The following is a 230,686-nucleotide window of genomic DNA, read 5'->3' on the forward strand; positions in this document are numbered from 1 at the left end:
CCGATCGGTACTGCGCGCCTGCTGCCCGATGGGCATATCGGCCGGGTTTCCGTGCTCAAGGACTGGCGTGGCCTGAACGTAGGCGTTGCGTTGATCCAGGCGGTGATCGCGGAAGCGGAAAAACGCGGCCTGACGCAACAAATGCTCAGCGCCCAGGTGCACGCCACTGCCTTCTATGAAAAGCTCGGGTTTGCCATCGTCAGCGGTGAATACCTCGACGCCGGCATCCCTCACGTAGACATGGTGCGACATAGCGCCTAGAGGCCTGGATGAACGACGAAAACGCCCCGAATGACCCGCCCGAGCAACTGGAGCCCATTGAGCTTCCCGCCATCGAGTTCGAGTCACCGGGGCGTTTTGCTGTGCACAACCCGCAAAGCCTGACACCGGACAGTCCGCAGGCAGAACCAGCACCGTTTGTTCTAGGCGCCCATGCCGCACTGGAGCGTTTCAGCCAACCGGAACAGGCTCGCGCCCATGCCTTGGCGCTGCTGCAACAGGCCCAGCGCAGCCTGTGCATCTACAGCCATGACCTGGAGCCCTGGCTCTATCACCACAGCAGCGTGCAAGACGCCTGCACCCGTTTTCTGCTGGCCAATCCCCGTAACCAGCTACGTATCCTGCTGCGCGACCCCGGCCGTGCCGTCAAGGAAGGTCACCGCCTGCTCGGCCTGTCGCGCCGCCTGTCTAGCAATATGCAGATTCGCAAGCTGCACCCGGACTACCCTAATGAAGAGCTGGCGTTTCTGCTGGCCGATGACCGTGGTTTGCTGCTGTTGCCCGAACTTGGCCAGGCCAGTGGTTATGCGCTGTACCAGGACCCCGGTCGCAACCGTCAGCGCCGCGCACAGTTTGACCAGGCCTGGGATACCAGCATCACCGACGCTGACTTACGGAGTTTTCTGCTATGAAGGTTCGCGCCCTGCTCGCCGCCGCCCTGTTCAGTTTCAGCCTGTCAGCTAGCGCGGCCACCGAGGTGATTCCCCTCAACTACCGTACTGCGGATGAGGTGTTGTCGGTGGTGCAATCGGTACTGGGCCACGAAGGCCGGGTAAATGCCTACGGCAATCAGCTGATCGTCAATGCCGATCCGGCCAAAATCCAGGAAGTACGCACCCTGCTGCAACAACTGGATACCGTGCCGCGTCGCCTGCTGATCAGCGTCGACACCAACGAGTCGGGCTATCAGACCGACCGGGGCTATCGCACCGATGGCAGCATCAGCGCCGGCAATGGCGAAATCCAGATTGGTCAGGGCGAAATCAATGGGCGTGACCAGGTGCGCATCATCCGTCGCAGCACCGATAGCCGCAGCGGCGGCACCCAACAGGTGCAGGCTACCGAAGGCTATCCCGCACTGATTCAAGTGGGCCAGAGCGTACCGCTGACGACACGTGGCCGGGATGTCTACGGCCAACCCTACAGCAACACCCAATATCGCAACGTCACGCGTGGGTTCTATGTCACCGCCAGCCTCAGCGGGGAGATGGTGCATATCAACATCAGCAGCAACCGTGACCGCCTCAGCCAGACCCAGCCTGGCGCCATTGACGTGCAAAGTACCGACACCCGTGTCAGCGGCCGGGTCGGTGAATGGATCAGCATCGGCGGTGTCAGCGAGCAGAGCCAGGGCGAACAAGGCGACTTCCTTCAGCACCGCTCGACCCAGGGCCGTGAAGACATGAGCATGCGGGTCAAAGTTGACGTGGTTCAGTAGGCCACTTTCAGCCCACCTGATGCTGCCGTAGACATCTTGCAGACAGCGCCCGGTAACCGCTCATCGCCTTGTGTTTGTCAGGTAGTGCCTAAACCGCAGCAGAGAAACCGCCAGCGCCGCCGCAATCCGCCGGATAGAGCCACTCAGCCTGACTCGTCGGTCGCTTTACAACTTATGTAGTAGTCATTCAAAAAGCACTACAAAATAATTGACGAACAGTTTTGGCAAAGGCATCATGGCCCCGCTCCCGCTAATCAGAGGTCTGAAAAGCCCTCCGAATCGCGCTCCAACTTACCGTCAGAGCCGATTTGCGTTGTAAAGCCCACAAGGCCGTTCGATGAGATTGCGACTGGAACGAAGTTGTCCTGAGGGACGGGGAAGCGTTTAGCAACAGTGCGCATCACGCCACAGCAGGTTGAGTCGTCCAACGGCACTTTGAGCCGGTAAACGCCAAATGACCCGATCATTTGCAACCCCTGCAGCCGCGACCTGTTGAGTTCGTCACCCTCCTCCCGGATCAATTCCGTCTCAAGTCGACTTTTCGGCGTTCTGCAGTGAGCTACAACAACCTCCGGCAACACAGGTGTTCAGTGGGGAAGCCGGTGCTCAACCAAACACATACTTTGAAGGATTGACCATGTCAGCTTATCAAAACGACATCAAGGCAGTCGCCGCTCTGAAAGAGACTTACGGCAGCAGCTGGAGCGCTATCAACCCGGAATCCGTGGCTCGTATGCGCGCTCAGAACCGCTTCAAAACCGGTCTGGAAATCGCTCAGTACACCGCCGATATCATGCGTAAAGACATGGCCGAGTACGATGCTGACTCCTCCGTCTACACCCAGTCCCTGGGCTGCTGGCATGGCTTCATCGGGCAGCAGAAGCTGATCTCGATCAAGAAGCACCTGAAAACCACCAACAAGCGTTACCTCTACCTGTCCGGCTGGATGGTTGCTGCTCTGCGTTCCGACTTCGGCCCACTGCCGGACCAGTCGATGCACGAGAAAACCGCCGTTTCCGGCCTGATCGAAGAGCTGTACACCTTCCTGCGCCAGGCCGACAGCCGCGAGCTGGATCTGCTGTTCACCGGCATTGACGCTGCTCGCGCCGCTGGCGACAAGGCCAAAGAAGCCGAGCTGCAGGCTCAGGTCGACAACTACGAGACTCATATCGTACCGATCATCGCCGACATCGACGCTGGCTTCGGTAACCCGGAAGCCACCTACCTGCTGGCCAAGCGCATGATCGAAGCAGGCGCTTGCTGCATCCAGATCGAAAACCAGGTTTCCGACGAGAAGCAGTGCGGCCACCAGGACGGTAAAGTGACCGTTCCTCACGCCGACTTCCTGGCCAAGATCAACGCTGTGCGTTACGCATTCCTCGAGCTGGGCATCGACAACGGCGTGATCGTTGCGCGTACCGACTCCCTGGGTGCCGGCCTGACCAAGCAAATCGCTGTTACCGCCAAAGAAGGCGATCTGGGCGACCTGTACAACTCCTTCCTGGATTGCGAAGAAGTTGCCGCCTCCGACCTGGGCAACGGCGATGTAGTAATCAACCGCGGTGGCAAACTGCTGCGTCCGAAGCGCCTGCCGTCCAACCTGTTCCAGTTCCGCGCTGGCACCGGCGAAGACCGCTGCGTACTGGACTGCATCACCAGCCTGCAGAACGGCGCCGACATGCTGTGGATCGAAACCGAGAAGCCGCACGTTGGCCAGATCAAAGGCATGGTTGACCGCATCCGCGAAGTCATCCCGAACGCCAAGCTGGTTTACAACAACAGCCCATCGTTCAACTGGACCCTGAACTTCCGTCAGCAAGTGTTCGACGCGTTCGTTGCCGAAGGCAAAGACGTTTCCGCCTACGACCGCGCCAAACTGATGAGCGTCGAGTACGACGAAACCGAACTGGCTCAGGTTGCCGACGAGAAGATCCGCACCTTCCAGCGCGACGGTTCTGCTCAGGCTGGTATCTTCCACCACCTGATCACCCTGCCGACCTACCACACCGCTGCTCTGTCGACCGACAACCTGGCCAAAGGTTACTTCGCAGACCAAGGCATGCTGGCTTACGTGAAAGGCGTTCAGCGCCAGGAACTGCGTCAGGGCATCGCCTGCGTCAAGCACCAGAACATGGCTGGCTCCGACATCGGTGACAACCATAAAGAGTACTTCGCTGGCGAAGCCGCTCTGAAAGCAAGCGGTAAAGACAACACCATGAACCAGTTCCACTAAGAACCGGCTCACTCGATCGAGGCCACGATCAAGGTCGAGGGTGTTGAGAAAACCCCAGCAGAAATGCTGGGGTTTTTTTATGCCTCCTCTTTATGACGGTCTTAGTCTCTAATCCACCACCCTGCTCTGCCCACCGGAGATCGCCATGCCCAGTAACCGCTTAAGCCACATCGTCAGCAAGATCCACACACTGCCCAACGCCTTGCAAAGCCCAGCCCTGTCGCTGTTGTTTGGTTCCCAGGTGAAGTTCGCCGGCACCGCCAAGGTGCGCGTGCATACGCTGACCGAACAGCGCGCGGTGATGAGCATCGCCAACAAGCGCAAGGTGCAGAACCACATCAAAGGCGTGCATGCCGCCGCCATGGCATTGCTGGCCGAGTCTGCTACGGGCTTTCTGGTCGGGATGAACGTGCCGGACGACAAACTGCCGCTGATCAAAAGCCTCAAGGTCGACTACTTGAAGCGCGCCACCGGCAGCCTGCGTGCTGAAGCCAGTCTGACGCCCGAGCAGATCAACGCGATTCATACCCAGGACAAAGGCGAAGTGTTGGTCGCAGTTACGGTGACTGACGAAGCCGGCATTCAGCCGATCCAGTGCGAAATGCTCTGGGCCTGGGTCAGTAAAAAGCGCTGAGTGCAGACTGGGCTAAGCTGAAAACGCCGCACAGTGCGGCGTCATTCAGGAGAAGCCGGTGCAGGGAAAACCTCTTTTAATTGGTGGCGCACTGGTGCTGATTGCAGTATCCGGCACCCTGTACTGGCGCCTACAGAGCGAGCCGCAGGGGATGGTGCTGACCAGTCAGGCCGATAGCCCAGCAGACATATTTGCGGGTGATAGCCCTGTCACGTCGATCCCCACTGAGGCGCAGTTGCAAGCGCTGTTGCAAAACCCTGCGGTAAAAAATCAGGAGCAACGCCTAGCATTTCATCAGGCCTACCGCAGCTTTGTGAGCGGCGCCGCCGAGTTATCGCCCGCACAGCGTGAAAGCCAGGCGCAGGCCTTGCGTGAGCAGATCGAGACTTACGAACAACGCAGTGAACTGGCCATGAGCGAATCGCTGTTGCTACAGCTGGGGCTGATTCAGCTGACCACCTACGATGAACAGGCGCAGAAAGATCAGGCCACGGCCCTGGTCGCCCGCTACAAGGCAATAAGCGCCGAGCGCGAAGCCAAGTCCGCGACACCCAGCGCCGAATTTCAGCGTTATAAAGTCGATGAAAAACGCATCGTCGAGGAGGTCCTGAGCATGGACAGCATCCCCGATGGCCTGAGCCGTGACGAATACCTGCGCCAACGCCTGCAACAGGCACGTGAGCAGCACTATCAATAGCCCGACCTGAGCTAGCTGCTCAGGTCGGGCTCGGCATTACAGCAGTTGGTCGAGCGCGTAGTACAGCAGGTTGAAGGGTTTGTTGCGGTCGGCGGTGTCGCTCAGCTCGGACGCATCGAGCACCGGGCCACTGCCATTCATCACGTTGTTAACGAAGTCATCCAGCTGCAGGTTCTGCTCCTGAATATCTGCATTGGCAAACTCGATAATGCTGGTGCAATGGCTTTCATTGACCGCGCGGTACTGCGGAAAGTAGCCGCCCACATTTGGCAGATTGGCCAACTCATTGCGCAGCCGCCCGGTATCCACCGCCCACTTAGCCTGAATCAGCGCCTCCTTGGCGGCCTGGTTCGGTGCGTTGATGATCTCCGGATAGAAGCGCTCGTAGGAATAGGACGAATAGTTGAGGTCCTTCCAGAAGTGCGTATGTCCCATGCGGTCGCCCACCAGGTTGCTCGACAGCGCCGGGTAGAGAGTCCCGAGGTTGTTCAGATTGAGCCCCGGCAGCCGCGCTTGCAGGTACGGCAATGGCCCGACATCCAGGCCCCAGGCATTGCGGATAAAGCTCTGCAATGGCAAAGACGGATAGGCCTCATTGCCCGCACCACTGATGGCCGAGAAGACCGGGCCCGAGTCATTGATCAGGAAGCTGCGCGTCGGCGCGATGTCCTGACGCGTCGGGGCATAGTTGGTCAGGCTGCCGGCACCGCCAGCGCTGCAGCCGGTGGTCAGCATCTGCGTAGGCCGCGGCAGGTTGTCTTTCAGCCAGCCGACCACCGCACGCATGTTGCGCAAGCCATTGTGGTGCCAGATCAGCGGCGGCTGCTGGTTCTGCGGATCCTGATAGACCGCCACCTTATCGCCGGAATAGATATCACCCGTGCAGTACGGCACATAGACCATGTTCCAGTTCTGGGTTTTCACCCGCGTCCAGGGATGCAGGCGCACTACGAACGGGCTGACCAGGCTGGCACCGGGATTGAGCAGGCTCATGTAATCGTTGGGAATCCCGCCCGGGTTACGTGCGCCACGAATACCGCTCTGTCCGGTGCAACTGGCGTAATCCCAGCAAGCGCCGCCACCCTCCAGATAAATGATGGTGTTGCGAGTATTGGGCACCCGGTTGACGAAAAACTTGTAAGGGGAGCCGTTGCCACATACCGCTCCGGTCTGCGGAGCCATCTGCACCGTTTGCCAGGCATAGTAATTGGCCGGTTTGAAGCCGCTGTTGAATCCAGACGGGTTGGCCAGCAGTGGGTACGGGCCAACCCGCTGTGCTGGCGTCACCTTGTTGTCGGCCGCAGGTGCCGACACCAGATTGCTCAGGGTTTGCCAGAAGTTGTAATCACCCTCCTCGGCCTGCACAGGCATGACCAAGGCTGAAACCAGCAGCGGCGCGACACAGCGCCGAAATGCTATCGCTACAGACATGTTGAGTCCCTCATCTTGTTGTTATCGATGGGGCCGCATACCCGAGCCGCTGTACGAATCACCTCCAGTTGTACCCTGAAACCTTCCATCACCCACTGGAGACTGCTCATACACACCGCCGTAGCAGCAGTAACTGCGCGTACCCAAAGCTGTCGCCCTGGCAGCAGCAACAGGCTGGCCTGGCGATTCATGCACGCTAGTACAAGAAACTCCCAGCAACCACAGCACTAAATACTTATTGGATATAGCGCAGTAGGTTTTAAGTTGTTGCCGTTATCTACAGCACAGCGTTAACACACAGCTGCGGGCATACCTGCGCAACGTTTGTCATGCGCCACACGAGCGATGTTTGGGCAATAAAAAAGGGAAGCCAGGCTTCCCTTTCGATGTTGCAGCGGCAAGTGCTAGATGCGGAACTGACGCACCAGAGCGCCCAGGCGTTCGCCAAGCCCAGCCAGGTTGCGCGCGGTGTGCGCCCCTTGTTGGGTTTCATCGGCCACGCTGTCCACCGCCACGGCAATCTTGTGCACGCTGCGATTGATCTCTTCGGCTACTGCGGTCTGCTCTTCGGCTGCGCTGGCGATCTGCGCGTTCATCGCGTTGATGGTGCCGATCAGCTGGGCAATCGCATCCAGCGACGTACCTGCGCGGTTGGCCTGCTCACTGGTGACATCGCCGGCATCGCTGGAGCGGCGCATCGAGGTCACCGCATCCTGAGTACCTTTCTGCAGGCGATCGATCATCCCCTGGATTTCCTGGGTGCTCTGCTGAGTACGGCTGGCCAGGGCACGGACCTCATCAGCGACCACGGCAAAGCCGCGCCCTGCTTCACCGGCACGCGCCGCTTCGATAGCCGCGTTGAGGGCCAGCAGGTTGGTCTGCTCGGCGATGGAGCGGATCACATCCAGCACACTGACAATCGACGACACGTCCTTTTGCAGGGTGTCGAGGGACAGACCGCTGTCGCGAATGTCCTGCACCAGAGTGTGAATGCGCGCGATGCTGCCATCGACCACCTGCTTCGCCGCCTGCCCTTCGGTATCGGTCTTCTGCGCAGCCTCTGCTGCGCCCTGGGCGCTTTGCGCCACTTCATGGGCGGCAGCCGACATCTCGTTGATCGCGGTCGCGACCTGATCCGTCTCGTGGCGTTGCCGCTCCATGGCCTGCTCCGAACGCTGCGCCTGGGCGGACACCTGATTGACCAGCTCGGTCAGTTGGCCGGTCATGTCAACGATCTGCCGCACCAGGCCGTGAATCTTCTCGACAAAGCGGTTGAACGAACCGGCCAACTGGCCCAGCTCATCATCGCCATTGATCGGCAGGCGGCGAGTCAGGTCGCCCTCACCCGCAGCGATGTCGTCCAGGTTGTCCTTGATCTGCTGCAATGGGCGCAGGAAGGTGTTGCTCAGCACAACCCCGGCGACGCCGAAAATCACCAGCAGCACAGCTGCCACCACCATGATGCTGGTGATGATGGTACTGATGCGCTTATCGATCTCACTCTGTACCTGGACGATCTGGGCTTCGATGCCATCCAGGTTGATGGCCGTGCCCAGTGCCATGTCCCATTTCGGCAGGTAGTAGCTGTAAGCCATTTTCGGCACCAACACCGAATCATCCGTGGGCAATGGCGAGCTGTAGTTCACGTAGTAGCTGTTGTTCTTGGCGACATTCACCAGTTCACGGTTGATGTACACACCGTTCGGGTCACGACGATCGGCCAGACTCTTGCCCACATCCACCGGGCTGTCGCCGCGGAACAGGCGCACCACGTTGGAGTCGTGCGCAAAAAAGTAACCGTCCTTGCCGAATTTGATCTTCGACAGAATGGCAATGGCCTGCTCACGGCTGGCCATATCGCCTTGGCCGGCATCGTCATACAAGGCCTGCACCGATCCCAGAGCGATCTGTACGTAATGCTGCAGCTCGTTACGGCTTTCCTGCAGCAGCCGCTCGCGGGTTTCCTCGACCTCCTGGGCCGCCAGATTTTGCAAGACCCGGGCGGCGGCACCACTGAGGACTACCGCAAACAGCACCACGGGAATCAATGCCAACAGCACGACTTTTGCTTTCAATGTCAGACGCATCATGCCAATCCTTGCGTAGCGATAGTGCGGAATAAAAACGGGGCTAACCGTTGATCGGCAGCCCCGCTGAAAGGTTGAGCACCGGCACGACTCAGTCGTCAGGCGCCCACTGCTGCGGTCAGATCACCATAGCTGCTGCCCAACCGAATACCAGCAACGGCAGGTTGTAGTGCAGAAAGGTCGGCACCACGCTGTCCCAGATGTGATTGTGCTGGCCATCGACGTTCAGGCCAGCAGTAGGCCCCAGCGTCGAATCGGAAGCAGGCGAGCCTGCATCGCCGAGCGCACCGGCGGTACCGACGATGCACAGAATGGCCAACGGGCTGAAACCCAGTTGCATGCCCAACGGCACGAAGATCGCCGCAATGATTGGCACCGTGGAGAACGACGAGCCAATGCCCATGGTCACCAGCAAACCGACCAGCAACATCAGCAGCGCGCCCAGCGCCTTGTTATTGCCGATCAGTGCCGCAGAACTGTCGACCAGGCTTTTAACCTCACCGGTGGCTTTCATCACCTCAGCAAAACCGGCGGCGGCCAGCATGATAAAACCGATCATGGCCATCATCTTCATGCCTTCGGTGAACAGCCCGTCAGCCTCTTTCCAGCGCACCACACCGGACACCGAGAAGATGATAAAGCCGACCAGGGCACCGATGATCATCGAGTCCAGCCACAGCTGCACAACAAACGCCGCGATAATCGCCACACCAGCCACCAACAGGCTCAACGGGTTGTAGGCAACATCCACGCGCTCGGCTTGCTCAATCTTGTCTAGGTCGTACACGCGCTTTTTGCGGTAGCTGAACAGCACCGCCACGAGCAAGCCGAACAGCATGCCCAGGGCTGGAATTGCCATAGCCTTGGTAACATCCAAACCTGCGGTATCCACCCCGCCACTGGCTACGTTGGCCAGCAGAATGTCATTCAGAAAGATCCCGCCAAAACCCACCGGCAGGAACATATACGGGGTGATCAGACCGAAGGTCAGCACACAGGCTACCAGGCGACGGTCCAGTTGCAGCTTGCTCAGCACATACAACAGCGGCGGCACCAGCAGCGGAATAAAGGCAATGTGAATTGGCAGGATGTTCTGCGAAGAAATCGCCACAACCAGCAACAGGCCAATCAGCAGCCACTTGAGCAGGCCAGCACCTTTGGCGTCCTGTTTACCCACCATGGCCAGGGCCTTGTCTGCCAGCGCGTGTGCCAGCCCGGACTTGGCAATCGCCACAGCAAAGGCGCCCAGCAAGGCATAGGACAATGCCACAGTGGCACCACCACCCAGGCCTTTATTGAAGGCCGCCAGCGAACCCTCAATACCCAGGCCGCCAAGCAGGCCGCCGGCCAGTGCGCCGACAATCAGGGCCACCACCACATGTACACGGCACAAGCTGAGGATCAACATGATCCCCACTGCCGCAACGACTGCGTTCATCGATTTACTCCCGCTATTAAAAAGGTCCGCGAAGGTTTCGACCTTCTCTGGATGCTGCGCCGGTTCGGCGAAGGGCGCGTACTCTGCACAATGCTGACTGACCTGTCAAAAAGCCGTAAATTATTTTATACAAAGCGTTAATAATTTCGTATAGGCTGCGAAATATCGGGCTGTAATGGCCTGTAATTTGCTGGTTATCACTGCACCTGATGCTTCAAGAAATGCACATAACCGCCGATAGGCGCTCTAAGCCTCTGCAATAAAGAAGGTCCTGAAAATGCTGTTCAGCCGACTCTCCATCCAACTGAAAATCACCCTGTTGGCAGGCCTGTGCCTGCTGGCCATTGTCGCGGTGCTGGTATCGGCCTCGATGTTCCAGGCGTCGCGCAGTGCCAGCCTGGTCAAACAGGCCAGTTCGAAAATGCTGGAGGAATCAGCACAGCTGCGCATGGAGGCGCGCGGCGAAGCTCAGGCGCTGCAGATGCAACGCTATTTTATGGACGCCTATCAATACGGACGCGGTGCCGCCAGCCAGGTCTTGTTTATCCGCGAGCAGGCGGAGAAACGTTTTCTTGACGCTTTTGACCTGCGCGAAGACCTCAGCCGCCAAATCCGCAGCTCGCTGGAAGCCAACCGCAGCCTGCTGGGTGTTTACGCGGTGTTCGAACCCAACGCGCTGGATGGCAAGGATGAACTGTTTATCGATCAGGAAAGCCTCGGCAGCAATGACAATGGGCGTTTCTCGATCTACTGGTCCCAGGATGCCAATGGTGAGCTGAGCGCCGAGGCCATGAAAGAAGAAAGCCTCAACGACTCCACCCCAGGCATCAGCGGAACCCCCTACAACGCCTGGTACACCTGCCCACGCGAAAGCAAGCGGGCATGCCTGCTAGACCCCTATATCGACGATACCGCTGGCGTGGCAGTACTAATGACCAGCATCGCGTTTCCGTTGATCCAGAACGACAAAGTGATCGGTGTTCTGGGGGTGGATATCAGCCTGGCCAGCCTGCAAGAACTCAGCACCAGCGCGCACAAAAGTCTGTTTGATGGTGCCGGGCATATCAGCATCATCAGTCCGGCCGGCCTGCTCGCCGGACACAGCCGTGACAGCAGTCTGCTGGGCGGCAAACTGGATGCCGCCTTCAGTGAGCAACACGGCGAAATGATCCGGCTGTTGGCCGGTAACCGCCCCGAAGTCATACACCACGACGGCGCATTGCAAGTGCTGCAACCGCTGTTGCCGATTCCGGATGCCAAGCCTTGGGGCGTTTTGCTGGAAGTCCCGGAGAAGGTATTGCTTGAGCCGGCCACCCGCCTGGAAGCACAGATGGATGAGGTGGGCACGCGTAACACCGCGATCTCCCTCGGCCTGGGCCTGACCGCCGGCGTTGTGGGCATCCTGCTGATCTGGCTGACCGCCTTGGGCGTAACTCGGCCGATTCTCGGCGTGGCCGCCATGCTGAAGAACATCGCCAGCGGTGAAGGTGATCTGACTCGCCGCCTGGAGTACGCCAAGCAGGATGAGCTGGGCGAGCTGGCCAGCTGGTTCAATCGTTTTCTCGACAAGCTGCAACCGATTATCGCCGACGTGAAACGCAGCGTGCAGGATGCCCGCAGCACCGCCGACCAATCGGCACTGATCGCCAGCCAGACCAGTGATGGCATGCAACAGCAGTACCGCGAAGTCGATCAGGTGGCCACCGCCTTTCAGGAAATGAGCGCCACGGCGCAAGATGTTGCACACAACGCCGCACAGGCCGCCGAAGCCGCTCGTACGGCCGATCAGGCCAGCCGTGAAGGCATGAGTGTGATTGGCCGGACCACCTCGACCATCGAGTTGCTGGCCAACGAAATGAATGTGGCCATGCAGGAAGTCGAAGGCCTGGCCAATAGCAGCGAGAAGATCGGCTCAGTGCTTGAAGTGATCCGCTCTATTGCCGAACAGACCAACCTGCTGGCGCTCAACGCTGCCATTGAAGCGGCTCGAGCCGGGGATGCCGGCCGCGGCTTTGCCGTAGTAGCCGATGAAGTGCGCAACCTGGCCAAACGCACCCAGGACTCGGTGGAAGAAATCCGCCAGGTGATCGAAGGCTTGCAAAGCGGCACCAAGGAAGTGGTCAGCACCATGCACAGCAGCCATCGCCAGGCCCAGGGCAGTGTCGAACAGGTCGAACAGGCCGTTGCCGCCTTACAGCGCATCAGTCAGGCCGTCAGCGTGATTACCGACATGAACCTGCAGATCGCCAGTGCCGCAGAAGAACAGAGCTCGGTGGCCGAGGAAATCAACCGTAACGTGGCCTCGATCCGTGATGTCACCGAAGCAATCTCCAGCCAGGCCGATGAGTCGGCGAAGATCAGCCAGGGGCTGAACAAACTGGCCAATCATCAGCAAGGACTGATGGATCAGTTCCGCGTCTAAATTGCCGCCTGGCACGATTTGCCTGCCAGGCTGGCGGCTGTTTCCTTGTAGCGCAGACCAGCGATCGCTAGTCTGCGTTTTTTCTTTGCATGAGGTGCACGATGCTCAATATCGCTCTGGTCGCGGGCTCCAGCCGCAGCAACAGTCAATCGGGCAAGGTTGCCCGCTTCTTGCGTCAACGCCTGATTCAGCTGGGCCATACCGATAACGCCCAGAGCAACGTGATCGATCTGGGCCTGGCTCCCCTACCCCTGTGGCCTGCTGACGACACCGGTCCCTGGGGGCTTTACAGCAAGCAACTGGCCGCGGCTGACGCCGTGGTGATCATTTCCCCAGAGTGGAATGGCATGGCTTGCCCGGCCATCAAAAACTTCTTTATCTACGCCAGCAAAGCTGAACTTGCACACAAACCGGGCCTGCTGGTTGGTGTCTCCTCGGGCGTGGGCGGGGCTTATCCGATCAGCGAGCTGCGTGCCTCCAGCTACAAGAACTGTCGCCTGTGCTACCTGCCCGAGCACCTGCTGGTACGTGGTGTCGAGAAAGTGCTGAACACGCCAGAGCCCAGCGGCGAAGACGACCAGCGTCTGCATGCACGTATCGATTATGAGCTGGATATCCTGGTCAAGTACGCCGAGGCACTGCGCCCGGTACGGGCCAGCATCGACATGAGCAACCCGGCATTTGCCAACGGCATGTAAGTGCGCCACACGGCGTGCCTGAGCGTTTCAGGCACGCTTGGCGGGCAGCGTCACGCTAACGCTCAAGCCACCTAGACCACTGCCACCCAGCTGCAGCTGACCGCCCCAAGCATCGACGATATCGCGCACGATGCCCAAGCCCAGGCCATGCCCGGCCACCTGTTCATCCAAGCGACTGCCGCGGCTGAGAACCTCCTCGCGCTGCGCTGCGTCGATACCCGGCCCGTCATCCTCAATGCTCAGCTGATACACCTCACCCGCGCGGCTGACGTGTAGTTGCACCTGGCTGTCAGCCCATTTGCAGGCGTTGTCCAGCAGATTGCCCAACAGTTCCAGCAGGTCCTCGCGATCCCAGGGCAAACGCAGACCAGGTGCCGCCTGCCAGTCCAGTTGCAGGTGGTTGCCGTGAATCATTGCCAATGTGGAAAACAGCTCCGGCAGCTCGCTGGCACAATCGAAATGCGCCCCCGGCAGCGCTTCACCGGCCAAACGTGCGCGCCCCAGTTCACGGGCAATGCGTTGCTCGATCTGTTGCAGCTGGCTATTGAGGCTTTCACGCAACTCGGGCAACTGCTTGAGCTCTTCCCGACCGGCCAGGCTGACCAGTACCGCCAGTGGGGTTTTCAGTGCGTGCCCCAGGTTACCCAACGCATTGCGTGAGCGTTTCAGGGTGTCTTCGGTATGGCTCAGCAGGTGGTTGATCTGTGCCACCAACGGCTCCAGCTCCAACGGTACCTGCTGGTCCAGCTGGCTGCGCTGGCCTTGCTGCAATTGCATGATCTGCTTCCGAGTCCGCTCCAGCGGACGCAAGGCGCGGCCGACAATCAGGCGCTGCAGCAGCAGAATCAGAATCAGTGCGCTGATGCCCAGGCCGAGAATGACTTTCTGCACCTGCCGGAAGCTTTCCAAGATCGGGGTGTAATCGCGAGCAACCTGAATCTCGATCAGCTTGCCAAAGCGTTGATAGTCCGCGCGGTAGATCAGCCAGAGTTGCCCTTGCGGGCCATCACCCAGTTCATCCTGCAACCCTGGCTGCTCGGCCCGCTGCAGGTCGCGGTCCCATAACGAGCGCGATCGCCAACTCTGATCGGCAAAGTCGATTCGAAAATACAGCCCCGAGTAAGGGCGTTTGTAGGCAGCGCTAAGGCGACGGTCATCCAGTTGCAAACCATTTGGCCCACGCACAAAAGCCCCTAGCAGAGTTTGTGCTTCGTCCTGCAAGGTGGTCTGGATATAGCTGCGCAGGCTGCGATCAAACAGCCAGAGGCTGCTCTGCGCCAGTAACAGACCGATGACCAGCAGTACGCTGACCAGGCCCAGGCTCAGGCGTCGCTGGATCGATTTCAAACAGCATCCCCGCTGAAGCGGTAGCCTTGGCCACGGCGGGTCTCGATAATTTCGCGCCCCAGCTTGCGGCGCAGGTGGTTGACGTGCACTTCGATGACGTTCGAGTCGCGTTCGCTTTCACCGTCATACAGGTGCTCAGCCAAATGACTCTTCGACAGCAATTGCCCGGCATGCAGCATGAAATAACGCAGCAGGCGAAACTCTGCTGCGGTCAGCTGCACTTCCTGGTCGTTACGGCTGACGGTTTGTCGGCTTTCGTCCAACTGCAGGCCCGCCGCTTCCAGTTGTGGCTGATTGGCCAGCCCACGGGCGCGGCGCAGTAGTGACTGGATGCGCAATTGCAGCTCTTCGGGGTGAAACGGCTTGCTCAGGTAATCATCCGCACCGGCTTTGAGGCCTTCAATGCGCTCGGCCCAGGAGCCCCGCGCCGTAAGGATCAAGACCGGCGTACTGAGGCCGCCTGCACGCCACTCCTGCAACACCTCCAACCCCGGTTTGCCAGGCAAACCGAGGTCGAGAATGATCAGGTCATAGGGTTCGGTCGCGCCTTGGTAGGCCGCGTCACGGCCGTCGGCCAACCAGTCAACGGCATAGCCTTGACGAGTCAAACCGGCCAGCAGTTCATCCGCCAGGGGCACATGGTCTTCCACCAGCAACAGGCGCATCAGTCTTCCACCTCGTCCTTGAGCACTTCACCGGTGCTGGCGTGCAATTCCAGCTCGCGCACAATGCCTTGTGCAGTCACCAGTTCGACTTCATAGACCAGCACGCCGTCTTCTTCCTCAAGTTCGACTTCCAACAGCACGGCACCGGGATGACGCTGTAACGCCACCTGCATCAGCTGTTCGAGGGGCAGAATCAGCCCCTCGCGCCGCAAGCGTAATGCTTCATCCTGATCCAGGTCGCGGGCACTGCTGCTGAACGCGAGGGTCAGCAGCAGGCTGATCAGGAGTGGGCGTATGGCCCAGGCCGTGTTGTTCATCAATCGTCTCGTTGGTTCTTCAGGACTTGTGCGTTAGTGGCATCCAGTTCGACATCCCACTGCACGCCCTGGGCGTCGCGGATTTCAACCTGATAGATGTAGCGGCCGTACTCTTCTTCCAGCTCGGTGTCTTCGGTCTTGCCACCCGGGTGCAGCGCCAGAGCAGCTGCGTTGAGTTTTTCGAAGGACTGGATGGTGCCAGCGTCACGCAGTTTCAGCGCCTCATCCGGGCCCAGGTCACGGGCTTGGGCCAGGCCGGCAGTCAGGGTCAAGGCAGCAGCGGCAAATACAGCAGTCAGGGTTTTCATGTTCAATTTCCTTATGGAGTTGGCTTTCGACGGAGTCCAAGTTACTGCACACGACTTAACTCAAGCTGAATTTGCTTAAGGCATTGCGCAAAAGCTGATTTATCCCGATCCATGCACCCATCATTCACACGCTGAAGTCGCTTGGCCTGCTCATCCAGGGCTCTATAATCGCTGCCTTGCGCGATGGAGGCCAGCATGAGTGCGATATTAATCAAGTCCCCTGCTCTGACAATCAAAGCCGGTAAACGCGCCTTCGCGCGGATTCGCGAGCAGGGGCTGCAACCGGCCGATGTTGGCATCCTGCCAGGCGCTGCGGGGGGGCCGAAGGCGCTGGGGATTCAAGGGTTGGATCTGGCTCTGTTCGGCGACTGGCTACAACGTGCGCCTCGCGAGCGTTCGCTGATCGGTGCGTCCATCGGTTCCTGGCGTTTCGCCAGCGCCTGTTTGCCAGATGCAGCGGCGGGCATTCGCCGGCTCGGTGAGCTGTATACCTCACAGCGGTTTGCCAAAGGCGTAAGCATGGCGCAGGTTTCAAGTAGCTGCAGCCTGATGCTGGAACAGCTACTGGGCAACGACGACGCCAACATCCTCAGCAACCCACATTACCGCTTGAATATCGTCGTGGTGAAAAGCCATGGTCTGCTGCAGCACGATCATCGCGGCGCACTCGGTTTGGGTCTGTCTTCAGTGATCGGCAGCAACCTGCTGGGCCGGCCGCGTCTGGCCAAGCACTTCGAACGGGTGATTCTGCATGATGCCCGCCTGGCGCCGCCGCTGGGTACGCTCAGCGATTTTCCCTCGCGCTATCTGCAGCTCGACAGCGGTAATCTGCGTCATGCCTTGCTGGCCTCGGGCTCCATTCCGATGATCATGCAAGGGGTGCGCGATATTCCCGGTGCAGGGCCTGGCACCTACCGCGATGGCGGCCTGCTCGACTACCACCTCGACCTGCCGTACAGCGGTAGCGATATCGTGCTCTACCCGCACTTCACCGATAAGGTCATCCCCGGCTGGTTCGACAAGGGTATGCCCTGGCGGCGTGGTGACAGCGGCCGGTTGCAGGATGTTCTACTGCTGGCACCCTCGCGTGAGTACCTGGCGCGTCTGCCCCATGGCAAACTACCGGATCGCAAGGACTTCAGCCGTTACCTGGGTGATGATGCCGGCCGTGAGCGCTACTGGCGCAGCGCCATGAGCGAAAGCCAGCGTCTGGGCGACGAATTTCTCGAACTGGCGGACAGCGGCCGCCTGCACGAACACATGCAAGCACTTTGAACAGGACGGGCCAGAAGGTAGTGGCCACATTGCAATAACCAGGGATCGGCAGAATGAAACTTGCAGTCGCCATCATCCATGGCATCGGTACACAACCGGACACCCGCGATGCCGAAGGGCAACACAGTTTTGCCCAGAGCCTGATCGCGGGTTTACGCCAACGCCTTGGTGCAGAGGCTGACCAGGTCGCCTTTCAGACACTGTACTGGGCCAGCGTGCTGGACAAGCGCCAACTGGCCTTCCTGGAGAAACTGCGCGATCAGCCCGTGCGCTGGCGCTGGTTGCGGCGCATCGTCACGCTGTTTCTTGGGGATGCCAGCGGCTACCGCAAGGTCAGTCAGGCTTACGACACCACTTACGAAGAAGTGCATCAATCCCTGCGCAGCGGCCTCAACGCCCTGCGTGCAAAGGTCGATGCCGACACACCGCTAGTGGTGCTGGCCCATTCGCTGGGCGGGCATATCTTTTCCAACTTCGTCTGGGATCAACAGCGCATCAATCAAGTCGAAAGCTGCCCACTCGACCCCTTTCTGGCCCTGGAAACCCTCAGTGGGCTGATTACCTTTGGCTGCAACATTCCGCTCTTCACTTTCGCCTATGACCCCGTGGTGCCCATCCGTTTTCCTGGCCAGTGCCTGCCCCAGGCCGTCACTGAGCAGGCGCGCTGGCTCAACCTCTATGCCCCTGCTGACCCGCTCGGTTATCCACTACGACCACTGCCCAATTACGCTGCAGTGGTGGCTGAGGATCGCGCCATGCCCGTTGGCCCCTGGTATAAGCGACATACACCATTGAGCCACTTGGGTTACTGGGATGATCGCGGCTTCCAGCGCTATGTCGCCGCTTACTTGCAACAATTGCTGAGCGTCTGCAAAGGCCGTGAACGCAGCTAAACGCCCTCACCTCGCCCTGTTTATCTGTTTGCAGCAATAAAACAGTGATTTAACGGACATTTTTTTACATTTTTCAGCCTTCATGTGACTTAACGGTCAGCTTCGCTCATCAACAGCTATGACTGGCAAGCGTGAGTTAACCGTTTGCCCTTGTGTATTTGGGATCACCTCGGAGAAACCGACCCCATGAACGCACCGCTGCGTTTTAACGAAGCCCTGCTGATTGCTGACCGCGCCTTTCAACCTTTTCAATGCGTCGCCTGGGCCCCGCAAGATGGCACTGGCAACCTCAGCCTCAGTGTGATCGACCGTACCAGCACTCGCCTGCTTGGTCGCACACAACTGTCCAGCACCATCTACAGCGATCCGGTGCAATTTGCCGACCTGCTCAAACAGTCCCGTGAGCAACTCAGTCAGCAAGGTTTCACCCTGGAACCATGGAGCATGCCCGAGTAATCGGCTGCTGCAACAAGGGCTCTGAGCTGCCAATCGGCCCCCTCTTGTCAGAGCCCTTCTCTCCTGCTCCATCGCTCCGCCGCCACACTGGCAATATCTGTGGGCCTATTGTCCTTGTTGCCAATTACTCGTTAAGCGCAGACTCCACCCATCGCTTATCGAGACGCCGCCATGGATGCACTGCGAACCATCGCCTGCCTGCTTTATCCGCACGTCATGAGCCTGGATCTGACCGGCCCATTGCAAGTGTTCGCCTCTGCCAATGACGAACGCCTGCGCCAGGGCCTGCCCGCCGCTTATCGTCTACTGGTGCTCGGCCAACAGGCGGTGGCAATGCCCACCTCCGCCGGTTTTCAGCTGGTTGCCGAGCAGGCCTGGAGCGACGTAGATCCTGCGCATATCGATACGTTGCTGATCCCCGGCGGCCAAGGTGACAAGGTGCAGTGCCACAACCTTGAATTGCTGGCCTGGTTACGCAACGCAGCGCCGCAGATCAGGCGTGTGGGCTCAATTTGTTCCGGCGCCCTGATTCTCGCGGCCGCCAGCCTGCTCGATGGGCGGCGCGCCACCACTCACTGGGCAGATCTCGACTGTCTGCGCCTGGAATATCCGCAGGTGGAAATCAGCGCTGATTGCCTGCACACCTACGATGCGCAAGACCCAGATGGTAATGGCCATATCTTTACCTCGGCAGGTGTTACAGCCGGGATTGATCTGGCACTGGCATTGGTTGAGGCCGATCTCGGTCGCCCACTTGCCTTGGCCGTGGCCAAGCGACTGGTGCTGTTTCTGCGCCGCCCTGGCGGGCAAGCGCAGTTCAGTGCACTGCTGACGCCGGAGCCGAGTCGAGTACCGCGCCTGGCCAGTCTGCTGGAATGGATACCCCTGCACCTGCATGAGGACCTTTCGCTGGCAGTGCTGGCGGCGCAAGCCAATATGACGCCGCGCACGTTATCGAGAGCCTTCAACCAGGAACTGGGCATGGGGCCAGGACGTTATGTCGAGCTTGTACGCCTGCAAGCGGCACGCAGCCTGCTACAGACCGCCCAGGCCTCGATCAGCACGGTGGCGCGTTTAAGCGGCTTTAACCACCCGGAGAACCTGCGCCGCAGCTTTCACAAACACCTGGGCGTTAGTCCTCAGGAATATGCCGAGCGTTTTGCTTAACCCGTCCAACCGAGGAGCCAAGACATGCTGGAATTACGTGCGCAGTGCGAATGCTGTAATCGAGATCTGCCGGCCAACAGCCAAAACGCATTTATCTGCTCATATGAGTGCACCTTTTGCCGCAACTGCGTCGACAACACATTGCATGGGCGTTGCCCGAACTGCAGCGGCGAATTACTGCAGCGACCACGACGCATCGTTACCGGGGTGAAATAGAAAGCGCTCCAGAGGGTCTTGGGTTCAGCGTGAGTACTGCGGTAAACGCAAATAACTGCCCCGTTGATATATGAAACCCCAGCCTAGGGTGCGGCGCTCGCGTGACTTCAGCAGGAGTCGTTTCTCAGGCAAACAACTGCTTGCCGCTTGAGCTTTACTAAGCAGACAGGCTGACTGTGGATGCCAGAACAGGAGAGTTCGATGAACGATGAAGAAAACAAACCGCTGACGCTCTGGGAAATGCTGCAAAGCGTGCTGAGCGCGGCACTGGGTGTACAAAGTGGGAAAAACCGGGCGCGTGATTTTTCGCGAGGCAAGCCCAGTCACTTCATCATTCTGGGCGTATTGTTTACGGCGGTGTTTGTGTTGACGATCTTTGGCGTGGTCAAACTGGTGTTGCACCTGGCCGGTGTATGACTCACTGCAGCAGAGGCGCTACTGAGAAGCCATAGTCGCGTATCTCTGGGTGATAGACGGCGCTGAACTGGCGGAAATCCAGGCCATAGCCCTCAACCCTGAGGCGTTTCTGCAAGCGTGCCGCCTGGCTGGCATCTAATGGGATGAACAGCTCATCGACGCGGTCCTTGCCGCCGCGCTCGGCAAAGTCCAGCCCGGCATGGTAGTCATGCAGCATCACCATGGCCCAACCGCCCAAAGTGAAATGCCCGCCGACCAGCACCCAAAGCTGGTTGTCGATACGGGCCTGCAACACCTCATCGGAGTTGTTCAGGGCTGACAGGAAGATGTCCTTGTTCGGCTGCCGGCCCATTTCCTGCGCTGCCTGCATCACGCCGAAGGCCATTTCATCATTGGCCGACCAGATCAGTTGAGCCTCGGGATAGCGCGGTAATAGCTGCAGCGCCTGCTCATAGGCGCGTTTACGCTTCCACTCTCCATACACCAGACTTTGCAGCTTGACTTGCGGGTATTCAGCCAGAGCACGTCGCAACCCCTCTTCACGCAGCGAAGATGACGGCGTATTGCGCAGGCCCGCAAACGCCAGAAGGCTGCCCGGTTTGCCCTTCAGACGTGCAATAAGCCCTTGTGCCATCCAGTAACCGGCTTGCTCATCGTTGGGGATCAGGCTGCCAATCCAGTTGCGATAATGCTCACGCGAACGACCGACGATCTGCTGCTGCTCGGGCGTCAGGGTACTGTGCAGGGAGAACAGCTTGACCGGACTGTTGGCGAACATCCTTAGCAATTCCGGCGCGGTGTACATCTCGTTGACGAACAGCAGGTAGTCCGGTAACGGCCCTTTATCCAGTAACTCACGGGCACGCTGCAACAGCAAACGGTGGTCGCGTTCACCATTGATTACGGTGAGTTGCATGCCCAGATCATCTGCAGCAGCCCGCATGAAGTCGGTGTAGCCCACCCAGAAAGGCTCATCGGTATAACCCGGATTGAGGAACACCACCGAAGCCGGCGAGCGGGCAGCAGTTGGCCCGGCCCAGGCAGCCATGGCCAATACACTCAATGCCAGCAAACAGGCTGCGCTGACCCAATGCAAAACCGACTTCAACACACGTTGCTCTCCTGATCGGGGGCAGAGTATATCGGCAATGCCATAGCGAATGGCCATCTGCCCGGCCAAGACGAACGTTGGGTGAATGGTTACAATCGTCGCCCCCTCGCCTCCATCGTCTGTTGGTGTCCTATGTCACCCCTGGAAATCCTCGCCTCAGCCCTTGGTGTATGGGCCGTCTGGCTGACCGTACGGCAGAATCGCTGGTGCTGGCCGCTCGGCTTAGTGATGGTGCTGATGTATGCCTGGATTTTCTATGACGGCAGGCTGTATTCGAACATGCTGCTGCAAGGCGTGTATGCCGTGCTGCAAGGCTATGGCTGGTGGCAATGGACGCGAGGTGGCAGCAACCACAGCGGTGTGCAGGTCAATCGACTGAGCGTACAAGGCCTGCTGCTCAGCCTAGCGGCGGGCAGCCTGGGCGCCACCGTGCTGGGTTATCTGATGGCCACCTTCACCGATGCTGCGGCCCCCTGGCAAGACGCTGCCCTGAGTGCCTTCAGCCTGGTCGCCCAGGTGTGGATGGCGCAGAAACGGCTTGAGTGCTGGCCGCTATGGGTCGCGCTGGATCTGCTCTTTGTTGCGCTCTTTCTGCAACAGGGCCTGTACCCCACAGCAGCGCTGTATGGAGTGTTTACCCTGCTGGCGCTTCACGGCTGGTTGACCTGGCGGCGTGACCGCGCGCTGGTCAGCGCATGAAGGTGCTGGTGCTGACCGGGCCGGAATCCAGCGGTAAAAGCTGGCTGGCCGACGCCATTCAAACCACTTTTGGTGGCGTACTGGTAGGCGAGTACGTACGGCACTTTATCGATCAGCAACAGCGCGACACCTGCTATGCCGATATCAGCCGCATCGCCCAGGGGCAACTGGACTGGGAAGATCAGGCCCGAGCAGCCGCCCCTGAACTGCTGATACTCGACACCCATCTACTCAGCAACATGCTCTGGAGTCAGACGCTGTTTGGGGATTGCCCGGCCTGGATTGAACAGGCGCTCTTGGCACGTGACTACCACCTGCACCTGCTGCTCGATCCACGCGGCGTGCCCTGGGTCGATGATGGCCAGCGTTGTCAGCCGGAACTGACTCAGCGCGTAGCGTTCTTTGAACAGTGCGCTGACTGGCTACAGCTACATCAACAACCCGTGCAGTGCATTACGGGCAGCTGGACTGCAAGGCGTCAACAGACACTTGCCACAGTCGCGAAGTGGCTGGGCTCAACGCATTAGCACGCTGGCCCAGGCCAGCAATAGGCTCAAGCACACCACAATCGTAAGTGGACGCCGCAAGCGTGGATACCACTGCGGTGCCAGCCCGAGTTTGACCGCACGCAAATCTGCACCATACAGGCCGGCAAACGCGATTAAACATAACGGTAAGGCCAGGCTAATGGGCATACCACCGCTGATCGCCAACCAGCCCAGCAATGGCGGCACAACCGAAAATCCCAGCTGCAACTGCGCCGGCTCCTCCGCATCCTGCGCACGCATGGCCAGCCCCCAGTGGATCGCCCCCATAAAGGCCAGAATCACCGCGGCGTAATCCAGCAGCGCTGCCAGCACCAATGGCCGCCAGCCCTCCGGCACCACCCAGATACCTAAGGCTCCGCTGACAAAAGGCACGAGTCCGGCATAACCGAGCAGCAAGGCCAGCCTGGGTGGCTGCGGGGCGTCAAATGGATGCATACGCTCACTCCTGAGTGGGTCTTCCTGAATAAACCGCACTTTAGAGCGCAGTAAAAGGGTAATTCACACAATTGTTCAGTAATGGCTACTTGCCATAATCGGCGGCAGTTGGCATAAATCGAACAAATAATAAACGCCACAAGGATGTATCGATGCGCATTCTCCGTCGGGCCCTGTATGGGCTTCTGTTGTTGCTGGCCATAGGGCTGCTGATTGCCCTGTACTTCATCGCCAACCCCAACCTTCCTCTGTATAAACAGCCCGACAAGCTGCATTACCTCGATCAATGGTCGGCCGAAGAGCGCCAGACCTATTACTACACCCCTCAAGGCACCCAGGTAAAAGGCCTGCGCTATGAGTGGTTCAGCGCCCTGGAGCTGCCGTTCAGCAGCAGCAAATTCGCTACGCCGGAGTACCTGGCGCGGTTCGGTTTCCTGGTTGATCCACAACAGCAACCGACAGCACTGAACCCCGGCAACCTGCCAGTCGGTTTTGCCCGCCACGCCGATGCCGAGAGCGGCGAGCACTACCTGGATATCAGCTGCGCGGCCTGCCATACCGGCGAGCTGCGCTATCAAGGCCAGGCGGTACGCATCGATGGAGGCGCCGCCCTGCACTCACTGGCGTCCACCGTGCCCACCGTGCGTGGCGGCAGCTTTGGCCAGGCGCTCGGCATGAGTATGGCCTTTACCTACTACAACCCGCTGAAATTCCGCCGCTTCGCCCAACAGGTACTGGGCGACGAATACACCAGCCACAAGGCCCAGCTGCGTCGCGACTTCAAGGTAGTGCTCGATCGCCTGCTCGGCACGGCATTCAATGACTGGCATCGAGGTCTCTACCCCACCGAAGAAGGTTTCGGCCGCACCGATGCCTTCGGCCGCATCGCCAACAGCGTTTTTGGTGATGCCATCGACCCGAGCAACTACCGCGTCGCCAATGCCCCGGTGAGCTACCCGCAGGTCTGGGATATCTGGAAATTCGACTGGGTGCAGTGGAACGGTTCAGCCATGCAGCCAATGGCCCGCAATGTGGGCGAAGCACTGGGGGTGGGTGCGACCCTGCGCCTGCTCAAGGCCGATGGCCATCCGGTGGCGGAAGCCGAGCGCTATGCCTCCAGCGTGCGCCTGCGTGATCTGTTCACTTTGGAAGAGACGCTGAAAAAACTGCAGCCCCCCACCTGGCCAGAAGCCGTATTTGGCAAGGTCGACATGCCGCTGGCCAGCCGCGGCCGTGCGCTGTTCGCCGAGAACTGCGCCTACTGCCATGCGCCTGACCCGAAAACGCCCCAGGACAGCTATGCCCCTCCACGCGATCCGGAATGGCGGATGCGTGTGGTGCCCACCTCGATCGTCGGCACTGACCCCACCACCGCGAACAACATTGCCGACCACCGTTTCGATATCAGCAAACTGGGCTGGACCAAAGCCGAGCTAAGCAAACTTGATGTACGCCTGTTTGGCGCCAAGCTGGATGACATCGACATGCGCAGCATCTCCAGCGCCAAGGCACTGGCCTACGTCACCGCCTACGTGGAGAACCGCGCGTATCAGGATGCCAGCATCACACAGCCCGAACGCGGCAACATGGATGGTTTCGACCTACCCATCGGCGTACAGGAGAAACGTGGCTACAAAGCCCGCCCGCTGGACGGAATTTGGGCCACCCCGCCCTTCTTGCACAACGGTTCAGTGCCCACCCTGTTCCAGTTACTGTCACCCGTATCGGAGCGCCAGTCCCAGTTCTGGGTGGGCAACTTCGAATACAACCCCAAGCAGATCGGCTACCAGAGCGAAAAATTCACCGGCGGCTTTCTGTTTGACACCCAGGTCACCGGCAACAGCAACCGTGGCCACGAATTCCGCGCAGGCTGCCGCCAGGACGGTGTAATCGGTCGCGCCTTGCAGCCGGAAGAACGCTGGGCGTTGATCGAATACCTCAAGGTACTCGGCAACCCCACTCTGGAAGAGCAACTGCAACCCGTCGAGGCCAAGCCCTGGACGCCAGGTCCTGCGTGCCAGAACTGAAACATGTGCCCAACAAGAACCACTCAAAGGAATTGATTCATGTTCAAACGAATCTGGCTCTGGCTTGGCCGCGTACTTGGCAAACTGCTATTGCTCTTACTGGTGCTTGGTTTGGGAGGTTGGGCCATTGGCGCAGCCTACTACGGCTGGAAGTTCTCCGGCCCGGTGGCCAGTGAGGAGCAGATTCCCGCCGATGAAGCCGCACTGACTCAAGGCATCATCGAAGACGCCATCCGCGTGGTTGAACAGCACCGCGACAACACCCGCGTACTGCGTGATGCTCATGCCAAGGCCCATGGCTGCGTAAAGGCCGAAGTCACCGTCAACGCCGATTTGGACAGCAGCCTGCAACGTGGCGTGCTCAGCGAGCCGGGCAAGACCTGGCAAGCCTGGATGCGCCTCTCCAACGGCAATGCCTACCCGCAGTTCGACCGAGCCCGTGACGCGCGTGGCATGGCGATCAAACTGCTGGATGTAGCCGGTGAAAAACTCACGCACAGTCCGCAGCATGCCCTTGAGCAGGACTTCGTGATGTTCAACCACCCGGCCTTTTTCGTGCGTGATGTGGCCGAGTACAAAAGCAACTTCGCTGCTCAGGCCGACGGTAAAAAGGCCATGGCGTTCTTTACCAGTTGGGATCCTCGCAGCTGGGAAATCCGCCACCTGATCATTGCCCTGAAGACGCTGTCTCCGGCTCCGGAATCGCCAGTGGCGACCACCTACAACTCCATCGCACCGTTCAAGTTGGGCGAACACAATATCAAGTACCGGGTCATTCCGCAGCCAGAAGCCTGCCCGCAATATCAGTTGCCAGAACAGAACCAGGACCTGCCGAATTTCCTGCGCAATGCCCTGTACCAGCAGTTGTCGCTGGACCGTGTGCCTGCCTGCTTTGCCCTGCAGGTACAACGGCAGAACCCCGATTACTACATGCCCATCGAAGACCCTAGCGTGGAGTGGAGCGAAGCCATTTCACCCTTCGAGACAGTCGCCACCATCAAGGTGCCGGCGCAGGATTTTGATAGTCGCGAGCAGAACCTGTTCTGTGACAACCTGTCGTTCAACCCCTGGCATGCGCTGCCCGAACACCGCCCGATTGGCGGCATCAATCGCCTGAGAAAGGCAGTCTATGAGGCGGTCAGCATCTATCGACTGGAACGCAATCACCCATAAAATTGTATCCAATTCGTGGTGCTACTCGGTTAACCGTGCACGAGCTGGTAATATTCGCGCCCTGCCGCGTACCACCCGAGAGAAAGACCGTGGAATTGTTCAAAGAGTTTATGTTCGAGGCCGCACACCGCTTGCCTCACGTCCCAGCAGGCCACAAGTGCGGCCGCCTACATGGCCACTCCTTCAAGGTGGCGGTGTATATCGAAGGTGAGGTTGACCCTTATACCGGCTGGATTCGCGACTTCTCCGAGATCAAGGCGATCTTCAAGCCGATCTACGAGCAACTCGACCATAACTACCTGAACGATATCGCCGGGCTGGAAAACCCTACCAGCGAAGTGCTGGCCAAGTGGATCTGGCAACAACTCAAGCCACTGCTGCCGGAACTGTCGCGCATCCGTATCCATGAGACCTGCACCAGTGGCTGCGAATACCGCGGCGACTGAGCGACGCTGGTCTGACACCTGCCTCCACCAAAGCATTCTCCCCGCCTTATCGGCTGCCTCGCGACAAGCACTGATCGCGAGAGCAGCAGCGCGCCAAAAATCCACTGCCAAAGCGCATAACTTTGAAGCCGGTTTGAAAAACAACAAGCGAAGTTGCCATTACTCGGACGGTGTTTTAGGGTTCACGAGCGCTTTACTTGGACAGGTAAAGCTTCTTATGGATAAGCAAAAAGGAATACACGCTATGTTGAAGAAAATTGCTCTGACTGCCGGCCTGGTTACCCTGCTCAGCGGTTGCGCCTCTGGCCTGTCGCCAGTTAGCGTTGGTCTGATCACCGACGTCAAAGGCCCGATCACTGCGACCACCGCTTCCGGCAACAAAACCGGCACAGCTTGCGCCACCACCATCATCGGCCTGATCAACAAAGGCGACGCCTCCATTGCTGCCGCCAAGGCCAATGGCAATATCGGCACCATCGCTACCGCTGATTACCACACCAAAGGCTTCTACCCGTTCTTCGGCGAAACCTGCGTGAACGTAACCGGTAACTAAGTTGCCTGACGGCCCCCAGGCAACGCTCGGGGGCCGTTTGAAGTCAAAGGCCGAAGCCTGCCAAGACTGACAAAAACTGCGCCTCGTCAATCACCCGCACGCCCAGCTCAGTGGCTTTCGCCAACTTCGAGCCTGCCCCCGGCCCCGCAACTACGCAGCTGGTCTTGGCTGATACCGAACCGGCCACCTTGGCCCCCAGGCTTTCCAGCTTTTCCTTGGCCACATCACGGCTCATCACTTCCAGCGTACCGGTCAGCACCCAGGTCTGCCCAGCCAGTGGCAAACCTTCGATAACTTTCTTCTCGCTGTGCCAGTGCATGCCGAAATCCCGCAGTTGCGCTTCGACTGCACGGGCGCGCTCGACATTCGCCGCGACCGCGAAAAACTCACGCACCGCGTTGGCCTGTTTCTCGGGCAAGGTCTGGCGCATATCCAGCCAATCTGCCGCCAATAGCGCATCCAGCGTTACAAACTTGTCGGCCAGTTTCTGTGCCCCGCCCGGCCCTACCGAGGGGATATTCAACTTGTCGAGCATCCCGGCCAAGGTGGCGCTGGCACTGAACTCGGCACTCAGCTCGCCTTGCTCCTGCAACTCAAGGCCACACTCGCCCAACAAGGCACTGATCACCTGCTGGTTATGCTCATCGGCGAAGAAACTGTGAATCTCATGCGCCACTTCCAGGCCAATATCCGGCAGGTAGGTGAGCACCTCCGGCAGCGCCTGCTGTACACGCGCCAAAGACGCAAGTGCACGGGCCAGTACCTTGGCGGTTTCCTCCCCTACGTCGGGAATGCCCAGAGCGTAGATAAAGCGTGCCAAGGTCGGCCGCTTGCTGTCCTCGATGGCCTGCAGCAGCTTGTTGCTGGAAACCTCGGCAAAGCCTTCCAGATTGATGATCTGGTCATATTTAAGTTTGTACAGATCGGCCGGTGAGGCGATCAGTTGCTCATCAACCAACTGCTCAATGGTCTTGTCGCCCAGACCTTCGATATCCATGGCACGGCGTGAGACGAAGTGAATGATCGCCTGCTTGAGCTGGGCCGCGCAGGCCAGGCGACCGACGCAGCGGTACACCGAACCCTCACTGAAGGTTTCCTTGCCCTTGCTGCGTTTGACCAACTGGGTGCGCTCGACATGAGAGCCGCACACCGGGCAGTTTTCAGGAATCTGCACGTCACGGGCATCGGCAGGACGGCGCTCGGGCACCACAGCCATGACCTGCGGGATCACATCACCGGCGCGGCGAATGATCACCGTATCGCCGATCATTACGCCTAGGCGCGCCACTTCATCCATATTGTGCAACGTGGCATTGGCTACCATCACGCCGGCCACCTTGACTGGCTTGAGTCGCGCCACTGGCGTGACCGCGCCGGTACGTCCAACCTGAAATTCGACATCCAGCAGTTCGGTCAGCTCTTCCTGGGCCGGAAACTTGTGGGCGATCGCCCAGTGCGGCGTGCGTGCGCGAAAACCCAGCTGCTGCTGGTCCTCGATATTGTTGACTTTAAACACCACGCCATCGATATCGTAGGCTAGGCCCATACGGCGCTCGCCGATATCGCGGTAGTAGTCGAGGCAGGCCTGTACGCCCTTGGCCAACTTCAGCTCACGGCTGATGGGAATACCCCAGGCCTTAAGCTGCTCCAGCATGCTAACCTGGGTCGCCGGCAGCTCGCCACTAACCTGGCCAACACCGTAGCAGCAGAACTCTAGCGGACGGCTGGCGGTGATTTTCGGGTCGAGCTGGCGCAGGCTGCCGGCTGCCGCATTGCGCGGGTTGGCGAAGGTCTTGCCGCCGCTCTCGGCCTGACGGACATTGAGTTCCTCAAAACCGGACTTGGGCATGAACACTTCGCCACGCACCTCCAGCACCTGTGGCCAACCCTCGCCCTGCAGCTTCAGCGGCACGTTGCGGATGGTGCGCACATTGCTGCTGATGTCCTCACCGGTGCTACCGTCGCCGCGAGTCGCACCGCGCACCAGCTGGCCGTTCTCGTAACGCAGACTGACTGCCAGGCCGTCGAGCTTGGGTTCGCAGCTGTATTCGACCTCAACACCGCCACCAAACAGGTCACCCGCAAGCCCGAGACCACTCTGCACACTGCGGTCGAAAGCCAGCAGGTCCTCCTCCTCGAAGGCGTTGCCCAGGCTGAGCATGGGCACTTCATGGCGCACCTCACCAAAGGCCGCCAGCGCCTCACCACCCACACGCTGGGTCGGCGACTCGGGGGTAACCAATTGCGGGTGTTTAGCTTCCAGCGCCTGCAATTCACGAAACAGACGGTCGTACTCGGCATCGGGAACACTCGGTTCATCGAGTACGTAATAGCGATAGTTGTGGCCATCCAGTTCGGCGCGCAGTTGCTCTATGCGCTGGGCAGCAATCGAGGCTTCGGTCATTGCGGTGTGCTCTCAAACGAAAAGAGCAGCCTTGGCTGCTCTTGGTATTTCATCGATTAAATCAGCGCTTGTTGGTCAGTTGCTTGCGCTCATATTCGACGATGCGTTGGCGGTAGTGTTCGATAGTTTGCGCAGTCATCACGCTGCGCTGGTCGTCCTTCAACTCGCCGTTGAGTTCATGGGCCAGTTTGCGCGCCGCTGCCACCATCACATCAAACGCCTGCTTGGGATGGCGCGGGCCTGGCAAGCCAAGGAAGAAACTCACTGCACGGGTGCTGAAACCCTCAATGTCATCGAGGTCAAAGGTGCCAGGTTTGAGTGCGTTGGCCATGGAAAACAGCACTTCACCATTGCCAGCCATGCTTTCGTGACGGTGGAAGATATCCATTTCACCAAAACGCAGGCCGCTCTCCAGAATGTTCTGCAACAGTGCCGGGCCTTTGAAGCCCTCTTCACTGCGCGCAATTACGTTGATCACCAGCACCTCTTCAACCGGTGGCAATTCCTTGCTGCTTTCCTTGGCCTGACTGGCGGGTTTGACCACGTCGTCATCAACCGGGTTAAGCAGCGTCGGTACCGGCTCTTCCAGCCCCAGATTGAGGTCGCCTTGCTGCGGTTCCCCAGCGCGACGGCGATTGAGTTCGCGGGCGCTCAGCGAAGGCAGATCTTCTTCATCAAAAACCGGCTCATGATTGCGCTCAACAACACGTGGCGGGCTGAGTAGGTCTGGATCACTGTCGTCATCCGGCAAGTTGGCAAAACTGCGGTCAAGTTTGAACTTGAGTTTGCCCTTGCCACCACGCATCCGCCGCCAGCCATCAAACAGGATGCCGGCAATCACAATAATGCCGATGACAATCAGCCACTCGCGCAGACCGAATTCCATGAAATACCTTAACCCCTAATAAAAATGTGATGAAAAAGGCCTTCCCGGCCATTTTGCTAATTCTTTTACGTGACGCCAAGCCTATGTTCTGCCAGGCCTTTCCCTGATTTATAGCGGCACGCCTAATAACAATGCGCATTAAGCTAGCACGACGAAAGATAACTTTACACCGCCTCGCGCATCAGGATTCAACCAAGGCCAGCGCTTCTTCCACATCAACTGCAACCAATCGGGAACATCCCGGCTCATGCATGGTTACGCCCATCAATTGATCGGCCATTTCCATGGCGATTTTATTGTGGGTGATATAGATGAATTGCACAGTTTCCGACATTTCTTTTACCAGTCGGGCATAGCGCCCAACGTTGGCATCATCCAGCGGTGCATCCACCTCATCGAGCATGCAGAACGGTGCCGGATTGAGTTTAAAAATGGCAAAGACCAGAGCCAATGCAGTCAGTGCCTTTTCGCCACCGGAGAGCAAATGGATGGTGCTGTTCTTCTTGCCGGGCGGGCGCGCCATGATGGTTACGCCGGTATCCAGCAGGTCTTCGCCAGTCAGCTCCAGATAGGCGTTGCCGCCGCCGAAGACTTTCGGGAAGAGCGCCTGCAAGCCGCCGTTGATCTGGTCGAAGGTTTCCTTGAAGCGGTTGCGAGTTTCCTTGTCGATCTTACGGATGACGTTTTCCAGGGTTTCCAGCGCTTCGACCAGATCAGCGTTCTGCGCATCCAGGTAACGCTTACGTTCGGATTGCTGCTGATACTCATCAATTGCCGCCAGGTTGATCGGGCCCAAACGCTGGATGCGTGCAGCCAGACGTTCCAGCTCTTCTTCCCAGGCTTTCTCGCTGGCCTCGGTCGGCAAGGTCGCCAGTACGCCATGCAGGTCGTAATTGTCTTCCAGCAGCTGATCCTGCAGGGCCTTACGCCGTACGGTCAGCGATTGCCAGTCCATGCGCTGCTGCTCCAGCTGGCCACGCAGCAACTGTGCTTGTTGCTCGGCCTGGGTGCGACGTTTTTCTGCGTCACGCAGTTCGCGGTCGGCATCTTCCAGGGCCAGACGCGCCAACTTCAATTCATCCTCAACAGCCATGCGCTTGTCGAGCTGCTCTTCGAGCTTCATGCGCAGTTCTTCCAGCGGTGCCTCACCCTCCTCCAGATTGAGGTTGAGCTGCTCACGCTTCTCGTGCAGGCGTTCGGCCTGTAGTTCCAGGCGCTCCAGAGCCTGGCGGGTGGAGTCATGCTGGGCCTTCAGCGAGCCCAGACGCACAGCCAGTTGATGAGCGTGATCCTTATGCTGCCGGGCTTCCTGGCGCACGCGATCAAGCCGTTCGCGCAGGCTGTCGCGGCGAGCCAGCAGGTTTTCACGCTGCTCGTTGTCAGTCGCCATGGCATCCAGGGCGTCTTGCAGTTGCAGACGCGATTCACCCAGTTGCTCGTGTTCAATGTCGCGTTGCTCGGCCAGTTCCAGCAGCTCACTGTCCAGGCGGGCACGTCGCAACAGCAGTTGCTCGACCTTGGCCTGCCCGGCAGACAGCTGCGCCTTAAGCTCACCAAGACGACGAGCCAGATCCTGCGCCAAACGGCGTTGCTGCTCGCGCTGTTCTTCCTGAGCCTGCTGGTTTTCGCGCAAATGGGCCAAGCGCTCATCCAGTACAGCCAACGCCGCTTCACGCTCATCGCGCTCCAGCGTAAGCCGTTCGATCTCCTGACCGCGGGCCAGTACACCACTTTCTGCTTCACTGGCGCGGCGCACACGCAAAAAGTGCCGACCGACCCAGTAACCATCACGGCTGATCAGGCTTTCGCCTTCGGCCAGGCTCAAGCGTGCAGCCAGTGCTTCATCCAGACTCTGCACCGGTTTGACCTTACCCAGCCAAGGCGCCAGATCAACGTTGGCGTCGACCTTATCCAGCAAACTACCCGCAACCCGCGCGCCACCCTTGTTCGGACTGGCCAGGCGCAGATCGCCCTGGATTAAGCCGGCAAAATCCAAGCCCTGAAAATCATCCAGCAACACAGCCTGCAAGTCGGCGCCCAGCACGGTTTCCACCGCCAGTTCCCAGCCGGCTTCAACGCGCAGACCTTCAGCTAGACGCGGACGTTCGCTCAGCTGCTGCTCGCGCAGCCAGTCGCCAGCACCTTTGCCAGGATCAAGCGCCGCTTGCTGCAGCGCTTCCAACGACGCCAAACGACCATTCAGACGCTGCAATTCACCTTGCGCCTGCTGCTGGGCCTGACTGCCCTGTTGCAGGTCATTACGCAGTTGCTGCAAACGTTCGGTTTGTTGCTCTTCCTCAAGTTGCAGATCTTCAAGACTGATTTCACCCGCAGCAATCTGCTCGCTCAGCTCGATAATCGCCGCATCTTCCGGGTCAGCCGCCAGTTGCTGCAACTCATCGCTCAGGCGGCGCTGACGCTCGGCCAGGCGCTCCAGGCTCTGTTCCAGTTGCTGAATGCGTGATTGCTGCACCTCGGCCTGACGACGCGGTTCAGCGCTGTGTTGGTTGAAACTGTCCCACTGCTCCTGCCAGCCGTGCATGGCCGTTTCGGATTCTTCCAGCCCGGTAGCGGACTCTTCGGCCGCCGCTGCAGTCAGCTCCTGCTCGGGCAACAGCATTTCCAACTCTTCGCCCAGAGTCGCCAGTAACGTGCGGTCGTGACCCAGGTGCGATTCGGTTTCCAGGCGCGCGCGTTCGGCTTCGTTGAGGTCATCCTGCAACTGACGCAGACGCTGCTGGCCGTGCTGGATACTCTGTTCGATACGGGCGATATCGCCCCCCACTGAATAGAAGCGGCCCTGCACCAGGTTGAATCGCTCACTCAGCTCATGATGACCATCACGCAGACGTTCGATGCCGGCATCGGCATTGCGTTGCTCGGCCACCAGCGCTTCGAAGCTGATTTCCTGGTTGCTGATCACCGCCTCGCGGCTGCCCACCTGCTCGTTCAGCGCCTGCCAACGCAGGGCTGTGAGCTGGGCCTTGAGTTGGCGCTCTTCAGCCTTGTATTCCTGATACTTCTCCGCCGATTGAGCCTGACGATGCAGGCGGTCGAGCTGGCGTTCCAGTTCTTCACGCAAATCCGTCAGGCGCGCCAAGTTTTCATGGGTGCGACGGATGCGGTTCTCGGTCTCGCGGCGGCGCTCCTTGTATTTGGAGATGCCGGCGGCTTCTTCAATAAAGTTGCGCAGATCTTCCGGCTTGGCTTCGATCAGTTTGCTGATCATGCCCTGCTCAATGATCGAGTAACTGCGCGGGCCCAGGCCAGTGCCGAGGAAGATGTCAGTGATGTCGCGGCGACGACACTTGGTGCCGTTGAGGAAATAGGTGTTCTGGCTGTCGCGGGTGACCCGGCGGCGGATCGAGATTTCGTTATAGCCCGCGTATTCGCCCGTCAGGGTGCCATCGGAGTTGTCGAAGATCAGCTCGATGGAGGCCTGGGTAACCGGTTTGCGGGTATTGGAGCCATTGAAGATGACGTCGGTCATCGACTCGCCACGCAGGTTCTTCGCCGAACTTTCGCCCATCACCCAGCGCACGGCGTCGATGATGTTCGACTTACCGCAACCGTTTGGCCCGACTACGGCCGCCATATTGCTGGGAAAAGTTACTGTGGTCGGATCGACGAACGATTTGAAGCCGGCCAGCTTGATGCACTTGAGCCGCATGAACCGTCTTCCTTAGGCTTCAGCCAACGCAGCCAGCACCAACTGGCAATTGTGCTCGCCGTAACCCAGCAGCACCTCACGGATGGCCTGATGGTTACGGGCGATAATCGCCTGCAGCAAGGCAGCAAAGGTATTGAGAAACTGACCCATCTCACCTTTGCGCCGCTCCAGCGCCAGGTGATAGGTGCGGCTGATCGCAGGCAGCAGGTTCTCCACAGTTTCCTGCAGATAGGGATTATTGGAGAACGGGAAAGCAGCTCGCATGATGTCAAAGCTGCTTTCGACAAATGCATTGATGTCTTCGCGCTGCAGGCTGTCCTGCAAACGTTGCTGAATAGCCAAGAACGGGCCGAGATCGGCCTCGGTCTGCCAGCTATCCGCTACTGCCTTGCCCAGCAGGATGTACAGCTCCATGACCAGGGCGTAGAGGCTCTTGACGTTATGCGGGGTCAATTCAGCCACCTGCGCGCCACGGCGCGGCGGGATCACGATCAGATGGCGACGTTCAAGAATCAGCAGTGCTTCGCGCACTGATCCTCGGCTGACATTCAGCGCCTGAGTGACTTTCTGTTCCTGAATCCGTTCACGCGCCTTCAACTCACCACGAATGATGCGTTCGGCAAGATGATGGGCGATCTGCTCAGCGAGGCTATCCGGTGCCTTGAACGTCATGATGATCCTTAGGCTCTATCTGACCTATTGGGGGCAAACAAGGGTCTCAACCCCACGCCAGGCTTGGCTTGGGCGGTACAGCGCAGGGCGCGAGTGTAACACAGGGTGTTACCGGGCCAAGGCCGCCTGCGCCCCGCATTCAAACCAAAAGGTGGGCTACTGAGGTATGGTCACAACAACGGATTGTCCTACAATCCTACCAACACCCCATTCCAACAATAACAAGTACGGAGCCACCATGTTCGAACGCCTGCCCTCAAACTGGATGCTTACCATTAAAAGCATCGGCTACTGGTTCTGGTTGATCCCGGTATTGGGAATCCCCCTGAGCTTTTACTGGTCCCTGGACAACCAATATGCCAATGCCTGGCCCTGGCTGGTGGTAATCGTGGTGTTCGGCGTGATCCCACTGCTGGATTTCATCATTGGTCGCGACCCAGCTAACCCGGATGAAACAGTGCAGGTTCCGCAAATGGAGCAGCAGGGCTACTACCGGCTCTTAAGCCTGGCCACTGTACCCGCTCTGCTGGGCATGCTTGGCTGGGCCGGCTGGGTCTTTGTCAACCATGAGACCTGGAGCTGGATTGGCCAGCTGGGCTGGGTGCTGTCGGTTGGCACCGTCACCGGGGCGATTGGCATTACCGTGGCTCACGAGTTCATCCATAAGGACCCGCAACTGGAGCAGAACGCTGGCGGCCTGCTGCTCGCTGCCGTGTGCTATGGCGGCTTCAAGATTGAACATGTGCGCGGTCACCACGTGCATGTGTCGACCCCGGAAGATGCCAGCTCCTCACGCTACGGCCAGAGCCTGTATGCCTTTCTGCCGCATGCCTACAAGCACAACTTCCTCAACGCCTGGAAACTTGAGGCTGAACGGCTGAAACGCAAGAACCTGCCTGCCCTGCACTGGCGCAATGAGCTGATTGCCTGGTACGCCATCAGTGCTCTGTTCCTGCTCGGCTTCAGTCTGGCTTTCGGCTGGCTCGGCGCACTGTTCTTTGTCGCGCAGTCGGTGGTCGCCTTTACCCTGCTGGAAATCGTCAACTACGTCGAACACTATGGCCTGCACCGCCGCAAACTGGACAACGGCCGCTATGAGCGCACCAATCCGACGCATTCATGGAACAGCAATTTCCTGCTGACCAACCTGTTCCTCTTCCACCTGCAGCGCCATTCCGACCACCACGCTTACGCCAAACGCCGCTACCAGGTGCTGCGCCACTTCGACGACAGCCCGCAATTGCCCAATGGCTATGCCGGGATGATCGTTCTGGCACTGTTCCCGCCGCTGTGGCGCGCGGTGATGGACCCGCGAGTACGCGCCTACTACGCCGGCGAAGAGCACCAGTTGACTGATTCACAGCTGACCCACTCCTAAACGCAATTACCGAAACAAAAAACGCCAAGGGCTTTCACCCTTGGCGTTTTTTCTCGCCTACGTTTTTCTGCAGCACCTGGCTTGGCACAAAAGCAGCTAGCGTTTAGCTGAGCTGGGAAGCTTTTCCGCTCATAACTGAATCGTATGACAATCACCTGACCAAAGAGTCAAATATTTATTGACCCAAAAGTCAGAAAACTCTAGATTGGCCTCATGCCAAGCCGTGTGGAAACGCTGCGCTGCCCAACGTAGCCGTTTCGACAGAGCCTGATACGAGAACAATAAAAGTGCCTGGAGGTCGTCCTTGATCCAGTTTTTACTCAACCGGGAGCTGCGTACTGAGCATGCCCTCGACCCTAACGTCACCGTGCTCAATTACCTGCGTGAGCATCTTGGCAAATCCGGAACCAAAGAAGGCTGCGCCTCTGGCGACTGCGGTGCTTGCACCGTGGTGGTCGGTGAGCTGGACGGCGAGCGCGTGCGTTATCGCACTCTCAACTCCTGCCTGACCTTCGTTTCCAGCCTTCATGGTAAACAACTGATTACCGTTGAGGACCTCAAACACAAAGGCCAGCTGCACAGCGTGCAACAGGCCATGGTCGACTGCCACGGCTCGCAATGCGGCTTCTGCACCCCTGGTTTTGTCATGTCGCTGTTTGCCCTGCAGAAGAACAGCAGCGGCTTCGACAAGGCCGACACAATGGAAGCTCTGGCCGGCAACCTGTGCCGCTGCACCGGTTACCGTCCGATTATCGATGCCGCCGAACAGGCCTGCTGCCAGAAGCAGCCAGACCAGTTCGACGCTGCCGAAGCGCAAACTGTTGCGCAACTGAAAGCCATCGCCCCGCAGGATACTGCCGAGCTCAACAGTGGCGACAAACGCTGCCTGCTGCCGCTGACTGTGGCTGATCTGGCCGATATCTACGCCGCCAACCCGGAAGCGCGCCTGCTGGCCGGCGGCACCGACCTGGCCCTGGAAGTCACCCAGTTCCACCGCGAACTGCCGGTAATGATCTACGTCGGCCATATCGAAGCGATGAAGCGCGTCGAAGTGACCGCCGAAAGCATCGAAATCGGTGCTGCAACCGCCCTGTCCGATTGCTACGCGGCCCTTTCCCAGGATTACCCGGACTTCGGCGAGCTGCTGCACCGTTTTGCCTCCCTGCAAATCCGCAACCAGGGCACCCTGGGTGGCAATATCGGCAACGCCTCGCCGATTGGCGACGCCCCGCCGCTGCTGATCGCCCTCGGCGCGCAGATCGTTCTGCGCAAAGGCAACAGCAGCCGCACCCTGCCGCTTGAAGATTACTTCCTCGATTACAAGGTGACGGCGCGCCAGGAAGCCGAATTTATCGAAAAGATCATCGTGCCGCGCCATCAGGCCAATCAGGCGTTCCGCGCCTACAAGGTGTCCAAACGTCTGGACGACGACATCTCCGCCGTCTGCGCCGCCTTTAACCTGGTGGTTGAAGATGGCGTGGTGCAAAGCGCCCGCATCGCCTTCGGTGGCATGGCCGCTATCCCGAAACGCGCTGCTGCCTGTGAAGCCGCACTGCAAGGCGCAGCCTGGTACCCGGGCGTGATCGAACGCGCCTGCGCTGCATTGGCCGAGGATTTCACCCCGCTCAGTGACTTCCGCGCCAGCAAGGAATACCGCCTGCTCACTGCACAGAATCTGCTGCGTAAATTCTTCCTCGAGCTGCAAGCTCCCGAAGTCGAAACCCGGGTGACCGCGTATGTCTAATCATCATGTAATTAAAAGCCAGGCCGAACTGGCCGAACTGTTCCGCGCCGACATCACCACTGGCGTCGGCAAGAGCGTCAAACATGAAAGTGCGGACAAACACGTCTCCGGCGAAGCCATCTACGTCGACGACCGCCTGGAATTCCCCAATCAGCTGCACGTCTATGCACGCATGAGCGACCGCGCTCACGCGCGCATCGTCAGCATCGATACCAGCCCCTGCTACGCCATTCCGGGCGTGGCCATCGCCATCACCAAGGATGACGTACCTGGCCAGCTGGACATCGGCCCGGTCGTGGCTGGCGATCCGCTGCTGGCGGACGGCAAGGTTGAATACGTCGGCCAGGTGGTACTGGCCGTTGGTGCCGACAGCCTGGAAACCGCACGCAAAGCGGCCATGGCCGCGATCATCGAATACGAAGACCTTGAACCTGTGCTTGATGTGGTCGATGCGCTGCGCAAGAAGCATTTCGTCCTCGACAGCCACCAACACAAGATCGGCAACTCCAGCGCCGAGCTCGCCACTGCGCCGCGTCGCCTGCAAGGCAGCCTGCATATCGGCGGCCAGGAACACTTCTACCTGGAAACCCAGATTTCTTCGGTTATGCCCACCGAAGACGGCGGCATGATCATCTACACCTCGACGCAGAACGCCACCGAAGTACAGAAGTTGGTGGCTGAAGTGCTCGGCGTGCCAATGCACAAGATCGTCATCGACATGCGCCGCATGGGTGGCGGTTTCGGCGGCAAGGAAACCCAGGCCGCAGGCCCGGCGTGCCTGTGTGCAGTGATCGCCCACCTCACCGGCCGGCCGACCAAGATGCGCCTGCCGCGCGTCGAAGACATGCAGATCACCGGCAAACGTCACCCGTTCTACGTCGAGTACGACGTGGGCTTTGACGATAACGGCCTGCTGCACGGTATCGAGATTGAACTGGCCGGCAACTGCGGCTATTCGCCGGACCTGTCCGGCTCGATCGTCGACCGCGCAATGTTCCATTCCGACAACGCCTACTTCCTCGGCAACGCCACCATCAATGGTCACCGCTGCAAGACCAACACCGCGTCGAACACCGCCTACCGCGGTTTCGGCGGCCCGCAAGGGATGGTCGCCATCGAAGAGATCATGGATGCAGTCGCGCGCAGTCTGGGCAAAGACCCGCTGGAAGTACGCAAGCTCAACTACTACGGCAAGACCGAGCGCAACGTCACCCACTATCACCAGACCGTCGAGCACAACGTTATCCACGAGATGACCGCCGAGCTGGAAGCCAGCAGTGACTACGCCAAGCGCCGCGAAGAAATCCGCGCGTTCAACGCCAAGAGCCCAGTATTGAAGAAAGGCCTGGCGCTGACCCCGGTGAAATTCGGCATCAGCTTTACCGCCACCTTCCTCAACCAGGCTGGCGCGCTGATCCACATCTACACCGACGGTTCGATCCACCTGAACCACGGCGGCACCGAGATGGGCCAGGGCCTCAACACCAAGGTCGCGCAGATCGTCGCCGAAGTGCTGCAGGTAGACACTTCGCGCATCCAGATCACCGCCACCAACACCGACAAGGTGCCAAACACCTCGCCGACTGCCGCCTCCTCGGGTGCCGACCTGAACGGCAAGGCAGCACAGAACGCCGCTGAAACCCTCAAGCAGCGCCTGGTTGATTTTCTGGTGCGCGAATACAAGGTCACCCGGGAAGATGTGGAGTTCCGTAATAGCCAGGTGCGCGTACGCGACCTGTTCCTGAGCTTCGAGGAAGTGATCCAGAAGGCCTATTTTGGCCAGGTATCACTCTCCAGCACCGGTTTCTATCGCACGCCGAAGATCTACTACGACCGCGACAAGGCCGCCGGCCGCCCGTTCTACTACTTCGCCTACGGCGCCGCCTGCTCCGAGGTGATCGTCGACACCCTGACTGGCGAGTACAAAATGCTGCGCACCGACATCCTGCATGACGTCGGCGCCTCGCTAAACCCAGCCATCGATATCGGTCAGGTCGAAGGTGCCTTCGTGCAGGGCATGGGCTGGCTGACCATGGAAGAACTGGTGTGGAACGGCAAGGGCAAGCTGATGACCAATGGTCCGGCCAGCTACAAGATCCCGGCCATTGCCGACATGCCGCTGGACCTGCGCGTCAACCTGGTGGAAAACCGCAAGAACCCGGAAGACACCGTGTTCCACTCCAAAGCCGTTGGTGAACCACCCTTCATGCTCGGCATCGCCGTGTGGTGTGCGATCAAGGACGCCGTGGCCAGCCTGGCGGACTACCGCGTACAGCCGCAGATCGACGCACCGGCAACACCTGAGCGCGTGCTCTGGGGTGTGGAACAAATGAAGAAACTGCAGCAGACCGCCAAGTCGGCCGCCGCTGCAGAGGTTGAACCGGCGTAATACCAAACCGCCTGGGTGGTCACCCACCCAGGCACTGCACACACAGGTGTACAACAATGACAAAACACACCGAGCCAAAAACCCAGACACCCCGACCGATACCCGTTCCCATACTGGATCCGTCACCGAGCAACTGGCGCTTGCCGCGCCCCGGACAGACCACGCCTTCCTGGAGGCTGAGTAAATGAGCTGGATCAGTGCCCTCGCCGACCTGCAGCAACGCGGTGAACCCTGCGTGCTGGTGACCATCATCGAAGAACGCGGCTCAACCCCGCGCAATGCGGGCTCGAAAATGGTGGTCACCGCTGACCGCATCTTCGAGACCATCGGTGGTGGTCATCTGGAGTTCAAGGCGATGGAGCTGGCCCGCGAAATGCTCAGCAGCCGCAGCCAGGACACCCGCCTGGAGCGCTTCAGCCTCGGCGCCAGCCTTGGCCAGTGCTGCGGCGGTGCCACTGTGCTGCTGTTCGAACCCATGGGCCAGCCCCAGGCACAGATCGCCGTGTTCGGCGCAGGCCATGTTGGCCGCGCCCTGGTACCACTGCTCTCCAGCCTGCCATGCAAGGTGCGCTGGATCGACTCGCGGGAAAACGAGTTTCCCGAGCAGATTCCCGCCGGGGTGGAAAAAGTGGTCAATGAAGAGGTAATCGACGAGATCGAACGCATGCCTGCCGGCAGCTACTTTATCGTCATGACCCACAACCACCAGCTCGACCTGGAGCTGACCGCCGCAATCCTCAAACGCAACGATTTTGCCTACTACGGCCTGATCGGCTCGCAGACCAAACGCGCCAAATTCGAACACCGCCTGCGTGATCGCGGTTTCGACCCATGCGTTGTCGCGCGCATGCGCTGCCCCATGGGCATTGCCGAGGTGAAAGGCAAGTTGCCGGTGGAAATTGCCGTGTCCATCGCCGGCGAAGTAATCGCCACCTATAACGCGGCCTTTGGCCAAGAGAGCAAAAAAGGCCAGCCCAGCGTAGCCAAGCTGCTGCCCGCCTCTCGCCGAAGCCAGGCCTGACTATCTGCCCAGGTGCCCGCCGCCTGAGCGACCAACTCCATAGATTGAGATCAGCGTTACATGACTAGCCCAGTGAAAGCCTACCGCGCCGCCATCCTGCACAGCATTGCCGACCCTGCCGTGGTGGGCGTTGAGCAATCCTATGAGTATTTCGAAGACGGTGTGCTGGTCGTCGACAACGGTCAGGTGGCCAAAGTCGGCCATGCCGCAGACCTGCTGCCTACCCTCAAGGGCGTTGAAATCACTGAGTATCGCGACGCGCTGATCACCCCCGGTTTTATCGACACCCATATCCACTACCCGCAAACCGGGATGATCGCCTCCTACGGCGAGCAGCTGCTGGATTGGCTGAACACCTACACCTTCCCCACCGAGCAGCAGTTTGCCGACAAGGCCCATGCCGCGGACGTGGCCGGTATCTTCCTGAAAGAGCTGCTGCGCAACGGCACCACCACCGCCCTGGTGTTCGGCACGGTGCACAAGCAATCGGTAGACGCCTTCTTCGAAGCTGCCGAAGCGTTGAACCTGCGCATGATCGCCGGCAAGGTGCTGATGGACCGCAACGCCCCGGACTATCTGACCGACACGCCCGAGACCGGCTACGCCGACAGTAAGGAGTTGATCGAACGCTGGCACGGCAAGGGCCGCCTGCATTACGCCGTGACCCCACGCTTCGCCCCGACCAGCACTCCGGAACAGCTGACCCTGGCTGGCCAGCTGCTGGGCGAGTACCCGGACCTATATATGCACACCCACCTGTCCGAGAACCGCAAGGAAATTGAGTGGGTCAAGGCACTGTTCCCCGAACGCAAGGGCTACCTGGATGTGTACGACCACTACAAGCTGATCGGCGCCCGCTCGGTATTCGCCCACGGCGTGCACCTGTGCGACGACGAGTGCAAACGCCTGGCCGAAACCGGCTCGGCCGTAGCCTTCTGCCCGACCTCCAACCTGTTCCTCGGCAGCGGCCTGTTCGACCTCAACAAGCTGGAAGAGCACGGCGTGCGTGTCGGCCTGGGCACCGATGTCGGCGCGGGCACCAGCTTCAGCCAGCTGCAATCGCTGAACGAGGCCTACAAGGTCATGCAGTTGCAGGGCAAGAAGCTCGACCCGTTCAAGTCGCTGTACCTGGCGACCCTCGGCGGCGCCAATGCGCTGTACCTGGACGACAAGATTGGTAACTTCGCAAGCGGCAAAGACGCTGACTTCGTGGTGCTCGACTACAACGCCACACCGCTGATCAGCTACCGCATGCAGCAGGCCAAGACCCTGGACGAAAAACTCTTCGCCCTCACCATGCTCGGCGACGACCGCGCGGTGAAGGAAACCTTTGCTGCAGGCCAGTCAGTGCATCGCCGCGACTAAGCCTGGCTGATAAACCAGCGCCACAAAAAAGCCCGCTGATTAAGCGGGCTTTTTTATTTCGGCTGGTATCGCCAATCAGCGGCTTGCGGCTTTCTTCTTACTGCCTGGCAGCAGGTGCGAAAACACCGCGTGCAGGTCATCGGAGGCCGTTTCGCCGTCCAGATTGAGCTTGGCGTCAACGCTGTCCATGTGGCGCATCATCAGGTCCACGGCCACTTCGACGTTGCCAGCCTCGATGGCGTCAATCACCTGATCGTGCTCGGCATCCGAGCAATGGGTGCGGCTGTTGCTTTCATACAGGGCGATGATCAGCGAGGTCTGCGAAATCAGGCTACGCAGAAAGCCCAGCAGGGTCAGGTTACCGGCCGCTTCCGCGAGTTTCAGGTGGAACTCACCCGACAGGCGAATGCCCATGCCACGATCGCCACGGGCAAAACAGTCGCGCTCATCGATCACCATCTGGCGCAGTGCGGCAATCTGTTCCGGTTTGGCGTTCTTGCAGGCCAGTTCGGTAATCGCCCGTTCGATCATGCGGCGCACATAGAAGATCTGCCGGGCTTCTTCCGCCCCCGGGCTGGCGACTACCGCACCACGATTCGGGCGCAGCAGTACCACGCCTTCATGGGCCAGGCGTGACAGCGCACGGCGGATGATGGTGCGACTGACGCCGAAGATTTCACCGAGCGCCTCTTCACTGAGCTTGGTGCCAGGAGCCAGACGCTGCTCGAGAATGGCATCAAAGATATGGGCGTAAACGACATCGTCCTGAGTCCCGCTGCGAGTGCTCTTGCCTTCGCGCGTCTGCTTCTTTAGGGGCTGCAATTGTTCGTTCATTGTGGCTCGCGTGATCTGGATTCGGCGGTTGCTGATGCAACTCTACTGCGTGTTACCCACTGGTTGGCAAGGTAAGTCAGTGAAAAGTCACAAATAAAAAGCTCCTGCATTGTACACAATGTGATCAATACGTACACCGCCATCACGGCATAACCACCTGGCAAATGCGCATGAGCAGGCCTTTTCAGCCCTTGAGCCACAACGTTACTCGTGCAGCAGAAAAAAACTGAACGCTGAAGGCCGTGTCTGTCTTGCCAAAAGACGCTCTTAAAATGCCTTGCAGCGTCTCATTTATAAGACACAACGCCGCTCAGCACGGGCGTTTGCTGACACGTCCTTGATCTTCTCAAAAGACTGTCTCAGCGCCTTCGGTAGATCATCTGTTTTGCATAGATAAAAAAACCGAGTACATCCCGAATTTTAACCAGAAACATTATTTGCTTTTTTTGTATACAACATCATAATCGGCCTCAGTGTGATTTCTTGACCAACAAGTCAGCTAACACGCCAGCAAGCCCAAACACACCACCTACCTCAAGAGTCGAGCAGCGCGCAGCACAGGCTCTGGGTGGCACACAACAAAAGATGAGGAGTACCCCTGTGGAAAGCGCTAAACAAGAACAACAGGCGACCCAGATGCAAGACTTGATAAAGCCCGGATTACTCGACCGCTTCTTCAAGCTGACCGAACACCGCACCACCATCAAAACTGAGCTGCTGGCGGGCCTGACGACTTTCGTCACCATGGCTTACATCATCTTCGTCAACCCCAACATCATGGCCTCTGCGGGTGTCGACCACGGTGCTGCCTTCGTTGCCACCTGCATCGGCGCAGCCCTGGGCTGCTTCCTTATGGGGCTGTATGCCAACTGGCCTGTTGGCCTGGCACCGGGCATGGGGCTCAATGCATTCTTCACCTACACCGTAGTCGGCGAGATGGGCTACAGCTGGCAGGTTGCCCTTGGCGCGGTGTTTATCTCCGGCGTGCTGTTCATGATCATGAGCCTGTCGAAGATCCGCGAGTGGTTGCTCAACAGCATTCCCATGAGCTTGCGCTTTGCCATGGGTGCGGGGGTGGGTCTGTTCCTCGGCCTGATCGGTTTGAAGACCGCCGGTATTGTCGTCGACAGCCCGGCCACGCTGCTGACCATGGGTTCGTTCGGTGAGCCGAATGCCGTCCTCGCAGCCATCTGCTTTCTGCTGATCGCAGTCCTCAGCCACCGCAATGTATTCGGCGCTATCCTGTTCAGCATGCTCGGTGTGACCGCCGTGGGCTGGGCAATGGGTCTGGTTGAATACAACGGCCTGGTGTCCATGCCGCCAAGCCTGGCTCCAACCTTTATGGCCATGGACATTGCCGGCGCCTTCAACATCGCCATGGTCAGCGTGATTCTGGCCTTCCTCTTCGTCAACATGTTCGACACCGCCGGCACTTTGATGGGTGTTGCCCATCGCGCCAACCTGGTGGATGAAGACGGCAAGATCCAGAACCTGTCCAAGGCCCTGAAAGCCGACAGTACTTCCAGTGTCATCGGTGCCATGGTCGGTTGCCCGCCTGTCACCAGCTATGTGGAAAGTGCTTCGGGTGTGGCAGCCGGTGGTCGTACCGGTCTGACCGCCATCACCGTCGGCGTACTGTTCATGGCAGCTATGTTCTTCGCCCCGCTGGCCGGCATGATCCCCGCCTACGCCACCGCTGGCGCGTTGATCTATGTCGCCATGCTGATGATGAGCGGCATGGCCCACATTGACTGGAAAGACCACACCGACACCATCCCGGCGATCGTGACCGTGGTGATGATGCCGCTGACCTTCTCCATCGCCAACGGCATTGCCCTGGGCTTCCTGACCTATGCCACGCTGAAGCTGCTGACCGGCCAGCGCGACAAGGTATCGGTAAGCCTGTACGTTCTATGCATCATCTTTATCGCCAAGTTCGCCTTCCTGTAAGGTTGGCCAGCTAGCCCCAAGCCCCGGCGTGTTGCGTCGGGGCTTTCGTACATCTGGAGAATCGGTAATGAGTCTGGAAACCTGGCTGTTGTTCGCAAGCGCTGCACTGGTGGTGATCCTGATCCCCGGCCCGCTGTCACTGCTGATGGTCAGCAACAGCCTCAATTACGGCCTGCGCCGCTCGGCTCCGGCCTTTATCGGCGGGGTGTCAGCCTCGATCTGCCTGCTGAGCGCTTCCGCCCTGGGACTGGGCGCCCTATTACTGGCCTCCGAGCAGCTGTTCAGCCTGCTCAAGCTGGTCGGTGCGCTGTACCTGTTCTACCTCGCCTGGCAGAGCTGGCAGGAATCACGCAAAGCCGCCAAGCCGGTGACGGCCGAAGAGCAGCCAGTCAACCCAAGTTTTCGCAGCATGTTCTGGAAAGCCTTCGGCCTGGGCGCAAGCAACCCCAAGGACATCCTGTTCTTCGCCGCCTTCCTGCCGCAATTCATCAGCGCCGAACGCCCCATGCTGGGCCAGTTGCTGGTGATGATCGCCACCTGGGCGGTGCTCGACCTGTGCTGCAAGCTGTTCTACGGCCTGAGCGCCCAGGGTGCTGCGCGCTACCTGCGCTCAGGTAAGGGCCAGGTGTGGTTCAACCGTATCAGTGCTGCGCTGTTTGGCGGTGCCGGCGCTGCCTCACTGCTTAGTCGCTAACGCTATTACTGAACTCGCGAAGCCCACAGCCCTGGGCTTCGCGCTCCGCCCCATTCAGCCGCTCAAATTGCAGGCAAAAAAAAGCCCGCAGTGTGGGCGGGCTAATGACTCTTGAATGGAGTCAGAGGGTGACAAGCATTCGGTTTCAGCTACCGCGGTAGGTGGAGTAGCTGTATGGGGAAATCAGCAAGGGCACGTGGTAATGCTCCTGGCCGGCATCGATACCAAAGCGCAGCACCACCACATCCAGGAAGGCCTGCTCAGGCAGCTTGACGCCGCGAGCACGGTAATAATCGCCAGCATGGAAGTGCAGTTGATACACACCCGTGCGGTATTGCTCACCTTGCAACACAGGGGCATCACAGCGGCCATCGTGATTGGTGAGAACGCTGGTAAGCAGCTCAAGCTGAGCCCCTTCAACGCGATACAGCTCGATCTTCAGCTCGCTGCCAGGGCAACCGTGGGCAGCATCCAGTACGTGTGTAGTCAATCGTCCCATTGCGTATGGGCATCTGCGTGAACCCGCCAGCACAGATGCCGCACCTCCTCTACTTTTATTGAAATTCGCCAGAGCAGTCAGAGCAGTCAGAGCAGCCGCCATAACGACTGCCCAGCAGAGCACCTGATCCAGAGAATAAGACATTTACACAAAAAGTTGTACACAATAATTTGCTATTTTTTGCATTAACAGCCGAGCCAAGGTAAATCAAAATCATGGATAAGCGCTTGCCATACCTGGCTTTAACGGAAAACTCCTGACAGCTTGGACAAATTCGATGGCAACGCACTTTTTCGCAAAATAAGTGAATTTTCGATTTACAAAACACAAAGCACTTTGTATACAATTGAACCATCACGGTCGTGCAACGTGCTGACGCTTGCCCTATGACCGCCACAACAGCAAGAAGGAAGACTGCAGTGAGCGCTGACTACCCACGCGACCTGATCGGTTACGCCAACAACCCGCCCCACCCGCACTGGCCGAATGATGCGCGCATCGCCCTGTCGTTTGTTCTCAATTACGAAGAAGGTGGCGAACGCAACATCCTCCATGGCGACAAGGAGTCCGAGGCGTTTCTCTCCGAAATGGTCGCGGCACAACCGCTGCAGGGCCAGCGTAACCTGTGCATGGAATCGCTCTACGAGTATGGCAGCCGCGCCGGTGTCTGGCGTTTGCTCAACCTGTTCCAGAAACACAACATCCCGCTGACCATCTTTGCCGTGGCCATGGCGGCGCAGCGTCACCCGGATGCGATCAAGGCGATGGCCGCCGCAGGTCACGAGATCTGCAGCCACGGCTACCGCTGGATCGACTACCAGAACATGAGCGAAGCCGAAGAGCGCGAGCATATGCTCGAAGCCATCCGCATCCTCACCGAACTGACCGGCGAACGCCCAGTGGGCTGGTACACCGGCCGCCTCGGCCCGAACACCCGCCGCCTGGTGCGTGAAGAAGGTGGCTTCCTGTATGACAGCGACACCTACGACGACGACCTGCCCTACTGGGACCCGGCCAGCACCGCAGCCAAGCCGCATCTGGTGATCCCCTACACCTTGGACACCAATGACATGCGCTTCACTCAGGTGCAGGGCTTCAACAAGGGCGATGACTTCTTCGAGTACCTGAAAGATGCCTTCGATGTGCTCTACGCCGAAGGCGTGGCCGGCGCACCGAAGATGCTTTCGATCGGCATGCACTGCCGCCTGCTCGGCCGCCCGGCGCGCCTGGCATCGCTGGCAAAATTTCTCGAATACGTGCAAAGCCACGAAAAAGTCTGGTGCGCCCGCCGCGTCGACATCGCTAAACACTGGCACGCGACCCATCCGCTGCAAGAGCCATCCAAGGAGAGCTCGAAATGAGCCGTTTTCAAACCCTGACCCCATCGCGCCTGAGCCGCGAAGACTTCGTAAAAGTCTTCGCCGACATTTACGAACACTCGCCCTGGGTCGCCGAGAAGGCTTTTGACCTGGGCCAGGACGACAGCATCAACGAAATCAACGGCCTGCATCAGCGCATGGCCGACCTGTTGCTCAGTGCCAGCCACGCTGCACAGCTGGCGCTGATCAATGCTCACCCGGATCTGGCCGGCAAGGCAGCCGTTCGTGGTGAGTTAACCGCCTCCTCCACATCGGAGCAGGCCGGTGCGGGCATTCATGAATGCACCGCAGAAGAGTTCGTCCGCTTTACCGAACTGAACGATGCCTACAAGGCCAAGTTCGGCTTCCCCTTCATCATGGCGGTGAAAGGCAGCAATCGGCACCAGATCCTGGCGGCTTTCGAGGAGCGGATTCACAACTCCCCGGAGCAGGAATTCGCCTGTGCGCTGGCCGAGATCAACAAGATCGCGCTGTTCCGCTTGCAGCAGTTGTAGGCCGCAAGCCCACCGCCCTCCCCAACGCCATCATCTAAGGCAGACATTTCATGAAAGCTTACGCCGTACCCTTTGAGAAATACGTCAACCTCGCCGACGCACGCCTGGGCACCAAGGCCATCTCGGTCACCGACGACTGGTTCGCCGACGTTAACCGTCTGTTCCAGCCGACCCCGGCCGTATGGAAGGAGGGCGTGTTCGATGATAACGGCAAGTGGATGGATGGCTGGGAGTCGCGCCGCAAGCGCTTCGAAGGTTACGACAGCGCAGTGATCCGCCTGGGCGTACCGGGCTCGATCAAAGGCGTGGACATCGACACCAGTTTCTTCACCGGTAACTTCCCGCCGTCGGCGTCCCTTGAAGGCTGCTTCGTCGCCGAAGGTGACCCAACCGACGCCACCCAGTGGACCGAGGTGCTGGGCGCAGTCGAACTGCAAGGCAACAGCCACCACTACCACGAAATCAATAACGCCCAGGCCTTCACCCACCTGCGCTTCAACATCTATCCAGACGGCGGCGTCGCTCGTCTGCGCGTTTACGGCGTACCGTTCCGTGACTGGAGCAATGTCGGCGACAACGAGCAGATTGACCTGGCAGCTGCACTGAATGGCGGTCGCGCCCTGGCCTGCTCGGACGAACACTTCGGCCGCATGAGCAACATCCTCAACCCGGGCCGTGGCATCAACATGGGCGACGGCTGGGAAACCGCACGTCGTCGCACACCGGGTAACGACTGGGTAATCGTCGCCCTCGGCCATCCGGGCGAGATCGAACGCATTGTCGTCGACACCCTGCACTTCAAAGGCAACTATCCGGACAGCTGCTCGATCCAGGGCGCATTCGTCAAAGGTGGCACCGACAGCCAGATCGAAACCCAGAGCCTGTTCTGGCGCGACCTGCTGCCGAGCCAGAAGCTGCAGATGCACGCCGAACACGAGTTCAGCGAGCAGATCAACGCACTGGGGCCGATCACCCACGTACGGGTGAACGTATTCCCGGACGGTGGTATCAGCCGCCTGCGTCTGTTCGGCAAAGTCGCCAAGTAAGCCAATAAAACCCCTCTCCCATTGGGAGAGGGGCATAAACGAACGAACAAGAAGACCAACATGCGCACATTGATCATCGAGCCGCTGAGCAAAGAAGCATTCGCCCCCTTTGGTGACGTTATCGAAACCGACGGCAGCGAGTACTTCATGATCAACAATGGCTCCACTCGCCGTTATCACAAACTGGCCACGGTCGAGACCGCACAGCCAGAGGATAAGGCGATCATCAGCATCTTCAGTGCCGAGGCACTGGATATGCCGCTGACCATTCGCATGCTGGAGCGCCATCCGCAGGGCAGTCAGGCGTTTATTCCACTGCTCGGCAACCCCTTTCTGATCGTGGTCGCGCCAGTTGGCGATGCACCTGAGTCAGAGTTGGTCCGCGCCTTCCGCAGCAATGGCAGGCAGGGCATTAATTACCATCGCGGCGTCTGGCACCACCCGGTGCTGACGATCGAAAAGCGGGATGACTTCCTGGTGGTTGATCGCAGCGGTTCTGGCAACAACTGCGATGAGCATTTCTTTACCGACGACGAGCAACTGCTCCTCGCCCCCCACCAATAAGAGAAGCCCAGAGGACCGGCGTGCCGGCACTGGGAAAGAGGTACTGATTGTGGAAGCGCATTTTACTGAATGGCTGAACCTGGGTATCCGCTGGATCCATATGATCACCGGCATTGCCTGGATCGGCGCATCCTTCTATTTCGTCTGGTTGGAAAACAACCTCAACCGCAGCAATCCCCGTGAAGGCCTATCAGGCGACCTCTGGGCGATCCACGGCGGCGGTATCTACCACCTGGAAAAGTACAAGCTGGCTCCGCCGAAAATGCCGGAGAACCTGCACTGGTTCAAATGGGAAGCCTATTTCACCTGGCTGTCGGGCATCGCCCTGATGCTGGTGGTCTACTACCTCAACCCGAGCCTGTACCTGGTCAAGCCTGGCGTTGATCTGGCCCCGGAAATGGCCATTGCCATCGGCTTTGGTTCGATGATTGCCGGTTATATCGCCTATCACTTCCTCTGCGACTCGCCTCTGGGCAAGCAGCCTGCTCTGCTCGGTGCTGTGCTGTTCGTGCTGATCATCGCTGCCGCCTACGGCTTCAGCCAGATCTTCAGCGGCCGCGCGGCTTATATCCATGTCGGCGCGATCATCGGCACCATCATGGTCGGCAACGTGTTCTTCACCATCATGCCCGCGCAGCGAGCACTGGTTAAGGCCATCGAAACCAACACCACGCCCGACCCGACCCTGCCAGCCAAGGGCTTGCTGCGTTCGCGTCACAACAACTACTTCACCCTGCCAGTGCTGTTCATCATGATCAGCAACCACTTCCCGAGCACCTACGGCAGCCAGTACAACTGGTTGATCCTGGCGGGTATCGCGATGCTGGCCGTGCTGGTACGCCACTACTTCAACACCCGTCATGACAGCAGCAAGTACGTCTGGACCCTGCCAGCCGCAGCACTGGGGATGATCTGCCTGGCCTTTGTCACCGGCCCGAGCATGAAAGCCGCCAGCACTGATGCCCCCAAAGCGGCCGTGATCAAGTACGCCCCCGTTCCGGCTACCGGCATCAGCGGTCACCCGGAGGTGGCCGCCAAGGCAGCCGAAGCAGCCAGCACGCCCGCCGCGCCTGTTGCCAGCGCGCCTGCTGCTGATGGCGTTGAGTTTGCCAAAGTCAGCAGCGTGATCCACGAACGTTGCAGCGTGTGCCACTCGGCCACGCCGAGCAGCCCGATGTTCACTGCACCACCGGCCGGCTTTATTCTCGACACGCCGGAACAGATCAAGGCGCAAGCCGCGAAGATCCACGCGCAAAGTGTTGCTTCGCAGATCATGCCGCTGGGCAACATCACCCAGATGACCCAGGAAGAACGCGAGCTGATTGGCTCGTGGATCGACCAGGGCGCGCAGCTCAACTAAGCCGTATCAGGCCGCACCTACGGGTGCGGCTTGCCTTTGCCAGCCCCCTTGCTCGCGGTTTTTCTGCCGCCGTAATACCCGCCCCCGCTGTCCATCTTCCCAGCTTGAAAGCCCCTTATCAGAAAGCGCTGTAGACCACGGTTGACGCGGCCTGCGAGCAATCTGACTAGCGGTATATTTTTGTGCACAATAATAAAATAAATTGTTTTAAACGATGTAAACAAGTTGTTATAGTTAACTCATTCTGACTCGCCGGACAACTTCCTGCCTGATCAGCTAGAGGCCCCGTGAAGCCTCGTGTAAGCCCACGACCAAGAACAACAACTGGCAGGCTATGACATGACCACGACTAGCAGCTTCCACACACCAGCTACGCTTGGATTACGCTTGCGCGTAATATCGCTGCCGGCCCATGCCCGTCCTGTGCACCTATTGCACAACCTACCGGCCACCCCCAAACACATACCGCAAAGCCCCTCTGCACCCTTGCGCCTTGTATCGCACGCATGCGCCTGGCCAGAGCAACGGGCTTGCCATCGCCCTGAATGATCCACTGTATGCTTCTGCGCCCCGCCGCACAGACGCGCCACCTTGTAAGTCCACAATAAGGAAAACGTGATGAAACTGAAGCACCTGCCTCACTCGATCGCCCTCGCCACCGCGCTACTGTCGGCACAACACGCCTGCGCTGAAGGCGCCTTCCTCTGGCAAGACACCAGTCTGTCCTACCTCTACGGCAGCAACTTCCAGCGCCTGAACAACAACGCCGAAGAACAGCGTTCACAGAGCACCTTCACCCTGGAAAACGCCAGCGGCTGGACCTGGGGCGACACCTTCTTTTTCCTCGACTACATCGACGCAGACAATAGCCAGGCACGTGGCAGCAACTTCGGCAACCTCAAGGTCAAAGAGAAAAGCAGCTTCTACTACATGGAGTTCTCGCCGCGCGTTAGCCTCAGCTGGCTGACCGGCCAGGACCTCTCCGTAGGCCCGATCAAGGACGTCAAAGCCGCCTTCACCTATGAGAAAGGCAACGGAGGCCCAGGCACCGAAAACTACCTCTACGGTATAGGCCTGGACTGGGACGCACCGGGTTTCGCCTTCCTGCAGACCAACCTGTACCGCGTGAAGATCAACAACCACATCTTCTTCGACCATGACTTCAAGGCCAGCGACAAGGGTAACGGCTACACCACCCAGCTGACCGTCGCCGGTGCCTATCCATTCGCCATTGGCGACCAGAGCTTTGTGATCGACGGTTATGTCGACTGGCGCGCACCGTCCAAGGACGCTGGCACCCAGACCTCTGTTGGCTCCTCGATCCAGATCAAGTGGGATGCGGGCAAGGCGCTGTTCGGCGAAGAGCGCAAGCTGTATGTCGGTACCGAGCTGAACATGTGGCACAACAAGTACGGCGTCAAACCAATCGACGGTTCCACCGACGGTTTCGATCAGACCGCCGTACAAGCGCTGGTCAAGTACCACTTCTAAGCCGATAGGCTTGATGCGGATCGTCGGGTAGGCGGCCTCTGCAGTCAAAGGGGATGGCAGCGATGCCATCCCCTTTTTATTTTCATCGCGCAGATGTAGGAGCGGCCCATGGCGCGATCACTTTTCGTGGACATGGGCCGTACCTACACCCATTGCACTGTTATGCGCAGAAAAAAACCGCTCAATGGAGCGGTTTTTGTTGGTTCATCACATCACTGCGACTGCGCTTCCTTGTGCTTTTTCCGCTCCAGGAAATCCAGCTTCCATTGCTCCAGACCGATACGATCGGGATCCAGATTAGCCTCGACTTTGTACTGGTTTTTCAGCGCGGCAATTTCACTCTTCTGCTCGACCAGAAAACGGTCAAAACGCTGCATCAAGGCCGTGTGTTTGAGGGTTGAAAGCTTAAAGCTGCCACGGTTGTGCGGCAGCGTTGGGTCAAATACCAGGGCACCAGGCCGGGCACGGATGTTGTCCAGGTAATGAGTAGCCACCACTACGTTGAAATAGGCACCGTCGGTATCTTTCTTCAACGCCTGGCGAATCATCTGGCGCAGGTCATCGCTGTAGGTCAGCTCGATCTGCCCGGCATCGATCCGCTCCTGATAGCCCCAAGGGGTCCAGCCATTGACTATGGCCAGACGTTTAACCTGCTCAATTGGCTGGCCCAGAAGCTGCGGCGCCACCAGCACGCCATCAACATAGTCGACCACAGCCTGGCTGTAGATCAGTGGCTTACCAGCCTTCTGTGTCTGCGCCCAGGTGTCGCTGTCCGGGTACTTCAGGTCTACCTGACCATTGAGCAGCGCAGGCAGCAACTGCTCGACCGGCAGCACCTTGTAACTCAGCTCCACCCCGCTTTTCTGGGCAAACAGGTCAAACAGATCACGGGCAAACCCCTGGTACTGGCCCTGCGCGTCAATGCTGTAATGCGGGGCGAAGGCCAGTTTCTCGACACCGATCACATAGCTTTCAGCCTGGACGGCGGTGGAACAGATTACGGCGAACAAACTGCAGACGTGCAAAGGCTTCACAGCAAACCTCCTGTTAAGTGTGATGTGGATTGGGAGTGAAGAAAGGCAGCGCTAGCCGCCGGTCATACTCATAAAGCGCACCACCTGCACCTGGCTATCGCTCTGGAAGTGGTGGCGTTCGGGTTTGAGTTGCAAGGCTTGCATCAAGGCATCACGCAGACGCTGACTGTCCCCAGGATGGGCACGCATCAGGCCTTTCAGGTCCAGAGCATTTTCATGCCCCAGACACAGCACCAGCTTGCCCTCAGCAGTGACCCGCACACGGTTGCAGTCGCCGCAGAAGTTGTGGCTGTGGGGGGAGATAAAACCGACCTGGGTGTCGCTGCCAACCACCTGCCAATAGCGCGAAGGGCCGCCGGTCAGCTTGCTGCTGCGCACCAGGGCGTAACGCTGCTCGATGCGCTCACGCACCTCGTCGCTGGAGCAGAAGGTCTGCTCGCGCTGGTGGCTGGAAATACTACCCAGGGGCATTTCTTCGATAAAACTGATGTCCAGGCCGCGCGCCATGGCGAACTCGACCAGATCGAGCACTTCGTCATCGTTGCGGTCTTTCTGCACCACGGCGTTGAGTTTGATTTTGCGAAAACCCGCCGTACGTGCCGCCTCGATGCCTTCGAGCACCTGATCGAGTTTGTCGCGCCGGGTAAAAGCCGCAAAGCGCTCACGCTGCAATGAGTCAAGGCTGACATTCAGGCGCTTGACCCCGGCTGCGCGCAGTTGCGGTGCCAGCTCGGCCAGTTGCGAGCCATTGGTGGTGATGGCCAGGTCTTCCAGCTCGGGACGCTGACCCAGGCGAGTCAGCAGGCTCAGCAGGTTCTTGCGCACCAGTGGCTCGCCACCGGTAATGCGGATGCGCTTGACCCCAAGGCCGATAAAGGCGTCCGCCACGGTATAGAGTTCTTCCAAGCTGAGGATCTGCTCGCGCGGGGCGAACACCATGTCCTCACTCATGCAATACGTGCAGCGGAAGTCGCAGCGATCGGTAACCGATAACCGCAGGTAGGTGATGCGCCGACCGAAGGGGTCAACCAGCTGATTGCTCACGGCATGTCTCCTGAAGCTCAACGAGCCGAGACTTCTTGTTATGAATGCAGATAACCAGATAAAAACAGAAAATCATGATTTTGTATACAACAACTTGACTTACAGGTCAGATAGCCCTGCAAGGCCCAGCCTGCATGCCTTGAGCGCCGTACAAAGCCGGTGCTACCATCCCCCGCGCTGCCCAACGCCGGGCGATAGACAGAAGCAACGAGGCTTATGACCAGTATTCGCGAGCGTAACAAAGAGCTGATTTTGCGCGCAGCCAGTGAGGAGTTTGCCGACAAGGGCTTTGCCGCCAGCAAGACCAGCGATATCGCCGCCAAGGCTGGGGTGCCCAAGCCCAACGTCTACTACTACTTCAAATCGAAAGAAAACCTCTACCGCGAAGTGCTGGAAAGCATCATCGAACCACTGCTGGAAGCCTCCGCACCATTCAACCAGCCCGGCAAACCTGCCGACGTGCTGCGCGCCTATATCCGCTCGAAAATCCGCATTTCCCGCGAACTGCCCTCCGCCTCCAAGGTATTCGCCAGCGAGATCATGCACGGTGCGCCGCACCTGTCTGCCGACCAGACTGCGCAACTGAATGCCCAGGCCAAACACAATATCTCCTGCATCCAGGGCTGGATCGACCAGGGCTTGATGGCCAAGGTTGACCCACACCACCTGCTGTTCAGCATCTGGGCCGCAACCCAGACCTACGCCGACTTCGACTGGCAGATTTCCACCGTCACCGGCAAGGCCAGCCTCGATGAAGCCGATTACGAGGCCGCTGCGCAGACCATCATCCGCCTAGTGATCAAAGGCTGCGATATCGACGAAACCCAGCCCAGCCCGTCCGAACAGGTCACAAACGCCTAAGCCTGGTTATCCGCCCTGCCCCGGATAAACGGCACCAATAAAAAACGGTGAATGCCGCAAAGCATTCACCGTTTTTTATTGCGGCTCTAGTTACGGCGAAAGCCGCGCATTATCAAGCGGCGATACCCGCATCCGGTTTCAGCCCGACCGACTCCACCGCGCTCACCGCGCACTGCTCATCGATATCCGAGGTATCACCAGTGATACCCACTGCGCCGATTACCTCGCCGCGCTCATCACGGATCAGCACACCACCCGGTACCGGCACCAGTTGACCGTCTGCCAGGTTGTTTACCGCGCCGATAAATGCCGGGCGCTGCTGCGCGTCGGCCGCAATCAGGCGCGAGCCCTTGCCCAGCGCCAACGCACCCCAGGCCTTGCCGATGGCGATTTGCGGGCGTAGCAGGCTGGCGCCGTCTTCGCGCTGCAGGCTGATCAGGTGACCGCCGGCATCCAGTACGGCAACAGTCAGCGGTGCGGCAGAGATTTCCCGAGCGACTGCCAGGGCGCGGTTACTGATGGTGGTGGCGATTTGCAGATTCAACGTACTCATCTTGGGTTTTCCTCAAGGCTAATAAATCCAACGAAACACCCAGCGCTGCGCCGCCTACAGGGCGATTGACAGTAGCCGGGCAATCCAAAGCTCGCCACCACTATCCCACCAGAAACAAAAAACTCAATAGTCGAATACAATACAAATAGTCTTTGTATACAGTTATGCGTATCGCTTTCCGCATCAGATCAAGCACCCCAGCTAAAACGCTTGTTTTAAAAGATTTTTTGCCAGACGGCGGCTTGGCGACAAAACGTGTTGACCAGAAGGTCAGGCCATGAATAGAATCCAAGCCAGCTGTTTTGTATACAATCTGATAACAAACGAGGCACAAGACAATGGCCAAAATGAGAGCAATCGAGGCCGCCGTACTGGTGATGCGCCGCGAAGGCGTTGACACTGCGTTCGGCATTCCCGGCGCCGCCATCAACCCCCTGTACGCTGCACTGAAAAAAGTCGGCGGTATCGACCACGTCCTGGCTCGCCACGTCGAAGGTGCCTCGCACATGGCTGAGGGTTACACCCGCACCAATGCCGGCAACATCGGTGTGTGCATCGGCACTTCCGGCCCTGCAGGCACTGACATGGTCACCGGGCTGTACTCGGCATCGGCCGACTCCATTCCAATTCTGTGCATCACCGGCCAAGCGCCGCGTGCCCGTATGCACAAGGAAGACTTCCAGGCCGTCGACATCACCAGCATCGTCAAGCCGGTGACCAAATGGGCAACTACCGTGATGGAGCCAGGCCAAGTGCCGCGCGCCTTCCAGAAAGCCTTCTATGAAATGCGCAGCGGTCGTCCTGGCCCGGTGCTGATCGACCTGCCGTTCGACGTGCAGATGGCCGAGATTGAATTCGACATCGACGCCTACGAGCCGCTGCCGCTGGCCAAACCGGCGACCAACCGCGTGCAGGCAGAAAAAGCCATCGCCATGCTCAACGACGCCGAGCGTCCGTTGCTGGTTGCCGGTGGCGGTATCTTCAATGCCGACGCCGCCGACAAACTGGTGGAGTTCGCCGAACTGACCGGCGTGCCAGTTGTACCGACCCTGATGGGCTGGGGCGTGATCCCGGATGACCACAAGCTGATGGTCGGCATGGTCGGTCTGCAGACTTCACACCGTTACGGCAACGCCACCCTGCTGGCTTCCGACCTGGTGTTCGGTATCGGTAACCGCTGGGCCAACCGCCACACCGGTTCGGTTGATGTCTACACCGAAGGCCGCAAATTCATCCACGTCGACATCGAACCGACGCAGATTGGCCGTGTATTCAACCCGGACCTGGGCATCGTTTCCGATGCTGGTTCGGCGCTGGACGCCTTCCTGGAAGTGGCTCGCGAATGGAAAGCCGCTGGCAAGCTGAAAGATCGCAGCGCCTGGCTGGACAGCTGCCGCGAGCGTAAGCGCACCCTGCAGCGCAAGACCCACTTCGACAACGTGCCGGCCAAGCCGCAGCGCGTGTACGAAGAGATGAACGAAGCGTTCGGCAAGGACACCTGCTACGTCACCACCATCGGTCTGTCGCAGATCGCTGGCGCGCAGTTCCTCCACGTCTACAAGCCGCGTCACTGGATCAACTGTGGTCAGGCAGGTCCGCTGGGCTGGACCATTCCGGCAGCGCTGGGTGTGGTCAAGGCCGACCCCTCGCGCTCCGTTGTAGCGCTGTCCGGCGACTACGACTTCCAGTTCATGATCGAAGAGCTGGCGGTAGGCGCACAGTTCAACCTGCCGTACATCCACGTGCTGGTGAACAACTCCTACCTGGGTCTGATCCGTCAGGCGCAGCGCGGCTTCGAGATCGACTACTGCGTACAGCTGGCGTTCGAGAACATCAACGCGCCGGAAATCAACGGTTACGGTGTTGACCACGTTGCCGTGGTTGAAGGCCTGGGCTGTAAGGCCATCCGCGTGTTCGACCCGAACGAGCTGCAAAACGCCTTCGCCGAAGCCAAGCGCCTGATGGCCGAGCACCGCGTACCGGTGGTGGTGGAAATTATCCTGGAGCGTGTCACCAACATCTCCATGGGTACCGAAATCAACGCCGTCAACGAGTTCGAAGAACTGGCCGAACGCGGCGTCGACGCCCCGACGGCCATCTCGCTGCTCGACTAAATCGCTTACTGAACCAGTAGCCCGGATAGGTTATCCGGGCTGCGCAAGACAAGGAGCACACCATGCCCCGTTTTGCCGCCAACCTGTCGATGCTGTTCACCGAAGTGGACTTCATGGACCGTTTCGCCGCTGCCGCCGATGCTGACTTTAGCGGTGTTGAATACCTGTTCCCCTACGATTTCAGCGCCGAAGAAATCAAAGCGCGCCTGGATGCCAACAAACTTGAGCAGGTGCTGTTCAACCTGCCGGCTGGCGATTGGGCCAAGGGTGAGCGTGGTATCGCCTGCCACCCTGACCGCGTTGAAGAATTCCGCGCTGGCGTGGACAAAGCCATCGCCTACGCCAAGGTATTGGGCAACACGCAGATCAACTGCCTGGCCGGTATCCGCCCGCAAGGTCTGGATTGCGCCACCGTCGAGCAGACCTTTGTCGACAACCTCAAGTTTGCCGCTGAAAAACTGCAAGCTGCGGGCATCAAGCTGGTCATGGAAATGATCAACACCCGCGACATCCCGGGCTTCTACCTGAACACCACGAAGCAGGCCCTGGCGATTCGCGACAAGGTCGCAAGCAGCAACCTGTTCCTGCAATACGACATCTACCACATGCAGATCATGGAAGGTGACCTGGCGCGTACCGTCGAGGCCAACCTGCCTGTGATCAACCATGTGCAGTTGGCCGACAACCCGGGCCGCAACGAGCCGGGCACTGGCGAGATCAACTACCGCTTCCTCTTCGAGCACCTGGACCGCATTGGCTACCAGGGCTGGATCGGCTGTGAATACAAGCCAGCCACCACCACCGCTGCCGGCCTCGGCTGGATGAAGGCACATAACGCAATCTGAATCAGAGGATATTTCTCATGGCAAAAATCGGATTTATCGGCACCGGCATCATGGGCAAGCCTATGGCGCAGAACCTGCAAAATGCCGGGCACACCCTGTTCTTCTCCGAGCACTTCGACAAGGCTCCGGCTGACCTGCTGGGCAACAACGGCATCGGCCTGGCCAACCCGCGCGAAGTGGCGCAGGAAGCTGAATTCATCATCATCATGGTGCCGGACACCCCTCAGGTTGAAGACGTGCTGTTCCGCGCTGACGGCGTAGCCGCAGGTGTGGGCGCTGGCAAAGTAGTGATCGACATGAGCTCGATCTCGCCGACCGCCACCAAGCAGTTCGCCGAGAAAATCAAAGCCACTGGCGCAGCCTACCTGGATGCTCCGGTATCCGGCGGTGAAGTCGGTGCCAAAGCGGCTACCCTGTCGATCATGGTAGGCGGTTGCCCGAATGCCTTCGAACGCGCCCTGCCGCTGTTCCAGGCCATGGGCAAGAACATCACCCGCGTTGGCGGTAACGGTGACGGTCAGACCGCCAAGGTCGCCAACCAGATCATCGTTGCCCTGAACATCCAGGCAGTGGCCGAAGCCCTGCTGTTCGCCGCCAAGAATGGCGCCGATCCAGCCAAGGTACGTGAAGCACTGATGGGCGGTTTCGCCGGCTCGAAGATCCTTGAAGTGCACGGCGAGCGCATGATCAAGGGCACCTTCGACCCAGGCTTCCGTATCAGCCTGCACCAGAAGGACCTCAACCTGGCCCTGGCCGGTGCGCGCGAGCTGGGCCTCAACCTGCCCAACACCGCCAACGCCCAGCAAGTGTTCAGCACCTGTGCAGCCATCGGTGGCAGCAACTGGGACCACTCGGCATTGATCAAAGGCCTGGAACACATGGCCAACTTCAACATCCGCGGCGAGTAAGCAACAGGTTTCAGGGCGGGGTCAGCCGCCCTGAAACAACCCTTTCGATCTGTCCGGCAGGCGGTGTCACGGCCTGCCTGCCGGGTGGGTCGATTCTAGTGCGCAGCGCCTTGGCCCAGGGCGCTGCGCACTAGAATCGAACGTGCTTCAGTAATAAAAAGTGGCTCCGGCCCTATCAAGAGAGATCGCCATGTCCATCGATCCGTCTTTCAATCCAACGTCCCTGCTGCGCGAGCTGTTCGCCAGCGCCATCGACGCCGCTCACCCGCGCCAGGTGCTGGCTGATTACCTGCCGGAAGACCGCAGCGGCCGCGTTATCGTGATCGGCGCAGGTAAAGCCGCCGCAGCCATGGCCGAAGTGATCGAGCAGGAATGGCAAGGCGAAGTCTCCGGCCTGGTGGTCACCCGCTATGAACACGGCGCCAACTGCCGGAAGATCGAAGTGGTCGAAGCCGCGCACCCGGTGCCGGACGATGCCGGCGAGCGCGTCGCGCGACGCGTGCTGGAGCTGGTGTCGAACCTCAGCGAAGACGACCGGGTGATCTTCCTCCTCTCCGGTGGCGGCTCCTCGCTGCTGGCGTTGCCGGCCGAGTGCATCAGCCTCAAGGACAAGCAAGCGATCAACAAGGCCCTGCTCAAATCCGGCGCCACCATCGGCGAGATGAACTGCGTACGCAAGCATCTCTCGGCGATCAAGGGCGGCCGTCTGGCCAAGGCCTGCTGGCCGGCCACCGTGTACACCTACGCCATCTCCGACGTGCCCGGTGACGAAGCCACGGTGATTGCCTCCGGCCCCACCGTGGGTGACCCGACCACCTCGGCCGAAGCCCTGGCGATTCTTGCCCGCTACGCCATCGACATCCCGACCAACGTACGCAGCTGGCTGCAGGACCCACGCTCAGAAACGGTCAAGCCGGGCGATCCGGTACTCGCTCGTAGCCACTTCCAATTGATCGCCACCCCGCAGCAGTCGCTCGACGCCGCCGCGGCCAAGGCCGAAGCCGCCGGTTTCCCGGTGCTGATCCTCGGCGACCTGGAAGGCGAGTCGCGCGACGTGGCCAAGGTGCATGCCGGCATCGCCCGCCAGGTGCAGCTGCACGGCCAGCCGATCAAACCGCCCTGCGTAATCCTCTCCGGCGGCGAAACCACCGTCACCGTGCGCGGCAACGGCCGTGGCGGGCGCAACGCCGAATTTCTCCTGAGCCTGACTGACAGCCTCAAGGGCCTGCCTGGCGTCTACGCCCTGGCTGGCGACACCGATGGCATTGACGGTTCGGAAGACAACGCCGGGGCCATCATGACCCCCGACAGCTATGCCCGCGCCCATGATATGGGCCTGAGCAGCAGCGATGAGCTGGATAACAACAACGGCTACGGCTACTTCGCCGCCCTCGATCAACTGATCGTCACCGGGCCGACGCGTACCAACGTCAACGATTTTCGCGCCATCCTCATTCTTGAGAACCCTGCCCAATGAACGCCGACAAGAAAGTAAAAATCCTCGCCACCCTTGGCCCAGCGATCAAAACCATCGACGACATCCGCCAGCTGGTCGAAAACGGGGTCAACCTGTTCCGCCTCAACTTCAGCCACGGCGAACACGCCGACCACGCCCAACGTTACAACTGGGTGCGTGAAGTCGAACAACAGCTGAATACCCCGATCGGCATCCTCATGGATCTGCAAGGGCCCAAACTGCGCGTTGGCCGCTTCGCCGAGGGCAAGGTCAACCTGCAACGCGGCCAGACCCTGCGCCTGGATCTGGACAGCACCCCGGGTGACGTCAACCGGGTCAACCTGCCGCACCCGGAAATCATCGAAGCGCTGCAACCGGGCATGAGCCTGCTGCTCGACGATGGCCGCCTGCGACTGCAAGTTACTGCCAAGCACAGCGATGCAGTGATCACCGAAGTGATCGCCGGTGGCGAGCTGTCCGACCGCAAGGGCGTCAACGTGCCGGAAGCGGTGCTGCAACTCAGCCCGCTGACCGAGAAAGATCGCCGCGACCTGAGCTTCGGCCTGGAGCTGGGTGTGGACTGGGTGGCGCTGTCGTTCGTGCAACGCCCGGAAGACATCATCGAAGCCCGCGAATTGATTCAGGGCAAAGCCGCGCTGATGGCCAAGATCGAGAAGCCCTCGGCGGTGATTCACCTGGAAGAAATCGCCAAACTGTGCGACGCGATCATGGTCGCCCGTGGTGACCTGGGCGTGGAAGTGCCGGCTGAAAACGTACCGCGCATTCAGAAAGACATCATCCGTACCTGCCGCCAGCTCGGCCGGCCGGTGGTGGTGGCCACGCAGATGCTCGAATCCATGCGCTTCTCCCCTGCGCCGACCCGCGCCGAGGTCACTGACGTGGCCAACGCTGTGGCCGAAGGCGCCGATGCGGTGATGCTCTCGGCGGAAACCGCTTCCGGTGATTACCCACAGGAAGCCGTGCAGATGATGAGCAAGATCATCCGCCAGGTGGAGAACGGCCCGGACTTCCAGGCTCAGCTGGATGTCAGCCGCCCACAGGCCGAAGCCACCGCGTCGGATGCAATCAGCTGCGCCATCCGCCGCATCAGCAGCATCCTGCCGGTCGCCGCACTGGTGAACTACACCGAGTCGGGCAACTCCAGCCTGCGCGCCTCACGCGAGCGGCCGAAAGCACCGATCCTCAGCCTGACCCCGAACCTCGATACCGCTCGCCGCCTGAGTGTGGCCTGGGGTGTGTATTCGGTGGTCAATGCACGCCTGAGCAAGGTCGAGGAAGTCACCCGCACCGCCCTGGAAACCGCCCGTTCGGCTGGGCTGGCGAACACCGGTGACACCGTGGTGATTACCGCTGGCGAGCCATTCGGTCAGCCTGGCAGCACCAACAGCCTGCGGATTGAAATCCTGCATTGATCAAAAGCGCTGCGACAGACCCCAGCACCGCCGCAGCGCACCACTCCCACGCTGGCTTTGCCAGTTTGAAGGCACTCACTGTTCCCGCGGTGGGTGCCTCTTTTTATTCCCGGCCCCGGTGATTGTTTACTCAGGTTCGTCTGTATGTCGCCATTACCGCTCCCCACCCACGCTTTGCAGGGCTTTCGCACCCTGCTCAAAGGCTTCAGTCAGATTTTTCTGCAAGCCAACTCCGGCTGCGGCCTGCTGGTGCTCCTGGCGATTGCCATCGGTGCTCCGCAACTGCTTGGCGGCGCACTGCTCGGTTGCCTGAGCAGCACATTGACCGCGCAGCGCCGGGGTTATGCCAAAGCCGACATCGAACTCGGCTTGTACGGCTACAACGGCGTGCTGCTGGGTATGCTGATCAGCCTGCAATTTGCCTGGTCAGCGCTGTTACCGCTATTGATCATCGTCAGTGCCGGAGCCTCCAGCCTGCTGCTCAGCGTATGGATGCGCTGTATGCGCGAACGTCAGTGGCTGCCGGCCTTCACCTTTCCCTTTGTCGGCCTGAGCTGGCTGCTGCTGTGGCTGGCCCCGGTTCTGCAGCTTGAGCTGACGCAGCCCGTACCCAGTGCTGCACAAGCACTGGACTGGTGGGCCAGCCTGATTGCCATGGCGCGCGGTTTGGGCCAGGTGATTTTTCTCGATCAACCATTGGCCGGCGTCTGCCTGCTGCTGGGTCTGCTTCTGGCGGATCGACGCGCCGCCTGCTGGGCGCTCCTCGGCTCCACCGGTGGTTTGGCGCTGGCGCTGTATCAAGGGCTACCGCAGCACAGTGCGCTGACCGGTCTGTATGGCTATAACGCCGCGCTGGCGGCTATCGCCCTCAGTCAGGTGCATCGCCGCATTTGGCTGCCAGCCCTGGGTATCGCCCTGGCGCTGGTGCTGCAACCCGGCTTCAGCGCCCTGGGTCTACCAGCGCTGACCATGCCGTTTATCCTCACCTGCTGGCTGGTCAGCGCGACGCAACGCCTGCTGCGCAAAGCCGCAGTCGACTGCACGCCACTGCCGCCGGCCAGCCAAGACAAGGTACGTCGAGAAAAGATGCCCTGAGGGAAAAATCAGCCGCGCTCGATGGGCGTCGACGTCAGCTCGAAGGGGCTGTTGCTGCGCCGCTGGTTACGGTCTTCACGCGGTGTGGCACCGAAGAAGTTGCGGTAGGCGCTGGAGAAATGCGGGCCGGAGGAGAAGCCGCAGGACAGGCCGATCTGGATGATCGATTTGCTGGTTTGCATCAGCAACTGGCGCGCCTTGTTCAGGCGTAGTTCCAGGTAGTACTGGCTGGGCACGCGGTTGAGGTACTGCTTGAAGATGCGTTCCAGCTGACGCCGCGACACGCACACGTGCTGGGCAATTTCGTCGGTGGTCAGCGGCTCTTCGATATTGGCTTCCATCAGCAACACGGCCTGGGTCAGCTTGGGGTGGCTGGAGCCCAGACGGTTCTGCAGCGGAATGCGCTGGCGCTCGCCGCCTTCACGGATGCGTTCAACCACCAACTCTTCGGAAACCGCACCGGCCAGCTCCGCACCGTGATCACGGGCCAGAAGGGCCAGCAGCAGATCAAGCACAGCCAAACCGCCACAGGCGGTGAGGCGATCACGGTCCCAGTCGAACAGATGACTGGTGGCAATCACCTTGGGGAAACGCTCGCTGAAATCATCCTGCCAGCGCCAGTGCACCGAGGCGCGGTAGCCATCGAGCAAGCCGAGCTGTGCCAGCGGGTAGACCCCGGCGGCAATCGCGCCGATCACACAACCGCTGCGCACCAGTTGCTTGAGCGCGGCGGAGAGCGCAGCAGGCATCGGCCCCGGTGGCTCATCGGCGAGCAGAAAGAGCTTCTGGCAGCCTTCCAGCTTGCCCACCCAGGATTCCCCCGGCAGCCGCCACGCACCTTCAAGCGGTGCTTCAGCCTGCAGAAACAGCAGCTCGTAGACCACCTCGGGGTGCACGCGCTGGGCAACGCGCAGCGCTTCTTCCGCCAAGGCCAGGGTCAGGGGCTTGGTGTTGGGCCAAAGCAGGAAGCCAATTCGGTGGGCATTCATGGGGGGCAGTTTAGGCTCTGTTGGCGATTATGGGCATAGCTCGGATGCGTGCAGATGTTGCCGCGGGTTATTTGAGACTGCCAGAAAGGAACTGCTGCAGACGTTCGGATTGTGGATTGGCCAGCACTTCTTTCGGGCAACCACGCTCTTCCACCACGCCTTTGTGGAGGAACACCAACTGGTTGGACACCTCACGGGCAAAGCCCATTTCGTGGGTCACCACAACCATGGTGCGGCCTTCCTGCGCCAGATCCTGCATAACCTTCAACACTTCACCCACCAGCTCCGGGTCCAGCGCCGAAGTCGGCTCGTCGAACAGCATCACCTCAGGCTCCATGGCCAGGGCACGGGCAATCGCCACACGCTGCTGCTCGCCGCCACTCATATGTGCCGGGTAGGCATCTTTACGATGGGCCACGCCCACCTTGTTCAGGTAGTACTCGGCTTTTTCCAGGGCGTCCTTCTTGCTCATACCGAGCACGTGCACCGGAGCTTCCATGACGTTTTCCAACACGTTCATGTGCGACCACAGGTTGAAGTGCTGAAACACCATCGACAGACGCGAGCGCATACGCTGCAACTGCTTGGGATCAGCGGCTTTCAGGCCACCGTCCTTGTTGGCCACCAGTTTCAGCTCTTCGTTGTTGAGCAGAATCTTGCCGCCGTGCGGTTGCTCCAGCAGGTTGATGCAGCGCAGGAAGGTACTTTTACCGGAACCACTGGAACCGATAATGCTGATCACATCGCCGGCCTTGGCTGCCAGTGACACGCCTTTCAATACTTCGTGGCTGCCGTAGCGCTTGTGCAGATCCTGAACTTCAAGTTTGTACATGGTTTCCACTCTCTTGAATCAGTCGCTGAGCAAGCGACCCTGGCGAATAGGGGTACGACCGGCCACCTTGGCCAACCACAAACCGGGCTGGGCAAAACGCAACCGTTCGCGCGCATAGAGCACACCGTCTGTGGCCGCGCAGACAGTGGTGTGGCGATCGTCCAACGGATCGATCACCTCAAACAGGGGATCACCGGCCTTAACCCGCGCGCCCACCGGTTGCAGAAAACTCACCACCCCGGCATGCGGCGCATACACATACTGTGCGCCGGCAAAGGGCGTGGCCTCACAGCTTTCCGCGGGCGCGGCCGGCCAGTCACCGGCGATCAGGCCCTGTTCGGCAAGGAACGCCAGAATGCTTTCGGCGCTGGCCTCGGCCTGCGGTTTACCGGTATCGGCCATGCCGCCCAGCTCGACAGTCACCGCCAGGCTGGCCATTGGCACCACTGCCTGAGGAAACTGCCGCGCCAGATTGACCCAGGGCAAGGCACAGGCCTCATCAAAGGAATTGCCGCCGGAATCCTCGACGGTCAGCGCCGCACCGGCCTGCAAACGGGCGGCCAGGGTGCGCAGCTGTGGCCATTGCTGCGGCAGCAGGTACAGATGCACGGCAGCATCGAAATCACAGTGCAGGTCGAGCACCACATCGGCATCGCAGGCATGTTTCAGCAATAGGCGCTGCATGCCTTGCAGCTCTGAGCCTGCGGGAGGCAAGGCGTCCAGCGCAGCGAGCATGGCCGTACGGATCATCCGTACATTGCTCGGCCCGTCCGGCCCTAGACAGCCGTGCAATGCCGGTGCAATGGCAGCCGCCAGGTCAGGGAAGTCGCGGTTGAAGTTCTTCCCGCTGCCCAGTTCGAAGCGGCCCTGATGGCTGGCCTGGAACATCTGCCCCAGACCAATCGGGTTGGCCACCGGTACCAGTTCGATCACCCCGGTCAGCCGCCCCTGGGCTTCCAGCTCACGTATACGGCGCTTGAGCTCCACCGCCACGCGCATACCCGGCAGCTCATCGGCATGCAGCGAGGCCTGGATATAGGCCTTGCACGGGCCGTGGCCAAAACGGAACACGCTCAAACGGCGCTCGGTTCCGGGGCAGCCCCAGGGCAGTGGATGATCGATACGCTGCATGCTCTGTTCCTCAGGCCTTTCGCGGGGCCAGGTAGGCCAGCCAGCGGCGTTCGGCCAGCTTGAACAGGCGTACGAGGATAAAGGTCAGGCACAGGTAGAACAGGCCGGCCGTAATAAACGCCTCGAACGGCAGGTAGTACTGCGAACTGACGGTGCGCGCCGCGCCGGTGATGTCGATCAGGGTGACGATCGAGGCCAGCGAGGTGGTGTGCAGCATCATGATCACTTCGTTGCTGTACTGCGGCAGTGCGCGGCGCAGGGCCGACGGCAGGAGGATGCGGCGGTACAGCTTGAAGCGCGACATGCCCATGGCCTTGGCGGCTTCGATCTCACCATGCGGTGTGGCTTTGAGGCTGCCGGCGAGAATTTCCGCGCTGTAGGCGCTGGTGTTGATGGCAAACGCCAGGCAGGCACAGAAGGTGGCACTGGAGAAGTACGGCCACAGCGCACTCTCACGCACGACCTCGAACTGCGCCAGGCCGTAATAGATGAGAAACAGCTGCACCAGCATCGGCGTGCCGCGAATCACATAGGTGTAGAGCCAGGCCGGGAAGTTGACCAGCGCCGATTTGGACACGCGCATCAGGCCCAGAGGAATGGCCAGGGCCAGGCCACAGGCCAGGGAAATCAGCAGAATTTTCAGGGTCACCAGCACGCCACCAAAGTACAGCGGCAGGTTTTCCAGGATTACGTTGTAGTCAAAGATCATCGCTGCGCTCCCCGCTTACAGATCAGCGGCTTTGATGCCGACCGAGTAACGTTTTTCCAGGTAACGCAAGGCCAGCAGCGACACGCTGGTCAGCACCAGATACAGGGCCGCCACGGCCAGGTAGAAGGTAAACGGCTCGCGGGTGGCATCAGCGGCGCTTTTCGCCTTGAACATCATGTCCTGCAGCCCCACCACGGAAATCAGTGCGGTGGCTTTGGTCAGCACCAACCAGTTGTTGGTGAAGCCCGGAATGGCGAAGCGAATCATCTGCGGCACCAGAATGCGGAAGAACACCTGCATGCCACTCATGCCGTATGCCGCACCGGCTTCGGCCTGACCTTTGGGGATGGCCATAAAGGCGCCGCGGAAGGTCTCCGACAGGTAAGCACCAAAGATAAAACCCATGGTGAACACGCCGGCAATAAAGGGGTTGATATCGATGTAGTCGTCGTAGCCGAGCAGCGGCGCGATACGGTTCACCATGTCCTGGCCGCCGTAGAAGATCAGCAGGATCAGCACCAGATCGGGAATCCCGCGGATTACCGTAGCGTAGGTTTCACCCAGCAGCGCCAGCCACTTGATCGGCGACAGGCGAAACGCCGCACCCAGCAGACCCAAGACGATGGCCACGGCCATGGATGTGAGCGCCAGAATCAGGGTGAGCCAGGCACCCTCCAGAATGGTCGAGCCGTAGCCGTTGAGCATGCTCTGCTTACCTCATGCAAACGCCGCGAGGCGCCTGGGAGTACAACAAAAATAGTACCGGGAGCAATTTTCACGTCGCTCCGCGACGGCCTGAAGGGTCACCAGCACGGGCTGCTGGTCACAAAAAAAATGGCGCAAACATTCGGTTGAAGCCAGTTTGCGCCACTTTCAATGCAAGCGATCAAGCGAACTCAATCACTCGCCGTAGACGTTGAAATCAAAGTACTTGTCCTGCACTTCCTTGTACTTGCCGTTGGCACGGATGGCCAGGATGGCAGCACTGATCTTGTCAGCCAGGGCCTTGTCGCCTTTACGCACAGCAATGCCGGCGCCCATACCGATATATTTCTCGTCGGCGAAGTCCGGGCCTACCAGGGCGAAGCCTTTACCGGCGTCAGTCTTGATAAAACCATCGTCGATATTCACAACGTCAGCAAAGGTGGCGTCCAGGCGGCCGGAAGCCAGATCAAGGAAGGCTTCGTTCTGCGAGCTGTAACGCACGATCTCGACACCGGCAGGAGCAAAGATATCGGTGGCGTAACGGTCATAGGTGGAGGCGCGCTGTACGCCAACTTTTTTGCCTTTCAGATCCACCAGCGGGTCGTTGATCACGGTGCCGGCCTTCATCGCCAGCTTGCCCGGGGTCTGGTAGTACTTGCCGCTGAAATCAACCGACTTCAGGCGATCTTCGGTAATGCTCATCGACGACAGTACGGCGTCGAACTTGCGCACTTTCAGCGCGGGGATCAGGCCGTCGAATTCCTGCTCGATCCATTTGCATTCCACTTTCATCTCTTCGCACAGGGCGACGCCGATGTCGTAGTCAAAACCGCTGATGGCACCTTCAGGAGTTTTGAAGGCAAACGGCGGGTAAGCTGCTTCGATACCGATACGCAGAGGCTTGGCATCGTCGGCCATGGCCAGCGGCGACAGCATGGACAGCGCCAATGCGCCGAGAAGTGCAATCTTCTTCATCTTGTGACTCCTTCGAATGGGTATGGCCCAACGTGAATTGGACAATGGCAGCGAGAGTTGCAGCGCATCCAGCCGTTTATGAATTGTAGTGAGTCACCGCCAAGCTGCGCACTGCGCAAACACCGGACGGCCCCAGCCGGGTGAGCGGCATTCTAGCGACAGCTCGAAAGTCGATATTTCTTCAATGCGACAAGTAATTACAAAAGACCCGGACGGGTATAGCGAGGATATTGACAGCCCCTGAAAAACATGCAGAGACAGAAAAGACAGTAAACCAGTAGATAAAGCAATTAACGCGCCCAATCTTGCAAAGGCCACTGGTTATGCGGTTTCTTCGGTGATTTTATTTTACAGCACGGATAAATTGCTGCTCCATTTTGACGCAAAACGTTCCCACACACCCCACAAAAGTGCACCCTGTTACACCCTGGTGACAGCCGACTACCCAGATGAAAATCGATAACAGCCTACAACGCACAACGCCCTGCCCGGCTTGTGGCCGAGACAGGGCGCTGTTTACAGGCGTTTCAACCGAAGTCAGGCAGCCTGCATGTCGCGGTGAGTGTCGATAAGGTGCTGCACCACGCCAGGATCGGCCAGCGTGGAGATATCGCCGAGTGCATCGTATTCGGCGGTTGCGATCTTGCGCAGGATACGGCGCATGATCTTGCCCGAGCGGGTTTTCGGCAGACCTGGGGCCCACTGAATCACGTCCGGTGAGGCAATCGGGCCAATCTCCTTGCGCACCCAGTTTTTCAACTCCTGGCGCAATTGCTCGGATGGCTGCTCGCCACCATTCAAGGTGACGTAGACATAAATGCCCTGCCCTTTGATGTCATGCGGCACGCCAACCACGGCAGCCTCGGCGACTTTCGGGTGGGCGACCATGGCGCTTTCGATTTCCGCGGTGCCCATGCGGTGCCCGGATACGTTGAGCACGTCATCGACACGACCCGTGATCCAGTAATAACCGTCTTCGTCGCGACGCGCGCCGTCACCGGTGAAATACATGCCCTTGAAGGTCTTGAAGTAGGTGTCAACGAAACGGTCGTGATCGCCGTACAAAGTACGCGCCTGACCCGGCCAGGAGTCGATGATCACCAAGTTGCCTTCGGCAGCACCCTCGATCAGGTTACCCAGATTGTCCACCAGCGCTGGTTGCACGCCGAAGAACGGACGGGTCGCCGAGCCAGGCTTGAGTGCGGTGGCACCCGGCAACGGGCTGATCAGAATACCGCCGGTTTCGGTTTGCCACCAGGTATCGACAATCGGGCAACGCTCCTGACCGACAGTCTTGTAGTACCAGCTCCAGGCTTCCGGGTTGATCGGCTCACCGACCGAGCCGAGCAGGCGCAGGCTGGAACCATCGGCACCGGCCACCGCGGCATCACCCTGGGCCATCATGGCGCGGATCGCGGTCGGTGCGGTGTAGAGGATATTGACCTTGTGCTTGTCGACGATCTTCGACACGCGGGTGATATCCGGGTAGTTAGGGATGCCCTCGAACAGCAGCGTAGTCGCACCATTGGCCAGCGGGCCGTAGACGATATAGCTGTGGCCGGTGACCCAACCCACGTCGGCGGTGCACCAATAAACATCGCCCGGTTTGTAGTCGAACACCCGCTCATGGGTCAGTGCGGCATACACCAGATAACCACCAGTGGTGTGCTGCACGCCTTTCGGCTTACCGGTGGAGCCCGAGGTGTAGAGGATAAACAGCGCTTCCTCGGCGCCCATTTCCTTCGGTGCGCAGTGACTGGAGGCCACGGCCATCAGATCTTCGTACCAAATATCGCGGTGCTGGTTCCACTTGATCGGGCTGGCGGTGCGCTTGCAGACGATGACCTTCTGCACGCTGCTGGTTTCCGGGTTGGTCAGCGCGTCATCAACGTTGGCTTTCAGCGGAGTTTTCTTGCCGCCGCGCAGGCCCTCATCAGCGGTAATCACCACCTTGGACTGGCAGTCGATGATGCGCCCGGCCAGGGCCTCGGGAGAGAAGCCACCGAACACCACCGAATGGATAGCGCCAATACGGGTGCAGGCCAGCATCGCCACCACCGCTTGCGGGATCATCGGCATGTAGATGGTCACCACATCGCCACGGTGCACGTCCTGGCCGCGCAGGGCATTGGCGAACTTGCACACCTGCTCGTGCAGCTGGCGGTAGGTGATTTCCTGATGCTCGGATGGGTCGTCACCTTCCCAGATGATTGCTACCTGATCGCCACGCTCTGCCAGGTGACGATCCAGGCAGTTGTAGGAAACGTTGAGGGTGCCATCGGCGAACCACTTGATATCCACGTGGTGATCGTCAAAGGATGTCTGTTTGACCTTGGTGAACGGCTTGATCCAGTCGATGCGCTTGGCCTGCTCACGCCAGAACCCGTCGGGGTTGATCACCGACTGCTGGTACATGGCTTTATAGGTTGCCTCATCAGTCAGCGACTGGGCCGCCACCTCCGGGCGCACGGGATACAAGGACGCAGCACTCATCAGAAACACCTCGGTGGGTAGTTGTTGTTCTATGTGCCATTTTGTAGCCAGCCCCCTACCGGAGGGCCATTCGACCATGGTCTTAACGCTCTGCGACGATAGTCTTAGGGGTTTTCGCGGGCAAAAAAAAAGGCGACCCGAGAGGTCGCCACCCAATTCATTCCGGGGGAGGAATGGAGAAACGCTTGCATCCAAACCACGCAGGATTGGAACACCTGCAGTCTCCCCCGCCCGCGTCCCGCGAGCTATTGCACCTTGGTCGTAGGTAGCTCCTGTTCGCGTGCTGCCAACTCGACAAACCAGGGTTCCAGGCGCCGGCCAAAGGCCAGTTCGGCGTTAAAGCGTTTGGCATGCCCCTGATCTGTTTGCTCGTCGTATTCCTTCAGGTTGGCAAAGGTCGCATGCCAGCGCTGCGGCACATTGAGGCTCTGCAGGCCCGGGGTTTCGGCCGAGCCGCCGAACTGCCAGACCCAGCGCTGCGCTTGCGGACGCGGGTCGTCGCCCTCGCCCGTCCATGGCATGACCGTGCTGCTGGCCTGCGCCTCGACTATCGCGCGCACGATGGCATAGCGCTGACGATCCGGATAACGCGCGCGCAGTGCCTGCTGATCGAGCCCGACATCCACCACCAACAAGCGACTGGCGCGCTGCTGTTCTTGCTCAAGCATCTTGCCGGCATACTCCGCCGCCTCGCGCAGCTTCTGGCTGTCGGGTACGGACCTGGCCAGGCGCACAGCCTCGGCATGGGCCGCCTGGGCCAGGGCCACCTCACGCTGATAGGCCGGGCCATCGAGTTCCAGCACCAGCAATGCATCACGGTCCAGTTGTCGGCGATAACGGCGTACGCCTTCATCATTCAGCTCGCCAGGCAAGGCAAACCCCAGCTCGGCCATTTTCTCGACGCTGATCGACAGGTAGGTATTTTCGCTGTCGCGACTGGGCCAGCGGTAATCCAAGCGCAGCGTCAGGCTGCTGTTGTCCTTGCGCCAATAGGCGTAGGTATTGCCCAACTCGCGCTCGCTCAGTCGCAAGCTGCTTTCTGCGGGCTCCTGGCGGTTCCATGCCGCGCCCAGCAACACAATGGCATTGACCAGGCCAATCAGCAGCAGGCCGGCAATCAGGTAACGTGCACGCTTCATTGCCCACCTCCCAGCAGCCCATGGCGACTGCGCAAGCGCCGCAGCACCAGCAAAATCAGCACCGCACTCAGGCCCAGCACCAGGAAGAACAGGTACTTGGGCATGCTGTCCCACCACCAGTCGAACAGCTTGGTGTAGAGGAAGATCACAAAAAAGCTCAGCCCGGTGTTAACCACCTCCGTCCAGTCACGACGCACACCCAGCCAGATCACCAACGCTGCCAGGATAAAGCCGGCCGACTGGTAAGCCGTTTCGATCACCTCTTCCGGCCAATCCAGGTAACTGGCCGCGCCCCAGTACGCCAGCACCAGTACCGGCAGAAATACCCCGAGCAAACCAAATACCCGATAGATCACGGCAAAGCCATCGAAGCGGCGCTGATCAAGCAGCAGCGGCAGCACGAAGATCAGCAGCGCTGCCGGGATGAAGTTCTCCGGACGCTGGGCAAAACCCAGCCAGTAGATGCCATCCCAACTGCCAATGCGCGCCGCCACAAACGCCAGCATGCAACTGAGCCCTGCCGCCAACAGCAGCCGCGCACCACAGGCATAGGCCAGCAGCAGCGCGTAAAGCGCCCAGGGCAGCAAGGCATTGTTTGATGGGGTGATATTGAATATCTGCCCAAGCATGACGATGTTCAGCACGAAACAGGTAAAGGCCACCAGCGCCGCCAGCTTGCTGAAGTAGCCCGAGCTGTCGAGGCGCTGAACCCATAGCGTCAAACCGAACGAGGCGAGGCTCGCGCTCAGCAGAATCGTCACCTGGCTCCGGGTGCCGAACAATCCCCAGAACTGATAGAACAGAAAAAACACACTGGCGGCCAACGCCAGCGCGCCCAGGAACGAGGCAATGCGCATACCCAGCGACAATTGCCGGGCCTGGTTGCTGTGATCGATATCAAAAGCGCTCAGGTAGCTGTTTAACAGCTGCTGCTGATAAGCATGCAGGTTACTGCGCTGGGCATCGCTCAGGCTCAGTACCTGATCAGCCTCCAGACGCGCCAGCTCACGGTTGAACACGCCGATATCATCGGCGCGTTGTTGGGCATCACTGCGGTTTATGTTCGACATGGCAATCCTTGCGGCAGTACCCCAGCGTGGGCGACTCAGCACACTCTAGCGCTAAACCCTACGGCCTTCGAGGATCGCGCCCTACTCCTTGCCCAGCCCATGCTGCCGCAGCTTGTTGGCGATGGTGGTGTGCGACACGCCCAGGCGTTTACCCAACTGACGGCTGCTCGGATGATCGTGGAACAAGCGCTCCAGCACGGCTTTCTCGAAACGCCCCAGAATATCGTCCAAACCGCCCTCCACCGAGAACTCGCCCAGCGGCTGCGGGGCGCCGTAATCCGGCAGGCGGATATGTTCGCCCTTGACCGTGCCGCCATCGCACAGCGAAACAGCCTGGAACAATACGTTCTCCAACTGACGGACGTTACCCGGCCAGTGGTAATGGCTGAGTTTGTCCAGCACCTGCGGAGCCAGTTTGGGTAGCGGACAGCCAATCTGCCGGCTGGCCTGATCAAGAAAGTGCTCCACCAACGGCGGCAAACCATCCAGGCATTCACGCAGCGGCGGAATATGCAGGCTGAGCACGTTAAGGCGGTGATACAGATCCTGACGGAACTCGCCCTTGGCGCAGAGCTCGGACAGATCGACCTGGGTGGCGCAGATCACCCGCACATCCAGATAGACCTCTTCATCACTGCCGACCCGGCGGAAGCAACCGTCTTGCAGAAAACGCAGCAACTTGGCCTGTAAACGCGGGCTCATCTCGCCAACACCATCGAGGAACAGCGTGCCGCCAGCAGTCAGCTCCAACAGGCCGAGTTTGCCTTCCGGGCGCGCGCCCTCGAAAGCACCGGGGCCGTAGCCAAACAGCTCGGTTTCGGCCATGGATTCCGGCAGGCCCGCACAGTTCAGCGCCATAAACGGCGACTGCCCACGCGGGCTGGCCAAGTGGCAAGCACGGGCCAGCAGCTCCTTGCCGGTGCCGGTCTCGCCTTCGATCAACAGCGGCGCGTCCAGCGGGGCCATACGCCGCGCCTCACGCACCACCGCAGCCATCACCTTGGAACTCTGGAAGATCGAATCGAAACCGCGCAGCTCCTGCTTGCGCACGTTGTAGATGCGCTCCCCTACACGGTCCGCGCGGTGAAGGGTCAACACCGCGCCGGCCATGGCATCGCTCTCGTCATGCTCGGTTTGCAATGGCGCGATATCAGCGAGAAACACATCGCCCTTCACTTTCACCCGCAAGCCGTTGATCCGCGACTTGTTGGCCCGCACCAGCTCCGGCAAGTCGAAATCCTCGGCATACTGCGACAGCGGTATGCCCGGCACCTCATCCACCCGCACGCCCAACAGCTGTGCGGCGCTGCGGTTAGCGGCAACGATGCTGCCGCCCATATCAATCGACAACACCGGGAAATCCAGCGCGCCGAGCAGTGCATTCAGTTCCAGATGGCGGCGCTCGCTGGGCATCAGGCCGACACGCTTGACGCCGAATACCCCGGAAATCGCCTCAAATTTCGGCCGTAGCGACTGGAATTGCAGGTTGATCAGGTTCGGGCAGTGCAGGTAGATGGCGTTGCCCTGCTCGCCACCGACCTCGCCACGGGCAACGTTGATGCCGTATTCGACCAGCAGGTTGAGGATGTCGCGCAGGATGCCAATTCGGTTCTGGCAGTGGACTTTGATACGCATGGCAGGGCTCTGATCAGGCTTCTTGTTAGGCCGCAACGCGGAAAAATCGACGCAGGCGGCGGATTATTCGTCAAGAATATGTGACAGCTTAGCGCAGCAGCAAGACGATGCTTCGGCATATCGCCACGCACGTAACCATTTCTTTACGAAATAACCACCCTTTCCTCCTGCACCAGACTCAGCCCTGGGCTGCATAACCGCGCGGCCTGGCGTATTCCTGAATCCAATAAAACAACAAAGCACCAGCAGGAGGCAGCGATGAAGAGCACGCAATACCTGGCGCGCGAACCGGATGACAGTGGCTTTATTCATTACCCGGAGGCCGAGCATCAGGTGTGGAACACCCTGATCACCCGCCAGCTCAAGGTGATCGAAGGCCGCGCCTGCCAGGAATACCTGGACGGCATCGAGCAGCTTGGTCTGCCCCATGAGCGCATCCCGCAGCTCGGCGAGATCAACCAGGTGCTGCAAGCCACTACTGGCTGGCGCGTAGCGCGGGTGCCGGCGCTGATTCCCTTCCAGACCTTCTTCGAACTGCTGGCCAGCAAGCAATTTCCGGTGGCCACTTTTATTCGCACGCCGGAGGAGTTGGACTACCTGCAGGAGCCGGACATCTTCCACGAGATCTTCGGCCACTGCCCCCTGCTGACCAACCCCTGGTTCGCCGAATTCACCCATACCTACGGCAAGCTCGGTCTGGCTGCCACTAAGGAAGAGCGCGTGTACCTGGCCCGGCTGTACTGGCTGACTATCGAATTCGGCCTGCTCGACACCAGTCAGGGGCAACGCATTTACGGCGGCGGCATCCTTTCCTCGCCGAAAGAAACCCTGTACTGCCTGTCCGATACGCCGCAGCACCTGGCCTTCGACCCGATCGAGGCAATGCGCACGCCATATCGCATCGATATCCTGCAACCCCTGTATTTCGTCCTGCCCGAACTCAAGCGCCTGTTCGAACTGACCCATGAAGACATCATGACCATGGTGCGTCAGGCCATGCAGCTGGGCTTGCATGCGCCGAAGTTTCCGCCGAAAGCGGCATAACCTTTGTAGGATGGCCCGACACCCATCCTACGGCTCACTTTTGACCCTTGGAGAATCCCCATGTCCCTTGCCCAAGCCCAATGCGAAGCCTGCCGCGCCGATGCGCCGAAAGTCAGCGATGAGGAACTGGCCGTACTGATCCGCGAAATTCCGGACTGGAACATCGAAGTGCGCGGCGACCATATGGAGCTGGAGCGGGTGTACCTGTTCCGCACCTTCCGCCATGCCCTGGCCTTTACCAACGCAGTCGGCGAGATTGCCGAGGAAGTTGGCCACCATCCGGCGCTGCTTACCGAATGGGGCAAGGTTACCGTGACCTGGTGGAGCCATGAGATGCGCGGCCTGCACCGCAATGACTTCATCATGGCGGCGCGCACCGATGTACTGGCCGCCAGTGCCGAGGGTCGCAAGTGAGCCATTTCCAGAGCATCAACCGCGTACCCGGCGACCCGATTCTCGGCCTGATGGACGCCTATCGCGCAGATCGCAACCCGGCCAAGCTCGACCTCGGCGTGGGTGTGTACAAGGACGCTCAGGGCCTGACGCCAATACCGCGATCGGTAAAGCGGGCTGAGCAACGGCTGGTGGAAAGCGAAACCACCAAGAGCTATATCGGCGGCCACGGCGACCCACTGTTTGGCAGTCTGCTTAGCCAGCTTGTATTGGGTGCGGACAACCCGCTGCTGGCTGAACGTGCTGGCGCCACCCAGACTCCTGGCGGCACCGGAGCGCTGCGCCTGTGTGCGGACTTTATCGCCCACTGCCTGCCGGGCCGTGGCATCTGGCTGAGCGACCCGACCTGGCCGATCCACGAAAGCATCTTTGCGGCCGCTGGCCTGCGCGTCGGTCATTACCCCTATGTCGGCGCGGACAACCAGCTGAATGTCGAGGCGATGATTGCCGCCCTCGCCCATGTGCCCAAAGGCGATGTGGTGCTGCTGCACGCCTGCTGCCACAACCCCACCGGCTTCGACCTCACCCCGCGTGACTGGAAGCGCGTACTTGAGGTGGTCAAAGCCCGCGAGCTGCTGCCGCTGATTGATTTCGCTTACCAGGGTTTTGGCGACGGCCTGGAGCAGGATGCCTTTGCCGTGCGCCTGTTTGCCGCCGAGTTACCTGAGCTGCTGATCACCAGTTCCTGCTCGAAGAATTTCGGCCTGTACCGCGAACGTACCGGCGCGCTGATCGTCTGCGCCGAAACGGCGACAAAGCTGCAGGATGTGCGCAGTCAGCTGGCGTTTATCGCGCGCAATCTGTGGTCCACCCCGCCAGCCCATGGCGCGGCAGTGGTCGCCAGCATCCTGGCTGACACTGAACTGTACAGTCTCTGGGTCAGCGAACTGGACGCCATGCGCCAGCGCGTTGCCAGCCTGCGCGGCGGCCTGGTCGAAGCCCTGCAGCCTTACGGCCTGAGCGAGCGTTTTGCGCATATCGCGGTGCAGCGCGGCATGTTCTCTTACACCGGCCTGTCGCCGGTGCAGGTGCAGCGCCTGCGTGATGAGTTCAGCGTGTATATGGTCGGCTCAGGTCGGGCGAATATGGCTGGGCTCGACGCCAAGCGCCTGGATCAATTGGCCAGCGCGATTGCCCGGGTATGTAGCTGAAAAATGTAGCGCCGTAGCTTGAGCCAGCCAGGCAGCCATGCCTGGATGGCTCAAGCAGCAACGCTTAGCCCATCTGCGCATCCACATCGCAGTTGATCATCCAGCTCACTCCGAAGCGGTCGGTGAACATGGCAAAGCGCGTGGCCCAGAAGGTCTGCTGCAACTCCATCTGCACCGTGCCACCCGCCGACAGTGCTTTGTACAAGCGCTCAGCCTCTGGCACATTGCTCACCTGCAGTGAAACTGAACAGCCCTTGATGCCTTCATACGGCATGCCGGGGAAGGTGTCAGAGGCCATCAGCAACTGATCGCCCACGGTCAGGCAAACGTGCATCACACGGTCGTGAAACGCCTCTGGCACATTGGCCGCTTCCGGGCTTTCTCCCATGCGCATCAGCTCCAGGCAACCGCCCAGGCATTCGGCGTAATAGTTAAAGGCCGCTTCGCACTGACCATCGAAAATCAAATAGGCATGGATCTTCATCTGCACTCTCCTTAGTACGGTTCTTTGGGATTTAAGATTCAAGCCGTGCGCGCAGGCGCTCTTCCTGCTCGCGCAGCTCGGGGGTAAAGGCTTCGCCGAAATCTTCGGCCGTGTAGATCTGACGAATCTCAATCTCGGAATCACTCGGCATCGGATTAGGGCAGCGTTTGACCCATTCGATGCACTCGGCCAGCGACGCTACTTCCCATAGCCAGAAGCCTGCAACCAGCTCCTTGGTTTCGATAAAAGGGCCATCCGTGACGCTACGCTGGCTACCAGAGAACTTCACCCGCACGCCCTTGCTGCTTGGGTGCAGGCCCTCACCTGCGAGCATCACCCCGGCTTCAACCAGCTCTTCGTTGAAACGTCCCATTGCTGCCATCAGTTCCTCACTGGGCATGATGCCGGCTTCGGAATCTGCAGTTGCCTTGACCATCACCATAAAACGCATGCGTTTGTCCTCGTTTGACCGTCCGTTGATCAGCCTACTGCTGTGGCTTTGTTCAGGCCCTTGTAGTGGCAGACCGCAAACCCAAGGCTGGGTTCTATAAAGTAGTCGAACGGCAAAGTGGCAAATCGACAGGCGTATGAGAAATTTCGAATTAGATCCAGATCAAGTGATGGCAATAACAAGGCAGGAGCGGCCCGGGCCGCGATATTGCTCTGGTTGCTTCAATTCGCGGGCAAGCCCGCTCCTACACGAGTAGCAAAACACTTAGCGCAACTGCGCAGGCTCGGCTAACTGACTGCTCAGGTAATCGAGAAAGCAGATAATGCGCGACGCCAGCGCAGTGTTGCGGTAATACACCGCATGAATCGGCTGACGCACCTCGACGGTATCGCGCGCCAGCAGTTGCACCAAGTCACCACTGGCGCGGTCGGCGGCGGTCATAAAGTCCGCCAGGCAAACGATCCCTCCACCATTTAATGCCAGCTGACGTAAGGTTTCACCGCTGGAGGCGCTAAGGCTCGGGCTGATGCTGTAGCTGTCCCCCTGAGCATGGCGCAACGGCCACTGGTTAAGGCTGTCGGGCTGGGTAAAGCCAAGCAGGCTATGCCCGCTCAGTTGCTCCACGTTTTTCGGCGTGCCGCGGGTACTGAGATAAGTCGGGCTGGCGAGAATGCGCAGGCGATTGCTGCCCAGTGACCGCGCATGCAGGGTGGAGTCACGCAGCGAACCGATGCGAATGGCCACATCGGTACGTTGCTCCAGCAAGTCGATAATCTGGTCGCTGCTGTGCAACTCCAGCTGAATATCCGGGTACTGCGCCCGAAAACCCGCCACCAGCGGCACGACCACATGCAACATAAACGGCGCAGCAGCATTGACCCGCAAACGCCCGGCAGGCTTCTGCCGGCGCACCTTCATCTGCTCTTCGGCGCTTTCCACCGCATCGAGAATCTTGCGCGCCTGAACCAGAAAGGCCCGGCCCTCCTCGGTCAGCTCCAAACGCCGCGTGGTGCGGCGCAGCAAGGTGACATCGAGCTTTTCTTCCAGCCGGCTAAGCGCGCGGCTGACACCAGAGGCCGTCTGTGTCAGTTGTTCGGCAGCAGCACTGATCGAGCCACTGTCCACCACGCTGACAAAAGCCAGCAGTTCATCGAGGGTCGTTTTCATTTGTGCATAGTAGTCAAATATGCCGCTCAGAAAACTCTATCTACTTCATGAATAACCAAGGCCCGGAACGGCCACACAGCAGTTGCTAGAAATCGACCTTGCCACGCCCCGCCTTGATTGTGCCGCGAATACTCTTGCCTTCCAGGCGACGCTTTTTCGAGCCCAGGGTCGGTTTGGTCGGGCGGCGGGCTTTCTCGGTTTTCGCGGCGCTGCGAATCAACTCGGCCAAACGCTCTAGGGCATCGCTCCGGTTCTGCTCTTGGGTGCGGTACTGCTGCGCTTTGATAATCACCACCCCACCCGCAGTGATGCGGCTATCGCGCAGCGCCAGCAGCCGCTCCTTGTAGAACGGCGGCAAGCTGGACGCCTGTATATCGAAGCGCAGGTGTACGGCACTGGAGACCTTGTTGACGTTCTGCCCGCCCGCGCCCTGGGCACGGATGGCGGTCAGTTCGACTTCATCGTCTGGGAGATGAACACTGTTGGAAATAATCAGCATGCGGTACGGCTTCACGAATAGCGAAGGCACAGGATACCGCGCCGATGTGCCGTACCGGCATTTGAAAAGCCGGTAAGCACCCACCTAAAGAACCATGGGCAAAAACAGACTGCATAGGGTTTGCAGCGATCCCTGCAACCCCCTCACGGCTACCCTCGGCGACGGAATAACGGCCGCGGTTCAATCGCCGAACGACCATACAACACGCCCATGCCCCTCAAACCTTTGAGTGCATCTTCTACGGATTTGTCTGCGCGCACGGCAAACGCATCGAAACCACACTGGCGCATGTGGCTGAGCTGATCACGCAGCACATCACCCACCGCCCGCAATTCGCCACGCCAGCCAAACCGGGTACGCAGCAGATACGCCTGACTGTAACCACGCCCATCACGGAAACTCGGAAAGTCGATACCAATCAGCGGTACTACTGCCAGATAAGGCTCTACGCTCGCCACCTCATCGTCCGGTGCCAGGCAAATGCCGTCGAGGCTGAAACGTTCACCGCACAGGGTTGCGTCGTCCTGTCGCTCCAACCACATGCGCCAAGGCAGAATCAGCGGACCAGCGAGTCGTGGCTCCGTGCTATCCAGCAGCAGGTTCCATGGGTCGTTGTCGAGGATGCTCGGCACGCCGTTGACCAGTTTGATCAGGTTCTTCATGCGGGCACCTGCTGCTTGCGATAGACCTGCTCCTTGAACGGCTCCAGACCGATACGCTGCACGGTATCGACAAACCGCTCTTCGGCTTCACGGTAGTCCGTAAAGGTTTGCACCAGGCACTCGATCACCTGGGGAATCTGCGCCGCACTGAATGACGGGCCGATCACCGTGCCCAGGGCACTAGCCTTGCCCTGAGCACCGCCAATGGTTACCTGGTACCACTCACTGCCGTTCTTATCGACGCCGAGAATGCCGATGTTGCCAATGTGGTGATGGCCGCAGGCGTTCATGCAGCCGGAAATATTAAGGCTGATATCGCCCAGGTCATGCAGGTAATCGAGGTCGTCGAAGCGCTGCTGAATTGCCTGGGCAATCGGAATCGACTTGGCATTAGCCAGGGAACAGAAGTCCCCGCCAGGGCAGGCGATCACATCAGTCAGCAGACCAATGTTGGCTGTCGCCAACCCGGACGCGCTGGCCGCCTGCCACAGGGCATACAGGTCGCGTTTGCGAATATCCGGCAAGACCAGGTTCTGTTCGTGAGCGATACGGATTTCGGCGAAGCCAAAGCGTTCGGCGAGTTCGGCCACCGCCTCCATCTGCTCAGCGTTAACGTCGCCGGGTGGCGCGCTGACCCCGGGTTTGGTCGACAGCACAACTGCGCTATACCCCGGCACCTTATGCGCCAACGTATTGCGCGCCACCCAGCGGGCAAATTCGGCATCCTGCGCCAGAGCCGTGCCAAAACCCAGGTCAACATCCGGCAGGCGCTCGTAGGGCGGCGCGATAAAGGCACCGGCGACACGCTGGTATTCCGCCTCGGTCAACTCGGCGGGACCGTCTTTGATGTGCTGCCACTCCGCCTCGACCTCGCGGGCGAACGCTTCGATGCCCAGCGCCTTGACCAGAATCTTGATGCGCGCCTTGTACTTGTTGTCGCGCCGACCGTAGCGGTTATATACGCGCAGTATCGCCTCGACGTAGGACAGCAGATGGCGCCAGGGCAACGCCTCGCAAATCGGCTGACTGAGGATTGGCGTCCGCCCAAGGCCACCACCCACCATGACCCGTACCAGCAACTCACCGGCATCATCGCGGTACAGGTACAGACCGATGTCATGCATCATCACCGCCGCTCGGTCTTCCTCGGCGGCGCACAAGGCAATCTTGAACTTGCGCGGCAGGTAGAGAAACTCCGGGTTGATCGTCGACCACTGCCGAAGAATTTCCGCCAGTGGTCGCGGGTCAAGCAACTCATCGGCAGCAACCCCGGCGAACGCCTCAGTGGTGATATTGCGCACGCAGTTGCCGGATGTCTGGATCGCATGCATTTCCACACTGGCCAGGTACTCGAGGATGTCCGGCACCTGTTCCAGCTCGATCCAGTTGAATTGAATGTTCTGCCGGGTGGTGAAGTGCCCGTAACCACGGTCGTAACGCCGGGCGATATGCGCCAAAGCTCGCATCTGCTGCGCTGCCAACGTACCGTAAGGGATCGCCACGCGCAGCATGTAGGCATGCTTCTGCATATACAGGCCATTCTGCAGGCGCAGCGGCAGAAACTCTTCCTCGCTCAATTCACCCCTGATGCGCCGCTCGATCTGATCGCGAAACTGCGCCACCCGCTCGCGCACCAGCGCGTGGTCATATTCGTCGTACTGGTACATCGGCGCTCTCGGCTGTTATCGACGGCAATAACTATGCGCGTGGCGCTGATATCGAAACAGCCGCAGATCATGCTGAAAAATACGGAGCAGATGGTCTGACGAACTGCTTCTCTACGAAGTGAAATGCATCAATCGTGTACGCTCAGCCAATTGATATGGCTCAAAAAATCATTCAGATAAACCGGACAAAGGCGCTTCTGCACAAGGCTGCGAGTAACCTAAACTGTGGAAAAACAGAGGTCATTGCTATGCCACTCCGTTCGCTCCTGACCTTGCTCCTGTTAACCCTATTTTGCTTGCCCTTACAGGCCAAACCGCTGCTGCGGGTGCTGGCCTGGCCCGGCTATGCCGATGCCGACTTAGTTGACGCCTTCGCCGAACGTTATGACGCCGATGTGGAAGTTACCCTTGTCGGCAACGATGACGAATTGCGGCTGAAGTTAAGCAAGGACGGCGGCCAACATTACGATGTGATTGCAGCCAATACCTCAGAAATCAGCTACTTCGTGCAGCAACAGCTGCTGCAACCCCTGCGCTTATCGAACTTGACCCAGCGTAGCCGCCAGCTCCAACAATTCCGCCAGCTCAATGACATTCCAGGTTTGATGCATGATGGGCAGGCTTACGGGGTGCCCTATGTGTATGGCGAGATGGGCTTGATCTATAACCGCAAAATGATGAATAGCCCACCGACTTCAATCAACAGCCTGTGGGATCCGCAATGGCAAGGCCAGGTACTGGCCTATGATGGCAGCAGCCATAACTTCTCCCTGGCCCGACAAACCTTGGCTAAACCGCCCTTCGTCATCCCCAACGAAGACATGCCCGCCGCCGTTAACAAGCTGATTGCCTTGCGCCGCAATGTGCTGAGTTTTTACAGCCTGCCAGAAGAGTCAGTCAGCCTCTTTATGCAAAACCCCATTGCCTTGGTGTACGCCAACTACGGTCGTCAGCAACTCAAGCTATTGCAGGATGCGGGCGCCGATGTGGGTTACGTCATCCCCCAGGAAGGCGCACTCGCCTGGCTCGATTGCTGGGCCATTACGCGCACCACTCCCAACCGTGACCTGGCTGAACAATGGATCAATTACAGCCTGGAGCCGCAAGTCAGCGGAGCCCTGACCGAACGTCAGGGCCTGGAAAACACACTGCGCACCCTGCAAGTCTCCAGTGCTCCCCTGAACCTGATTTGGCTGGAGCCGGTAACCAACGCCGAAATCCGCGCCAGGCTCTGGAAATCCATACTCGCCGGTGAACGCCCGGAAAACCTGGTGCTGCCTTGAAATTGCGCCTGGGTAACAAACTCACCGTACTGCTCTGTATGTTCGGCCTGCTGCTGGGCGGATTTGCCAGTTACTACTCGCTCAGCAGCAGCAAGCAAATCTTGATTGCTGCGGCCAAACGCGACCTGCTGCTGGCCAATCAAGTACTGGGGCGCAACCTGCAGATCAGCCTGGAGAGTTTTGCCAGTGATCTCAAAGTATTGAGCGCCCAGTCACAGCCGGTTGAAGTGCTGCAAGACGCACCCAATAACAGCAAGGAGATTGCGGAGTTAGCCACACTGTTTACCTCCATGCTCGATGCCCACCCCGAGTACCAACGGATTCGCCTGATCGAAGCAAAAAACTATGGGCTGGAACGCATCAATGTTGATCGCCAGGGCATCGTTGCCAGCAGTGCTTTACAAGAAAAGGGCCACCACCCCTATGTATTCAAAACCCTGAAATTATTACCCGGCCAACAGTTCTTTTCTGAAATAGCCCCTTCGCGCCTTGATCCCGAAAAAGCCTTGACGCTGCACATCGCCAGTCCCATTTGGGCGAACGAGCCACGTGCAGTGGGGGTGATCGTGCTGAGCATCGACGTCAAAGCGCTATTCAGCCGTCTAAAGCGTGAGTTACCGGACTACTACCAGCTGTTTCTCGCCAACAACCAGGGCGAACTACTCCTTAACCCCGAGCGCAACCAGTCCCAAGATCAAGGTTCAGTCGCCATGCTGCAAGCGCAGCTGCCGGAAATTCTTGCGCTGCTCAGCGGTAAAAGCAGCAGCATGCTTGGCATCCTGCCCGCCAAGCGTGAGCAGCCCACACGCCTTGCGGCCTTCACGACCATCAGCATCGAAGCCAAAAGTAATCATTTGCTTCTCGGGCTAGCAGTACCCGAGAAACAGATCCTGCAAGCCTCACAAGCACTCGATCAGCGCCTGATTCAGATCATTGCCGCGCTCGGTCTAATCACCCTGATCCTGTCCCTGTGGCTTGCGCGACAAATGATTCGACCGCTGAATCAAATCGGCCTGGCAATCGCCCACTTCAGCCAAGACCTCAGCCTTCAGCCCCTGCCAACCGAGCGGGGGGACGAACTCGGCAAGCTGGCCCGGGATATCCGTGCCATGCAGGAAAAAATTCTCGCCCAGATCATCGAACTCAACACCAACCAGCAAGAACTGCAACGCATGGCGCATAACGACCCATTAACCGGGCTACCCAATCGGCGCTTGTTTTTCGATCGTTTAGAGCATGCCATCAGCAACGCAGAGCGCAGTGGCAAGTTATTGGGGCTGCTCTATGTCGACCTTGATCACTTCAAGGAAATCAACGACAACCACGGACACGCTGCGGGTGACGAAGTGCTGAGCAATGTGGCGCACCTGCTGGTCTCGGTGACCCGCAGTGGCGACACCGTGGCCCGTCTTGGCGGTGACGAGTTCGTCATCCTGTTTGACGAGGTGGAAAGCCGAGCGACCTTGATGGCAATTGCCCAGAAACTCCTGTCCCTGCTGCAAAACCGTCTGTTAATTGATGGTAAAGACCTTCAGGTAAGGGCCAGCCTGGGCATCAGCCTGTACCCGCACGACGGTAGCGATGCGCAAACGCTGCTGCAAAATGCCGACCGCGCCATGTACAACTCCAAACGCAGTGGCCGCAATACAATCACCAGCAGTCACATCACATAAGTATCTGCTCGCAGAAGCCACAACCGGGTATTTCCCCTCGCCCACGCTGTACCCAGCTCGCGGGCTACACTTGGCTGAGCAACCGCTGCACGCAAATTCAGAAACCTGTGTAGAACTCACATCAAACGTGGTCAACAGACTCATTCAGCACCTGCCAGATCACTCGATTACGCCCTTCATGCTTGGCCTGATAGAGCCGTGCATCGGCTGCAGCCAGCAACGCCGCCGGTTCGCAATGTTCGCTGTTCGTCACGCTGACAACACCGACACTGACAGAAACCAACTCACCGGCCAGTGAATACGCGTGAGGGATAGCCAAATCCAGAATTGCCAAACGGACTTTCTCCAGAAGAGAGAAAGGCTCTTCGCTGCCAGGCAACATCAGTACAAACTCTTCGCCACCATAGCGGGCCGCCAGATCGTAGGGGCGTCGTGTCGCGTTCTGTAATACCCCCGCAACGGCACAGAGCGCAGCATCACCCGCTGCATGGCCATAGTGGTCATTAAAGAGTTTGAAACAGTCGACATCGAACAAGGCCAGACTCAGTGCACTTCGTTCGCGGCTAGCCTTGCGACATGCATTTCGCAAGGCTTCGTCCAGGGTGCGCCGATTAGCCAGGCCGGTCAGGCCATCCAGCCTGGCCAACCGTTCAAGCGCCTGTTCAGCATCACGACGCACCGTAATGTCATGCAGGGTCAAGACTGCGCCTTGATCCGGGTCATTGGCGTCCAACAGCTTGAACTGCACAGTGAACCAACGTGTATTGCCATCCTTGCGCAGCAGCTCAGTATCCCCCACGTAGGTTCCACCACTGCGTAACACTGGCGTGAAATTGCTGGCTTCCAGCTCAAATGCTTTCTGACTGGGGAAAAGCTGACGCGTCGAACACCCCTGTAGTTCGCCAATGTCATACCCAAACATATGCTCAAAGCTGACATTGCAACGAAGAATTGTGCGATCTCGTATAAACGCAATCCCTGTCAGCGAGTTATCAAAAATAGCCTGCTGCTCCAGCAACGCCTGGTCCAGATGGCGAGTCCTGCGCTGCACCTCTGCTTCCAACTCTTCACGTTGAGCGGCTTCTTTAAGGTGATAGTCCTCGACTCGTGACTGAGCCTCTTCCAGTGTTCGTGCCAGAAGACTCAATTCATCATTGGCCTGCCGATCCTCAGGCGTTACCAGCTGCAAATGATTACCTGGCCCAGGAATATAGGCACGCACAAGGTTGCTCAAGCGCATCAGGCGCTGTGTGAACAGGCGGTGGACCAACACCAGCAACGCGATAGAGAACACAAAAGCTTTAACGCCCTGAGTCAGGGCCACCACCAGAGCGCGATCCAGCGTGCGCTGATAAATCAACTCCAGATTGGGTAGAACCAGCAGTCGACCGACTTGCACCACACGTGGCCCGGTATTGAACTCCAACGGGAATTCCTGAATCGCCTTTGCATGCCCGATATCACTGCCCGATGACAGCTGCTGCTCTTCATTACTGCCGTAGATCACTTGGGCAGCGGCAATCCAGGGTGAGCCGGTCAGGCCACGGAGTTGCGCGTCGATCAGCGGTTTATCGAAATTCCAGGCCGCAGCGGCAAGGCCCTGGCGATGGCTCGCGCGAACAAACCCCAAGTGCTCCTCAAGGTCGGCCAGGTCACGGCGGTAATCAAGATAGAGTTGTACCGATATGGCCAACACCGCATTGATTGTGCTGATCAGCAACACCCATACAAGCAGCCGCCTGGCGAGCGGTCTTGGCACGTGTTCAGCGCTGGGAGAATGGCTGCTGCTCAACGAGGGCTCGTTCATAGTTCTCAAGGTCCTCACTGGCGGTGTACTCGACAATTTTCTCAACCCACGGCGGGCGCGGCCCGGCCTGGCGGATCTGCTCATCAATATCGCGAATTACCTGCTCACCCCAGACACTCCGGGTACAGGAGATATAGCCAAGCATGTAGGGCGGGTCACCGGCGATCTCCAGTGTCTGCATGGCAACCTCCACCCCACCTTGCTGGCGACGATAGCGGCCCAGTTCAACCGGGTAGGCAAACAGGTAGTCAATCCAACCGGCTGCAAGTTGCTGAAATGGGGCATTGAAATTAACGCCCGCCTTGAGCACATGCGGTTGATCGCCCAAAGCTTTGAGAGCATTTGTAATGGCGGCCGAATAGCCTCGGCGCTCGCTGACTGCTGTGACCAATTGAGCATCACCCAGCAACCGTGACACATCAATTTGTCCAGACGAATCAATATAGGGTGCAAAACGTGATTGGCGATCAGCCCGGATCACCACCTGCTGTAAGCTCAAGAACAAGGCTGGCAGGCTGAACAGCATGACGTGTTCACGCCCAGGCATTTTCAGCGTTGTCGGATGACACACCTGTTCGCCCCGCTCCATCAGTGCATATACGCGGGCGAAACTGGCAACTTCAGTTTCGTGTTTGTATTGCGGCAAATGCGACTGCACATGCTGCATCAAGCTATCAGCAATTCCTTGACCGGCCGTTTGCTGACTCACTTCGGTAAAAGGAGGGAAGTCATTGATCAACCAAAGCAGGCGGCCTTCCTGGGCAGCAACACTACTTACAACCAACATCAAGCAGCATCCCAGAGTTCGCAGCAACACTAGGCGACTCCCGTATACATAGAGGCATATAGCCAGTAAAGCATAGGCAGTAAAAAACCTCGTACAAGCTATTCATCAGCGGGCAGGCGTCTTTTCTATGGCCGACAAAAACAAACCTGCAGACCAGTTCCAGCGGCCCAGCCAGACTGATCCAGCATTGGCCTGATCAGCCTAATAGCACCATCTGATCCGCTTTTTATTGCAAAACCTGAGTCTGTTATCCAAACAGCTACGCTCGCATCATGCGCCTCGCCTGATAAAGCCCGACGAGGCCCGTAATGAGCGAACGTATCCCCGCGCAGATCATCGAAACCATCGACCCGCGCCAGCCAATCCGTCTCACGCCCTCCAAGGCTGGCGGGCCGATTCACACCCGCAGTTTCAGCGGCCGCTTTCGTAATCTGCGCCTCTACGGCGCAGGCTTGTTGTTTCTGATCTTCTTTGGCACTGCCTGGCTGGATTGGGACGGCCGTCAGGCGGTGCTGTGGAACCTGGCCGAGCACCGCTACTACATCTTCGGTGCGACCTTCTGGCCGCAGGATTTCACCCTGCTCTCGGCGCTGCTGATCATTGCCGCCTTTGGCCTTTTCACCATCACCGTGGTAGCTGGACGGGTGTGGTGCGGCTACACCTGCCCGCAGAGCGTGTGGACCTGGGTGTTTATGTGGGCGGAGAAAGTCACCGAGGGCGAACGCAATCAGCGGGTCAAACTCGATGCTGCGCCCTGGTCGCTGAACAAGCTGGCGCGGCGCAGTGCCAAGCATGCGATCTGGCTGGGCGTCAGCCTGCTCACCGCGCTGACCTTTATCGGTTATTTCACGCCGATCCGCCCATTGGCCAGCGACCTGTTACGCCTGCAACTGGATGCCGGCACACTGGTCTGGGTGTTGTTCTTTATGGCCGCCACCTACCTCAATGCTGGCTGGCTGCGTGAAAAAGTCTGCGTACACATGTGCCCGTATTCGCGCTTCCAAAGCGCAATGTTCGACGACGACACCCTGCTGGTGGCCTACGACGCCAAGCGCGGCGAAGGCCGTGGCCCCCGCAGAAAAGACAGCGACCACAAGGCTGAAGGCCTGGGCGATTGCATCGACTGTTACATGTGCGTGCAGGTCTGCCCGACCGGAATCGATATCCGTGATGGTCTGCAAATCGACTGCATCAGTTGCGGCGCCTGTATCGACGCCTGCGATTCGGTCATGGACAAGATGGGCTATGCCCGAGGCCTGGTCGGCTATCACTCCGAGCGAGAACTGCAAGGTGGCAAAACCCATTGGCTACGGCCGCGCCTGATCGGCTATGGGATTGCCCTGGTGTTGATGCTCGCCGCCTTTGTCTGGGCCTTGAGCGCGCGCTCGATGCTGTCCATCGACTCGGCCAAAGACCGCAGCATGTTCCGCGAAAACCAGCTGGGGCAGATCGAAAATACCTACCTGCTCAAGGTGATCAACAAGACCCAGCAGCCGCAGCGTTATGCCTTGAGCTTGCTCGACAGCCCCGGCCTGCGCCTGGACGCGCCGCAGCAGTTGCAGCTCAACCCAGGGGAAATTCTCGATGTACCAGTGACCGTGGTGCTGGAAAGTGATCGGGCAGCGGCCAGCACCCTGCCCGTACATTTTGCGATCCATAACCTGGCAGATAGTCGCGAGCAGGCGCAAACCCAGAGCGTTTTTCTCTCCCCAAGCGGGCGCTGACAGTCGCATGGCCAGGCAACTCCCCGTAGAGTGCGCGAATCTGCAGCGCGCACCGACGGACACGATGAAACGCTACGAGAAATTCGCCGACCAGATTGCCGAACTGATCCGCACCGGCATGCTCGCCCCTGGCGAAAAAGTGCCATCGGTGCGTCACGCCAGCCGTACCTATGGAGTTAGCCCGTCCACGGTGTTCCAGGCCTACTACCTGCTGGAAGACCGCGGCCTGATCCAGGCCCGCGCCCGCTCCGGTTACTTCGTGCGCGAGCTGGCGCGCCACTCCCTGGCCGAGCCGCAAACCTGCCAGCAGCCGGCGCAAACCACCGAGGTGGATGTCAGCGAGTTGGTGTTCTCGGTCCTCGCCTCATTGAAAGACCCCAGCACCGTGCCATTCGGCTCGGCTTTCCCTAGCCCGCAGCTGTTTCCCCTGCCACGCCTGGCCCGCTCCATGGCGCATAGCCTGCGCGATATGCAGCCGCAGGCGGTGATTGCCGACATGACCGAGGGCAACCCCAATCTGCGCCGGCAGATTGCCCTGCGCTATATGGTCAGCGGCGTGATGCTGCCCGTGGAGGAACTGGTGATCACCAGCGGGGCCATGGAAGCCCTCAACCTGTGCCTGCAAAGCGTCACCCAACCCGGTGATCTTGTGGCCATCGAGGCGCCTGCCTTCTACGCCTGCTTGCAGGTACTGGAGCGTTTACAGCTCAAGGCAGTGGAAATTCCAGTCAACCCGCGTGAAGGCATCGATCTGGACGTGCTGAGCGAGCGCCTAGCCAGCCTGCCGATAAAGGCCTGTTGGTTTATGAGCAGCCTGCAGAACCCGCTGGGCGCTAGCATGAGTGATGACAAGAAGCGCGCGCTGTATGAACTGCTGCAACACCATCAGGTGCCGCTGATTGAAGACGACGTGTACGCCGAGCTGTATTTCGGCAGCCAGCCACCCAAGCCGGTAAAGAGCTTCGACCGCGACGGTCTGGTAATGCACTGCGGCTCGTTCTCCAAGTGCCTGGCCCCCGGTTACCGGGTTGGCTGGGTGGCCGGCGGACGCTATGCCGAGCAAATCAGCCGGCTCAAGCTGATGACCACCATCTCACCCTCGGTACCGGCCCAGGCCGCCTTGGCTGATTACCTACAACACGGCGGCTTTGATCGCCACCTGCGCAAACTGCGCCACGCCCTGGAGGCGCAGCAGGCCTCGATGCTCGCCTCGGCGGCGCGGAATTTTCCCGCCAGCACCAAGGTCACCCGCCCCAGTGGCGGTTATTTCCTCTGGTTCGAGTTCCCCGAGCAGGTCGATGCCTTGCGCCTGTTCCAATTGGCTTTGGCTCAGGGCATCAGTCTGGCACCGGGGCCAATCTTCTCCGCGACCCGACGCTTCGGCAATTGCGCGCGACTGAACTATGGTCACCCCTGGGATGCACAGAGTGAGCAAGCCATGGCCATGCTGGGGCGGATCCTTTCTTCTTTCTAGAGCTTTGCTCAGCTCAAGCTGCTGAAATCTTTATTCGATATTTTTCGAAGCAAACGGCCAGTCGCTCGGCTAATTTAGCCGCCTGTTCAATTCAGAGATCAGTCATGGACTCGATAACCCAGGCGGTACTTGGTGCCAGTATCCAGGGCGCACTGCTCGGCCGCTGGCAGGGGCGCAAGGCGCTGTTGTACGGTGCCATGCTTGGCACCCTGCCTGACCTGGATGTGGTCATCGATTACGGCGATGCGGTGGCCGATATGACCTACCACCGCGGCTTTAGCCATTCGCTGTTTGTTCTGACCGGCCTGGCGCTGTTTCTGACCTGGCTTACCCGACGCTTCCGACATAACCCTGGCTATAGCGCCCAGCGTCTGTTCCTGACGGTGTGGCTGGTGCTGATTACCCATCCGCTGCTCGACAGTTTCACCAGCTACGGCACCCAGCTGTTCTGGCCGCTGACGCCGATACCCACGGCCTGGTCGAGCATCTTTATCATCGACCCGCTGTATACCGTACCGCTGTGCATCGCCGTGGCCCTGGGCCTGCTCTACGGCCTGCGCGACCAAAGTGTAAAGAGCAAAGCCGCCAAGGCCCCCGCCGTGGCCTTGCTGCTGTCTTCGCTGTACCTGGGTTTTACCCTGGGCGGCAAATATATGGCCGAGCAGCGCGTGGAAGCCGAACTGGCCAAGCAAGGCATCCACGCGCAGCAGCTCTTCAGCACCCCTACTCCCTTCAACAGCCTGCTCTGGCGGGTAATCGTGCTGGATGGCGAGGATTACCATGAAGCGCTGGTCAGCTGGTTTGACGACGCCCCGCCACAACTGGCGCGCATTCCCCGTGGCACACACCTGGCCGCAGCGCTGGCTGACTCTGCGGCACATGCGCGGCTGGCCTGGTTTACCAATGGCGTGCTGCGCTACGACCAACTCGGCGAGCAACTGGTGGTCACCGATATCCGCCTGGGTATGACCGGTTTCCACCCGTTCCGCTTTGCCTTCGCCACCTGGCACGATGGCCAATGGCAGCCCATTGAGCAGATTGAGCGCTTGCCAGTGGAGCGTGGCGACCTGTCGCGCCTGCAACTGCTGTGGTCACGCATCTGGCAACCGGACATTCAAGTGCCCTTGCTGGCCTGGGCCAACGAGCTGCGCAGAACGCCGATGGCCAGCAGCAACGCGCAATAGCGCCGTCTGGCGGCGGATCACAGACGTGCGCAGCATGAGCTAGGCTGAATTCCAACCTTGCTTCGTTGGAGTGTTGCCCATGAATATCCGCCAGAAAATGATCGCTTGCGGGGCTATCAGTGTGTTGGCTGCCACCCTGCTGGGCAGCATCGGCTTCTGGGGGCAAACGCGTCTGGCCAGTGCGCTGAATGAAAACCAGCTGAGCGTCAGCGCCCTGCGCAACCACCTTGAAGGCGACATGATGCACGACGCCCTACGCGCCGATGTGCTCGCCGCCTTTTATATCGACCCAGCCGACAGCAGTGCTGCCACTCAGGTACGCAGTGACCTGCGCGAACACAGCGAGTGGTTTACCCGCACCCTCAATGACAACGCCAAGCTGCCGCTCAGCGAGGCCATCCGCCAAGCCATAAGCCAGTCACAACCGGCCCTGGCCGCCTACATCCAGCAGGCTGAAGGCATCGTCAACCTGGCACTGAAAGACCCGCAGGCAGCGCGGCAGCAGATGCCCGCTTTCGACGCCAGCTTCGCCGAACTGGAAGAGAAGAACGAAGCGCTCAGCGGCCTGATCGAAGCGCACTCAGCGAAAACCCGTAGCGACAGCGAGGCTGCGGTCAAACAAGCCGCCTGGCTGCTGATTGGCGGGATATTTGTGGTCTGCTGCCTGCTTTGCCTGCTCACCACCCAACTGATGAAAGCCGTGCTGCGTCCCTTGGAAACCATCATCGGCGTGGCCCGTGCCATCGCCCAAGGCAACCTGCGCAACACCATCACTATCGACAGCAACGACGAAGCCGGGCAATTACAAAAAGCCCTGGCGGACATGCAGGGCAACCTGCGGCAGATGATTGAGGGTATCCGTGCTGAAGGTGAGCACCTGCAACAGACTGCACGCGACCTCAGTGGCGCGTCACAAAGCATCGTGCACAGCACCCAGGAGGAATCGCAGAGCGCCACCAGCATGGCCTGTGCCATGGAGCAGATGATCCAGAACATCAGCCAGATCGCCGGGCACGCACGCAATGCCCAGGAAATCTCCTCGCACTCCGAAACACTGGCCAGCAGCGGCGGCCAGGTGATCATGGGTGTGGTCGATGGAATGAGCCGCATCGCCGAGGCGGTCAACGAATCCAGCGCCACCATCACCGCCCTGGGCGAGTCGTCCGAGGAAATCCATTCGATCATTCAGGTAATCAAGAGCATCGCCGAACAGACCAACCTGCTGGCCCTGAATGCGGCCATCGAAGCGGCGCGCGCAGGTGAAGCTGGCCGCGGCTTTGCCGTGGTGGCTGATGAGGTACGCAACCTGGCGGCGCGCACGGCGCAATCAACCCAGGAAATCACCGGAATGATCGAGCGCATTCGCAACAGCACGGTACAGGCGGTCAACAGCATGCAGACCGGGGTTACCCGGGTGAACGATGGCGTATCGCTGGCTCGCCAGGCCGGCGAATCGATCAATGAAATCCGTGGCGGTGCCCACCGCGCGGCTGAAGTGGTGGAAGAAATTTCCCAGACCATCAACGAACAGAGCAAAGCCAGCAACGAAGTGGCCTTGCGCGTGGAACATATCGCCCAGATGTCGCAGCAGAACAGCCGTACGGTCAACGAACTGGCCGCTGCCGCACAAAGCCTCGACCGCGTGGCGCGCAGCATGCAGAGCGCTGTGCTGCAGTTTCAGACATAGGCACCGCCAGATAAGAAAAAACCCGGTTTACACCGGTTTTTTTCTTACGTGCACAGCCTACCGCTGGGGGTTACTCACCTGCTTGAGGCGATAACAAACCCAGATAAACAGTACCCAGAACGGTATGGCGTACACCGACACCTGAATGCCCGGAATCATCAGCATCACGCCGAGGATAAACAGCACGAACGCCAGGCAGATGTAATTGCTCAACGGGAACCAGAACGCCTTGAAGCTAGGTTCCACACCCTTGCCCTGCATGGCCTTGCGGAACTTGATATGGGTCAGGCTGATCATCGCCCAGTTGATCACCAGCGAGGCCACCACCAGCGACATCAGCAATTCCAACGCCGATTTTGGCGCCAGGTAGTTGACCACCACGCAGAGCAGCGTCACCGCCGCCGAGACGCCGATGGCCAGTACCGGCACGCCACGGCTGTTGACCTTCATCAGCGCCTTCGGTGCATCACCCTGCTCGGCCAGGCCGTAGAGCATGCGGCTGTTGCAGTACACACCACTGTTGTAGACCGACAGCGCGGCGGTCAGCACCACGAAGTTGAGGATATGCGCGGCGGTATCACTACCAATCAGCGAGAAGATCTGCACGAACGGGCTGCTACCGTAAGCGTCGCCGCCAGCGGTGAGGGTCTGTACCAGGCTGTCCCAGGGATACAGCGAGAGCAGCACGGTCAGCGCGCCGATATAGAAGATCAGGATGCGGTAGACCACCTGGTTGATTGCCTTGGGAATAACCGTCTTCGGCTGATCGGCCTCGGCGGCGGTGATGCCGACCAGTTCCAGGCCGCCAAAGCTGAACATGATGATCGCCATCATCATCACCAGCCCGCTGATGCCATTGGGGAAGAACCCGCCATGGCTCCACAGGTTAGTGACGCTCGCCTGTTCGCCACCCGCACCGCTGAACAACAGGTACAGGCCGAGCAGGATCATGCCGATGATCGCAACCACCTTGATGATGGCAAACCAGAACTCGGTTTCACCGAAGGTTTTCACGTTAACCAGGTTAATTGCGTTGATCAGCACGAAAAACGCCGCCGCCGTGGCCCAGGTGGGAATGTCCGGATACCAGTACTGCACGTACTTGCCCACCGCGGTGAGCTCGGCCATACCGACCAGTACATACAGCACCCAGTAGTTCCAGCCAGACAGAAAGCCCGCATACGGTCCCCAGTAGCTGTGGGCAAAGTGGCTGAAGGAGCCGGCCACAGGCTCTTCGACGATCATCTCGCCGAGCTGGCGCATAATCAGAAAGGCAATAAACCCGCCGATGGCATAGCCGAGAATCATCGACGGCCCGGCGCTTTGCAGCACCCCGGCCGAACCGAGGAACAGCCCGGTACCAATCGCGCCGCCAAGGGCGATCAGCTGGATATGGCGATTTTTCAGGCCGCGCTTGAGCGGGCCGGCGTGCAGCTGTTCAGACATCAGCACACACCCCAAGGCAGGCAGAGGGAAGGACGAATACGTGGCATGCGGTCACCTGTCGGTCAGTTCCGTGACGGGAACGAACCCGCAGGACTTGTGATCCAGCGGAATGGTCGAAGGCTATTGGCCAGGGCAAGCGTGGATGCGCGCAGGCATCGGGTCACGGAACGCCGGGCAGTATATACAGCCCGGCAATTACCCGACCAGCCAGGCGACAACCGTTCGGGCCCCTCACCTAGCGGCAACAAAAAAGGGCGCACGGCTTTTGCCCGTGCGCCCTTCTCTCTCCGGCGACTCAGCGAGCGCGACTAACGCCCGGCGAGTACTGGCACGACACGCGGTCTGAGCACTTCACCCAGTATCGCCAGCAGGCCGATGGCCCCAGCAATCCAGTACCACTGGCCAATCGGGTCAAACATCAACCAGCCCAGGGCGTGCAAGAACACCACCATGATCAGCACCGGGCTAACGTAACGAACCATAAACAGCCACAACGCATAACCCAGCGGTGGCAGACCCAGCTCGTCCCGCATGATCTCGCTGCGCAGGGCGTAACCGGCCAGCAGCACCATAAAGATCCCGCCCAGCGGCATCATCCAGCGTGAAGTCAGGTAATCCAGCCAGTCGAAGAAGTTCTTGCCCAGCGGCGTCCAACCGGCCAGTAGGTTGAACGAGAGCATCGCCAGCAGGCTGATCACCAGCAGCACCGCACCGGAGGCGGCAGCAGCCTTGACCCGGCTGACGCCGTGTTTCTCGTTAAGGTAGGCCACCAGCGCCTCGATCATCGAAATAGCCGAGGTCAACGCGGCCACTGAAACCATGGCAAAGAACAGCACGCCAAAGGCGGTGCCAAACGGCATCTGCTGGAAGGCCAGTGGCAGGCTCATAAAGATCAGCCCCGGCCCGGCACTCGGGCTCATGCCGTTGGCGAAGATGATCGGGAAGATCGCCAACCCTGCCAGCAACGCCACACAGGTGTCACAGACCACCACCATGAACGTGGTGCGGGTGATCGACTGACCATCGGGGATATACGAGCCGTAGGTGAGAATCGCACCAGAAGCCAGGCTCAGGGTGAAAAACGCATGGCCCAACGCCGCCAGCAACGCTTCGCCGGTGATCTTCGAGGCATCGAAGGTAAACAGGAAATCAAACCCGGCCTTGAAGCTGCCACTGGTGAAGGCATAACCCACCAGCACGATCAGCATCACCGCCAGGCCCGGCATCATCCAGCGAAAGGCTTTCTCGACCCCAGCCTGCACGCCTTTGCCGACGATCCACAGGGTCAGCAGTGCCACCAGCACACTCCAGCCACCCAGCTGCCAGGGATTGGCGTTATGCGCCTCAAACACCCCGCCAAGCTGCTCCACACTGGTCGCCGCCAGCGAGCCGTCGAGCATCTTCCACGTATAGGCAAAAGCCCAACCGGCCACCACCACGTAAAAGCACAGGATCATAAAGCCGGCCAGCATGGCCATGCCGCCGACCGCCTTCCACAGCGGGTTGCCGTTGTTTTCCTTGACCACCCGACCGATCGCATCGATGGGGCTGCCACGGCCGCGGCGGCCAATGGCGATCTCGGTCATCATCACCGGAATACCGATGGCCAGGATGCAGGCCAGGTACATCAGCACGAACGCACCACCGCCGTATTCGCCAGTGATGTAGGGGAATTTCCAGATATTGCCCAGGCCCACGGCGGAGCCGGTTGCTGCGAGGATGAAGCCCCAGCGCGAGAGCCAGAGGTTCTTCGGTTTTTCACGGGTCATGCGTCACCTGTTTGTTTTTATCTGTGACGAAATAGAACCCGCAGCGCTTGTGGCGCGGCGGAGTGGCAAGGCACACAGAGTGTGAAGGCAGCCGATCTGGCCACCTGGACTCGCTCTGCAAAACCGGATTCGCCCGACCCTTGCGGCGGCGAAGCCGACAGGATCACTGGGCGTCGGGTTGCACCTCCGGCGCAGCCTGTTTAAAGGCTTCCAGGGATTCACAACGCGCCGCCATGGCGAGGATGCGCGGATACGCATCAAGGTCACAGTTAAAACGGCGCGCATTATACAGCTGTGGAACCAGACAGGCTTCCAGATATCCCGGCCGCTCGCCGAGTGACAGGCGATCATTGAACACCACCAGACCCGCCTCGACCGCCGCCAGGCCTTTGTGCAGCCAATGGCGATACCAAAGGTCCTTGGCATTTTCGCCAACGCCCAGCTCACCGGTCAGGTACTGCAGTACCCGCAGGTTGTTCAGCGGGTGCAGATCGCAGGCGATATGCAGGGCCAGGGCACGCACCTGGGCGCGCTGCGCCGCATCACTGGGCAGTAGCGCCGGCGTCGGGAACATCTCATCCAGGTATTCAAGAATCGCCAGCGACTGGGCAATACGAACCCCGCCGTTGCCCTGGTCCACCAGCAACGGCAGCAGCTCTTGCGGATTCAGCGCCTGATACTCGGCCGAGTGCTGCTGACCGCCGTCTTTGACCAGGTGCACCGGCACTTGCTGGTAGGCAAGGCCCTTGAGGTTCAACGCGATGCGCACCCGGTAGGCGGCGCTTGAGCGCCAGTAACCGTAGAGCGTCAACTCAGTGTTCATAACGCTCTACCGCCTGGTCGATAGCGCCGAACAGGCTATGGCCAGCGGCATCAAACATCTCGATGCGCACGCGGTCACCAAACTTGAGGAACGGGGTTTTCGCCTCACCGTTCTCGATGACTTCCAGCATGCGTTTCTCGGCCAGGCAGGACGAACCCGCGCTGCGGTCATAGTTCGATACGGTGCCGGAACCGATGATGGTGCCGCTGCCCAGCGGGCGGGTCTTGGCGGCGTGAGCGACCAGCGTTGGGAAGTTGAAGGTCATATCCACGCCAGCGTTTGGCTGACCGAACAGCGCGCCATTGATATGCGAGACCAGCGGCCGATGCACCTTGCCATCGCGCCAGGTGTCACCCAGTTCGTCCGGGGTGATCGCCACGGGCGAGAAGCTCGATGACGGCTTGCTCTGATAAAAGCCAAAGCCCTTGGCCAGCTCGCCGGGAATCAGGTTACGCAGCGACACATCGTTGACCAGCATCAGCAGCTGGATATGCCCGGCAGCCTCGGCAGCGGTCGCGCCCATCGGCACGTCATCGGTGATCACCGCAATCTCGGCTTCCAGATCGATACCCCAGGCCTCATCGGCCATCTGAATCGGGCTGTGCGGCGGAATAAAGCAGTCAGCGCCGCCCTGGTACATCAATGGGTCATGCCAGAAGCTTTCCGGAATCTCGGCACCGCGCGCCTTGCGCACCAGCTCCACATGGTTGACGTAGGCGCTGCCATCGGCCCAGTGATAGGCGCGCGGCAACGGGCTGTGACAAGCCGCCTGATCGAAGGCAAACGCGCCCTCTTCCAGGCCATCGTTCAGACGCTGATACACCGCCTCCAGCTTGGGCTTGGCTACCGCCCAGTTATCCAACGCGGCCTGCAGGGTAACGGCAATCGCCGGGACTTCGGTGGCGCGGCTGAGGTCGCGCGACACCACGACGAGTACACCGTCGCGGCCTTGTTTCAGTGATGCGAGTTTCATCAGGATTCCTTGCCCGGCGCACGCCAGGAATTCACATATTCGGGAACATCCACCCCGGCGGCGGCTTCGCCGACTTCCAGGGCACGGCGGGTGTCGATCATCACCGCCACTTCATCGATAAAGGTCGCCGGATCGGTCTGCGCCTTCTTCAGTGCCTTGGGATGCGGGCCGTGAGGGAAACCGCACGGATGCAGAGTGACCATGCCCTGCTCGATATTGTCGCGGCTGAAGAAGTTGCCGCGGTGGTAGAACAGCACTTCGTCGTAGTCGTCGTTGTTGTGATAGAACGGCACCTTCAGCGCGCCGGGGTCGCTTTCCACCGGGCGCGGAGTAAAGGTGCAGATCACAAAACCATTGGCCACAAAGGTGGTGTGCGCCGACGGCGGCAAGTGATAGCGGTGGCTCATCAGCGGGCGAATATCCCGCCAGTTGAGACGCACCACGGTGTTGTCGCCATGCCAACCGACCACATCCAGCGGGTTGTACGGATAGGTCACGGTGCTGATCTGGCCACGGCTCTTGATGCGAATCTGCCAGGTGTTTTCGTCCTGCTGGGCCTTGAAGGCATCATCGATACGCGGATGATCCAGCACTGCCGGGTCGAAGATCGCCTGCGGGCCGAGCAAGCCCTTGTCCGGCAGCTGATAGGCACCATCGGTGCTCTCGATCAGCAGCATAAAGGTCGGCTCGCTAGCCTCGATACGCCAGGCGGTGCCGCGCGGTATCAGCAAATAGTCACCATCGCGATAGCTCAGGTGACCGAAATCGCAGTAGAACTCCCCTGCTCCCTCATGGATAAACAGCAGGTCATCGCCATCGGCATTGCGCACCAGATGGCCCATGGCGCCATGGGTTTTCCACACACGCAGCTTTATATCGCCGTTATGCAGGGTCAGCGGCGCAGCCAGCGGGCAGTCACGCTCGCTGGAAATATCATTGAAGTTGAACGCATGCGGGCGCAGCGGCCCCTGCCAATCGATCCAGCCGGTCGGCGGATGCTTGTGGTGCAGGTGCGCCGTGGGGCCGAAAAAGCCCTCGCGGCCCATCTCGCGTTCAAAGGTGCCTTCAGGAAAGTCGCAATGTGCCTGACGCGAGCATTCACCTTCACGCAGGGGAAAACTGATCCAGTTACGGCTCATGGCATCACTCCTCGGAGATCACGCCGCGCTTGATCTGGTCTTCTTCAATCGACTCGAACAGTGCCTTGAAGTTGCCCTCGCCAAAGCCCTGATTGCCCTTGCGCTGGATGATCTCGAAGAAGATTGGGCCAATCACAGTGTTGGTGAAAATCTGCAGCAGGATGCCGTCATCACCCGGCGCGCCGTCGATCAGGATGCTCAATTCACGCAGTACATCAGTCGGTTCGCCATGCCCGGCGACGCGGGTATCGACCTTGTCGTAATAGGTGCCGGGGGTGACCATAAATTGCACGCCGTTGGCCCGCAGCTGGCGCACGGTGGCGTAGATATCCTCGGTGCTCAGGGCAATATGCTGGATGCCTTCACCCTGGTACTCGCGGATAAATTCCTCGATCTGCGACTTGTCGTCGGCCGACTCGTTGATCGGGATGCGGATCTTGCCGCAGGGCGCGGTCATGGCGCGCGACAGCAAACCGGTGAGCTTGCCTTCAATATCGAAGTAGCGGATTTCGCGGAAGTTGGCGATGCGCTCATAGAACCCCGACCACACATCCATCTGCCCACGTTTGACGTTGTGAGTCAGGTGGTCCAGCTCTTTCAGGCCAACCGCATTGTCGTTCGGCGTGCGTCCTTCGATGTACTCGAAGTCGACGTCGTAAATGCTTTTTTCGCCGTAACGGTCAACCAAATACAGCAGCGAACCGCCGATGCCTTCCACACAGGGAATATTCAGCTCGCCGAAGTTGGCGTGGCTACCGACCAGTTTGGCGCCCTGAGACTCCACGTAGGCCGCAGCCTGAGCGGCGTTCTGCACACGGAAGGCCATGGCGCAAGCACTTGGGCCGTGCTTCAAGCCGAATTCACGCACATGCCCGGTCGGGCTGCCATTGAGGACGAAGTTGATATCGTTCTGCTGGAACAGCCAGACCTCTTTCGAGCGGTGTTTGGCAGTTTCGGTAAAGCCCATGGCGGTGAACAGCTCACGCAGCTGCTGAATGCCTTCGGGGGTCGGTGCGGTGTACTCGACAAACTCGAAGCCGTCGGTACCGATGGGGTTGTGCTGCTCGATCTTGTTCACGGCGTTCATTGCGCCTCCTCGTTGTTGTTTTGATCAACCGCTGCGCGATGCAACGGCGCGGGTTGACCTCATAACAACCGAGCGCAGCCCTGCTCACAAGCCAGCCCAGAACGCCCTTATGAGCTTATCTCCCAGGCTTTCGGCAAGTTTTCAATACACCCAGAAAAACAGCCTGTTTGCTGACTGCAACCACACGCACCGCGTAACGAAAGATTTACAAAGCGGTCGATTTAACTGCCAGGTGCGAGGCCGCACGGCGTTGGATTAATGCCCGACCCGCTATTGCGCTTGGTCTGCTTGGGCAATTTGCGCCATCGGGCTTCTCCCGTACACTGCACCAAACTCCCGCGCACGGACCGCCACTCATGTTGCCAACCCTCAAATGGGCCTGCCTTACACTGGGCCTGCTAAGCGCAATCAGCCATGCTGATGAACTACCTGACGACCCATTACTCACAGCCCCCAGCAGCAGTGCTGAGCGCGCAGTACGTGGCGTGTTACGCGCTCGTGATCAGGCTGTACTGGCGAGCGAACTGGCCGGGCGCATCATCGAAATGCCTTATAGCGATGGCCAGGACTTCAAAAAAGGCGATGTGCTGGTGCGCTTTGACTGCAGCGCCTATCAGGCCCAGCTCAATGCAGCTCAGGCCGCAGGGCGCGCCGCCCGCGAAGAACTGGCCCACAAGAAACAACTGGCCGCGCTGAACTCGGTGGGTCGCTTTGAAGTGGCGCTGGCCGAAGCCAAGCAGGCCCAGGCGAATGCCGAGACTCAGGTTTATCAGGTACAGGTCAAACGTTGCAGCGTCACCGCCCCGTTCAATGGCCGCGTGGTGCAACGCCGTGTGCAACCCCACGAAAGCGTCGCGGGTGGCACCGCGCTGCTAGAGATCGTCGACAACCGCACGCTGGAAGTGCACCTGCTGGTGCCATCGAGTTGGCTGGCGCGCCTCAAACCCGGCACGGTATTTCAGTTCACCCCAGATGAAACCGGCCAGCCGCTGCCGGTCGAAATCAAACGTCTGGGCGCGCGTATCGACGAAGGCAGCCAAACCCTGCTGCTGATCGGCAGCCTGCCTGCCAACAGCCAGGGCCTGCTCGCCGGCATGAGCGGCAGTGCAGATTTTTCGGAGGCGCAATGAGCGCCGCAGTACCCAGCCTGGCCGAACGCGTCTTTGCGCAGTTTTTACAACTCGAACACCAGGCCCGTGCAGCGAAAAACATCGACAGCCTGGCCTATGCACTGGCCAATGATGGCCAAGGATTGTTCGGCTATCGCCATGCAGCTCTACTGATTGCTGGCAAGGTCCGCGCCTTGACCGGCGTCAGTGTGGTTGAACCCAACGCCCCCTTTGTTGCTTTTGTTGAACACGCCGCCCGCCAGCTTCTGGCCCAGGGCCGTTCGGCTCAAGCACAGGTCATTCATGCAGAGTCGCTGGACAAGCAATCACTGGCGGACTGGCAGAGCCTGTCGGCCGCCGCCGTGTTCTGGCTACCGCTGCTGGACAAGCAGCAACAACCCTTTGGCGGCCTGTGGATTGCCCGCGACCAACCCTGGACGGATGCCGAACACGTGCTGCTTGCCCATCTGGGCGACGCTTACAGCCATGCCTGGTTGGCATTACAGCCCGGCAAACCGTGGCGCTTGCGTTGGCCACGCAAGAAAATCATCGGCGCGCTACTCGCCGCCTTGCTGCTGTTATTGCTGCCAGTGCGCCAATCCATACTGGCTCCGGCAGAGGTGGTGCCCCTGGGCGGTCAGGTGGTGGCAGCACCGCTGGATGGCGTCATTGCCGAGTTTCTGGTCAAACCCAACCAGGCTGTGAGCAAAGGCGACATTCTGTTGCGCTTCGACGCCACCAGTATCAAGGCCCAGGCCGATGTAGCCGAACGCAGCCTGAATGTTGCCGAGGCGGAACTCAAAGCCAATAGTCAACGCGCCTTTGCTGACGCTGACTCCAGCGCGCGAATTGACCTGTTCGCCGCCCGCGTGGAACAGAAACGCGCCGAGCGCGACTATGCCCGTGAATTACTGGCCCGTAGCGAAGTGCGCGCCGAGCGCGATGGTATTGCCGTATTCGCCGATGCTCAGCGCTGGATTGGCAAACCGGTACAAACCGGCGAACGGCTGATGGAAATCGCCGCTCCGGATCAGGCCGAACTGCGTATCGAACTGGCTGTCGGCGACGCGCTGGACTTCAAATCGGGCACCGAGGTGGCACTGTTCCTCGACAGCGATCCGCTCAACCGACACGCCGCTCACCTGCAACGCATCGCCTACGAGGCGCAGCCTACCAGCAGCGGCCAGCTGGCCTATCGCCTGGATGCCGAGTTTGCAGAGGTGCCGCCGCGCATCGGCCTGCGTGGCACCGCCAAATTGTTCGGCGAGCGCACCCCACTGGCGTTGTACCTGCTGCGCCGCCCGCTCGCCGCGCTGCGTCAGACCATAGGCCTGTAAATGCAACTGCCTTCGTTGCGCGCCGATCTGCAACTCTCTCCGGCCAGCCCGGCACTCGACGGTTCGCCACAGTGGACGCTCGCCGACCCATTGCGTGGCCGCTATTTCAAACTGGGTGCCACAGCCATGCGCCTGTTGCGTCACTGGCAACTGGGGGCCGCTGAACAGGTGTTACAGGCCGTCAACCGCGAGCCAGGTATCCCGCTGGGCCAGGGCGAGCTGGAAGAACTCCTGCGTTTTCTGCGCGGCCACGACCTGATTACCTCAACCGATAGCGAGCAACGCGCCAGCTATGCGGCCAAAGCCGAACAACTGCAGCAGAGCCTGTGGCAGCGGCTGTTGCATCAATACCTGTTCTTCCGTATTCCACTGTGGCGCCCGGACGCCTTCCTGGATCGCACCTGGTCCTGGCTGCGCCGTCATGGCCCCAATCTGCTGCGCCTCGGCTTACCGCTGCTGCTGTGCCTTGGCGTGTTTCTCGCGGCCCGTGACTGGGAACGCTTTATCGCCACCTTCCCGCACCTGTTCAGCCTCGGCGGCGCAGTTTCCTTCGCTATTGCCCTGACCTTCGCCAAGCTCTGCCACGAATTCGGTCACGCCTATATGGCCAAGCGCGCCGGTTGCCGGGTGCAGAGCATGGGCCTGGCCTTTATGGTCATGCTGCCGATGTTCTACACCGACGTCAGCGACGCCTGGCGCGTCAATGACCGCCGCTCAAGGCTGCTGATCGGTGCCGGTGGCGTACTCGCCGAACTGCTGCTGGCCTGCATCGCCCTGCTCGCCTGGTCACTGCTGCCCGACGGGCCGGCACGCACTGCGGCCTTTATGCTGGCCAGCGCCACCTGGATCACCACCCTGGTGATCAATCTCAATCCCTTTATGCGTTTTGACGGCTACTTCCTGATCAGCGATCTATGGGGCGTCGACAACCTGCAGAACCGCGCATTCGCCCTGTGTCGCTGGCGCCTGCGTGAGGCGCTGTTCGGCTATGGCGAAGCGGCACCGGAACCCTGGTCACCCAGCAAGCAACGCAAGCTGCTGATCTGGGGCTATGGTTCCTGGCTATGGCGCGCAGCGTTGTTTATCGGCATCGCCTTGGCGGTGTACCACATGTTTTTCAAACTACTGGGCATCTTCCTGATGCTGGTGGAGTTGGCCTGGTTTATCGGCCTGCCGATCTGGCGCGAAATGCAGGAGTGGAGCAAGCGTCGCGCACAGGCCGACTCGCGCAAAGTGCTGATCACCGGCCTGGGACTCGGCGCAGTGCTCTTGGTGCTGATCGTGCCCTGGCGCAGCTCGGTAGAAATACCAGCCCTGCTCGAAGCCTCGCGCGCCAGCGCCCTGCATGCGCCGGTGGCCGCGCGCTTGAACGCGGTACACGTACGAAACGGGCAGAGTGTGATGGCCGGCGATGTATTGTTGGAGCTGGACTCGCCCGACCTGGACTCGCGCCAGGCCATTGTGCGTCGCGAAATCGAGATTCTTCAGTTGCAGCTCAAACGCCAAGCCGGGCGCAGCGAAACTGCGGCCGACAGCACCATCCTCGAACAGAACCTGGCCACCGCCGTCGCCGAGTACCGCGGGCTCGCTGCTCAGCGCCAACGCCTGCAACTGCGTGCCCCGCATGACGGCCAGGTACGCGACCTGCCAGCGGATCTGAAAGCTGGCCGCTGGTTGTCGACACAACAACCGCTGTTGCGCGTCGTCGAGCAACAGGTGCGCCTGCGTGGCTACCTGGCAGAAGAATCATTGTGGCGTGTTGAGCCCGGCAGCAATGGCCACTTTATCGCCAGCGCCGACCCGCTGCGCCCGGCGCTGGCAGTAACGCTTAGCGAGGTGGACACCACCGGTGCCGCTTATCTCGATCAGGCCGCGCTGGCCTCGGACCACGGCGGGCCGATTGCCGTGCGCCGCGACGAACAACAACGCGCACAGCCACTGCAAGCCCAGTACGGCGTACGCCTGACCCCGCAAGAGCCAGGCGTGCCCCTCACACAACCGCAACTGGGTGTAGCCATACTCGACGGCCGCCGTGAATCGATCATCGCTGCCGTTTGGCGTCGGATTGCCGCTTTGGGGGTGCGCGAAAGTGGTTTCTAGTCCGTTCGGTCAGATTGGCCGTGTGGGCCATTGACAGTTGATGTGCAAGCCAGACAAATTCGCGTTTTGATTAGTGGCCGAATGCAATCAGAAGGATCTGCGTCATGTTCTGGAACAAGAATAAGAACACCGCGAATAACACCAGCGCAGCGCCTATCCGCTCGCCCCTGGCCCTTTCCCTAGAACCACGCATGCTGTTCGACGGCGCGGTGGCCGCCACCGTGGCCGATGCTGCGGCGAGTCCGCCAACAGCGGCTCCCGACGCTCAAGAAAGCACCACCAGCGATACATCCAGCCACGATGGGCTAGCAGCTACGCCTACCGCTGGTACCGCCGACCAGCGCCAGGAAGTGGTGTTCATCGATGGCCAGGTCACCAATAAGCAGCAATTGATCGACAGCCTTGCGCCAGGCACCGAAGTGGTCGTGCTCGATAGCAACCAGGATGGCTTGCAGCAGATCGCCGACTATTTAGATGGGCGTGAAGGCATCGACGCGGTGCATATCTTCAGTCACGGCGGCGCGGGCAAGCTATTACTCGGTAACACCTGGATCGATGCCGACACACTCGATGCCCGCAGCGCTGTATTGGCCCAACTCGGAAGCGTGTTCAGCGAGCAGGGCGACCTGCTGCTTTACGGATGCGATGTCGCCAGCGGCGATAAGGGCGCCGACTTCATTCAACGCCTGGCAAGCGCTACGGGCACCGACGTGGCGGCAAGCAACGATGACTCCGGCTCCAGCAGCGTTGGCGGCGATAGCGAACTGGAAATGCACATCGGTGGGGTGGAAGCGGCAGCGCTGTCGTTGGAGTCCTATCAGGCAAAGCTCGATGGCGGCACCCTTACCTACAGCATGCCGGGCAACCAGGACTTCGGCGCAGTATTCAACGACGGCGAGGGTGGTACTACCAATCTGCCAGACCTCGATATTGATATTTACTACACCGATGGTTCCAACGGCACCGGTAGCACTACGGGCACCGTCATCGGGTGGCAACCAGAGCTGTGGCCCACCTATCCTCAGATTCACACGCTGTATTCCAGCCTGTCGAATAACAATGGCTATCCGAAATCGATGGTCATCGAATCATCCAATGGGCAAGAATTCAACCTCGAAAGCATGACATTGGTAGATGTGTACTGGCAGTTTATGTGGCCAGAAAACGAAGTTCAGCACACCATTACCGCCTATCGTGATGGCAGCATCGTAGCCACCAACCAGTTCTATATCCCCCGGAACGACGTCGACGGCGTCTACGTTATTGATCAGAGCAGCGTGCTCTCTGCTGCAGGATTCCGTTCTGCTGACCGCATCGTTATCACCCACAGCGGCCTTAACGACGGTATGTTGTATGGCTTCAATAGCATCGTCTTTGGCAATACCAATACCGCGCCAGTAGTCAACGACCTCGGTGGTGGCTCCGTGACCTTCACCGAGGGTGGTAGCCCCGTGCTGCTGGACGAAAACGCAGATGCCACGGTGAGCGACAGCGACTCAGCCAACTTCGACACGGGTAATGTCACCGTCTCTATCGTCAGCAATGGCGTCGGTGCGGAAGACGTGCTGTCCATTCGCAACCAGGGCACAGACGCCGGGAAGATCGGCGTATCCGGCGCTGCCATTACTTATGGCGGCACACAGATCGGCACCTACACAGGCGGCACTGCCAGCAGCAACCTGGTCATCACCCTCGACAGCGATGCCACGCCCGCAGCCGTTCAGGCGCTGGTACGCAACCTGACCTACTCCAACAGCAATAACAGCGACCCCAATAACGCAACACGCACTGTACGAATCACTGTCAGCGATGGTGATGGCGGTACCAGCAGCAATGCCGATGTCACGGTCAATGTGACTGGCGTAAATGACGCACCCACTCTGACCGCCACCGGCGGCACGCCTACTTATACCGAAAACGGCAGCGCAGTCGATCTGTTTAGCGGAGTCAGCATTGGCGCTATCGAATCAGGCCAGACCATCACCGGCATGACCCTGACCGTCAGCAACCTGGCCGACGGCAGCAGCGAGATACTGGTTATCGACGGCTCGACTATCGCACTGATCAACGGCAGCAGCGGCACCACTGCCAGTAATGGCATCAGCTATTTGATCAGCCTGGTCGGTAGTACTGCGGCAGTGAGTCTGGACATGGCCGGGGGCGTCAGCACAGCCGTTGCACAGACCGTGGTCGATGGCATGAGTTATCGCAACAGCAGCGACACGCCGAGCACGGCTACGCGGGTCATCACCTTGACCGGCATCACCGACAATGGCGGCACCGCCAACGGCGGTGTCAATAGCACAGTGGTTTCGATTGCAGCGTCGGTATCGGTCAGTGCCGTTAATGATGCTCCAATCGTAACCAGCACCGGCGGTTCCAGTGCGTTCAGCGAGGGTGGCAGCAGTGTCGTGATCTGTGCAGGGCTCACACTTAGCGACGTGGACAACAGCACTCTCAGCAGTGCCACTGTAAGCATCACCGGTAACTTCCAGTCTGGCGAAGACATATTGGCCTTTACCAATGATGGAAGCAGCATGGGTAACATCACCGCCAGCTACAACGCCGGCACTGGCGTGATGACGCTCACTTCGGCAGGAGCCACCGCCACGCTGGCGCAGTGGCAGGCCGCCCTACGCTCGGTGACGTACAGCAATGGCAGTGAAGCCCCTAACACGGCCACTCGTACGATCAGCTTCGTGGCTAACGATGGTCAGAGTGATAGCACGGCAGCTACCAAGACTGTCAGTATCACGGCCGTTAATGATGCACCACTGGTTACGGCTCCGATAACCATCGGCGTTACCGAGGATACGCCCAGCGCCATTACAGGCATCAGCTTCAGTGATGTCGATGCTGGTAGCAGTTCGGTCACCGTAACCCTGTCCGTTACCTCGGGCAGCCTGGCCGCTACCAGCGACGGCGGCGTGACGATTGGCGGCACCAGCAGCGCGTTAACCCTTACGGGCAGCATCAGCAACATCAATACCTTTATAGCCGGCAGCAATGTCAGCTTTACCACAGCAGCCAACGCCACAGCCGACGTCACGCTGACTGCCAGCATCAACGATGGGGGCAATACCGGCAGCGGTGGCGCGCAAAGCGCCAACGACGTCATCACGTTGCAGGTTACGGCCATCAACGATGCGCCGACTATTACTGCGCCAGGTTCTATTTCCATCACTGAAGATGTGCCAGGTGCCCTGACCGGTATCTCGTTCGCCGATGTAGATGCCGGCAGCGGCAACGTAACAGTGACCCTTTCAGTGGCCAGCGGCACGCTCAGTGCCACCAGTAGCGGTGGCGTTACTGTTGGCGGCACTGCAAGCGCCTTAACCCTGAGCGGCACTATTGCCGATATCAATGCCTTTATCGCGGCATCCGGGGTCAGCTTCACCACCGCCAGCAACGCCGTCTCCAACGTTACGCTAACCGTTGCGATCAACGATGGCGGCAATTCTGGCAGCGGCGGCGCACAAACCGACAGCACCACGGTGACGCTCACTGTCACGGCGGTGAACGACGCACCCGTTAACTCGCTCCCTGCGGCGCAGAGCGTCGATCAAGACTCCAGCCTGGTATTCAACAATGGCAACGGCAACCTGATCAGCATCAGCGATGTGGATGCTGGCTCCAATAGCGTCGAAGTAACGCTTGCCGCCAGCAATGGCCTGCTGACGCTCGGCAGTACCAGCGGGCTCTCCTTCCAGGTGGGCTCGGGCACTGGTGATGCGACGATGACCTTCGCAGGTAGCCTCGTGAATATCAACAACGCCCTGAACGGCCTGACCTTTACCCCTACCAGCGGTTACAACGGCCCGGCAAGCCTGCAGATCACCAGCGACGACCTGGGCAGCAGTGGCAGCGGCGGCGCGCAGACCGATACCGATACACTCACTATCACCGTCAATAGCCTCAACCCGCGCATCACCTCCGTCAGCTCCAGCACTGCAGATGGCACCTACAAAGTCGGCGATACCGTCACCATCACTACCACTTTCAGTGAGGCGGTGACAGTCGCTGGCGGCACACCGACATTGTTGCTAGAAACGGGCAGTGTCGACCGCATTGCCACCTATGTGTCCGGCTCTGGCAGTAATACCCTGACCTTCAGTTATACAGTGCAGGCCGGAGATCTCAGCGCAGATCTGGATTACCAATCCACAGCCGCCCTTGGCCTTAATGGCGCGACCATCCGTGGAGCAACATCTAATGATGCCGTGCTTACACTACCGACTATGGGCACTGCAGGTTCATTAGGCGCTAACAAAGACATTGCTATCGATGGCGTCGCCGCCACAGTCAGCTCGGTATCTGTGCCAGCCAACGGCACCTACGTGGCCGGGCAAAACCTCGATTTCACTGTCAACTTGTCGGAAAGCGTCATCGTCGACACCACCGGCGGAACACCACGAATAGCGATCACCCTAGACACTGGCGGAACTGTCTATGCGAGCTATCTGTCAGGCTCCGGCAGCAGTGCCTTGGTCTTCCGCTTGACGGTGGCCAATGGTCAGATGGACAGCAATGGCATCAGCCTGGGCGGTAGCATCGACGCCCATGACGGCACCCTGCGCGACGCGGCCGGCAATAACAGCATTACCACCTTGAACTCGGTCGGCAGCACGACCGCGGTATTGGTCGACGCCGTTGCGCCGCAAGTAAACGCCATCAGCCTGGATAGCGCCTCGCCCACCAACGCCTCCAGCGTTACCTTTACCGTGACCTTCAGTGAAGACGTCAGTGGCGTTGATATCAGTGATTTCAGCCTGGTAACCAGCGGTAGCGTCAACGCCACTCTGCAATCGCTGACACAGATTGATCCACGCACTTACCAGGTAACAGTCGACAGCATCACCGGGCTTGGCAACCTGGGGCTGAACCTGAATGCCAATGGCACCGGTATCACCGATAACGCCAGCAATGCCATAGCCAGTGCCTTCACGGGCCAGGCTTACACTATTGGTATTCCGGCGGTCACGCCAACGCCCGATGTCACGGGGGATCCGGAATTCCGCACGTCTGACCCGGTGACACTGCCGAACTTACCGAATGTTCCGCTGCAACCGCAGATTTTCGGCCCGCCAACCGGTGACATCGGTTCACCGCTGGTCTTTTCGCCGCTGTTCGAGCAACGCACGCTAGGCAGCAGCGTCCCGCCTTTGGGCAATATTTTCATCAGTAACGGTGCCCTGGCCCCGAGCTTTATCGCGCAAGTATTTACCAGTAGCGACAGTGGCGGTAACGGTTCCGGTGCTGGTTTCCTCGGTTTCGGTGGCGGTGACGGCGGCGTATTCGGCTCCAGTACTCTATCTGGCATATTCGGCAAGGAAAGCGCGCCGGAGGCTGGGCAACTGAAGGTCTTCGACGGCAAAACATGGGGTAGCAGTGACGCCAGCCAGGGGCTCAGAGGGGTCTTTGGCGCGCCAACGCTGAGCCAGCAACTGGATGATCTGCATAAAGCAGAGCACCGCCAGGTTCGTGAACTGGCCCAGGCACTGGGACAATTTGAAACCACGACACCGCAAGCCTGAACACAACAAAAATTTAGCTAAGCGCTTCAAGCCGTTTTTAGGGGGCGGCCCAAGGATGAATAATAAATACAAGCTGTTCAGCGTAAGCCTGCTTGCACTGGCCATCAGCGGTTGTGCCGTCACCAGCCAACCCATCGACCGCAGCGTCAGTGAACAACGCGCGCAGGCTGATTTGCAGAGCATGTTCAAGGACCAGGAGCCGCTCAATGGCCCATTGACGCTGCACGACGCCATGGCCCGCGCAGTCAAGTACAACCTTGAGGCCCGGTTGAAGGTGATGGAGGAAGCCCTGGCCCAACGCCAGGTCGATCTTGCCTCCTTTGACATGCTGCCGCGTATGGCCCTCTCCGCCGGCTACGCAGGCCGTGACAATGTCAGCGCATCCAGTAGTGAAAGCATCAAGACCGGTACCCAATCGCTGGAGCCTTCCACGTCCCAGGATCGCGACCGAGGCGTAGCGGATCTGACCATGGTGTGGAACGTGCTGGACTTTGGTGTGGCCTACGTCAGCGCCAAACAACAAGGCGATCAACGCCTGATCGTTCAGGAGCGCCGCCGCAAGGTAGTCAATACGATCATTCAGGATGTGCGCTCGGCATATTGGCGGGCGTTGGCGGCCGAACGCCTGCTCGCCCAGATCGACAGCCTGATGGTGCGTGTCAATCAGGCGCGTGATAACAGTCAACGTCTGAGCGAACAGCGCATTGGTGACCCCGTTCAGGCCCTCAGCTATCAACGCGCCCTGATCGAAGCCACCCGCCAGTTGGAAGACCAGCGCCGCGCCTTGTCTCTAGCCAAGACCGAACTGGCGACGCTGATCAACCTGCCGATCGGCAGCAATGTCAGCCTGGCCGCCAGTGATGATTACCCAGTGCCGCAACTCAATGTCGACCTCAGCGTGTTGGAACAGGAAGCGCTGGCCACCCGTCCAGAGCTGCGTGAGCAAGACTATCAAGCACGCATCAGTGCCGCAGAAACGCGTAAGGCCATGCTGCGTCTGTTGCCCGGTCTGGAGTTCTCCGCCGGCGGTCACTACGACAGCAACAGCTTTCTGGTTAACCAGAGCTGGGCAGACTATGGCGTGAAGATCACCTGGAACCTGTTTAACGTGCTCTCGGCACCCGCTTCCATCAATGTCGCCAAAGCCGGTGAGCAAGTCGCCGAAGCCCGCCGTCAGGCCATGTCCATGGCCATTCTGGCGCAGCTTTATGTAGCCAACGCCAACTTCAACGAAGCCCAACGCCAATTCCAGACTAGCCAGCAGTTGGCAGGGCTCGACAGCCAGATCGTCGAGCAACTGCGCAACCGCTACAAAGCCCAGGGTATTGGCGAGCTGGAGCTGATCCAGGGTGAGTTGAATGCACTGCAGGCCAATCTACGCCGTGACCTGTCTTATGCCGAGCTGCGCAACAGCTATGGTCAGCTGTTCGCCAGTGCCGGTCTTGATCCGTTACCGGAACAACTGCCATCGGACGAGTTGAGTGCTATTGCAGACGCGCTGAGCAACACCGAAACACGCTGGCAACAAGGCAATATCCGCCCAGGTATTTAACCCAACTCCAAGCAATAAAAAAGGCGCTGAGATCAGCGCCTTTTTTATTGCCAGAAACCATGCGGGTGGATGAAAAAGTGTTATCCGCCCTACTTTTGCCGGCTCTGCTATTAGTGCTGCAGATGGCCGTAGAGCTTGGCATAGAGCCCGCCTTCGGCAATCAACTCCTGGTGACCACCGTCTTCGGCGATGCTGCCACCATCGAACACCAGCACTCGATCCGCCTGCTTAACCGCGCTCAGGCGGTGGGCGATGATCAACGTGGTGCGGCCATGGAGGAATTGATTGAGCGCCTGGTGCAGGGCGTATTCGGTGGCGGCGTCCAGGGCCGAGGTGGCCTCATCAAGGATCACCACTTTCGGCTCAGCCAGCACCATACGGGCAATGGCCAGGCGCTGACGCTGACCACCGGAGAGGCGTACACCGGAGCGGCCGACGATGCTGTCCAAGCCTTGCGGCAAGGCCTGGATGGTATCGGCCAGCTGGGCGATCTGCAGGGCGTGCCAGCAGGCCTCGTCACTGCGTTCGCGGCCCATGCACAGGTTGGCGCGCACTGTGTCGTTGAATAGCGCCGGATGCTGCAGCACCACCGCCACATGCTCGCGTACGGCTTCCAGACCGATTTCTTCCTGGCTGCTGCCGCCAAAACGGATGGTTCCCGCCTGCGGCGTGTACAAGCCGAGCAGCAGCTGCACCAGGGTGCTCTTACCACCGCCACTGGCACCAACGATGGCGACCTTCTCACCCGGTGCGATGCTCAGATTGAGGTGATCCAGCACCGGTTCATCGTTATAGGCAAAGGTCAGCCCGCTGACTTCGATGCCCACTGTGTCGCGACCCTTGAACGGGTCGACGCGGCCGGGGTATTGCGGCTCGTCCTTGCGTGCCAGCAGCTCGTTGATCCGGCTCAAAGCACCACCGGCGGCGTAGAAGGCATATTGCAGGCTGAGCAGCTGCTCAACCGGACCGATCATGAACCACAGGTAACTGAACACCGCGAGCATCTGGCCGATCGACAGGTCGGAGAACAGTACGGTGAGCATCGCCGCCGCGCGGAACACGTCGATACCAAACTGGAACAACAGACCGCTGGCGCGATTCGAAGCATCGGTCTTCCACTGCGAGGCCACGGCGTAGTCGCGCACTTCCTTGGCGCGGCCGCCCAAGCGGCCGAGGAAAAAGCCCTGGCGGTTGCCGGCGCGGATTTCCTGAATCGCTTCGAGGGTTTCGGTCAGCGCCTGGGTAAAGCGCGAAGTGCTGTCGTTCTCCAGCTTCTTCAGGTGTTTGACCCGTTTGCCCAGCTGCACAGTGGCGTAGATCACCAGCGGGTTGAACAGCAGGATCAGTAACGCCAGCTGCCAGTGCATCCAGATCAGAATCGCCGAGGTGCCCGCCAGAGTGAGCATGGCCACCAGAAAGCGGCTGAGGGTTTCACCGACAAACTTGTCCAGGGTGTCGAGGTCGGTGACCAGGTGCGTGGTTACGGTGCCGCCGCCAAGGCTTTCGTACTCACCAAGGGAAATCCGCTTGAGCCGCTCGATCAGGCGAATACGGATGCGGTAGACGATGTCTTTCGACAAGCGGGCGAACAGCCGCGCCTGCAGCACGTTGAACACCAGCGCACCACCGCGCAGTAACAGGGTCAGCACCAGCATCAGGCCGATATAGCCGGCGGCGGTTTCCCAGTGCGCCGGCAGGAAGTTGTCCATCACCTTGAGCGCGGCGTCACCGTCGTTGAGCAGCACTTCGTCGACCAGAAGCGGCAGCAGCAGCGGGATCGGCACGCTGCACAGGGTCGCCAGTACAGCAACCAGGTTGGCCCAGATCAGCGCCTTCTTGTGCTGCAGGGCCAGCCGACGAATCTCGGCCCAGCTCAACCGGTCAGGCATGGGTGTTGCGCTCCAGCCAGCGCGCCAGCAAGGGTTGTAACGCTTCCAGAGGCTGATAGCCATTGGTTAGCAAGGCCAGTTGGCCGTCGCGTTCAGCGAGCAGCGTGGGAAAGCCGGCAATGCCCAAATCCTGGGTCCAGCTGAAGTCGGCGGCAGTGGCAACACGCTGTGCGGCGCTGTCGAAGGCTTCGGCAAATTCGATGCGCGGAATCCCTGCACGCTCAGCCAACTCCACCAATACACTGGCGCGGGTGACATCAACGCCCTCGGTATAGAACGCGCGCTGGATCAACTGAGCCAGCGGCCAGACCAGTTCGGGGGCCAGGTTGCGCGCCGTGACCAATGCACGGCAGGCCGGTTCGGTGTCATAAACCAATCCTTCTGGCAGGCCGGCATTGAAGTTGAACAGCTGCCCGGTGCTGGCATTCACCGCCTGCCAGTACCCCAGGTAACGCACCCGAGCAGCGCCATCGATGGCCACACTGTCACGACGCAAGCCGCCGAGCACTAATTCCAGAGCGACGCCAGCCGCAGCGGCCTGCTCAGCGAGGGACTCCAGCACCGGGGCAAACCCCCAGCACCATGAACACATCGGGTCCATCACATACAGCAGGCGTGCGCGCATGCTTAAGCCTCGCGGTTTTGTCGGGGGTTGTAGCCCAGTGGGTGCGGTTGGTTGCGCTCTTTGGCCAATTCAATCTGGCGTTGGCGCTCACGGGCACCGGCGCGGGTTTTCTCCGGTAACGAATCCCAGCAATGCGGGCAGCTGACGCCAGGGGTATAGAACTCAGACTGACGATCTGCCACCGAAACCGGCGTGCGGCAGGCGTGGCACTGGTCGTAGTCACCTTCGCTGAGGTCATGGCGCACGGTCACCCGGTTGTCGAAGACAAAGCAGTCGCCCTGCCATTTGCTCTGATCCTGCGGCACTTCTTCGAGGTACTTGAGGATGCCGCCCTTGAGGTGAAACACCTCCTCAAAACCCTCGCCGAGCATATAGCTGGAAGCCTTCTCGCAACGGATGCCGCCGGTACAGAACATCGCTACTTTTTTGTGCTTGGCCGGGTCGAAGTGCGCCTTGATGTACTCGGGAAACTCGCGGAACGACTTGGTTTTCGGGTCTACCGCACCTTCAAAGGTGCCAATCGACACTTCATAATCGTTGCGGGTATCGATCAGCAGCACCTCAGGGTCACTGATCAGCGCGTTCCAGTCCTTGGGCTCAACATAGGTGCCGACTTTCTGGTTCGGGTCGACGCCGGGCACACCCAGGGTGACGATTTCTTTCTTCAGCTTGACCTTGGTGCGATAGAACGGCTGCTCGTCGCAGTAGGATTCCTTGTGGTCGATATCGGCCAGACGCGGGTCCAGGCCAAACCAGGCCATCAGGCCATCGATAGCAGCGCGCGAGCCGGAGACGGTGCCATTGATGCCCTCCTCGGCCAGCAGCAAGGTGCCTTTCACGCCGTTATCCAGCATGCATTGCAGTAGCGGCTCACGCAGATCATGGAAGTCAGGCAGGGAAACGAATTTATACAGCGCGGCGACAACGATCTTGTCGGTCATATGCATGTCCTTCAGTAGTCGCCCACGTAAAGGGCGGACCGGGATACAAACGTGACCAGCAGCGGCTTTGCCAGGCTGGAGGACCACAAAAAATTGCCGGGAGCAATTTTTGACGTCGCTCGCGACGGCCCCGCAGGGGTGGCCGCCATGGATGGCTGGTCACAAACAAAACCGCCGGCGCTAGGCCGGCGGGGTGTGCAGTTTACTGTCCTTGAGGGGAACCGTGTAGAGGCGAATTGCCTCAGAACCTGTTTAAGATCTGCTGCGCGTCGACCCTGCTGCGTTAAAAGCAGGCTCGGATGCTCATGTACAACTCGTACACTGCGCGTCCTCGCCTGCTTTTGCCTTACGGGGCTCTAGCTCGCGAGATCGCAAGCAGGTTCTCAGTGGCCGCCCTTGCAGGTCGGCGAAGCCGGAGCCACGCCCTGTTGCGCCCATTCATCCGGGGTGTAGGTGTGCAGCGCCAGGGCATGGATCTGCCCCATCAACTCGCCTACGGCGGCATAGGCCTTCTGGTGGCGCTTGACCGCATTCAGGCCGGCGAACTGTTCGCTGACGATCACCGCTTTATAGTGGGTTTCCAGCCCTCGGCTGTGCATGTGGCTTTCATCCAGCACATCAAGGTGCTGGGTTTGCAGACTCGCCAGGGCGGTCCGCAACAGATCGATCTTGGCCATCGCGTCTGTCACTCAGGGCTTATTCGGGGTCAGCTTGGCAGTCATCTCTGCCAGCAACTGGTTGACCTTGGGCACTGCCGCTTCCAGCTTGCCCTGAGTCAGTTGTGCCGATTGCGCGGTGAGCGTCGGCATCTTTTCGAGAACCTTCTTACCCAGCGGCGACTCGTAGAAACGAATCAGCTCTTTCATTTCCTGTTCGTTGAAGTTGCTGGTGTAGAGCTTGACCATGTCCGGCTTGAGCTTGTCCCAACCCACAGCCTGCTCCAGGGCCGTGTTGGCCTGGGCCTGATAGGTTTCCAGCACCGCCTTCTCGCTTTGCGGCGCATTACTCTCGGCAAAACGCTGGGCAAACATCTGCTGCACCTGGGCATACACCGGCACAGCGAGCTTGTCGGCACGAGCCAGTATCAGAAAACGCTCGGCATCAGCAGCATGGCTCTTGGCATCGGCGAGCACCTGAGCACTACCGCACGTCAGTATTAGGGCAGCGCAAAAGGCAGGTAAACGTGACATGTACTACTCCTGAACAGAGAAAGAGTCGTGTTTGACTCAGTTGGTGGCATTTTGTGCCCAAGCACGGTTGCGACTCAAGCGTGCACAGCGCGCTCGCTAAATCGCGCTACAACTGTGCACTGGCGCACAGCCTGCTTAAAGGTCAAAATGCCAGCAATTGCCGAGCAGAAGCGTGCCTGTGCATGCTCATGGCATTACACATTTCTGTTTAAGTGTGCCGACGCACGAACTGCGCGGCCCTCGCACACACATGGACGTGCTGATGAACAGTTTCACCCATCCTGATCCTTTTGCTGCTATCGCCCTGTGCGACAGTCACGGTCAGCTCAACCCCCAGGCCGTCGGCTGGTCGCCCAGACCCATGGTCGATTGCGCCATCCCCGGTCACTTCGGTCGACGCAAGCGCTGGAACCACTGGTGCATCACCACCCCGCAATGGATGCTCTCCTTCACCCAGGCCGATCTCGACTACCTGGGCTACGCGGCCGCCTACTTCCTTGATCTGCAAAGCGGCCAATCCGTCGCCTACAACCAGTACCGCCTGTTCGCTCGCGGCTGCAACCTGCCAGATCAGCCACAGGCCAGTCACGAATTCAATCACCCGCGCCTGCAACTGCGCGTGTCAGAGCACACCGGTCGCACCCGCATCACCATCAGCGCCCCGGACATTGGCGGCCAGCCGTTACAGGTAGCTTTGGACATTCAGCGCCCGGCGCACCTGGATTCGGTCAACCTGGTCGCACCGCTCGGCCCACAGAGTTTCCATGCCACCAGCCGCCAATTGGGCCTACCCTGCAGCGGCAGCGTGCAACTGGGCAAACAACAATACAGCTGCGTGGCCGGGCAAAGCTTTGCCTCACTGGATTTCGGCCGAGGCGTCTGGCCGCTCAACAGCCACTGGACCCGCGCGGCTTTTGCAGCTCCAGGTGGCATTGCCGGCAACTTCGGCGCTGGCTGGACCGATTGTAGCGGCCTCTCCGAAAACACCCTGTGGTTTGGCGGCGAGCTACAACACCTGGACAGCCCCATCACCATCACCCAGGCACCGCATAATCCGCTGGCGCCCTGGCAACTGCGCAGCCCGGATGATGCCGTGCAATTGACCTTCACCCCGCGCCAGCGTCACCGTGCCTACCGCCGGCTTGGGCCGTTCTTTGCAGACACGCAGCAGTGGTTCGGGCATTTCGATGGGGTTTTGCGTGGCCCGGAAGGTGAACGCGTACCGGTCAACAACGCCCTCGGCTGGCTCGGTGAAACCCACGCGCGTTGGTAGTTACGCCTCAAGTTGAACCTCTGCCGCCCTATCGCGACCTAAGCTCACATACGCCCAGGTGAGTTACTGCTTGCCTGGTATGCCATCTGCTGCGCCCGCAGCTATCAGGAGAGCCGCCATGAGCCGCATTGAGACCGACAGCCTGGGCCCGATCGACGTCCCTGATGACGCTTACTGGGGCGCCCAGACCCAGCGTTCCCTGATCAACTTCGCCATCGGCCAGGAACGTATGCCTTTGGCGGTGGTGCATGCCCTGGCGCTGATCAAGAAAGCCGCCGCGCGGGTCAATCAACGTATCGGAGCGCTGCCACCCGATCTGGCCCGGCTGATCGAGCAAGCCGCCAACGAGGTGCTGGCTGGTCAGCATGACGAGCAGTTTCCCCTAGTGGTGTGGCAAACCGGCAGCGGCACGCAAAGCAACATGAACGTCAACGAAGTGATTGCCGGACGGGCCAATGAACTGGCAGGCAATGGCCGTGGCGGCAAGACGCCGGTGCACCCCAACGACCATGTCAATCGCGCGCAAAGCTCCAACGACAGCTTCCCCACGGCCATGCACATCGCCACCGCGCAGGCCGTACACCAGCAGCTGCTGCCTGCCCTGCGCGAGCTACGTGAGGGGCTGCTGGAACAGGCCGAACGGCATGCGCGACTGGTCAAGACCGGGCGCACCCATATGATGGACGCCACACCAATGACCTTCGGCCAGGAGCTGTCGGCCTTTGTCGCCCAACTGGGTTATGCCGAACGCGCCATCCAGGCTGCACTGCCAGCCGTCTGCGAACTGGCACAAGGCGGTACAGCGGTAGGCACCGGGCTGAATTCACCGCTGGGCTTCGCCGAAGCCATGGCCGCCGAACTGGCTGCTCTGAGTGGCCTGCCGCTGGTCAGCGCACCGAACAAGTTTGCCGCACTGGCCGGCCACGAGCCACTGGTGGCGCTATCGGGCGCCTTGAAAACCCTGGCAGTGACACTTATGAAACTGGCTAACGATCTGCGTTTACTGGGCTCCGGCCCGCGCGCCGGCTTTGCCGAGGTGCGTTTGCCGGCCAATGAGCCAGGCAGTTCGATCATGCCGGGCAAGGTCAACCCCACTCAATGCGAGGCGCTGTCGATGCTGGCCTGCCAGGTGCTGGGTAACGACAGCACGATTGCCTTTGCCGCGAGCCAGGGCCACCTGCAGCTCAACGTGTTCAAGCCGGTGATCATTCATAACCTGTTGCAGTCGATACGCTTGCTCGCCGACGGCTGCCATAACTTCCAGCAGCACTGCGTCGCGGGCCTGCAGCCCGACGCGGCGAAAATGGCCGAACACCTGGAACGTGGCTTGATGCTGGTGACTGCGCTAAACCCGCATATCGGTTACGACAAGGCCGCGCAAATCGCCAAGCAGGCCTATCAGGATGGCACCACCCTACGCGAAGCGGCGCTGCAGCTGGGCTACCTGAGCAATGAACAATTCGACGCCTGGGTGCGTCCTGAAAATATGCTGGAGGCAGGTCAACATGAGTGAAGCGGCAAAAAGCGGTGCGACGCCTTTGGAGGGTGACGGCAAACGCATCCTGATGATCCTCGGCACGCCGAAAGGCAACAGCTTCTGCCATGCCCTCGGTGAAGCTTATGCCCAAGGGGCGCGCAGCAAGGGCCACGTCGTGCGCCAGTTGAAACTGGGTGAAATGAGCTTTGATCCGGTGCTGCGTGATGGCTACGAGCAGAGCCAACAACTTGAACCCGACCTGCTGGAGGCGCAGCGACAGATTCACTGGGCCGAGCACCTGGTATTCGTCTACCCAGTCTGGTGGGGTGGTATTCCTGCCCTGCTCAAGGGCTTCTTCGACCGCACCTTCCTGCCCGGCTTCGCCTTCAAATACCGCAATCGCTCGCAACTCTGGGACAAGCTGCTGAACGGACGCACGGCAGATCTGCTGGTGACCATGGACACCCCGCCCTGGTACTTCCGCTGGATCTACGGCGCGCCCGGGCACCGGCAGATGACTCGCACGATCCTCGGTTTCAGTGGCATCAAGACCCGCCGTCTGGCCGAATTCGCCCCCGTGCGCCCCTCCTCCGAAGAGCAACGCCAGAGCTGGCTAAAGCGTGCCGAAACGCTGGGCTTACGCGCCTGATGCTTGCTCAGTCGTCATGACTTAAACCTGTACAATCAAGCGCGCCTTGCGGGCGCGCCAGCCGGCCAACAGCGACGGCCCCAGTGCCGTCAGGGCCGAGCCCAACACCACCAGCACCGCACCGCCATAAGCCAGCCAGTTGATCTGCTCGGGGTGCACATGGTCTGGCCACCAGGTGGCGGCCAAGGCCACCGACGCGAAGGTCACCAACGGCGTAATCGCCAACGCAGCACTGACCCTTGATGCCTCCCAATGAGCCAACGCCTCGGCAAACGCGCCATACGCCACCAGGGTATTCAGGCAGCAGGCAAACAGCAGCCAGCCTTGCAGCGGGCTCAGCTCGAACGCCTGCTGCGGATGTGCCCAGGGTGTCAACAGCAGCGCGCAGGCTAGGTAGATCACCATCATCACCTGCAGTGAACTCCACACCGTCAGCAGCTGTTTCTGCGCCAAGCCATAAAAGGCCCAGACAAACGCCGCCAGCAGCACGATCAACACCCCGGTGGTGTAGGCCGTCAACGAGGTCAGTAGCTCATCCAGACGCTGATTGAAAAACAGCGCAAAACCGATCAGCAGCACCAGTAAACCCAGCCCCTGACCGAGGCTGAAGCGCTCACGGAAGATAAAGATACTGCTGATCAACAGCAGGATCGGCGCCACCTGAATCACCAGCTGTGTCGTGCCGGGACTGAGCAGATTGAGCCCCGCCAGGTAAAGCACATAGTTGGCAGTCAACCCGGCTATCGCCAGCAGCAACAGCCAGGCACCCTTCTTGCCCAATGGACGGAATGCCGGCAGACGCTTACTGGCCGCCAGGTAAGCGAGCAGGATGGAGCCGGAAACCAGCAGGCGATACCAAGTCACCGTGACCGGATCCATCACCTGCAGCACTTCCTTGAGCTTGATTGGCAACACGCCCCATAACACCGCCGTCAACAGTGCCAGGAACAACCCATACAGCCAGCGACCTGAAGAAATATGCATAACCGCCTCTAAACCTAGCGCTACACCCTCACCTGATACAGGTTGCAGCTGCAAACAGGCATTCTAGGCCGCTTCCCGGAACCAACACAGCCACAGCCAGGCAGCGCTATACCGTACAACTGTACTGATGGCCGCACAGCATCAAGTCAGCCTTATGGCGTCAAAAAATATGAAAACCGGAGAAACCACGCCGAATTTCGCTAAAAACGACCATTTGTCGTTAAATTCAGCAGCCAGAAAAACGCCGTTTAGACTGACTTTCAGCAGCTCATTTTGCGGGAGGTTCAACTATGTTCGGTCAACGCACTATCGATCACAGCCCTGGCACCCATTACCGCAGTGAACGCGTCAGCGCGGTCAACGGCCAGTACTTCTTCTCCACCCGTGAGGGTACGCTGGAAGGCCCCTATTTCAACCGAACGGATGCCGAACGCGAGATTGCCTTCTACATCCGCCGAATGATCCAGGCCAACGAAATCATCGAAAGCCGCGCCTTCTGAACGCAAAGACCAGCCATTAAAAAACCGCGACATGTCGCGGTTTTTTAATTTAGCGCGGGACGATTAGCGCACCGCTTCAAACAGCCCGGTTGCGCCCATGCCGCCCCCCACACACATGGTGACGATGCCATAACGCAGCTTGCGCCGTTGCAGCTCACGCACCAAGTGGCCGACCTGGCGCGAACCGGTCATGCCGAACGGGTGGCCGATGGAAATCGAACCGCCATTGACGTTGTACTTTTCGTTGTCGATTTCCAAGCGGTCGCGGGCATACAGGCACTGCGAAGCAAAGGCTTCGTTCAACTCCCACAGGTCGATATCGGCAACGCTCAGGCCTTTGGCCTTGAGCAGCTTGGGCACCGAGAACACCGGACCAATACCCATTTCATCCGGCTCACAGCCAGCGGCGACAAAACCCCGGAAGAAGGCCAGCGGCTTGAGGCCCAGTTCGATGGCTTTTTCCAGACTCATCACCAGGGTCATCGAGGCGCCGTCAGACAGCTGCGAAGCATTGCCAGCGGTGACCGAACCGTCGTCGGCAAACACCGGCTTGAGCGCCGCCAGGCTTTCCAGGGTGGTGTCGGCACGGTTGCAGTCGTCATGGCCGACCACGCCGTCAACGATGCGCTTCTCGCCCGTGGCCTTGTCTTCAACCTGATACTTGACGTTCATCGGCACGATTTCATCGTCAAACAAGCCTTCGGCCTGGGCCCGCGCGGTGCGCTGCTGGCTCTGCAGGGCATAAGCATCCTGGGCTTCGCGGCTGACGTTGTAACGACGCGCAACGATCTCTGCGGTCTGGCCCATGGGGTAGTAGATACCCGGCAGGTCTTTCTGCAGCACCGGGTTGAACAGGTTCTGCGTGTTCATGCTTTTCAGGGTCATGGTGATCGACTCGACGCCGCCCGCCACAATCACATCGCTGCAGCCCGATGCCACCTGGTTGGCAGCAATCGCAATGGCCTGCAGGCCCGAGGAGCAGAAACGGTTGAGGGTCATGCCCGCGACGTTGGTGCCCAGACCGGATAGCACAGCCACGTTGCGGCCAATGTTCATGCCCTGGGCACCTTCGTTGGAGCCAGCACCAACGATGCAGTCATCCACCAGCGCCGGGTCGATACCGGTGCGTGCCAGCAGGGCATTGACGCAATGGGCCGCCATGTCGTCTGGACGGGTCAGATTGAACTTGCCACGGAAGGACTTGGCCAAACCAGTCCGTACGCTGTCAACGATCACCACTTCACGCATGCCGCACCTCATTGCTATTGGGGTTGAAGATAGACCGAGAATAAAGCCAGATAATCTCTATCGGCGACAATCATTCATCAGCCGTATGCGCGACCATCCCGCGGCCCGTATTCAGTTTTTGGCAAATGCGGCCTCAAGCGCCTCATTGATGGTGCGCAAGACCTTGATCCGGGCAAAGCGCTTGTCATTGGCCTCCACCAGCGTCCAGGGGGCGATCTCGGTGCTGGTGCGGTCGACCATATCGCCCACCGCATCGCGGTACAGCGGCCACTTATCACGGTTGCGCCAGTCTTCTTCGGTGATCTTAAAGCGTTTAAAGGGGATTTGTTCGCGGGCCTTGAACCGCTCCAACTGGGTCTGCGGATCAATTGCCAGCCAGAACTTCACCAGCACCACGCCGGCTTCGCTAAGTTGCTCTTCAAAGTCATTGATCTCGCCATAAGCACGTAGCCAGTCGCCGGTGCTGCAAAAGCCCTCGACCCGCTCCACCAGCACCCGGCCATACCAGGAGCGGTCGAACACAGTGAACTTGCCGCGCGGTGGAATATGCCGCCAGAAGCGCCACAGGTAAGGCTGTGCGCGCTCTTCCTCGGTCGGTGCAGCAACCGGGACAATGCGGTACTGCCGAGGATCGAGCGCGCCGATCACCCGGCGAATCGCCCCACCCTTGCCTGCCGCGTCATTGCCTTCGAACACTGCAATCAGCGAGTGGCGGCGCATGCGCTTGTCGCGCATCAGACTGGACAAGCGTGCCTGCTCGATTACCAGTTGCTCGTTGTAGCTGTCCTTGTCCAATGCCTGGGTCATATCCAGGCTGTCGATCAGCCCACGTTCATCCAGGCTGGAAGTCAGCGGTGCAGCATGCGGATGGGGCACGGGGCGGGTCTTGGCCTTCAGCGCCGCCTGCAGGCCATCGAGCAGGATGCGACCGACCGTCAGGCTGCGGTAATACTCATCTACGCCCTCCACCACGTACCAAGGCGCGTAATCGCGGCTGGTGCGGCGCAGTACGCGCTCACCGACGCGCACAAACTTGTCGTAGGTCTTCGACTGCTGCCAGTCCAGCGGGCTGATCCGCCAGCTGTGAAGCGGGTCGTCGCGCAAGGCCTTGAGGCGCGCCTTCATCTGTTGCTTGGACAGGTGAAACCAGAACTTGAAGATCAGCGTGCCTTCATCGCAGAGCATGCGCTCCAGCCCCAGGGTGGTGTCGATGGCTTGGTCGAGCACAGCATTTTTGATCCGCCCATGCACCCGCCCCTGCAACATCTGGCTGTACCAGTTACCGAAGAAGATGCCGATGCGCCCCTTGGGTGGCAATTGCCGCCAGTAGCGCCAGGCCGGCGGCCGCGCCAGCTCTTCATCGGTCTGCTGATCAAAGGTGTTGACCTGAATCAGCCGCGCATCCATCCACTCATTGAGCAGCTTGACCGTCTCGCCCTTGCCGGCCCCTTCAATGCCATTGATCAGCACAAGTACGGCAAAACGCCCTTGCTGCTGCAATTCGTACTGTGCCTCCAGCAGCGCTTCACGCAGTGCTGGGGCCTCGGCCTCGTAGGTTTCTTTATCGATGCTGCGACCGATCTCGGCGGATTCGAACATGGGCCCACTCCCTGACAGTATGCGTGGAGCCTAGCGGATCAACAGGGGCTTTGGCCAAGCATTACAGGGCTCACTCAGCGCCGGGTGATCAGCCCTTGCCTGGCCACCCGCGTCAGCTGACGCACGGTTTCATCCAGTTGCGCAGCCGTTGGTGCCTGGATCACCGCCATATCGAAGTGGTTGCTGGCAAACCGCGCCAGCGACTCACCATCGTGGACGAAGTTGATCAGAAAGGTTCGCGGCCCCGCCCAGCGTTTGGGCCAACCATCGAGGTAGCGCAGCAGGGTCGGCTGGTGGTTGCCGCCAAGCAGGATTTTTGGGTTGCGCAGAGTCAGCCCGGATGTGATCGGGGCCAGGCGAATAAGCGGTTGGGGACAGTGCATCGATATGTCTCCGCCTCATTGAGTCCGCTGGGCAGCGGTGAGAGGCGACACCGAACCAGCGCTTTAGCGGAATTTCAAAGCCTCCGAAGAGTGCTTCTCAGGGCGCTGCAATCAGCAGGTAACCCGGCGCCCCGCAAGTAGCTGTTTAAATCGGCGCATGGGTTGGCATCCTAGAGAAGCACGCGTAAAACTTCAAGGCAGCGACGCGCCCAACCACCACCCCAACCTTTGATTGGCCACACCGATAAACCGCCTGCCTGAGACTGAATAAGCAGGTGTAGCGCGATGTCTCAACCTGGCATTTGAGGCCTGCCAGCAAGGCGTTGCCGTTTCAGCCCGTAACAACCGCCCAGCAGATTGCTGACGGCAGGCGCGCAACCGATCAGGCGCAAGGCCCGTGGCAGAGCCTTGCCCGTGCTTTGTGCGAGCCTGGCATGCTTTCTGCCATTGCCTTGGGGCTGAAGTACGCGCCACGGGATGGGCGTTTTGGCTGCATGGACTGCCTTGAACTGCCCGATAAACCCTAGCGAGAGCACCAATGAACAACAATAAAACCCTGCTCGCCCTCTGCCTGGGCGCCGGCTTGCTGGCCTCTGGCAACACCCACGCCTTCTGGTTCGGCTCCTCTGGCTACACCCAAACCAAGTACCCAGTGGTACTGGCCCACGGTATGCTCGGCTTCGACAGCATCCTGGGCGTCGACTACTGGTACGGCATCCCTGCTGCACTGCGCCGCGACGGCGCCAGTGTGTATGTCACCGAAGTCAGCCAACTGAATACCTCGGAAGCCCGCGGCGAAGAGCTGCTGGCCCAAGTGGAAGAGATCGTCGCCATCAGTGGTAAGCCCAAGGTCAACCTGATCGGCCACAGCCATGGTGGCCCGACCATCCGTTACGTTGCGGCCGTCAAACCGAGCCTGATTGCCTCGGCCACCAGCGTCGGCGCACCGCACAAGGGCTCGGCTACAGCCGATTTTATCCGCCAGGTGCCACCAGGCTCGGCCGGTGAAACCCTGCTGGCCGGCATCGTCAACGGCCTCGGCACGCTGATCAACTTCCTCTCCGGCAGCTCCAGCACCAGCCCGCAAAACGCCCTCGGCTCCCTGGAGTCGCTCAACAGCCAAGGCGCGGCGCGCTTCAATGCCAAATTCCCGCAGGGCATTCCCACCACCGCCTGCGGTGAAGGGGCCTACAGTGTGAATGGCGTGCGCTACTACTCCTGGAGCGGCACCAGCCCGGTGACCAATATCATCGACCCCAGCGACCTGCTGCTCGGCGCCACTGCCCTGACCTTCAAGGGTGAAGCCAACGACGGCCTGGTCGGCCGCTGCAGCTCACGCATGGGCAAAGTGATCCGCGATAACTACCGGATGAACCACCTTGATGAAGTCAACCAGACCCTTGGGCTGACCAGCCTGTTCGAAACCGACCCGGTCACGGTCTATCGCCAGCACGCCAACCGCCTGAAAAACGACGGTTTGTAATGAAATAACCAGGGGCTGCTTGCAGCCCCTGGTTCATCTGCGCAACACCCCGCTTGCCATTACCTGAAGACTGCCCGTGAAAAAACTTTTGTTGCTGTCCCCACTGCTGTTCGCCGGCGGCCTGGCTCTGGCGCTGTACCTGCAACCTACGGATATCGCCACGCCACTCAACGACAATCCCAGCGTCGTCACACAACCGCTGCAAACACCCAGCACTGCAATTCAGGCCACTGCAAGCAAGGCCATTGAACCGCTCAAAAGCCTGCCCGCCTCCTTCAGTGGCACCAGCGTAGACGGCATTTTTCGTCTGGATGCTGACGGCAACCTGCTGATCAGCGAAGACATCAGGCGGATCTTCGATTACTTCCTCGCCGCCGTCGGCGAAGAACCGCTGCGCGCCAGCGTGGAGCGGCTGCGTGCCTATATCGCCGCACAACTGCCGGCCAATGCCCGCGAACAGGCGCTGGTTCTGCTCAATCAATACCTCGATTACAAACGCGAGCTGGTCCTGCTCGAACGTGACCTGCCGCAGATGGCCAACCTGGATGCCCTGCGCCAACGCGAGGCGGCGGTACAGGCCCTGCGCGCGCGGATCTTCGACAGTGAAACGCAACAAGCGTTTTTCGCCCGCGAAGAGGCCTATAACCAGTTCACCCTACAACGCCTGGCTATCCTGCACGACAGCCAGCTGGATGATGCCGGCAAGGCTGCCGCCGTCGACCAGCTGCGCAACAGTCTGCCCGCCGAGATGCAGGATGCCGTGTTACCGCAACTGCAGAACGAGCTGCGCCAGCAGACCGCGCAATTGCAGGCGTCCGGCGCCAAACCGGAGCAGATCCGCCAACTGCGCCAGCAACTGGTCGGCGCTGAAGCCACCCAACGCCTGGAAGTACTGGATCAACAGCGGCAGACTTGGAAGAAACGTATCGCCCAGTACCGCATCGACAAAGCTGCAATCGAGAACAACACCGGCATGAGTGCCAGTGACAAGCGCGTGGCGATTACCCAGCTGGCCACGGAAAACTTCGATGAACGTGAACGCCTGCGTCTGGAAGCCGCCGAGCAGTTGGCGGCGCAGGAAAAACCGCAGCCCTGAAATGTCAAAAAGCCCACCGAAGTGGGCTTTTTGCTGACTGCATCGTGGCTATGTCAGCCGGCGATACGCTTATCCAGCGACAGCTTGCCAGCACCTTCAATCAGGATCGCTACGCTGATCGCCAAGAGTGCCAGGGCAAACTCATAACCGTTGTTGCTCATAAAGAAGCCGTTGGCCAGGTGCACCGTGACAATTGCCACCACCATGGTCACCGCCAGGACTGCCGCCGCCGGACGTGCCAGCAGGCCGATGATCAGGGCAATACCACCAAAGAACTCGGCACTACCGGCCATCAGCGCCAGCAGATAACCCGGTGCCAGGCCGATGCTTTCCATCCACTGGCCAACGCCTTCCAGGCCGTAACCACCAAACCAGCCGAACAGCTTTTGTGCACCGTGAGCGGCAAAGGTGATGCCGGCGATGATGCGCAGGACGGTCAGGCCGTAGCCTGCTTGAGTTGCAACAACAGATTTGATCAGAGCGTTCATGTGCAGCAGTCCTTGTTGTGGGGAGTTGATGGCGTGAAGACTAAACCAATTAACCAATATTAAAAGCCGATAAAATCGCTATAAAATATCGAATAAACCAATAGATCAGCACTCTCAACCTGCGCGCTAAGGCTCCAACAGATAGCGTTCACGGTCATAAGCAAGGTAGTACTTATTCACGCTATTCACATAGCTGACCACGCCCATGCCCATCTGCTCCATCGCCACCCGCTCCACCTGAAAGAACCACTGATTGGGGTTCAGGCCACGCCGGCGCGCTTCCGCTCGCAAGCCCTGTACCCGTTGCGGGCCCAGGTTATAGCCGGCCAGGATAAAAGCCATGCGCTCACGCTCATTGAGCTGCGGGCTGTTGAAGTAGTTGCGGCGAATCATCGCCAGGTACTTGGCGCTGGCCTGCACGTTGTTATCCAGCACGGCTATGTTGCTTACGCCCACACTGCGCGCCGCCGCCGGGGTGATCTGCATCAGCCCCGTGGCGCCACTGGCACCGCGGGCCGCCGGATTGAGGGTGGATTCCTTGAAGGCCAGTGCGGCCAGTGCCAACCAATCAAAATCATGCTGGGCGGCGTAGCGCTGCAGGACTGGGCGGACTTTCTCCAGACGCTGACGCTCAGTGCGCCCAAGCGGGTAATGCACCTTGTACAGGCGCCGATACACCCGCTGGAACACGGCATCCAGATCTGCCGGGTCGTTATAGCCCTTGAGGAAGCGGTCGATGCTGGCGCCAAGCATCGGCGTATCACGCCGCACATACCAACGCATGTCGCCGTCCTTGGACAATTGCAGATGGCGATCCAGGCGCAGCTTGGGCATCACCTTGGCCCAGCGCTCGGCAATCGGCTGCTCGACGGCAGTCACACTGAAGATCCCGGCCTGGACCATCTCCAGCACATCTTCAACGGCCAGGGTCGGATCGACCCATTCGATGATGATCGGCGAGCGCTTGCTGTCGATCAGTCTCTGATTAAGCTGGCGAATCGCCTCGCCAGCCACGCTGCCGGCGGGCAGTGCCAGGCTGCGCCCGGAAAGTTGCTCAAGGTTTTGGTAACGTCGATTGCCCTGACGGGCAACGATGATCAGCGGCACATCCTGGCGAATTGCCGCACTGGCGCTGAGCTTGCTGCCACGCGGCATGTTAAGGAGTTCACCGGGCGCGACCAGATCGCCTTCACCACGCTGCAAAGCGGCCAGTAACTGGTCCTTGGCCCGTGGAATCAGTTTCAGCTTGAGGCTGCGGGCATCGCGCGAATTGCGATTGAGATACTGCTCAAAAGCTCGCAGGCGGTGGTATTCGACGCCGATACTCTGACCTTTGACTTCACCCGAGCTGTTACGGCTCTGATTGACCAGCACGCGCAACTCACCACTGCTGCGAATGCTTGCCAGGTCACGGGCGGCCTTGGGTTGCTCGACTTCCAGCGGGCCAGCCACACGCGCCACCGCTGTGCACGATAGCAGCAATAGGCAGCAGGTGAGCAGCACTCGCAGCATCAAGGCTCCAGGGCATAAATGGCCAACAGATCAATCCAGCAAACCCAGACAAATCTGCCAGGCGGCATACAACTGACCGCTCGCGCGGGGCGCGGAGGTTCGCACAGCCCGCCCAGGGACGCCAGCCAGTTATTACACACAACATCACGAATACGATCTAACTATATGTATTAGCTAGATTTTTAAATCGATAAAAAAGCTCTGCTATGCTGCCCGGTCAATCCAACAGGTAGCACCATGCAACTCATCGACATCGGCGTCAATCTGACCCACCCAAGCTTTGCCGAACAACGCGAAGCACTCCTCACCCGTGCCTATGCGGCAGGCGTGCAGCAGATGCTGCTGACCGGCACCAGCCTCGACGAAAGCCGTCATGCCCTGGCGCTGTGCCGGCAGTTGGATGACGGCGGCACACATTTGTTCAGTACCGCCGGCATCCACCCTCACGACGCCAGCAGCTGGAACAGTGACAGCTATGCCGAACTCAAGGCCCTGCTGGGTGACGCCCGAGTCCGCGCCGTCGGTGAATGTGGCCTGGACTTCAACCGTGACTTTTCCCCCAGACCACAGCAGGAACAAGTACTGGAACAGCAACTGGCCCTGGCCGTTGAGTTGCAGCTACCGGTGTTCCTGCATGAGCGCGATGCCGACGAGCGCCTGCTGGCAATCCTGCGCCACTACCGGGATCAGCTGCCAGCTGCCGTGGTGCACTGTTTTACCGGGGAGAAGCGTGCGCTGTTCAGCTACCTGGATCTGGACCTGCATATCGGCATCACCGGCTGGATCTGCGATGAGCGGCGCGGTAGCCACCTGCATCCGCTGGTCAGGGAAATTCCGCGCGGCCGCCTGATGCTGGAAAGTGATGCGCCCTTCCTGCTGCCACGCAGCCTGCGCCCAAAACCGAAGAACGGCCGCAACGAGCCGGCCTTTCTCCTGGAAGTGCTGCGCGAGGTGGCCCTGCACCGTGGGGAAACCGAGCAGATACTGGCGGCCCACACCAGCGCGGCGGCACAGGCTTTCTTCAACCTGCCCCACCTGGAGAGTGCTCAATAATTGGCCTGACTCAAAGCATATTGATGAGGATCAATGCACTGGGTTGGCGTTGCTTGATACTGATGGCACTTTGCCTAAGGCTTTGCCGCCTTGTGCCTAAACCTGAAGCACTTTGCGCCGATAACAGGCTTATCGACACGCCTCGATAAGCCCAAGCCAACCTGCAATGGCCACTAACCTCCACAAGGAAGAGATGTGCATGAGTCACTGGATTAGCGATCTTTCCCTGAAGTACAAATTCTGGGCCGTCAACGCCGTAGCCTTCTTCACCACCCTGCTGCTGGTGCTCTACGCCATCAATCTGGAGCATCAGGCCCGTCATGACGCGGCCAAACTCGCCGCCCAGCAGCAGGCCCGCCTGCTCAGCCAATGGCCGACAGAGCAGGCCTTGCCCAGTGGTGACAACCTGCTGAGTTTTACCAACGGGCAGACCCCACGTCTGCCGGATAACCAGGGCAGCGCTTTGGCCAATGCCCGTGGTTGGATCGAACTCAATGGCAGCGGTGGGCTGATCGGCGCCGAGGTGATCACCCGCCAAGATGGTCAGCGCCTAGCCGTCACCGCCAAGGCGCCCAGTCAGATGGAGGTGTTCTTTGACCGCGCGCCCAGCTATGCGCTGGTGGTCGCCCTGTTGATGCTGCTGCTTCTGGCCGCCTCGCAGTTGCTGATCCGTTTCCTGTTAAGCCACCTCAACACCCTCAAGGACGTGATGCTGCAGGTGGAGAAAAGTGGCGACCTGAGCGCTCGCGTGCCCCTCGACAGCCGCGATGAAGTGGGCCAGATGGCCAGCGCCTTCAATGCCATGCAAGCCGGTTACCAGCGTATCGTCAGCATCGTCGCGCAATCGGCCGCGCAGCTGGATGAAGGTGCCGAGCGCATGGCCGGCAGCATGCGTGAGGTGCGCCAGGGCATGCTCGATCAGCAGAGTGAAACCGAACAAGCGGCCACCGCGATCAACGAGATGTCCGCCACGGTGCACCATATTGCCGAACACACTGCCGATACCCGCGACCAGTCGAAGAATGCCGAGCAACTGGCCCGCAGCGGCCAGCAGGTGGTCAACCGCGTAGCGCTGTCGATTTCCGGACTGTCCAGTGGCGTACAGCAGACCGCGCAGATGATCGAACAACTGGCCGCCGACAGCCAGAAAATCGGCGGTGTGGTCAGCGAGATTCACGGGATTGCCGAACAGACCAACCTGCTCGCCCTCAACGCGGCGATTGAAGCCGCCCGCGCCGGTGAAATGGGCCGAGGTTTTGCCGTAGTGGCTGACGAAGTGCGCAACCTGGCCAAGCGCGTACAGGACTCAACCGACCTCATCACCCAGATGATCAATACCCTGCAAAGTGGCACCCGTGATGCCGTGGACTTTATGCAGGACAGTTCGATCAAGGCGGATGAATGCGTCAAGCAGGCCGATGAAGCCGGTCAGGCGCTGGTCGCCATCACCGAATCCGTGGCGCATATGCGCGAAAGCAACACCCAGATTGCCGTAGCGGCCGAACAGCAAAGCCAAGTGGCTGAAGAAATGAATCGCGCCGTGATCCGCATCCGCGATGTCACCGAGCAGACCGTCGGGCAAACCGGCGAATCGGCGCTGACCAGCGCCAACCTGGCCAGCCTGGCCGGCGAACTGAACAAGGCCATCCGCCAACTCAAGCTTTAGCGGGCCAAAAGGTTATGCCGTTGCCACGGCAACGGCAGCAACCAGCGTTTAACCAAACACGGCTACCGTCTGCCGACTGATCGCCAGCAGCTCACCGCTGGCTGTCCACATCGCCGCTGCCACATGACCGTAGCCATCACGCGCATGCTCGATATGCGCGCGATACAGGCACCAGTCCTGCGTCGTCAGTGCAGTCATAGGCTGGACGAACTCGATGGTCCAGGTCAGCGTGCTGCCCGGTGCCGGCGCATTCAGGTGCGGCAATACGGCGGGCGGCCAGGCATCGACCAGGGCCAGTAGATGGGCCTCATTGACCGCTTCGACCGTATCCTGATCACGCAAACGCACCCAACCGCCCATGTCCCGCGATGGATTGCCGCTGAACGGCATGCCACCGAAGGCCCAGCGCATGGCCAGGTAACGGGTGAACTCTGGGGTGACATTGGGGATATACGGCAGCTCCTGGCAGGCTTCCACTGACGTGGCCTGCGGGGCTGGCTCCGCCGCAACCGCGATGCGCGACTCACGCCCGGCACCGAAACTGCCCTGGACAATGGTCACCACCTGGCCATCCTGCACCGCACGGCCAAGCACCTGACTGACCGCCTTACCTTCGCGCAGCACTTCCACTTCAAAGCGCACCGGCATATCCGGCGCCGCCGGGCCAACAAACGTGATGGCCAGGGAACGCGGCGGTCGTCCACTCGGCACCTGGGCACGCATCGCTTCATACACCAGCGCGGCCACCAGCCCACCAAAACTGGCGCGGCCCTGCCCCCACTGCGCCGGGATCGACACGGCCAGTGGATTGTCACGCACAGCCTGAAGCAATTCAGAAAAACCCATAACCACCTCGCACACCCAAGATGTCGGTGATCTTAGGGCAAAGCCTGCAACCAATGGAACGATATTTCTGCCAAACTAACGACTTTTCTGCCAAATCATCTCGAAGAAGACACAAACTCTATAGTCAGAACCTGCAAGGTCTGGTCAGCCTGCTGTTCTGCCTGCTGCATGGCCGCCCGCCAGGCGGGCACACAGGGCAGCAGATCGCTCTCAGCCTCAGCCCGCAACAACCACTGCCAGTGATCATGCCAATCACCCAACGCCGACTGCGCCTGCTTGAGCGCAGCGGCAGACGACCCAGGCAGGCCGCTTAACTGCGGATACGCCTCAGTGGCGTAGCGCAGCCGCTTGACCAACAAACGCAGACGGTGGCGGTCATGGGCGGGATCAAGCAGGGCCTGGCTCAGCCGCTGACGGTCCTTGCGCAGGCGCTTGCTGATCAGCTTCTGCAGACTGCGCTGCTGCTCGTTGTCAGCCTCTTCCCGCCAGTGCTGCAGCCAGAGGTCAAGAGCGCTGAGCAACTGTTGCAGCGCCGCACTCTCCAGCAGTTGCGCATAGCCCTGCTGCAATAATGGCTGACGGGCCTGGGCGGCACTGCCAAGCCCTTGCTGGCGCAAATGGCCCTGCAGCACCTCAAGGTCACGCAGCGGGCCACTCAGGCGCCCCAGCTCTGCCGCCCGCTGCTGCAGGTCGGCACAGGCAGGAATCGCGGTGAGCGGCCTTAACAGGCTGCGCAGCTGGCGCAAGGCAATGCGCAGATCATGCAAGGCCTCACCGTCAGTACCTGCCAGCAAGCGCTCGCGGCAGGCAAACAGACGCACCTGAATGCGCAGCACATGCCCTTGGACCTTTTCGCTCAAGCCATGCATACATCACTCCTGTGAAATTGATCCCCAGCTTATGCGCAACCCCAGCGCCTACAAGTGGCCAATGGTCGCGTGTATTACCGCAGCAGACACGCGACCACCAAACAAGCCGGCACTAGGGCTCCAGACGGGTAAAACGCCAAGGCAAGGCCTTGCGCAGCATATTCAGGTGCATGCGCAATTGAGCCGGCGCCAGCGCCTGCCCGGCATAACGCTGCGCCTCGAACGCGGCGGCAAACGCAGCAATTGCCTGGGCCTGCTCGGGTAACTGCTGCGCAGCCCGCGCAGCATAATCGCGCGGCCCTTCGCCGGGCTTGCGTGGCACACCATGACGCGCCAGCAAGGTTTCGAAACGACGGAACAGCCGTTGCTGCACATCGCGCTCGCGCTGCCAGGGTTTGAACAGCCACAGCGCCAGCAAACCCAGCAATAGGCCACCGCCACCCACCAGGCCGAACACCAACGACTGAGCATCCACCCGGCCCAGCCAGCGTTGGAGAAACTCCAGCTGCTGCTGGCTCTGATAACCCAGCACCCAACGCTGCCAGCCGTAGTTGAGGTTGTCCCAGGCCAGGCGCAGTTCATTCAACCAGCTGAGGTTGCGATAACGCAGCGGCGAAAAAGGCGAGTCCTCAAGAAAGCTCTGCTCCCCAGCCAAAGCTTCCTCCAGGCCCATTTCCACCCGTTCAGGGGCCACCTGGAAGGTCGGATCAACACTGACCCAGCCTTGCCCCGCCTGCCAGTATTCGACCCAGGCATGGGCATCGAACTGGCGCACCTGCACATAGTTGCCCGCGGGGTTGTACTCGCCGCCCTGATAACCGGCCACCACCCGCGCCGGGATACCAGCGGCACGCAGCACATAGGTCATGGCCCCGGCATAGTGGGCGCAAAAGCCGCTACGGGTCTCGAACAGAAAATCATCGATATTGTTCACCCCTAAGGTTGGCGGGGTCAGGGTGTAGGCAAAGGGTTCACGATTGAAGTGGCGGAGCAGCGCCTGCACCAGCTGTTCGGGTTGTGCATGTTCACGTTTGAGCTGAGCGGCCCAGGCACGGCTGCGTGGTTCGCCCTGATCGGGCAACTGCAAGGCGCGGCGCAGGGCCTCCTGGGGCGGCTGCAACTCACGCTGCGCCTGCGGCCAGGAGGTGACCTGATAGATCAGCGAGCGATCCATTGGCTGACGGCGTTGCAGGCGAAAATCACTCATCTGCCGGGTCTGCTCCAGCGAGGTTTGCGCCACATCCAGGGCAAACAACCAGCGCTGTGAACTGGGCTGCATGACAATGCTGTAGCTCAGCGCCTCACCTTGCTTGAGCCACTGCGCGCCTGGAGCGAACTCGGCGTAGTCGGACTGTGACCAGCGCCGTCCATCGAAACGATCCAGAGTCAACGCACGCCAATACAGCTCACTGCGCGGCGGCGTTTGCCCCTCGAAACTGGCGCGAAAAGCCAGCGCTGCAGAGCGACTCAAATCGGCGATATCCGCCGGGGCCATGCTGTCCGACAGCCCAGTCGTGGCCTTGTCATTCGGCACCGGCAAGGACCACAGCGGCCCCATGCGCGGAAAGAACACAAACAACAGCAACATCACCGGTAGCGCCTGCAGGAGCATCCCACCGGCCAGGCGTGCGGTCGGCCAGGGTTGCTCGGCCAGGCTGCTCTGCTGCAAGCCGATCAGTGCGGCCAACAATGCCGTCACCGGCAACAGGCTGTAAAAAGCCATCAGCATGCTGTCATCGAACAGGTAGGCGGTGACCACCACAAAGAAGCCCAGAAACACCAGCACCAGCGCATCACGCCGCGTACGCATCTCCAGCAGTTTCAATACAAAAGCCGCAACCAACAGCACCACCCCGGCATCCAGGCCAATCAGGCTGCCACGGGAGAGAAACACCCCAACAGCTGCTGCCAGCATCAACCCGCTCTTGGCCCAGGCATTCGGGTAGCGCGCGCGCATGCGGAAAATCTGGATGCGCCAGGCGGCGCTGCCCAGCCACAGGCCGATAATCCACAGCGGTAAATGCGTCAGATGGGGGATGATCACCAGCACCTGCGCCACCAACAGCCACGTCAGGCTGATGCGCGGAATCGTGCTAAGCCGGCTCATGGCGCACGCCCGAACAGCGCCAGGGCGCGCAGGCAGGCATCGCGGTGCAGCTCACCACTGTCGGCGCCCAGCACCTGACCCGGCAGGCTCAGGGCAAACGGCTGCTGCCGCTCGGACAGCTGCAACACCCAATGGCAGAGCAGCGACAGGCGCGTTTCCACATCACCGGCCAAGGCATCGAAATCCAGGTACAGATCACGCCCGCTGATCGAGGCAAAATCCTTGACCAACAGGCCTTGGCCTCGGGAGTAGGCTTTCCAGTGCAAGCGGCGTTTGGAGTCGCCCGGCTGATAGGTCTTCAGCCCCTGATAGTCATCTACACCCTGGCCATGGGGCCGGCTGCCCTCCTCGTCCTGATCCTCACTGGCTCCGGCGGACAGCGGCAAATCACCCGGCAAAGGCCGTGGGTAGACCAGCACCTGCTGATCCAGATCGACCCAGCTCCAGGCCACCAGAATCCCCAGCGGGAAACGGCTCTCGACTCGCAGACGACCCGGCCGTAGCCAGCCGCGCTGCAGCGCCGGCAGGTTTAGCTGAGATTCGCTCACACCCTGCGCCGGCACATCCAGGGTCTGTAAATCGGCCGGTGGCCAGCCCAGACTGACGGCCTGATGGGGTCGCTGGCTGCTTTCCAGACGCACACGAAAACTGGCGGGCTCACCGACAAATACCGCCGGCGCAGTACCGGCCTTGAGGATCAGCCCAGCCAGGTTGCGGTAGGTATGCAGGATGGCCACGATAAACACCGAGGCGAGGAGGAAGGTCAGGCCATAGGCCAGGCTGTTCTGGTAGTTGATCGCCGCCAGCAGCATCAACAACAGCGCCAGCATAAAAGCCGCACCGACCCGACTGGGGATGATAAAAATTCGCCGCTGATTCAGCCGCACGCTGGCCGCAGCCGGAATCCGCCGGGCCAGCCAGCGGTTCCAGCGTGGTCGGAGCTGGGCGATCAAAGCGCTGGCACCTCACGCAGCAACCACTGCACCAGGCTACCGGCACCATGCCCGGCCGGGTCGGCGCGTTCACGCAGGCGATGGCCAACCACCGAGGGCAGCACGGCCTGCACATCTTCCGGAATCACATAATCACGCCCAGCGAGGAAAGCCCAGGCCCGCGCCGCCGCCAACAACGCCAGACTGGCCCGTGGTGACAAGCCCCAGGCGAATTGCGGCTGGGTACGGGTGGCATCGACCAGCCGCAGCACATAATCGATCAGCGCATCACTGGCACGCACCTTGGGGATTTCCGCCTGCACCAGGGCCAGTTCGCGGTGATCCAACAGCGCAGGCAGGGTCGGCAACAGCGAACGCCGCGAGTCACCGAGCAACAGGGATTTTTCCGCTGCCTTGCCGGGATAGCCCAGGGACAGGCGCATCAGAAAACGGTCAAGCTGCGACTCGGGCAACGCAAAGGTACCGCCCTGGCTCACCGGGTTCTGCGTGGCAATCACGAAGAAGGGTTCGGGCAGTGGCCGGGTCGCGCCCTCGATGGTCACCTGGCCCTCCTCCATGGCTTCGAGCAGCGCACTCTGGCTTTTCGGCGTAGCACGGTTGATCTCATCGGCCAGCACCAACTCGGCAAAGATCGGCCCCGGATGGAAGATGAACTGCCCGGTGTCCTTGTCGAACACCGAGGTGCCGAGGATGTCGCCGGGCAGCAGGTCGGAGGTGAACTGGATGCGCTGGAAGCTCAGGCCCAATACCTTGGCCAGGGCGTGGCTGAGGGTGGTTTTCCCCATGCCAGGCAAGTCCTCGATCAGCAGGTGGCCACGCGCCAACAGGCAGGTCATGGCCAGACGAACCTGCGCCTCCTTGCCCAGAACCACCTGATTGATCGAGTCCAGACAGGCATCTAATTTCGTGCGCATCGCTCACTCCTTATGCAAGTGGATCGATGCTACTGGGCAGCACGGGACCGGCAAAGAGCAAAGTTACCTTTGCTCACGAATCTTTTGCCTCAGCTGCGACGCACATCGCAGGTACTCACAGACGAAAATCTGCTGCCATACCCTGTAACTCGCGGCCCAGACCAGCCAACTGGCTGCTGGAGTCAGCCGAATCATCCATGGCCAGCGCGGACTGATCAGCAATGTCGCGAATCGAGGTCACGCTGCGACTGATTTCCTCCGCCACCGCTGTCTGCTGTTCGGCGGCAGCGGCAATCTGTTGGTTCATCTCGAAGATCTGGCTGACTGCTGCAGCGATTTCCGCCAGAGCGCCCTCGGTCTGACTGGCATCCGCCACCGTCTGAGTCACCAGCGAACCGCTCTGGCGCATGTCTTCTACCGAACGACGAGTACCCTCGCGCAGGGTGGCGATCAGCCCTTCTATCTCCGCCGTGGACTGCTGAGTACGCCGCGCCAGAGCACGTACCTCGTCGGCTACCACAGCAAAACCTCGGCCCTGCTCGCCGGCCCTGGCAGCTTCGATGGCGGCATTCAGCGCTAGCAGGCTGGTCTGCTCGGCCACACTCTTGATCACATCCAGCACCGAGTCGATACGCTGGGTGTCCTGACTGAGTCGCTCGATGCTCTGGGTAGTGGTCTGCATGGCATTCGCCAATTGATTAATCCGGCCAATGGTCTGCTGCACCACAGCCACCCCGCTGCTGACTCGACGATCTGCCTGCTCGGTGGAGGCCGCTGCCGCCTCGGCATTGCGCGCCACATCGTGCACGGTGGCCGTCATTTCACTCATGGCGGTGGCGACCTGATCAGTCTCGACCTTCTGTCCGATGACGCCTTGACGCGTTTGCTCGGTACTGGCCGAGAGTGATTGCGCGGCGGCAGAAATCTGCTGCACACCACCTTGCAACCGGCCGACCATCTGCCGCAGGTTGCGCGACATGGTCTGCATGGCCGTTTGCAGCTGACCGACCTCATCACCGCGCTGTACCTCGATCTGCCCGCTAAGATCCCCTTCGGCAATGCTGCGTGCCTGCTCGATTACCTGCTTCAGCGGGCGCACGATCAGCACGGTGATGGTCAGCGTCGCCAGCAGACCGATCAACAGCGCCAGCGCCGTGGCCACCACAATCAGCCAGGTGCTGCTCTGGAGTTGCCCGTGCAAGCCGGCTTTCTGCCGGGCATAGGCCTGATCAACCAGACTGAGGATACGCCCGGCCTGCTCCACCAGATTCTGGTACTCGCGCTTTTGCTGCTGCAGCAGCCCGGTGTATTCGCCCAGCCGATCATTGAAGGAATTGACGTTACCGATCACTTCGGCCAGCACCGCGGCATAACCGGGATCGGTCATGGCATCACGCAATTCACCGGCCAACGCCTGCGCATCAACGGCTTCCTCAATGCGGGTAGGAATCGCCTCGCCACTGCTGCGACTCTGCTCCAGCAACACGCGCGCCTGATCCAGGGCGCGCAACAGCAGCTGATGTACCTGACTGATCTGCCCCGCCTGCATCACCGACTCACCGCCCTGCTGGCCCTGGCTGCTTTTGAGCAAGTCGACGCCGTCTTCGGCCAGACCGTCTTTAAGCAGATCGAGGCTGTTGGACGCGCTGACCACCAGCCAGGTCGAGGCTTCCAGCGACAGACGCATATTGTCGCTCTGCTCGACATAACGATTGAACGCAGCGCGATAGGCCGTCATAGCCTCGGCCACCTGATCCAACCCGGCCCGTTCAGCCTCCGGCAACAGAGCCTGTAGCGCAGCACTGGCATCGACAATCTGCTGCGCCTGTTCGTACAGCCGGGTGGCGTGCTGTTTATCGCCACTTAGGACGAAATCCTGCTCGCTGCGGCGGATCTGCATGACCTGGCTATTGATCGCGCTCATGCGTTCCAGCAGCGCCGAGCGCGCACTGACATCGCGCAACGCCAGAAACCCGGTGGCCGCCACCAGCGCTGTGAGCGCCAGCACAATGCCAAAGCCCGAGGCCAGTTTGCTTGCCGTGCTGAAACTGGCGACCTGCCGCTGCACCACAGTCCACATAGCTCCCCCTGCCGAATGACCACAAGGCAGCCCGGCGCTGCCTGCATTCAAAGTTGGCAACATAGGAGCACAGCCGTGCTGGCGACAAGCCAGCAGACCGCCACGTGGTGCTAACAGCTAAACAGAGGTCGTTTTTCGCCTGATCGCGCTTGACCGACACCCCGCAGGTGCCGGCCACGATCAGAGCTAACTGGGGCGTCGCATCTCGAAGGTGTCGCGGGTGCGGGTGTAGGCCATACCGCCCAGACGCCCGACCAGATCGAGTTTTTGCGCATCGATACGGCCCCGTTCGTCCAGCACCGCATCATCGATATGCGCCAACAGCACCTCGGCGAAAATCAGATGACAATTGGGCTTATCCGCTGGGTAGGCCTGGATCTGCGCCACCCGACACTCAAAAGCCACCGCCGCCCCGGCGACCCGTGGCACCGCGAGCTGCTGCGAAGGCAGGCTGGGGATACCGCACTGTTCAAACTCGCTGATGCCATAAGGCAAAACCGCCGCACTGGCATTCATCGCCTCCGCCTGGGCAAAGGACACCAGTTGAATCACCAACTCGCCGTTGGCCTGCACATTCAGCAGGGTGTCCTTCAGACTGCCATCGGCACGGTGATTGACGTTGACCAGCAAGGTTGGCGGGTCATCACTGATCACCTGGAAGAAGCTGAACGGCGCCAGGTTGCTGATGCCCTCAGCCGATTGCGTGGAAACCCAGGCAATCGGCCGCGGGGTAATGGTCGACGCCAACCAGCGGTAGCGTTCAAGCGGCGCGAGGGCCTTGAAATCCAGTTGCATCAGCGACCTGCTCGCGACTCACGGATATAGAAACGGGCGCGCTCGGACTTCGCCGTACAGCCCTTGTAGCCCTCGAACTGCTGCTGGGTTTTCGCCGCTGTGAGCAGCGACAGCGCCTTGGAATAGCTCACCGTGCCGGCAAAACCTTCCGCCTTGGCCAGGTCCAGCTCGCGCCAGGCGGCATCCAGCTGGTTGGCGCAGGTGTTGCGGTAAGCAGTTTTACCCGCACAGCCGCTGAGTACCAGCAGCAACATGGGCAACACGATCCACAGTTTCATCAGGTAACTCCTGCAAGATAGACAGACAAATCACTCAACATCTGGTGCATCGTCAGCAATCAGCGCGATGCATCAATACAGCCACTAAGACGCGCAGAACGGGCAAAAGTGCCAACACCCTTGCAACCGTTCTAGCAAGCCACAGCGCGTAAACTCGAATGCGCTGGATACTAGCAAATCGCGCCTTGGCGTCGCACCGCGCGGCGCGTATGTTCGCGCTATGAATAGTGATGGGGATATCAGGATGAGCAAGCGCATTGCGCTGGTACTGGGCTCCGGTGGTGCGCGTGGTTATGCACACATCGGCGTGATTGAAGAGCTGGAAGCCCGTGGCTATGAAATCGCCTGTATCGCCGGCTGTTCCATGGGCGCAGTGGTTGGCGGTATCTACGCTGCCGGCAAACTTAACGAGTACCGTGAATGGACGCAGAGCCTGGATTATCTGGATGTACTGCGTCTGCTTGATGTGAGCTTTCGTCTGGGCGCGATTCGTGGTGAGAAGGTCTTCGGCAAAATTCGCGAAATAGTCGGTGAGATCAATATTGAAGAGCTGCCGATCCCCTTCACCGCCGTGGCCACCGACCTGACCAACCAGCAGGAAATCTGGTTCCAGGAGGGCTGCCTGCACCAGGCCATGCGGGCCTCGGCGGCAATTCCCAGCCTTTTCACCCCGGTGGTGCAAGGCAAACGCATGCTGGTTGATGGCGGCCTGCTCAACCCGCTGCCCATCGTGCCGGTGGTGTCCAGCCACTGCGACCTCATCATCGCGGTCAACCTCAACTCGACCAACCAGCAGCACTACGAGCTGCCGGTGATCGAACGCACACCGGCACTCAAGGGGCGCTTCGACCTGCTGATGAGTTCCCTCGGCTCGCGCCTGCCCTCGTTCAAACGCAAACAGGGCGAGGACGATGCCCTGCTTCTGCTGGAAGACCAAAGCCATGCCGTGCAGCCTGAAGCGATCAACCCCTGGCAACAGAATGCCCGTGGCAGCCTGGACAAAGCGGCAGCACCTAAGTCTGCCAGCGGCTCACGGGTCGCCGACCTCAGCGGTCCAGCCTCATTGCTGGAGTTGATCAACCAGAGTTTCGAGGTAATGCAGACCTCACTGGCGCAATACAAAATCGCCGGCTATCCGCCGGACATTCTGATCAACGTGCCCAAGCGCGTGTGCCGCTTCTTCGAGTTCTACAAGGCGCCAGAGCTGATCATGCTCGGCCGGCAGATCGCCAGCGATACCCTCGATAAGTACGAACGTGGCGACCGTTAAGGGTTGCTCTAAACAAAACTGTTTGAGATCTCGCGAGCTAGAGTCCTGCAAGGCGCTAGCCAGTAACAGCCTTCGGCTGGTCAAAACAGGCGAGAAACGCAGCGAAGCGAAGTAACAGCCGCAGGCTGGCCCGAAGGATGAGCGTAGCGAACCAAGCGGAGTGTACTTTTGTACATGAGCATTCCGAGCCTGTTTTTAACGCAGCAGGGCCGACGCGCAGCAGATCGTAAGCCTTACGCCGATTCACGCAGCCGATAGCCAACCCCGGCCTCGGTGACGATAAAACGCGGCGCGGTGGGATCGTCTCCAAGCTTCTGCCGTAAATGGCCGACCACCACGCGCAGGTAGTGGCTGTCCTCGCCGTGGGTCGGCCCCCAGATGTCCTTGAGCAATTGCTGCTGGGTCACCACCCGTCCGATATGCTTGGCCAATTGTGCCAACACCGCATATTCCTTACGGGTCAGGCTGATCTCGACGCCATCCAGGCTGACCCGCCGATAAGCGAAATCCACCTGCAGCGGGCCGCTGCTAACCGCCGCACTGGCCTGCTCCACACCACCAGACAAGCGCAGCAGCACGCGCACGCGGGCGAGAAACTCCTGAATGCCAAACGGCTTGGTCACGTAGTCATTGGCACCACCATCCAGCGCCAACACCTTTTCGCCTTCGCTGGCGCGTACCGACAGCACCAGCACCGGCACCTGTGACCAGGCACGCAGCTCACGCAGCACCTGTTGGCCATCCATATCCGGCAGGCCGAGGTCGAGCACAACCAGGTCCGGTTTACCCAGCGCGGCCTGAGCCAGGCCTTCCTGCCCAGTAGCCCCTTCCAGCACCTTGTAGCCTTGGGCCGCGAGGCTGATACGCAGGAATTTGCGAATCTGTGCTTCGTCATCGATAACCAGAATGGTCGCGGGGTTTTGGCTCATTGGCTATCCATCACTGTTCTTCTTCCATTTGCGGCTGGGCGTGCAACGGCAGGTGCAGCACCAAGCTTGCGCCCAGGCCGTCGAGGCCCTCTCCTACCGTCACTCGGCCGCCGTGCGCACCGAGCATGCCCTGGCAGATTGCCAGGCCCAAGCCCGTACCCTGACCACCGCGATCGCCACGGGCGGCGGTGTAGAACATATCGAAAATCTTCGTACGCTCATGCTCGGGAATACCTGGACCCTGGTCACTGACACTAAAACGCAGTTCCGTGGCATCGGCTTCAACATCTATCGCTAAACGCCCTTGCACTGGCGAAAAACGTGCGGCGTTCTCCAGCACATTGACCAGTGCCTGTTCGATCAGCGCGGCATGCACATAGAGCAGCGGTAACTGCTGCGGCACCTGTAACTGCACCTGCAGCGACGCCAGCACCGGGCGCAAGCGCCGCAGCGCGCTGGCAACAATATCCGCCGGGGCCACCCAGTCACGCGCCAGTTTCAGGCCGCCGTGACCCAGGCGGGTCATGTCCAGCAGGTTCTGAATATAGCGATCAAGGCGCTCGGCTTCATCACGGGTGCCTTCCAGCAGCTCGCGGCGATCACTCAGGGGAATCTGCTCACCCAGCGCCAACAGGCTGTCGATCGAGCCGCGCATGGCGGTCAGTGGCGTGCGCAGGTCATGGGACACCGAGGCCAACAGCGCGCTGCGTAGCTCCTCGGTCTGCCCATGCAAGCGCGCGGCCTCCAGGTCTTCCGCCAGCTGCGCACGCTCCAGCGCCTGGGCCAAGGGCTGGCCCAGCGCCGTAAGCAGGCGACGGCGTTCAGCTGGTAAGGCCCTGACTTCCTTGGGGCTGACGCCGAGCAACAATAACGGCCCCTCCTCACCTGACAACGGCAGCCACCACCAGCGCCCGTCCGGCAAGGTGCCGGTACCCAGTCCGGCCGGCTGATCGTGCTGCCAGGACCAGTCCGCCGCAGCCCGTTCCTGGTCGGTGAGCAAGCGCTGTGCACCCGCCTCGACTTTCCACACACCATCCTGGCTGCGTGACAGCAGGCCGATTTCCACGTCCTGCCACAGCGCCAGTTGCTGCGTCGCCGCGGCCAGCACGGCCTGCCGATCAGTGGCGGCGGTCAGCTTGCGTGACAATTCCAGCAGCGCGCTGGTCTCGTGCTGCGTCTCTCGTAACGCTTGCAACTGCCGACGCTGCCGGCTGGCCAGGTTACCCGTGAGGCCAGCCATAAGCAGAAAGAACAGCAGGGTCAGCACGTCCTGCTGACGATCAATGGTCAGGGTCAAGGTCGGTGGGATAAACAGAAAGTTGTAAGCCAGAAACGACAGCCCGGCGCAGGCCATGGCCGGCCCGAGGCTGCTGCGCACCGCCACCATCAGCACTGCTGCGAGCATGATCAGCGAGATGTTCGGCAGCTCCAGCACCTGGGACAACCCCAGCGCCACAACCGACGCCAGCACAGTGGCGAGCAAGGCCAGCAGGTAATGGCGCCAAACCAGCGGTTGGCGCGGCCGCGACAATGCCGGCGCATGACTCACCTGGGTGTCCAGCACGCTGACTTCCAGGCCCTGCCCCAATTGCAGCAAGCGCTCGGCCAAACCACGGCCCAGGCGCCAGATACGCCGCAAGCGTTGCCGACTGCGGCCCACCAGAATCAGGCTGGCCCGCCGTTCTCGGGCATGCTCGATCAGGGTTTTCGCCACCTCGCTGCCACGCAGGCTGACCACTTCACCACCCAGGCGCTCTGCCAGCTGCTGCGCGCCCTGCAGGTAACTCAGGCGGGTTTCATCGCGCTCGCCGCCGGTATCCACATACACCACCGACCAAGGCAGATGGCGGCGTTCGGCCACCCGGCAGGCATGCCGCACCAGGCGTTCGGCATGCTCATCACCATCGATACCGACCAGCAAGCGACCACGTACTGCGGGTGCCTGCTGGCCTTGCTGGCGGTAACGTTGACTGAGGTCGGCATCGACCCGCGCCGCGGCAGTCTGCATGGCCAATTCACGCAGCGCGGTGAGGTTGGTCTGGCTGAAAAACGCATCGATGGCCGCACGCGCCTGCTCCGGCACATACACCTTGCCCTCACGCAGACGCTCCAGCAGCTCACGCGGCGGCAGGTCGATCAGCAGAATTTCGTCGGCTTCCTGCAGCACCCAGTCCGGCAGGGTTTCACGCACTTGCACGCCGGTGATGTCGCGTACCTGATCATTCAGCGCTTCGAGGTGCTGCACGTTGACCGTGGTGTACACGTCGATGCCGGCCTCCAACAGTTCCTGCACATCTAGCCAGCGTTTGCTATGACGACTGCCGGGGGCATTACTGTGGGCCAGCTCATCGACCAGCAGCAGCTTCGGCGGCTTGGCCAGAATGCCGTCGAGGTCCATCTCGCTCAGCGCCACACCACGGTATTCAAGACGCCGCTGCGGCTGTTGTGGCAAGCCGGTAAGCATGGCCTCGGTTTCCGCACGGCCGTGGGTCTCGACCACACCCACGCGCAGGTCGACGCCCTGGCGCAATTGCGCCTGCGCCGCCTGCAACATGGCGTAGGTCTTGCCTACGCCGGGAGCAGCACCGAGAAAGACCTTTAACCGACCGCGCCCACTGGGCGGCAGCTCATTGAGTAAGGCATCGGCACGTACAGCATCACTCATGCAAGTTACTCAGCTTTGGCAGGAGGCGAATTGTCAGCCAGCGCTAGATTCAGCGCCAGCACATTGACCACTGGCGGCCCCACCAAAGGGCTTTGTACATGCTGCTCGATCAGGCGCTCTAAACGACTCGATGGAATACCACGGGCCGCAGCAACCCGCGCGACCTGATACCGGGCAGCATCGGGTGACAGATGCGGATCAAGGCCGCTGCCGGAGGTGGTAACCAGTTGCATGGGCACTGCACCCTGACCTTCAGCCTGCAAGCGCTGCGCATCGGCAGCGATACGCTCGGCCAACGCCGGGTTGCTCGGCGCCAGGTTACTCGCTCCACTCGCTACGGTGGCGTAGCCAGCGGCTGAAAGGCGTGGCTGAAACCACTGCGGCCCTTCGAAGGGTTGCGCCAGCAAGGCGCTACCGACTACTTCGCCGTGTTGACTGCGCAGCAAACTGCCATTGGCCTGCGCGGGGAACGCCAGCTGCGCAACACCGGTAACGGTCAGCGGGTAGACCACACCGGTGACCAGGGTCATAAACGCCAGCAGGCTAATGGCTGGGCGGATTTGCTTAAACATGATGTTTCTCCAGTTTGTGGGGTGGATAGCCACCCCACGGTTGCTTAAACAAGGCCGACGGCCACCAACAGCAGATCAATCAGCTTGATCCCGACAAAGGGCGCCAGCAGGCCGCCCAGGCCGTAGATCAATAGGTTGCGCCGCAGCAGGCTGGCAGCATCGGTGGCCTGCACGCGCACCCCGCGCAGGGCCAGTGGAATCAGCGCGACGATGATCAGTGCGTTGAACACGATGGCTGAGAGAATGGCGCTCTGCGGGCTGTGCAACTGCATCAGATTGAGTGCGCCAAGCTGTGGGTAGATGCCGGTGAACAGCGCCGGGAGGATGGCGAAGTACTTGGCCACATCGTTGGCCACCGAGAAGGTGGTCAGCGCGCCGCGGGTCACCAGCAGCTCCTTGCCCACCTGCACCACGTCGAGCAGCTTGGTCGGATCACTGTCCAAGTCGACCAGATTCGCCGCCTCGCGCGCCGCCTGGGTGCCGTCGTTCATTGCCAGGCCCACATCGGCCTGGGCCAGGGCCGGGGCGTCGTTGGCACCGTCACCGCACATGGCGACCATCTTGCCTTCCGCCTGCTCACTGCGGATGCGCTGCAGCTTCTTCTCCGGGGTGGCTTCGGCAATCACGTCATCCACGCCCGCTTCGGCGGCGATGGCGGCTGCGGTCAGCGGGTTGTCGCCAGTCACCATCACAGTGCGGATGCCCATGGCACGAAGCTCGGCAAAGCGTTCGCGAATACCCGGTTTCACCACATCCTTGAGGTGAATGGCGCCGAGCAACTGACCGTCACCGGCCACCAGTAAGGGCGTGCCGCCGCTCTGGGCGATCTTTTCGATTTCACGGGCCAATACCGGCGGCACGTCGCGGCGCTCGATGCCCAGATAAAGCAGCACCGCATCCACTGCACCTTTGCGGTAGCTGTGGCCGTTGTAGTCGGCACCAGACAGGCGCGTCTCGGCACTGAAGGCAATCGACTTGATCGCACTGCGCTCAGGCTCAACCAGGGTGCTCAGGGCACGCAGGTATTCGACAATCGACTTGCCTTCGGCGGTTTCGTCCGCCAGCGACGCCAGCAGTGCGGCATCGCTAAGCTGCTTGCCGGATACCCCCGGCGCTTTGTACAGCGCGCTGCAGCGGCGGTTGCCGAAGGTGATGGTGCCGGTCTTGTCGAGCAGCAGTACATGCACGTCCCCCGCCGCTTCCACCGCGCGGCCGGACTTGGCGATCACATTCAGGCGCACCAGACGGTCCATGCCAGCGATACCAATGGCCGAGAGCAGGCCGCCGATGGTGGTGGGAATCAGCGTCACCAGCAGCGCCACCAGGTACACCAGCGGCAGGTTGCCGCCCGCATAGCGAGCAAACGGCTGCAGCGTCGCGACCACCAGCAGGAAGATCAAAGTCAGGCCGATCAGCAGAATATCCAGCGCCACTTCATTGGGGGTCTTCTGTCGTTTAGCGCCTTCGACCAGGGCGATCATTCGGTCCAGGGTCGACTCGCCAGGATTGCTGGTGATCTTGACCAGCAACCAGTCGGAGACCACCCGGGTGTTGCCGGTCACCGCCGAACGGTCCCCGCCAGATTCACGGATGACCGGCGCAGACTCACCGGTAATCGCCGCTTCGTTGACCGCCGCAATCCCTTCGATGACCTCGCCATCACCAGGGATCAGCTCACCTGCCTCAACCCGCACGATATCGCCACGGCGCAGGCTGCTGGCCGCCACGGTTTCGAACTGCTGGCCTTTCTGACGCCGCGCATTCAGCCCCTGACTGCCGGCCTTGAGGCTGTCGGCACGGGCCTTGCCACGGCCTTCAGCCAGCGCCTCGGCAAAGTTGGCAAACAGCACGGTAAACCACAGCCAAAGAGCAATCTGCACGGCCAGGCCGGTAGAGACTTGTGGGTTGGGGATAAAGCACAGCACGGTGGTCACCACGGCCGTCAGTTCAACCACCAGCATCACCGGAGAGCGCAGCAGCTGGCGTGGATCAAGCTTGACAAAAGCCTGGCGCAGAGCCGGTTTCCACAACGCCGCAAGGGAGGTTTTCGGGTGTTGCGAGGCGCTGCTCAGCGCCGGTTCAATACGGGCATTCATCATGGTTCTCCCTTAGAAGCCCTGAAACATGGTCATGTGCTCGGCAATCGGGCCCAAAGCCAGTGCCGGCAGGAAGGTCAGGCCGCCGACCAGCAGAATGGTCAGGGTCAGCAAGGTGACAAACAGCGGGCCGTGGGTCGGGAAGCTGTTACTGCCCAGCGGTGCACGCTTCTTCGCCGCCAGGCTGCCGGCAATCGCCAGGATCGGCAGGATGTAGCCGAAGCGTCCGATGAGCATGGCCAGGCCAATCATCAGGTTGTGGTACGCCGTGTTGGCACCGAAGCCGCCGAACGCCGAACCGTTGTTGGCCGCGCCAGAGGTATAGTTGTAGAGAATCTGGCTAAAACCGTGCGCGCCGGGATTGCTCACCGAGGTCATTGGCCCTGCCAGACTGGCCGCCAGTGCGCCAAGTACCAGCACGCCAACAGGCATCACCAGCAGGGTCGCCACCAGCAGACGCACTTCACCGGCTTCCAGCTTTTTGCCGAGGTATTCCGGAGTGCGACCGATCATCAGGCCGGCGAGGAACACGGCGATCAGCACGAACAGCAGCATGCCGTAGAGCCCTGCGCCTACACCGCCAAAGATCACTTCGCCGAGCATCATGTTAAACATCGGCACCATGCCGCCCAGTGCGCTGAAGCTGTCGTGCATGGCGTTCACCGAGCCGTTGGAGGCAGCCGTGGTCGTCGCCGCCCACAGCGCCGAGGCCGTGCTGCCGAAGCGCGCCTCCTTGCCTTCCAGCGAACCGCTCTGCTCAATCGGTAAAGCAGCCAGCGCCGGGTTCGGCTGGTGCTCGGCGTACAGGGTTACCCCCAGGCCGATACTGAACAAAATCAGCATGGTCGCCAGCAGCGCGCGGCTCTGACGCAGGTCTTTGACGTAATGGCCAAAGGTGAACAGCAGCGCAGCGGGAATCAGGATGATTGAGGCCACCTCGAACAGGTTGCTCCAGGCCGTGGGGTTTTCGAAGGGATGCGCCGAGTTGACGCCGAAGAAACCGCCGCCGTTGGTGCCCAGCTGCTTGATGGCAATCTGGCTGGCTGCCGGGCCCAGCGGCACAACCTGATCAGTGCCTCCCAGGGTGTGCGCCGTGACGTATTCAAGGAAGGTTTGTGGCACGCCCTGCCACACCAGAAACAGCGCCAGAACCAGACAGAACGGAAGCAGAGCATAGAGCGTGGCGCGGGTCAGATCGACCCAGAAGTTGCCAACGCTGTTGCTCGAACGTCGGGCGATGCCGCGACAGAACACCACCAGCACGGCCAGACCGACTGCCGGGCTGACGAAGTTCTGCACGCCCAGACCAACCATCTGGCTGAAATAGCTCATCTGCGCTTCGCCGCTATACGCCTGCCAGTTGGTATTGGTGACGAAACTCACGGCAGTGTTGAACGCCAGCGTCCACTCCAACCCCGGCAATTGCTGCGGGTTAAGCGGCAAACTGCCTTGCAGCATCAGGATGGCGAACAGCGTCAACAGGCTGACCAGGGTGAAGGCCAGCAGCGCCAGGCTGTAGCTTTTCCAGTCCTGCTCGCGGCTGCTATCGACACCGGCGATCCGGTAGCACAGCCGCTCAATCGGTTGCAGCGCGGGGCTGAGCCAGGTTTGCTCGCCCTCCATCACACGGTGCAGATAACGCCCGATAAAGGGCGCCGGCAGCAGAACCAGGACGAAGAACGCCAGGATCAAAATGAAATCGTAACTGTGCATATGCGCCCCTACGCCCGATCGGCGCGCAGCAGCGCAACCAGCAGATAGATGAAAAGTCCCAGGGCCAGGCCCAGGGACACCCCGTCGAGAATGCTCATGTGTTTGCTCCTTGTTGCGGTAACTACCGCTTGGAGCAAATTGTCGACAGACAGGGCGTAAAGGAACGAGTGCGGGCGATGCTGCCCTGCATAAAGAAAGCGTAAAGATCGTGCGCAACAGGCAAAAAAACGGCCAGATGCCCTGCTTTACAGGTCGTCTGGCCGTCTGTACCGCACCGGCTACGCCTAGGGCGTAGCGTTGAAGACTTTACTGAATGGGGCTTTCTTCCAGCTGCATGCCCTCAGCTGGCGCTTCATTGCCCATGCCCGCCAAACCGCTGCCGCTGCTCATGGCCAACGCGACGAACTGCTCCACGGTCATCTGCTTGCCATTGAAGGTCACCTGATCGTTGGCGTAGTGCAGGTTGGAACTGATGTCCTCGCCCTGCAACACTGCCAGCTCACTGGCCACCGCCATACCGCTGGCCATTTCACCGACCATCGCAGCCTGCTGGGCAATCGCTTCCTTGTCGGTTTCACCGGCCAGGGTGGCCTGCACGCCAATCACATCAGTAATCATCGCCTTGGACACCAGCAGTTTGGCATCCAGCTGAGCAATCAGCTGCTTGGCCAGCTCAGGCGCCGGCAGGTCGAAGGACGCCGGCTTGTTCAGGTCCAAGCCAAAGCTGAAGCTGCTTTCGCCGTTGGCGGTCTTGAAGGCCAGTTTTTCCAGGGCCAGGCCCGGTTTGCCAGCCAGCAGTTTTTCCAGATCAGCCTTGAACTGCTCGGTTTGCGCGTCAGTCAGCTGTGGCATGCCGGTTTCGCTGTCGACCTTACCGTCCTTGAGCAACGTGCCGTAGAGCTCAATCATCGATTGCAGCGCGGCGGCATCAAGGTTCTTCACGTTCCAGTACATCTGCGAAGAACCGATATCGGTGCCCTGGTAGCTGATCATGCCGATGTCATAGCTGTAACGTGCCGAGAGCTGCTGATTGGCTTCGCTGGTTTCATCACGCTGGACGAAATCCTTGAACAGGATGGGGGCGTTCTCGCCAACCTGCAGTTCAATCTGCTGCAAGCGCACCTCGTTCTGCCCCAGGTAGAAATCACTGGCACCTTTACGGGTATTGCTGTTCAGGCTCATGCCCTTGAACTCGATGCGCAGATTCTCATCGCTGGCCAGTTTGGCACTGATCTTGAAGCTGTCCATCAAACCATTGGCGGCAATCTGCTCGGCATCGGCCGTGGTGTCAAAGTCGATGTTCAGGCCACTGAAATCGATGCGTGTCTGCTCATCCAGATCCATCTGCAGCGGCTGCAAGCGCATGTCACCTTGCATCGAGCGGTCATACCCGAGGCTGACCTGACCTTGCAGCGGCGCACCGTCCTGGCTGGCGGCGAACCACTTGTCCAGCGCCGGGCTGCGCTCCAGAGCGTAATTGCTGGTGGCCATAACGGGCAGCAATTTGAATGCTTTAAGGCGCGACAGGGGGAACGGCCCATGCTCAATGCGATCGGTGATGATCCATTCGATGTTGGTCGTTGCTTCACCATCCAAGCTGCCCGCTACTTCAACACGGTAGCGCGCATCGCTGCTGAACAGCTGACGGTCCAGCGACAGCAACTCGACGGTGGCGCTGAAGCCGATGGCTGGCAGGGTTTTGGCCATGTCCTCGTTGGCCTTCTTGATCGAGGTATCCAGCACCTCAGGCAGCTGCTGGCCGGTGTACCAGGCGCCAGCTGTGCTCAATGCGCCAAGGGCGACAATAACGCCGATGGCGCTGCCTAGAATTTTCTTCATGGGGGGTATGTCCGTTGCTTGGTTAAGGGTCTTCCCTGTTGCCACAGACAGCGCCAAGGGCACCGCATATGACTTGAGGTGCAGCCGCCAATGGCTGCTGCAAAGCGCGGCAAGGCTACCACCCGAGTTGGCGGCGACCAAGCGGGCGTCGCAGGAAACCCACTGAAAATGCCAACCCGCTCGAACAACTCGGCGGGTTGTCAGCTATCGGCTTCAGCTATGCGGCGTGTCGCGGCTCTCGGACTGTTGCGCTACCGGCTGACCAAGCGGTGCGCCGACCCAGTCACTCAGTAGGCTATAGGCCACAGCCAACAAGGTTGGACCGAGGAACAGGCCCATAAAGCCAAACGCCAGGATGCCGCCGAAGACCCCGAGCAGCACCACGATCAGTGGCAGGTTGCCGCCACGGCTGATCAGGTACGGTTTGAGGATGTTGTCCACGCCGCTGATCACGAAGAAGCCCCAGACGAGCAGGAAAATGCCCATGCCGACTTCGCCCTGCCAGAACAACCAGGCCACGGCGGGCCCCCAGATCAGCGGCGGCACCATGATCAGGCTGAAACCGAAGGTCAGAATGCCCAGTATCAGCGCCCCCGGTACCCCGGCGATGGTAAAGCCGATCCAGGCCAGAATGGCTTGCGCCGCTGCGGTTCCGATTACCCCGTTGACCACCCGCTGCACGGTGCCGGCGACCAACTCCAGGTAATGCTCGGCGCGATCACCGATCAAGCGCTCCAGCAGGCTCTCGGCAAAGGCCGCCAGACGTGGGCCATCGCGGTAGAAGAAGAACACCAGCACCAGGCTCAGGGCCAGTTCGACCATCCCGCCGCCAATCCGCGCACTGCGCGCCAGCAACCAGTTGCCGACCTGCCCCAGATACGGCTGCACCGTGGCAAACAGTGCTGCGCCCTGCTGGTCGATGGTCTGCCAGAAATCCAGTAGGTTTTCCCCAATCAGCGGCACCTCGGCCAACCAGGTCGGTGCCGGCGGTAGACCGTCCACCTGAAAATCCTTGAGCAAACCGGTCAGATCCTTGATGTGGTCGGCCAGGTTCAACCCAAGCATCACCAGTGGCACCGCCACCAACAGAGTCCACACCAGGGTCAGCACCCCGGCAGCTGTCGCCTGACGGCCGCCGAGCAGCCGGGTCAGCACACGCATCACCGGCCAACTGGCAAACGACAGTACCGCCGCCCAGAAGAGTGCCGACCAGAACGGTGCCAACACCCATAGGCTGGCGCCCAGCAAGGCCAGCAGCAGGATCTGTACCAGCAGGCGATCGTTATTGGCCATTCAAACAGCTCCCAGCAAAACGCAAAAAGGCTCTGCCACAGGGGCAGAGCCGAGGCAGTGAAGTACGGCAAGGTTACCGGCAAATGGGTGCTTAACGCAGCACGTTGAGTTGCACACCGCTGACATCGGGCTCGCCCAGTTCCAGCCGACTGGCGCGCACCCGCTGTTCAATCAGGGCTTCGCGCCAGGCTTCGGCCTGAGCACCACTGATGCTGATGCGCAGTGTGCTGTCGAGTTTGAGCGTGCGCGCCAACAGTTCTACCCAGACCGCGCTGGGTTCGACCTGCTGACTAAGGCGCAGTTCACCGCTGCCCTTGAGCTGACGCTGCAGGGTGGCCGGTGTCGGCAATACCTCAGGCAACGGCGCATTGGCCGCCAGCAGTTCGGCATGCAGATAGGCGCGCTTGTTGCCACGGGTGATGCTGTACAGCGCCAGCAGGCTGTCCTGGCGTGGCGCGGCCAACCGCAGCAAGGCATAGCTCTGCTGATCATCCGAACCGGTCAGGGTGGCGTTGGCGAACACCGCATTGGCCCACAGGCTGCTGGAGCCACATTCACGGCCCACACACCAGTAAAGCAGCTGCGCATCCTGCGCCTGCAAGGCTTCACGGGCGCTGGCAAAGGCTTCATTGGCCGAGTGGGTGCGTGGCAGCTCATAGGTCACGCCGTTCAGCGGGCCCTGGGCCGTTACCTCACGCTCATAGCGCAAGGTGCCACTGATACGACGAATCGCTCCCTGCGGGTAGATGCGCTCCTGCTCGGCGAAGTTCTTGAAACTGACAATCTTGCTATTGGCGAAGCGCGGCAGAACGTCAAGGTCCTGGCTGCCTGGAACATCAGCACAAACCACGGCACTGACCAGCAGCAGGCTCAAACCGACGCTGTAACGATTAACGCGGTTCATTTGATCAACATCGCTTGGGCGGCTTTGACAACTTTTTCACCATCAGCTTCGCGCTGTGGCACCAGCAAACCACGCTGCACCGCAGGACGTGCAGCCAGCTCAGCCATCCAGCGCTGTAGATGCTCAAGGCCGTCGACGGATACACCGGCCCAGTCGTGGATGCGCACCCAGGGGTAGGTGGCAATGTCCGCAATGCTGTAGTCATCGGCCAGGTACTGCGACTCGCTCAAGCGGCTGTCGAGCACTTCATAGAGACGGCGGGTTTCGTGCTGATAACGGTCGATCGGCCCCTGCAGTTTTTCCGGGAAATAGCGGAAAAACACGTTGGCTTGACCTTGCATCGGACCGATTCCACCCATTTGGAACATCAGCCACTGGGTCACCCGCGAGCGGCCTTTGACATCACTGGGCAGCAACTGGCCGGTTTTCTCGGCGAGGTACAACAAAATGGCGCCGGACTCGAACACGGCGAAATCGTCGTTTGCCCGGTCGACAATTGCCGGGATACGGCCATTGGGGTTGATCTTGAGAAAGTCGGCGCGCTTCTGTTCCTGCTTGTCAAAACTCAGTGCCCGTACGTTATAGGGCAGCTGCAACTCTTCCAGTGCGATGGACACTTTATGGCCGTTGGGGGTGGCGGCGGTATACAGGTCGATCATGTGTATCTCCGTGGGTATCGACCACACCTTTCCCCAGTTGCCTTCAGCAAGTCAAGGCGCAGCCAGGAATGCTTTGAAACAGTCTGCTACCAAGCCCGCCCCGCTGTCGTCATCCAGGTGCAGGTGATGGCCGCCAGGCAGCTGCACTACATCAATGGGCAGATCGGCAACCAGCTGGGAGATGCTTGGCTGCGCCAGCAGCATGCCCTGCTGCGCCATCACCAGTTTGGCCGGGCATTGCAGGCTGCGCACAAACGCCAGTGCATGGGCTTGGGTCAGACGCAATGGCGACGGCAGAGTCAGACGGCTATCAGTTCGCCAAGTGTAGCCACCGGGCACCGGCATCAGGCCACGCTGAGCGAGTAGTTCTGCGGCTTCACGGCTGACCGCCCCTACCCCGCGCATGCGCGCTTGCACGGCCCGGTCGAACTCGGCATACACCGGCTTGCTCTTGCCAGCCAGGGCCAGCTGCGCCTTGAGCGCCTCCCCCAGTTTCTGTGGTGCCGTGTCAGCTTCACCGGTGTAGGGAATCAGCCCATCAATCAGCGCCAGTCGCTCAATTCGTTCCGGCATCGCGCCGGCCAACAGCACCGAAACAATCGCGCCCATGGAGTGCCCGAGCAGGGAAAACCGCTGCCAGCCGAACTGTTCGGCAACCTGCAGCACATCGTGGGCATAATCCCAGATGGCGTAGCTACCGCCTGGTGGACGATGATCAGAATGACCGTGGCCGGCGAAATCCAGCGCCACGATACGCAGCCTCGGCAACAGCGGCGCCAGACGGGAAAAGCTGGCGGCATTGTCCAGCCAGCCATGCAGGGCGATCACCGGTACGCCGTCTTCCGGGCCATACAGATGGGCAGCCAATTCGATATGCGGCAGACGCAGGCGTACTTCTTCGAATGCCAGGCTCATGCGCTTTGCTCGCTTGTAGGGTGCCCGGACCAGCGCTGGAACAGCTTTTTCAGCAGCTCGGCAGTGTCTTGCGGCCGTTCCAGGGGAAACATATGCCCACCCGGCAATGTCAGGTACTCACCTTTCGGTACGCGACGCACCAGATGGGCGTGATGCGGCATGACCACTCGGCTGTGCCGGCCACGCACCATGGCCAGCGGCACCTTCAACTGCTGCGGCCGCCCTGGGCTGGTGTGCGGCACGCTGCGGTAGATGCTGATTTCCGTGGCCGGATCAAAACGCAAGCGCAGGTTGTTGCCCGTCGCTTGCAGGCCGTGCTGCACATAGGCATCCAGGCAATCTGGATCAAAGCGACGGAACAGCCCCTTGCCGGCGAAATAGCCACGCGCCTCGGCCAGGTCGACAAACTCTTCACGTCGGCCCAGGGTGCGCCCGGCCGGAGTGATGCGGTCGATAAAGCCGAAGCGTTTGGCCGCGCGAATCACCATTTTGTCCGCCAGGGTCAGCACCGGCGAGTCGAGCATCACCACCCCACGGTAAAGCTCGGGGCGCAACAGCGCGGCGTGGTAATGCAGCACGCCGCCCAGCGAATGGCCGACGCCCCAGACCGGTTGCGTGTTGGTTTCAAGGTGATGAATCAGCTCATCGACCAGGTTGCTCCAGTTATCGTTCACCGGAAAACGCGGGTCATGCCCGTGTTGCTCCAGGTGCTGCACCGAATAATCAGGCGCCAGCGCGGCAAACAACTTGCCGTAGGTGGCCGAGGGAAAGCCGTTGGCATGGGCAAAGAATACGGACTGGGTCATGGCGACGGGCTTATCTGGAAAGTTGCCAATGATTGTCCGGTAGCCCTGTCGATGCGGCAATGACAAAACGGCCAGTGAATGATGGCACTGTAGCCAAAGCTGATGGGAAGCCCGCCAACCGTAGCGGCAATGGCGGGTTCTACGGATTAACGCAGCGCTGGGCCATTCTCCCCCAACGGCACAATAGCCATGGTCAGCCGGGAAATGCAGCTGGCTTTGCCATCTTCGCCACTCAGGCGAATATCCCAGACGTGGGTGGTGCGCCCCAGGTGCACCGGCCGCGCCACTGCGGTGACCCGGCCACTGCGCAGACCGCGCAGGTGGTTAGCGTTCACTTCCAGGCCGACGCAGTAGAACTTGCTGCTGTCGATACACAGGTGGCTGGCGGTGGAGCCAAGAGTTTCCGCCAGCACCACGGAGGCGCCGCCATGCAGCAGGCCGTAGGGTTGATGGGTACGTGCATCGACCACCATGCTGGCGGTCAGCGACTCGTCATCAAAAGCATCGAAACGGATATCCAGTTGCTCACCAATGGTGTTCTTCAGAAAGCCATTGAGCTGAGCCAGGTTCGGGGTTTGCTGCCAGAGGGCCATAGTCAGTCCTTTAGGGTCGATTCAGCGAGAATGTGGCCGGCACACACATGCCGGCCACACACCTGATCACTCGTGCCAGAGCACCGCTTCACTGCGTTCGGCCCACTCGCCAAAGCGTTCACCATAGGTGCCTTCAACCACCGCGCGCTTGATCTTCAGCGTCGGCGTAAGGAAGCCGTTGTCCACCGCCCAGACTTCCTTGACCAGCACCAGGCGTTGCAGTCGCTCGTGCTTGTCGAGGCTCTGATTGACCTCTTCCAGCAATTTTTTCAGGCTGCTTTCCAACTCGCCACGACCACTGCTGGCTTCGCTGCGCCCCACATCGGACAGCACGCAAAGCGCCATGGGCTGCGGCATGCCGTCGCCAACCACACACACCTGCTCAATGCGCGAGTGCTCACCGAGCAGGTTCTCGATCGGTGCCGGGGCGACATATTTGCCCTTGCTGGTCTTGAAGATTTCCTTGATCCGTCCGGTCAGGCGCAGATTGCCCTCGGCATCCTGCTCGCCTTTGTCACCGGTACGGAGGAAGCCATCGGGGGTGATGGTTTCTGCAGTCTTTTCCGGGTCTTTGTAATAGCCCTGCATAGTCGCGCCACTGCGCACCTGCACCTCACCATCCTCGGCGATACGCACCTCGACGCCTGGGCTGTTCTGACCGATCCAACCCTGCTTGAACTTGCCTGGCCGGCATACGTGCGAGTAACCGCAGTTCTCAGTCATGCCGTACACCTCCAGCACATCCAGGCCAAGGCGTTTGTACCAGTTGAGCAGCGCTTCAGGCACCGGCGCCGCGCCTGACAGGGCGTAGCGCACGGCATCCAGGCCCAGACCGACCAATACCTTCTTGCCGATGATGCGGCCGATGATCGGCAGCTTGAGCAGGAAATCCAGTTTCTCGGCCGACATCTTGCTGTAGACGCCCATCTGGAACTTGGTCCAGATCCGTGGCACGCCAAACATCACCGTTGGCCGCGCGCGCTTGAGGTCTTCCAGGAAGGTGTCCAGGCTCTCGGCAAAGAAGATCGTCTGCCCGGCGTAGATCGACGCCAACTCGACAAACATGCGCTCGGCCACGTGACACAACGGCAGGTAAGACAGCACCCGGTCATTTTCGCCCACACCAAACAGTTCAGTGGCATGACTGGCGGCAAAACCGAAGTTGCTGAAGTGGTGCATCACACCTTTCGGCGTGCCGGTGGTGCCTGAGGTGTAGATGATGGTGGCGAGCTGATCAGCTGCTGGCTTGGGGTTATCCTGAATCGGCGTACAGGCCTGCAAATCATCCCAGACAAAGCTGAATTCACCCTGCGGACGCAGCGGCAGACCGACGGTCGGTACGCCCTCTGGCACCCCGGCCAACATGGATGGCCAATCATCCAGCTTGCCTACGAACACCAACGCCGCCTCGGAATGGCGCAGCACCTGGCCGACTGACTCGGCGGTGAGATTGGGATACAGCGGCACCGAGACATGCCCGGCCATCCAGATCGCCAGGTCGGTGACGATCCAGTGCGCGCAGTTTTTGGAAATGATCGCGATGCGGCTGCCCTGCGGCAGTTCGCGGCTACGCAGCCAATTGGCCGCACGGCGCGCCTGCTCGCCAACGTCGGCCCAACTCAGTTCCTGCAGCTGACCGCCCGACAGCGGCTGCACCATGTAGCGTTTATTCGGGTGCCGAGCTTCACGCTCATAAAACACCTCAAGCGGCAAACGGATTGCATCAGCCACAGGGCTTCCTCCTTTGTTGTTTTTGTGGAGCCAACCAAGCAATTGCTTGGTCGGACTATTCCACGCACAAAGGCCGCCCGCAAGAGGAGAAATGTTTCGGTGTGTAGTAAGGCGTCAGCGCTGCGCCGGGTGCTTGTGGAGCGACAATTTCATTAACCCGGCTAGCAATTCATCGCCTTCCAGCAACGCCAGACTGGCGGTATTCATGGGCAGTGGTTGCTGGCGGTGGCCATGAATCAGCAAGCCCGCCAAAGCACCAACCAACGGCTGATGGGTGACCAGCAACAGCTCGTCGAAGGCATAGCCATCCAGTTCGCGCAGCGTCTGGCGTAGATCACTCTCTGGCGTCAGCCAGGGCACGGTCTGCCGGGCACCGGCAAATGCCAGCACCTCGCAGACCAGCTCCGCAGTCTGCTGAGCGCGCACATAGGGGCTGACCAGCACGGCCTTTAACGGCCTGCCCTGCAGCTGAACCGCCGCCTCGCGCACCTGCTGCCGACCATAAGCGGTCAAGTTGCGTTCGGCATCGCTGCGCGCCGTCGGCTCGGCTTCACCGTGGCGCAGTAACCAGAGTTTCACAGGCTTGCCCCAATACGCCGACGACTCAAAGCTTCGGCTCTTCGTCACGCACTGGGTGGGCCGCCGGCGGAATGCTGTGCGGGGTCTCACCTTGTGGCGCTTGCGGGGTTGGCCAGTCGGCGAACGGCCATGGTTTATCGTCGGTATTGAAGGTGCCGAAGCGGCCGATCTGCGCCAGGTACTGGCTCAAGCTGTCGCCAAAACCCAGCAGACCGGCATTCGGTGCGCCGTAGAACAGGCGATAGCCCAGCTGCAACAGCACCACGACGCCCAATAGGATTTCTGCCAGCTGCCAAACGATGGCGAAAATCACCATCCACAGAATGCGCAGCAGAATCGACTCACGCTCAATGCTTTGATTGTCTTCGCTCATGCTCATCTCCTTAAAGATCTTGAATGTTGCAACTCAGAAACCGCTGATGGGAATAAAGTCGACGTCGGTCTTCGGCTCTCCACGCATCAAGGCGCCGATCACCTGATCCAGGGTGCGGCCTTCGAACAGAATGGCATGCAGACCCGCCACCAGCGGCATATAGACCTGCAACTCCTCGGCCTTGGACTTCAACACCTTGATGGTGTTCACCCCTTCCGCCACTTCACCCAGACGCGCTACCGCCTCTTCGAGGCTCAATCCCTCGCCGAGGGCAAAACCGACCTGGTAGTTACGGCTTTTCGACGAAGAGCAAGTGACGATCAGGTCACCGACCCCCGCCAGCCCGAGGAAGGTCATGGGGTTGGCGCCCAGCTTGACGGCAAAACGGGTCATTTCCGCCAGCGCGCGGGTAATCAGCATGCTCTTTGTGTTTTCACCCATACCCATGGCCGCTGCCATACCGGCGATGATCGCGTAAACGTTCTTCAGCGCACCGCCCAACTCAACGCCAAAGCGGTCACCACTGGCATACACGCGAAAGGTGCGGCCGTGCAATGCCGACTGCACCTGCTGACACAGGTCTTCGTCCTCACTGGCAATCACCGAGGCGGTCAACGCATGCTCGGCCACCTCCCGCGCCAGGTTCGGCCCGGAGAGCACACCGATGCGCGCCTGCGGAGCAATATCTTCAAGAATCTGACTCATCAGCAGAAAGCTCTGCGCCTCGATGCCCTTGGTGGTGCTCACCAGCAACTTGCCACTGAGCAACTCAGCCACCGGCTGCAAGGCCTGGCGCAAGGCGCTGGAGGGCAAGGCGACAAAAATCAGCTGACAAGCGCTCAGGGTGGCATTCAGGTCAGTCACCGGCTCAACGCTGGGATGAATCTTGATGCCTTTCAGGTAACGCGGGTTCTCCCGGGTCAAGCGAATCGCCTGTGCCTGTTGCGGGTCGCGCATCCAGTGCAGGACATGCCGGCCATTCTCAGCCAGCAAATTGGCAATCGCCGTGCCGAAGCTGCCGCCGCCAAGAACGGCAATGGGGTGCTGATCAGTCATAACGCATCCGTGGTAAACCATTGAAAGTGGCGAATCGCTCGCATTATACGGCGACGTCTGTATGCGGCCAGCTTTTAGCAGGTTGACTGGCACTGGCAAAGCCGAGCAGCTCAGTTAACATGCAGGCTTTCAAACGCAAACAAGGTTGTGGCGTGATTCACTGCCCCCAAACCAGGCCTTACCCCAAGCTCGTGAAAATTCGATCAGCGCTTCAATGCTCGCCAGGTCTGCACTGCAGCGGTGTAGCCCGATGATCCTGCGCCGTGGCTGGAATATCCATACCCGCACGCAGTTGATCAGTGTCGGCCCCGCGCTGTTGCTGACCCTGCTGCTCACTGGCTTTTTCACCTTTGCCAGGCTGCAGGACCTGCGCCAGGAGCTCAACCACTACGGCCAACTGATTGCCAATCAGCTGGCCCCGGCCAGTACCTACGGGGTAATTTCCGGCAATGTCGGCGTGCTCGACGCCTTGTTGCAGGCAACGCTGGAAACACCACACGTACGCTTTCTCGAAGTACGCGACCGCACCGGCAAAATCCTCGTTTATGTCGAGCAGGCTCCTGGCAGTGGCCATGCCAGCAGCCAGGTTGAAATCTTCCAGGCGCCCATCCAGCGCCCCAGTATTGCCCTCGGCAACCCAGCCGAACAGCCCAGCGCAGATGCCTACCTGGGTTATGTCGTGGTCGGCATGTCCAACGATGCATTCAACACCCGCCAACAGGAAATCCTCTTCAAGGCCACCCTGCTCGCCCTGTTTGCCCTGGCCCTGACCTTTATTCTCGCCCGCCGCCTGGCCCGCCACCTGTCCCAGCCGCTCAGCGCCATGGGCCAGGCCGTCAGCGCCATTCAGGCCGGTAACTACCAGACCACCCTGCCCGAAGTCGGCGAAGGCGAACTTCAGGCACTGGCGCGGCACATCAACAACCTGGCCCACGGCCTGGCCAGCGCCAGCGAAGAACAGCAGCGAGCCATGGCCCTGCTGATTCAGGCTCGCGAGCAGTCAGAGCTGGCCAACCGCGCCAAATCCGATTTCCTGGCGATGATGAGTCATGAACTGCGCACACCAATGAATGGCGTGCTGGGCATGCTGCAGCTGCTGGAAACCACGGAAATGACCGACGAGCAGGCGGAATACGCCGCCCTGGCCACCGAATCCACCGAGCATCTGCTCAAGGTGATCAACGATATTCTCGATTTCTCGCGCATAGAACGCGGCGCGCTGGAACTGGAGCGCATCCCGTTCAGCCTGCTGGATCTGCTGCACAATTCGATTCAGGTGTTCCAGCACAGCGCCCAGCAACGCGGCCTGCAACTGCAGCTAAACCTGCAAAGCGGTCTGGAACAGCTGCAGGTACAGGGCGACCCAACCCGCATCCGACAGATTCTGGTCAACCTGATCGGCAACGCCCTGAAATTTACGGAGAACGGCAGCATCCGCGTAAACGCCAACTGGCAGGCGCTGGATAACCAGGTGCTGTGGTTCAGCTGCGCAGTACACGACAGCGGCATCGGGATTCCCCCCGAACGACTGGAACATATGTTCGATGCCTTCCAGCAAGCCGACACTTCTATTTCAAGACGTTACGGCGGCACCGGGCTGGGTTTGCCGATCGCGCGCACCCTCGCCGAACGCATGGGCGGCACCCTGCGCGCGGTCAGCCAGGAAGGTCAGGGCTCGGTATTTACCCTAGAGATTCCCTTACCGTTCTCCCAGCAGGCCGCCATGGCGCCCCCTGAACACTTGCCAGCTGCTCAGAGTGGCCAGGGTCAGCCGGTATTGCTGGTCGAAGACAATCCGGTCAACCAGACCGTGATCGAGGCCATGCTGCGCAGCCTGGGCTATCAGGTCAGCCTGGTCGGCGATGGCGCTCAGGCCGTACACCAGGCAACCCAGCAGGATTACGCGGCGATTCTAATGGACTGCCGCCTGCCAATCATGGATGGCTACGAAGCCACCCGACAGATCCGCCGCCTGAGCGATTGCGCCGGGCTGCCGATCATCGCCTTGACCGCCAACGCCCTGCAGGGCGATCGCGAAGCCTGCCTGCAGGCCGGAATGAACGATTATCTGGCAAAACCGTTCAAACGTGCCGATCTGCAGCAAATTCTGCAACGCTGGCTACCCCCTCGACCTTCGACGGGTAGTCAAGACGGCCCAACTGCTGCAGGCTAGAGCCATGGATCTATGACAGCCCAGTAAGAGCGGAGTACAACTGTACTCACAAGGCTGTGACTTTCACCACAACGCAACAGTCTATGACTAGGCTGTTGGCAGGCGCAGAGGCTGCGTCGCCAGCCAGGACGATTCGCCCAGCCTTGGCGCATGGGACATATTGAGGAGCTCGCATGACCAAACAAAACGCCTTCACCCGGGAAGAACTGCTCGCTTGCGGTCGCGGCGAACTATTCGGCCCAGGTAATGCGCAACTGCCCGCGCCGAACATGCTGATGATCGATCGCATCACCCACATCAGCGACACCGGCGGCAAGTACGGCAAGGGCGAAATAGTCGCCGAGCTCGATATCACTCCTGATCTGTGGTTTTTCGCCTGCCACTTCGAAGGCGACCCGGTGATGCCTGGCTGCCTGGGCCTGGATGCAATGTGGCAGCTGGTCGGCTTTCACCTCGGCTGGCAGGGCAACCCCGGCCGTGGCCGCGCCCTCGGTTCGGGTGAGGTGAAGTTCTTCGGCCAGGTCCTGCCGACCGCCAAGAAAGTTACCTACAACATCCAGATTAAACGCACCATCGCCCGCTCCCTGGTCCTGGCTATTGCCGACGGCACCGTCAGCGTTGATGGCCGCGAAATCTATAGCGCCGAAGGCCTGCGAGTTGGCCTGTTCACCTCTACCGACAATTTTTAAAGGACTCATCGCATGCGTCGCGTCGTGATTACCGGCCTGGGCATCGTCTCCTGCCTGGGCAATGACAAGGCCACCGTCTCTGCCAACCTGCGCGCTGGCCGCCCCGGTATCCGCTTCAACCCGCAATACGCTGAAATGGGTCTGCGCAGCCAAGTATCCGGCTCGATCGACCTGAACCTGGAAGAGCTGATCGACCGCAAGGTCTATCGCTTCATGGGCGACGCAGCAGCCTTCGCCTACCTGTCCATGGAACAGGCGATCAAGGACGCGGAGCTCAGCGCCGAAGAAATCTCCAGCCCGCGTATCGGCCTGATTGCAGGCAGCGGCGGTGCTTCCACCTTCAACCAGATGGAAGCCATGGACATCCTGCGCGAGAAAGGCGTCAAGCGCGTTGGCCCGTACCGCGTACCGCGCACCATGGGCAGCACGGTTTCCGCCTGCCTGGCCACGCCGTTCAAGATCAAGGGCGTGAACTACTCAATCTCTTCGGCCTGCGCCACCAGCGCCCATTGCATCGGCAACGCCGTCGAGCAGATCCAGTTGGGCAAACAGGACATCGTGTTTGCCGGTGGTGGTGAAGAAGAACATTGGAGCCAGAGCTTCCTGTTCGACGCCATGGGCGCCCTCTCCACCCAGTACAACGAAACCCCGGAAAAAGCCTCGCGTGCCTACGACGCCAAGCGTGACGGTTTCGTCATTGCCGGTGGTGGTGGCATGGTGGTGGTCGAAGAACTCGAGCACGCCCTCAAGCGCGGCGCGAAAATCTACGCAGAAATCGTTGGCTACGGCGCAACCTCCGATGGCTACGACATGGTCGCACCAAGCGGCGAAGGCGCCGTGCGTTGCATGCAGCAGGCCTTGGCCACCGTCGATACCCCTATCGATTACCTCAACACCCACGGTACTTCGACACCGGTCGGCGACGTTGCAGAAAGCCGCGCAGTACGTGAAGTGTTTGGCGACAAGGCGCCGGCCATCAGTTCGACGAAAAGCCTGTCCGGTCACTCCCTGGGCGCTGCCGGCGTACAGGAAGCGATCTACTGCATGCTGATGATGGAAGGCAATTTCATTGCCGGTTCGGTCAACATCGACGAAGTCGATCCGGAAATCGCCGACCTACCTATCCAGCGCAGCACTGTCGAGAACGCCAAGATCGACACCGTGATGAGCAACAGTTTCGGCTTTGGCGGCACCAACGCCACCCTGGTGCTCAAGCGCTGGGCAGGCAAGTAACAGCACTGCTCTTTGCCGTACAAAAAAGGCCACCGTAACGGTGGCCTTTTTTATTGCAGTGAGTTTATTGCCAATCTTTAAGCGCCTGCTTGGCTGCCTGATTCATCGGCTCAGCCAGCAGACCGGCGGGCGTCAGATTGATGCTGTAGACCGCCTCGTCGGCCAGCGGCAGATAATTCACCCGACGGGCCTGTGGGTCGAAAATAAACAGGTCATGCTGGCCCAGCCGCAACCAACGCCACAGGTCGATACCGTAGGGACTACGTGCCAGTTCGACACGGGTATGCTGCGCCAGGCTCTGCTGCTCGATGGAGAGAAAACGCCCGGAGAGTTTTTCCAGGCGATAGCCCGGCTGCAAACCAATTAACGCAGCCAGCCCCTTCCACTGGAGAAAACGGGCATCCAGCTGCCAGAGATCGCCCTCCATGGTCAGCGTGCGCTCCTGAGCCCCCTCCAGCACACTCACCCGATACAACGGGCCATCTGCTTTGAAGCTCAGGGTCGCCAGTGGCTTGCCTGCGACAATCGGTGCGTAGCTATGTAGGTCATAGGCCAGCACGCCGATCAACGTCGCCAGCGCAACAAAGGCCAGGCCGCAAGTGCCGCGCAACCAGCCGAGAAACCACTGCCGATTGAACAGAATACGTGCAGCCACAAAAGCCGCCAGTAGCGCCAGCAATGCCATTACCCAAGCCAGTCCACCGTATTGCATCGCCCTGCATTCCTTATGCCGTGAATAGTCGGCATTATGCTCAGCTACCTGACTGGCGAACAGCCGAAGTCACGCACAATTAGACACAGCGCGTATTTTGCCGCTTTCTCTGGCACCTGCTGGCGATAAACCGGCACTACGCCGTAGTCAGACCTCTTCCGGTAACTGCTCATGGCTTTCCCGTTTGATTTCGGCATGGAGTTGTCGACCCTAGCGATTCTCGCCCTGGTGGCCTTTACCGCTGGTTTTATCGATGCAATTGCCGGCGGTGGTGGCTTGCTGACTATTCCAGCCCTGCTCACTGCGGGTCTGCCGCCTCATCTGGCCCTGGGCACCAATAAGCTCTGCGCCACCTTTGGCTCGGCAACGGCCAGCTACACCTTTTACCGACGCAAACTGTTCAACCCCAGCCAATGGCGTAACGCCCTGATCGCCACAGCCGTGGGCGCACTGCTAGGCGCGATACTGGCGCACTGGCTGCCATCGGAGTGGCTCAACCAGTTCTTGCCCGTGGTGGTATTCGCCTGCGGCATGTACCTGCTGTTTAGCAAAACACCCACAGCGCCGCCGACAACCGATGCCGCAATTGCGCGGGGCCGTCAGTGGCCACAAGGGCTTACGCTGGGTTTCTATGATGGTGTAGTCGGCCCCGGCACCGGAGCATTCTGGACGGTCAGCAGCCTGCTGCTCTACCCACTTGATCTGGTCAGGGCCAGCGGCGTGGCGCGCAGCATGAACTTTGTCAGCAACGCCTGCGCCCTGAGCATCTTTATCATCAGCGGCCAGGTCGCCTGGCTGCTGGGTATCTGCATGGGCCTGGCACTGATGGTGGGGGCGTTTCTTGGCGCGCAGACAGCGATCAAAGGCGGTTCGAAGTTTATCCGCCCGGTGTTTATTCTGATGGTGCTGGCGCTGACAGCGCGCCTAGCCTGGCAGCACTGGTTCGGGCTGACCTAGACGGCGCGCGACATAGACGTCGATCAGGTAACGGGCAATCGAGCGTGACGCCGGCAGCGGCGGCAGATCATGGACACTGAACCAACGTGCATCCTCGATTTCGTCTGCTTGCATAACGATATCGCCCGACGCGTATTCGGCATGAAATCCCAGCATCAGCGAATGCGGAAATGGCCAGCCTTGACTGCCCAGGTACTGCAGGTTGCAGATCTCCAGCCCAACCTCTTCACGCACCTCACGCACCACGCAATGCTCCACCGATTCACTCGGTTCGACGAAGCCCGCCAGCGTGCTGTACACCCCAGTGACAAAGCGTGGCGAACGGGCAAGCAGAATCTCGTCACCACGGGTCACCAGTACAATCATGCTCGGCGACAGGCGTGGGTAATGTTGCTGTTCGCAACCGTCACAACGCATGGCCCGCTCACCGGGTACCTGCTGCATGGCAGCGCCACAGCGACCACAGAAGCGGTGATCGGCAGCCCATGTGGAGATCTGCGCGGCATAACTGAGCACGCGGAAGGTCTCATCATCATCGCCTTGCAGCATGAACTGGCGCAGTCCCTGCCAGAAACAACCGGACATATCCTGCGGCTGATCCAACTCAAGCAGGTAAACGGCATCGCCCTTGAAGTGCCCCAGGCCATGCTCGGCAACCACCGGCAAGTCCTGTTTTTTCAGCCATTCACGCGGAAACAGCACGCCGTTGCTGTCCGTAAGGAAGTGCTGCCGACAATGCACCAGCGCCCAACCCCCAGGCTGCTGACAGTCGAGTACCCGCGGTTGCCAGACAGACATGCTCAAGCCTCCAGTGGCATGCCCAGCGCGCGCACGCTTTCGGCGGCAAGGTCGAGCACGCTCGGCTGGGTTTCCGGACGCATCACCGCGCCGGCTTCCAGGTAATACTCAAGGCTGCTGAGGGCATCGGCCAAGGTTTCCAGCATCTGCTCGGACGGCATCTGCGGCGCATCGAACATCTGCTGCTGAATATAGTCCGCACAGGCCCCCACCAACATGGCTGCGCGCTCCTGACCGAGGAACCACAAACCACCGCGAACGGCCTGCAGGCTGAACGGCACGTTGGACAGGTGCATACGCTCACCACCCGATTCCAGGTACGCGGTAATGGCCCGCTTGGCCAGCGCCAGGCCGGCCTGTGCCTCATCGACCACAACAATGCGCGCTTCATTGAGCTGATGCAGGGCGAAGGACTCCGCCTCATCTCCTGGCTGCGCCTGGGCTGGCCGGGCATCGCGGCGCTCACCGCGCTCCAGACTGGCGACCATGCCTTCGACATACAGCACCGCATCGGCCAGCTTGTGCAGCTCCTGCGGCTGTGGCGCGCTGTCCTCGCTCCAGCTGGCAACGGTTTGCAGCTGAGCATTGAGGGAGTTACCGGCAGAACTCAGACCCACCATGCCCAAGGTCTTGCTCAGCTTGCCGAGCAAGGCATGCAAGCTGTTGAGGCTGTCGGTCTGCAGGGTACCGCGCTCGATCAGGTCGAGCATGTCCTTGACGCTAGCCAGCTCTTCGCGAATCGCCGAACTCAACGAACGCATGACCGCCTGACCAGGCCCCGCCAGACGCTGATATTCCTCTTCGAGCAGGTGATCGGTGAACGGCAACGGCATCAGCCCAAACACTTCACTCAGCGCCGCCGCCTGCGGGCCACGGGTATCCGCCAAGGCCACCAGATAGAGCAGTTCCTTGAGCAGGTTGCGCGGCGCTTCGTATTGACCATTGACCAGCATCTGCTTGAGTTCACGATCAATGCGCGAGAAGAGCTGTTTGCGCGACTTGCGTGGCAGCAACTGGCCGTCCACCTGCGCTTCAACCGCTGCGGCGCCCACCCAGCACAGACGGCCACGTGGCTCATTGGCGAACAGACTGTCGAGACGGGTCAAGGCCCGCCCCATCAACTTGAGACTGGCTTGCGGATTCTGCTCTCGGATAAAACCAAGCAGACCGACCTGATACATGTGGCGCAAGCGCCGCCCTTCACTCTCGCGCGCAGCACCATCAACCGAAGCGGGAGCGCTACGTGGCCGGGCATGGTCGAGGCGTACGCTGAAGAAAAAGCTTTCCGGCAAAGCTGGCTGACCGCCGGCCTGGCGCAAATCATTGATGGCCGGCAGCAGCAGCTCCGGCATTTCCTGGCGATGCGCTTCGACGTTTTCCAGGTAACGGCGTAGCACGTGCAAGGCATTGCTCAAGGCTGACAGCTGAACGTCGCGCTCTTCACCTGCACCGGCGGGAATATCGGTGGCCTGATCCAACACTTCCTGCGCCAGCAGTTCGGCACCCGCCAGTTCGATCAGATTCAGTGTGCCGCGCACCTGATGCAGGCTTTCCACCGCCTGCTGCAGCAGGCTACCGTTGTTGCGATCGGCAATGAATTGTTCAAGGCTCAACTCAGCCTCTTCCATGGTGGTGAACAATTCATCGCGCACCAGATTAAGCGACGTGGCTCCAGATACCATGAGCTATTGCGCCTCCCGCGTCAGTGATGAAAACAGGTGGAAGGACAGCATCAGTCAGCGAACTCCGGTTTCTGCTTGCTCATGTGCGCCGTCATGGCCACACGCAGGTCAGCAGATTGCAACATGGCGGCGTTCCAGGTGGCGATGTATTCGAGGCCATCATCAACGCGGTGGTCGCGCATGTAGCGAATCATTTCCTTGGTACCGCGGATGGCCACTGGCGACTTGCTGGCGATCTCGCGAGCGATACCCATCACACCATCCAGCAAGGCATCAGCGTCAGCATAGGTGCGGTTGACCAGGCCAATATTGCGCGCCTCTTCGCCGTTGATGGTGCGCCCGGTAAAAGCCAGTTCGCGCATCATGCCGTCGCCGATGATGCGGGGCAGGCGTTGCAGGGTGCCCACGTCGGCGGCCATGCCGATGTCGATTTCCTTGATGGAAAACTGCGCATCGACCGTCGAATAACGCATGTCGCAGGCCGAGACCAGATCGATCGCACCGCCCAGGCAATAACCCTGAATGGCCGCCAGCACCGGCTTGCTGCAATTGTCCACGGCGTTGAAGGAGGCTTGTAGCTCGAGAATCTTGCGCCGCAGCTTTTGCGCGTTGCGCCCAACATCCGGCCCCAGCTGGCTGCCGACCGAAGCCAGCATCATCAGGTCGATGCCCGAGGAAAAGTGTTTGCCAGCACCGGAGATCACCACCGCACGCACTTCATCGGTGTCATCGATCCAGCGGAAAATATCGATGATCTCGCGCCAGAAGTCGGCGTTCATCGCATTGACCTTTTCCGGGCGGTTGATCACCACATGGGCAACCTTATCTGCCAACACGACATTAAAGGCTTTGTAGTCGGACACGGCAGTCATCCTCAGCAGGGGCGCAAGCGCAAGATGGAAATATTCTTATGCTAAAAATCGAGCAACTATAACAACCAACCGACAAATGTCGATGCTGGCCACTGTGACGCAGGGCACGCCATTAAAGTTAAGCTCAATTTTTACCTATCGGCGATAAGCGCTTGATCTACTGAGGTAAGCAGCGCAGCAAGGCCGGTCCGCCGTAGAACGCAGCGAACCGGCCAGGCATCAGGCCTTGATGCAGTCGACGGTATACACCCCATCCTCACGCTGCAGGCCGTGCACATCGGCATCGAAACCGGGGAAGCTGCGGTCGAAGGTGCGGGCAAACGCCAGGTAATCGATGATCGAGCGAGTCTGCGCGGTAAACCGTTCGCCCGGCATGATCAATGGGATACCTGGCGGGTATGGCACCAACATCACCGCAGCGATGCGCCCTTCCAACTGCTCGATCGGCACCGCCTCGACTTCGCCACGCACCAGTTGGTTGTAAGCATCGGCTGGCTTGATCGCCACCTCCGGCAGCACCGTGTACATGCGCTTGAGCGCCTTGGCCGTAGCATTTTCGCGGTAGCAGGCATGCAGTGCATCACACAGGTCGCGCAGCCCCATGTCCTGATAGAACGCCTTGCCGGCCTGAGCAATTGACGGCAGCACATCGCTCAAGGGCAGGTTGGCATCGTAGCTGCGTTTGAACTCCAGCAACTCGGTCAGCAGCGTGCTCCACTTGCCCTTGGTAATGCCCATGGAGAACAGCACCAGGAAGGAATACAGGCCGGTTTTCTCCACCACCAGGCCACGCTCCCAGAGAAACTTGCTGACCACGGCCGCCGGAATGCCGCGCTCATCCAGCTTGCCGTCGGCGGTTAATCCCGGCGTCACCAGGGTGACCTTGATCGGGTCGAGCAGCACGTAATCTTCGGCAACATCGCCAAAGCCGTGCCAATCGGCTTGCGGTTGCAGCAGCCAATCCTCGGTGACCACATCATCGGTGCCTTCGGCCTTGGCCGGTTGCCAGATGCTGAACCACCAGTCGTCGCTGTTGAGGTTCTGCCGCAGGTTGGCCAGGGCGCGGCGGAAACTCAGGGCCTCATCGAAGGTTTCCTGAATCAGCGAGCGTCCTGCCGGGCCTTCCATCATCGCCGAAGCCACATCCAGCGAGGCGATGATGCCGTACTGCGGCGAGGTGGAGATGTGCATCATAAAGGCTTCGTTGAAGCGATCCCGATCCAGCTGACGCTTGCCGCCATCCTGTACATGGATCATCGAAGCCTGGCTGAACGCGGCCAGCAGCTTGTGGGTGGAATGGGTGGTGAACACCAGCGGCGTGTCTGCACTGCGCGCCGTGCCCATGCCATAACGCCCGGCATAGAACTCGTGGAACGCCGCGTAGGCGTACCAGGCCTCGTCGAAATGTAGCACCTCGACGCTATTGCCCAGGGTCTGCTTGATCAGCTCGGCGTTGTAGCACAGGCCGTCGTAGGTCGAGTTGGTCACCACCACCAGCTTGACCATCGCCCCGCTGCTGTTCGGCACGCGCCCGCGGGCAAGCGGGCTTGCATCGATCTTCGCCTGAATCGATTCACGGCTGAACTCGCTCAGCGGAATCGGCCCGATGATGCCCAGTTCGTTGCGCTCCGGGCACAGGTACAGCGGAATCGCGCCAGTCATGATGATGGAATGCAAGATCGACTTGTGGCAGTTACGGTCCACCAGCACCAGATCATCGCGGCCAACCATGCTGTGCCAGACGATCTTGTTCGCCGTCGAGGTGCCGTTGATCACGAAGTAGGTGTGATCCGCGCCGAAATTGCGTGCCGCGCGGGCCTCGGCCTCGGCCAGCGGGCCGGTGTGATCGAGCAGCGAACCCAGCTCCGGCACCGACACCGAGAGGTCAGAACGCAGGGTGTTCTCACCGAAAAACTGGTGAAACGCCTGCCCCACCGGGCTCTTGCGATAAGCCACACCGCCGCCATGGCCCGGCGTGTGCCAGGAATAGTTGGACTGCGCCGTGTGCTGCACCAGCGCCTTGAAGAATGGCGGCAGCAGGCAATCCAGGTAATTGCGCGCAGCACGCGCGACCTGACGAGCGAGGAACGGCACGGTGTCTTCGAACAGATAAAGGATGCCGCGCAACTGGTTGAGATCGACCATGGCCTCGGCTGGCGCGTTCTCGATGGTCACCTGCTCGCCCAAAGCGAAAATCGGCAACTGCGGTGCACGACGACGAGCGATGCGAATCAGCTCGACCATGTCCTGCAGCAGGGTCTTGTTCTCCCCCGCACCTTCGGCGGCCACCAGAATGCAGGCCAGGCCGTGGTGGGTGGAAGCCACGATGCGCCCCTCGGCGGAGCTGGCGGTGGAGAGAATGCTGAAGCCGTCCTGCTCCAGTTCTTGGGCGATGGCGCGCACCCGATCACCAGCCACGGTATCGGCCTTGATGTCACGGTGCACGATCAGGACGGGGAACTTTAGGTCTTTATACATTGTGGCGTCCCTGAAGAATGGCAGGTCATAGCCTGCCTATCACCTCAGGGTAGAGGCTGGCCCCGCTGGGCGGAACCCCCTCTGCGTGACGCTGTACGAAAAGGTCGCGAGTGGATAACTCAGCGGTCGCGGTTGCCGTTCACCGATTAGCCAGCGGCAACCGCCAGACTCCGATCAGGCCTCGGCCTTGGGCTGTTCCAGCTGCACCCAAAGCGGCGGCGCACCTGCCGACTTCTCGATAATCGCCAGGCGTGCCAGATGGGCATCCAGTTCTTCACCACTGGCCCGAATCACCCGTGTCATGGCCCGACCAGCGGGCAGACGGCGAATCGCGCTGGGCTGCTGACGACCATTGCTGTCACCTTCCGAGCCGTCACCGGCCAGGGAGAGGTTGGTCTGCCCGCCGGTCATGGTCAGGTAGACGTCGGCGAGAATCTCGGCATCGAGCAAGGCGCCGTGCAGGTCACGGCCGGAGTTGTCGACACCATAGCGTTTGCACAGCGCATCGAGGTTGTTGCGCTGCCCCGGGTGGCGCTCGCGGGCCATCATCAGGGTGTCGAGAATCGAGCAGTGCTCGCTGATGTCGGCGCGCTCATCCTGCTTGATCAGGGCGAATTCGTTGTTGATAAAGCCAACGTCGAACGCCGCGTTGTGAATGATCAGCTGCGCACCCTTGATGAACTCGAAGAACTCATCGGCCACATCCTTGAAGCGTGGTTTGTCCTTGACGAACTCGTTGGTGATGCCGTGGACCGCAATCGCGCCTTCGTCGATCTCACGGTCCGGCTGCAGGTAGACGTGAAAGTGCCGCCCGGTCAGGCGTCGCCCCATCAGCTCAACACAACCGATCTCGATGATCCGGTGACCATCGGTCACCGGCATACCGGTGGTTTCAGTATCCAGCACCACACTACGCATGCTTCTGCCCTCTCACTTCTTCAACACCGCGATTGGCCAACTGGTCGGCGCGTTCATTACCCGGATGACCGGTATGGCCGCGCACCCACTGCCAGGTGACATCATGGCGATTGACCTGCTCGTCCAGCGCCTGCCACAAGTCGGCATTTTTCACCGGTTCCTTGGCGGCAGTCTTCCAACCGCGTTTTTTCCAGTTCGGCATCCATTCCTGGATGCCTTTCATTACATATTGCGAGTCGGTGATCAAACGCACCGAACAGGGACGAGTCAGGGCAATCAGGGCACAGATCGCCGCCATCAGCTCCATGCGGTTATTGGTCGTGTTGGGCTCGCCACCCCACAGCTCCTTTTCTACGCCTCGGCAAACCAGCAAGGCACCCCAGCCACCCACGCCAGGATTGCCCTTGCAGGCACCGTCGGTGTAGATCTCGACCTGTTCACTCATGTATCTGCAATCTCTCGCTCAATTATCAGCCAATGCTATTTCTGCGGTGTTTCACGCCGACTGACCTTGGCCACCGGCATCGGCAGTAACTTGCCCACCGGTTGCCGGCTGGGCGGGCGCAATGGCCGTAAGCCCACCACCAATTTACGCGCCACCAGCACATAAAAACCGCCACCGGGTGGCTGCCAGCTCGCGCCAATGCGCTCCAGCGCAGCCAGGCGCGCCTGCCAGGCCGGCGCAGAAAGCGGCGGACGATAGCACCCGAAGCGGCGTTTCTCCAGCGCGAAACCCAGTAGGTGCAACCAGTCGCAAACCCGACTGGGCGCAATACAACGCGCCTGGCGCAAGGCATCGCGGGCGAACAGATGACGCATACCCCAGGTGCTGAGCGGATTGATCCCGACAATCAGCAGATGACCGCCCGGACGCACGCTACGCGCCGCCTCACGCAGCAACCCGTGGGGCGACAGGCTGAAATCCAGACCATGCTGCAACACCACTACATCGGCGGCATGTTCGGTGAGCGGCCAGGATTGCTCTTCACAGACGATTTCCACACCTTTGAATGGCGCCCCCAGGCGCACACTGCGCTGGATCTGCCGGGCATCCGGCGGCGTATCGGCGGCGGGCCCGTAATGCACCAGGTAACCACCAAAGAAACGCGCCAACTCCTCCTCAAGCAACTGCCTCTCCTGCTCCAGCAGCAACTGCCCGAGCGGCCCGGCCAGCCAGGTGCGCGCGGCACCAATCAGATCGAGCCATTCACTGTCGGCATGGGCAAAAGGGTGATCGGACATAAGCATTACCTACGTAGCCAGCACCGTTAATGCCCCCTAAGATGCACCTTTGTGCCCTGCTTAGCGACCGAACGATGATAAAAATCGACGCACTGCCTGCATTCTCCGACAACTATATATGGCTGCTGCAAGACCCTGAGCGGCGCCACTGCGCGGTTGTCGACCCCGGTGATGCTGCCCCGGTCGAAGCCTGGCTGGCGGCCAACCCCGGCTGGCAGTTGAGCGACATTCTGATCACCCACCACCACTTCGACCATGTGGGCGGGATCGAGCGCCTCAAGGCCACCACCGGCGCACGGGTGCTGGGCCCAGCCAACGAGAAGGTCCCAGGTCGTGATCTGGCGCTGCACGACGGCGACCAGGCCGACGTACTGGGCCAGCGATTCGATATATATGAAGTTCCCGGGCATACCCTGGGGCATATCGTCTATATCCAGCCCGAGCAGCATTGGCTGTTTTGTGGCGACACGCTGTTTGCTGGCGGTTGTGGTCGCCTGTTCGAGGGCAGCCCCGAGCAGATGCATCACTCGCTCAGCCGCCTGGCAGCGCTTCCCGAACAGACTCAGGTGTTCTGCACCCATGAGTACACCCTGAGCAACCTGCGCTTTGCCGCCGCTGTTGAACCAGAAAACCAGCAGATCAAGCAGCGCCAGGAACAAGTTGGACAATGGCGCGAGGCTGGACAGATCAGCCTGCCATCCTCTATTGCTCTGGAGCGTGCCACCAACCCGTTCCTGCGCAGTAGCGAACCGGCAGTCAGTGCCATGATTGCCGAACGCGATGGCCCGGCCAGCCGTTCGCCGGCGCAGGTGTTCGCCGCATTGCGTGCCTGGAAGGATCATTTCTAAACCACGACAACCACACAAAAGACTGGTTAAAACTTGACCAGGGGCAGGCTGGTTCCTAGAATCGCCCGACCTTTTCGCCGGGAAGTACACCGCCGCCAATGCCTCTATCACCACGCAAGACCTTGAATTTAAAGGCATTGGCACAAAGCGCTCAGACGCTTGTGGTGATCATGTGCGTAACCCTGGCCGGTTGCCAGACCAGCAACCAGTACCGCCCTGACAGCGGCCGCGACACCGACCGCGCGGTCGGTCTTGAGCAAGAGCCGGAATGGCTCAGCAGCAACGTGGCCCCAGCCCCTGAAGAGCCTAAAGATATTTGGGAGCGAGTGCGCAACGGCTATCAGTTGCAGGACAGCATCACCCTCAATCCGCGTATCGAGCAGCAACGCCTGTGGTTCGTCGGTAATCCCTCGTTTATCGAGAAAGCCGGCGAACGCAGCAGCCCCTACATTCACTTCATCGTCGAGCGCCTGGAACAGCGCAATATGCCAATGGAGCTGGCCCTGTTGCCGATGATCGAAAGCTCGTACAACCCGCTGGCTTACTCCCACGCACACGCCGTCGGGCTGTGGCAATTCATTCCGTCCACCGGACGCAACTTTAACCTGCGTCAGACCAACTGGTACGACGGCCGCCGCGATGTGATGGCCTCCACCGATGCCGCCATCAGCTACCTGACCCGCCTCAAGGAAATGTTCAACGGTGACTGGCTGCTCGCCCTGGCCGCCTACAACGCCGGCGAAGGCCGGGTCAGCCGGGCGATTGAGCGCAACCAGAAACTCGGCCTGCCAGCCGACTACTGGAACCTTTCACTGCCGACCGAAACCCAGAACTACGTGCCCAAGCTGCTGGCTCTGTCTCAGGTGATCATGACCCCGCAGGCCTATGGCGTCAGCCTCAGCCCCATCGCCAACGAACCCTACTTCGAGAAGGTCGAGTTCAAGCAGCGCATGGATCTGGCCCGCGTCGCCGCGATGGCCGATCTGGATGAAGACGAGCTGTACCTGCTCAACCCGGCGTTCAAGAAAGGCATTACCCTCGACGGCCCGCAGCACCTGCTGGTACCGACCGACAAGGCTGAGCTGCTGACTGCCAACCTGTCGCTGATGAAGCCCCAGGAGCTGGTGAACTGGCAGCAGTACCGCGTCCGCTCGGGCGACAGCTTGCACAGCATCGCCAACCGGCATCAGTTGACGGTGAACACCCTGCGTGACATCAACAAACTCTCCAGCAACAACCTGCGCATCGGCCAGGTGCTGAGCATCCCCACTCAGCCCGGTGTAACACCGCGTGAACCGCTGTTTCAGCGCAGCATGGCGCAGAATCAGCCCGTACGTAACTACCGGGTAAAAAACGGCGACAACCTCTGGCAGATCGCCAAGAACCACAAGGTTGCAGTCAAAGATGTGCAGCGCTGGAACAAGCTGTCAGGCAGTAGCCTGCGCGTCGGTCAGGTGCTGACCATGCAGGCCGGCCAAGCAGCCTCGGGCGGCAGCGGCGGCGCACCACGGCAAAGTGCAACCTACTACAAGGTGCGTCAGGGCGACTCGCTGTACCTGATTGCCAAGCGCTTCAAGGTACCGATGAAAAGCCTGCAGAGCTGGAACCCGAAAGCCGGCAAGGCCCTCAAGCCCGGCCAAACCATCACTCTGTACAGCGTCAACTGATCAGCCACGCTTGCTCATCGCCTCCAGGCAACGCCCGGTCAGCTGGGTAAAACGCTGAAAGGCGACAAACTGCTCATGCTTCAGCGCCCGCCCGGACCCCCGGCTGTCGGCATACAGCAAGCCAATTTCCCGCGTTCCCGCCAACAGTGGCGCAATAAAGAACATGCCCTGCCCCAGGCGCTGACGAATCGGCTGGGTGACCAGTTCATTGAGGTTGTAGCTGGCCGGCACCCCCATCCATAGCGCCTCTTTATTACGCAGGGCATAGCTGAAGATATGTGGCTGCGCGGTTTGCTCAACCGGCAGGATAAAGTCATGCGCCCACCCGGCTGTGCCCTCGCCGATCACCCGCTTGCAGCGAAAACAGCTTTGCCCATCGGCCAACACCACCAACATGATGCGCTCAAGCCCGGCGCCCTGATGCAAACCCTTGAACAGCGTATCGAGTACCAACCCCAGGTCGGCACGCTTTGAAACCATCAGCCCAAGGTCCTGCAAGGCTTGCTGCAGGGTCAGCAGGTTAGGCTGGAGCAAACGCGCCTTGCGCTGCTCCTGTTGCAAGCGAATCTGCTCTGGATCGGTATTGGGAATCAGCTTGCACAACTGACTGGCGCCGAACGTGGCCGCCATCTTTACCGTCTCATCGGCACTGGCCAGCACCTGCTGCATGGCTTCCTGCGGTGTCACTCCGATAAAACTGGCCAGTTGCCCGACCAGGCTTTCCATGGTGGCTGAGTCCCAGCCTTCGAGCGCCGCCTGGCTGATCTTCGCACCAAGCGTCACGGCTTTGACGGCCGGATCATGCTGGCTGCTCGCCTGCAGCGCCAGACTCACGGTGTCGCCGAGGTTCCAGCTTTTCACCAAAGCCAGACTCATCTGCCGAAAACTGGTGCCGAGCAGATCCATCACCACATCATCGGCATCGATACCTGGTTGCGCCAGGGCGCTGGCCAGTTCATCAGCCGTTTCCCCGGCGCACCCCCAGAACGCCAGCTCGCCAACGTTATGCAGCAAAGCGGCGATAAACACCTCCTCATCGCTTCGCGAGAGCACGTAACCGGCGATGTTGCGCGCCTGTACGGCGGCATGAAAGGACTGCGCAAGCAATTCGGCGAGCTGCTCACGGGAGCTGCGAGCCAATAGACCGTCGATCAGGCTCACCGACAGACCGATCTGCCGCACGTTGTCGAAACCGATCAGCACAATGGCCCGGGAGATGGTGCGGATAGGCTCCTGGGAAGGGTTGTAATACACGCTGTTACCAATGCGGAGTACCTTGGTGGTCAGGGCAGCATCACGTAACAGCACATCGGCCAGCTGCTGGACCGACGACTTGTGCCCCAGGGTCAGACGGTGCAGATCCTGCACCACCGCGGCCAGGGCGGGTAATTCGGCTTGGTTGAAGCGATCAATCCATGACTGCAAACCATGGCAGGCTGTAACCAAAATGATGCCCTCGCAGTGGATAGCTTGAGTGTAGTCAAAGTGCCGCCATCGGCAGCCGTCGAAGGACCCTTTTTCCAGCCGATACAAGCTGTTAATGTGCCTGACCAGCAGCCCACAAGACGCCACGGATCGGATATTTCACTTGATACGTCCCCTCCTCTCGCTGTTCCTCTGCCTGGCCATCAGCTCATCTGCCTGGGCGACCCTGTATAAAAGTCACGGTTACGCCCAGTTTGGCGAGCTGAAGTACCCCGCCAGCTTTACCCATTTCGCCTGGGTCAACCCGGAAGCGCCTAAAGGCGGCACGCTGCGGATGATGGCCAACGGTACCTTCGACACACTCAACCCTTACACTTTCAAGGGCAGCAGCCCAATCAGCACCGCCAACTTTCTGCAATACGGGGTCAACGAGCTGAATGCACCGCTGATGGTCGGCACCGGTGCCTACGACCCCTCCGGTGACGAACCGGCTTCCAGCTATGGCCTGATCGCCGAGTCCGTGGAATACAGCGATGACCGCAGCTGGGTGGTGTACAACCTGCGTCCCGAAGCCCGCTTCCACGATGGCAAACCGATCACCGCCTATGACGTGGCCTTCTCCTACCGCCTGCTGCTCAAGGAAGGTCACCCGCAGTACCGCACCAACCTGCAGGAAGTAAAACGGGTCGATATCCTCAACCGTCACAGCATCCGCTTTGTGCTCAAGCGCTCTGGTAACTCGCTATTGATCCTGCGCCTGGGCGAACTGCCGGTGCTGCCACAGCATTACTGGAAGGACCGCGACTTCAAGGCCACCACCTATGAACCGCCACTGGGCAGCGGCCCCTATCGCATTACCCAGGTCAGCCCCGGACGCAGCCTGCGCTTTGAGCGGGTCAAGGACTGGTGGGGCGCCAAGCTGCCGGTCAACCGTGGCAAATACAATTTCGACCGGGTCGATGTGGAGTTCTACCGCGACAGCCATGTGGCTTTCGAGGCCTTCAAGGCGGGCGAGTTCGATATCTACATCGAACAACAGGCGAAAAACTGGACCAACGGCTATCGCTTCCCGGCACTCAGCCGTGGTGAAGTGATCCGTGCCGAAATTCCGCACAAGATTCCTACCCAGACCCAGGCGCTGTTTATGAACACTCGCCGTGAAGCGTTTGCTGACCGTCAGGTACGCGAAGCACTGGGCCTGATGTTCGACTTCGAATGGGCCAACCGCGCGCTGTTCAACAGTTCCTACACCCGCGCCCAGAGCTACTACCCCAACAGCGAATTCGCCGCCAGCGGTAAACCGGAAGGTGCCGAATGGCTGCTGCTGTCGCCCTACCGTAAGCAGTTACAGGCACGCCTGTTCAGTGAACCCTTCAGCGTGCCGCAGACCGATGGCCGCGGCATCCCGCGGGAAACCTTGCGCCGCGCCCTGGGTCTACTCGCCGATGCCGGCTGGAAACCCTCCGGCCAACGCCTGTTGAACAGTCAGGGCAAGCCCCTGACATTCGAGATCCTGCTGGTCAACCCGAACCTTGAGCGCATTCTTCAGCCATTTACCGAGAACCTGGCCAGCATTGGCATTCAAGCCCGACTGCGCACTGTCGATCGCGCCCAGTACAAACAGCGCCTCGACCAATACGATTTCGACATGATTCTGGTCACCCTGCCGCAGACCCTGAGCCCTGGCTTGGAACAGTCGCTGTATTTCCACTCCTCGCAAGCCAAGGTCAAAGGCAGCAGGAACTATGCCGGGATTACTCACCCGGTGGTCGATGCCTTGATCGAAAAACTGCTGTCGGCGCAGACCCGTGACGAGCAGGTGGCTGCCACCCGCGCCCTTGACCGGGTACTGTTGTGGCAGCACTACAGCATCCCGAACTGGTATATCGATTACCACCGCCTGGCTTACCGCAACCGATTTGCCTTCGTCACCACGCCGCCCTACACCCTGGGCCTGCGCACCTGGTGGCTGAAATCCATGGAGAACGCTGAATGACCCATGCAGTGCGCGCCCTGATTATTCGCTTCAGCAGCCTTGCTCTGCTTGGTGTTGCCAGCCTGGCCCTGGCCGGCCCCAAGCACGCACAGACCCTGTATGACGAGCCGCCGAAATACCCGGCGAACTTCAAACACTTCGAGTACGTCAACCCGGATGCGCCCAAAGGCGGAACCCTGCGCCAGGCAGCATTTGGCAGCTTCGACAGCCTCAACCCCTTTATCAACAAGGGCGTAGCCGCCGATGATATCGGCATGATCTACGACACCCTGACCCGCCATGGCCTGGATGAGCCCTTTACCGAATACGGCCTGCTCGCGGAAAAAATCGAGAAAGCCCCGGACAACGCCTGGGTACGTTTCTATCTGCGCCCCGAAGCGCGCTTTCATGATGGCCAGCCGGTCACCGCCGAGGACGTCAAATTCACCTTCGACACCCTGATGAGTAAAGGCGCACCGATGTACCGCGGCTACTACGCCGATGTCGACCGAGTTGAAATCGAAACCCCGCAGCGCGTGCGTTTTGTCTTCAAGCAGGCCGGTAACCGTGAGCTGCCGCTGATCGTCGGGCAATTGCCAGTGCTGCCAAAACACTGGTGGGCTGAACGCGACTTCAGCAAGGGTAACCTCGATGTGCCATTGGGCAGCGGCCCATACAAGGTGGCAAATGTGCAGGCCGGTCGCTCGATACGCTACGAGCGGGTCAAGGACTGGTGGGGCAAAGACCTGCCGGTCAATCGCGGTTTTTACAACTTCGACACCCTGCAAATTGACTACTACCGCGACAACACCGTCGCCCTCGAAGCACTCAAGGCCGGGCAGTTCGATTACTGGTTGGAAATCAGCGCAAAGAACTGGGCCACCGCCTACAACGTACCGGCCGTGGCCAATGGCCAATTGATCAAGGAAGAGATCGCCAACCACAACCCTACTGGCATGCAGGGCTTTATCTTCAACACCCGCCGCGCACTGTTCAGTGACCGCCGTGTGCGTGAGGCTCTGGGCCTGCTGTTCGATTTCGAATGGGCCAATCGCCAGCTGTTCAACGGCGCCTACACCCGTACCCACAGCTACTTCGACAACTCCGAACTGGCTGCAAGCGGCCTGCCCTCCGCAGACGAACTGAAGCTGCTGGAGCCCTTGCGTGCGCAGATTCCGCCGCAGGTATTTACCGATGAATATCAGCCCTCCGTCACCGACGGCAGCGGCATCATTCGCGAGCAGCAGCGCCGTGCCTATCAGCTGCTGCAGGAAGCCGGCTGGCGCATTGATGGCGACAAGATGCTCGACAGCACAGGCAAGCCGGTCAGCTTCGAATTCCTCCTGGCGCAAACCGAGTTCGAACGCATTCTCTTGCCGTTCAAGCGCAACCTGGCCGATCTGGGCATTGAGTTAGTGATCCGCCGTGTCGATGTATCCCAATACGTCAACCGCCTGCGCTCACGTGACTTCGACCTGATCGTCGGCGGCTTCGGCCAGTCCAACTCCCCTGGTAACGAGCAACGCGAATACTGGCATTCCAGCAGTGCCGATAACCCCGGCAGCCGTAACTTTATTGGTTTGAAAGACCCAGCCGTGGATAAGCTGGTCGAAGGCCTGATCAATGCCGACTCACGCCAGAGCCTGATCACCCATACCCGCGCCCTCGACCGCGTACTGCTGTGGGGCCATTACGTGGTGCCCAACTGGCATATCAAAACCTGGCGCGTGGCCTACTGGAACCGCTTCGAGCACCCCAAGGTCAGCCCGAAATATGACATAGGCCTGCACACCTGGTGGGCCCGCGACCTCCCCTATAAAGAAGCACCTGAAACCGCTGCCGACGCAGCCGCCGCTCAGCCCACCGTAGACGTGGAGCCATAACATGCTGGCGTATATATTTCGTCGGCTGCTGCTGATCATCCCCACGCTATTCGGCATTCTGCTGATCAACTTCATCATCATCCAGGCGGCCCCCGGCGGCCCGGTCGAACAGATGATCGCCAAACTGGAAGGCTTTGACGGCGCCACCAGCCGGATTGCCGGCGGCGGTGCCGAAGTCTCCGTGGCCGGCTCCAACTACCGCGGCGCCCAGGGTCTGGACCCCGAGCTAGTGGCGGAAATCGAGCGCATGTACGGATTCGATAAATCCGCTCCGGAACGCTTCTGGCTGATGCTCAAGAGCTACGCGCAACTGGACTTCGGTTCGAGCTTCTTTCGCGATGCCGAGGTCATCGACCTGATCATCGAGAAGATGCCCGTGTCGATCTCCCTGGGGCTGTGGAGCACGCTGATCATGTACCTGGTGTCGATTCCGCTGGGCATCGCCAAGGCCACTCGCCACGGCAGCGCCTTCGACGTCTGGACCAGCTCGGCAATCATCATCGGTTATGCCATCCCCGCCTTCCTCTTCGCCATCCTGCTGATCGTACTGTTCGCCGGCGGCAGCTACTGGGACTGGTTCCCGCTGCGCGGGCTGACCTCAAACAATTTCGACGAGCTGAGCTTTACCGGCAAGCTGCTCGACTATTTCTGGCACCTGGCCCTGCCCGTCACCGCCCTGGTGATCGGTAACTTCGCCACCCTGACGCTGCTGACCAAGAACAGCTTTCTCGATGAGATCAACAAGCAGTACGTGATCACTGCCAGGGCCAAGGGCCTGAGTAATAACCGCGTGCTCTATGGCCATGTGTTCCGCAACGCCATGCTGATCATCATCGCCGGCTTCCCGGCAGCCTTTATCGGCATCTTCTTTACCGGCTCCTTGCTGATCGAGGTGATCTTCTCCCTCGATGGCCTCGGTCTGATGAGTTTCGAGGCCGCCATCAACCGCGATTATCCGGTGGTGTTCGGCACCCTGTTTATCTTTACCTTGCTGGGCCTGGTGGTGAAATTGATCGGTGACATTACCTACACCCTGGTCGATCCACGTATCGACTTCGAAAGCCGGGAGGGTTGAGATGAAACTGTCGCCAATCAATCAACGCCGCTTCCAGCTGTTCAAGGCACACAAACGCGGCTGGTGGTCGCTGTGGGTGTTCCTCGCCCTGTTCTTCGTCACCCTCGGCGCCGAGCTGATCGCCAATGACAAACCATTGGTGGTGGGCTACGACAACCAGCTGTATTTCCCGGTATTCAAGCGCTACCCGGAAACTACCTTCGGCGGCGAATTCCCGCTGCAAGCCAACTACAAGAGCCCGTATATCCAGGAGCTGATCAAGGAAAAGGACGGCTGGATGATCTGGCCGCCGATCCGCTACAGCTACTCCAGCATCAATTACGAGCTGCAGGTGCCTGCCCCGGCACCGCCCTCGGCGGAAAACCTGCTCGGCACCGATGACCAGGGCCGCGATGTATTGGCGCGGGTGATTTACGGTTTCCGTATTTCCGTGTTGTTTGCCCTGATCCTGACCCTCGCCAGTTCGGTAATCGGTGTGTTTGCCGGCGCCCTGCAGGGCTTCTATGGCGGCTGGGTCGACCTGGCTGGGCAACGCTTTCTAGAAATCTGGTCGGGTCTGCCGGTGCTCTATCTGCTGATCATCCTCGCCAGCTTCGTGCAGCCGAACTTCTGGTGGCTGCTGGGCATCATGCTGCTGTTTTCCTGGATGAGCCTGGTGGATGTGGTGCGCGCCGAGTTCCTGCGTGGGCGCAACCTGGAATACGTGCGCGCGGCCCGTGCACTGGGCATGCAGAACGGCTCGATCATGTTCCGCCACATCCTGCCCAACGCGATGATTTCCACCATGACCTTTATGCCGTTTATCCTCACCGGCGCGATCGGCACCCTCACCGCGCTGGATTTCCTCGGCTTCGGCCTGCCGCCCGGTGCGCCGTCACTCGGTGAGCTGGTGGCGCAAGGCAAATCCAATCTGCAGGCGCCCTGGCTCGGTATCAGCGCCTTTGCCGTACTGGCCCTGATGCTCAGCCTGCTGGTGTTTATCGGCGAAGCGGCACGCGATGCCTTCGACCCGAGGAAATAAGATGACCGACTCCAACACCCTCATCGAAGTCCGCGACCTGGCGGTCGAGTTCGTCACCGGTAGCCTCAAGCAACGCGTGCTGGAAAGTGTCAGTTTCGATATCAAGCGCGGCGAAACCCTGGCCCTGGTGGGCGAAAGCGGCTCCGGCAAATCAGTCACCGCGCACTCCATCCTGCGCCTGCTGCCCTACCCGCTGGCCCAACACCCCAGCGGCAGTATTCACTACGCCGGGCAAGACCTGCTCAAACTGAACGAGAACAAACTGCGCGGCATTCGCGGCAACCGCATCGCCATGGTCTTTCAGGAACCCATGACCTCGCTGAACCCGCTGCATAGCATTGAGAAGCAGATCAACGAGGTGTTGGCTCTGCACAAAGGCCTGCGCGGCAAGGCGGCTACGGCACGCACTCTGGAGCTGCTGGAGCTGGTCGGCATTCCCGAACCGCGCAAGCGCCTCAAGGCCTACCCACATGAGCTCTCAGGCGGGCAACGCCAGCGCGTGGTGATCGCCATGGCCCTTGCCAATGAGCCAGAACTGCTGATTGCCGACGAGCCCACCACCGCGCTGGACGTTACCGTGCAGCTGAAGATCCTTGAGCTGCTCAAGGACCTGCAGGCGCGCCTGGGTATGGCCATCCTGCTAATCAGCCACGATCTCAACCTGGTGCGACGCATTGCCCACCGGGTGTGCGTGATGCAGCGCGGGCATATCGTCGAACAGGCCGCCTGCGAAACATTGTTTAAAGCCCCACAACATCCTTACACCCGTGAACTGCTGGGCGCCGAGCCCACGGGCGGCCCGGTCGATCAGCCACCTGGCAAACCCATGCTGGAAATCGACAACCTGCGCGTCTGGTTCCCGATCAAAAAGGGTCTGCTGCGCCGCACGGTCGATCACGTCAAAGCCGTGGACGGTATCAACTTCAACCTGCCACAAGGGCATACCCTGGGCATCGTCGGTGAAAGCGGCTCAGGCAAATCCACCCTCGGCCTGGCGATTCTGCGTCTGCTTGGCAGTCAAGGCAGCATCCGCTTTCAGGGCCAGGCCATCGACCAGCTCTCGCAGCATGACGTGCGCCCACTGCGCCGACAGATGCAGGTGGTGTTTCAGGACCCGTTCGGCAGCCTCAGCCCACGCATGTCGGTGGGTCAGATCATTGGCGAAGGCCTGCAGATCCACCGCATGGGCAGCGAGGCCGAGCAGGAACAGGCGATTATCGACGCCTTGGTGGAAGTGGGCCTGGACCCAGAAACCCGGCACCGCTACCCACACGAGTTTTCCGGCGGCCAGCGCCAACGCATCGCCATCGCCCGCGCCCTGGTACTCAAGCCCGCGCTGATCCTGCTGGATGAGCCGACCTCGGCCCTCGACCGCACCGTGCAGCGCCAGGTAGTCGAGTTGCTGCGTTCGCTGCAGGCCAAATACAACCTCACCTACCTGTTTATCAGCCACGATCTGGCCGTGGTCAGGGCGCTGAGCCATCAAGTGATGGTGGTCAAGCAAGGCAAGGTGGTCGAACAGGGACCGGCGGCACGTGTCTTTGCCGCGCCACAGGACATCTATACACAGCAGTTGCTGGAAGCAGCCTTTATGGCCCCAGCTGGCTAATTCTTGTAGACAGGAAGAGGAACTACATCCATGGGTTTTCTAAGCGGCAAGCGCGTACTGATCGTTGGCGTCGCCAGCAAACTGTCCATCGCCTCCGGTATCGCAGCAGCCATGCACCGTGAAGGTGCCGAACTGGCCTTCACCTATCAGAACGAAAAGCTCAAGGGTCGCGTCGAAGAGTTCGCCGCAGGCTGGGGCTCGAATGCAGACCTGTGCTTCCCCTGCGATGTGGCCAACGATGCGGAAATCGCCTCGGTATTCGAAGCCCTGAGCAAGAAGTGGGACGGCCTGGATTGCATCGTTCACTCCGTAGGTTTCGCTCCGGGTGACCAGCTGGACGGCGACTTCACCGAGGTCACCACCCGTGAAGGCTTCCGTATCGCTCACGACATCAGCGCCTACAGCTTCGTCGCCCTGGCCAAAGCGGGCCGCGAGATGATGAAAGGCCGCAATGGCAGCCTGCTCACCCTCTCCTACCTGGGTGCCGAGCGCACCATGCCCAACTACAACGTCATGGGCATGGCCAAGGCCAGCCTGGAAGCCGGTGTACGCTACCTGGCAGGCAGCCTCGGCCCGGAAGGCACGCGTGTCAACGCCATCTCCGCTGGCCCGATCCGCACCCTGGCGGCATCCGGCATCAAGAGTTTCCGTAAGATGCTCGCCGCCAACGAGAAGCAGACCCCGCTGCGTCGCAACGTGACCATCGAAGAAGTCGGCAACGCCGGCGCCTTCCTCTGCTCGGACCTGGCTTCGGGCGTTAGCGGCGAGATCATGTACGTCGACGGCGGCTTCAACACCACCGCCATGGGCGCCATGGAAGAGTGAGTGTGACTGCGCGGGGAGATCAGTTCTTCCTGCGCCATGTAGCGTTGCTGCCACGGATGGCAGGCATAAAAAAGGCCGCTTGAATAAGCGGCCTTTTTATATTCATCAGTATCGATCAGAAGCGCTCGATATCTGCCTTCTCTTCCAGCTGCTTACGGAACGCAGCAAAGTCCTGCTGACCGGCCCGCGAAGCCAGGAAGCGGCCATACATAGCCTTGTCTTCTTCCGACAGTGCCTGCTCGGGTTGGCTCACACCATTGAGGCGGATGATCACAAAATCACCGTTACTCAGGCTGATACCCGCAAAGCTCGGCTTGTCGGCTGCTTCAGGCTTAGGCATGCGGAACAGCGCCTGCAGCACAGCCGGCTCAACACCTTCCTGGCTGCGAGTGGCCGCTTCAACAACTGTCCAGCCCTGCTTGGCATCGGCCTGGCTAACCGGTGTCTGGCCATCACGCAGAGCAGCCAGCTGCTCCTCGCCTTTGGCCTTGACCGCCTCGCTTGCACGCACCTTGGTCAGCTGGGCCCGAATGCTGTCAGCAACCTGCTCCAAGGGCAGTTGCTCCGGCTTGTTGTGCTCTTTGACACGCACCACCACCGCAGTATTCGGATCCAGTTCGATCACACTGCTGTTGCTGCCGTCTTCCAGAACTTCATCACTGAAGGCGGCCTGAATCACCTGACGGTTGGCAGATACACCTTCGCTGCCACCCTGACGGCCAAACGGCTCAGTGGTCTTGACCTGCAAACCCAGCTCCTGCGCCGGCTGGCTCAAATCAGACGCTTCAAATGCCGCATCTTCCAGGTCCTTGGAGACCTCAACAAAGCGCTGCTCAACCTGACGCGCCTTGAGATCGCGCTGCAGTTTCTCTTCCAGGCTGGCGAAGCTCGGCACTTCCGGCGCCTGCACGCCCAGCAGTTTGATCAAGTGCCAGCCGAACTCACTGCGCACAGGTGCCGATACAGCGTTTTCACTCAGCGCATAGAGTGCTTCTTCGAAGGCTGGGTCATACACGCCCGGGCCGGCAAAGCCCAGGTCACCGCCATCGCCGGCTGAACCTGAGTCATCGGAAAATTCCTTGGCCAGCACGGCGAAATCTTCACCCTGCTCCAAGCGTTTCTGCACTTCGACCAACTTGGCTTTGGCCTGCTCATCATTCAGTGTGTCGTTCACTTCAACCAGGATATGGGCTGCACGACGCTGCTCGGCAAGGTTGGCGATTTCACTCTGATAAGCGCTTTGCAGCGCCTCATCGGTGACTTCCACCTGGTCGAAGAAGGCGTCCTTCTTCAGCTCGACATATTCCAGCACAACCTGCTCAGGGCTCATGAACTCGCTAGCTTGAGCATCGTAATAGGCTTTGATGTCGTCATCGCTGAGCGTGACGGCATCCAGATCAGCCTTGAGCGTCAGCGTGGCGAAATCGCGGGTCTGCTTTTCCAGCGCGGCAAAAGCCTGCACCTGGGCATCAGTGACAAAACCACTGTTGGCCAGGCCAGCACGCAGCTGACCGATGAGCATTTCCTGCTCAAGCATCTGGCGGAACTGCAAGCGGCTGTAGCCGAGCTGACGAATCACCTGATCGAAACGCTCAGCATTGAACTGGCCGTCTACAAGAAACTCCGGCGTTCTCAGAATCACCTGGTCCAAGGCCTGCTGCGAGAAGGCGAACTTGGCGTCCTTGGCACTATCAAGCAGCAAGGTACGCTCGATCAGGCCGTTCAGGGCCGCCTCGCGCAGCAGTTTTTCGTCCAGCAGGGAAGCATCGAAGTCACGCCCCAACTGCTGCAGCAACTGCCGACGCTGCATTTCCACAGCCTGGCTGAGCTCGACGGAAGTAATCTTCTCGCCATTTACCTCAGCAGCATTCTGGCTGTTACTGGTGCCAGTAAAAATCGCATCGACACCGGTCAGCGCGAGCAACGCAACGATGATGCCGATAATGGTTTTGGCAATCCAACCCTGTGAATTGTCCCTGATGTTCTGCAGCATGCTTCCCCCAGAACGGCTGTACAAAAAAAGCAGCCGCGCAGCGTGGGTAAAATCCGGATAGAAGAAAGGCGCATCAGTGGATGCGCCTTCTCGTAACTAGCGAAGCGGATCGAACTCAGCAGCTGATTCGTCGTGTTCAATCACAGCGTATCGGCTGAACATCCCGCTCGCTTCAGACCCGCCATTCAGCCGGATCTGTTAGGCAAAACCGAAAGAGGCTTAGTTAACAGCGTCTTTCAGGGCTTTGCCGGCTTTGAAGCCTGGAATCTTGGCAGCAGCGATGCTGATCGGGTTACCAGTTTGTGGGTTACGGCCAGTGCGAGCAGCACGCTCTTTAACAGCGAAAGTGCCGAAGCCAACCAGTACTACGGAGTCACCAGCCTTCAGAGCGCCAGTAACGGATTCAATGACTGCGTCCAGCGCACGGCCGGCAACAGCTTTTGGGATATCAGCAGATGCGGCGATGGCATCGATCAGTTCCGACTTGTTCACTCTTAAGTCCCCTTAATTTCTGTTGAGTTTATTTCTTGCTTTTAAATGTAAGCGAAGCTGGTGCTGGAGAGCCTGCTGACACGATAAGAGCCGCTTTATAACAAGGGCTCTAAAAATGTGTCAAGAAAGCCCTCCGGCTAATGCGTGCTAATTCGCTCCTTGGAATCAGTCTCGCGTTTTTCATCCTTTGCAACCATGGGAGCCGCATCAGGCAAGGGCTCCGGGGCGTATTGCAGCGCAATTTGCAGGACCTCGTCAATCCATTTAACCGGTTTAATCTGCAGGTCTTGCTTAATATTCTCCGGAATCTCTTTCAAGTCGCGCACATTCTCTTCCGGAATGATCACAGTCTTGATTCCACCACGGTGTGCGGCCAGGAGTTTTTCCTTCAAACCACCGATGGCCAATACCTGACCACGCAGGGTGATTTCCCCGGTCATGGCCACATCTGCACGCACCGGGATCTGCGTCAATGCTGAAACCAGCGCCGTACACATGCCAACGCCTGCACTGGGGCCGTCTTTGGGTGTTGCCCCTTCCGGCATGTGAATATGGATATCCTGCTTCTCGTAGAAGTCCACAGGCACGCCCAAGCTCTTGGCCCGACTGCGCACAACTGTCTGCGCGGCTGTGATCGACTCCAGCATCACATCGCCCAACGAGCCGGTTTTGATCAACTGACCTTTGCCCGGCACCACCACGGCTTCGATGGTCAGCAACTCACCACCAACCTGGGTCCAGGCCAGACCGGTTACCTGACCGATCTGATCCTGCTGCTCGGCCAGACCATAGCGGTGCTTGCGCACTCCCAAAAAGTGCTCAAGCGAATCAGCAGTGACCGTAACCTGGAAGCGCTTCTCGGCGGCGTGCTCCTTGACAGCCTTACGACATACCTTGGCAATCTGCCGCTCAAGACCCCGCACCCCAGCCTCGCGGGTGTAGTAACGAATGATGTCGCGGATGGCCGCTTCTTCGAAGGCCAACTCGGTCTTCTTCAAACCATTGGCCTGAACCTGCTTGGGCGCCAGGTACTTGATCGCGATGTTGATCTTCTCCGCCTCGGTGTAACCCGGCAATCGAATCACTTCCATCCGATCCAGCAGCGGACCGGGGATATTCATCGAGTTAGCGGTGCAGAGGAACATCACATCCGACAGGTCGTAATCGACCTCCAGGTAGTGATCGTTGAAGTTATGGTTCTGCTCCGGATCCAGCACCTCGAGCAGCGCGGATGCAGGATCACCACGCATGTCCTGCCCCATCTTGTCGATTTCATCGAGCAGGAACAGTGGGTTGCGCACACCGACCTTGGTCATCTTCTGTATCAAACGTCCCGGCATAGAGCCAATATAGGTGCGGCGATGACCGCGAATTTCCGCCTCATCACGCACACCGCCGAGCGCCATGCGCACAAATTTGCGATTGGTGGCGCTGGCGATCGACTCGGCCAGCGAGGTCTTACCCACACCAGGCGGCCCGACCAGACACAGCACCGGACCTTTGAGTTTTTTCACCCGTTTTTGCACGGCGAGGTATTCAAGGATGCGCTCCTTGACCTCTTCCAGACCGTAGTGATCCGCGTCCAGAATGTTCTCCGCACGAGCCAAATCAAGGCGCACTTTGCTCTGTGCTTTCCACGGCACATTGACCAGCCAATCGATATAGGAACGCACCACCGTGGCCTCAGCCGACATCGGCGACATCTGCTTGAGCTTGTTCAACTCAGCATTGGCCTTGGTGTGCGCCTCGGCGGTCAACCCGGCGTTCTCGATGCGCTTTTTCAGCTCATCGAGCTCGTTATGGCCTTCCTCGCTATCGCCAAGTTCTTTCTGAATGGCCTTCATCTGCTCATTCAGGTAGTACTCGCGCTGACTGCGCTCCATCTGTTTCTTGACCCGCCCACGGATGCGCTTCTCGACCTGCAACAGATCAATCTCGGCATCCAGCAGTGCCAGCACATGCTCAACCCGGGCAGCCAGGTCGGTAATTTCCAGAATTTCCTGTTTCTGCTCGATCTTCAGCACCATGTGCGCCGCCATGGTATCGACCAGACGCCCTGGCTCATCGATGCCATTGAGCGAAGCCAGCACCTCGGCCGGAACCTTCTTACCCAGCTGCACATACTGTTCGAACTGACTCAACAGACTGCGGGTAAACACTTCGGCCTCACGCTCGGCAGCATCCACCTCGTCAATCAGCTGCACTTCGGCGCGGCAATGGCCGTCAACTTCGATAAAGCGCTCGATCTCTCCGCGCTGCTCGCCCTCAACGAGCACCTTGACCGTGCCATCGGGCAGTTTCAGCAGCTGTAATACCGTGGCAACGGTTCCCACGCGGTAGAGACCATCCTCGCTCGGATCATCGTCAGCGGGGTTCTTCTGGGCCAGCAACAGAATCTGCTTCTCGCCCGTCATTGCAGCCTCAAGGGCCTCAATGGATTTTTCACGCCCGACGAACAGCGGGATGACCATATGCGGATAGACCACAACATCGCGCAACGGCAGGAGAGGCAATTCGATGGTTGTCTTCATGATTTCGGCTCTACGGCGGCCTTACGGCCGTAAACAGATGGGATGACCCTTAGCCCTAAGATGGGGGCAGCCCCAACAAAAAACAAGCGCTGCAACAGGAAAAGAAAAGGGGCCCGCAGGCCCCTTGCTTTCAACATGTTACAACGCGATCAAGCGTCTGGCGCAGCCTTGGCAGGCAGCTCGTTGTTCTCATAAATAAGCAACGGTTTGGATGCACCATCAATCACACTTTCATCAATGACCACCTTACTGACATCGGACTGCGACGGAATCTCGTACATGGTATCGAGCAGGATACCCTCGAGAATCGAACGCAAACCGCGAGCACCGGTTTTACGCTCCAGTGCCTTGCGGGCAACCGACTTCAGTGCATCCGGACGGAACTCCAGCTCAACACCTTCCATCTCGAACAGCTTGCCATACTGCTTGGTCAGGGCGTTCTTCGGCTCGGTCAGGATCTGCACCAGCGCCGCTTCGTCGAGCTCATCCAGTGTGGCGATAACCGGCAAGCGACCAACGAACTCAGGGATCAGACCAAACTTGACCAGATCATCCGGCTCGACGGCGCGAAGTGATTCGCCAACCTTCTTGCCCTCTTCCTTGCTGCGTACTTCGGCACTGAAACCGATACCACCCTTGGTCGAACGCCCCTGGATGACCTTTTCCAGACCAGAGAACGCACCACCGCAGATAAACAGAATATTGCGCGTATCGACCTGCAAGAATTCCTGCTGCGGATGCTTGCGACCACCCTGCGGCGGCACCGACGCAACGGTACCCTCGATCAGCTTGAGCAGTGCTTGCTGCACGCCCTCACCTGATACGTCACGAGTAATCGATGGGTTGTCGGACTTGCGCGAAATCTTGTCGATTTCATCAATGTAGACAATGCCCATCTGAGCCTTTTCCACATCGTAATCGCACTTCTGCAGAAGCTTCTGAATGATGTTCTCGACGTCCTCACCGACATAACCCGCTTCGGTCAGGGTGGTGGCGTCGGCGATGGTGAAGGGTACGTTGAGCAAGCGTGCCAGGGTTTCCGCCAGCAGGGTCTTACCCGAGCCAGTTGGGCCGATCAGCAGGATATTGCTCTTACCCAGTTCAACATCATCTTTCTTGTCGCGCTGATTGAGGCGCTTGTAGTGGTTGTACACCGCTACAGCCAAAACCTTCTTGGCACGCTCCTGGCCGATCACGTACTGATCGAGGATGGAGCTGATTTCCTTCGGAGCAGGCAATTTATGCGCGCTGCTCTCGGCCTGGGCTTCCTGCACCTCCTCACGGATGATGTCGTTGCACAGGTCGACGCACTCGTCGCAGATAAAGACCGAGGGGCCGGCAATCAATTTGCGTACTTCATGCTGGCTTTTGCCGCAGAAGGAGCAATAAAGCAGCTTGCCGTTGTCCTCGCCGTTGCGGGTGTCAGTCATTCGTTCAATCCAATCCGATAGGCTTGAAACACAAGATGAGGGCAAATGCGGGCATTTTCAAGCCCGCCGGAGGCCGGTGACACCGGCCCGCCCTATTTTGAGCCGCTTATTTTAAGCGGGGCGCTTTTCAATTACTTCGTCGATCAACCCGTATTCACGAGCAGCCTCTGCGCTCATGAAATTATCACGATTGGTATCACGCTCGATTTCTTCCAGAGTACGCCCACTGTGCTTGGCCATCAGCGTGTTGAGACGCTCGCGGATAAAGAGGATTTCCTTGGCGTGGATTTCGATATCCGACGCTTGCCCCTGGAAACCACCCAGAGGCTGGTGAATCATCACACGCGAGTTCGGCAGGCAGTAACGCTTGCCCTCAGCACCGGCGGTCAACAGAAATGCACCCATGCTGCATGCCTGGCCAATACAGGTAGTGGACACATTTGGCTTGATGAACTGCATGGTGTCGTAGATCGACATACCCGCCGTCACCGAACCACCCGGGGAGTTGATATACAGGTGGATGTCCTTATCCGGGTTTTCCGCTTCAAGGAACAGCAGTTGCGCACAGATCAGGTTGGCCATGTAGTCCTCTACAGGACCAACCAGAAAGATCACGCGCTCTTTGAGCAGGCGCGAATAGATGTCGTAGGCGCGCTCACCGCGAGCTGACTGCTCGACAACCATAGGCACCAGGCCGCCAGCGGCTTGGATATTAGGCATTTGCTGCATAAAAGGATTGCGGGACATGCTGCACTCGCTCCCTAAATAGTCATGTCACAAATACGCATAAGCCAGCGCGGAGGCTGGCTTATGGCGTGTTCGAACGAGGTAAAGAAATCAGGCGGCTTGTGGTGCTTCTACCGGCTTGACAGCTTCTTCGTACGAGACCGCTTTATCGGTCACGTTGGCCTTCTGCAAAACAGTATCTACAACTTGCTCTTCCAGTACAACCGAACGCACTTCGTTCATTTGCTGGTCGTTTTTGTAGTACCAGGCTACAACCTGCTCAGGCTCTTGGTAAGCCGAAGCCATTTCCTGAATCATTTCGCGCACGCGGGCGTCATCCGGCTTCAGCTCGCACTGCTTGACCACCTCAGCTACAACCAGACCCAGTACAACACGGCGCTTGGCTTGCTCTTCAAACAACTCAGCTGGCAGCTGCTCAGGCTTGAGGTTGCCGCCGAACTGCTGAACGGCCTGGACGCGCAGACGGTTCACTTCGTTGCTGATCAGTGCTTTCGGCACTTCGATCGGGTTGGCAGCCAGCAGACCGTCCATCACCTGGTTTTTAACCTTGGATTTGATGGCCTGGCGCAGCTCGCGCTCCATGTTTTTGCGCACTTCAGCGCGGAAGCCTTCTAGGCCGCCTTCTTTCACGCCGAACAGGGCGAAAAAGTCATCATTCAGCTCAGGCAACTGAGGCGCCGCGATGCTGTTGACGGTGACGGTGAACTCGGCAGTTTTACCAGCCAGGTCGAGGTTCTGATAATCAGCCGGGAAAGTTGGGTTGATTACACGCTCTTCACCAGCTTTAGCACCAACCAGGGCGTCTTCAAAACCAGGGATCATACGACCGGAGCCGAGAACCAGCTGAGTACCTTTGGCCGAACCACCAGCAAAGACTTCGCCATCGATTTTGCCAACGAAGTCGATGTTCAGCTGATCGCCATTCTCGGCAGCGCGCTCGGCAGCTTCGAAACGGGTGTTCTGCTTGCGCAGGATTTCCAGCATGTTGTCGACGTCGGTGTCAGCCACATCAGCCTGTAGGCGCTCGATGGCGATGGACTCGAAGCCACCAACGGTGAATTCCGGGAATACTTCAAAGGTCGCAACGTATTCCAGATCCTTGCCTTTCTCGAACGACTTCGGCTCAACGGCCGGAGCGCCAGCTGGATTGAGCTTCTGCTCAACAACGGCTTCGTAGAAGGTGGATTGGATCAGATCACCCAGAGCTTCCTGACGCGCAGCATCTTCATAACGCTGACGAATCACGCTCATTGGCACTTTGCCAGGACGGAAACCAGGAACCTTGGCACGACGGGCAGTCTGCTGCAGACGCTTGTTGACTTCAGTCTCGATGCGCTCAACAGAGACGCCTACGGTCATACGGCGCTCGAGCGCAGAAGTACTTTCAACAGAAACTTGCATGGATAATCCTCGTTGCACAGACATAAGCCGGCCGTTTACCGGCCCCGAATCAAGGGCATGCATTCTAGAGGGTCAATTTGCAGAAGTCACCCTAGATGCAGGCGGCAAACGGGAGGGAGTTCTAAAAGATGGTGCGGACGGAGAGACTCGAACTCTCACGCCTTGCGGCGCTGGAACCTAAATCCAGTGTGTCTACCAATTCCACCACGTCCGCAGGGTAAAGCCTTCATACAAAAACGCCAGGAACTAACCTGGCGTTTTGGAATATGGGGTGGACGATGGGGATCGAACCCACGACAACAGGAGTCACAATCCTGTGCTCTACCAACTGAGCTACGCCCACCATATTGCATTTTGCTTGAGCCAAGACCGCCAAATGGCGCACCCGGCAGGACTCGAACCTGCGACCATCCGCTTAGAAGGCGGATGCTCTATCCAGCTGAGCTACGGGCGCTTATCCATCCGCTAGTGCAGACTTAAAGCTTTCGGCTTTGGAAAAAGCGTTTAACTTAAACCTTAGCCGTCTTACCCAGCGACCTGCTGTGCTCGACAAGCGGGGCGAATGTTATAGAGGTGACTTCAGATCGTCAACAGGAAAAGTTAAAAAAATTCAGCCATTTAAAGGAGTTACGCGAAAACCCTGGCATCCGCCTTTGCCCGACAGCACGGTCATGCGAGAATGCGCGTCCTTTTTCCATCCTTTCTTTATGGTTAACCAAGCGCAATGACCGCACAACTGATCGATGGCAAAGCAATTGCCGCCAGCCTGCGCCAGCAGATCGCCCAACGTGTCGCCGAACGACGCCAGCAAGGCCTGCGCGCACCCGGACTGGCTGTGATTCTCGTCGGTAGCGACCCTGCGTCCCAAGTCTACGTTTCGCACAAACGCAAAGACTGCGAAGAAGTCGGTTTCCTCTCGCAAGCTTATGACCTGCCCGCCACGACCAGTCAGGCCGAGCTGATGGCGTTGATTGATCGTCTGAATGACGACACCAGCATCGACGGTATTCTGGTACAGCTACCGCTGCCAGAACATCTTGATGCTTCCTTATTACTGGAGCGCATCCGCCCGGATAAAGATGTCGACGGCTTCCACCCCTACAACATCGGCCGCCTGGCCCAGCGCATGCCATTGCTGCGCCCCTGCACCCCGAAAGGCATCATGACTCTGCTGCAAAGCACCGGTGCAGACCTTTATGGCATGCACGCGGTAGTGGTTGGCGCCTCGAATATTGTCGGCCGCCCGATGGCTATGGAGCTGCTGCTGGCTGGCTGCACCGTCACCGTGACGCACCGCTTCACCAAAGACCTGCCCATGCATGTTGGCCAAGCCGACATCGTTGTGGTGGCTGCGGGTAAGCCTGGCCTGGTGCATGGCGAGTGGATCAAACCCGGCGCTATCGTCATCGACGTTGGCATCAACCGCCAGGCCGATGGCAAGCTGATCGGCGATGTGGTGTATGAAACCGCCCTGCCCCGTGCTGGCTGGATTACCCCGGTACCGGGCGGCGTCGGCCCGATGACCCGTGCCTGCCTGCTGGAAAACACCCTGCACGCCGCCGAGCACCTGCACACCTGATTCAGCAGAGCACGCCAGAACGACGGCACTTCTTATGCAGGTGCCGTTTTTTAACTTCCGCTGGATACATCAATAACTCCCAGCCTTTGGACTTATGCACTCTGCGCGGTGTCGAAGCCCTACCGCCTGACCATATGTGCGCGACTCGGCGCAATCCGCAATTTCTGCCACGAGCCATGATCCGATGCGCAAGCCAATGCACTACGCAGCTGCTGCCGCCCAAGCATCACGCTGTAGCTGCCTATTATTCTCGATAGTGCTAGTGAGCGGATGCAGCAGCGCCACCGCACCACCACTCCGAACAGACATCGAACCCATACGCTTTCTGCTGAGCTTCGATGACGGCCCCAGCGCCAGCAGCACCCACAACCCAACCGCCCAGATACTCGACACCCTGGCCGACAACCCGATCCAACCGGGTATTAAGGCACTGTTCTTTGTCCAGACACGCGCCCCCACGGCCGGCGGCAGTACCCAGGGCCAGGCCTTGCTGCGCCGCCAGCAACGCGAAGGACATCTACTGGGGCTACACACCGCAACACCCGGCCATGCCAACCACCGCTTCCTCAGCTCAGAGGCGCTGGAACAATCATTGACCAATGGAGTAGCTGATCTTCAGGCCGTCAGTAACACCTCACCACGCCTGGTGCGACCACCCTTCTGGAACTATGACGAGCGCACCTTTGCCGCCTATCAGACACACGACCTGCATATCCTGCTAACCGATTTGAGCGCCAATGATGGCAAGATCTGGGGCATCAACGGCAGCCTGCGTCGGCGCAGTAATTTGCGTGATCAGCTGGCGCAAGCCGCGCGACAGATCAACGTAGGCGCCCTACCGGCAGTCGACGGGGTCATCCCGGTAGTGGTGACCTTCCACGACCCCAACCCCTACACCGCACGACATATGCAGGAGTACCTGCAAATACTGATGGATGTGGCCGAAGAGGTCGGCCTGGCCACCGATAAACAACCGTTCTACGGCCAGCGCGACACCCTGCAACGTGCTGCATTAAAGCGCGCACTCGGCGATCCAAAGCAGTACGCCCGCCTGCCGGGCCTGTGGAACTGGCTGTGGAACTAGCCAGCCGTATGCAATAAAAAAGGCCGCTCGAAAGCGGCCTTTTTGTGCAACAACGAAACTAGTCAGCCAGGCGCCAGGTGGTCGCACCCTTGCCGTCTTCCAGCACCACACCCATGGCAGTGAGCTGATCGCGAATACGGTCGGACTCGCCCCAGTTCTTCTCAGCGCGGGCCTGCAGACGCGCGGCGATCAAGGCTTCGACCTCGGCCGCATCGACCTTACCGGCAGCACCAGCCTGGAGGAAAGCTTCTGGCTCCAGCTGCAATACACCGAGCACACCAGCCAATTCCTTCAAGCGTGCAGCCAGAGCTGCAGCAGCCTGTACATCGCTTTCGCGCAGACGGTTGATCTCACGCGCCAGCTCAAACAACACGGCGCAGGCCTCCGGCGAGTTGAAGTCGTCATCCATCGCCGCCGCAAAGCGCTCGACAAAGGCTTCGCCACCAGCGGGTACAGCATCAGGCAAGCCCTTGAGCGCATTGTAGAAACGCTCCAGCGCACCCTTAGCTTCGCGCAGGCTGTCTTCGGAGTAGTTGATCGGGCTGCGGTAATGGCTGGACACCAACAGGTAGCGCACCACTTCCGGGTGGTACTTCTCCAGTACTTCGCGGATGGTGAAGAAGTTGCCTAGGGATTTGGACATTTTCTCGCCATCCACACGCACCGCACCAGCGTGCATCCAGGCATTGGCGTAGAGCTTGCCGGTGGCCGCCTCGCTCTGCGCGATCTCGTTTTCGTGGTGCGGGAATACCAGATCCGGGCCGCCACCATGGATATCGAAGGTTTCACCCAGGCAGCAAGTGGACATCACCGAACACTCGATATGCCAGCCCGGTCGACCAGCGCCCCACGGCGACTCCCAGCTTGGCTCGCCCGGTTTAACGCCCTTCCACAGCACGAAATCCAGCGGATCCTGCTTGGCTTCATCAACTTCGATGCGCGCACCGATCTTCAGGTCTTCGATCTTCTTGCGCGACAGCTTGCCGTAACCGACGAACTTGCCGACCCGGTAATACACGTCACCATTGCCGGGCGCATAGGCAAAGCCCCTGTCGATCAGGGTCTGAATCATCTGATGCATGCCGGCAATATGATCAGTGGCACGCGGTTCCTGATCCGGACGCAGCACATTCAGACGTGCCTCGTCTTCGTGCATCGCCGCGATCATGCGCTCGACCAGCGCTTCAAACGGCTCGCCATTCTCGTTGGCACGCTTGATGATTTTGTCGTCGATGTCGGTGATATTGCGTACGTAGGTCACGTCATAGCCACGATGGCGCAGCCAGCGCGTCACCACATCGAACGCCACCATCACCCGCGCATGACCGATATGACAGAAGTCGTAAACCGTCATGCCGCACACGTACATGCGCACCTGGTTACCCACCAGCGGTTTGAAGACGTCTTTGCTTTTGGTCAGCGTGTTGTAGATCGAGAGCATCGGGGTTCCTTGGAAAACCACGGGCCGGCGTACCGGCCCGGTTCTAATCAGAGCATTTGAGCCTTAGGCCCAGGAATCGCGCAACGTTACGGTACGGTTGAAGACGGGTGCACCCGGCTTGCTGTCCTTGATGTCGGCGCAGAAATAGCCTTCGCGCTCGAACTGGAAGCGCTCTTCCGGCGCAGCCTCGGCCAGGGATGGCTCGGCGCGACAACCTTTGAGCACCACCAGCGAATCCGGGTTGATGTTGTCGAGGAAGCTGCCGCCCTCTTCGTCTTTCTCCGGGTTGGCGGAGCGGAACAGACGGTCATACAGGCGTACTTCACACTCAACGCTTTCAGCCGCCGGCACCCAGTGGATCACGCCTTTGACCTTACGGCCTTCGGGGTTCTTGCCCAGGGTGTTTTCGTCGTAGCTGCAGCGCAGTTCAACGATAGTGCCGTCGGCATCCTTGATCGCCTCATCGGCGCGAATCACGTAGCTGCCACGCAGTCGCACTTCGCCGCCTGGAATCAGGCGTTTGAAGCCGGCCGGCGGGACTTCTTCGAAGTCGCTGGCATCGATATAGATTTCACGGCTGAACGGCAGCACGCGCACGCCCATCTCCTGCTTGGGATGGCGCGGCAGCTCGAGATTCTCGGTCTGGCCTTCCGGGTAGTTGGTGATCACCACTTTCAGCGGCTTGAGCACGCACATGGCACGCGCGGCATTGGCGTCGAGGTCATCACGAATGGCGAATTCCAGCATGCCGATGTCCACCACGCCGCCAGCACGGTTGACGCCAATCATGTCGCAGAAGGCGCGGATCGACGCCGGGGTGTAGCCGCGACGGCGGAAACCCGACAGGGTCGACATACGCGGATCGTCCCAGCCATTGACGTGCTTCTCATCGACCAGCTGCTTGAGCTTGCGCTTGCTGGTGATGGTGTAGTTCAGGTTCAGACGAGCGAACTCATACTGACGCGGCTGCGCCGGCACCGGCAGCTGCGCGAGGAACCATTCATACAGCGGACGATGGTCTTCGAACTCCAGGGTGCAGATCGAATGAGTGATGCCTTCGATGGCATCCGACTGACCGTGGGTGAAGTCATAGCTGGGGTAGATGCACCACTTGTCACCGGTCTGGTGGTGGTGAGCATGACGAATGCGGTACAGAATCGGGTCGCGCAGATTGATGTTCGGCGAGGCCATGTCGATCTTTGCGCGCAGCGAACGGGCGCCATCAGCGAATTCGCCGGCTTTCATACGGGCGAACAGATCAAGGTTTTCCTCAACGCTGCGCTCACGGAACGGGCTGTTCTTGCCCGGCTCAGTAAGATTGCCACGGTAGGCACGCATTTCTTCGGCGTTGAGGTCGCAGACGAAGGCCTTGCCTGCCTTGATCAGCTCGATGGCCCAGGCATGCAGCTGGTCGAAATAGTTGGAGGCATAACGCTCCTCGCCCGCCCACTGAAAGCCCAGCCACTGCACGTCGCTCTTGATCGCGTCGATGTATTCCTGGTCTTCCTTGGCCGGGTTGGTGTCATCAAAGCGCAAGTTGCACTCGCCACCAAACTCCTTGGCCAGGCCGAAGTTCAGGCAAATCGACTTGGCGTGGCCAATGTGCAGGTAGCCATTGGGCTCAGGCGGAAAACGGGTAATGATCTTCGCGTGCTTGCCGGCATCCAGATCGGCCTGGACGATGGGACGAAGAAAGTTAGCGGCGGCGACGGTTTCTGGCTTGCTCATGGGGTCCTTGGCGAGTGCGGGGCACGATTCAGAGCCTGTTCACAACCTTGCGAGCTAGAGCTAAAACGGTGGCGAAAATAGCCGAGGAAGCGGAGTTTACGACTGTAAATGAGCATTCCGAGGTGGTTTTCAACGCCGTTTTGCCAACGCGCAGCAGGTTGTGGACAGGCTCTCAGGGTAGGCCGACTTATACAAAGCGCTTATCATAGCCGAAGCTGTCAACCCCCTGACAGGCCCAAGAACCGCTGCAATGCCCTTTGCTGGAAATTCAGCGGCTCACGGTTTTATCGACAGAGCGATTACCTTCATGATCAAGCTGCACACCAATCACGGCGTTATCACCCTCAACCTGTTCGAAGACAAAGCCCCGGAAACCGTGGCCAACTTCAAGCAGTACGTTAAAGAAGGTCACTACGACAACACCGTTTTCCACCGCGTGATCAGCAACTTCATGATCCAGGGCGGCGGTTTCGAGCCGGGCATGAAGCAGAAAACCACCCGCGCCCCGATCAAAAACGAAGCCAACAATGGCGTCGCCAACAAGATCGGCACCGTGGCCATGGCCCGCACCATGGAGCCGCATTCGGCCTCCGCGCAGTTCTTTATCAACGTTTCCGACAACAGCTTCCTCAACCACAGCGCGCCGACCGTGCAGGGCTGGGGCTATGCGGTGTTCGGTGAAGTGGTTGAAGGCATGGACGTGGTCAACGCCATCAAAGGCGTCGCCACCACCAGCAAATCCGGCCATCAGGATGTACCGGTTGATGACGTGATCATCGAGCGCGCCGAGATCGTTGAGTGATACTACTGATCTCCGATCTGCATCTTGAACAGGAGCGCCCGGATATCAGCCGGGCGTTTCTGCATTTTCTGGAAACCCGCGCGATTCAGGCCCAGGCGCTGTACATCCTCGGCGACTTCTTTGAAGTCTGGATCGGCGACGATGCCATCAGCCCCTTTCAACGTTCGATTGCCCAGGCTTTGCGCAGACTCAGCGAGCGCGGCACGCGCATCTACCTGATGCACGGCAATCGCGATTTTCTGCTCGGCAAGGCCTTCTGCCGCGAAGCGGGCTGCACCTTGCTGCCCGACCCCAGCGTGATCGAACTCAATGGTCAGCGCGTGCTGTTGATGCACGGCGACAGCCTGTGCACCCAGGACATTGGCTATATGAAGCTGCGGCGCTGGCTGCGCAACCCGATTTCACTGTTTATTTTGCGCAATCTGCCGCTGCGCACCCGACAAAAACTGGCGCGCAAACTGCGCAATGAAAGCCGCACGCAAACGCGGATGAAAGCCAGCGCGATTGTCGACGTTACCCCCGATGAAGTGCCGCGGATCATGGCCGCTTACGGCGTGCAAACGCTGATCCATGGCCACACCCATCGCCCGGCCACCCATGAACTGCAGGTTAATGGTCAGGCGGCGCAACGCATCGTACTCGGCGACTGGGATAAGCAGGGTTGGGCACTGCAGGCAGACCATCAAGGCTTGCAGCAAAGCGCCTTCGATCTTCAACCTGCGTGAAACTTTGACAGCGCGCACAAAGCACTGAGCAGCCCTTGACGGACGATTCGCCGATCATCAGCATCGGCGACCTCAAAACGCCATCAGGGACCGATCATGCTGATCAGCAAGGAACACATCCTCAAATACGCCATTGCCCCCGCCGCGCTGGTCGCCGTGGGCTTCGTCACCTTCAACAGCGTGTTCTTCTACAACGAAGCCGGTTTCGCCACCCATGTGCGCACCATCTTCGGTGAAGAAAAAGTCGTCGACGATGTGGGCTACGCGACCAAATGGTTCGGCCGCGCCACCGCCTGGAAAAAGGCCCTCAGCGTGCAATCGGTCCTGACCGAAGCCCTGGCCATCAACGACAACAGCGACAACGACTCACTCGGCGCCACCATCGAAGCCTTCCCCATTGTGTTTCTCGGCAACGTCGACGCCAAGGTCGAGTCCTCGGCACGTTTTCGCCTGCCCACCGGCGATCAGTTCCTGACCATTGCCCAGGAATACCGCAACCCGGAAAACTTCATCACCACCGCTCTCGTACCGGCCATCAAGGAAACCCTGCAGGCCACGGCCTCACTGATGAGCGCCGACGATTTCTATGCCGGCGCACGCAGCGAATTCGCCGCCGAGTTCGAAAACCAGCTCAATGACGGCCTGTACCTGATCAAACGCAAGGAAGTACGTGGCCCGCGCGGCCACCAGCCCACTCAAACCGCAATCCTGCAGGCCGGCACTGAACAAGGCGCGTTCGGCGACAACAACGTCAGCCAGTTCATCACCGAAAAGGTCATGGACAGCAAAGGCATCCCCGTACGCAAGCAGCAACAGTTCCGCAAATATGGCGTGGAAGTGGTGGAAGCCCGCATCACCAACGTCGACCCCAACCCGCAATACAAACAACGCATGGTTAAAGTCCAGCAGGCCCTGGCTGAACTGGCCGTGGCGCGACAGAACCGCCTGAAGGAAGAGGAAGAGAAGCTGCTGGTCACCGCCCGCGGTGAAAAAGAAGTGGAAGCGCGCCGCCAGGAAACCCTGCGCGACCAGATTGAGCGCACCACCCAGGCGGAAACCGAGAAGCAACTGGCGCGTATCAACGCCGAACGGGAAAAAGGTCGCGCTGAAATCGAGAAACAAACCGCCGAACTGCTGCGCGACAAGGCCGCCATCACCGCCGATGCCACGAAAATCACCGCTGATGCCGAGGCCTATGCCCGTGAAGCGGTGATCAAGGCGGACGGCGCGCTGCAGCCAAAGCTCGATGCGTTGATCGAAATTAACAAGGTATGGGCACAGGCGGCCTCGCAGGCTCCGGTGCCCAGCGTGATGATGGGTGCAGGCAAGGATGGCACCAGCAGCCGCCAGGACGAAATTGGCCAACTGATGGGCGTGTTGGCGACCAAGGCCGCGCGCGATCTGGCGCTGGACTTGAGCGTCAAGCAGTAACCCCGTAAAGCCATAAACAACAAAGCGCCCACTGGGCGCTTTGTTGTTTTAGAGCATTGGCACACCGCTATGAAAACGGAACTCGGTATCCGGCGACTCGATCAGCTCGCGCTCCGCCGCCCTCACCCGCTCGATGGCCTGATCAACATCACGGGCATCGCCGTACTGATAAGCCAGCTTCAGATAATTCTGGAAATGTCGTGCTTCGCTTTTCAGCAAGCCGAAGTAGAACTTGCCCAGTTCTTCATCCAGATGCGGCACCAAGGCCTCAAAACGCTCGCAGCTACGCGCCTCGATAAATGCACCGACCACCAGGGTATCCACCAGCTTGTGCGGCTCGTGGGTACGCACCACCTTGCGTAAGCCCGAGGCGTAGCGCGCCGCTGACACCGGGCGCAGGCCGATCTTGCGGCGTTTCATGATGCGCAGCACCTGTTCATGGTGCACCAGCTCCTCGCGGGCCAGGCGCGACATGGCGTTGAGCAAGTCGACATAGGTGCTGTACTTGGCCATCAGGCTCAGCGCCGTGCTGGCGGCTTTGAACTCGCAGTTCTTGTGGTCAATCAGCAGCGTCTGCTGGTCAGCCAGGGCGGCGGTGATCCAGGCATCCGGCGTGCGGCAGCCAAGAAATTCGTGAATCTCCGGCAGATTCATGACGGCAGCCCCATTACCGGGCAAAGCCGGGCCTGAAGGGCAAAACAGCACAGCAATTCGTTGAGGTCGGCTAACAGATACATAAATTCACAAAAATGGGCGGGCTTGAGTGACGCGGCTAACAGGCGGCCATTATACGAATGAGCGCGCCAACAGCCACTCGATTGACACTGATCAAGCACAGAGCAACTGGCTGCGATCTATAGTGATAAACAGTTCAACTGATTGCACATGGAGATGATCATGCAAGCTATACGCAGCATTCTGGTGGTAATGGAGCCCAATCACGCTGAAGACCTGGCGCTGAAACGCGCCAAGCTGATTGCCGGGGTAACTCAGTCACATCTGCACTTGCTGGTGTGCGACAAGAAGAGTGACCACAGCAGTTATCTGCGCGACCTCACCGGCCTGCTCAATAGCGAAGGGTTCAGCACCTCCGGTCAACAGGCCTGGCACGACAACCCGCACCAGACCATCATCAACGTGCAGCAGGCCGAGGGCTGTGGCCTGGTGATCAAGCAGCACTTCCCCGATAACCCGTTGAAAAAAGCCCTTCTGACGCCGGATGACTGGAAACTGCTGCGCTACTGCCCGGCCCCGGTGTTGATGGTGAAAACTGACAAATCCTGGGCTGGCAGCGTGATTCTGGCGGCAGTCGATGTTGGCAATGCCGATGGCGAACACCGTACCTTGCACACCAGCATCGTCAGCCATGGTTTCGACATCGCCGCACTGGCCAAAGCCGAACTGCATGTGATCAGCGCACACCCGGCGCCCATGCTTTCGGCTGCCGACCCGACCTTCCAGCTGCGCGAGACCATCGAAGCGCGCTACCGCGAACAGTGCAAAGCCTTCCAGGCCGAGTACGAGATCAGCGATGAGCGTCTACATGTCGCCGAAGGCCCTGCTGATGTACTGATCCCACACACTGCCCGCGAACTCAACGCGGGCGTGACCGTGATTGGTACCGTGGCACGCACCGGGCTTTCCGGCGCACTGATCGGCAACACGGCCGAGGTGATTCTCGACTCACTAGAAAGCGACATTCTGGTGCTCAAGCCAGACGACATCATTGCCCATCTGGAGGATCTGGTCGCCCAACGCTAAGGCTGCCCAACCACGAAAAAGCCGCCAATAGGCGGCTTTTTCGTCCTAATCAGCGGTTCATATCCGCGCCTGCAGGCCCTCACGGAGAAAGTGCGGGGCGATGTAGCGCTCGTAATGCGCTTCGGAAAGCAGAAAAAATTCACGATCAATGGCATCGCGCAACTCCGGCAATGCCCAGTCGCGAAACTCCGGCAACAGCACCATGCCGTAGGCTTCCAACTGGCTGATCACCCGTGCGCCGCGAGCAATCAGCTGATAGGCCCAGCAATACGGCGACTGCTGCGCTACAAAGCGAATCTGCCGCTGCTCCAGCTGCGCGCGCAAACGTTGCGCATCGAAAACCTCGACCTTGGCGGCCATGACCTGCACCAGCAACACTTCCAAACGCATCCAGACCGCATGCTTTTCGTCGTCGTTGTAGCCGTTCCAGTGCGTGACCTCATGGTGAAAGCGCTTGCAGCCACGGCAGACCAAATCACCGTAAACAGTGGAGCACAGGCCGACACAAGGGGTTTTGATACGCTGATTGGACATAACGAAAGACATGAGGGCAGCAGAACAGGCTGGCATCTTAGCCCTTTGTCTAAGGCAGATCACCCCCAGATAAGCGGGGCCTTTGGCTTAACTTTATGAAAGCTTTCCAGTAGAATCGGCCGGCCTTTTAGAGGCAGCAACGTCCGTTGGAAGCTGTTTTCAAAGCGTCACGAGCACAGTCAATCCTGCAGGTTCGATGTTGGTGCCGACCCTTGAGCCACCCTTCAAGTGTCTGCACCAGCCCTCATCAAGCCCGTCCTGCCGGCGTAAAACTTTGAAAACAGCTTCTGCAAGAAAACAGCGAAACCTCGGCTGAGCGGCCCATAAAGCCACGAAGCGCCTGGTTCGGTGTTTTCTGGATCGCGTCCCGGACAACCCTTTGGGACCACTGATGAGGGTAATAACTGTGCTTGAAGCCTATCGCAAACATGTAGCAGAGCGTGCCGCTCAGGGTATCGTGCCCCAGCCGCTGAACGCCGAACAAACCGCAGGCCTGATCGAGCTGCTGAAAAACCCGCCGACTGGCGAAGAAGCCTTTCTGCTCGACCTGATCACCAACCGCGTGCCGCCAGGCGTCGACGAAGCCGCCTACGTCAAGGCCGGTTTCCTCTCTGCCATTGCCAAAGGCGAAGCCACTTCCCCACTGATCAGCAAGCAACACGCTGTTGAGCTGCTGGGCACCATGCAAGGCGGTTACAACATCGCCACATTGGTCAGCCTGCTGGATGACAGCGAACTGGCTGCCGTGACTGCCGAGCAACTGAAGCACACCCTGCTGATGTTCGACGCCTTCCACGATGTTGCTGAAAAAGCCAAGAACGGCAACGTTCACGCCAAAGGCGTTCTGCAATCCTGGGCTGACGGAGAGTGGTTCAAGAACCGTCCGACCCTGGCCGACAAGATCAGCCTGCGCGTGTTCAAGGTCACTGGCGAAACCAACACCGACGACCTGTCCCCTGCCCCGGACGCCTGGTCGCGCCCTGACATCCCGCTGCACGCCCTGGCCATGCTGAAAATGGCCCGCGACGGCATCGTGCCGGACGTACAAGGCTCCATCGGCCCGATGAAGCAGATCGAAGAAATGCGCGGCCAAGGCTTCCCGATCGCCTACGTAGGTGACGTGGTCGGTACCGGTTCCTCGCGTAAATCGGCCACCAACTCGGTGCTGTGGTTCTTCGGCGACGACATTCCCTACGTGCCGAACAAGCGCGCAGGTGGTTTCTGCTTCGGCAGCAAGATCGCTCCGATCTTCTACAACACCATGGAAGACGCCGGCGCTCTGCCAATCGAGTTCGACGTATCCAAGCTGAACATGGGCGACGTCATTGACCTCTACCCGCACGCGGGCAAAGTTACCAAGCACGGCACCGATGAAGTCCTGGCCACCTTCGAAATGAAGACCCCGGTACTGCTCGATGAAGTTCGCGCTGGCGGCCGTATCCCGCTGATCATCGGTCGCGGTCTGACCGAGAAGGCCCGTGCCGAGCTGGGCCTGGGCCCAACCGATCTGTTCAAACTGCCAGAGGCCCCCGCTGCCAGCACCAAGGGTTTCACCCTGGCGCAGAAGATGGTTGGCAAGGCGTGCGGCCTGCCGGAAGGCAAAGGCGTGCGTCCAGGCACCTATTGCGAACCGAAGATGACCACCGTCGGTTCCCAGGACACCACTGGCCCGATGACCCGCGACGAGCTGAAAGACCTGGCATGCCTGGGCTTCTCCGCTGACCTGGTCATGCAGTCCTTCTGCCACACCGCGGCTTATCCGAAGCCGATCGACGTTACCACCCACCACACCCTGCCGGATTTCATCCGCACCCGTGGCGGTGTATCCCTGCGTCCTGGCGACGGCATCATCCACAGCTGGCTGAACCGCATGCTGCTGCCTGACACCGTCGGCACCGGTGGCGACTCGCACACCCGCTTCCCGATCGGCATCAGCTTCCCGGCCGGTTCTGGCCTGGTGGCCTTCGCCGCAGCCACTGGCGTTATGCCGCTGGACATGCCGGAGTCGGTACTGGTGCGCTTCAAGGGCAAACTGCAACCGGGCATCACCCTGCGTGACCTGGTGCATGCCATCCCTTACGTGGCCATCCAGAAAGGCCTGCTGACCGTCGAGAAGAAAGGCAAGAAGAACATCTTCTCCGGCCGCATCCTCGAGATCGAAGGCCTGGACGAGCTGACCGTTGAGCAAGCGTTCGAGCTGTCCGACGCCTCTGCCGAGCGTTCCGCTGCCGGTTGCACCATCAAGCTGCCAGAAAAGGCGATTGCCGAGTACCTGCGCTCCAACATCACCCTGCTGCGCTGGATGATCAGCGAAGGCTACGGCGATGCCCGCACCATGGAACGTCGCGCTCAAGCGATGGAAGCCTGGTTGGCCAATCCGAAGCTGATGGAAGCCGACAAGGACGCCGAGTACGCCGAAGTCATCGAAATCGACCTGGCCGACATCAACGAGCCGGTGCTCTGCGCACCGAACGACCCGGACGACGCGCGTCTGCTGTCGACCGTTCAGGGCGAGAAGATCGACGAAGTGTTTATCGGTTCGTGCATGACCAACATTGGTCACTTCCGCGCTGCCGGCAAGCTGCTGGATCAGGTCAAAGGTCAGCTGCCAACACGTCTGTGGCTGTCGCCGCCGACCAAAATGGACGCTCATCAACTGACCGAAGAAGGCTACTACGGCATCTACGGCAAGGCTGGCGCACGCATGGAAATGCCGGGCTGCTCGCTGTGCATGGGTAACCAGGCACGCGTTGAGCCGAACTCGACTGTCGTTTCGACCTCGACTCGTAACTTCCCGAACCGCCTGGGTGATGGCGCCAACGTGTACCTGGCTTCTGCCGAACTGGCAGCAGTCGCCTCGATTCTCGGCAAGCTGCCGACTGTCGAGGAGTACATGGCCTACGCGAAGAACATCGACAGCATGGCCGCCGACGTTTACCGCTACCTGAGCTTCGATCAGATTGCTGAGTTCCGCGAAGCAGCAGCAAACGCCCAGATCCCTGCTGTTCAGGTCTAAGCGTTAGCTGAAATGAAAAAACCCGCCTTGTGCGGGTTTTTTTCTTTCTACCGCCCTACCCGCGAAAACCAATAGCCCGCACAACGAACATAGGCATATAACCGCTGCCTGGCACATGCATTGCTTTACACAACCCGAGCTTTCCAACGGCGGACGGGCTCGATCAAGACACTGGTGTCGTAGCTCTCGCGCAGATGGTCGCAGCGAGTGGCACGGCACCTTTTTGTGTGGGCACAGGAAAAGCACCATGAATGAGCACGAGATCAGCCGCAGTGACGCACCGGAGAAGCCGGTACTGAATATCGGTTTTATGGCCCTGAGTGATTCAGCGTCAGTGATTGTCGCCGCCACCCAAGGCTTTGCCGAGAAACATGGCCTGACCCTCAACCTGCAGCGGCAGAGCTCCTGGGCTGGGCTGCGCGACAAGCTGCTGAGCGGTGAGTTGGATGCGGCGCACAGCCTCTACGGCCTGATCTATGGTGTGCAACTGGGCCTGGGCGGTGCCCCCGCTACCGACATGGCCGTACTTATGGGGCTGAACCAGAACGGTCAGAGCATCAACCTGTCGCAGCCGCTGCAAGCCAGCGACGTGACCAGCGGCGAGGCACTCAGCCAGTATGTGCACCAACATGCAGCACGCCTGACCTTTGCCCAAACGTTCCCCACCGGTACCCATGCCATGTGGCTGTACTACTGGCTCGCCAGCCAGGGCATTCACCCATTGCGCGACGTCGACAGCGTGGTGGTGCCACCGCCGCAGATGATCGAACACCTCAAGGCCCAGCGTATCGACGGTTTCTGCGTCGGTGAACCCTGGACCGCCAAGGCCGTGGAAGAAAATCTCGGCTGCACCCTGACCACTATCCAGGCGATCTGGCCCGACCATCCGGAAAAAGTGCTGGGCTGCACCCGTGCCTTTGTCCGCCAGCACCCCAACAGCGCCCGTGCTCTGGTGATGGCGGTGCTTGAAGCCAGCCGTTTTATTGATGAAAGCGAGGAAAACCGCCGCAGCACCGCCCAGCTGCTCAGCGGCCAGGACTATGTCGACGCCCCGCTGTCGGCCATTCAACCGCGCTTTCTTGGCCAGTATCAGGACGGTCTCGGCCATGCCTGGCTGGACGCTCACCCCTTACGCTTCCATGGCCAGGGCGCGGTGAACATGCCTTACCTGTCAGATGCCATGTGGTTTATGACCCAGTTCCGCCGCTGGGGCCTGCTACGTGAAGACCCGGACTATTTGGCCATCGCCCGCCAGGTGCAGCAGCTTGAACTCTATCAGCAGGCCGCCAACGCCCTCGGCATTGCCGTACCAGCACCCATGCGCAGCAGCCAGTTGCTCGACGGCCCGACCTGGGACGGCAGCGACCCGGCCGGCTATGCCCGCAGCTTTGCCCTGCATGCCCGGTTTGACGCACCGGCTGGCGCACTGCAGGAGAGCTGCTGAGATGCTGCGCATTCTGCTGATCAACGACACGGCGAAGAAAGTCGGCCGTCTGAAAACGGCATTGACCGAAGCCGGCTTCGAGGTCATCGACGAATCCGGCCTCACCATCGACCTGCCTGAACGCGTCGAAGCGGTGCGCCCCGACGTGATTCTGATCGACACCGAATCGCCCAGCCGCGACGTGATGGAGCAAGTGGTGCTGGTCAGCCGCGACCAACCGCGGCCCATCGTCATGTTCACTGACGAGCATGACCCCAGCGTGATGCGCCAGGCGATTCAGAGCGGCGTCAGCGCCTATATTGTCGAAGGCATTCACGCCCAGCGCCTGCAACCGATTCTGGATGTGGCCATGGCCCGCTTCGAGAGCGACCAGGCCCTACGCGCACAATTGCAGGCCCGCGATGCACAACTGGCCGAGCGCAAGCGCATCGAACTGGCCAAGGGCTTGCTGATGAAGATGAAAAGCTGTGACGAGGAGCAGGCCTACACCCTGATGCGTCGCCAGGCCATGAGCCGTCAGCAGAAGCTGGCGCAAGTGGCCGAGCAGATCATCGCCATGCACGACATGCTCGGCAGCTGAATCCGGCCACTGTTATGCCGTGCTGAGGCCTGACTGTGCTGGACAGACAGGCAGCGCGGCGCTTATCTTCGCGCCTGGCCAGCGCACTGGCCAACGTCGCTCGGACGGTTCCGGGCGCTTACGTCTCCGAGGAAAGCATGGCTGACCAAGCTTCGCGCCGCTTTGCGCGCATTGATCGACTCCCCCCCTACGTTTTCAACATCACCGCTGAACTGAAGATGGCCGCGCGTCGCCGTGGCGAAGACATCATCGACTTCAGCATGGGCAATCCGGACGGTGCCACGCCGCCGCATATCGTCGAAAAACTGGTGCAGGTTGCCCAGCGTGAAGACACCCATGGCTACTCCACCTCACGCGGCATTCCACGCCTGCGCCGTGCCATCTCGCGCTGGTACAAGGACCGCTACGAAGTCGAGATCGACCCGGAAAGCGAAGCGATTGTCACCATCGGCTCCAAGGAAGGCCTGGCGCACCTGATGCTGGCCACCCTGGACCACGGTGACACCGTTCTGGTGCCCAACCCCAGCTACCCGATTCATATCTACGGTGCGGTGATCGCCGGCGCCCAGGTGCGCTCCGTGCCGCTGGTGCCTGGCGTGGACTTCTTCGCCGAGCTGGAGCGGGCGATTCGCGAATCGATCCCCAAGCCAAAGATGATGATTCTCGGCTTCCCTTCCAACCCCACCGCGCAGTGTGTGGAGCTGGACTTCTTCGAGCGCGTGGTGGCCCTGGCCAAGCAATATGACGTGCTGGTGATTCACGACCTGGCCTACGCCGATATCGTCTACGACGGCTGGAAAGCGCCGTCGATCATGCAGGTACCGGGCGCCAAGGACATTGCCGTGGAGTTCTTCACCTTATCGAAGAGCTACAACATGGCCGGCTGGCGCATCGGCTTTATGGTCGGCAACCCGGAGCTGGTCAGCGCTCTGGCGCGGATCAAGAGCTACCACGACTACGGCACCTTTACCCCGCTGCAAGTCGCTGCGATTGCTGCGCTGGAAGGTGATCAGCAATGCGTGCGCGATATCGCGGAGCAATACCGCCAACGCCGCAACGTTATCGTCAAAGGCCTGCATGAAATTGGCTGGATGGTGGAGAACCCCAAGGCCTCGATGTACATCTGGGCAAAGATCCCCGAGCCTTACGCCCACTTAGGCTCGCTGGAGTTTGCCAAGAAGCTGCTACTGGAGGCCAAGGTCTGCGTCTCCCCTGGTATCGGTTTTGGTGATTACGGCGATGACCATGTGCGCTTTGCTCTGATCGAAAATCAGGACCGCACCCGTCAGGCCATTCGCGGGATCAAGGCCATGTTCCGTGCCGATGGCCTGTTGTCTGGCAAAAAAACCAAGGCTGAAGAGTAGGAAACGGAGGGCATCCCAGGATGCCCTCTTTAAAAAGATCGTTGATTAACATGGACAGGTTTCAACATGAGCATCTGGAAACGTCTTTTTGGCCCGAAACAGCAAGAGACCGCAAAACAGAATATTGAACCAGACCCAACCCTCACCGATGCGCAAATTCTACGGGAGTACTTTTCTGTAAAACCCGAGATGAAGCGATCTTTGCGCAGCTTCTTGCACATAGCCTGCAAAAACGTCGGAGAAAAAGAATCTCGGCGCATTACCGCGTCAGTGATAAGAGAACTCACACCCGGTACGTCTGCAGCTGAGGCCCTGAACGTTAGCCTTTCCAGTGAAGATGGGCAGCGTAAAGGCAGCTGGGTTGCAATCTCGATTGACTGGAAAGCGGTCGAGGAAATTAACTGGCAAGCGAATGAGATTCTCCATTCACTCGACATATCGGAAGAGTGGACGCACCCCGAGCCTCGCGGTGCAGGTGCGGTGGAGAAATACCTATACGCCTTCGGTGTTTGGTTGGCTGATCGCGGGTATCAATTGCTACACATCGATCCGGAATGTGATGCCTATATCGCATTTGTAGTTCCCGAAAACCTACTTCAAGAAGCGCTGGAATTGGTATCCGCGGCAGGGGTAAAAGCCAAATCCAACCAATCATTTTCTTCAAGCTGACCCAGAATAGCTATGACCTCCATACCAATCATTCACGAGTCCAGCATCAAACATCGATGCTGGACTCGTGAATGACGAACCGAAGAAAACTCACGTACAAGCCAGCCTCTGTGGCGGTTGTTAAAGCCCTGGAAGCGTTAACCCGAGTAATCCAGCACCGTCCACACCCGGCTCAAGCCTGCAGCAATCACGCAGCCGCTTTGTCCCAACTGCTGATTGTTGCTGTGCAATGACATCAGCGTGGTCATGCCGTCGGCAGCATCCGAGCGTTCGCTCAACCACTGCACACGGCCACAGTTGGCCGTTTCAATCACGTAACTGGCAGCCACGGCTGAATCCTCGCTGGGCAGCTTGATCACATCCACCACCATACCCTGCTCTTCCACGCGCTTGCCGTCAGACACCAGCACGGCCCAGGCCTGACCGTTCTCGATCACCAGGTAAGTACCATTGGCCCTGGGTTGATCCAGCTGCGGTTGTGCGCAACCGGTTAAAAGACTCAACAGCACAATTGTCATCAGCATCTGTTGCATTGTCAGTGACTCCTCTGCAGTGCCTGTGGCCATTGGCTTTATGAGCAGATGGCGCGATTGATTGGTGAAGGCTTGGGGTTACTATTATCGAATACTGTTTATTTGTACAGTATTTTTCGATTACCCTTGGTCTTGCCATCCAGCCAACCGTTCAGCCCGGCTAACGTGCTCATAACAAGGCGTTAACAGGAGTATCCCGATGCTCGACGTAATGCAGTTGAAACACAGCGTAAACCGCATGCCCCTGGATAAAGTCCGGGCCACCGTCAATGAATTGCAGCTCGAAGGCATCGTTACCGAGGGCAAGACACCGTTTTCACGGGTGCACTTCAATACCTGCTTTGCCGAGATCGAAGCCCTGTTGCAGCGCGCCGGTTATCACCGCCAACTGGATGTGGTCGGCTATCAGGGCCTGGCCTACGCCATGTTCGACCCGTCGCGCTGGGAGGCGGTTGAAGTGCTGCGCTGGCTCAGGGAATTTGTCGAAGAAACCCAGGGCAAATCGCTGTCACGTTGAAGCGCTGAGCTGTTATCGCGCCTGGGTGCGTACAGCACCAAGTCGAAGCAAAAGCACCCGGCAGCCGCTCAGCCATGCACAGCATTGGCCCAACAAGCCTGGGCAACGCGTTACTCAGTCGCGGTACAAATCGCCGCCACGGCGACTATTTGTTGTTCTATCCCGCATTCAATTTCATGCATAAACCCATGATTTATAAACCTTAGGCCGCCCAAGCTGAGACTCATTCGAGCCTGTTCCAAAGCAGCCAGGCGCTTGCTCATCCGCGCCCTTCGGTAAATCTGGCAAGCCCCTTGCAAATATCCCCGCAAGATTCCTGCGCAGCCCACCAACGGCGGTGAGCCGCGGATCACGGACAACGGCGTCCGTCAGGTCACTTCAATCGAGGTGGCCTGGCGTACGCCGTTTTTTGTTTCAGCCGTTTTATCGGCCAGAAAGGACAGACCTATGACTGATCGTGATTCGAAGCACCCAAGCCTGCACAGCCGCCGCAATTTCCTGAAAACCTCAATTGCCGTCGCCGGCACCGTCGGTGGTGTTGCCGCTCTGGGCCTGAGCGCACCGGCAAGCCTGCGCAGCGCAGCCTGGGCTGCCGGTTCCGATGCACCGGAGAAAGCCGCGCTGAAAGTCGGTTTTATCCCACTCACCGATTGCGCATCGGTGGTGGTCGCCGCCACCCAGGGCTTTGGCGAGAAATATGGCCTGAGCATCATCCCAAGCAAGGAAGCTTCCTGGGCCGGGGTGCGCGACAAACTCAACACCGGCGAGCTGGATGCCGCCCACGTGCTGTACGGCATGATGTACGGCGCGCAGCTGGGCATCGCCGGGCCGCAGAAGGACATGGCGGTGCTGATGGGGCTGAACCACAACGGCCAGGCCATCACCCTCTCCAAGCAGCTCAAAGAGGCCGGCGTGACCAACGGTGCGCAACTGGCCGAGCATGTGAAAAAAGGCGGCAACCCGCTGACCTTCGCCCAGACCTTCCCCACCGGCACCCACGCCATGTGGCTGTATTACTGGCTGGCCAGCCTGGGCATCAACCCGATGAGCGACGTGAAAACCATCGTCGTGCCACCACCGCAGATGGTCGCCAATATGCGCGTCGGCAATATGGACGGATTCTGCGTCGGCGAGCCCTGGGGCGCACGGGCCATTGCTGACAAGATCGGTTTCACCGCCGTGACCACCCAGCAGATCTGGCCGGACCACCCGGAAAAGGTCCTCGGCACCAGCCGCGCCTTTGTCGAGCAATACCCCAATACGGCCCGCGCGCTGGTCATGGCGGTGCTGGATGCCAGCCGGTTTATCGAAGCCAGCGAAGAAAACCGCAAGAGCACCGCCAAGCTGATTGCCGGCAAGGCCTACGTCAACGCACCGGTCAAGGTGATCGAGCCACGCTTCCTCAGCCACTACGAGGACGGCCTGGGCAACAGCTGGAAGGACGACCATGCCATGGCTTTCCATAAGGACGGCGCAGTCAACTTCCCCTACCACTCCGACGGCATGTGGTTTATGACCCAGTTCAAGCGCTGGGGCCTGATCAAGCAAGACCCGAACTACGCCGCCGTCGCCGCCGGGGTCAATCAGGTGGCGCTGTACAAGGAAGCCGCCAGCGCGCTGAACATCCCCGTGCCGGCCAGTTCGCTGCGCAGCAGCACGCTGATTGATGGCAGCGTGTGGAATGGTGCGGACCCGGCGGCCTATGCCAATTCATTCGCGATCAAAGCCTGACAGGGAGCATCATGATGAATGCACCATTGAAAACCCCACTTCCCCAGGCGTTACCCAGCACAACAGCCACACGCCTGAGCCTACCCGGCACAGCGGCTCTGCAAAATGCGCTCAAAGCGCTTATTCCGCCAGTGCTAGGCATCATGCTGTTTATCGGCCTATGGGCATTGCTTGCAAGCAAGAGCGAGGGCCTGCCCGGCCCGCTGAGCACCTGGCTATCGGCCCTGGAGCTGTTCGCTGACCCGTTCTATGACAACGGCCCCAACGACATGGGCATCGGCTGGAACATCCTGCATTCGCTGGGCCGCGTCGGCATCGGCTTTGGCTTGGCGGCGCTGATCGGCATTCCACTGGGCTTTGCCATCGGCCGCTTTGTCTTTCTCGCCGGCATGCTCTCGCCGATCATCAGCCTGCTGCGCCCGGTGTCGCCGCTGGCCTGGCTGCCGATTGGTCTGCTGGTGTTCGAAGCCGCAGGCCCGGCGTCGATCTGGGTGATCTTTATCAGTTCAATCTGGCCAATCATCCTTAACACCGCAGCCGGGGTGGCCAGCGTGCCGCAGGACTATTTGAACGTGGCCCGCGTGCTCAAGCTGTCGGAGTTCAAGGTGCTCACGCGCATCCTGTTTCCCGCCGTATTGCCGCACCTGATGACCGGCATTCGTCTGGCCATTGGCGTGGCCTGGCTGGTGATTGTCGCCGCGGAAATGCTCACCGGCGGCACTGGCCTGGGCTTCTGGGTGTGGGATGAGTGGAACAACCTCAACGTCGAACACATCCTCATCGCCATCATCATCGTCGGCCTGGTCGGACTGGCTCTGGAGCAAGCCCTGCTCCTGCTGGCCAAGCGCTTTGACTACGCCAACTAAGGAGTTCGCCATGGACAAGTTCGTCGAGCTGACCAACGTCAGCAAACACTTCGACACCAAGAAAGGCCGCTTTCAGGCGCTCAGCGACGTCAACCTGAGCATTGCCAAGGGCGAATTCGTCACCCTGATCGGCCACTCCGGTTGCGGTAAATCCACGGTTCTCAACCTGATCGCCGGCCTGTTGGAGGCCAGTGAAGGCGGCCTGATCTGCAACGGCCGCGAGATCGACGGCCCGGGTCCTGAGCGCGGTGTGGTGTTTCAGAACCACAGCCTGCTGCCCTGGATGACCTGCTACGGCAATGTCTACCTGGCGGTGGAAAAGGTCTTCGCTGGCAAGGAAAGCAAGGCCCAGCTCAAGGAGCGCACCGAAGCGGCGCTGGCCATGGTTGGCCTGAGCCACGCCACCTACAAGCACCCCAATGAAATCTCCGGCGGCATGAAACAGCGTGTCGGTATCGCCCGCGCCCTGGCCATGCAGCCCAAAGTGCTGCTGATGGATGAACCCTTCGGCGCGCTGGATGCCCTGACCCGCGCGCACCTGCAGGACGAGTTGCTGCGCATTGTCGGCGAAACCCACAGCACGGTGGTGATGGTCACCCATGATGTTGACGAAGCCGTGCTGCTGTCGGATCGCATCGTGATGATGACCAACGGCCCGGCGGCGACCGTGGGCGATATCGTCAAGGTCGAGCTGGCGCGCCCGCGCGATCGCCTGGCCCTGGCCAACGACCCGCACTATCACGCCTACCGCACCGCCGTGCTGGAGTTTCTCTACCAGCGTCAGCAGCGCCCGGCAGCTTAAGGTTTTGCTGTGGCACCGATGCGGTTGAAGAAGGATTCAACCGCATCGGTATATGCACCAGGCTCGCCCAGTTGCCCATTGATCTCGCCATGCGAAAGCGCCAGCGGTAAAACCTCGACCTGCCTCCCCATCTTTTGACCGCGTTCGGCAAAGCCTTCAGCCTGACGGCATGCCTCCTCGCGCTTGCTTGAACACACCGCCAGCAGCGGCGCACCGACCGGCTGTAAACGCCAATACGGCGAAGCAATGCGCCAGTACTTGGGCTCCGCGCCAAACGCCTGGTCGTACAGGCGGTAATGTTTACCACGCATGATGCTGTCGACATCAAAGGCTGCGCTGTCCAGCGCCACCGTACCGAGCCAAGGCTGCGCGGCATACCGCTTGGCAATGGCATCATCGGCACTCAGCAAACTGACCAGATGCGCACCGGCCGAATGCCCCAGCAATACCACCCGCTGCGGGTCCCCTCCCCACTGCCGCGCGTGCTGCTGCACATAGCTCAGCGCCTGGGCTATGTCCTCGGCCTGCTGAATGGGCATCGCATCCGGCAGCAGGCGATAGTTCACCGAGACAAACAGATAGCCCTGAGGTAGCCAGCGCGCCAGCTTGTTCTCCACCACCCGACCCATGCGTTTGTCGCCCTTGCTCCAGGCACCGCCGTGCACCATCAGCAGAATCGGTGCTGAGTTGGCCTGCAGTGGACGGTAAACATCCAGGCGCTGACGCGCGTGCGTGACATACGGCAGATCAGCCAGCAGCTCGGCGCCGAGCTGCGCGGCGCTCCTGGCACTGCGCCGGTCACTCAGGGCATCGCGCAGCCCCTGCGCCTGCACATCCACTACCCACAAAAGCATCAGCAGCGCGCCGCTGCTCAATCGTCCGAGTCTCATACCTGACCTCTGCCCCATGCCATCTGGATGATTGGCAGATCATCGCCGGTTTGCCCGTGACCTGCATCAGCGTCTGCCCGGCAGATGCGAACAGGGTTAACATTCGCCACCTTTGACTGACGACCGGATGCTGGCATGGCCCGCCTGACCCTTGAATTCCCCGAAGACCAGTTCTGCTACAGCACCCACCTGACCGTGCGGGTGACCGACATCAATGCCGCCAATCACCTGGGCAATGACTCGATGATTTCGATGATCTCCGAAGCGCGGGCGCGCTTTCTGTTCGAGTTCGGCATCGTCGAAACCCAGGAAGATGGTACCGGGATCATCGTCACCGACCTGGCCACCACCTACCGCGCCGAAGCCCACGCCCGCGACCAGTTGCTATTCGAGGTCGGCGTGATGGATTTCAACAAGTACGGCGGTGATATCACCTTCCGCATCACCCGCCCGGCCGATGGCAGCCTGGTGGCCATGGCCAAGTCGGGCTTTGTCTTCTTCAACTACAAACTGGGCAAGGTGGTGCCGATGCCGGCGGCCTTCAGCGCCACCTTCAGCAAGGTCAACTGGCTGGATCAGCCGTAAGGCTGATCAACAATTAACCAGCCCTCAACGTGACAGCTGGCACATCCTCTGCTACGCCTTAGGCAGAACAACAAAAGCAGGGGAATCGCTATGCCAACCACGCGCAGCCATGTCCGCCACGCCGGGCTGTTGAGCAACCTACTCGCTCTGGCCCTTCTGACCCTTCCACTTCCCACACAAGCCTTGAGTGCTGCCGCACTGGATGCCACCTGCAAAGCTGTACGCAGTCACCACTGATACAGCGACGGCTGACCAAGGCCTCTTGGCCTGCCTCCTCGACACCTGGTGCCGCACCGGGCACAGGCTCTGCGCCCCATTCAGGAGCACCTCCATCACATTACGCCTCATTTTGCAGCGCACCCCACCCACAACAGCCAGGTAAACCGGCATCTGCAGCCTTGGCGCAGCTCTTGCTAAGACAACCCCACAAGTAGCCAATGGCGGCTGCTTAACAAACGACAAAGACGTCGCATCCACCACGCCCAAGGGCCTTCGGTGTATGCGGCGTTTTGCGTTTTACGCCCCAGCGTTTGGGGCTGGCACCTGCCCTGCGATCCAGGGTTGGCGCTGGTAACTCTCTCAACCCGACTGAGGCTTCGGCCCCAGGGTGGCGCACCACAAGTGCATCACCTCCCCGGCGGGTTGCAGCCGCCATGCCCACGATCATGGCGAACTGCACCCGGCCGGGACCCTTATCTGCTGAACGAGGTTTGCGATGAATACGAGTTTCTGGAAAGCCGGCCACACTCCAACGCTGTTTGCCGCCTTCCTCTATTTCGATCTGAGTTTTATGGTCTGGTACGTGCTCGGCCCGTTGGCTGTGCAGATTGCCACCGATCTCGACCTGACCGCCCAGCAACGCGGTTTGATGGTCGCCACTCCGATTCTCGCCGGTGCCGTGCTGCGTTTGCTGATGGGTTTCCTGGCTGATCGCCTATCGCCCAAGAGCGCGGGCCTGATTGGCCAGGTGATCGTCATCGTGGCGCTGTTCTGTGCCTGGCAGATCGGCATCAGCAGCTATGAACAGGCCCTGCTGCTCGGCCTGTTCCTTGGTTTTGCCGGCGCGGCCTTTGCCGTGGCCCTGCCCCTGGCTTCGCAGTGGTATCCGCCGCAGCATCAGGGCAAGGCCATGGGCATTGCCGGTGCCGGCAACTCCGGCACTGTGCTGGCCGCCTTGTTCGCCCCCGGGCTGGCCGCGCTGTTTGGCTGGCAGAACGTCTTCGGCTGGGCGCTGATCCCACTGCTGGCGACCCTGCTGATCTTTGCCCTGCTGGCCAAGAACGCCCCCGAGCAGCCCAAGCCCAAAGCCCTGGCCGACTACCTGAAAGCCCTGGGTGACCGCGACAGCTGGTGGTTTATGTTTTTCTACAGTGTGACCTTCGGCGGCTTTATCGGCCTGGCCAGCGCCCTGCCCGGTTACTTCAACGACCAGTACGGCCTGAACCCGGTGACTGCCGGCTACTACACCGCCGCCTGTGTCTGCGCCGGCAGCCTGATGCGCCCATTGGGCGGCGCACTGGCCGACCGTATCGGCGGCATTCGCTCGCTGCTGATGATGTACACCCTGGCCTCGCTGAGCATCGCCGCAGTGGGCTTCAACCTGGACAGCTCGGCCGCCGCGCTGACGCTGTTCGTCACCGCCATGCTTGGCCTTGGCGCCGGTAACGGCGCGGTGTTCCAACTGGTACCGCAGCGCTTTCGCAAGGAAATCGGCGTAATGACCGGGCTGATCGGCATGGCCGGCGGCATCGGCGGTTTTCTCCTGGCCGCCGGCCTGGGCACCATCAAGCAGCAGACCGGTGATTACCAGTTGGGCCTGTGGCTGTTCGCCAGTCTGGGTGTACTGGCCTGGTTCGGCCTGCTCAGCGTGAAAAGCCGCTGGCGCACTACCTGGGGCAGCGCGGCCGTCACGGCCGCACGGGTATAAAGCCGATGTCCGAGCCAACAGCGTCGGCCCTGCAGCTGAGCTTCGGCGAAGCCAGTGCCACCGGGCCACGCACTGAGAATCAGGATGCCTTGCGCATCGTGACGCCGGCCCCGGCGCTGGCGGCCAGCAAGGGCTACCTGTTCGCCCTGGCCGATGGTGTCAGCCAGTGCGCCGATGGTGGCCTGGCCGCCCGCGCCACCTTGCAGGCGCTGGCCCTGGACTATTACTCGACCCCGGAAACCTGGGCCGTTACCCAGTCGCTGGAACGCATCCTGGTAGCACATAACCGCTGGCTGCAAGCCAATGGCGGCGGCCAGCCGCTGCTCACTACCCTCAGCGCGCTGATACTGCGCGGCAGACGCTTTACCCTCGCGCATATTGGCGATTGCCGTGCCTACCGCTGGTTTGCCGGGCGTCTTGAACGGCTCAGTGAAGACCATGTGTGGGAACAGCCAGGCATGCAGCATGTGCTCAAACGCGCCATGGGCCTGGATCAGCACCTGGTGATGGATTACCTCGACGGCGAACTGCGCCAGGGCGAGTGCTTTGCCCTGGTCAGCGACGGGGTCTGGGCCAGCCTCGGTGATGCCGGCATTCAGGCGATTCTGCGTGACGAGCCGGACCTCCCGGCCGCCAGCCGCGCCCTGGTCCGCGCCGCGCACCTGGCCGGCAGCCAGGACAACGCCAGCGCCCTGCTGCTGCGGGTCGAGACACTGCCGCAGAGCGATCTGGCTGACACCCTGGCGCAACTGCAGCACTGGCCCCTGCCGCCCAGGCTGCGCGAAGGTCAGGCCTTTGAAGGCTGGCAGGTCGAGCGCCTGCTGAGTGAATCGCGTCAGTCCCTGCTCTACCGCGTGCGTGACACCCAGGGCCGGCGCTGGCTGCTGAAAACCCTGCCCAGTAGCCGAGCGGATGAAACCCAGGCTGGCCCCGCGCTCCTGCTAGAAGAATGGTTTCTGCGCCGCGTGGCCGGGCGCTGCTTCGCCGAGGTGCATGCCCTGCCGCAACGTCAGCACCTGTACTACGTGCAACGTGAATACCCCGGCCAGACACTCGCCGAACACCTGCGTCTGAACGGCCCGCTCGGTCTGGCGCAATGGCTGGATATCGCCCCACGTCTGCTCAAGGCGCTGGGCATGCTGCACCGGCGCAATATCCTGCACCGCGACATCAAACCGGAGAACCTGCTGTGGGGTGATGATGGCGAGTTGCGCATCGTGGATTTCGGCCTGGCCTACTGCCCCGGCCTGAGCCGTGATGAAGCCAACGAGCTGCCCGGCACACCCAGCTATATCGCCCCGGAAGCTTTTACCGGGGCCGTGCCAGGGCCGCAGCAAGACCTCTACAGCGCCGGCGTAACGCTGTACCAACTGCTCACCGGGCATTACCCCTATGGGGAGATCGAAGCCTTTCAGCACCCACGCTTCGGCCAGCCCACAGCAGCCAGTCGCTACCGACCGGACCTCCCCGGCTGGCTCGATGACAACCTGGCGCGAGCGCTGAATGCCGATCCGCAGCAACGCTATGAAACAGCCGAAGAGTGGCTGCACAACCTTGAACAGGGCGAACGCCAGGCCATCAGCAGCCGCCCTCGGCCATTGCTTGAGCGTGAGCCATTGCGCGTCTGGCGTGGCCTGGCGCTGTTTTCCCTGGTGCTGAATCTGGTGCTGCTGATCAGCCTGATGCACTGAGGTAAAGCACGCACCAATCCAGCGCAAGCCGCCTTGAAAGGGTGCGTAAATCGCTAAAACCCTCAGGCAAAACCACTGCAAGGCCCAGTAAATCCATGCCCAGGCATGTTGGCACAGGCCCTGCATTGGCACTGACACAATTTAATAAAGTGCGGCCTTCAACGAAGAAGGCCGCACTTCCCGAGAGAACGGGACTTGGACAAAGGCGTCCTCGCTAGGTGACTAGCGGGACGCCTTTTTTGTTTTTGCGCGTTTTTAATCAGGAGATGGCCGGCATGCAGAAGCTCAAGCTGGTGATGATCGGTAACGGCATGGCGGGTGTGCGCACCCTTGAAGAGCTGCTCAAGCTTGCCCCCGACCTCTACGACATTACGGTGTTCGGCGCCGAGCCACACCCGAACTACAACCGCATCCTGCTCTCGCCGGTGCTGGCCGGCGAGCAGACCTTCGAGGAAATCATCCTCAACGACCTCAACTGGTACGCCGACAACAACATCCAGCTGATGCTCAATCGCAAGGTGGTCAGCATCGACCGCAAGAAGCGCGTGGTGACTGCCGATGACGGCAGCAGCGCCGAATACGATCGCCTGCTCATCGCCACCGGTTCCAACCCGTTCGTGTTGCCGATTCCAGGCAACAAGCTGACCGGGGTGATCGGCTACCGCGACGTGGCCGACACCCAGACCATGATCGACACTGCCAAAACACATAGCCACGCCGTGGTCATCGGCGGCGGCCTGCTCGGCCTGGAGGCGGCCAACGGCCTGAAGATGCGCGGCATGGACGTGACCGTGGTGCATTTGTCTGACTGGCTGCTGGAGCGTCAGCTGGACAAAACCGCCGGCAAGCTGCTGCAAACCGCGCTGGAAGCCCGCGGCATCCACTTCCGCCTGAATGAGCAGACCGAAGAGCTGATGGACAACGGCGACGGCCGCGTCTGCGCCGTGCAGTTCAAGAGTGGCGACGTGATTCCCGCCGACCTGGTGGTAATGGCCGCCGGCATCCGCCCCAACACCGAACTGGCCGAGAAGGCCGGCATTCCGTGCAACCGCGGTATTCTGGTCAACGACACCATGCAGACCTTTGATCCGCGTATTTACTCGATCGGCGAATGCGCCAACCACCGTGGCATTGCCTACGGCCTAGTCGCACCGCTGTTCGAGCAGGCCAAGGTCTGCGCCAACCACCTGGCCCAGCTCGGCTTCGCCCGTTATCAGGGCTCGGTCACCTCGACCAAACTGAAGGTCACCGGCATCGACCTGTTCTCCGCCGGCGATTTCATGGGCAGCGAAGGTACCGAGACCATCACCCTGTCCGACCCGATTGGTGGCGTGTACAAGAAGCTGGTGGTGAAGAACGACATCCTCGTCGGTGCCTGCCTGTATGGCGACACCGCCGACGGCGGCTGGTACTTCCGCCAGGTCAAGGAGCAGGCCAACATCAGCGAGATCCGCGATCACCTGATGTTCGGCGAAAACGCCCTGGGCGACGTCGGCCACCAGGGCCAGAGCAGCACCGCGAACATGCCCGACAGCATGGAAGTGTGCGGCTGTAACGGCGTGTGCAAAGGCACCATCGTCAAGGCGATCCAGGAGAATGGCCTGTTCTCGGTGGATGAGGTGAAGAAGCACACCAAGGCCGCCAGCTCATGCGGTTCGTGCGCCGGCCTGGTCGAGCAGATCCTGATCAGCACCGTCGGCGGTGCCGCCGATGTGAAGCCGAAAAGCGAGAAAGCCATCTGCGGCTGTAGCGAGCTGAACCACGGGCAGATCCGCCAGGCGATTCGCGAACAACACCTGACCAGCATGGCCGACACCATGGCGGCGCTGCATTGGAGCACGCCAAACGGCTGCGCCACCTGCCGCCCGGCGCTGAACTACTACCTGATCTCCACCTGGCCGGGCGAGGCCAAGGACGACCCGCAGTCGCGCCTGATCAACGAACGCGCCCACGCCAACATCCAGAAAGACGGCACCTACTCGGTGGTGCCGCGCATGTGGGGCGGCGTGACCAACCCGTCTGAGCTACGCCGCATCGCCGATGTCGCCGACAAGTACAAGGTGCCGATGGTCAAGGTCACCGGCGGTCAGCGGATCGACCTGCTGGGCATCAAGAAGGAAGACCTGCCGGCCGTATGGAAGGAGCTGGACATGGCCTCGGGCCACGCCTACGGCAAGTCCATCCGCACCGTGAAAACCTGCGTCGGCAGTGAGTTCTGCCGCTTTGGCACACAGAACTCGACCCAGCTGGGCATCGATCTGGAACACGACCTGTTCAATATGTGGTCGCCGCACAAGGTCAAGCTGGCCGTCTCTGGCTGCCCGCGCAACTGCGCCGAGGCCGGCATCAAGGACGTCGGCATCATCGGCGTGGACTCCGGCTTCGAGATGTACATCGGTGGCAACGGCGGGATCAAAACCGAGGTCGCCGAGTTCTTCGTCAAGCTGAAAACCGCCGAAGAAGTGCGCGAATACAACGGCGCCTTCCTCCAACTTTACCGCGAGGAAGCCTTCTACCTGGAGCGCACCGTGCACTACATGCAGCGCGTCGGCATGGAGCACATCAAGAAGGCCGTGCTGGAAGACGAGGACAACCGCAAGGCGTTGAATGCGCGCCTGCAGTTCGCCCTGTCGTTCGAGCAGGACCCGTGGAAAGAACGCATCGAAACCCCGCAACTGAAAAAAGAGTTCGACCGCATCAGCGTCGTGCAAGTCGAGGAGGCCACCGTATGAACTGGCTGGATATCTGCGCCCTGGAAGAAATCAACGTGCTCGGCTCACGCATCATCAGCGGCCCGCGAGGCGATATCGCGATCTTTCGCACTTCCGATGACGAAGTATTTGCCCTTGACGACCGCTGCCCGCACAAGGGCGGGCCATTGTCCCAGGGGCTGATCTACGGCAAGCGCGTGGCCTGCCCGCTGCACAACTGGCAGATCGAGCTGGAAAGCGGTGTGGCGGTAGCACCCGATGTCGGCTGCGCGCACAAGCATGAGGCCAAGGTGGAAAACGGTCGCGTGCTGCTGGCCCTGAAAGTCGCCACCGCCGAGTGTGCATAACCCTGTAGGCGCGGAGAAACGGCCATGGCCAATCAAATCACCGCTTCAACCTGCTGCTACTGCGGTGTCGGCTGCGGCGTGCTGATCGAACACGACGGCGAGAAGATTCTCGGCGTCGCCGGCGATCCCAGCCACCCGGCCAACCTCGGCAAACTCTGCAGCAAGGGCGCAAGCCTGCACCTGACCGGCGACCTCGACGCCCGCGCCCTCTACCCGGAGCTGCGTCTGGGCAAGGGCCTGGCGCGCACTCGCACGGATTGGGACAACGCCCTGGATCACGCCGCCAACGTGTTCGCCAAAACCATCCGCGAACACGGCCCGGACAGCGTGGCGTTCTATATCAGCGGCCAGCTGCTGACCGAGGATTACTACGCCTTTAACAAGCTGGCCCGCGCCTTGGTCGGCACCAACAATATCGACAGCAACTCGCGCCTGTGCATGTCCAGCACCGTGGTGGGCTATAAGCGCAGCCTGGGTGCCGACGCGCCGCCGTGCAGCTACGAGGACATCGAGCAAAGCGATTGTGTGCTGATCGCCGGCTCCAACATGGCCTACGCCCACCCGGTGCTGTTTCGCCGTCTGGAAGAAGCCAAAGCCAAGCGCCCGCAGATGAAAGTCATCGTTGTCGACCCGCGGCGCACCGACACCTGTGACCTGGCCGATCTGCACCTGGCGATTCTGCCGGGCAGCGATGTGGCGCTGTTTCACGGCATTCTGCATATCCTGCTGTGGGAAGGTTGGATCGACCGCCGCTATATCGACGCCCACACCGAGGGCTTCGACGCCCTGAAAAGCCTGGTGCACGCCTACAACCCACAGATGGTCAGCGAACTGTGCGGCATCAGCGTGGAAAGCCTGCAACAGTGCGCCCAGTTGATCGGCCAGGCACCGAGCTTTCTCTCGCTGTGGTGCATGGGCCTTAATCAATCCAGCGCAGGCTCGGCGAAGAACAGCGCGCTGATCAACCTGCACCTGGCCACCGGGCAGATCGGCAAAGTCGGCAGCGGCCCGTTCTCCCTCACCGGCCAACCCAATGCCATGGGCGGCCGCGAAACCGGTAGCCTGAGCAACCTGCTACCCGGCCATCGCGAAGCTGCAAACGCCGAGCACCGCGCCGAAGTCGCCCACTACTGGGGCGTCGACAAACTGCCGGAAAACACTGGCCTGAGCGCCATCGAACTGTTCGAGGCGGTGCGCGTCGGCCAGATCAAGGCGCTGTGGATCGCCTGCACCAACCCGGCGCAGTCGCTTCCGGACCAGAACAAGGTGCATGAAGCGCTGGCCGCCTGCCCCTTCGTCGTGGTGCAGGAAGCCTTCTTCACCACCGAGACTTGCCACTACGCCGACCTGCTGCTGCCCGCTGCCAGCTGGGGTGAGAAGGAAGGCACGGTGACCAACTCCGAGCGGCGCATCAGCCATGTGCGCCGCGCCGTTCCAGCGCCCGCCGAGGCGCGGCCGGATTGGGCGATCACCACAGATTTCGCCCGCCGTTTAGAACCTCTGCTGCGCCCCGGCCTGCCCAGCCTGTTCGCCTTCGACAGCCCTGACGCGCTGTTCGAGGAATACAAACACCTGACTGCCAAACGCGATCTCGACCTTTCCGGGCTGAGCTACGCGATTCTGGATCACCAAGGTCCCCAGCAATGGCCTTTCCCGGCCGGCGCGGCTCAGGGAACTGCGCGCCTGTATGGCGACGGCCAGTTCCCAACGGCAAACGGCCGCGCACAGTTTCAGGCCGAGCCATTTCGCGCGGCCAAGGAAAAACGCGAGACGCGTTATTCCCTGACCCTCAACACGGGTCGTCTGCGTGACCAGTGGCACGGCATGAGCCGTACCGGCTCGGCCGCGCAGCTGTTCGGCCACGCCCCGGAAGCGCTGCTCAGCCTGCACCCGGACGAACTGCGCCGGCGTCGCCTGCAAAGCGGCGATCTGCTCAAGGTGCGCAGCCGCCGCGGCAGCCTGATCGTCCCGGTGGTGGCCGATGAGTCGATCCGCAGCGGCCAAGCCTATATGCCCATGCACTG

At 60.0% G+C, this 230,686-nt stretch carries 194 protein-coding genes, 3 tRNA genes and 2 pseudogenes (2 of these 199 cut by a window edge); 97 read left to right on the plus strand and 102 right to left on the minus strand.

All coding sequences use genetic code 11. From position 1 onward, the window contains the following. The 6 genes from IOD17_RS09950 to IOD17_RS09975 form a co-directional block, all read left to right on the plus strand. Window positions 1–261: the 3' portion of a GNAT family N-acetyltransferase gene (locus IOD17_RS09950; RefSeq protein WP_090253657.1), read on the plus strand. It extends 165 nt beyond the left edge of the window; only the last 261 of its 426 coding nucleotides appear in the window; the start codon falls outside the window, past its left edge; its stop codon occupies window positions 259–261. Between the two features lie 8 nt (window positions 262–269). Then, on the plus strand, window positions 270–911 hold the full coding sequence (locus IOD17_RS09955; protein ID WP_233684936.1) for a histone acetyltransferase HPA2: 642 nt from the start codon (window positions 270–272) through the stop codon (window positions 909–911). Beyond that, the gene (locus tag IOD17_RS09960; RefSeq protein WP_233684937.1) at window positions 908–1,717 is read left to right on the plus strand and encodes a secretin N-terminal domain-containing protein; all 810 of its coding nucleotides are present in this window, start codon (window positions 908–910) and stop codon (window positions 1,715–1,717) included. Before IOD17_RS09955 ends, IOD17_RS09960 begins: the two co-directional genes overlap by 4 nt. Before the next feature lie 637 nt (window positions 1,718–2,354). Further along, entirely contained in the window at window positions 2,355–3,950 is a 1,596-nt protein-coding gene (locus IOD17_RS09965; protein ID WP_233684938.1) for an isocitrate lyase, read from the plus strand. A gap of 145 nt (window positions 3,951–4,095) precedes the next feature. Next, a complete protein-coding gene (locus IOD17_RS09970; RefSeq protein ID WP_233684939.1) occupies window positions 4,096–4,584 on the plus strand; it encodes a DUF4442 domain-containing protein in 489 nt (162 codons plus the stop codon). A 58-nt stretch (window positions 4,585–4,642) separates the two neighbouring features. Next, window positions 4,643–5,281, plus strand: a complete 639-nt coding sequence (locus tag IOD17_RS09975) for a hypothetical protein (protein ID WP_233684940.1) — start codon at window positions 4,643–4,645, stop codon at window positions 5,279–5,281. 36 nt (window positions 5,282–5,317) lie between these two features. Here IOD17_RS09975 and IOD17_RS09980 read toward each other — a convergent pair whose 3' ends face one another. The 3 genes from IOD17_RS09980 to IOD17_RS09990 all read right to left on the minus strand — a co-directional run bounded on the left by IOD17_RS09980 (window position 5,318) and on the right by IOD17_RS09990 (window position 10,237). Beyond that, the gene (locus IOD17_RS09980) at window positions 5,318–6,712 is read right to left on the minus strand and encodes a pectinacetylesterase family protein (protein WP_233684941.1); all 1,395 of its coding nucleotides are present in this window, start codon (window positions 6,710–6,712) and stop codon (window positions 5,318–5,320) included. Between the two features lie 404 nt (window positions 6,713–7,116). Then, window positions 7,117–8,802: a methyl-accepting chemotaxis protein gene (locus IOD17_RS09985; RefSeq protein WP_233684942.1), complete on the minus strand. Its 1,686-nt coding sequence runs from the start codon at window positions 8,800–8,802 to the stop codon at window positions 7,117–7,119. A 115-nt stretch (window positions 8,803–8,917) separates the two neighbouring features. After that, window positions 8,918–10,237, minus strand: a complete 1,320-nt coding sequence (locus IOD17_RS09990; RefSeq protein WP_233684943.1) for a Na+/H+ antiporter family protein — start codon at window positions 10,235–10,237, stop codon at window positions 8,918–8,920. 496 nt (window positions 10,238–10,733) lie between these two features. Between IOD17_RS09990 and IOD17_RS19515 the strand changes: the two are divergent. The 3 genes and pseudogenes from IOD17_RS19515 to IOD17_RS10000 form a co-directional block, all read left to right on the plus strand. Beyond that, a pseudogene (locus IOD17_RS19515) lies at window positions 10,734–11,801 on the plus strand (HAMP domain-containing protein); the annotation flags it as partial. A 345-nt stretch (window positions 11,802–12,146) separates the two neighbouring features. Then, window positions 12,147–12,659 (plus strand): annotated as a pseudogene (locus tag IOD17_RS19520) (methyl-accepting chemotaxis protein); the annotation flags it as partial. Between the two features lie 101 nt (window positions 12,660–12,760). Continuing rightward, window positions 12,761–13,357 (plus strand): NADPH-dependent FMN reductase, encoded by a 597-nt coding sequence (locus tag IOD17_RS10000; RefSeq protein ID WP_233684945.1) that lies wholly within the window; start codon window positions 12,761–12,763, stop codon window positions 13,355–13,357. Between the two features lie 27 nt (window positions 13,358–13,384). Here the strand turns inward: IOD17_RS10000 and IOD17_RS10005 are convergent, their stop codons facing one another. Genes IOD17_RS10005 through IOD17_RS10020 form a run of 4 tightly spaced genes read right to left on the minus strand, consistent with a single transcriptional unit; the run spans window position 13,385 to window position 15,994 of the window. Next, the gene (locus IOD17_RS10005) at window positions 13,385–14,704 is read right to left on the minus strand and encodes a sensor histidine kinase (RefSeq protein WP_233684946.1); all 1,320 of its coding nucleotides are present in this window, start codon (window positions 14,702–14,704) and stop codon (window positions 13,385–13,387) included. Then, on the minus strand, window positions 14,701–15,369 hold the full coding sequence (locus IOD17_RS10010) for a response regulator transcription factor (protein WP_233684947.1): 669 nt from the start codon (window positions 15,367–15,369) through the stop codon (window positions 14,701–14,703). The genes IOD17_RS10005 and IOD17_RS10010 overlap by 4 nt, the downstream gene beginning before the upstream one ends. Then, window positions 15,369–15,686 (minus strand): PepSY domain-containing protein, encoded by a 318-nt coding sequence (locus IOD17_RS10015; RefSeq protein WP_233684948.1) that lies wholly within the window; start codon window positions 15,684–15,686, stop codon window positions 15,369–15,371. Before IOD17_RS10015 ends, IOD17_RS10010 begins: the two co-directional genes overlap by 1 nt. Next, window positions 15,686–15,994: a PepSY domain-containing protein gene (locus tag IOD17_RS10020; protein ID WP_233684949.1), complete on the minus strand. Its 309-nt coding sequence runs from the start codon at window positions 15,992–15,994 to the stop codon at window positions 15,686–15,688. The genes IOD17_RS10015 and IOD17_RS10020 overlap by 1 nt, the downstream gene beginning before the upstream one ends. A 195-nt stretch (window positions 15,995–16,189) precedes the next feature. On the opposite strand from IOD17_RS10020, the gene IOD17_RS10025 reads away from it, so the two are divergent. The 6 genes from IOD17_RS10025 (at window position 16,190) to IOD17_RS10050 (ending at window position 20,418) form a co-directional block, all read left to right on the plus strand. Continuing rightward, window positions 16,190–17,269 (plus strand): patatin-like phospholipase family protein, encoded by a 1,080-nt coding sequence (locus IOD17_RS10025; protein WP_233684950.1) that lies wholly within the window; start codon window positions 16,190–16,192, stop codon window positions 17,267–17,269. Window positions 17,270–17,322: 53 nt separating this feature from the next. Next, window positions 17,323–18,162: a hypothetical protein gene (locus IOD17_RS10030; protein WP_233684951.1), complete on the plus strand. Its 840-nt coding sequence runs from the start codon at window positions 17,323–17,325 to the stop codon at window positions 18,160–18,162. A 186-nt stretch (window positions 18,163–18,348) separates the two neighbouring features. After that, on the plus strand, window positions 18,349–18,618 hold the full coding sequence (locus IOD17_RS10035) for a hypothetical protein (RefSeq protein WP_233684952.1): 270 nt from the start codon (window positions 18,349–18,351) through the stop codon (window positions 18,616–18,618). A 171-nt stretch (window positions 18,619–18,789) separates the two neighbouring features. After that, window positions 18,790–19,785: a GlxA family transcriptional regulator gene (locus IOD17_RS10040; RefSeq protein WP_233684953.1), complete on the plus strand. Its 996-nt coding sequence runs from the start codon at window positions 18,790–18,792 to the stop codon at window positions 19,783–19,785. Between the two features lie 24 nt (window positions 19,786–19,809). Further along, the gene (locus IOD17_RS10045) at window positions 19,810–20,001 is read left to right on the plus strand and encodes a DUF1272 domain-containing protein (protein WP_233684954.1); all 192 of its coding nucleotides are present in this window, start codon (window positions 19,810–19,812) and stop codon (window positions 19,999–20,001) included. 201 nt (window positions 20,002–20,202) lie between these two features. Next, the gene (locus tag IOD17_RS10050) at window positions 20,203–20,418 is read left to right on the plus strand and encodes a DUF2970 domain-containing protein (protein WP_233684955.1); all 216 of its coding nucleotides are present in this window, start codon (window positions 20,203–20,205) and stop codon (window positions 20,416–20,418) included. A gap of 1 nt (window position 20,419) precedes the next feature. Here the strand turns inward: IOD17_RS10050 and IOD17_RS10055 are convergent, their stop codons facing one another. Next, the gene (locus IOD17_RS10055) at window positions 20,420–21,466 is read right to left on the minus strand and encodes an ABC transporter substrate-binding protein (RefSeq protein ID WP_233685217.1); all 1,047 of its coding nucleotides are present in this window, start codon (window positions 21,464–21,466) and stop codon (window positions 20,420–20,422) included. A 195-nt stretch (window positions 21,467–21,661) separates the two neighbouring features. Between IOD17_RS10055 and pnuC the strand changes: the two genes are divergently transcribed. Together pnuC and IOD17_RS10065 are read left to right on the plus strand one after the other, a co-directional pair. After that, a complete protein-coding gene (gene pnuC / locus IOD17_RS10060) occupies window positions 21,662–22,228 on the plus strand; it encodes a nicotinamide riboside transporter PnuC (protein WP_233684956.1) in 567 nt (188 codons plus the stop codon). After that, window positions 22,225–22,755, plus strand: a complete 531-nt coding sequence (locus tag IOD17_RS10065; protein ID WP_233684957.1) for an AAA family ATPase — start codon at window positions 22,225–22,227, stop codon at window positions 22,753–22,755. The genes pnuC and IOD17_RS10065 overlap by 4 nt, the downstream gene beginning before the upstream one ends. Here IOD17_RS10065 and IOD17_RS10070 read toward each other — a convergent pair. Beyond that, window positions 22,744–23,211: a DUF3429 domain-containing protein gene (locus IOD17_RS10070; RefSeq protein WP_233684958.1), complete on the minus strand. Its 468-nt coding sequence runs from the start codon at window positions 23,209–23,211 to the stop codon at window positions 22,744–22,746. The genes IOD17_RS10065 and IOD17_RS10070 overlap by 12 nt on opposite strands. Window positions 23,212–23,363: 152 nt before the next feature. Between IOD17_RS10070 and IOD17_RS10075 the strand changes: the two genes are divergently transcribed. The 4 genes from IOD17_RS10075 (at window position 23,364) to IOD17_RS10090 (ending at window position 27,410) form a co-directional block, all read left to right on the plus strand. Then, window positions 23,364–25,238, plus strand: coding sequence for a di-heme-cytochrome C peroxidase (locus IOD17_RS10075; protein ID WP_233684959.1), 1,875 nt, complete (start codon window positions 23,364–23,366; stop codon window positions 25,236–25,238). A gap of 39 nt (window positions 25,239–25,277) precedes the next feature. Further along, window positions 25,278–26,411, plus strand: coding sequence for a catalase family protein (locus tag IOD17_RS10080; protein WP_233684960.1), 1,134 nt, complete (start codon window positions 25,278–25,280; stop codon window positions 26,409–26,411). A gap of 89 nt (window positions 26,412–26,500) precedes the next feature. After that, a complete protein-coding gene (gene queD / locus IOD17_RS10085; protein ID WP_233684961.1) occupies window positions 26,501–26,857 on the plus strand; it encodes a 6-carboxytetrahydropterin synthase QueD in 357 nt (118 codons plus the stop codon). Between the two features lie 244 nt (window positions 26,858–27,101). Continuing rightward, window positions 27,102–27,410 (plus strand): TRL-like family protein, encoded by a 309-nt coding sequence (locus tag IOD17_RS10090; RefSeq protein ID WP_233684962.1) that lies wholly within the window; start codon window positions 27,102–27,104, stop codon window positions 27,408–27,410. 43 nt (window positions 27,411–27,453) lie between these two features. On the opposite strand, the gene ligA is transcribed toward IOD17_RS10090, so the two are convergent. From ligA to IOD17_RS10110, 4 genes are all read right to left on the minus strand, one after another. Continuing rightward, a complete protein-coding gene (gene ligA, locus IOD17_RS10095; RefSeq protein ID WP_233684963.1) occupies window positions 27,454–29,814 on the minus strand; it encodes an NAD-dependent DNA ligase LigA in 2,361 nt (786 codons plus the stop codon). Window positions 29,815–29,875: 61 nt separating this feature from the next. Further along, complete coding sequence (gene zipA, locus IOD17_RS10100; RefSeq protein ID WP_233684964.1) at window positions 29,876–30,700, minus strand: cell division protein ZipA; 825 nt, start codon at window positions 30,698–30,700, stop codon at window positions 29,876–29,878. 181 nt (window positions 30,701–30,881) lie between these two features. Continuing rightward, complete coding sequence (gene smc / locus IOD17_RS10105) at window positions 30,882–34,370, minus strand: chromosome segregation protein SMC (protein ID WP_233684965.1); 3,489 nt, start codon at window positions 34,368–34,370, stop codon at window positions 30,882–30,884. 12 nt (window positions 34,371–34,382) lie between these two features. Further along, window positions 34,383–35,042, minus strand: a complete 660-nt coding sequence (locus IOD17_RS10110; protein WP_233684966.1) for a GntR family transcriptional regulator — start codon at window positions 35,040–35,042, stop codon at window positions 34,383–34,385. A 238-nt stretch (window positions 35,043–35,280) separates the two neighbouring features. Between IOD17_RS10110 and IOD17_RS10115 the strand changes: the two genes are divergently transcribed. From IOD17_RS10115 to guaD, 5 genes are all read left to right on the plus strand, one after another. Beyond that, complete coding sequence (locus IOD17_RS10115) at window positions 35,281–36,420, plus strand: alkane 1-monooxygenase (protein WP_233684967.1); 1,140 nt, start codon at window positions 35,281–35,283, stop codon at window positions 36,418–36,420. 304 nt (window positions 36,421–36,724) lie between these two features. Next, the gene (xdhA, locus tag IOD17_RS10120) at window positions 36,725–38,164 is read left to right on the plus strand and encodes a xanthine dehydrogenase small subunit (protein ID WP_233684968.1); all 1,440 of its coding nucleotides are present in this window, start codon (window positions 36,725–36,727) and stop codon (window positions 38,162–38,164) included. Then, complete coding sequence (gene xdhB, locus IOD17_RS10125) at window positions 38,157–40,553, plus strand: xanthine dehydrogenase molybdopterin binding subunit (protein ID WP_233684969.1); 2,397 nt, start codon at window positions 38,157–38,159, stop codon at window positions 40,551–40,553. Before xdhA ends, xdhB begins: the two co-directional genes overlap by 8 nt. A 184-nt stretch (window positions 40,554–40,737) precedes the next feature. Beyond that, window positions 40,738–41,574, plus strand: coding sequence for a xanthine dehydrogenase accessory protein XdhC (gene xdhC / locus IOD17_RS10130; RefSeq protein WP_233684970.1), 837 nt, complete (start codon window positions 40,738–40,740; stop codon window positions 41,572–41,574). 60 nt (window positions 41,575–41,634) lie between these two features. Next, window positions 41,635–42,939 carry a guanine deaminase gene (guaD, locus tag IOD17_RS10135; RefSeq protein ID WP_233684971.1) on the plus strand — a complete coding sequence of 435 codons (1,305 nt, stop codon included), beginning with the start codon at window positions 41,635–41,637 and terminating at the stop codon, window positions 42,937–42,939. Window positions 42,940–43,014: 75 nt separating this feature from the next. Here the strand turns inward: guaD and IOD17_RS10140 are convergent, their stop codons facing one another. After that, window positions 43,015–43,773 (minus strand): GntR family transcriptional regulator, encoded by a 759-nt coding sequence (locus IOD17_RS10140; RefSeq protein ID WP_090253579.1) that lies wholly within the window; start codon window positions 43,771–43,773, stop codon window positions 43,015–43,017. Between the two features lie 600 nt (window positions 43,774–44,373). Between IOD17_RS10140 and IOD17_RS10145 the strand changes: the two genes are divergently transcribed. Together IOD17_RS10145 and IOD17_RS10150 are read left to right on the plus strand one after the other, a co-directional pair. Next, complete coding sequence (locus IOD17_RS10145) at window positions 44,374–45,723, plus strand: NCS2 family permease (protein WP_418904260.1); 1,350 nt, start codon at window positions 44,374–44,376, stop codon at window positions 45,721–45,723. A gap of 67 nt (window positions 45,724–45,790) precedes the next feature. After that, window positions 45,791–46,417 (plus strand): LysE family translocator, encoded by a 627-nt coding sequence (locus tag IOD17_RS10150; protein WP_233684973.1) that lies wholly within the window; start codon window positions 45,791–45,793, stop codon window positions 46,415–46,417. 145 nt (window positions 46,418–46,562) lie between these two features. On the opposite strand, the gene uraH is transcribed toward IOD17_RS10150, so the two are convergent. Then, window positions 46,563–46,916, minus strand: a complete 354-nt coding sequence (gene uraH, locus IOD17_RS10155) for a hydroxyisourate hydrolase (protein ID WP_418904261.1) — start codon at window positions 46,914–46,916, stop codon at window positions 46,563–46,565. A 419-nt stretch (window positions 46,917–47,335) separates the two neighbouring features. Here uraH and puuE point away from each other — a divergent pair, with 419 nt between their 5' ends. From puuE to IOD17_RS10185, 6 genes are all read left to right on the plus strand, one after another. Next, window positions 47,336–48,277, plus strand: a complete 942-nt coding sequence (puuE, locus tag IOD17_RS10160) for an allantoinase PuuE (protein ID WP_233684974.1) — start codon at window positions 47,336–47,338, stop codon at window positions 48,275–48,277. Then, the gene (uraD, locus tag IOD17_RS10165; RefSeq protein WP_233684975.1) at window positions 48,274–48,789 is read left to right on the plus strand and encodes a 2-oxo-4-hydroxy-4-carboxy-5-ureidoimidazoline decarboxylase; all 516 of its coding nucleotides are present in this window, start codon (window positions 48,274–48,276) and stop codon (window positions 48,787–48,789) included. Before puuE ends, uraD begins: the two co-directional genes overlap by 4 nt. A 50-nt stretch (window positions 48,790–48,839) precedes the next feature. Beyond that, on the plus strand, window positions 48,840–49,835 hold the full coding sequence (alc, locus tag IOD17_RS10170) for an allantoicase (RefSeq protein ID WP_160014353.1): 996 nt from the start codon (window positions 48,840–48,842) through the stop codon (window positions 49,833–49,835). 60 nt (window positions 49,836–49,895) lie between these two features. After that, entirely contained in the window at window positions 49,896–50,399 is a 504-nt protein-coding gene (locus IOD17_RS10175) for an ureidoglycolate lyase (protein ID WP_233684976.1), read from the plus strand. A 49-nt stretch (window positions 50,400–50,448) separates the two neighbouring features. Then, window positions 50,449–51,759, plus strand: a complete 1,311-nt coding sequence (locus IOD17_RS10180; RefSeq protein ID WP_233684977.1) for a urate hydroxylase PuuD — start codon at window positions 50,449–50,451, stop codon at window positions 51,757–51,759. Window positions 51,760–52,377: 618 nt separating this feature from the next. Further along, the gene (locus IOD17_RS10185; protein WP_233684978.1) at window positions 52,378–53,250 is read left to right on the plus strand and encodes an outer membrane protein OmpK; all 873 of its coding nucleotides are present in this window, start codon (window positions 52,378–52,380) and stop codon (window positions 53,248–53,250) included. 212 nt (window positions 53,251–53,462) lie between these two features. On the opposite strand, the gene IOD17_RS10190 is transcribed toward IOD17_RS10185, so the two are convergent. Together IOD17_RS10190 and moaA are read right to left on the minus strand one after the other, a co-directional pair. Beyond that, window positions 53,463–54,284 carry a transporter substrate-binding domain-containing protein gene (locus IOD17_RS10190; RefSeq protein ID WP_233684979.1) on the minus strand — a complete coding sequence of 274 codons (822 nt, stop codon included), beginning with the start codon at window positions 54,282–54,284 and terminating at the stop codon, window positions 53,463–53,465. Between the two features lie 51 nt (window positions 54,285–54,335). Continuing rightward, window positions 54,336–55,328, minus strand: a complete 993-nt coding sequence (gene moaA, locus IOD17_RS10195) for a GTP 3',8-cyclase MoaA (protein ID WP_233684980.1) — start codon at window positions 55,326–55,328, stop codon at window positions 54,336–54,338. Window positions 55,329–55,544: 216 nt separating this feature from the next. On the opposite strand from moaA, the gene IOD17_RS10200 reads away from it, so the two are divergent. After that, window positions 55,545–56,189 carry a TetR/AcrR family transcriptional regulator gene (locus IOD17_RS10200; RefSeq protein ID WP_233684981.1) on the plus strand — a complete coding sequence of 215 codons (645 nt, stop codon included), beginning with the start codon at window positions 55,545–55,547 and terminating at the stop codon, window positions 56,187–56,189. A gap of 112 nt (window positions 56,190–56,301) precedes the next feature. Here the strand turns inward: IOD17_RS10200 and IOD17_RS10205 are convergent, their stop codons facing one another. Then, window positions 56,302–56,742: a GlcG/HbpS family heme-binding protein gene (locus tag IOD17_RS10205; protein ID WP_233684982.1), complete on the minus strand. Its 441-nt coding sequence runs from the start codon at window positions 56,740–56,742 to the stop codon at window positions 56,302–56,304. Window positions 56,743–57,080: 338 nt separating this feature from the next. Between IOD17_RS10205 and gcl the strand changes: the two genes are divergently transcribed. From gcl to IOD17_RS10235, 6 genes are all read left to right on the plus strand, one after another. After that, window positions 57,081–58,856, plus strand: a complete 1,776-nt coding sequence (gene gcl, locus IOD17_RS10210; protein ID WP_233684983.1) for a glyoxylate carboligase — start codon at window positions 57,081–57,083, stop codon at window positions 58,854–58,856. Between the two features lie 62 nt (window positions 58,857–58,918). Then, window positions 58,919–59,701, plus strand: coding sequence for a hydroxypyruvate isomerase (gene hyi / locus IOD17_RS10215; protein WP_233684984.1), 783 nt, complete (start codon window positions 58,919–58,921; stop codon window positions 59,699–59,701). Between the two features lie 17 nt (window positions 59,702–59,718). Then, window positions 59,719–60,609: a 2-hydroxy-3-oxopropionate reductase gene (locus IOD17_RS10220; RefSeq protein WP_233684985.1), complete on the plus strand. Its 891-nt coding sequence runs from the start codon at window positions 59,719–59,721 to the stop codon at window positions 60,607–60,609. A 190-nt stretch (window positions 60,610–60,799) separates the two neighbouring features. Next, the gene (locus tag IOD17_RS10225) at window positions 60,800–62,086 is read left to right on the plus strand and encodes a glycerate kinase type-2 family protein (protein ID WP_233684986.1); all 1,287 of its coding nucleotides are present in this window, start codon (window positions 60,800–60,802) and stop codon (window positions 62,084–62,086) included. After that, entirely contained in the window at window positions 62,083–63,498 is a 1,416-nt protein-coding gene (gene pyk, locus IOD17_RS10230; protein ID WP_233684987.1) for a pyruvate kinase, read from the plus strand. The genes IOD17_RS10225 and pyk overlap by 4 nt, the downstream gene beginning before the upstream one ends. Window positions 63,499–63,642: 144 nt before the next feature. After that, a complete protein-coding gene (locus IOD17_RS10235) occupies window positions 63,643–64,593 on the plus strand; it encodes an urea transporter (RefSeq protein ID WP_233684988.1) in 951 nt (316 codons plus the stop codon). Window positions 64,594–64,601: 8 nt separating this feature from the next. Here the strand turns inward: IOD17_RS10235 and argR are convergent, their stop codons facing one another. The 10 genes from argR to IOD17_RS10285 form a co-directional block, all read right to left on the minus strand. Continuing rightward, window positions 64,602–65,582 carry a transcriptional regulator ArgR gene (gene argR, locus IOD17_RS10240; protein WP_233684989.1) on the minus strand — a complete coding sequence of 327 codons (981 nt, stop codon included), beginning with the start codon at window positions 65,580–65,582 and terminating at the stop codon, window positions 64,602–64,604. A gap of 67 nt (window positions 65,583–65,649) precedes the next feature. Continuing rightward, window positions 65,650–66,414, minus strand: a complete 765-nt coding sequence (locus tag IOD17_RS10245; protein ID WP_233684990.1) for an ABC transporter ATP-binding protein — start codon at window positions 66,412–66,414, stop codon at window positions 65,650–65,652. Window positions 66,415–66,432: 18 nt separating this feature from the next. Further along, window positions 66,433–67,545: a succinylglutamate desuccinylase/aspartoacylase family protein gene (locus IOD17_RS10250; protein ID WP_233684991.1), complete on the minus strand. Its 1,113-nt coding sequence runs from the start codon at window positions 67,543–67,545 to the stop codon at window positions 66,433–66,435. A 10-nt stretch (window positions 67,546–67,555) separates the two neighbouring features. Beyond that, on the minus strand, window positions 67,556–68,254 hold the full coding sequence (locus IOD17_RS10255) for an ABC transporter permease (protein WP_233684992.1): 699 nt from the start codon (window positions 68,252–68,254) through the stop codon (window positions 67,556–67,558). A gap of 15 nt (window positions 68,255–68,269) precedes the next feature. Next, window positions 68,270–68,959, minus strand: a complete 690-nt coding sequence (locus IOD17_RS10260) for an ABC transporter permease (protein ID WP_233684993.1) — start codon at window positions 68,957–68,959, stop codon at window positions 68,270–68,272. Window positions 68,960–69,154: 195 nt separating this feature from the next. Continuing rightward, on the minus strand, window positions 69,155–69,934 hold the full coding sequence (locus IOD17_RS10265) for an ABC transporter substrate-binding protein (RefSeq protein ID WP_233684994.1): 780 nt from the start codon (window positions 69,932–69,934) through the stop codon (window positions 69,155–69,157). 537 nt (window positions 69,935–70,471) lie between these two features. Further along, a complete protein-coding gene (gene acs, locus IOD17_RS10270; protein ID WP_233684995.1) occupies window positions 70,472–72,427 on the minus strand; it encodes an acetate--CoA ligase in 1,956 nt (651 codons plus the stop codon). A 245-nt stretch (window positions 72,428–72,672) separates the two neighbouring features. Next, window positions 72,673–73,566: a DUF4824 family protein gene (locus IOD17_RS10275; RefSeq protein WP_233684996.1), complete on the minus strand. Its 894-nt coding sequence runs from the start codon at window positions 73,564–73,566 to the stop codon at window positions 72,673–72,675. Continuing rightward, window positions 73,563–74,636, minus strand: coding sequence for a DUF2157 domain-containing protein (locus IOD17_RS10280; protein ID WP_233684997.1), 1,074 nt, complete (start codon window positions 74,634–74,636; stop codon window positions 73,563–73,565). The genes IOD17_RS10275 and IOD17_RS10280 overlap by 4 nt, the downstream gene beginning before the upstream one ends. 81 nt (window positions 74,637–74,717) lie before the next feature. After that, window positions 74,718–76,271, minus strand: coding sequence for a sigma-54-dependent transcriptional regulator (locus IOD17_RS10285; RefSeq protein WP_233684998.1), 1,554 nt, complete (start codon window positions 76,269–76,271; stop codon window positions 74,718–74,720). A gap of 258 nt (window positions 76,272–76,529) precedes the next feature. On the opposite strand from IOD17_RS10285, the gene phhA reads away from it, so the two are divergent. The 3 genes from phhA to IOD17_RS10300 are packed head-to-tail and all read left to right on the plus strand — an operon-like array spanning window position 76,530 to window position 78,919. Continuing rightward, complete coding sequence (phhA, locus tag IOD17_RS10290) at window positions 76,530–77,315, plus strand: phenylalanine 4-monooxygenase (RefSeq protein ID WP_233684999.1); 786 nt, start codon at window positions 76,530–76,532, stop codon at window positions 77,313–77,315. Window positions 77,316–77,375: 60 nt separating this feature from the next. Beyond that, a complete protein-coding gene (locus IOD17_RS10295) occupies window positions 77,376–77,729 on the plus strand; it encodes a 4a-hydroxytetrahydrobiopterin dehydratase (RefSeq protein WP_233685000.1) in 354 nt (117 codons plus the stop codon). Further along, complete coding sequence (locus tag IOD17_RS10300; protein WP_233685001.1) at window positions 77,726–78,919, plus strand: amino acid aminotransferase; 1,194 nt, start codon at window positions 77,726–77,728, stop codon at window positions 78,917–78,919. Before IOD17_RS10295 ends, IOD17_RS10300 begins: the two co-directional genes overlap by 4 nt. 64 nt (window positions 78,920–78,983) lie before the next feature. Here the strand turns inward: IOD17_RS10300 and IOD17_RS10305 are convergent, their stop codons facing one another. From IOD17_RS10305 to IOD17_RS10330, 6 genes are all read right to left on the minus strand, one after another. After that, window positions 78,984–79,403 carry a VOC family protein gene (locus tag IOD17_RS10305; RefSeq protein ID WP_233685002.1) on the minus strand — a complete coding sequence of 140 codons (420 nt, stop codon included), beginning with the start codon at window positions 79,401–79,403 and terminating at the stop codon, window positions 78,984–78,986. 31 nt (window positions 79,404–79,434) lie between these two features. Further along, complete coding sequence (locus tag IOD17_RS10310; protein WP_233685003.1) at window positions 79,435–79,854, minus strand: YciI family protein; 420 nt, start codon at window positions 79,852–79,854, stop codon at window positions 79,435–79,437. 264 nt (window positions 79,855–80,118) lie between these two features. Next, the gene (locus IOD17_RS10315) at window positions 80,119–81,021 is read right to left on the minus strand and encodes a LysR substrate-binding domain-containing protein (protein ID WP_233685004.1); all 903 of its coding nucleotides are present in this window, start codon (window positions 81,019–81,021) and stop codon (window positions 80,119–80,121) included. Window positions 81,022–81,106: 85 nt separating this feature from the next. Continuing rightward, on the minus strand, window positions 81,107–81,520 hold the full coding sequence (gene arfB / locus IOD17_RS10320) for an alternative ribosome rescue aminoacyl-tRNA hydrolase ArfB (RefSeq protein WP_233685005.1): 414 nt from the start codon (window positions 81,518–81,520) through the stop codon (window positions 81,107–81,109). Between the two features lie 149 nt (window positions 81,521–81,669). Further along, window positions 81,670–82,182 (minus strand): DUF934 domain-containing protein, encoded by a 513-nt coding sequence (locus IOD17_RS10325; RefSeq protein WP_233685006.1) that lies wholly within the window; start codon window positions 82,180–82,182, stop codon window positions 81,670–81,672. Beyond that, window positions 82,179–83,849, minus strand: a complete 1,671-nt coding sequence (locus tag IOD17_RS10330; RefSeq protein ID WP_233685007.1) for a nitrite/sulfite reductase — start codon at window positions 83,847–83,849, stop codon at window positions 82,179–82,181. The genes IOD17_RS10325 and IOD17_RS10330 overlap by 4 nt, the downstream gene beginning before the upstream one ends. Window positions 83,850–84,004: 155 nt before the next feature. On the opposite strand from IOD17_RS10330, the gene IOD17_RS10335 reads away from it, so the two are divergent. Next, window positions 84,005–85,132 (plus strand): extracellular solute-binding protein, encoded by a 1,128-nt coding sequence (locus IOD17_RS10335; RefSeq protein WP_233685008.1) that lies wholly within the window; start codon window positions 84,005–84,007, stop codon window positions 85,130–85,132. Next, window positions 85,129–86,805, plus strand: a complete 1,677-nt coding sequence (locus IOD17_RS10340; RefSeq protein ID WP_233685009.1) for a GGDEF domain-containing protein — start codon at window positions 85,129–85,131, stop codon at window positions 86,803–86,805. Before IOD17_RS10335 ends, IOD17_RS10340 begins: the two co-directional genes overlap by 4 nt. 121 nt (window positions 86,806–86,926) lie before the next feature. Here the strand turns inward: IOD17_RS10340 and IOD17_RS10345 are convergent, their stop codons facing one another. Next, on the minus strand, window positions 86,927–88,612 hold the full coding sequence (locus IOD17_RS10345) for a diguanylate cyclase (RefSeq protein WP_233685010.1): 1,686 nt from the start codon (window positions 88,610–88,612) through the stop codon (window positions 86,927–86,929). Then, entirely contained in the window at window positions 88,569–89,399 is an 831-nt protein-coding gene (locus IOD17_RS10350; RefSeq protein ID WP_233685011.1) for a TIGR02285 family protein, read from the minus strand. The genes IOD17_RS10345 and IOD17_RS10350 overlap by 44 nt, the downstream gene beginning before the upstream one ends. Window positions 89,400–89,707: 308 nt before the next feature. On the opposite strand from IOD17_RS10350, the gene ccoG reads away from it, so the two are divergent. From ccoG to IOD17_RS10370, 4 genes are all read left to right on the plus strand, one after another. Beyond that, the gene (ccoG, locus tag IOD17_RS10355) at window positions 89,708–91,123 is read left to right on the plus strand and encodes a cytochrome c oxidase accessory protein CcoG (protein WP_233685012.1); all 1,416 of its coding nucleotides are present in this window, start codon (window positions 89,708–89,710) and stop codon (window positions 91,121–91,123) included. Between the two features lie 64 nt (window positions 91,124–91,187). Next, on the plus strand, window positions 91,188–92,597 hold the full coding sequence (gene mapR, locus IOD17_RS10360) for a GntR family transcriptional regulator MpaR (protein WP_233685013.1): 1,410 nt from the start codon (window positions 91,188–91,190) through the stop codon (window positions 92,595–92,597). Window positions 92,598–92,701: 104 nt separating this feature from the next. Further along, entirely contained in the window at window positions 92,702–93,781 is a 1,080-nt protein-coding gene (locus IOD17_RS10365; protein WP_233685014.1) for a metal-dependent hydrolase, read from the plus strand. Between the two features lie 79 nt (window positions 93,782–93,860). Continuing rightward, window positions 93,861–95,468 (plus strand): methyl-accepting chemotaxis protein, encoded by a 1,608-nt coding sequence (locus tag IOD17_RS10370; protein ID WP_233685015.1) that lies wholly within the window; start codon window positions 93,861–93,863, stop codon window positions 95,466–95,468. Between the two features lie 57 nt (window positions 95,469–95,525). Here IOD17_RS10370 and IOD17_RS10375 read toward each other — a convergent pair whose 3' ends face one another. The 6 genes from IOD17_RS10375 to hppD all read right to left on the minus strand — a co-directional run bounded on the left by IOD17_RS10375 (window position 95,526) and on the right by hppD (window position 102,705). After that, complete coding sequence (locus tag IOD17_RS10375; protein WP_418904262.1) at window positions 95,526–96,914, minus strand: amino acid permease; 1,389 nt, start codon at window positions 96,912–96,914, stop codon at window positions 95,526–95,528. 308 nt (window positions 96,915–97,222) lie between these two features. Further along, on the minus strand, window positions 97,223–98,683 hold the full coding sequence (locus tag IOD17_RS10380; protein ID WP_233685016.1) for a sodium-dependent transporter: 1,461 nt from the start codon (window positions 98,681–98,683) through the stop codon (window positions 97,223–97,225). Between the two features lie 163 nt (window positions 98,684–98,846). Then, window positions 98,847–99,506: a maleylacetoacetate isomerase gene (maiA, locus tag IOD17_RS10385; protein ID WP_233685017.1), complete on the minus strand. Its 660-nt coding sequence runs from the start codon at window positions 99,504–99,506 to the stop codon at window positions 98,847–98,849. Then, window positions 99,496–100,479 (minus strand): fumarylacetoacetate hydrolase family protein, encoded by a 984-nt coding sequence (locus tag IOD17_RS10390; protein WP_233685018.1) that lies wholly within the window; start codon window positions 100,477–100,479, stop codon window positions 99,496–99,498. The genes maiA and IOD17_RS10390 overlap by 11 nt, the downstream gene beginning before the upstream one ends. Continuing rightward, a complete protein-coding gene (locus IOD17_RS10395) occupies window positions 100,479–101,618 on the minus strand; it encodes a homogentisate 1,2-dioxygenase (protein WP_233685019.1) in 1,140 nt (379 codons plus the stop codon). Before IOD17_RS10395 ends, IOD17_RS10390 begins: the two co-directional genes overlap by 1 nt. A 4-nt stretch (window positions 101,619–101,622) precedes the next feature. Continuing rightward, complete coding sequence (hppD, locus tag IOD17_RS10400; RefSeq protein WP_233685020.1) at window positions 101,623–102,705, minus strand: 4-hydroxyphenylpyruvate dioxygenase; 1,083 nt, start codon at window positions 102,703–102,705, stop codon at window positions 101,623–101,625. Between the two features lie 356 nt (window positions 102,706–103,061). Between hppD and IOD17_RS10405 the strand changes: the two genes are divergently transcribed. From IOD17_RS10405 to IOD17_RS10425, 5 genes are all read left to right on the plus strand, one after another. Then, window positions 103,062–103,835 (plus strand): efflux RND transporter periplasmic adaptor subunit, encoded by a 774-nt coding sequence (locus IOD17_RS10405; protein ID WP_233685021.1) that lies wholly within the window; start codon window positions 103,062–103,064, stop codon window positions 103,833–103,835. Next, a complete protein-coding gene (locus tag IOD17_RS10410) occupies window positions 103,832–105,151 on the plus strand; it encodes an efflux RND transporter periplasmic adaptor subunit (RefSeq protein ID WP_233685022.1) in 1,320 nt (439 codons plus the stop codon). The genes IOD17_RS10405 and IOD17_RS10410 overlap by 4 nt, the downstream gene beginning before the upstream one ends. Beyond that, the gene (locus tag IOD17_RS10415) at window positions 105,152–107,251 is read left to right on the plus strand and encodes an HlyD family secretion protein (protein WP_233685023.1); all 2,100 of its coding nucleotides are present in this window, start codon (window positions 105,152–105,154) and stop codon (window positions 107,249–107,251) included. It begins immediately after the preceding gene. 104 nt (window positions 107,252–107,355) lie between these two features. Continuing rightward, on the plus strand, window positions 107,356–112,785 hold the full coding sequence (locus IOD17_RS10420) for a DUF4347 domain-containing protein (protein ID WP_233685024.1): 5,430 nt from the start codon (window positions 107,356–107,358) through the stop codon (window positions 112,783–112,785). 73 nt (window positions 112,786–112,858) lie between these two features. Continuing rightward, window positions 112,859–114,337: a TolC family protein gene (locus tag IOD17_RS10425; protein ID WP_233685220.1), complete on the plus strand. Its 1,479-nt coding sequence runs from the start codon at window positions 112,859–112,861 to the stop codon at window positions 114,335–114,337. A gap of 110 nt (window positions 114,338–114,447) precedes the next feature. Here IOD17_RS10425 and IOD17_RS10430 read toward each other — a convergent pair whose 3' ends face one another. The 5 genes from IOD17_RS10430 to IOD17_RS10450 all read right to left on the minus strand — a co-directional run bounded on the left by IOD17_RS10430 (window position 114,448) and on the right by IOD17_RS10450 (window position 118,982). Then, a complete protein-coding gene (locus IOD17_RS10430) occupies window positions 114,448–116,226 on the minus strand; it encodes an ABC transporter ATP-binding protein (RefSeq protein WP_233685025.1) in 1,779 nt (592 codons plus the stop codon). After that, window positions 116,219–116,851, minus strand: coding sequence for a DsbA family protein (locus tag IOD17_RS10435; RefSeq protein WP_233685026.1), 633 nt, complete (start codon window positions 116,849–116,851; stop codon window positions 116,219–116,221). The genes IOD17_RS10430 and IOD17_RS10435 overlap by 8 nt, the downstream gene beginning before the upstream one ends. A gap of 2 nt (window positions 116,852–116,853) precedes the next feature. Further along, complete coding sequence (locus tag IOD17_RS10440; RefSeq protein WP_233685027.1) at window positions 116,854–117,792, minus strand: rhodanese-related sulfurtransferase; 939 nt, start codon at window positions 117,790–117,792, stop codon at window positions 116,854–116,856. 383 nt (window positions 117,793–118,175) lie between these two features. Then, on the minus strand, window positions 118,176–118,469 hold the full coding sequence (locus IOD17_RS10445; protein WP_233685028.1) for a BolA family protein: 294 nt from the start codon (window positions 118,467–118,469) through the stop codon (window positions 118,176–118,178). Window positions 118,470–118,481: 12 nt separating this feature from the next. Then, window positions 118,482–118,982 carry a DUF2059 domain-containing protein gene (locus tag IOD17_RS10450; RefSeq protein WP_233685029.1) on the minus strand — a complete coding sequence of 167 codons (501 nt, stop codon included), beginning with the start codon at window positions 118,980–118,982 and terminating at the stop codon, window positions 118,482–118,484. Window positions 118,983–119,244: 262 nt separating this feature from the next. On the opposite strand from IOD17_RS10450, the gene IOD17_RS10455 reads away from it, so the two are divergent. From IOD17_RS10455 to IOD17_RS10465, 3 genes are all read left to right on the plus strand, one after another. Next, window positions 119,245–120,255 (plus strand): DUF2804 domain-containing protein, encoded by a 1,011-nt coding sequence (locus IOD17_RS10455; RefSeq protein WP_233685030.1) that lies wholly within the window; start codon window positions 119,245–119,247, stop codon window positions 120,253–120,255. 118 nt (window positions 120,256–120,373) lie between these two features. Then, complete coding sequence (locus tag IOD17_RS10460; protein ID WP_233685031.1) at window positions 120,374–121,768, plus strand: class II fumarate hydratase; 1,395 nt, start codon at window positions 120,374–120,376, stop codon at window positions 121,766–121,768. Further along, window positions 121,761–122,381, plus strand: a complete 621-nt coding sequence (locus IOD17_RS10465) for an NAD(P)H-dependent oxidoreductase (protein WP_233685032.1) — start codon at window positions 121,761–121,763, stop codon at window positions 122,379–122,381. The genes IOD17_RS10460 and IOD17_RS10465 overlap by 8 nt, the downstream gene beginning before the upstream one ends. A gap of 21 nt (window positions 122,382–122,402) precedes the next feature. Here IOD17_RS10465 and IOD17_RS10470 read toward each other — a convergent pair whose 3' ends face one another. After that, entirely contained in the window at window positions 122,403–123,365 is a 963-nt protein-coding gene (locus IOD17_RS10470; protein WP_233685033.1) for a DMT family transporter, read from the minus strand. 290 nt (window positions 123,366–123,655) lie between these two features. Between IOD17_RS10470 and IOD17_RS10475 the strand changes: the two genes are divergently transcribed. Then, window positions 123,656–123,865 (plus strand): DUF6316 family protein, encoded by a 210-nt coding sequence (locus tag IOD17_RS10475; protein WP_233685034.1) that lies wholly within the window; start codon window positions 123,656–123,658, stop codon window positions 123,863–123,865. A gap of 63 nt (window positions 123,866–123,928) precedes the next feature. Here the strand turns inward: IOD17_RS10475 and IOD17_RS10480 are convergent, their stop codons facing one another. The 3 genes from IOD17_RS10480 to IOD17_RS10490 form a co-directional block, all read right to left on the minus strand. After that, window positions 123,929–125,113 (minus strand): thiolase family protein, encoded by a 1,185-nt coding sequence (locus IOD17_RS10480; protein WP_233685035.1) that lies wholly within the window; start codon window positions 125,111–125,113, stop codon window positions 123,929–123,931. 111 nt (window positions 125,114–125,224) lie between these two features. Continuing rightward, entirely contained in the window at window positions 125,225–126,712 is a 1,488-nt protein-coding gene (gene pap / locus IOD17_RS10485; protein WP_233685036.1) for a polyphosphate:AMP phosphotransferase, read from the minus strand. Window positions 126,713–126,786: 74 nt separating this feature from the next. Then, a complete protein-coding gene (locus IOD17_RS10490) occupies window positions 126,787–127,095 on the minus strand; it encodes a class I SAM-dependent methyltransferase (protein ID WP_233685037.1) in 309 nt (102 codons plus the stop codon). A gap of 538 nt (window positions 127,096–127,633) precedes the next feature. On the opposite strand from IOD17_RS10490, the gene IOD17_RS10495 reads away from it, so the two are divergent. Next, the gene (locus IOD17_RS10495; RefSeq protein WP_233685038.1) at window positions 127,634–128,578 is read left to right on the plus strand and encodes a triacylglycerol lipase; all 945 of its coding nucleotides are present in this window, start codon (window positions 127,634–127,636) and stop codon (window positions 128,576–128,578) included. A 76-nt stretch (window positions 128,579–128,654) separates the two neighbouring features. Then, window positions 128,655–129,674, plus strand: a complete 1,020-nt coding sequence (locus IOD17_RS10500) for a lipase secretion chaperone (RefSeq protein WP_233685039.1) — start codon at window positions 128,655–128,657, stop codon at window positions 129,672–129,674. Between the two features lie 53 nt (window positions 129,675–129,727). Here IOD17_RS10500 and IOD17_RS10505 read toward each other — a convergent pair whose 3' ends face one another. Then, on the minus strand, window positions 129,728–130,162 hold the full coding sequence (locus IOD17_RS10505) for a DoxX family protein (RefSeq protein ID WP_233685040.1): 435 nt from the start codon (window positions 130,160–130,162) through the stop codon (window positions 129,728–129,730). Window positions 130,163–130,288: 126 nt separating this feature from the next. Further along, a complete protein-coding gene (locus IOD17_RS10510) occupies window positions 130,289–131,674 on the minus strand; it encodes a transglycosylase SLT domain-containing protein (RefSeq protein WP_233685041.1) in 1,386 nt (461 codons plus the stop codon). Window positions 131,675–131,911: 237 nt separating this feature from the next. Between IOD17_RS10510 and IOD17_RS10515 the strand changes: the two genes are divergently transcribed. Beyond that, the gene (locus IOD17_RS10515) at window positions 131,912–132,727 is read left to right on the plus strand and encodes a TatD family hydrolase (RefSeq protein ID WP_233685042.1); all 816 of its coding nucleotides are present in this window, start codon (window positions 131,912–131,914) and stop codon (window positions 132,725–132,727) included. 199 nt (window positions 132,728–132,926) lie between these two features. Beyond that, entirely contained in the window at window positions 132,927–134,393 is a 1,467-nt protein-coding gene (locus tag IOD17_RS10520; RefSeq protein WP_233685043.1) for a methyl-accepting chemotaxis protein, read from the plus strand. A 48-nt stretch (window positions 134,394–134,441) separates the two neighbouring features. On the opposite strand, the gene IOD17_RS10525 is transcribed toward IOD17_RS10520, so the two are convergent. From IOD17_RS10525 to IOD17_RS10560, 8 genes are all read right to left on the minus strand, one after another. After that, complete coding sequence (locus tag IOD17_RS10525; protein ID WP_233685044.1) at window positions 134,442–135,239, minus strand: acyl-CoA thioesterase; 798 nt, start codon at window positions 135,237–135,239, stop codon at window positions 134,442–134,444. Between the two features lie 95 nt (window positions 135,240–135,334). Then, window positions 135,335–136,108, minus strand: coding sequence for a CHAD domain-containing protein (locus IOD17_RS10530; RefSeq protein ID WP_233685045.1), 774 nt, complete (start codon window positions 136,106–136,108; stop codon window positions 135,335–135,337). Window positions 136,109–136,220: 112 nt separating this feature from the next. Further along, complete coding sequence (locus IOD17_RS10535) at window positions 136,221–138,215, minus strand: transglutaminase TgpA family protein (protein WP_233685046.1); 1,995 nt, start codon at window positions 138,213–138,215, stop codon at window positions 136,221–136,223. Further along, entirely contained in the window at window positions 138,212–139,168 is a 957-nt protein-coding gene (locus IOD17_RS10540; protein ID WP_233685047.1) for a DUF58 domain-containing protein, read from the minus strand. Before IOD17_RS10540 ends, IOD17_RS10535 begins: the two co-directional genes overlap by 4 nt. Continuing rightward, complete coding sequence (locus IOD17_RS10545; RefSeq protein ID WP_233685048.1) at window positions 139,165–140,082, minus strand: AAA family ATPase; 918 nt, start codon at window positions 140,080–140,082, stop codon at window positions 139,165–139,167. Before IOD17_RS10545 ends, IOD17_RS10540 begins: the two co-directional genes overlap by 4 nt. 115 nt (window positions 140,083–140,197) lie before the next feature. After that, window positions 140,198–142,162 (minus strand): HAMP domain-containing methyl-accepting chemotaxis protein, encoded by a 1,965-nt coding sequence (locus IOD17_RS10550; RefSeq protein WP_233685049.1) that lies wholly within the window; start codon window positions 142,160–142,162, stop codon window positions 140,198–140,200. Window positions 142,163–142,348: 186 nt separating this feature from the next. Beyond that, entirely contained in the window at window positions 142,349–142,957 is a 609-nt protein-coding gene (locus IOD17_RS10555) for a flavin reductase family protein (protein ID WP_233685050.1), read from the minus strand. Further along, complete coding sequence (locus tag IOD17_RS10560; protein WP_233685051.1) at window positions 142,957–143,235, minus strand: hypothetical protein; 279 nt, start codon at window positions 143,233–143,235, stop codon at window positions 142,957–142,959. Before IOD17_RS10560 ends, IOD17_RS10555 begins: the two co-directional genes overlap by 1 nt. A gap of 244 nt (window positions 143,236–143,479) precedes the next feature. On the opposite strand from IOD17_RS10560, the gene IOD17_RS10565 reads away from it, so the two are divergent. Then, complete coding sequence (locus IOD17_RS10565; RefSeq protein ID WP_233685052.1) at window positions 143,480–144,505, plus strand: patatin-like phospholipase family protein; 1,026 nt, start codon at window positions 143,480–143,482, stop codon at window positions 144,503–144,505. A 233-nt stretch (window positions 144,506–144,738) separates the two neighbouring features. Here the strand turns inward: IOD17_RS10565 and IOD17_RS10570 are convergent, their stop codons facing one another. From IOD17_RS10570 to IOD17_RS10650, 17 genes are all read right to left on the minus strand, one after another. Further along, a complete protein-coding gene (locus tag IOD17_RS10570; protein ID WP_233685053.1) occupies window positions 144,739–145,434 on the minus strand; it encodes a response regulator in 696 nt (231 codons plus the stop codon). Between the two features lie 10 nt (window positions 145,435–145,444). After that, a complete protein-coding gene (locus IOD17_RS10575; protein WP_233685054.1) occupies window positions 145,445–148,099 on the minus strand; it encodes a sensor histidine kinase in 2,655 nt (884 codons plus the stop codon). Window positions 148,100–148,104: 5 nt separating this feature from the next. Beyond that, window positions 148,105–148,671 (minus strand): potassium-transporting ATPase subunit KdpC, encoded by a 567-nt coding sequence (kdpC, locus tag IOD17_RS10580; protein WP_233685055.1) that lies wholly within the window; start codon window positions 148,669–148,671, stop codon window positions 148,105–148,107. A 44-nt stretch (window positions 148,672–148,715) separates the two neighbouring features. Beyond that, a complete protein-coding gene (gene kdpB, locus IOD17_RS10585) occupies window positions 148,716–150,767 on the minus strand; it encodes a potassium-transporting ATPase subunit KdpB (protein ID WP_233685056.1) in 2,052 nt (683 codons plus the stop codon). Window positions 150,768–150,779: 12 nt separating this feature from the next. Beyond that, window positions 150,780–152,480, minus strand: a complete 1,701-nt coding sequence (gene kdpA, locus IOD17_RS10590; protein WP_233685057.1) for a potassium-transporting ATPase subunit KdpA — start codon at window positions 152,478–152,480, stop codon at window positions 150,780–150,782. Window positions 152,481–152,488: 8 nt separating this feature from the next. Then, window positions 152,489–152,578 (minus strand): K(+)-transporting ATPase subunit F, encoded by a 90-nt coding sequence (kdpF, locus tag IOD17_RS10595; RefSeq protein WP_233685058.1) that lies wholly within the window; start codon window positions 152,576–152,578, stop codon window positions 152,489–152,491. Window positions 152,579–152,786: 208 nt separating this feature from the next. Further along, the gene (locus IOD17_RS10600) at window positions 152,787–154,319 is read right to left on the minus strand and encodes a YdgA family protein (RefSeq protein WP_233685059.1); all 1,533 of its coding nucleotides are present in this window, start codon (window positions 154,317–154,319) and stop codon (window positions 152,787–152,789) included. Window positions 154,320–154,532: 213 nt separating this feature from the next. After that, a complete protein-coding gene (locus tag IOD17_RS10605) occupies window positions 154,533–155,612 on the minus strand; it encodes an AI-2E family transporter (RefSeq protein WP_233685060.1) in 1,080 nt (359 codons plus the stop codon). Window positions 155,613–155,703: 91 nt separating this feature from the next. After that, entirely contained in the window at window positions 155,704–156,516 is an 813-nt protein-coding gene (locus IOD17_RS10610) for a DUF4892 domain-containing protein (RefSeq protein WP_233685061.1), read from the minus strand. Beyond that, on the minus strand, window positions 156,513–157,175 hold the full coding sequence (locus IOD17_RS10615) for a glutathione S-transferase family protein (RefSeq protein ID WP_233685062.1): 663 nt from the start codon (window positions 157,173–157,175) through the stop codon (window positions 156,513–156,515). Before IOD17_RS10615 ends, IOD17_RS10610 begins: the two co-directional genes overlap by 4 nt. Window positions 157,176–157,226: 51 nt before the next feature. Beyond that, window positions 157,227–158,090 carry an alpha/beta fold hydrolase gene (locus IOD17_RS10620; RefSeq protein WP_233685063.1) on the minus strand — a complete coding sequence of 288 codons (864 nt, stop codon included), beginning with the start codon at window positions 158,088–158,090 and terminating at the stop codon, window positions 157,227–157,229. Then, on the minus strand, window positions 158,087–158,896 hold the full coding sequence (locus tag IOD17_RS10625; RefSeq protein WP_233685064.1) for an alpha/beta fold hydrolase: 810 nt from the start codon (window positions 158,894–158,896) through the stop codon (window positions 158,087–158,089). The genes IOD17_RS10620 and IOD17_RS10625 overlap by 4 nt, the downstream gene beginning before the upstream one ends. Window positions 158,897–159,042: 146 nt before the next feature. Next, window positions 159,043–159,489, minus strand: a complete 447-nt coding sequence (locus tag IOD17_RS10630) for a hotdog fold thioesterase (protein ID WP_233685065.1) — start codon at window positions 159,487–159,489, stop codon at window positions 159,043–159,045. Window positions 159,490–159,555: 66 nt separating this feature from the next. Next, complete coding sequence (locus IOD17_RS10635) at window positions 159,556–161,220, minus strand: AMP-binding protein (protein WP_233685066.1); 1,665 nt, start codon at window positions 161,218–161,220, stop codon at window positions 159,556–159,558. Window positions 161,221–161,334: 114 nt separating this feature from the next. Further along, entirely contained in the window at window positions 161,335–161,799 is a 465-nt protein-coding gene (sixA, locus tag IOD17_RS10640; RefSeq protein ID WP_233685067.1) for a phosphohistidine phosphatase SixA, read from the minus strand. Between the two features lie 25 nt (window positions 161,800–161,824). Next, window positions 161,825–162,172: a DUF4389 domain-containing protein gene (locus IOD17_RS10645; RefSeq protein WP_233685068.1), complete on the minus strand. Its 348-nt coding sequence runs from the start codon at window positions 162,170–162,172 to the stop codon at window positions 161,825–161,827. Between the two features lie 33 nt (window positions 162,173–162,205). Beyond that, on the minus strand, window positions 162,206–163,228 hold the full coding sequence (locus tag IOD17_RS10650; protein WP_233685069.1) for an NAD(P)H-dependent glycerol-3-phosphate dehydrogenase: 1,023 nt from the start codon (window positions 163,226–163,228) through the stop codon (window positions 162,206–162,208). Window positions 163,229–163,478: 250 nt separating this feature from the next. Here IOD17_RS10650 and IOD17_RS10655 point away from each other — a divergent pair, with 250 nt between their 5' ends. The 3 genes from IOD17_RS10655 (at window position 163,479) to fabB (ending at window position 167,323) form a co-directional block, all read left to right on the plus strand. Beyond that, window positions 163,479–165,401, plus strand: coding sequence for an ATP-binding protein (locus tag IOD17_RS10655; protein WP_233685070.1), 1,923 nt, complete (start codon window positions 163,479–163,481; stop codon window positions 165,399–165,401). Between the two features lie 173 nt (window positions 165,402–165,574). Next, complete coding sequence (gene fabA / locus IOD17_RS10660) at window positions 165,575–166,090, plus strand: 3-hydroxyacyl-[acyl-carrier-protein] dehydratase FabA (protein WP_233685071.1); 516 nt, start codon at window positions 165,575–165,577, stop codon at window positions 166,088–166,090. Between the two features lie 12 nt (window positions 166,091–166,102). Next, a complete protein-coding gene (gene fabB, locus IOD17_RS10665; protein WP_233685072.1) occupies window positions 166,103–167,323 on the plus strand; it encodes a beta-ketoacyl-ACP synthase I in 1,221 nt (406 codons plus the stop codon). Window positions 167,324–167,387: 64 nt separating this feature from the next. Here fabB and IOD17_RS10670 read toward each other — a convergent pair whose 3' ends face one another. Beyond that, the gene (locus tag IOD17_RS10670; RefSeq protein ID WP_233685073.1) at window positions 167,388–168,035 is read right to left on the minus strand and encodes a hypothetical protein; all 648 of its coding nucleotides are present in this window, start codon (window positions 168,033–168,035) and stop codon (window positions 167,388–167,390) included. 195 nt (window positions 168,036–168,230) lie between these two features. Between IOD17_RS10670 and IOD17_RS10675 the strand changes: the two genes are divergently transcribed. Then, a complete protein-coding gene (locus IOD17_RS10675; RefSeq protein ID WP_418904266.1) occupies window positions 168,231–168,992 on the plus strand; it encodes a TSUP family transporter in 762 nt (253 codons plus the stop codon). Here the strand turns inward: IOD17_RS10675 and nudC are convergent. The 7 genes from nudC to IOD17_RS10710 form a co-directional block, all read right to left on the minus strand. Then, the gene (gene nudC, locus IOD17_RS10680; protein ID WP_233685075.1) at window positions 168,960–169,790 is read right to left on the minus strand and encodes an NAD(+) diphosphatase; all 831 of its coding nucleotides are present in this window, start codon (window positions 169,788–169,790) and stop codon (window positions 168,960–168,962) included. The genes IOD17_RS10675 and nudC overlap by 33 nt on opposite strands. Window positions 169,791–169,792: 2 nt before the next feature. Continuing rightward, the gene (locus IOD17_RS10685; protein WP_233685076.1) at window positions 169,793–171,472 is read right to left on the minus strand and encodes a ferrous iron transporter B; all 1,680 of its coding nucleotides are present in this window, start codon (window positions 171,470–171,472) and stop codon (window positions 169,793–169,795) included. 50 nt (window positions 171,473–171,522) lie between these two features. Further along, window positions 171,523–172,335, minus strand: coding sequence for a crotonase/enoyl-CoA hydratase family protein (locus IOD17_RS10690; protein WP_233685077.1), 813 nt, complete (start codon window positions 172,333–172,335; stop codon window positions 171,523–171,525). A gap of 228 nt (window positions 172,336–172,563) precedes the next feature. Then, complete coding sequence (locus tag IOD17_RS10695) at window positions 172,564–174,822, minus strand: Orn/Lys/Arg decarboxylase N-terminal domain-containing protein (protein ID WP_233685078.1); 2,259 nt, start codon at window positions 174,820–174,822, stop codon at window positions 172,564–172,566. A 174-nt stretch (window positions 174,823–174,996) separates the two neighbouring features. After that, window positions 174,997–175,740: a DNA polymerase III subunit epsilon gene (gene dnaQ / locus IOD17_RS10700; protein ID WP_233685079.1), complete on the minus strand. Its 744-nt coding sequence runs from the start codon at window positions 175,738–175,740 to the stop codon at window positions 174,997–174,999. Next, window positions 175,733–176,185 carry a ribonuclease HI gene (gene rnhA, locus IOD17_RS10705; RefSeq protein WP_233685080.1) on the minus strand — a complete coding sequence of 151 codons (453 nt, stop codon included), beginning with the start codon at window positions 176,183–176,185 and terminating at the stop codon, window positions 175,733–175,735. Before rnhA ends, dnaQ begins: the two co-directional genes overlap by 8 nt. Window positions 176,186–176,220: 35 nt before the next feature. After that, on the minus strand, window positions 176,221–176,982 hold the full coding sequence (locus IOD17_RS10710; RefSeq protein WP_233685081.1) for a class I SAM-dependent methyltransferase: 762 nt from the start codon (window positions 176,980–176,982) through the stop codon (window positions 176,221–176,223). 74 nt (window positions 176,983–177,056) lie between these two features. Here IOD17_RS10710 and gloB point away from each other — a divergent pair, with 74 nt between their 5' ends. Continuing rightward, window positions 177,057–177,830 (plus strand): hydroxyacylglutathione hydrolase, encoded by a 774-nt coding sequence (gloB, locus tag IOD17_RS10715; RefSeq protein ID WP_233685082.1) that lies wholly within the window; start codon window positions 177,057–177,059, stop codon window positions 177,828–177,830. Window positions 177,831–177,928: 98 nt separating this feature from the next. Next, complete coding sequence (locus IOD17_RS10720) at window positions 177,929–179,497, plus strand: lytic transglycosylase domain-containing protein (protein ID WP_233685083.1); 1,569 nt, start codon at window positions 177,929–177,931, stop codon at window positions 179,495–179,497. Here IOD17_RS10720 and IOD17_RS10725 read toward each other — a convergent pair whose 3' ends face one another. Then, a complete protein-coding gene (locus tag IOD17_RS10725; protein WP_233685084.1) occupies window positions 179,498–180,922 on the minus strand; it encodes an HDOD domain-containing protein in 1,425 nt (474 codons plus the stop codon). A 166-nt stretch (window positions 180,923–181,088) separates the two neighbouring features. Between IOD17_RS10725 and IOD17_RS10730 the strand changes: the two genes are divergently transcribed. The 6 genes from IOD17_RS10730 to fabI are packed head-to-tail and all read left to right on the plus strand — an operon-like array spanning window position 181,089 to window position 189,310. Beyond that, the gene (locus IOD17_RS10730; RefSeq protein WP_233685221.1) at window positions 181,089–182,918 is read left to right on the plus strand and encodes an extracellular solute-binding protein; all 1,830 of its coding nucleotides are present in this window, start codon (window positions 181,089–181,091) and stop codon (window positions 182,916–182,918) included. Further along, window positions 182,915–184,780 carry an extracellular solute-binding protein gene (locus tag IOD17_RS10735; protein ID WP_233685085.1) on the plus strand — a complete coding sequence of 622 codons (1,866 nt, stop codon included), beginning with the start codon at window positions 182,915–182,917 and terminating at the stop codon, window positions 184,778–184,780. Before IOD17_RS10730 ends, IOD17_RS10735 begins: the two co-directional genes overlap by 4 nt. Before the next feature lies 1 nt (window position 184,781). After that, window positions 184,782–185,855 carry a microcin C ABC transporter permease YejB gene (locus IOD17_RS10740; protein WP_233685086.1) on the plus strand — a complete coding sequence of 358 codons (1,074 nt, stop codon included), beginning with the start codon at window positions 184,782–184,784 and terminating at the stop codon, window positions 185,853–185,855. 1 nt (window position 185,856) lies between these two features. After that, complete coding sequence (locus IOD17_RS10745) at window positions 185,857–186,876, plus strand: ABC transporter permease (protein WP_233685087.1); 1,020 nt, start codon at window positions 185,857–185,859, stop codon at window positions 186,874–186,876. 1 nt (window position 186,877) lies between these two features. Beyond that, entirely contained in the window at window positions 186,878–188,485 is a 1,608-nt protein-coding gene (locus IOD17_RS10750; protein WP_233685088.1) for an ABC transporter ATP-binding protein, read from the plus strand. A gap of 30 nt (window positions 188,486–188,515) precedes the next feature. Next, window positions 188,516–189,310: an enoyl-ACP reductase FabI gene (fabI, locus tag IOD17_RS10755; protein ID WP_233685089.1), complete on the plus strand. Its 795-nt coding sequence runs from the start codon at window positions 188,516–188,518 to the stop codon at window positions 189,308–189,310. Between the two features lie 115 nt (window positions 189,311–189,425). On the opposite strand, the gene IOD17_RS10760 is transcribed toward fabI, so the two are convergent. From IOD17_RS10760 to IOD17_RS10800, 9 genes are all read right to left on the minus strand, one after another. Further along, window positions 189,426–191,303: a SurA N-terminal domain-containing protein gene (locus IOD17_RS10760; RefSeq protein ID WP_233685090.1), complete on the minus strand. Its 1,878-nt coding sequence runs from the start codon at window positions 191,301–191,303 to the stop codon at window positions 189,426–189,428. A 219-nt stretch (window positions 191,304–191,522) separates the two neighbouring features. Further along, complete coding sequence (gene hupB / locus IOD17_RS10765; protein ID WP_010490206.1) at window positions 191,523–191,795, minus strand: nucleoid-associated protein HU-beta; 273 nt, start codon at window positions 191,793–191,795, stop codon at window positions 191,523–191,525. A gap of 137 nt (window positions 191,796–191,932) precedes the next feature. Then, window positions 191,933–194,326 carry an endopeptidase La gene (lon, locus tag IOD17_RS10770; protein ID WP_233685091.1) on the minus strand — a complete coding sequence of 798 codons (2,394 nt, stop codon included), beginning with the start codon at window positions 194,324–194,326 and terminating at the stop codon, window positions 191,933–191,935. A 149-nt stretch (window positions 194,327–194,475) separates the two neighbouring features. Then, on the minus strand, window positions 194,476–195,756 hold the full coding sequence (gene clpX, locus IOD17_RS10775) for an ATP-dependent Clp protease ATP-binding subunit ClpX (RefSeq protein ID WP_233685092.1): 1,281 nt from the start codon (window positions 195,754–195,756) through the stop codon (window positions 194,476–194,478). Between the two features lie 111 nt (window positions 195,757–195,867). Further along, window positions 195,868–196,503 (minus strand): ATP-dependent Clp endopeptidase proteolytic subunit ClpP, encoded by a 636-nt coding sequence (clpP, locus tag IOD17_RS10780; RefSeq protein WP_233685093.1) that lies wholly within the window; start codon window positions 196,501–196,503, stop codon window positions 195,868–195,870. Between the two features lie 90 nt (window positions 196,504–196,593). Beyond that, window positions 196,594–197,904: a trigger factor gene (gene tig, locus IOD17_RS10785; RefSeq protein ID WP_233685094.1), complete on the minus strand. Its 1,311-nt coding sequence runs from the start codon at window positions 197,902–197,904 to the stop codon at window positions 196,594–196,596. A gap of 129 nt (window positions 197,905–198,033) precedes the next feature. Continuing rightward, window positions 198,034–198,118, minus strand: a tRNA-Leu gene (locus IOD17_RS10790). 53 nt (window positions 198,119–198,171) lie between these two features. Next, window positions 198,172–198,247: transfer RNA gene (locus IOD17_RS10795), tRNA-His, on the minus strand. A 34-nt stretch (window positions 198,248–198,281) separates the two neighbouring features. Further along, window positions 198,282–198,358, minus strand: a tRNA-Arg gene (locus IOD17_RS10800). Between the two features lie 270 nt (window positions 198,359–198,628). Between IOD17_RS10800 and folD the strand changes: the two genes are divergently transcribed. Together folD and IOD17_RS10810 are read left to right on the plus strand one after the other, a co-directional pair. Further along, window positions 198,629–199,483 carry a bifunctional methylenetetrahydrofolate dehydrogenase/methenyltetrahydrofolate cyclohydrolase FolD gene (folD, locus tag IOD17_RS10805; RefSeq protein ID WP_233685095.1) on the plus strand — a complete coding sequence of 285 codons (855 nt, stop codon included), beginning with the start codon at window positions 198,629–198,631 and terminating at the stop codon, window positions 199,481–199,483. A 196-nt stretch (window positions 199,484–199,679) separates the two neighbouring features. Then, on the plus strand, window positions 199,680–200,567 hold the full coding sequence (locus IOD17_RS10810) for a polysaccharide deacetylase family protein (protein WP_418904267.1): 888 nt from the start codon (window positions 199,680–199,682) through the stop codon (window positions 200,565–200,567). Between the two features lie 58 nt (window positions 200,568–200,625). On the opposite strand, the gene cysS is transcribed toward IOD17_RS10810, so the two are convergent. Further along, a complete protein-coding gene (cysS, locus tag IOD17_RS10815) occupies window positions 200,626–202,008 on the minus strand; it encodes a cysteine--tRNA ligase (RefSeq protein WP_233685097.1) in 1,383 nt (460 codons plus the stop codon). Window positions 202,009–202,071: 63 nt separating this feature from the next. Beyond that, window positions 202,072–203,736 (minus strand): glutamine--tRNA ligase/YqeY domain fusion protein, encoded by a 1,665-nt coding sequence (locus IOD17_RS10820; protein ID WP_233685098.1) that lies wholly within the window; start codon window positions 203,734–203,736, stop codon window positions 202,072–202,074. 307 nt (window positions 203,737–204,043) lie between these two features. On the opposite strand from IOD17_RS10820, the gene IOD17_RS10825 reads away from it, so the two are divergent. The 3 genes from IOD17_RS10825 to IOD17_RS10835 all read left to right on the plus strand — a co-directional run bounded on the left by IOD17_RS10825 (window position 204,044) and on the right by IOD17_RS10835 (window position 206,694). Beyond that, window positions 204,044–204,538, plus strand: coding sequence for a peptidylprolyl isomerase (locus IOD17_RS10825; RefSeq protein ID WP_233685099.1), 495 nt, complete (start codon window positions 204,044–204,046; stop codon window positions 204,536–204,538). Continuing rightward, window positions 204,535–205,263 (plus strand): UDP-2,3-diacylglucosamine diphosphatase, encoded by a 729-nt coding sequence (gene lpxH, locus IOD17_RS10830; RefSeq protein WP_233685100.1) that lies wholly within the window; start codon window positions 204,535–204,537, stop codon window positions 205,261–205,263. Before IOD17_RS10825 ends, lpxH begins: the two co-directional genes overlap by 4 nt. A gap of 96 nt (window positions 205,264–205,359) precedes the next feature. Further along, a complete protein-coding gene (locus IOD17_RS10835) occupies window positions 205,360–206,694 on the plus strand; it encodes an SPFH domain-containing protein (RefSeq protein WP_233685101.1) in 1,335 nt (444 codons plus the stop codon). 48 nt (window positions 206,695–206,742) lie between these two features. Here IOD17_RS10835 and IOD17_RS10840 read toward each other — a convergent pair whose 3' ends face one another. Further along, a complete protein-coding gene (locus tag IOD17_RS10840; RefSeq protein ID WP_233685102.1) occupies window positions 206,743–207,348 on the minus strand; it encodes a tRNA-(ms[2]io[6]A)-hydroxylase in 606 nt (201 codons plus the stop codon). Window positions 207,349–207,591: 243 nt separating this feature from the next. On the opposite strand from IOD17_RS10840, the gene IOD17_RS10845 reads away from it, so the two are divergent. Continuing rightward, window positions 207,592–208,455 (plus strand): universal stress protein, encoded by an 864-nt coding sequence (locus tag IOD17_RS10845; protein ID WP_233685103.1) that lies wholly within the window; start codon window positions 207,592–207,594, stop codon window positions 208,453–208,455. A gap of 57 nt (window positions 208,456–208,512) precedes the next feature. On the opposite strand, the gene IOD17_RS10850 is transcribed toward IOD17_RS10845, so the two are convergent. Then, window positions 208,513–208,989 (minus strand): DUF1289 domain-containing protein, encoded by a 477-nt coding sequence (locus IOD17_RS10850; protein WP_233685104.1) that lies wholly within the window; start codon window positions 208,987–208,989, stop codon window positions 208,513–208,515. Between the two features lie 406 nt (window positions 208,990–209,395). On the opposite strand from IOD17_RS10850, the gene acnB reads away from it, so the two are divergent. The 5 genes from acnB to IOD17_RS10875 all read left to right on the plus strand — a co-directional run bounded on the left by acnB (window position 209,396) and on the right by IOD17_RS10875 (window position 216,062). Then, window positions 209,396–212,005, plus strand: coding sequence for a bifunctional aconitate hydratase 2/2-methylisocitrate dehydratase (gene acnB, locus IOD17_RS10855; RefSeq protein ID WP_233685222.1), 2,610 nt, complete (start codon window positions 209,396–209,398; stop codon window positions 212,003–212,005). Window positions 212,006–212,252: 247 nt separating this feature from the next. After that, a complete protein-coding gene (locus IOD17_RS10860; protein ID WP_233685105.1) occupies window positions 212,253–213,449 on the plus strand; it encodes a CmpA/NrtA family ABC transporter substrate-binding protein in 1,197 nt (398 codons plus the stop codon). Window position 213,450: 1 nt separating this feature from the next. After that, on the plus strand, window positions 213,451–214,029 hold the full coding sequence (locus IOD17_RS10865) for an ANTAR domain-containing response regulator (RefSeq protein WP_233685106.1): 579 nt from the start codon (window positions 213,451–213,453) through the stop codon (window positions 214,027–214,029). A gap of 137 nt (window positions 214,030–214,166) precedes the next feature. After that, complete coding sequence (gene alaC, locus IOD17_RS10870; protein WP_233685107.1) at window positions 214,167–215,393, plus strand: alanine transaminase; 1,227 nt, start codon at window positions 214,167–214,169, stop codon at window positions 215,391–215,393. A gap of 66 nt (window positions 215,394–215,459) precedes the next feature. Further along, the gene (locus tag IOD17_RS10875) at window positions 215,460–216,062 is read left to right on the plus strand and encodes a DUF6630 family protein (protein ID WP_233685108.1); all 603 of its coding nucleotides are present in this window, start codon (window positions 215,460–215,462) and stop codon (window positions 216,060–216,062) included. 137 nt (window positions 216,063–216,199) lie between these two features. Here IOD17_RS10875 and IOD17_RS10880 read toward each other — a convergent pair whose 3' ends face one another. Next, window positions 216,200–216,595, minus strand: a complete 396-nt coding sequence (locus IOD17_RS10880; protein ID WP_233685109.1) for a hypothetical protein — start codon at window positions 216,593–216,595, stop codon at window positions 216,200–216,202. Between the two features lie 199 nt (window positions 216,596–216,794). Here IOD17_RS10880 and IOD17_RS10885 point away from each other — a divergent pair, with 199 nt between their 5' ends. From IOD17_RS10885 to IOD17_RS10900, 4 genes are all read left to right on the plus strand, one after another. Beyond that, window positions 216,795–217,112, plus strand: a complete 318-nt coding sequence (locus IOD17_RS10885) for a transcriptional regulator (protein WP_233685110.1) — start codon at window positions 216,795–216,797, stop codon at window positions 217,110–217,112. Between the two features lie 447 nt (window positions 217,113–217,559). Beyond that, on the plus strand, window positions 217,560–218,843 hold the full coding sequence (locus IOD17_RS10890; RefSeq protein WP_233685111.1) for a CmpA/NrtA family ABC transporter substrate-binding protein: 1,284 nt from the start codon (window positions 217,560–217,562) through the stop codon (window positions 218,841–218,843). Between the two features lie 14 nt (window positions 218,844–218,857). Further along, window positions 218,858–219,709: a nitrate ABC transporter permease gene (gene ntrB, locus IOD17_RS10895; protein ID WP_233685112.1), complete on the plus strand. Its 852-nt coding sequence runs from the start codon at window positions 218,858–218,860 to the stop codon at window positions 219,707–219,709. Window positions 219,710–219,719: 10 nt separating this feature from the next. Then, window positions 219,720–220,511 carry an ABC transporter ATP-binding protein gene (locus tag IOD17_RS10900; RefSeq protein WP_233685113.1) on the plus strand — a complete coding sequence of 264 codons (792 nt, stop codon included), beginning with the start codon at window positions 219,720–219,722 and terminating at the stop codon, window positions 220,509–220,511. Here the strand turns inward: IOD17_RS10900 and IOD17_RS10905 are convergent. After that, entirely contained in the window at window positions 220,508–221,401 is an 894-nt protein-coding gene (locus tag IOD17_RS10905; RefSeq protein ID WP_233685114.1) for an alpha/beta hydrolase, read from the minus strand. The two genes, IOD17_RS10900 and IOD17_RS10905, sit on opposite strands and share 4 nt — an antisense overlap. A gap of 135 nt (window positions 221,402–221,536) precedes the next feature. On the opposite strand from IOD17_RS10905, the gene IOD17_RS10910 reads away from it, so the two are divergent. The 6 genes from IOD17_RS10910 to IOD17_RS10935 all read left to right on the plus strand — a co-directional run. Beyond that, the gene (locus IOD17_RS10910) at window positions 221,537–221,986 is read left to right on the plus strand and encodes a thioesterase family protein (protein WP_233685115.1); all 450 of its coding nucleotides are present in this window, start codon (window positions 221,537–221,539) and stop codon (window positions 221,984–221,986) included. A gap of 715 nt (window positions 221,987–222,701) precedes the next feature. Further along, the gene (locus tag IOD17_RS10915; protein WP_233685116.1) at window positions 222,702–223,913 is read left to right on the plus strand and encodes a nitrate/nitrite transporter; all 1,212 of its coding nucleotides are present in this window, start codon (window positions 222,702–222,704) and stop codon (window positions 223,911–223,913) included. 5 nt (window positions 223,914–223,918) lie between these two features. Further along, entirely contained in the window at window positions 223,919–225,604 is a 1,686-nt protein-coding gene (locus IOD17_RS10920) for a bifunctional protein-serine/threonine kinase/phosphatase (protein WP_233685117.1), read from the plus strand. 275 nt (window positions 225,605–225,879) lie between these two features. Continuing rightward, window positions 225,880–228,336: a nitrite reductase large subunit NirB gene (gene nirB / locus IOD17_RS10925; protein ID WP_233685118.1), complete on the plus strand. Its 2,457-nt coding sequence runs from the start codon at window positions 225,880–225,882 to the stop codon at window positions 228,334–228,336. Then, window positions 228,333–228,662, plus strand: a complete 330-nt coding sequence (nirD, locus tag IOD17_RS10930; protein ID WP_233685119.1) for a nitrite reductase small subunit NirD — start codon at window positions 228,333–228,335, stop codon at window positions 228,660–228,662. The genes nirB and nirD overlap by 4 nt, the downstream gene beginning before the upstream one ends. A 24-nt stretch (window positions 228,663–228,686) precedes the next feature. After that, window positions 228,687–230,686: the 5' portion of a nitrate reductase gene (locus tag IOD17_RS10935; protein ID WP_233685120.1), read on the plus strand. Its footprint extends 718 nt past the window's final position; only the first 2,000 of its 2,718 coding nucleotides appear in the window; its start codon is at window positions 228,687–228,689; its stop codon lies beyond the right edge, outside the window.

The organism is Pseudomonas anguilliseptica (assembly GCF_021375795.1).
Taxonomy (GTDB): Bacteria; Pseudomonadota; Gammaproteobacteria; order Pseudomonadales; family Pseudomonadaceae; genus Aquipseudomonas; species Aquipseudomonas anguilliseptica_A.

Coding starts and splice junctions, on each gene's coding strand:
- IOD17_RS10510 (WP_233685041.1), bottom strand. CDS start 131,674: ATGCTGCGAGTGCTGCTCACCTGCTGCCTATTGCTGCTATCGTGCACA.
- IOD17_RS10875 (WP_233685108.1), top strand. CDS start 215,460: ATGAGCATCTGGAAACGTCTTTTTGGCCCGAAACAGCAAGAGACCGCA.
- IOD17_RS10860 (WP_233685105.1), top strand. CDS start 212,253: ATGAATGAGCACGAGATCAGCCGCAGTGACGCACCGGAGAAGCCGGTA.
- IOD17_RS10630 (WP_233685065.1), bottom strand. CDS start 159,489: ATGGCCCTCTGGCAGCAAACCCCGAACCTGGCTCAGCTCAATGGCTTT.
- IOD17_RS10545 (WP_233685048.1), bottom strand. CDS start 140,082: ATGCGCACGAAATTAGATGCCTGTCTGGACTCGATCAATCAGGTGGTT.
- IOD17_RS10810 (WP_418904267.1), top strand. CDS start 199,680: ATGCACTACGCAGCTGCTGCCGCCCAAGCATCACGCTGTAGCTGCCTA.
- IOD17_RS10035 (WP_233684952.1), top strand. CDS start 18,349: ATGAACGCACCGCTGCGTTTTAACGAAGCCCTGCTGATTGCTGACCGC.
- IOD17_RS09970 (WP_233684939.1), top strand. CDS start 4,096: ATGCCCAGTAACCGCTTAAGCCACATCGTCAGCAAGATCCACACACTG.
- IOD17_RS10010 (WP_233684947.1), bottom strand. CDS start 15,369: ATGCGCCTGTTGCTGGTGGAAGACCATGTGCCCCTGGCGGATGAACTG.
- clpX (WP_233685092.1), bottom strand. CDS start 195,756: ATGACTGACACCCGCAACGGCGAGGACAACGGCAAGCTGCTTTATTGC.
- uraH (WP_418904261.1), bottom strand. CDS start 46,916: ATGGGACGATTGACTACACACGTACTGGATGCTGCCCACGGTTGCCCT.
- IOD17_RS10525 (WP_233685044.1), bottom strand. CDS start 135,239: ATGGGTTTTTCTGAATTGCTTCAGGCTGTGCGTGACAATCCACTGGCC.
- IOD17_RS10310 (WP_233685003.1), bottom strand. CDS start 79,854: ATGCGTTTTATGGTGATGGTCAAGGCAACTGCAGATTCCGAAGCCGGC.
- IOD17_RS10920 (WP_233685117.1), top strand. CDS start 223,919: ATGTCCGAGCCAACAGCGTCGGCCCTGCAGCTGAGCTTCGGCGAAGCC.
- IOD17_RS10390 (WP_233685018.1), bottom strand. CDS start 100,479: ATGAAACTCGCATCACTGAAACAAGGCCGCGACGGTGTACTCGTCGTG.
- IOD17_RS10075 (WP_233684959.1), top strand. CDS start 23,364: ATGCGCATTCTCCGTCGGGCCCTGTATGGGCTTCTGTTGTTGCTGGCC.
- IOD17_RS10325 (WP_233685006.1), bottom strand. CDS start 82,182: ATGAAGAACCTGATCAAACTGGTCAACGGCGTGCCGAGCATCCTCGAC.
- IOD17_RS10065 (WP_233684957.1), top strand. CDS start 22,225: ATGAAGGTGCTGGTGCTGACCGGGCCGGAATCCAGCGGTAAAAGCTGG.
- IOD17_RS10015 (WP_233684948.1), bottom strand. CDS start 15,686: ATGAACAACACGGCCTGGGCCATACGCCCACTCCTGATCAGCCTGCTG.
- IOD17_RS10225 (WP_233684986.1), top strand. CDS start 60,800: ATGTCCATCGATCCGTCTTTCAATCCAACGTCCCTGCTGCGCGAGCTG.
- IOD17_RS10175 (WP_233684976.1), top strand. CDS start 49,896: ATGCGCACATTGATCATCGAGCCGCTGAGCAAAGAAGCATTCGCCCCC.
- IOD17_RS10115 (WP_233684967.1), top strand. CDS start 35,281: ATGTTCGAACGCCTGCCCTCAAACTGGATGCTTACCATTAAAAGCATC.
- IOD17_RS10140 (WP_090253579.1), bottom strand. CDS start 43,773: ATGAACGAACAATTGCAGCCCCTAAAGAAGCAGACGCGCGAAGGCAAG.
- xdhC (WP_233684970.1), top strand. CDS start 40,738: ATGAGCTGGATCAGTGCCCTCGCCGACCTGCAGCAACGCGGTGAACCC.
- IOD17_RS10480 (WP_233685035.1), bottom strand. CDS start 125,113: ATGCGTGAAGTGGTGATCGTTGACAGCGTACGGACTGGTTTGGCCAAG.
- IOD17_RS10150 (WP_233684973.1), top strand. CDS start 45,791: ATGAGTCTGGAAACCTGGCTGTTGTTCGCAAGCGCTGCACTGGTGGTG.
- IOD17_RS10090 (WP_233684962.1), top strand. CDS start 27,102: ATGTTGAAGAAAATTGCTCTGACTGCCGGCCTGGTTACCCTGCTCAGC.
- IOD17_RS10455 (WP_233685030.1), top strand. CDS start 119,245: ATGAACAGTTTCACCCATCCTGATCCTTTTGCTGCTATCGCCCTGTGC.
- IOD17_RS10040 (WP_233684953.1), top strand. CDS start 18,790: ATGGATGCACTGCGAACCATCGCCTGCCTGCTTTATCCGCACGTCATG.
- IOD17_RS10070 (WP_233684958.1), bottom strand. CDS start 23,211: ATGCATCCATTTGACGCCCCGCAGCCACCCAGGCTGGCCTTGCTGCTC.
- alaC (WP_233685107.1), top strand. CDS start 214,167: ATGGCTGACCAAGCTTCGCGCCGCTTTGCGCGCATTGATCGACTCCCC.
- IOD17_RS09960 (WP_233684937.1), top strand. CDS start 908: ATGAAGGTTCGCGCCCTGCTCGCCGCCGCCCTGTTCAGTTTCAGCCTG.
- nirB (WP_233685118.1), top strand. CDS start 225,880: ATGCAGAAGCTCAAGCTGGTGATGATCGGTAACGGCATGGCGGGTGTG.
- IOD17_RS10245 (WP_233684990.1), bottom strand. CDS start 66,414: ATGTACAAACTTGAAGTTCAGGATCTGCACAAGCGCTACGGCAGCCAC.
- IOD17_RS10675 (WP_418904266.1), top strand. CDS start 168,231: ATGGAGTTGTCGACCCTAGCGATTCTCGCCCTGGTGGCCTTTACCGCT.
- IOD17_RS10710 (WP_233685081.1), bottom strand. CDS start 176,982: ATGTCCGATCACCCTTTTGCCCATGCCGACAGTGAATGGCTCGATCTG.
- IOD17_RS10080 (WP_233684960.1), top strand. CDS start 25,278: ATGTTCAAACGAATCTGGCTCTGGCTTGGCCGCGTACTTGGCAAACTG.
- IOD17_RS10020 (WP_233684949.1), bottom strand. CDS start 15,994: ATGAAAACCCTGACTGCTGTATTTGCCGCTGCTGCCTTGACCCTGACT.
- IOD17_RS10560 (WP_233685051.1), bottom strand. CDS start 143,235: ATGAAACTGTGGATCGTGTTGCCCATGTTGCTGCTGGTACTCAGCGGC.
- clpP (WP_233685093.1), bottom strand. CDS start 196,503: ATGTCCCGCAATCCTTTTATGCAGCAAATGCCTAATATCCAAGCCGCT.
- IOD17_RS10285 (WP_233684998.1), bottom strand. CDS start 76,271: ATGCGTATCAAAGTCCACTGCCAGAACCGAATTGGCATCCTGCGCGAC.
- IOD17_RS10645 (WP_233685068.1), bottom strand. CDS start 162,172: ATGAGCGAAGACAATCAAAGCATTGAGCGTGAGTCGATTCTGCTGCGC.
- ccoG (WP_233685012.1), top strand. CDS start 89,708: ATGAGCGAACGTATCCCCGCGCAGATCATCGAAACCATCGACCCGCGC.
- folD (WP_233685095.1), top strand. CDS start 198,629: ATGACCGCACAACTGATCGATGGCAAAGCAATTGCCGCCAGCCTGCGC.
- zipA (WP_233684964.1), bottom strand. CDS start 30,700: ATGGAATTCGGTCTGCGCGAGTGGCTGATTGTCATCGGCATTATTGTG.
- IOD17_RS10520 (WP_233685043.1), top strand. CDS start 132,927: ATGAGTCACTGGATTAGCGATCTTTCCCTGAAGTACAAATTCTGGGCC.
- IOD17_RS10835 (WP_233685101.1), top strand. CDS start 205,360: ATGCTGATCAGCAAGGAACACATCCTCAAATACGCCATTGCCCCCGCC.
- IOD17_RS10515 (WP_233685042.1), top strand. CDS start 131,912: ATGCAACTCATCGACATCGGCGTCAATCTGACCCACCCAAGCTTTGCC.
- IOD17_RS10495 (WP_233685038.1), top strand. CDS start 127,634: ATGAACAACAATAAAACCCTGCTCGCCCTCTGCCTGGGCGCCGGCTTG.
- IOD17_RS10885 (WP_233685110.1), top strand. CDS start 216,795: ATGCTCGACGTAATGCAGTTGAAACACAGCGTAAACCGCATGCCCCTG.
- IOD17_RS10410 (WP_233685022.1), top strand. CDS start 103,832: ATGAGCGCCGCAGTACCCAGCCTGGCCGAACGCGTCTTTGCGCAGTTT.
- pap (WP_233685036.1), bottom strand. CDS start 126,712: ATGTTCGAATCCGCCGAGATCGGTCGCAGCATCGATAAAGAAACCTAC.
- phhA (WP_233684999.1), top strand. CDS start 76,530: ATGAAGAGCACGCAATACCTGGCGCGCGAACCGGATGACAGTGGCTTT.
- IOD17_RS10825 (WP_233685099.1), top strand. CDS start 204,044: ATGATCAAGCTGCACACCAATCACGGCGTTATCACCCTCAACCTGTTC.
- IOD17_RS09965 (WP_233684938.1), top strand. CDS start 2,355: ATGTCAGCTTATCAAAACGACATCAAGGCAGTCGCCGCTCTGAAAGAG.
- IOD17_RS10435 (WP_233685026.1), bottom strand. CDS start 116,851: ATGCGCGCACGCCTGCTGTATGTGATGGACCCGATGTGTTCATGGTGC.
- arfB (WP_233685005.1), bottom strand. CDS start 81,520: ATGCTGATTATTTCCAACAGTGTTCATCTCCCAGACGATGAAGTCGAA.
- IOD17_RS10565 (WP_233685052.1), top strand. CDS start 143,480: ATGAGCAAGCGCATTGCGCTGGTACTGGGCTCCGGTGGTGCGCGTGGT.
- IOD17_RS10265 (WP_233684994.1), bottom strand. CDS start 69,934: ATGAAGAAGATTGCACTTCTCGGCGCATTGGCGCTGTCCATGCTGTCG.
- IOD17_RS10345 (WP_233685010.1), bottom strand. CDS start 88,612: ATGAACGAGCCCTCGTTGAGCAGCAGCCATTCTCCCAGCGCTGAACAC.
- IOD17_RS10670 (WP_233685073.1), bottom strand. CDS start 168,035: ATGCAATACGGTGGACTGGCTTGGGTAATGGCATTGCTGGCGCTACTG.
- IOD17_RS10845 (WP_233685103.1), top strand. CDS start 207,592: ATGCAAGCTATACGCAGCATTCTGGTGGTAATGGAGCCCAATCACGCT.
- IOD17_RS10365 (WP_233685014.1), top strand. CDS start 92,702: ATGGACTCGATAACCCAGGCGGTACTTGGTGCCAGTATCCAGGGCGCA.
- IOD17_RS10220 (WP_233684985.1), top strand. CDS start 59,719: ATGGCAAAAATCGGATTTATCGGCACCGGCATCATGGGCAAGCCTATG.
- ligA (WP_233684963.1), bottom strand. CDS start 29,814: ATGACCGAAGCCTCGATTGCTGCCCAGCGCATAGAGCAACTGCGCGCC.
- IOD17_RS10395 (WP_233685019.1), bottom strand. CDS start 101,618: ATGAGCCGTAACTGGATCAGTTTTCCCCTGCGTGAAGGTGAATGCTCG.
- IOD17_RS10550 (WP_233685049.1), bottom strand. CDS start 142,162: ATGTGGACTGTGGTGCAGCGGCAGGTCGCCAGTTTCAGCACGGCAAGC.
- IOD17_RS10720 (WP_233685083.1), top strand. CDS start 177,929: ATGCCTCTATCACCACGCAAGACCTTGAATTTAAAGGCATTGGCACAA.
- IOD17_RS10370 (WP_233685015.1), top strand. CDS start 93,861: ATGAATATCCGCCAGAAAATGATCGCTTGCGGGGCTATCAGTGTGTTG.
- IOD17_RS10280 (WP_233684997.1), bottom strand. CDS start 74,636: ATGTCGAACATAAACCGCAGTGATGCCCAACAACGCGCCGATGATATC.
- rnhA (WP_233685080.1), bottom strand. CDS start 176,185: ATGAGTGAACAGGTCGAGATCTACACCGACGGTGCCTGCAAGGGCAAT.
- IOD17_RS10650 (WP_233685069.1), bottom strand. CDS start 163,228: ATGACTGATCAGCACCCCATTGCCGTTCTTGGCGGCGGCAGCTTCGGC.
- nudC (WP_233685075.1), bottom strand. CDS start 169,790: ATGTCTGTCTGGCAACCGCGGGTACTCGACTGTCAGCAGCCTGGGGGT.
- pyk (WP_233684987.1), top strand. CDS start 62,083: ATGAACGCCGACAAGAAAGTAAAAATCCTCGCCACCCTTGGCCCAGCG.
- IOD17_RS10000 (WP_233684945.1), top strand. CDS start 12,761: ATGCTCAATATCGCTCTGGTCGCGGGCTCCAGCCGCAGCAACAGTCAA.
- hppD (WP_233685020.1), bottom strand. CDS start 102,705: ATGAACGCCGTGAACAAGATCGAGCAGCACAACCCCATCGGTACCGAC.
- IOD17_RS10470 (WP_233685033.1), bottom strand. CDS start 123,365: ATGCATATTTCTTCAGGTCGCTGGCTGTATGGGTTGTTCCTGGCACTG.
- IOD17_RS10350 (WP_233685011.1), bottom strand. CDS start 89,399: ATGTTGGTTGTAAGTAGTGTTGCTGCCCAGGAAGGCCGCCTGCTTTGG.
- ntrB (WP_233685112.1), top strand. CDS start 218,858: ATGAATGCACCATTGAAAACCCCACTTCCCCAGGCGTTACCCAGCACA.
- IOD17_RS10430 (WP_233685025.1), bottom strand. CDS start 116,226: ATGCCTGACCGGTTGAGCTGGGCCGAGATTCGTCGGCTGGCCCTGCAG.
- IOD17_RS10740 (WP_233685086.1), top strand. CDS start 184,782: ATGCTGGCGTATATATTTCGTCGGCTGCTGCTGATCATCCCCACGCTA.
- IOD17_RS10570 (WP_233685053.1), bottom strand. CDS start 145,434: ATGAGCCAAAACCCCGCGACCATTCTGGTTATCGATGACGAAGCACAG.
- IOD17_RS10335 (WP_233685008.1), top strand. CDS start 84,005: ATGGCTCAAAAAATCATTCAGATAAACCGGACAAAGGCGCTTCTGCAC.
- IOD17_RS10275 (WP_233684996.1), bottom strand. CDS start 73,566: ATGAAGCGTGCACGTTACCTGATTGCCGGCCTGCTGCTGATTGGCCTG.
- IOD17_RS10820 (WP_233685098.1), bottom strand. CDS start 203,736: ATGAGCAAGCCAGAAACCGTCGCCGCCGCTAACTTTCTTCGTCCCATC.
- IOD17_RS10305 (WP_233685002.1), bottom strand. CDS start 79,403: ATGAAGATCCATGCCTATTTGATTTTCGATGGTCAGTGCGAAGCGGCC.
- IOD17_RS09990 (WP_233684943.1), bottom strand. CDS start 10,237: ATGAACGCAGTCGTTGCGGCAGTGGGGATCATGTTGATCCTCAGCTTG.
- smc (WP_233684965.1), bottom strand. CDS start 34,370: ATGCGGCTCAAGTGCATCAAGCTGGCCGGCTTCAAATCGTTCGTCGAT.
- IOD17_RS10185 (WP_233684978.1), top strand. CDS start 52,378: ATGAAACTGAAGCACCTGCCTCACTCGATCGCCCTCGCCACCGCGCTA.
- IOD17_RS10600 (WP_233685059.1), bottom strand. CDS start 154,319: ATGAAGAAAATTCTAGGCAGCGCCATCGGCGTTATTGTCGCCCTTGGC.
- IOD17_RS10655 (WP_233685070.1), top strand. CDS start 163,479: ATGATCCTGCGCCGTGGCTGGAATATCCATACCCGCACGCAGTTGATC.
- IOD17_RS10735 (WP_233685085.1), top strand. CDS start 182,915: ATGACCCATGCAGTGCGCGCCCTGATTATTCGCTTCAGCAGCCTTGCT.
- IOD17_RS10605 (WP_233685060.1), bottom strand. CDS start 155,612: ATGGCCAATAACGATCGCCTGCTGGTACAGATCCTGCTGCTGGCCTTG.
- IOD17_RS10575 (WP_233685054.1), bottom strand. CDS start 148,099: ATGAGTGATGCTGTACGTGCCGATGCCTTACTCAATGAGCTGCCGCCC.
- IOD17_RS10295 (WP_233685000.1), top strand. CDS start 77,376: ATGTCCCTTGCCCAAGCCCAATGCGAAGCCTGCCGCGCCGATGCGCCG.
- xdhB (WP_233684969.1), top strand. CDS start 38,157: ATGTCTAATCATCATGTAATTAAAAGCCAGGCCGAACTGGCCGAACTG.
- maiA (WP_233685017.1), bottom strand. CDS start 99,506: ATGAACACTGAGTTGACGCTCTACGGTTACTGGCGCTCAAGCGCCGCC.
- fabB (WP_233685072.1), top strand. CDS start 166,103: ATGCGTCGCGTCGTGATTACCGGCCTGGGCATCGTCTCCTGCCTGGGC.
- IOD17_RS10450 (WP_233685029.1), bottom strand. CDS start 118,982: ATGTCACGTTTACCTGCCTTTTGCGCTGCCCTAATACTGACGTGCGGT.
- IOD17_RS09985 (WP_233684942.1), bottom strand. CDS start 8,802: ATGATGCGTCTGACATTGAAAGCAAAAGTCGTGCTGTTGGCATTGATT.
- IOD17_RS10110 (WP_233684966.1), bottom strand. CDS start 35,042: ATGACGTTCAAGGCACCGGATAGCCTCGCTGAGCAGATCGCCCATCAT.
- IOD17_RS10910 (WP_233685115.1), top strand. CDS start 221,537: ATGGCCCGCCTGACCCTTGAATTCCCCGAAGACCAGTTCTGCTACAGC.
- IOD17_RS10905 (WP_233685114.1), bottom strand. CDS start 221,401: ATGAGACTCGGACGATTGAGCAGCGGCGCGCTGCTGATGCTTTTGTGG.
- IOD17_RS10330 (WP_233685007.1), bottom strand. CDS start 83,849: ATGTACCAGTACGACGAATATGACCACGCGCTGGTGCGCGAGCGGGTG.
- IOD17_RS10250 (WP_233684991.1), bottom strand. CDS start 67,545: ATGCAGCGTATCGATCATCCACTGCCCTGGGGCTGCCCCGGAACCGAG.
- guaD (WP_233684971.1), top strand. CDS start 41,635: ATGACTAGCCCAGTGAAAGCCTACCGCGCCGCCATCCTGCACAGCATT.
- tig (WP_233685094.1), bottom strand. CDS start 197,904: ATGCAAGTTTCTGTTGAAAGTACTTCTGCGCTCGAGCGCCGTATGACC.
- IOD17_RS10440 (WP_233685027.1), bottom strand. CDS start 117,792: ATGACCGACAAGATCGTTGTCGCCGCGCTGTATAAATTCGTTTCCCTG.
- gcl (WP_233684983.1), top strand. CDS start 57,081: ATGGCCAAAATGAGAGCAATCGAGGCCGCCGTACTGGTGATGCGCCGC.
- IOD17_RS10530 (WP_233685045.1), bottom strand. CDS start 136,108: ATGCATGGCTTGAGCGAAAAGGTCCAAGGGCATGTGCTGCGCATTCAG.
- argR (WP_233684989.1), bottom strand. CDS start 65,582: ATGAATGCCCACCGAATTGGCTTCCTGCTTTGGCCCAACACCAAGCCC.
- IOD17_RS10380 (WP_233685016.1), bottom strand. CDS start 98,683: ATGACCCGTGAAAAACCGAAGAACCTCTGGCTCTCGCGCTGGGGCTTC.
- uraD (WP_233684975.1), top strand. CDS start 48,274: ATGAGCCGTTTTCAAACCCTGACCCCATCGCGCCTGAGCCGCGAAGAC.
- IOD17_RS10685 (WP_233685076.1), bottom strand. CDS start 171,472: ATGGTATCTGGAGCCACGTCGCTTAATCTGGTGCGCGATGAATTGTTC.
- mapR (WP_233685013.1), top strand. CDS start 91,188: ATGAAACGCTACGAGAAATTCGCCGACCAGATTGCCGAACTGATCCGC.
- IOD17_RS10465 (WP_233685032.1), top strand. CDS start 121,761: ATGAGTGAAGCGGCAAAAAGCGGTGCGACGCCTTTGGAGGGTGACGGC.
- IOD17_RS10055 (WP_233685217.1), bottom strand. CDS start 21,466: ATGGCTGCCTGGGCCGGGCCAACTGCTGCCCGCTCGCCGGCTTCGGTG.
- IOD17_RS10760 (WP_233685090.1), bottom strand. CDS start 191,303: ATGCTGCAGAACATCAGGGACAATTCACAGGGTTGGATTGCCAAAACC.
- IOD17_RS10375 (WP_418904262.1), bottom strand. CDS start 96,914: ATGTCTGAACAGCTGCACGCCGGCCCGCTCAAGCGCGGCCTGAAAAAT.
- IOD17_RS10750 (WP_233685088.1), top strand. CDS start 186,878: ATGACCGACTCCAACACCCTCATCGAAGTCCGCGACCTGGCGGTCGAG.
- IOD17_RS10490 (WP_233685037.1), bottom strand. CDS start 127,095: ATGCACTGTCCCCAACCGCTTATTCGCCTGGCCCCGATCACATCCGGG.
- IOD17_RS10200 (WP_233684981.1), top strand. CDS start 55,545: ATGACCAGTATTCGCGAGCGTAACAAAGAGCTGATTTTGCGCGCAGCC.
- IOD17_RS10205 (WP_233684982.1), bottom strand. CDS start 56,742: ATGAGTACGTTGAATCTGCAAATCGCCACCACCATCAGTAACCGCGCC.
- IOD17_RS09980 (WP_233684941.1), bottom strand. CDS start 6,712: ATGTCTGTAGCGATAGCATTTCGGCGCTGTGTCGCGCCGCTGCTGGTT.
- IOD17_RS10625 (WP_233685064.1), bottom strand. CDS start 158,896: ATGACCCAGTCCGTATTCTTTGCCCATGCCAACGGCTTTCCCTCGGCC.
- IOD17_RS10695 (WP_233685078.1), bottom strand. CDS start 174,822: ATGTATAAAGACCTAAAGTTCCCCGTCCTGATCGTGCACCGTGACATC.
- IOD17_RS10030 (WP_233684951.1), top strand. CDS start 17,323: ATGAAACTTGCAGTCGCCATCATCCATGGCATCGGTACACAACCGGAC.
- IOD17_RS10555 (WP_233685050.1), bottom strand. CDS start 142,957: ATGCAACTGGATTTCAAGGCCCTCGCGCCGCTTGAACGCTACCGCTGG.
- IOD17_RS10475 (WP_233685034.1), top strand. CDS start 123,656: ATGTTCGGTCAACGCACTATCGATCACAGCCCTGGCACCCATTACCGC.
- IOD17_RS10420 (WP_233685024.1), top strand. CDS start 107,356: ATGTTCTGGAACAAGAATAAGAACACCGCGAATAACACCAGCGCAGCG.
- IOD17_RS10915 (WP_233685116.1), top strand. CDS start 222,702: ATGAATACGAGTTTCTGGAAAGCCGGCCACACTCCAACGCTGTTTGCC.
- IOD17_RS10255 (WP_233684992.1), bottom strand. CDS start 68,254: ATGATCTTTGACTACAACGTAATCCTGGAAAACCTGCCGCTGTACTTT.
- kdpC (WP_233685055.1), bottom strand. CDS start 148,671: ATGTTTAAGCAAATCCGCCCAGCCATTAGCCTGCTGGCGTTTATGACC.
- IOD17_RS10460 (WP_233685031.1), top strand. CDS start 120,374: ATGAGCCGCATTGAGACCGACAGCCTGGGCCCGATCGACGTCCCTGAT.
- IOD17_RS10865 (WP_233685106.1), top strand. CDS start 213,451: ATGCTGCGCATTCTGCTGATCAACGACACGGCGAAGAAAGTCGGCCGT.
- kdpF (WP_233685058.1), bottom strand. CDS start 152,578: ATGAGCATTCTCGACGGGGTGTCCCTGGGCCTGGCCCTGGGACTTTTC.
- fabA (WP_233685071.1), top strand. CDS start 165,575: ATGACCAAACAAAACGCCTTCACCCGGGAAGAACTGCTCGCTTGCGGT.
- IOD17_RS10315 (WP_233685004.1), bottom strand. CDS start 81,021: ATGAAAACGACCCTCGATGAACTGCTGGCTTTTGTCAGCGTGGTGGAC.
- IOD17_RS10615 (WP_233685062.1), bottom strand. CDS start 157,175: ATGATCGACCTGTATACCGCCGCCACCCCCAACGGCCATAAAGTGTCC.
- dnaQ (WP_233685079.1), bottom strand. CDS start 175,740: ATGCGTAGTGTGGTGCTGGATACTGAAACCACCGGTATGCCGGTGACC.
- IOD17_RS10505 (WP_233685040.1), bottom strand. CDS start 130,162: ATGAACGCTCTGATCAAATCTGTTGTTGCAACTCAAGCAGGCTACGGC.
- IOD17_RS10620 (WP_233685063.1), bottom strand. CDS start 158,090: ATGAGCCTGGCATTCGAAGAAGTACGCCTGCGTCTGCCGCATATCGAA.
- IOD17_RS10535 (WP_233685046.1), bottom strand. CDS start 138,215: ATGAGCCGGCTTAGCACGATTCCGCGCATCAGCCTGACGTGGCTGTTG.
- IOD17_RS09955 (WP_233684936.1), top strand. CDS start 270: ATGAACGACGAAAACGCCCCGAATGACCCGCCCGAGCAACTGGAGCCC.
- gloB (WP_233685082.1), top strand. CDS start 177,057: ATGATAAAAATCGACGCACTGCCTGCATTCTCCGACAACTATATATGG.
- IOD17_RS10415 (WP_233685023.1), top strand. CDS start 105,152: ATGCAACTGCCTTCGTTGCGCGCCGATCTGCAACTCTCTCCGGCCAGC.
- IOD17_RS10900 (WP_233685113.1), top strand. CDS start 219,720: ATGGACAAGTTCGTCGAGCTGACCAACGTCAGCAAACACTTCGACACC.
- alc (WP_160014353.1), top strand. CDS start 48,840: ATGAAAGCTTACGCCGTACCCTTTGAGAAATACGTCAACCTCGCCGAC.
- IOD17_RS10880 (WP_233685109.1), bottom strand. CDS start 216,595: ATGCAACAGATGCTGATGACAATTGTGCTGTTGAGTCTTTTAACCGGT.
- pnuC (WP_233684956.1), top strand. CDS start 21,662: ATGTCACCCCTGGAAATCCTCGCCTCAGCCCTTGGTGTATGGGCCGTC.
- kdpB (WP_233685056.1), bottom strand. CDS start 150,767: ATGAATGCCCGTATTGAACCGGCGCTGAGCAGCGCCTCGCAACACCCG.
- IOD17_RS10045 (WP_233684954.1), top strand. CDS start 19,810: ATGCTGGAATTACGTGCGCAGTGCGAATGCTGTAATCGAGATCTGCCG.
- IOD17_RS10850 (WP_233685104.1), bottom strand. CDS start 208,989: ATGTCCAATCAGCGTATCAAAACCCCTTGTGTCGGCCTGTGCTCCACT.
- IOD17_RS10745 (WP_233685087.1), top strand. CDS start 185,857: ATGAAACTGTCGCCAATCAATCAACGCCGCTTCCAGCTGTTCAAGGCA.
- lon (WP_233685091.1), bottom strand. CDS start 194,326: ATGAAGACAACCATCGAATTGCCTCTCCTGCCGTTGCGCGATGTTGTG.
- hyi (WP_233684984.1), top strand. CDS start 58,919: ATGCCCCGTTTTGCCGCCAACCTGTCGATGCTGTTCACCGAAGTGGAC.
- kdpA (WP_233685057.1), bottom strand. CDS start 152,480: ATGCACAGTTACGATTTCATTTTGATCCTGGCGTTCTTCGTCCTGGTT.
- IOD17_RS10025 (WP_233684950.1), top strand. CDS start 16,190: ATGAGTGCGATATTAATCAAGTCCCCTGCTCTGACAATCAAAGCCGGT.
- IOD17_RS10890 (WP_233685111.1), top strand. CDS start 217,560: ATGACTGATCGTGATTCGAAGCACCCAAGCCTGCACAGCCGCCGCAAT.
- IOD17_RS10445 (WP_233685028.1), bottom strand. CDS start 118,469: ATGGCCAAGATCGATCTGTTGCGGACCGCCCTGGCGAGTCTGCAAACC.
- fabI (WP_233685089.1), top strand. CDS start 188,516: ATGGGTTTTCTAAGCGGCAAGCGCGTACTGATCGTTGGCGTCGCCAGC.
- cysS (WP_233685097.1), bottom strand. CDS start 202,008: ATGCTCTCGATCTACAACACGCTGACCAAAAGCAAAGACGTCTTCAAA.
- IOD17_RS10840 (WP_233685102.1), bottom strand. CDS start 207,348: ATGAATCTGCCGGAGATTCACGAATTTCTTGGCTGCCGCACGCCGGAT.
- IOD17_RS10260 (WP_233684993.1), bottom strand. CDS start 68,959: ATGCTCAACGGCTACGGCTCGACCATTCTGGAGGGTGCCTGGCTCACC.
- IOD17_RS10050 (WP_233684955.1), top strand. CDS start 20,203: ATGAACGATGAAGAAAACAAACCGCTGACGCTCTGGGAAATGCTGCAA.
- IOD17_RS10405 (WP_233685021.1), top strand. CDS start 103,062: ATGTTGCCAACCCTCAAATGGGCCTGCCTTACACTGGGCCTGCTAAGC.
- IOD17_RS10610 (WP_233685061.1), bottom strand. CDS start 156,516: ATGAACCGCGTTAATCGTTACAGCGTCGGTTTGAGCCTGCTGCTGGTC.
- acs (WP_233684995.1), bottom strand. CDS start 72,427: ATGAGTGCTGCGTCCTTGTATCCCGTGCGCCCGGAGGTGGCGGCCCAG.
- IOD17_RS10235 (WP_233684988.1), top strand. CDS start 63,643: ATGTCGCCATTACCGCTCCCCACCCACGCTTTGCAGGGCTTTCGCACC.
- nirD (WP_233685119.1), top strand. CDS start 228,333: ATGAACTGGCTGGATATCTGCGCCCTGGAAGAAATCAACGTGCTCGGC.